255 protein-coding genes, 2 pseudogenes and 1 CRISPR repeat array are annotated in these 224602 nt (G+C 51.7%); of the genes and pseudogenes, 121 read left to right on the forward strand and 136 right to left on the reverse strand.

Annotation, left to right across the window (positions count from 1 at the left end):
* Positions 1-201 precede the first annotated feature (201 nt).
* Positions 202-366 (forward strand): hypothetical protein, encoded by a 165-nt coding sequence (locus ACAM29_RS19120; protein ID WP_369625164.1) that lies wholly within the window; start codon positions 202-204, stop codon positions 364-366.
* 58 nt (positions 367-424) lie between these two features.
* The gene (locus tag ACAM29_RS19125) at positions 425-1231 is read left to right on the forward strand and encodes a hypothetical protein (RefSeq protein WP_369625165.1); all 807 of its coding nucleotides are present in this window, start codon (positions 425-427) and stop codon (positions 1229-1231) included.
* Positions 1232-1465: 234 nt separating this feature from the next.
* Here the strand turns inward: ACAM29_RS19125 and ACAM29_RS19130 are convergent, their stop codons facing one another.
* The 5 genes and pseudogenes from ACAM29_RS19130 to ACAM29_RS19150 all read right to left on the reverse strand — a co-directional run bounded on the left by ACAM29_RS19130 (position 1466) and on the right by ACAM29_RS19150 (position 4970).
* Entirely contained in the window at positions 1466-1861 is a 396-nt protein-coding gene (locus ACAM29_RS19130) for a hypothetical protein (protein WP_369625166.1), read from the reverse strand.
* Positions 1862-1880: 19 nt separating this feature from the next.
* Positions 1881-2336, reverse strand: coding sequence for a hypothetical protein (locus ACAM29_RS19135; RefSeq protein ID WP_369625167.1), 456 nt, complete (start codon positions 2334-2336; stop codon positions 1881-1883).
* Positions 2337-2982: 646 nt separating this feature from the next.
* Positions 2983-4112 (reverse strand): annotated as a pseudogene (locus ACAM29_RS19140) (RNA-guided endonuclease InsQ/TnpB family protein).
* A 149-nt stretch (positions 4113-4261) separates the two neighbouring features.
* Complete coding sequence (locus ACAM29_RS19145; protein ID WP_369625168.1) at positions 4262-4633, reverse strand: helix-turn-helix domain-containing protein; 372 nt, start codon at positions 4631-4633, stop codon at positions 4262-4264.
* Between the two features lie 148 nt (positions 4634-4781).
* Positions 4782-4970 (reverse strand): hypothetical protein, encoded by a 189-nt coding sequence (locus ACAM29_RS19150; protein WP_369625169.1) that lies wholly within the window; start codon positions 4968-4970, stop codon positions 4782-4784.
* Positions 4971-5642: 672 nt separating this feature from the next.
* Here ACAM29_RS19150 and ACAM29_RS19155 point away from each other — a divergent pair.
* Positions 5643-5810 carry a hypothetical protein gene (locus ACAM29_RS19155; RefSeq protein ID WP_369625170.1) on the forward strand — a complete coding sequence of 56 codons (168 nt, stop codon included), beginning with the start codon at positions 5643-5645 and terminating at the stop codon, positions 5808-5810.
* Positions 5811-6008: 198 nt separating this feature from the next.
* On the opposite strand, the gene ACAM29_RS19160 is transcribed toward ACAM29_RS19155, so the two are convergent.
* From ACAM29_RS19160 to ACAM29_RS19270, 23 genes are all read right to left on the reverse strand, one after another.
* Positions 6009-6287, reverse strand: a complete 279-nt coding sequence (locus ACAM29_RS19160; protein ID WP_369625171.1) for a hypothetical protein — start codon at positions 6285-6287, stop codon at positions 6009-6011.
* Positions 6288-6318: 31 nt separating this feature from the next.
* Complete coding sequence (locus ACAM29_RS19165; RefSeq protein WP_369625172.1) at positions 6319-6474, reverse strand: hypothetical protein; 156 nt, start codon at positions 6472-6474, stop codon at positions 6319-6321.
* Positions 6475-6552: 78 nt separating this feature from the next.
* Positions 6553-6873, reverse strand: a complete 321-nt coding sequence (locus ACAM29_RS19170) for a hypothetical protein (RefSeq protein WP_369625173.1) — start codon at positions 6871-6873, stop codon at positions 6553-6555.
* Positions 6874-7160: 287 nt separating this feature from the next.
* Complete coding sequence (locus ACAM29_RS19175; RefSeq protein ID WP_369625174.1) at positions 7161-7733, reverse strand: hypothetical protein; 573 nt, start codon at positions 7731-7733, stop codon at positions 7161-7163.
* A 4-nt stretch (positions 7734-7737) separates the two neighbouring features.
* Positions 7738-8202: a hypothetical protein gene (locus ACAM29_RS19180; RefSeq protein WP_369625175.1), complete on the reverse strand. Its 465-nt coding sequence runs from the start codon at positions 8200-8202 to the stop codon at positions 7738-7740.
* 374 nt (positions 8203-8576) lie between these two features.
* Positions 8577-8825 (reverse strand): hypothetical protein, encoded by a 249-nt coding sequence (locus tag ACAM29_RS19185; RefSeq protein WP_369625176.1) that lies wholly within the window; start codon positions 8823-8825, stop codon positions 8577-8579.
* Positions 8822-9364, reverse strand: coding sequence for a hypothetical protein (locus tag ACAM29_RS19190; RefSeq protein WP_369625177.1), 543 nt, complete (start codon positions 9362-9364; stop codon positions 8822-8824). Before ACAM29_RS19190 ends, ACAM29_RS19185 begins: the two co-directional genes overlap by 4 nt.
* Positions 9357-9905, reverse strand: coding sequence for a hypothetical protein (locus ACAM29_RS19195; protein ID WP_369625178.1), 549 nt, complete (start codon positions 9903-9905; stop codon positions 9357-9359). The genes ACAM29_RS19190 and ACAM29_RS19195 overlap by 8 nt, the downstream gene beginning before the upstream one ends.
* A gap of 4 nt (positions 9906-9909) precedes the next feature.
* Complete coding sequence (locus ACAM29_RS19200; RefSeq protein ID WP_369625179.1) at positions 9910-10230, reverse strand: DUF5406 family protein; 321 nt, start codon at positions 10228-10230, stop codon at positions 9910-9912.
* A 464-nt stretch (positions 10231-10694) separates the two neighbouring features.
* Positions 10695-11057: a hypothetical protein gene (locus tag ACAM29_RS19205; RefSeq protein WP_369625180.1), complete on the reverse strand. Its 363-nt coding sequence runs from the start codon at positions 11055-11057 to the stop codon at positions 10695-10697.
* 23 nt (positions 11058-11080) lie between these two features.
* Positions 11081-11623 carry a hypothetical protein gene (locus tag ACAM29_RS19210; protein ID WP_369625181.1) on the reverse strand — a complete coding sequence of 181 codons (543 nt, stop codon included), beginning with the start codon at positions 11621-11623 and terminating at the stop codon, positions 11081-11083.
* A 31-nt stretch (positions 11624-11654) separates the two neighbouring features.
* On the reverse strand, positions 11655-11894 hold the full coding sequence (locus ACAM29_RS19215) for a hypothetical protein (protein ID WP_369625182.1): 240 nt from the start codon (positions 11892-11894) through the stop codon (positions 11655-11657).
* A gap of 7 nt (positions 11895-11901) precedes the next feature.
* Positions 11902-12591 (reverse strand): adenylosuccinate synthase, encoded by a 690-nt coding sequence (locus ACAM29_RS19220; protein WP_369625183.1) that lies wholly within the window; start codon positions 12589-12591, stop codon positions 11902-11904.
* Positions 12578-12841, reverse strand: coding sequence for a hypothetical protein (locus tag ACAM29_RS19225; RefSeq protein ID WP_369625184.1), 264 nt, complete (start codon positions 12839-12841; stop codon positions 12578-12580). Before ACAM29_RS19225 ends, ACAM29_RS19220 begins: the two co-directional genes overlap by 14 nt.
* A gap of 11 nt (positions 12842-12852) precedes the next feature.
* On the reverse strand, positions 12853-13239 hold the full coding sequence (locus tag ACAM29_RS19230; protein ID WP_369625185.1) for a hypothetical protein: 387 nt from the start codon (positions 13237-13239) through the stop codon (positions 12853-12855).
* A gap of 13 nt (positions 13240-13252) precedes the next feature.
* Positions 13253-14104: a trans-aconitate 2-methyltransferase gene (locus ACAM29_RS19235; protein ID WP_369625186.1), complete on the reverse strand. Its 852-nt coding sequence runs from the start codon at positions 14102-14104 to the stop codon at positions 13253-13255.
* 17 nt (positions 14105-14121) lie between these two features.
* On the reverse strand, positions 14122-14676 hold the full coding sequence (locus ACAM29_RS19240) for a DUF262 domain-containing protein (RefSeq protein WP_369625187.1): 555 nt from the start codon (positions 14674-14676) through the stop codon (positions 14122-14124).
* Positions 14660-15058: a hypothetical protein gene (locus tag ACAM29_RS19245; RefSeq protein ID WP_369625188.1), complete on the reverse strand. Its 399-nt coding sequence runs from the start codon at positions 15056-15058 to the stop codon at positions 14660-14662. The genes ACAM29_RS19240 and ACAM29_RS19245 overlap by 17 nt, the downstream gene beginning before the upstream one ends.
* A gap of 191 nt (positions 15059-15249) precedes the next feature.
* Positions 15250-15738, reverse strand: a complete 489-nt coding sequence (locus ACAM29_RS19250; protein ID WP_369625189.1) for a hypothetical protein — start codon at positions 15736-15738, stop codon at positions 15250-15252.
* 33 nt (positions 15739-15771) lie between these two features.
* On the reverse strand, positions 15772-15957 hold the full coding sequence (locus tag ACAM29_RS19255; RefSeq protein WP_369625190.1) for a hypothetical protein: 186 nt from the start codon (positions 15955-15957) through the stop codon (positions 15772-15774).
* Between the two features lie 76 nt (positions 15958-16033).
* Positions 16034-16498, reverse strand: a complete 465-nt coding sequence (locus ACAM29_RS19260; protein WP_369625191.1) for a helix-turn-helix domain-containing protein — start codon at positions 16496-16498, stop codon at positions 16034-16036.
* 20 nt (positions 16499-16518) lie between these two features.
* Entirely contained in the window at positions 16519-17076 is a 558-nt protein-coding gene (locus ACAM29_RS19265; protein WP_369625192.1) for a hypothetical protein, read from the reverse strand.
* Between the two features lie 87 nt (positions 17077-17163).
* A complete protein-coding gene (locus tag ACAM29_RS19270) occupies positions 17164-17766 on the reverse strand; it encodes a hypothetical protein (protein WP_369625193.1) in 603 nt (200 codons plus the stop codon).
* 245 nt (positions 17767-18011) lie between these two features.
* On the opposite strand from ACAM29_RS19270, the gene ACAM29_RS19275 reads away from it, so the two are divergent.
* From ACAM29_RS19275 to ACAM29_RS19325, 11 genes are all read left to right on the forward strand, one after another.
* Positions 18012-18875 (forward strand): hypothetical protein, encoded by an 864-nt coding sequence (locus ACAM29_RS19275; RefSeq protein WP_369625194.1) that lies wholly within the window; start codon positions 18012-18014, stop codon positions 18873-18875.
* Between the two features lie 16 nt (positions 18876-18891).
* Positions 18892-19593, forward strand: coding sequence for a metallophosphoesterase (locus ACAM29_RS19280; protein WP_369625195.1), 702 nt, complete (start codon positions 18892-18894; stop codon positions 19591-19593).
* Between the two features lies 1 nt (position 19594).
* On the forward strand, positions 19595-20296 hold the full coding sequence (locus ACAM29_RS19285; RefSeq protein WP_369625196.1) for a hypothetical protein: 702 nt from the start codon (positions 19595-19597) through the stop codon (positions 20294-20296).
* Positions 20293-21084, forward strand: coding sequence for a DNA-binding protein (locus ACAM29_RS19290; RefSeq protein ID WP_369625197.1), 792 nt, complete (start codon positions 20293-20295; stop codon positions 21082-21084). The genes ACAM29_RS19285 and ACAM29_RS19290 overlap by 4 nt, the downstream gene beginning before the upstream one ends.
* A 1309-nt stretch (positions 21085-22393) precedes the next feature.
* Positions 22394-22720 (forward strand): hypothetical protein, encoded by a 327-nt coding sequence (locus ACAM29_RS19295; protein ID WP_369625198.1) that lies wholly within the window; start codon positions 22394-22396, stop codon positions 22718-22720.
* 12 nt (positions 22721-22732) lie between these two features.
* Positions 22733-23065 carry a hypothetical protein gene (locus ACAM29_RS19300; RefSeq protein WP_369625199.1) on the forward strand — a complete coding sequence of 111 codons (333 nt, stop codon included), beginning with the start codon at positions 22733-22735 and terminating at the stop codon, positions 23063-23065.
* Between the two features lie 435 nt (positions 23066-23500).
* A complete protein-coding gene (locus tag ACAM29_RS19305; RefSeq protein WP_369625200.1) occupies positions 23501-24280 on the forward strand; it encodes a hypothetical protein in 780 nt (259 codons plus the stop codon).
* Between the two features lie 5 nt (positions 24281-24285).
* Complete coding sequence (locus ACAM29_RS19310; protein WP_369625201.1) at positions 24286-24876, forward strand: type I-E CRISPR-associated protein Cas6/Cse3/CasE; 591 nt, start codon at positions 24286-24288, stop codon at positions 24874-24876.
* A 9-nt stretch (positions 24877-24885) separates the two neighbouring features.
* Positions 24886-26772: a helicase C-terminal domain-containing protein gene (locus ACAM29_RS19315; protein WP_369625202.1), complete on the forward strand. Its 1887-nt coding sequence runs from the start codon at positions 24886-24888 to the stop codon at positions 26770-26772.
* Positions 26766-27530, forward strand: coding sequence for a hypothetical protein (locus tag ACAM29_RS19320; RefSeq protein WP_369625203.1), 765 nt, complete (start codon positions 26766-26768; stop codon positions 27528-27530). Before ACAM29_RS19315 ends, ACAM29_RS19320 begins: the two co-directional genes overlap by 7 nt.
* A 19-nt stretch (positions 27531-27549) precedes the next feature.
* The gene (locus ACAM29_RS19325; RefSeq protein WP_369625204.1) at positions 27550-28614 is read left to right on the forward strand and encodes a hypothetical protein; all 1065 of its coding nucleotides are present in this window, start codon (positions 27550-27552) and stop codon (positions 28612-28614) included.
* 171 nt (positions 28615-28785) lie between these two features.
* Positions 28786-29060: a CRISPR direct-repeat array (repeat unit 29 nt; unit sequence GTGTTTCCCCTGCGTGCAGGGGCTGACGG).
* A 251-nt stretch (positions 29061-29311) separates the two neighbouring features.
* On the opposite strand, the gene ACAM29_RS19330 is transcribed toward ACAM29_RS19325, so the two are convergent.
* From ACAM29_RS19330 to ACAM29_RS19340, 3 genes are read right to left on the reverse strand one after another with little or no spacing between them, the layout of a single operon-like run.
* Entirely contained in the window at positions 29312-29572 is a 261-nt protein-coding gene (locus ACAM29_RS19330) for a hypothetical protein (protein ID WP_369625205.1), read from the reverse strand.
* 52 nt (positions 29573-29624) lie between these two features.
* The gene (locus tag ACAM29_RS19335; protein WP_369625206.1) at positions 29625-30038 is read right to left on the reverse strand and encodes a hypothetical protein; all 414 of its coding nucleotides are present in this window, start codon (positions 30036-30038) and stop codon (positions 29625-29627) included.
* The gene (locus ACAM29_RS19340) at positions 30019-30537 is read right to left on the reverse strand and encodes a tetratricopeptide repeat protein (protein ID WP_369625207.1); all 519 of its coding nucleotides are present in this window, start codon (positions 30535-30537) and stop codon (positions 30019-30021) included. Before ACAM29_RS19340 ends, ACAM29_RS19335 begins: the two co-directional genes overlap by 20 nt.
* Positions 30538-30709: 172 nt before the next feature.
* Between ACAM29_RS19340 and ACAM29_RS19345 the strand changes: the two genes are divergently transcribed.
* On the forward strand, positions 30710-31186 hold the full coding sequence (locus ACAM29_RS19345) for a response regulator (protein ID WP_369625208.1): 477 nt from the start codon (positions 30710-30712) through the stop codon (positions 31184-31186).
* Between the two features lie 36 nt (positions 31187-31222).
* On the opposite strand, the gene ACAM29_RS19350 is transcribed toward ACAM29_RS19345, so the two are convergent.
* Positions 31223-31822: a hypothetical protein gene (locus tag ACAM29_RS19350; RefSeq protein ID WP_369625209.1), complete on the reverse strand. Its 600-nt coding sequence runs from the start codon at positions 31820-31822 to the stop codon at positions 31223-31225.
* A 188-nt stretch (positions 31823-32010) separates the two neighbouring features.
* Between ACAM29_RS19350 and ACAM29_RS19355 the strand changes: the two genes are divergently transcribed.
* Entirely contained in the window at positions 32011-32934 is a 924-nt protein-coding gene (locus tag ACAM29_RS19355) for a 3'-5' exonuclease (RefSeq protein ID WP_369625210.1), read from the forward strand.
* Between the two features lie 95 nt (positions 32935-33029).
* Here the strand turns inward: ACAM29_RS19355 and ACAM29_RS19360 are convergent, their stop codons facing one another.
* The 15 genes from ACAM29_RS19360 to ACAM29_RS19430 all read right to left on the reverse strand — a co-directional run bounded on the left by ACAM29_RS19360 (position 33030) and on the right by ACAM29_RS19430 (position 44536).
* Positions 33030-33692 (reverse strand): hypothetical protein, encoded by a 663-nt coding sequence (locus ACAM29_RS19360; RefSeq protein WP_369625211.1) that lies wholly within the window; start codon positions 33690-33692, stop codon positions 33030-33032.
* A 14-nt stretch (positions 33693-33706) separates the two neighbouring features.
* Complete coding sequence (locus tag ACAM29_RS19365) at positions 33707-33982, reverse strand: hypothetical protein (RefSeq protein WP_369625212.1); 276 nt, start codon at positions 33980-33982, stop codon at positions 33707-33709.
* Positions 33983-34001: 19 nt separating this feature from the next.
* Positions 34002-34379: a hypothetical protein gene (locus ACAM29_RS19370; RefSeq protein WP_369625213.1), complete on the reverse strand. Its 378-nt coding sequence runs from the start codon at positions 34377-34379 to the stop codon at positions 34002-34004.
* Between the two features lie 2 nt (positions 34380-34381).
* The gene (locus tag ACAM29_RS19375) at positions 34382-35290 is read right to left on the reverse strand and encodes a nucleotidyl transferase AbiEii/AbiGii toxin family protein (RefSeq protein ID WP_369625214.1); all 909 of its coding nucleotides are present in this window, start codon (positions 35288-35290) and stop codon (positions 34382-34384) included.
* On the reverse strand, positions 35277-35822 hold the full coding sequence (locus tag ACAM29_RS19380) for a hypothetical protein (protein WP_369625215.1): 546 nt from the start codon (positions 35820-35822) through the stop codon (positions 35277-35279). The genes ACAM29_RS19375 and ACAM29_RS19380 overlap by 14 nt, the downstream gene beginning before the upstream one ends.
* A gap of 86 nt (positions 35823-35908) precedes the next feature.
* Positions 35909-36115: a carbon storage regulator gene (locus tag ACAM29_RS19385; RefSeq protein ID WP_369625216.1), complete on the reverse strand. Its 207-nt coding sequence runs from the start codon at positions 36113-36115 to the stop codon at positions 35909-35911.
* Positions 36116-36177: 62 nt separating this feature from the next.
* On the reverse strand, positions 36178-37032 hold the full coding sequence (locus tag ACAM29_RS19390; protein WP_369625217.1) for a hypothetical protein: 855 nt from the start codon (positions 37030-37032) through the stop codon (positions 36178-36180).
* Between the two features lie 14 nt (positions 37033-37046).
* The gene (locus tag ACAM29_RS19395) at positions 37047-37493 is read right to left on the reverse strand and encodes a hypothetical protein (RefSeq protein WP_369625218.1); all 447 of its coding nucleotides are present in this window, start codon (positions 37491-37493) and stop codon (positions 37047-37049) included.
* Positions 37486-37701 (reverse strand): hypothetical protein, encoded by a 216-nt coding sequence (locus tag ACAM29_RS19400; protein WP_369625219.1) that lies wholly within the window; start codon positions 37699-37701, stop codon positions 37486-37488. Before ACAM29_RS19400 ends, ACAM29_RS19395 begins: the two co-directional genes overlap by 8 nt.
* Positions 37702-37748: 47 nt before the next feature.
* A complete protein-coding gene (locus ACAM29_RS19405) occupies positions 37749-38741 on the reverse strand; it encodes a hypothetical protein (protein WP_369625220.1) in 993 nt (330 codons plus the stop codon).
* A gap of 27 nt (positions 38742-38768) precedes the next feature.
* Positions 38769-39734, reverse strand: coding sequence for a hypothetical protein (locus ACAM29_RS19410; protein ID WP_369625221.1), 966 nt, complete (start codon positions 39732-39734; stop codon positions 38769-38771).
* A gap of 17 nt (positions 39735-39751) precedes the next feature.
* On the reverse strand, positions 39752-41968 hold the full coding sequence (locus ACAM29_RS19415; protein ID WP_369625222.1) for a hypothetical protein: 2217 nt from the start codon (positions 41966-41968) through the stop codon (positions 39752-39754).
* Positions 41969-41979: 11 nt separating this feature from the next.
* Positions 41980-42810, reverse strand: a complete 831-nt coding sequence (locus ACAM29_RS19420) for a hypothetical protein (protein ID WP_369625223.1) — start codon at positions 42808-42810, stop codon at positions 41980-41982.
* An 89-nt stretch (positions 42811-42899) separates the two neighbouring features.
* Positions 42900-43463 carry a hypothetical protein gene (locus ACAM29_RS19425; RefSeq protein ID WP_369625224.1) on the reverse strand — a complete coding sequence of 188 codons (564 nt, stop codon included), beginning with the start codon at positions 43461-43463 and terminating at the stop codon, positions 42900-42902.
* Positions 43464-43474: 11 nt separating this feature from the next.
* Positions 43475-44536, reverse strand: a complete 1062-nt coding sequence (locus ACAM29_RS19430) for a hypothetical protein (RefSeq protein WP_369625225.1) — start codon at positions 44534-44536, stop codon at positions 43475-43477.
* A 97-nt stretch (positions 44537-44633) separates the two neighbouring features.
* On the opposite strand from ACAM29_RS19430, the gene ACAM29_RS19435 reads away from it, so the two are divergent.
* Positions 44634-45632, forward strand: a complete 999-nt coding sequence (locus ACAM29_RS19435; protein WP_369625226.1) for a methyl-accepting chemotaxis protein — start codon at positions 44634-44636, stop codon at positions 45630-45632.
* A gap of 19 nt (positions 45633-45651) precedes the next feature.
* Here ACAM29_RS19435 and ACAM29_RS19440 read toward each other — a convergent pair whose 3' ends face one another.
* The 15 genes from ACAM29_RS19440 to ACAM29_RS19510 all read right to left on the reverse strand — a co-directional run bounded on the left by ACAM29_RS19440 (position 45652) and on the right by ACAM29_RS19510 (position 66762).
* Entirely contained in the window at positions 45652-47256 is a 1605-nt protein-coding gene (locus ACAM29_RS19440) for a methyl-accepting chemotaxis protein (RefSeq protein ID WP_369625227.1), read from the reverse strand.
* Positions 47257-47363: 107 nt separating this feature from the next.
* Positions 47364-47663, reverse strand: coding sequence for a hypothetical protein (locus ACAM29_RS19445; RefSeq protein WP_369625228.1), 300 nt, complete (start codon positions 47661-47663; stop codon positions 47364-47366).
* A gap of 306 nt (positions 47664-47969) precedes the next feature.
* Positions 47970-49208 carry a M23 family metallopeptidase gene (locus ACAM29_RS19450; RefSeq protein WP_369625229.1) on the reverse strand — a complete coding sequence of 413 codons (1239 nt, stop codon included), beginning with the start codon at positions 49206-49208 and terminating at the stop codon, positions 47970-47972.
* Between the two features lie 20 nt (positions 49209-49228).
* Positions 49229-50158: a lytic transglycosylase domain-containing protein gene (locus tag ACAM29_RS19455; protein ID WP_369625230.1), complete on the reverse strand. Its 930-nt coding sequence runs from the start codon at positions 50156-50158 to the stop codon at positions 49229-49231.
* A 933-nt stretch (positions 50159-51091) separates the two neighbouring features.
* On the reverse strand, positions 51092-52402 hold the full coding sequence (locus tag ACAM29_RS19460; RefSeq protein WP_369625231.1) for a hypothetical protein: 1311 nt from the start codon (positions 52400-52402) through the stop codon (positions 51092-51094).
* Between the two features lie 15 nt (positions 52403-52417).
* Positions 52418-52678: a hypothetical protein gene (locus ACAM29_RS19465; protein ID WP_369625232.1), complete on the reverse strand. Its 261-nt coding sequence runs from the start codon at positions 52676-52678 to the stop codon at positions 52418-52420.
* Between the two features lie 188 nt (positions 52679-52866).
* The gene (locus ACAM29_RS19470; RefSeq protein ID WP_369625233.1) at positions 52867-54069 is read right to left on the reverse strand and encodes a hypothetical protein; all 1203 of its coding nucleotides are present in this window, start codon (positions 54067-54069) and stop codon (positions 52867-52869) included.
* A 25-nt stretch (positions 54070-54094) separates the two neighbouring features.
* Positions 54095-54475, reverse strand: coding sequence for a hypothetical protein (locus tag ACAM29_RS19475; RefSeq protein WP_369625234.1), 381 nt, complete (start codon positions 54473-54475; stop codon positions 54095-54097).
* Positions 54476-54484: 9 nt separating this feature from the next.
* Positions 54485-56242, reverse strand: coding sequence for a DNA cytosine methyltransferase (locus ACAM29_RS19480; RefSeq protein WP_369625235.1), 1758 nt, complete (start codon positions 56240-56242; stop codon positions 54485-54487).
* Positions 56243-56657: 415 nt separating this feature from the next.
* Entirely contained in the window at positions 56658-57056 is a 399-nt protein-coding gene (locus ACAM29_RS19485) for a hypothetical protein (protein WP_369625236.1), read from the reverse strand.
* Positions 57053-57466 (reverse strand): hypothetical protein, encoded by a 414-nt coding sequence (locus ACAM29_RS19490; protein WP_369625237.1) that lies wholly within the window; start codon positions 57464-57466, stop codon positions 57053-57055. Before ACAM29_RS19490 ends, ACAM29_RS19485 begins: the two co-directional genes overlap by 4 nt.
* 291 nt (positions 57467-57757) lie before the next feature.
* Entirely contained in the window at positions 57758-62755 is a 4998-nt protein-coding gene (locus ACAM29_RS19495; protein WP_369625238.1) for an SNF2-related protein, read from the reverse strand.
* Between the two features lie 140 nt (positions 62756-62895).
* The gene (locus ACAM29_RS19500) at positions 62896-63333 is read right to left on the reverse strand and encodes a hypothetical protein (RefSeq protein ID WP_369625239.1); all 438 of its coding nucleotides are present in this window, start codon (positions 63331-63333) and stop codon (positions 62896-62898) included.
* Positions 63334-63790: 457 nt separating this feature from the next.
* Complete coding sequence (locus ACAM29_RS19505) at positions 63791-65116, reverse strand: hypothetical protein (RefSeq protein ID WP_369625240.1); 1326 nt, start codon at positions 65114-65116, stop codon at positions 63791-63793.
* A gap of 47 nt (positions 65117-65163) precedes the next feature.
* Positions 65164-66762 carry a hypothetical protein gene (locus ACAM29_RS19510; RefSeq protein WP_369625241.1) on the reverse strand — a complete coding sequence of 533 codons (1599 nt, stop codon included), beginning with the start codon at positions 66760-66762 and terminating at the stop codon, positions 65164-65166.
* A gap of 183 nt (positions 66763-66945) precedes the next feature.
* Here ACAM29_RS19510 and ACAM29_RS19515 point away from each other — a divergent pair, with 183 nt between their 5' ends.
* The 4 genes from ACAM29_RS19515 to ACAM29_RS19530 all read left to right on the forward strand — a co-directional run bounded on the left by ACAM29_RS19515 (position 66946) and on the right by ACAM29_RS19530 (position 71584).
* A complete protein-coding gene (locus ACAM29_RS19515; protein ID WP_369625242.1) occupies positions 66946-67956 on the forward strand; it encodes a thioredoxin fold domain-containing protein in 1011 nt (336 codons plus the stop codon).
* Positions 67957-68099: 143 nt separating this feature from the next.
* The gene (locus tag ACAM29_RS19520; protein ID WP_369625243.1) at positions 68100-69209 is read left to right on the forward strand and encodes an ATPase, T2SS/T4P/T4SS family; all 1110 of its coding nucleotides are present in this window, start codon (positions 68100-68102) and stop codon (positions 69207-69209) included.
* 85 nt (positions 69210-69294) lie between these two features.
* Positions 69295-71076 carry a DHH family phosphoesterase gene (locus tag ACAM29_RS19525; protein WP_369625244.1) on the forward strand — a complete coding sequence of 594 codons (1782 nt, stop codon included), beginning with the start codon at positions 69295-69297 and terminating at the stop codon, positions 71074-71076.
* 253 nt (positions 71077-71329) lie between these two features.
* Positions 71330-71584: a hypothetical protein gene (locus ACAM29_RS19530; protein ID WP_369625245.1), complete on the forward strand. Its 255-nt coding sequence runs from the start codon at positions 71330-71332 to the stop codon at positions 71582-71584.
* 498 nt (positions 71585-72082) lie between these two features.
* Here the strand turns inward: ACAM29_RS19530 and ACAM29_RS19535 are convergent, their stop codons facing one another.
* Both ACAM29_RS19535 and ACAM29_RS19540 read right to left on the reverse strand, forming a co-directional pair.
* A complete protein-coding gene (locus ACAM29_RS19535; RefSeq protein WP_369625246.1) occupies positions 72083-73084 on the reverse strand; it encodes a hypothetical protein in 1002 nt (333 codons plus the stop codon).
* A 359-nt stretch (positions 73085-73443) separates the two neighbouring features.
* Entirely contained in the window at positions 73444-74397 is a 954-nt protein-coding gene (locus ACAM29_RS19540; RefSeq protein ID WP_369625247.1) for an endonuclease, read from the reverse strand.
* Positions 74398-74462: 65 nt separating this feature from the next.
* Between ACAM29_RS19540 and ACAM29_RS19545 the strand changes: the two genes are divergently transcribed.
* Both ACAM29_RS19545 and ACAM29_RS19550 read left to right on the forward strand, forming a co-directional pair.
* On the forward strand, positions 74463-74816 hold the full coding sequence (locus tag ACAM29_RS19545; RefSeq protein WP_369625248.1) for a hypothetical protein: 354 nt from the start codon (positions 74463-74465) through the stop codon (positions 74814-74816).
* A 10-nt stretch (positions 74817-74826) separates the two neighbouring features.
* The gene (locus ACAM29_RS19550) at positions 74827-76539 is read left to right on the forward strand and encodes a hypothetical protein (protein ID WP_369625249.1); all 1713 of its coding nucleotides are present in this window, start codon (positions 74827-74829) and stop codon (positions 76537-76539) included.
* Between the two features lie 21 nt (positions 76540-76560).
* Here ACAM29_RS19550 and ACAM29_RS19555 read toward each other — a convergent pair whose 3' ends face one another.
* On the reverse strand, positions 76561-78780 hold the full coding sequence (locus ACAM29_RS19555; protein ID WP_369625250.1) for an ATP-dependent helicase: 2220 nt from the start codon (positions 78778-78780) through the stop codon (positions 76561-76563).
* A gap of 380 nt (positions 78781-79160) precedes the next feature.
* Here ACAM29_RS19555 and ACAM29_RS19560 point away from each other — a divergent pair, with 380 nt between their 5' ends.
* Together ACAM29_RS19560 and ACAM29_RS19565 are read left to right on the forward strand one after the other, a co-directional pair.
* Positions 79161-81422: an ATP-dependent RecD-like DNA helicase gene (locus ACAM29_RS19560; RefSeq protein ID WP_369625251.1), complete on the forward strand. Its 2262-nt coding sequence runs from the start codon at positions 79161-79163 to the stop codon at positions 81420-81422.
* Complete coding sequence (locus ACAM29_RS19565; protein WP_369625252.1) at positions 81419-82249, forward strand: hypothetical protein; 831 nt, start codon at positions 81419-81421, stop codon at positions 82247-82249. Before ACAM29_RS19560 ends, ACAM29_RS19565 begins: the two co-directional genes overlap by 4 nt.
* A 25-nt stretch (positions 82250-82274) precedes the next feature.
* Here the strand turns inward: ACAM29_RS19565 and ACAM29_RS19570 are convergent, their stop codons facing one another.
* From ACAM29_RS19570 to ACAM29_RS19580, 3 genes are all read right to left on the reverse strand, one after another.
* Positions 82275-82691, reverse strand: a complete 417-nt coding sequence (locus ACAM29_RS19570) for a hypothetical protein (protein ID WP_369625253.1) — start codon at positions 82689-82691, stop codon at positions 82275-82277.
* Positions 82692-82793: 102 nt separating this feature from the next.
* Positions 82794-84398 carry an ArdC-like ssDNA-binding domain-containing protein gene (locus ACAM29_RS19575; RefSeq protein WP_369625254.1) on the reverse strand — a complete coding sequence of 535 codons (1605 nt, stop codon included), beginning with the start codon at positions 84396-84398 and terminating at the stop codon, positions 82794-82796.
* Between the two features lie 46 nt (positions 84399-84444).
* On the reverse strand, positions 84445-84615 hold the full coding sequence (locus ACAM29_RS19580) for a hypothetical protein (RefSeq protein ID WP_369625255.1): 171 nt from the start codon (positions 84613-84615) through the stop codon (positions 84445-84447).
* 404 nt (positions 84616-85019) lie between these two features.
* Between ACAM29_RS19580 and ACAM29_RS19585 the strand changes: the two genes are divergently transcribed.
* Positions 85020-85622, forward strand: coding sequence for an RNA-guided endonuclease InsQ/TnpB family protein (locus ACAM29_RS19585; RefSeq protein WP_369625256.1), 603 nt, complete (start codon positions 85020-85022; stop codon positions 85620-85622).
* A gap of 5 nt (positions 85623-85627) precedes the next feature.
* Here the strand turns inward: ACAM29_RS19585 and ACAM29_RS19590 are convergent, their stop codons facing one another.
* The 7 genes from ACAM29_RS19590 to ACAM29_RS19620 form a co-directional block, all read right to left on the reverse strand.
* Positions 85628-86614 carry a hypothetical protein gene (locus ACAM29_RS19590; RefSeq protein ID WP_369625257.1) on the reverse strand — a complete coding sequence of 329 codons (987 nt, stop codon included), beginning with the start codon at positions 86612-86614 and terminating at the stop codon, positions 85628-85630.
* A gap of 1 nt (position 86615) precedes the next feature.
* Entirely contained in the window at positions 86616-87071 is a 456-nt protein-coding gene (locus tag ACAM29_RS19595; protein ID WP_369625258.1) for a hypothetical protein, read from the reverse strand.
* 570 nt (positions 87072-87641) lie between these two features.
* Positions 87642-89396, reverse strand: a complete 1755-nt coding sequence (locus tag ACAM29_RS19600) for an Eco57I restriction-modification methylase domain-containing protein (protein WP_369625259.1) — start codon at positions 89394-89396, stop codon at positions 87642-87644.
* 9 nt (positions 89397-89405) lie between these two features.
* Positions 89406-89675 (reverse strand): helix-turn-helix domain-containing protein, encoded by a 270-nt coding sequence (locus ACAM29_RS19605; protein ID WP_369625260.1) that lies wholly within the window; start codon positions 89673-89675, stop codon positions 89406-89408.
* 109 nt (positions 89676-89784) lie between these two features.
* Positions 89785-90648 (reverse strand): A24 family peptidase, encoded by an 864-nt coding sequence (locus ACAM29_RS19610; RefSeq protein WP_369625261.1) that lies wholly within the window; start codon positions 90646-90648, stop codon positions 89785-89787.
* 290 nt (positions 90649-90938) lie between these two features.
* Positions 90939-91679, reverse strand: coding sequence for a hypothetical protein (locus ACAM29_RS19615; RefSeq protein WP_369625262.1), 741 nt, complete (start codon positions 91677-91679; stop codon positions 90939-90941).
* Between the two features lie 248 nt (positions 91680-91927).
* Positions 91928-92146 carry a hypothetical protein gene (locus ACAM29_RS19620; RefSeq protein WP_369625263.1) on the reverse strand — a complete coding sequence of 73 codons (219 nt, stop codon included), beginning with the start codon at positions 92144-92146 and terminating at the stop codon, positions 91928-91930.
* Positions 92147-92256: 110 nt separating this feature from the next.
* On the opposite strand from ACAM29_RS19620, the gene ACAM29_RS19625 reads away from it, so the two are divergent.
* The 8 genes from ACAM29_RS19625 (at position 92257) to ACAM29_RS19660 (ending at position 100562) form a co-directional block, all read left to right on the forward strand.
* Entirely contained in the window at positions 92257-93753 is a 1497-nt protein-coding gene (locus ACAM29_RS19625; RefSeq protein ID WP_369625264.1) for a replication initiation protein, read from the forward strand.
* Positions 93750-94238 carry an endonuclease domain-containing protein gene (locus ACAM29_RS19630; RefSeq protein ID WP_369625265.1) on the forward strand — a complete coding sequence of 163 codons (489 nt, stop codon included), beginning with the start codon at positions 93750-93752 and terminating at the stop codon, positions 94236-94238. The genes ACAM29_RS19625 and ACAM29_RS19630 overlap by 4 nt, the downstream gene beginning before the upstream one ends.
* Positions 94222-95775, forward strand: a complete 1554-nt coding sequence (locus tag ACAM29_RS19635; RefSeq protein WP_369625266.1) for a UvrD-helicase domain-containing protein — start codon at positions 94222-94224, stop codon at positions 95773-95775. Before ACAM29_RS19630 ends, ACAM29_RS19635 begins: the two co-directional genes overlap by 17 nt.
* Before the next feature lie 348 nt (positions 95776-96123).
* A complete protein-coding gene (locus ACAM29_RS19640) occupies positions 96124-96507 on the forward strand; it encodes a hypothetical protein (RefSeq protein ID WP_369625267.1) in 384 nt (127 codons plus the stop codon).
* A 136-nt stretch (positions 96508-96643) separates the two neighbouring features.
* Positions 96644-97546, forward strand: a complete 903-nt coding sequence (locus tag ACAM29_RS19645; RefSeq protein WP_369625268.1) for a hypothetical protein — start codon at positions 96644-96646, stop codon at positions 97544-97546.
* 344 nt (positions 97547-97890) lie between these two features.
* The gene (locus ACAM29_RS19650) at positions 97891-98682 is read left to right on the forward strand and encodes an AAA family ATPase (RefSeq protein WP_369625269.1); all 792 of its coding nucleotides are present in this window, start codon (positions 97891-97893) and stop codon (positions 98680-98682) included.
* On the forward strand, positions 98679-99746 hold the full coding sequence (locus ACAM29_RS19655; RefSeq protein ID WP_369625270.1) for a ParB/RepB/Spo0J family partition protein: 1068 nt from the start codon (positions 98679-98681) through the stop codon (positions 99744-99746). The genes ACAM29_RS19650 and ACAM29_RS19655 overlap by 4 nt, the downstream gene beginning before the upstream one ends.
* Positions 99747-100115: 369 nt before the next feature.
* Positions 100116-100562, forward strand: a complete 447-nt coding sequence (locus tag ACAM29_RS19660) for a nucleotidyl transferase AbiEii/AbiGii toxin family protein (protein WP_369625271.1) — start codon at positions 100116-100118, stop codon at positions 100560-100562.
* Here the strand turns inward: ACAM29_RS19660 and ACAM29_RS19665 are convergent.
* Positions 100559-100969 (reverse strand): hypothetical protein, encoded by a 411-nt coding sequence (locus tag ACAM29_RS19665; protein WP_369625272.1) that lies wholly within the window; start codon positions 100967-100969, stop codon positions 100559-100561. The two genes, ACAM29_RS19660 and ACAM29_RS19665, sit on opposite strands and share 4 nt — an antisense overlap.
* 97 nt (positions 100970-101066) lie before the next feature.
* Here ACAM29_RS19665 and ACAM29_RS19670 point away from each other — a divergent pair, with 97 nt between their 5' ends.
* The 3 genes from ACAM29_RS19670 to ACAM29_RS19680 all read left to right on the forward strand — a co-directional run bounded on the left by ACAM29_RS19670 (position 101067) and on the right by ACAM29_RS19680 (position 103216).
* Entirely contained in the window at positions 101067-101378 is a 312-nt protein-coding gene (locus tag ACAM29_RS19670; RefSeq protein WP_369625273.1) for a helix-turn-helix domain-containing protein, read from the forward strand.
* Positions 101371-102585 (forward strand): type II toxin-antitoxin system HipA family toxin, encoded by a 1215-nt coding sequence (locus ACAM29_RS19675; protein ID WP_369625274.1) that lies wholly within the window; start codon positions 101371-101373, stop codon positions 102583-102585. Before ACAM29_RS19670 ends, ACAM29_RS19675 begins: the two co-directional genes overlap by 8 nt.
* Positions 102586-102799: 214 nt before the next feature.
* Positions 102800-103216 (forward strand): hypothetical protein, encoded by a 417-nt coding sequence (locus ACAM29_RS19680; RefSeq protein WP_369625275.1) that lies wholly within the window; start codon positions 102800-102802, stop codon positions 103214-103216.
* A 68-nt stretch (positions 103217-103284) separates the two neighbouring features.
* Here the strand turns inward: ACAM29_RS19680 and ACAM29_RS19685 are convergent, their stop codons facing one another.
* The 23 genes from ACAM29_RS19685 to ACAM29_RS19795 all read right to left on the reverse strand — a co-directional run bounded on the left by ACAM29_RS19685 (position 103285) and on the right by ACAM29_RS19795 (position 127625).
* Positions 103285-105792, reverse strand: coding sequence for a DotA/TraY family protein (locus ACAM29_RS19685; RefSeq protein ID WP_369625276.1), 2508 nt, complete (start codon positions 105790-105792; stop codon positions 103285-103287).
* Positions 105793-105802: 10 nt separating this feature from the next.
* Complete coding sequence (locus ACAM29_RS19690) at positions 105803-107431, reverse strand: hypothetical protein (RefSeq protein ID WP_369625277.1); 1629 nt, start codon at positions 107429-107431, stop codon at positions 105803-105805.
* Between the two features lie 11 nt (positions 107432-107442).
* Positions 107443-108501: a hypothetical protein gene (locus ACAM29_RS19695; RefSeq protein ID WP_369625278.1), complete on the reverse strand. Its 1059-nt coding sequence runs from the start codon at positions 108499-108501 to the stop codon at positions 107443-107445.
* A gap of 154 nt (positions 108502-108655) precedes the next feature.
* Positions 108656-109333 (reverse strand): hypothetical protein, encoded by a 678-nt coding sequence (locus ACAM29_RS19700; RefSeq protein ID WP_369625279.1) that lies wholly within the window; start codon positions 109331-109333, stop codon positions 108656-108658.
* Positions 109323-109778: a hypothetical protein gene (locus ACAM29_RS19705; RefSeq protein WP_369625280.1), complete on the reverse strand. Its 456-nt coding sequence runs from the start codon at positions 109776-109778 to the stop codon at positions 109323-109325. Before ACAM29_RS19705 ends, ACAM29_RS19700 begins: the two co-directional genes overlap by 11 nt.
* A gap of 132 nt (positions 109779-109910) precedes the next feature.
* Complete coding sequence (gene pilV / locus ACAM29_RS19710; protein ID WP_369625281.1) at positions 109911-111380, reverse strand: shufflon system plasmid conjugative transfer pilus tip adhesin PilV; 1470 nt, start codon at positions 111378-111380, stop codon at positions 109911-109913.
* 13 nt (positions 111381-111393) lie between these two features.
* Positions 111394-112524, reverse strand: coding sequence for a type IV pilus twitching motility protein PilT (locus tag ACAM29_RS19715; RefSeq protein WP_369625282.1), 1131 nt, complete (start codon positions 112522-112524; stop codon positions 111394-111396).
* A gap of 12 nt (positions 112525-112536) precedes the next feature.
* Complete coding sequence (gene pilM, locus ACAM29_RS19720; protein ID WP_369625283.1) at positions 112537-113049, reverse strand: type IV pilus biogenesis protein PilM; 513 nt, start codon at positions 113047-113049, stop codon at positions 112537-112539.
* 7 nt (positions 113050-113056) lie between these two features.
* A complete protein-coding gene (locus ACAM29_RS19725; protein ID WP_369625284.1) occupies positions 113057-113998 on the reverse strand; it encodes an ATPase, T2SS/T4P/T4SS family in 942 nt (313 codons plus the stop codon).
* A gap of 78 nt (positions 113999-114076) precedes the next feature.
* Entirely contained in the window at positions 114077-114637 is a 561-nt protein-coding gene (locus tag ACAM29_RS19730; RefSeq protein ID WP_369625285.1) for a type II secretion system protein, read from the reverse strand.
* A 67-nt stretch (positions 114638-114704) separates the two neighbouring features.
* A complete protein-coding gene (locus tag ACAM29_RS19735; RefSeq protein ID WP_369625286.1) occupies positions 114705-115799 on the reverse strand; it encodes a type II secretion system F family protein in 1095 nt (364 codons plus the stop codon).
* A complete protein-coding gene (locus ACAM29_RS19740; protein WP_369625287.1) occupies positions 115771-117555 on the reverse strand; it encodes a GspE/PulE family protein in 1785 nt (594 codons plus the stop codon). Before ACAM29_RS19740 ends, ACAM29_RS19735 begins: the two co-directional genes overlap by 29 nt.
* On the reverse strand, positions 117476-118069 hold the full coding sequence (pilP, locus tag ACAM29_RS19745; RefSeq protein ID WP_369625288.1) for a type IV pilus biogenesis protein PilP: 594 nt from the start codon (positions 118067-118069) through the stop codon (positions 117476-117478). The genes ACAM29_RS19740 and pilP overlap by 80 nt, the downstream gene beginning before the upstream one ends.
* The gene (gene pilO2, locus ACAM29_RS19750) at positions 118059-119369 is read right to left on the reverse strand and encodes a type 4b pilus protein PilO2 (RefSeq protein ID WP_369625289.1); all 1311 of its coding nucleotides are present in this window, start codon (positions 119367-119369) and stop codon (positions 118059-118061) included. The genes pilP and pilO2 overlap by 11 nt, the downstream gene beginning before the upstream one ends.
* 4 nt (positions 119370-119373) lie before the next feature.
* Positions 119374-121035, reverse strand: coding sequence for a PilN family type IVB pilus formation outer membrane protein (locus ACAM29_RS19755; protein WP_369625290.1), 1662 nt, complete (start codon positions 121033-121035; stop codon positions 119374-119376).
* Positions 121032-121868, reverse strand: coding sequence for a toxin co-regulated pilus biosynthesis Q family protein (locus ACAM29_RS19760; RefSeq protein WP_369625291.1), 837 nt, complete (start codon positions 121866-121868; stop codon positions 121032-121034). The genes ACAM29_RS19755 and ACAM29_RS19760 overlap by 4 nt, the downstream gene beginning before the upstream one ends.
* 30 nt (positions 121869-121898) lie before the next feature.
* Positions 121899-122900, reverse strand: a complete 1002-nt coding sequence (locus ACAM29_RS19765; RefSeq protein WP_369625292.1) for a hypothetical protein — start codon at positions 122898-122900, stop codon at positions 121899-121901.
* Between the two features lie 10 nt (positions 122901-122910).
* On the reverse strand, positions 122911-123960 hold the full coding sequence (gene parM / locus ACAM29_RS19770) for a plasmid segregation protein ParM domain-containing protein (RefSeq protein WP_369625293.1): 1050 nt from the start codon (positions 123958-123960) through the stop codon (positions 122911-122913).
* A 25-nt stretch (positions 123961-123985) separates the two neighbouring features.
* Positions 123986-124279 carry an IcmT/TraK family protein gene (gene icmT / locus ACAM29_RS19775; protein ID WP_369625294.1) on the reverse strand — a complete coding sequence of 98 codons (294 nt, stop codon included), beginning with the start codon at positions 124277-124279 and terminating at the stop codon, positions 123986-123988.
* Positions 124272-125606, reverse strand: coding sequence for a type IV pilus twitching motility protein PilT (locus tag ACAM29_RS19780; protein ID WP_369625295.1), 1335 nt, complete (start codon positions 125604-125606; stop codon positions 124272-124274). The genes icmT and ACAM29_RS19780 overlap by 8 nt, the downstream gene beginning before the upstream one ends.
* 13 nt (positions 125607-125619) lie before the next feature.
* A complete protein-coding gene (locus ACAM29_RS19785) occupies positions 125620-126465 on the reverse strand; it encodes a type IV secretory system conjugative DNA transfer family protein (protein ID WP_369625296.1) in 846 nt (281 codons plus the stop codon).
* A gap of 3 nt (positions 126466-126468) precedes the next feature.
* Complete coding sequence (locus ACAM29_RS19790) at positions 126469-126918, reverse strand: DotD/TraH family lipoprotein (RefSeq protein WP_369625297.1); 450 nt, start codon at positions 126916-126918, stop codon at positions 126469-126471.
* 197 nt (positions 126919-127115) lie between these two features.
* On the reverse strand, positions 127116-127625 hold the full coding sequence (locus ACAM29_RS19795; protein WP_369625298.1) for a hypothetical protein: 510 nt from the start codon (positions 127623-127625) through the stop codon (positions 127116-127118).
* Between the two features lie 448 nt (positions 127626-128073).
* On the opposite strand from ACAM29_RS19795, the gene ACAM29_RS19800 reads away from it, so the two are divergent.
* From ACAM29_RS19800 to ACAM29_RS19845, 10 genes are all read left to right on the forward strand, one after another.
* A complete protein-coding gene (locus tag ACAM29_RS19800; RefSeq protein ID WP_369625299.1) occupies positions 128074-129030 on the forward strand; it encodes a hypothetical protein in 957 nt (318 codons plus the stop codon).
* A gap of 184 nt (positions 129031-129214) precedes the next feature.
* Positions 129215-129916: a type IVB secretion system apparatus protein IcmL/DotI gene (locus ACAM29_RS19805; protein WP_369625300.1), complete on the forward strand. Its 702-nt coding sequence runs from the start codon at positions 129215-129217 to the stop codon at positions 129914-129916.
* 16 nt (positions 129917-129932) lie between these two features.
* Positions 129933-130925, forward strand: coding sequence for a DotH/IcmK family type IV secretion protein (locus ACAM29_RS19810; protein WP_369625301.1), 993 nt, complete (start codon positions 129933-129935; stop codon positions 130923-130925).
* On the forward strand, positions 130925-132169 hold the full coding sequence (locus ACAM29_RS19815) for a TrbI/VirB10 family protein (protein ID WP_369625302.1): 1245 nt from the start codon (positions 130925-130927) through the stop codon (positions 132167-132169). The genes ACAM29_RS19810 and ACAM29_RS19815 overlap by 1 nt, the downstream gene beginning before the upstream one ends.
* 4 nt (positions 132170-132173) lie before the next feature.
* A complete protein-coding gene (locus ACAM29_RS19820) occupies positions 132174-133412 on the forward strand; it encodes a LysM peptidoglycan-binding domain-containing protein (protein ID WP_369625303.1) in 1239 nt (412 codons plus the stop codon).
* 11 nt (positions 133413-133423) lie between these two features.
* Positions 133424-134101: a hypothetical protein gene (locus ACAM29_RS19825; RefSeq protein ID WP_369625304.1), complete on the forward strand. Its 678-nt coding sequence runs from the start codon at positions 133424-133426 to the stop codon at positions 134099-134101.
* Between the two features lie 187 nt (positions 134102-134288).
* On the forward strand, positions 134289-134666 hold the full coding sequence (locus tag ACAM29_RS19830) for a DUF6750 family protein (RefSeq protein WP_369625305.1): 378 nt from the start codon (positions 134289-134291) through the stop codon (positions 134664-134666).
* Positions 134667-134669: 3 nt separating this feature from the next.
* Complete coding sequence (locus ACAM29_RS19835; RefSeq protein ID WP_369625306.1) at positions 134670-135470, forward strand: HNH endonuclease; 801 nt, start codon at positions 134670-134672, stop codon at positions 135468-135470.
* 55 nt (positions 135471-135525) lie between these two features.
* Entirely contained in the window at positions 135526-136920 is a 1395-nt protein-coding gene (locus tag ACAM29_RS19840; RefSeq protein ID WP_369625307.1) for a hypothetical protein, read from the forward strand.
* A gap of 21 nt (positions 136921-136941) precedes the next feature.
* Positions 136942-139902, forward strand: a complete 2961-nt coding sequence (locus ACAM29_RS19845; protein WP_369625308.1) for a hypothetical protein — start codon at positions 136942-136944, stop codon at positions 139900-139902.
* A gap of 56 nt (positions 139903-139958) precedes the next feature.
* Here the strand turns inward: ACAM29_RS19845 and ACAM29_RS19850 are convergent, their stop codons facing one another.
* Positions 139959-140468, reverse strand: a complete 510-nt coding sequence (locus ACAM29_RS19850; protein WP_369625309.1) for a hypothetical protein — start codon at positions 140466-140468, stop codon at positions 139959-139961.
* 84 nt (positions 140469-140552) lie between these two features.
* On the opposite strand from ACAM29_RS19850, the gene ACAM29_RS19855 reads away from it, so the two are divergent.
* The 5 genes from ACAM29_RS19855 to ACAM29_RS19875 are packed head-to-tail and all read left to right on the forward strand — an operon-like array spanning position 140553 to position 146112.
* Positions 140553-141044 carry a hypothetical protein gene (locus ACAM29_RS19855; protein WP_369625310.1) on the forward strand — a complete coding sequence of 164 codons (492 nt, stop codon included), beginning with the start codon at positions 140553-140555 and terminating at the stop codon, positions 141042-141044.
* A gap of 12 nt (positions 141045-141056) precedes the next feature.
* Positions 141057-142121, forward strand: coding sequence for a hypothetical protein (locus tag ACAM29_RS19860; RefSeq protein ID WP_369625311.1), 1065 nt, complete (start codon positions 141057-141059; stop codon positions 142119-142121).
* 13 nt (positions 142122-142134) lie between these two features.
* Positions 142135-142602 (forward strand): hypothetical protein, encoded by a 468-nt coding sequence (locus tag ACAM29_RS19865; RefSeq protein WP_369625312.1) that lies wholly within the window; start codon positions 142135-142137, stop codon positions 142600-142602.
* 18 nt (positions 142603-142620) lie between these two features.
* A complete protein-coding gene (locus tag ACAM29_RS19870; protein WP_369625313.1) occupies positions 142621-143937 on the forward strand; it encodes a hypothetical protein in 1317 nt (438 codons plus the stop codon).
* A gap of 12 nt (positions 143938-143949) precedes the next feature.
* On the forward strand, positions 143950-146112 hold the full coding sequence (locus ACAM29_RS19875) for a DNA topoisomerase 3 (protein WP_369625314.1): 2163 nt from the start codon (positions 143950-143952) through the stop codon (positions 146110-146112).
* A gap of 25 nt (positions 146113-146137) precedes the next feature.
* Here the strand turns inward: ACAM29_RS19875 and ACAM29_RS19880 are convergent, their stop codons facing one another.
* Entirely contained in the window at positions 146138-146893 is a 756-nt protein-coding gene (locus ACAM29_RS19880) for a hypothetical protein (protein ID WP_369625315.1), read from the reverse strand.
* Positions 146878-147990, reverse strand: a complete 1113-nt coding sequence (locus ACAM29_RS19885) for a hypothetical protein (protein WP_369625316.1) — start codon at positions 147988-147990, stop codon at positions 146878-146880. The genes ACAM29_RS19880 and ACAM29_RS19885 overlap by 16 nt, the downstream gene beginning before the upstream one ends.
* A gap of 257 nt (positions 147991-148247) precedes the next feature.
* Here ACAM29_RS19885 and ACAM29_RS19890 point away from each other — a divergent pair, with 257 nt between their 5' ends.
* From ACAM29_RS19890 to ACAM29_RS19930, 9 genes are all read left to right on the forward strand, one after another.
* Entirely contained in the window at positions 148248-148541 is a 294-nt protein-coding gene (locus tag ACAM29_RS19890; protein WP_369625317.1) for an HU family DNA-binding protein, read from the forward strand.
* Between the two features lie 62 nt (positions 148542-148603).
* Positions 148604-149140 carry a hypothetical protein gene (locus tag ACAM29_RS19895; protein WP_369625318.1) on the forward strand — a complete coding sequence of 179 codons (537 nt, stop codon included), beginning with the start codon at positions 148604-148606 and terminating at the stop codon, positions 149138-149140.
* A 14-nt stretch (positions 149141-149154) separates the two neighbouring features.
* Positions 149155-149769, forward strand: coding sequence for a hypothetical protein (locus ACAM29_RS19900; RefSeq protein WP_369625319.1), 615 nt, complete (start codon positions 149155-149157; stop codon positions 149767-149769).
* Positions 149766-150209: a DUF805 domain-containing protein gene (locus ACAM29_RS19905; RefSeq protein WP_369625320.1), complete on the forward strand. Its 444-nt coding sequence runs from the start codon at positions 149766-149768 to the stop codon at positions 150207-150209. Before ACAM29_RS19900 ends, ACAM29_RS19905 begins: the two co-directional genes overlap by 4 nt.
* 86 nt (positions 150210-150295) lie before the next feature.
* Entirely contained in the window at positions 150296-150868 is a 573-nt protein-coding gene (locus ACAM29_RS19910; protein ID WP_369625321.1) for a thermonuclease family protein, read from the forward strand.
* Between the two features lie 439 nt (positions 150869-151307).
* A complete protein-coding gene (locus tag ACAM29_RS19915) occupies positions 151308-151577 on the forward strand; it encodes a hypothetical protein (protein WP_369625322.1) in 270 nt (89 codons plus the stop codon).
* Positions 151578-151586: 9 nt separating this feature from the next.
* Positions 151587-154466: a TraM recognition domain-containing protein gene (locus tag ACAM29_RS19920; protein ID WP_369625323.1), complete on the forward strand. Its 2880-nt coding sequence runs from the start codon at positions 151587-151589 to the stop codon at positions 154464-154466.
* A gap of 10 nt (positions 154467-154476) precedes the next feature.
* Positions 154477-154872 carry a lytic transglycosylase domain-containing protein gene (locus ACAM29_RS19925; RefSeq protein WP_369625324.1) on the forward strand — a complete coding sequence of 132 codons (396 nt, stop codon included), beginning with the start codon at positions 154477-154479 and terminating at the stop codon, positions 154870-154872.
* Positions 154873-154912: 40 nt separating this feature from the next.
* Positions 154913-155641, forward strand: coding sequence for an EAL domain-containing protein (locus tag ACAM29_RS19930; protein WP_369625325.1), 729 nt, complete (start codon positions 154913-154915; stop codon positions 155639-155641).
* A gap of 12 nt (positions 155642-155653) precedes the next feature.
* Here ACAM29_RS19930 and ACAM29_RS19935 read toward each other — a convergent pair whose 3' ends face one another.
* From ACAM29_RS19935 to ACAM29_RS19945, 3 genes are read right to left on the reverse strand one after another with little or no spacing between them, the layout of a single operon-like run.
* A complete protein-coding gene (locus ACAM29_RS19935; RefSeq protein ID WP_369625326.1) occupies positions 155654-156772 on the reverse strand; it encodes a tyrosine-type recombinase/integrase in 1119 nt (372 codons plus the stop codon).
* A complete protein-coding gene (locus ACAM29_RS19940) occupies positions 156745-157119 on the reverse strand; it encodes an H-NS family nucleoid-associated regulatory protein (protein WP_369625327.1) in 375 nt (124 codons plus the stop codon). Before ACAM29_RS19940 ends, ACAM29_RS19935 begins: the two co-directional genes overlap by 28 nt.
* Positions 157120-157165: 46 nt before the next feature.
* Positions 157166-158410, reverse strand: a complete 1245-nt coding sequence (locus ACAM29_RS19945) for a hypothetical protein (protein WP_369625328.1) — start codon at positions 158408-158410, stop codon at positions 157166-157168.
* Between the two features lie 401 nt (positions 158411-158811).
* On the opposite strand from ACAM29_RS19945, the gene dnaB reads away from it, so the two are divergent.
* Positions 158812-160191, forward strand: a complete 1380-nt coding sequence (gene dnaB / locus ACAM29_RS19950; protein WP_369625510.1) for a replicative DNA helicase — start codon at positions 158812-158814, stop codon at positions 160189-160191.
* Between the two features lie 54 nt (positions 160192-160245).
* Here the strand turns inward: dnaB and ACAM29_RS19955 are convergent, their stop codons facing one another.
* Positions 160246-160569 carry a hypothetical protein gene (locus ACAM29_RS19955; protein WP_369625329.1) on the reverse strand — a complete coding sequence of 108 codons (324 nt, stop codon included), beginning with the start codon at positions 160567-160569 and terminating at the stop codon, positions 160246-160248.
* Positions 160570-160969: 400 nt separating this feature from the next.
* On the opposite strand from ACAM29_RS19955, the gene ACAM29_RS19960 reads away from it, so the two are divergent.
* From ACAM29_RS19960 to ACAM29_RS19970, 3 genes are all read left to right on the forward strand, one after another.
* On the forward strand, positions 160970-161827 hold the full coding sequence (locus ACAM29_RS19960; RefSeq protein WP_369625330.1) for a hypothetical protein: 858 nt from the start codon (positions 160970-160972) through the stop codon (positions 161825-161827).
* Positions 161828-162121: 294 nt separating this feature from the next.
* Positions 162122-169693, forward strand: a complete 7572-nt coding sequence (locus ACAM29_RS19965; protein WP_369625331.1) for an LPD1 domain-containing protein — start codon at positions 162122-162124, stop codon at positions 169691-169693.
* 92 nt (positions 169694-169785) lie between these two features.
* Complete coding sequence (locus tag ACAM29_RS19970; RefSeq protein ID WP_369625332.1) at positions 169786-170121, forward strand: hypothetical protein; 336 nt, start codon at positions 169786-169788, stop codon at positions 170119-170121.
* Between the two features lie 556 nt (positions 170122-170677).
* On the opposite strand, the gene ACAM29_RS19975 is transcribed toward ACAM29_RS19970, so the two are convergent.
* The 26 genes from ACAM29_RS19975 to ACAM29_RS20100 form a co-directional block, all read right to left on the reverse strand.
* The gene (locus ACAM29_RS19975) at positions 170678-171061 is read right to left on the reverse strand and encodes a hypothetical protein (protein WP_369625333.1); all 384 of its coding nucleotides are present in this window, start codon (positions 171059-171061) and stop codon (positions 170678-170680) included.
* Positions 171062-171088: 27 nt separating this feature from the next.
* Positions 171089-171442 carry a hypothetical protein gene (locus ACAM29_RS19980; protein ID WP_369625334.1) on the reverse strand — a complete coding sequence of 118 codons (354 nt, stop codon included), beginning with the start codon at positions 171440-171442 and terminating at the stop codon, positions 171089-171091.
* A gap of 468 nt (positions 171443-171910) precedes the next feature.
* Entirely contained in the window at positions 171911-172192 is a 282-nt protein-coding gene (locus ACAM29_RS19985; protein ID WP_369625335.1) for a helix-turn-helix domain-containing protein, read from the reverse strand.
* A gap of 324 nt (positions 172193-172516) precedes the next feature.
* On the reverse strand, positions 172517-172876 hold the full coding sequence (locus ACAM29_RS19990; RefSeq protein WP_369625336.1) for a hypothetical protein: 360 nt from the start codon (positions 172874-172876) through the stop codon (positions 172517-172519).
* 20 nt (positions 172877-172896) lie between these two features.
* Positions 172897-173100: a hypothetical protein gene (locus tag ACAM29_RS19995; RefSeq protein WP_369625337.1), complete on the reverse strand. Its 204-nt coding sequence runs from the start codon at positions 173098-173100 to the stop codon at positions 172897-172899.
* 21 nt (positions 173101-173121) lie between these two features.
* Positions 173122-173271 (reverse strand): hypothetical protein, encoded by a 150-nt coding sequence (locus tag ACAM29_RS20000; protein WP_369625338.1) that lies wholly within the window; start codon positions 173269-173271, stop codon positions 173122-173124.
* 12 nt (positions 173272-173283) lie between these two features.
* Positions 173284-173733: a hypothetical protein gene (locus tag ACAM29_RS20005; RefSeq protein ID WP_369625339.1), complete on the reverse strand. Its 450-nt coding sequence runs from the start codon at positions 173731-173733 to the stop codon at positions 173284-173286.
* 26 nt (positions 173734-173759) lie between these two features.
* Positions 173760-174074: a hypothetical protein gene (locus ACAM29_RS20010; RefSeq protein WP_369625340.1), complete on the reverse strand. Its 315-nt coding sequence runs from the start codon at positions 174072-174074 to the stop codon at positions 173760-173762.
* A gap of 24 nt (positions 174075-174098) precedes the next feature.
* Complete coding sequence (locus ACAM29_RS20015; protein ID WP_369625341.1) at positions 174099-174497, reverse strand: hypothetical protein; 399 nt, start codon at positions 174495-174497, stop codon at positions 174099-174101.
* Positions 174498-174885: 388 nt separating this feature from the next.
* Positions 174886-175083, reverse strand: a complete 198-nt coding sequence (locus ACAM29_RS20020; RefSeq protein ID WP_369625342.1) for a hypothetical protein — start codon at positions 175081-175083, stop codon at positions 174886-174888.
* A gap of 112 nt (positions 175084-175195) precedes the next feature.
* A complete protein-coding gene (locus tag ACAM29_RS20025; protein ID WP_369625343.1) occupies positions 175196-175564 on the reverse strand; it encodes a hypothetical protein in 369 nt (122 codons plus the stop codon).
* A 38-nt stretch (positions 175565-175602) separates the two neighbouring features.
* Positions 175603-175857, reverse strand: coding sequence for a hypothetical protein (locus ACAM29_RS20030; RefSeq protein WP_369625344.1), 255 nt, complete (start codon positions 175855-175857; stop codon positions 175603-175605).
* Positions 175858-175879: 22 nt separating this feature from the next.
* On the reverse strand, positions 175880-176104 hold the full coding sequence (locus ACAM29_RS20035) for a hypothetical protein (RefSeq protein WP_369625345.1): 225 nt from the start codon (positions 176102-176104) through the stop codon (positions 175880-175882).
* Positions 176105-176129: 25 nt separating this feature from the next.
* Positions 176130-176414 carry a hypothetical protein gene (locus tag ACAM29_RS20040; protein ID WP_369625346.1) on the reverse strand — a complete coding sequence of 95 codons (285 nt, stop codon included), beginning with the start codon at positions 176412-176414 and terminating at the stop codon, positions 176130-176132.
* Positions 176415-176586: 172 nt separating this feature from the next.
* Positions 176587-176922 (reverse strand): hypothetical protein, encoded by a 336-nt coding sequence (locus ACAM29_RS20045; RefSeq protein ID WP_369625347.1) that lies wholly within the window; start codon positions 176920-176922, stop codon positions 176587-176589.
* A 571-nt stretch (positions 176923-177493) separates the two neighbouring features.
* A complete protein-coding gene (locus ACAM29_RS20050) occupies positions 177494-177721 on the reverse strand; it encodes a hypothetical protein (protein ID WP_369625348.1) in 228 nt (75 codons plus the stop codon).
* 41 nt (positions 177722-177762) lie between these two features.
* Positions 177763-178416 (reverse strand): hypothetical protein, encoded by a 654-nt coding sequence (locus ACAM29_RS20055; RefSeq protein ID WP_369625349.1) that lies wholly within the window; start codon positions 178414-178416, stop codon positions 177763-177765.
* Positions 178400-178831, reverse strand: a complete 432-nt coding sequence (locus tag ACAM29_RS20060) for a hypothetical protein (RefSeq protein WP_369625350.1) — start codon at positions 178829-178831, stop codon at positions 178400-178402. The genes ACAM29_RS20055 and ACAM29_RS20060 overlap by 17 nt, the downstream gene beginning before the upstream one ends.
* 253 nt (positions 178832-179084) lie before the next feature.
* Positions 179085-179315 carry a hypothetical protein gene (locus ACAM29_RS20065; protein WP_369625351.1) on the reverse strand — a complete coding sequence of 77 codons (231 nt, stop codon included), beginning with the start codon at positions 179313-179315 and terminating at the stop codon, positions 179085-179087.
* A gap of 14 nt (positions 179316-179329) precedes the next feature.
* Positions 179330-179548 carry a hypothetical protein gene (locus ACAM29_RS20070; RefSeq protein ID WP_369625352.1) on the reverse strand — a complete coding sequence of 73 codons (219 nt, stop codon included), beginning with the start codon at positions 179546-179548 and terminating at the stop codon, positions 179330-179332.
* An 18-nt stretch (positions 179549-179566) separates the two neighbouring features.
* Positions 179567-180064: a hypothetical protein gene (locus ACAM29_RS20075; protein ID WP_369625353.1), complete on the reverse strand. Its 498-nt coding sequence runs from the start codon at positions 180062-180064 to the stop codon at positions 179567-179569.
* Positions 180061-180231 (reverse strand): hypothetical protein, encoded by a 171-nt coding sequence (locus ACAM29_RS20080; RefSeq protein ID WP_369625354.1) that lies wholly within the window; start codon positions 180229-180231, stop codon positions 180061-180063. The genes ACAM29_RS20075 and ACAM29_RS20080 overlap by 4 nt, the downstream gene beginning before the upstream one ends.
* A gap of 73 nt (positions 180232-180304) precedes the next feature.
* The gene (locus ACAM29_RS20085; protein WP_369625355.1) at positions 180305-180535 is read right to left on the reverse strand and encodes a hypothetical protein; all 231 of its coding nucleotides are present in this window, start codon (positions 180533-180535) and stop codon (positions 180305-180307) included.
* Between the two features lie 28 nt (positions 180536-180563).
* On the reverse strand, positions 180564-180845 hold the full coding sequence (locus ACAM29_RS20090; RefSeq protein WP_369625356.1) for a helix-turn-helix domain-containing protein: 282 nt from the start codon (positions 180843-180845) through the stop codon (positions 180564-180566).
* Positions 180846-180985: 140 nt separating this feature from the next.
* Positions 180986-181750, reverse strand: coding sequence for a tyrosine-type recombinase/integrase (locus ACAM29_RS20095; RefSeq protein ID WP_369625357.1), 765 nt, complete (start codon positions 181748-181750; stop codon positions 180986-180988).
* Positions 181751-181889: 139 nt separating this feature from the next.
* A complete protein-coding gene (locus tag ACAM29_RS20100) occupies positions 181890-182894 on the reverse strand; it encodes a DUF4326 domain-containing protein (RefSeq protein ID WP_369625358.1) in 1005 nt (334 codons plus the stop codon).
* 255 nt (positions 182895-183149) lie between these two features.
* Here ACAM29_RS20100 and ACAM29_RS20105 point away from each other — a divergent pair, with 255 nt between their 5' ends.
* From ACAM29_RS20105 to ACAM29_RS20185, 17 genes are all read left to right on the forward strand, one after another.
* Entirely contained in the window at positions 183150-183320 is a 171-nt protein-coding gene (locus tag ACAM29_RS20105; protein WP_369625359.1) for a hypothetical protein, read from the forward strand.
* A gap of 34 nt (positions 183321-183354) precedes the next feature.
* A complete protein-coding gene (locus ACAM29_RS20110) occupies positions 183355-184308 on the forward strand; it encodes a hypothetical protein (protein WP_369625360.1) in 954 nt (317 codons plus the stop codon).
* On the forward strand, positions 184283-184678 hold the full coding sequence (locus ACAM29_RS20115) for a hypothetical protein (RefSeq protein WP_369625361.1): 396 nt from the start codon (positions 184283-184285) through the stop codon (positions 184676-184678). Before ACAM29_RS20110 ends, ACAM29_RS20115 begins: the two co-directional genes overlap by 26 nt.
* A gap of 193 nt (positions 184679-184871) precedes the next feature.
* On the forward strand, positions 184872-185108 hold the full coding sequence (locus tag ACAM29_RS20120; protein WP_369625362.1) for a transposase: 237 nt from the start codon (positions 184872-184874) through the stop codon (positions 185106-185108).
* 293 nt (positions 185109-185401) lie between these two features.
* Entirely contained in the window at positions 185402-185608 is a 207-nt protein-coding gene (locus ACAM29_RS20125; RefSeq protein WP_369625363.1) for a hypothetical protein, read from the forward strand.
* Entirely contained in the window at positions 185601-185792 is a 192-nt protein-coding gene (locus ACAM29_RS20130; RefSeq protein WP_369625364.1) for a hypothetical protein, read from the forward strand. The genes ACAM29_RS20125 and ACAM29_RS20130 overlap by 8 nt, the downstream gene beginning before the upstream one ends.
* A gap of 21 nt (positions 185793-185813) precedes the next feature.
* Positions 185814-186236 (forward strand): hypothetical protein, encoded by a 423-nt coding sequence (locus ACAM29_RS20135; RefSeq protein ID WP_369625365.1) that lies wholly within the window; start codon positions 185814-185816, stop codon positions 186234-186236.
* Between the two features lie 28 nt (positions 186237-186264).
* On the forward strand, positions 186265-186477 hold the full coding sequence (locus tag ACAM29_RS20140; protein ID WP_369625366.1) for a hypothetical protein: 213 nt from the start codon (positions 186265-186267) through the stop codon (positions 186475-186477).
* Between the two features lie 31 nt (positions 186478-186508).
* Positions 186509-187228 carry a hypothetical protein gene (locus ACAM29_RS20145; RefSeq protein WP_369625367.1) on the forward strand — a complete coding sequence of 240 codons (720 nt, stop codon included), beginning with the start codon at positions 186509-186511 and terminating at the stop codon, positions 187226-187228.
* Positions 187229-187251: 23 nt separating this feature from the next.
* Positions 187252-187461, forward strand: a complete 210-nt coding sequence (locus ACAM29_RS20150; RefSeq protein ID WP_369625368.1) for a hypothetical protein — start codon at positions 187252-187254, stop codon at positions 187459-187461.
* Positions 187462-187499: 38 nt separating this feature from the next.
* Entirely contained in the window at positions 187500-187730 is a 231-nt protein-coding gene (locus ACAM29_RS20155) for a hypothetical protein (RefSeq protein WP_369625369.1), read from the forward strand.
* A gap of 33 nt (positions 187731-187763) precedes the next feature.
* Positions 187764-187970 carry a hypothetical protein gene (locus ACAM29_RS20160; RefSeq protein WP_369625370.1) on the forward strand — a complete coding sequence of 69 codons (207 nt, stop codon included), beginning with the start codon at positions 187764-187766 and terminating at the stop codon, positions 187968-187970.
* Positions 187971-187997: 27 nt separating this feature from the next.
* The gene (locus tag ACAM29_RS20165; RefSeq protein ID WP_369625371.1) at positions 187998-188258 is read left to right on the forward strand and encodes a hypothetical protein; all 261 of its coding nucleotides are present in this window, start codon (positions 187998-188000) and stop codon (positions 188256-188258) included.
* 20 nt (positions 188259-188278) lie between these two features.
* Positions 188279-188428 carry a hypothetical protein gene (locus tag ACAM29_RS20170; RefSeq protein ID WP_369625372.1) on the forward strand — a complete coding sequence of 50 codons (150 nt, stop codon included), beginning with the start codon at positions 188279-188281 and terminating at the stop codon, positions 188426-188428.
* A gap of 225 nt (positions 188429-188653) precedes the next feature.
* Entirely contained in the window at positions 188654-189202 is a 549-nt protein-coding gene (locus tag ACAM29_RS20175; RefSeq protein WP_369625373.1) for a hypothetical protein, read from the forward strand.
* A gap of 48 nt (positions 189203-189250) precedes the next feature.
* Entirely contained in the window at positions 189251-189547 is a 297-nt protein-coding gene (locus ACAM29_RS20180; protein ID WP_369625374.1) for a hypothetical protein, read from the forward strand.
* 283 nt (positions 189548-189830) lie between these two features.
* Complete coding sequence (locus ACAM29_RS20185) at positions 189831-190109, forward strand: hypothetical protein (protein ID WP_369625375.1); 279 nt, start codon at positions 189831-189833, stop codon at positions 190107-190109.
* Positions 190110-190120: 11 nt separating this feature from the next.
* On the opposite strand, the pseudogene ACAM29_RS20190 reads toward ACAM29_RS20185, so the two are convergent.
* Positions 190121-190711, reverse strand: a pseudogene (locus tag ACAM29_RS20190) (transposase); the annotation flags it as partial.
* Positions 190712-190760: 49 nt separating this feature from the next.
* On the opposite strand from ACAM29_RS20190, the gene ACAM29_RS20195 reads away from it, so the two are divergent.
* The 13 genes from ACAM29_RS20195 to ACAM29_RS20255 all read left to right on the forward strand — a co-directional run bounded on the left by ACAM29_RS20195 (position 190761) and on the right by ACAM29_RS20255 (position 201679).
* Entirely contained in the window at positions 190761-191321 is a 561-nt protein-coding gene (locus tag ACAM29_RS20195; protein WP_369625376.1) for a hypothetical protein, read from the forward strand.
* A 194-nt stretch (positions 191322-191515) separates the two neighbouring features.
* Complete coding sequence (locus ACAM29_RS20200) at positions 191516-192175, forward strand: OmpA family protein (RefSeq protein WP_369625377.1); 660 nt, start codon at positions 191516-191518, stop codon at positions 192173-192175.
* 41 nt (positions 192176-192216) lie between these two features.
* Positions 192217-192342, forward strand: coding sequence for a hypothetical protein (locus ACAM29_RS20205; protein ID WP_369625378.1), 126 nt, complete (start codon positions 192217-192219; stop codon positions 192340-192342).
* Between the two features lie 138 nt (positions 192343-192480).
* Positions 192481-192780 carry a glutaredoxin domain-containing protein gene (locus ACAM29_RS20210; RefSeq protein ID WP_369625379.1) on the forward strand — a complete coding sequence of 100 codons (300 nt, stop codon included), beginning with the start codon at positions 192481-192483 and terminating at the stop codon, positions 192778-192780.
* A 51-nt stretch (positions 192781-192831) separates the two neighbouring features.
* A complete protein-coding gene (locus tag ACAM29_RS20215; RefSeq protein ID WP_369625380.1) occupies positions 192832-193761 on the forward strand; it encodes a hypothetical protein in 930 nt (309 codons plus the stop codon).
* A gap of 75 nt (positions 193762-193836) precedes the next feature.
* The gene (locus tag ACAM29_RS20220; protein ID WP_369625381.1) at positions 193837-194127 is read left to right on the forward strand and encodes a hypothetical protein; all 291 of its coding nucleotides are present in this window, start codon (positions 193837-193839) and stop codon (positions 194125-194127) included.
* Between the two features lie 7 nt (positions 194128-194134).
* Positions 194135-194773, forward strand: a complete 639-nt coding sequence (locus ACAM29_RS20225; RefSeq protein ID WP_369625382.1) for a hypothetical protein — start codon at positions 194135-194137, stop codon at positions 194771-194773.
* A 27-nt stretch (positions 194774-194800) separates the two neighbouring features.
* Positions 194801-196510: a hypothetical protein gene (locus tag ACAM29_RS20230; protein WP_369625383.1), complete on the forward strand. Its 1710-nt coding sequence runs from the start codon at positions 194801-194803 to the stop codon at positions 196508-196510.
* A 235-nt stretch (positions 196511-196745) separates the two neighbouring features.
* Positions 196746-197015, forward strand: coding sequence for a hypothetical protein (locus tag ACAM29_RS20235; RefSeq protein WP_369625384.1), 270 nt, complete (start codon positions 196746-196748; stop codon positions 197013-197015).
* Positions 197016-197071: 56 nt separating this feature from the next.
* A complete protein-coding gene (locus tag ACAM29_RS20240) occupies positions 197072-197659 on the forward strand; it encodes a LemA family protein (protein ID WP_369625385.1) in 588 nt (195 codons plus the stop codon).
* 82 nt (positions 197660-197741) lie between these two features.
* Complete coding sequence (locus tag ACAM29_RS20245) at positions 197742-199700, forward strand: ATP-binding protein (RefSeq protein WP_369625386.1); 1959 nt, start codon at positions 197742-197744, stop codon at positions 199698-199700.
* On the forward strand, positions 199693-200565 hold the full coding sequence (locus ACAM29_RS20250; RefSeq protein WP_369625387.1) for an ATP-binding protein: 873 nt from the start codon (positions 199693-199695) through the stop codon (positions 200563-200565). Before ACAM29_RS20245 ends, ACAM29_RS20250 begins: the two co-directional genes overlap by 8 nt.
* Positions 200525-201679, forward strand: a complete 1155-nt coding sequence (locus ACAM29_RS20255; RefSeq protein ID WP_369625388.1) for a M48 family metalloprotease — start codon at positions 200525-200527, stop codon at positions 201677-201679. The genes ACAM29_RS20250 and ACAM29_RS20255 overlap by 41 nt, the downstream gene beginning before the upstream one ends.
* A gap of 18 nt (positions 201680-201697) precedes the next feature.
* Here ACAM29_RS20255 and ACAM29_RS20260 read toward each other — a convergent pair whose 3' ends face one another.
* Complete coding sequence (locus ACAM29_RS20260) at positions 201698-202639, reverse strand: recombination-associated protein RdgC (RefSeq protein ID WP_369625389.1); 942 nt, start codon at positions 202637-202639, stop codon at positions 201698-201700.
* Between the two features lie 125 nt (positions 202640-202764).
* Between ACAM29_RS20260 and ACAM29_RS20265 the strand changes: the two genes are divergently transcribed.
* The 7 genes from ACAM29_RS20265 (at position 202765) to ACAM29_RS20295 (ending at position 208684) form a co-directional block, all read left to right on the forward strand.
* Positions 202765-203034, forward strand: coding sequence for a hypothetical protein (locus ACAM29_RS20265; protein WP_369625390.1), 270 nt, complete (start codon positions 202765-202767; stop codon positions 203032-203034).
* Between the two features lie 115 nt (positions 203035-203149).
* Positions 203150-203521, forward strand: a complete 372-nt coding sequence (locus tag ACAM29_RS20270) for a hypothetical protein (RefSeq protein ID WP_369625391.1) — start codon at positions 203150-203152, stop codon at positions 203519-203521.
* 63 nt (positions 203522-203584) lie between these two features.
* Positions 203585-203914 (forward strand): hypothetical protein, encoded by a 330-nt coding sequence (locus ACAM29_RS20275; protein WP_369625392.1) that lies wholly within the window; start codon positions 203585-203587, stop codon positions 203912-203914.
* A 38-nt stretch (positions 203915-203952) separates the two neighbouring features.
* Positions 203953-205380, forward strand: a complete 1428-nt coding sequence (locus tag ACAM29_RS20280) for a hypothetical protein (RefSeq protein ID WP_369625393.1) — start codon at positions 203953-203955, stop codon at positions 205378-205380.
* 149 nt (positions 205381-205529) lie between these two features.
* Positions 205530-207089: a M23 family metallopeptidase gene (locus tag ACAM29_RS20285; RefSeq protein ID WP_369625394.1), complete on the forward strand. Its 1560-nt coding sequence runs from the start codon at positions 205530-205532 to the stop codon at positions 207087-207089.
* 13 nt (positions 207090-207102) lie between these two features.
* Complete coding sequence (locus ACAM29_RS20290; RefSeq protein ID WP_369625395.1) at positions 207103-207696, forward strand: hypothetical protein; 594 nt, start codon at positions 207103-207105, stop codon at positions 207694-207696.
* A 19-nt stretch (positions 207697-207715) separates the two neighbouring features.
* Positions 207716-208684: a hypothetical protein gene (locus ACAM29_RS20295; RefSeq protein WP_369625396.1), complete on the forward strand. Its 969-nt coding sequence runs from the start codon at positions 207716-207718 to the stop codon at positions 208682-208684.
* Between the two features lie 66 nt (positions 208685-208750).
* Here ACAM29_RS20295 and ACAM29_RS20300 read toward each other — a convergent pair whose 3' ends face one another.
* Together ACAM29_RS20300 and ACAM29_RS20305 are read right to left on the reverse strand one after the other, a co-directional pair.
* Positions 208751-209617, reverse strand: coding sequence for a hypothetical protein (locus ACAM29_RS20300; protein ID WP_369625397.1), 867 nt, complete (start codon positions 209615-209617; stop codon positions 208751-208753).
* Between the two features lie 56 nt (positions 209618-209673).
* Positions 209674-210423, reverse strand: coding sequence for a hypothetical protein (locus ACAM29_RS20305; RefSeq protein ID WP_369625398.1), 750 nt, complete (start codon positions 210421-210423; stop codon positions 209674-209676).
* Positions 210424-210551: 128 nt separating this feature from the next.
* On the opposite strand from ACAM29_RS20305, the gene ACAM29_RS20310 reads away from it, so the two are divergent.
* The 19 genes from ACAM29_RS20310 to ACAM29_RS20400 all read left to right on the forward strand — a co-directional run bounded on the left by ACAM29_RS20310 (position 210552) and on the right by ACAM29_RS20400 (position 224596).
* A complete protein-coding gene (locus tag ACAM29_RS20310; RefSeq protein WP_369625399.1) occupies positions 210552-214811 on the forward strand; it encodes a DEAD/DEAH box helicase in 4260 nt (1419 codons plus the stop codon).
* A 39-nt stretch (positions 214812-214850) separates the two neighbouring features.
* Positions 214851-216185, forward strand: a complete 1335-nt coding sequence (locus ACAM29_RS20315) for a hypothetical protein (protein ID WP_369625400.1) — start codon at positions 214851-214853, stop codon at positions 216183-216185.
* Between the two features lie 18 nt (positions 216186-216203).
* A complete protein-coding gene (locus ACAM29_RS20320) occupies positions 216204-216938 on the forward strand; it encodes a hypothetical protein (RefSeq protein ID WP_369625401.1) in 735 nt (244 codons plus the stop codon).
* A gap of 19 nt (positions 216939-216957) precedes the next feature.
* Complete coding sequence (locus ACAM29_RS20325) at positions 216958-217287, forward strand: hypothetical protein (protein ID WP_369625402.1); 330 nt, start codon at positions 216958-216960, stop codon at positions 217285-217287.
* A 55-nt stretch (positions 217288-217342) separates the two neighbouring features.
* Positions 217343-218500 carry a hypothetical protein gene (locus tag ACAM29_RS20330; RefSeq protein ID WP_369625403.1) on the forward strand — a complete coding sequence of 386 codons (1158 nt, stop codon included), beginning with the start codon at positions 217343-217345 and terminating at the stop codon, positions 218498-218500.
* A gap of 186 nt (positions 218501-218686) precedes the next feature.
* Complete coding sequence (locus ACAM29_RS20335) at positions 218687-218998, forward strand: hypothetical protein (protein WP_369625404.1); 312 nt, start codon at positions 218687-218689, stop codon at positions 218996-218998.
* 3 nt (positions 218999-219001) lie between these two features.
* On the forward strand, positions 219002-219193 hold the full coding sequence (locus tag ACAM29_RS20340; RefSeq protein ID WP_369625405.1) for a hypothetical protein: 192 nt from the start codon (positions 219002-219004) through the stop codon (positions 219191-219193).
* A gap of 63 nt (positions 219194-219256) precedes the next feature.
* Complete coding sequence (locus ACAM29_RS20345) at positions 219257-219418, forward strand: hypothetical protein (RefSeq protein WP_369625406.1); 162 nt, start codon at positions 219257-219259, stop codon at positions 219416-219418.
* A 2-nt stretch (positions 219419-219420) separates the two neighbouring features.
* Positions 219421-219714 carry a hypothetical protein gene (locus tag ACAM29_RS20350; protein WP_369625407.1) on the forward strand — a complete coding sequence of 98 codons (294 nt, stop codon included), beginning with the start codon at positions 219421-219423 and terminating at the stop codon, positions 219712-219714.
* Positions 219715-219763: 49 nt separating this feature from the next.
* Complete coding sequence (locus tag ACAM29_RS20355) at positions 219764-220375, forward strand: hypothetical protein (protein WP_369625408.1); 612 nt, start codon at positions 219764-219766, stop codon at positions 220373-220375.
* Positions 220376-220377: 2 nt separating this feature from the next.
* Positions 220378-220713 (forward strand): hypothetical protein, encoded by a 336-nt coding sequence (locus tag ACAM29_RS20360; RefSeq protein ID WP_369625409.1) that lies wholly within the window; start codon positions 220378-220380, stop codon positions 220711-220713.
* Complete coding sequence (locus ACAM29_RS20365; protein WP_369625410.1) at positions 220706-221113, forward strand: hypothetical protein; 408 nt, start codon at positions 220706-220708, stop codon at positions 221111-221113. Before ACAM29_RS20360 ends, ACAM29_RS20365 begins: the two co-directional genes overlap by 8 nt.
* 121 nt (positions 221114-221234) lie before the next feature.
* Positions 221235-221441, forward strand: coding sequence for a hypothetical protein (locus ACAM29_RS20370; RefSeq protein ID WP_369625411.1), 207 nt, complete (start codon positions 221235-221237; stop codon positions 221439-221441).
* A 123-nt stretch (positions 221442-221564) separates the two neighbouring features.
* Entirely contained in the window at positions 221565-222323 is a 759-nt protein-coding gene (locus ACAM29_RS20375) for a hypothetical protein (protein ID WP_369625412.1), read from the forward strand.
* A 3-nt stretch (positions 222324-222326) separates the two neighbouring features.
* A complete protein-coding gene (locus tag ACAM29_RS20380; RefSeq protein ID WP_369625413.1) occupies positions 222327-222491 on the forward strand; it encodes a hypothetical protein in 165 nt (54 codons plus the stop codon).
* 12 nt (positions 222492-222503) lie between these two features.
* On the forward strand, positions 222504-223472 hold the full coding sequence (locus ACAM29_RS20385) for a TAXI family TRAP transporter solute-binding subunit (RefSeq protein ID WP_369625414.1): 969 nt from the start codon (positions 222504-222506) through the stop codon (positions 223470-223472).
* Between the two features lie 165 nt (positions 223473-223637).
* Complete coding sequence (locus ACAM29_RS20390; RefSeq protein ID WP_369625415.1) at positions 223638-223982, forward strand: hypothetical protein; 345 nt, start codon at positions 223638-223640, stop codon at positions 223980-223982.
* Positions 223960-224301, forward strand: a complete 342-nt coding sequence (locus ACAM29_RS20395; protein WP_369625416.1) for an ASCH domain-containing protein — start codon at positions 223960-223962, stop codon at positions 224299-224301. Before ACAM29_RS20390 ends, ACAM29_RS20395 begins: the two co-directional genes overlap by 23 nt.
* Before the next feature lie 37 nt (positions 224302-224338).
* Positions 224339-224596, forward strand: a complete 258-nt coding sequence (locus ACAM29_RS20400) for a hypothetical protein (RefSeq protein ID WP_369625417.1) — start codon at positions 224339-224341, stop codon at positions 224594-224596.
* Positions 224597-224602 lie beyond the last annotated feature (6 nt).

Below are 224602 nucleotides of genomic sequence, written 5' to 3' on the forward strand. Positions count from 1 at the left end.
TAGTTACCAGCGCCTGTATGGCTATGCGGATATTATCGTAATGCTCCCCAAAGAGTTTCTGGACGAGCAGCTTGATATCATCGCATCAGACGATGATATGTTCCGTGCTACCCGTTCGGATTCCTCACCAACGCTGTCTTAATACCCGACTGCCGGAGGTGGTGAGCCGGCAGACTCAATTCACAAAACAAGGATCACAACATGAGTTCCCAGAAAACGGATACACGCAACCTCGTTGCTAAACATGCCCGCACCTACAATACGGCTGCGCGCTTCGAAGATCGCAAGAAAGCCCTTAAGCGGGGCAAAGTTAAGCACAAGGGCACCATCCCTTATCAAGATGCAGTCGTTTCCGCTGCGGCTTGATAAGGGATGGTTCATTACTCACCCAGGGCGTGAATTTGATACTCGGGAGGCTTGATCGATGAAACTCCTTGACGCACTTCAGATGGTCGCAGGTTCTGAGTACGAAATGGCGGTTAACCATACCGGCGGCGGGTGGTTCGACGGCGCCTGCTGGCATCTGGCAGCCGCGGTGCATGAAGTGATGCGCTTGACCGGTCGAGAGGCTGAACTTTGCCACGTCTCGCGCAATGAGTGCTCGCCGGATCATGCTATCGTTCGATTCCGCGATCCAGGTTTCTCAAAAGCGCTTTATATTGATGCGGACGGCATACAAACGCAGCGCCAGATGCTCGAAAAGATGCGCTCTGAAGGCGGCTCACAGGGCCCTTGGACGATTTACTCAGATCATCGCTGGCTCACCCCTGAGGTAGAACAATCGCCGCTGACAGAGCGCCTGAAGCAGGCGCTGTATGAAAAGCTCAATCTCACGTTCTACCATGTGACTCCAGTGGAGAATGTTCCGTCGATTTTGGAGCACGGCCTTGTGCCCACCATTGGCCCCCGATCGGAGGAACTTGGCGAGCCGCATTCAACCACGTTTGCTTTTGTTGATCGGCAGGCTTGCGAAACAGCACTAGGGTCTTGGCTCGGGGACGAATTCGAGGATGTCCCCGAAGACGGGCTGGCAATCCTGCAAATCAAATCCGATATCAGGCCTTCATCCAGTGATGCTGGCTATGAAGTGCTGTTCACCCAGCCGGTTCCAGCGGAGTGCTTTCAGGTCTTGGGCGAGGACTTTAGGCCTCTACCTGAGTACGCGCAGGCGCTGACTGTTGATCCTTTGGCCGCTGGCGTTGCGCATAATCAGGAAGCTGCGCTAAGATAAAGGGACGACTCACCCGTGTACGCAGCGATTCAGTTCGCTGGCCGTTACGGGCGACCAGGCCTGCAGTAGTCGGCCTGGTCAAACTCCACACCCCTCCCAATTTAAAGGTATTTGCTGCATCCGATTCTGAGGACGCACGCACAATGCGACAGGCATCGCCCTTTGCGGGTGTACTAAGGAGTGCACGCCATGACGCATAAAGAGCACGAGCATTTGATCCGTACCGCTTGCAGCTCAGAAGACGCTTGGAGGATCACACGCAACCTCCTCATAATTGTAAGCATCGCATTCGTCACCCTCGGGGCGATAATCAACCACCACAATGCCAAGCTCATCCATCAGCATACTTTCAATTAAACGCGCCTGCTTTTTAAAGGTTTCCAGCGGCCCATCACTCGACCTTTCCAAATGCACCACAAGGTGATCATTCGAGGAGAAGGCGAAACCCAACCTCATAAAACCCTCCTCATGCAAATCGACTAGGCGATCATGCAGCAGGTCGGAGTTAGCTTCATCCAGGCTATATTTGAATTCAAATAGCCACGGTTGAGCGATTACTGTGAATTCGCCAATGTGCAGCTTCTTGCGCAGCCTACGTGATTTGTTATCGATTCGATCTCGCTTAATCATCGTGATCCCCACTTAATGTTTACCACCAAGGCTCAATCTTGATGATATCACCTTCATCCAAAGCGGCCTCATTCGATTCAAAAAAAGCTTCAAAACGACCGAGATTTGCCATGCACCAAGCTTCAAGCTCCTCAACTGTTAAGCGTGGCGAATAAATAGCCCCAGGGCCTGCCTCAAGCTCACCGATCATCTCGGTACCATCACCAAAGTCACGGCATGCCGCATTGGTATAATCCATCACGGCAATCGTTGCCTCGCGGTTTTTCCACGCATCACCCACTGCCACAACTATCGAATCATTGGCTGCTTGGCAAAGGCGAGCCGGCAAATGCACCCGACCATTTTTGACCTCAGGTTGGCCGGTAACTTCCAAAAGCTGGCCTTGGTAAAAAATCAGGTCCTTTTCAGTGAGGTCCTTTACGCCTACTTGGTGCCACCGGTCGTGGCAAAATCGCTTCACACTCAATGGTTTCATTTTGGTTCTCCAAAAGAATGGGGGTGCCAACCTGTTATGTTTAGCGGGCACCCCCCGATCACTATTTCACTCTGCTTCGTCCTCAACTCCTGAAGCCTGATCCAGCGCCACCATAACCTCTTTCACCTTTCCGTTCCTCATCAGGTAGCTACCGGCTGCGCTGCGGCCCACCAAGGGCACGTCTGCGCCCGCGACACGGTTAATGAATCATCGAAGGGGTTCAATTCACATGTTTAATGTGCTGCTTGACACCCCTTTCGGCTTGGCGCCTGTACCACTTTCTCGAAGCGAATCGAGCCTAAAGCGTTTCATGATCCAACCTGCCTGCACTTCCGGAAGCCCCGCTTGATCCGCATACGACTTCCATTTTGAAACGCATTGCAGAACTTCGTCTATTATCTCTCCTGCCTTTTTAATTCCTGCAACACGCGCCGCGGCTAACAAATCTTCTCGCGTGAAATTGTCACGCTTTCCGTTGCATCGCATTTGATGCTGCTCGATAAACGGGTTGCCCTTTTTATACGAGAAGCATAGGTCTTGACATCCACCCCTCCCTTCATCGCTAACGCGTTTCAGGAAGAGGATTCCCGCTTGTCACCCAGCGGGCTTTCCTCGTTCAACACGCCTTCACTAGGCACGGCAGTCGCTAGACGGCCCGTGCCCCCGCTCCAGTCGCTCCAGAGGCTAACACGGCAAGCCCTGCCGCTTTAATATTGATCGCTGCCGCAATGTCCCGGTCATGCAACGTGCCGCAAGAGGGACACGTCCATGACCGGACTGATAGAGGCAGTTTGTCGTTGATATACCCGCAGCCCTTAGTCGGACAGCGTTTGGAGCTGGGAAACCAGCGGTCGATCTGGACAACTGATCGACCGGCCCACTCACCTTTGTACAACAGCTGGCGGACAAACTCACCCCAGTTGGCGTCGGCTATCGCCTTCGCCAACTGGGGTGCTTGATCATGTTCTTCACAGCTAATGATTCAACGCACACAACTTGGTTTTCGTTAATGAGTGTGCGGGTCGCCTTGTGGGTGGCGTCCCTCCGGCAGTCTGCGATTTTGGCGTGCAGGCGGGCTACCCGTAACCGTGCTTTGGCGCGGTTACGGGAGCCTTTCACCTTTTTCGCCAGCTGGCGCTGAAGGTAGGCCAGTTTCGCAGCGTACTTTTTCGTGTACTTGGGATTGCCGGATTTGAACCCGTCACTGGTGATGAACAGGTCGTTCAGGCCCAAGTCCACGCCGGTTGTCTTGGCGACAACCGGTAGGGTTTGGGCTTCGACCTCGCACAAACAGGACACAAAATAGCGGTCGGCGCGGTCTTTGGAAATCGTGATGGAACTGGGGGCGCACGGCAGTGCCTGTGACCAGCGCACGGCCAGTGGCTCCTTACTCTTGGCAATGAATAGCTGGTCATCGCGGTAACTGAAGGCCGAGCTGGCGTAGGTGGCCGACTGTCGGCGGTTTTTCTTCTTGAAGGTCGGGTAGTTCGCCCGACCTTCAAAGAAGTTCTTGAACGCCGTTTGCTGGTGCCGAAGCGATTGTTGCAGCGGTACGCTGCTGACGTCACTCAGCCAGTCGAACTCTTTTTTCAACGCGGTCAGCCTGGCGCTGGCCGCGTTGTAGTTGATGCTTTCACAGTCTTCATAGAAGGCGTCGGTACGCCACTTGAGAATCGAATTGTACACGAACCGCACACACCCGAACGTCTGCGCCAGCAGCGCAGCCTGTTCCGGTGTGGGATAGAAGCGGTATTTGAATGCACGTTTCGATTTCATACTTACAAATATAGAATCTATTTTGTAAGACATTCAAGTGGTTTATACAAGCGTCTTTCAGACGCTGCGCTTATATCCCCTCCCTTCCCCCTCCGGGCGTCAGGAAGGGGTTTTACGCGCTATTTTGATAATGACTTGAATACGCATTATCAATTCCTATTCCTACGTCCACGGTAGAGCGGTGCAGCTGAAACCTTGGAAGCCTTCCGCTTACGCACTCGCTGCCTCGCTGAAAGTGGTTTATCAGATTCTTCGGCCTCCAGCGGAACAGCAGGTTTCACAACGGGTGCTATCAGTTGATCCACTACTCCCCATTCGTGCAATGCTGCCAGCACACTTAGCAAGGTGTCGGATTTAACAGGTTTGCCTGCCCACAGACGTGACAGCGTCGCCCTGCCAACACCTGAGGCCAGCTCGAGCTCTTCATTTGTTTTGCCTTGCAGAATTCGCAGTTGGTTGAGCCTTTCGCCCATCGCGACAAGCTGTTGTGAGACGGGAGCCCAGCGGGTTGTGTTATTCATAACGCATCGCCTATTTGTCTTTAATGGCATTATAGCACCATTCCGCATCATGCGTGATTTGATAAAATAGGCTTGATTTTGCTTTGCAGTATAGGTGGTCTTTTGGCCAGGGCTACTGACGCCTTAGGTACTTGATCGTTCCTTCAGCCTATCGGCGTCCGGATCGTGCTAACACATGCCGTATACCTTCGATCACCAGCTCACGCATGGTCGTACCCTCACAGGCGGCCTGCACCTTTAGGGCTGCGTGAATATCACGCGGGATCTCGAAGCGACACGATTTAAGTTGTTCCTCCTCATTCTGGGACGATTTGGGTTCTTTCCAGGCCTTTGGCATAAACACCTCCTGCAGTGTTTGCCCAGAGACCTTTCGCCGGAGGGACGAATGGCCCCCGGGCGTCGATAGTACACAGGCTTGACGCCTGCATACGCAGTATATCAGGTGATCGTACAGCAGGTGGGGCAAACGGAGTCTAACCCCGCAGGGTACGGTGCAGGCATTGAACAGCTCTCTGCCAAAGAGTGGGTGGCGCCGGTCTAACACTGACCCATTGCCGCGTGGTGTTCTCAATATATTCCAACGAGAAATCATCCCTTATACGTGCCAGGAAGGGCGTCAGCAGCATACATTCACGGCAGAGCCCTATAGCTTCAATAGTGATCACTGTCGGAATTGGTTGCGTGACAGTTCCGCGGAATTCGATCACGGGGATTCGGGATTCACATCTAAAGCACTCACCATGAAATTCCTGCATGAGAGCCCCATTGGGAAAGGCCAAGGGGAAGGCATCCATAACGGGCGAGTGATTTTCCCAGAATGTTAAGGCCTCATGTTTCGTTTTGGGTTTCGCCATAGCCGTCAACCTGTGTTTGACCAGATATACTGTGATCGGACCAACGAAGAAAGCGTCATCACAGCTTTTTCGGTATTGTTAAACCTCCCTCGCCGTGTCTGAACGCGCTGTTCATACAAGGCCGACACAACAGCAGCGCGTGCTGGCGTTGATATATGATCGCCCGTTTGTGCGAGTACATGATCGATATCTTCCATACAGCTCATCAACACCCCGATGTCGAGACACGGGATAACCGCTGTCGTTGGAGCCTCAACGGTGGTGTATGCTGGATGGCGCAGCTGCGATGGATCGAGCCCAATCAGGCGCGCAAGTACGGGTAGCCGCTCTGGACGGGGCAAGCTATCACCTGATAACCATTTCCGGAAGCAGGTGGTGCTCAAGCGTTCACCCGTTTCATTTCGCCAGGTAGACCGGAACCAGTTGATTTGACGCCGTCGTGGAATTCCCAATTCGTCCAATCGAGATTGGAGGCGTGTGGCGAATTCATCGCGCGCCGCCACAGAACTAGCCGTCATCGCTCAATTCATCTTTGGGACTGGTTTCCAATCATGCGCTTCGCGTTGTGAAAGAGGATCATCAGGTTCGGTTTGCGCACCTGCACGCTCGATGTGCTCATGACTCAGGGTCAAAAGACGATCCAGGTCCTGCTTCAGCTTTACCGCAGTCTGCAGGTGCATGGTAGCCAACTCGCTCAAGAAGGGTTCATCACGGACCCGGCATAGCTCGTGGATATCGTTGCACACCCTATCCATGCCCTGAGCGGCCTTGGTGAGGTTTTCCAAATCCTGTGCTTTCATCATGTATCTCCAGATCAATGTTTGATGTTAGTTAGCCTGGCCCTGGCTCGGCCTGCTGTTCATTGTTCAGTACCCGCAACGGGTCCTCATCGCCCTTCTCGCTTGCTGCAAACACTCGACCTGTATCTGACAAGCTCTCGCGAATAAAGGGATCCACGACATCATAGGTACCATGACCTACACGCATTAAAAAATTTTCATCCAGCAATGTGTTAAGCGCTTGTTGAACTTCCTCAACACTGAATACGTGGGCATCAAATCTAGCCTATTTTTTGCCGCCTTGGATCAAAGCGAAATTAGCACGTCTTGATTGAGCACGGCTATCTGTGTCATGCGTTAATTCGACAAAACGAGTGATGGTATCCCCATTCTTGTCAATTATCACGAAATGTCCAATGTACAGACGCTGCTCTATATCCAAATTTTCGAAATGCTCAAGAGTGTTACTTGGCATCAGGCATCGGTACCCATCTTTTTCCAATTTATCAATAGCATCGCGTTCAAGTCTACTCCGGCGCCGAGCATTTAACCAACTAGCTAATGATTGTGTGAACAGATAAATAAGTACCATGATGATCATACCCATGATCACCCCTGAACGAAAAAGGATATCCTCGATTATCTCTGCTATTGCCACCATGCATTCCTACTTGAAGGTTGCGTTTAATGATACAAATGCATCGCGCATTGCCGTGAAAAATTTTCGCTGCTCGTTTAACTCCTCATTCGTCTCAGGCTTAACCCAGTGCCGACCTGTTGTTACCTTGCAACGTGAACAACAGACCTCAACGACTTGGAGCTTGCCGCTATCAAGATTGTGTTCTTCTGAAAGCCGCCATGCATGGCCTTTAAATAGGCACTTCAACCGTTTCATCAGTAGGCAGCCTTATCGATAATGAGTTGGCGATCAGCATTTTCCTGAACCCCAGGCGTTGTGTAATACAATTCGTTATAGAACACACACGGATCCGGCATTATATTGAACAGGTGTTCAATTGCTTCCTCGGGAAGCCCTCTAATCTCCGTGTATAAGCGGCATGCCTCTTCCCATGCTGAGAGGTAATCACGTCGATCGGGTGATATTCGAAACAGTTTTTGACCGGACTTGCCAGACTTACGCAAACACACAACAAAACACGGAGTCACATATGCCCGGAGCGTGGCCCTCATTTTTCGCTCTACTCGCAGCTGCGCCCAAAGGCCCGGCACATCCTCAATCGAATTCCATCGTGTGAAATTGAGCTGCTTGTCCGCCGCTACTGACTCGGCTTTTTGGCGCCAATGCCGGTTGCAGCTTTCCGCCAAGCGCTTGGCTTCTTGGGGACTGTAGTCATTAAGCGAGAACCATTTTTGCGCATATTGGTCCTCACTCCCCAGTGTAGTGACCGCGCGATAGCCAACGAAGCCAGAGCCTAGCGCGCCTTTGGGGTAAAAGATGACAGCCATCGTTTTATCCCGCCAGATGCAGCGCAATCCACGCGCCTGGCGCCACGCCAAGAAGCATCTGCATTACATACATCCCCAGCCCCAGCGCGCCTCCAAATATGCCTGCAGCAAATACCCGGTCAGCTTCTGTTCCACGCATTGCTGAGAGGTAATTGAGTTGTGCCACTTTAATTTGCACGTTGATATCCGCATCGGGTGGTGTAACCATCGTGTCAATATGGGAAGGGTAGCGCAGTTTGCATATTGTATACCATAGCGCAATACCCAACAGTGTGATCAACCCAATCAACGGCATGTCGCTTAGACTCGCACTGATTGGCTGAATAGCCAATAGCACTTTCTCCAATGTGAAATCGGTGGGTTTTATATAGATCTGGTAGTGCGTCCATCCCTGGTAAGCAGCGAGAGCAGCATATCCAATCAGGGCTGGAAGCCAGAATGCGCGGCTGTTATTTTTTCGAGCTGACATGTCACATCCTCTTTTAATCATGCCACCATGAGCTATATAATATATAACCCAATATAGCTAAATCTACAAGTAGCGTCAACATTCCCCGGGGTGTTGAGAAGGGCTTTTATGCTAGGGTCTTTTAGACTTAACATCCCGTGACTCTTTTAATTTGCAAATATGCCCCACCCATTGATCCAGCTCGCGTAAGCGCTTGATTAACCGACTGAGATTGGATTGTGCGACACCGTGCTTACGTGCAAGCTCGGACTGTGGCGTTCCCAGCACCAGGTGCTCAAGCGCGGCTGTTCGAATACCCGTACCCGATCGAACAGACGGCGTTTTGAGGTGGTTTAGAAGCGCTTCAAAGTATTCAATATCCCGTTGTTTCTGACTCACGCCGTTTTATCCCAAAAGTACCACCGAGAATCAGGTAGTGCTGCCAGATGTCGGCTCTGATACCGCTCATGCCCTTTTACCGTCACATCCCCTGTATATGTGATCAGCCCCGACTCAGCACACCGTTCAAGATAGAACCGGTGGCCGCCCAGGCTTCCAAAGTGCCACCCTGACTCGCCCTCTTCAATGATACCCTTCAGGATCGCATCGAAGATCCGCTCATCGATAACCACTTGAGCGGTCATTCAAACCACTCCGGATGACGCTGCCTGTCCTGCGCCATCAGATCGAGGGAGGTCTTTTGCAGTGCCTCAACCGGAAGCACAGTACCCGTGTAATTGATGGGTGAAGGCCTCACCCAGCCATTATCACGCGTGCCATAGATGTTGATAAGGGCATGCAGTCGCTGACCCTGTTCAGCCTGCACCTTCCAGAGAGCGTACGATTGAGTCTGGGTAATGTAGAGCCACAGCGCCATGGCCAGGAGATTCTCGGCGTCCTGAGACACAGGGCCACCACTCTTGGCTGTTTCCTGGACGACCAGTGTTTGTTCAGAGATCAAAAAGGCCAGCTCCTCGATTGCAATCTCAGGACCGCGAAACTTTTCGGCCAGCTCGCTGTTCACTGTGATGATACGCACGTCATGTGTCCGATAGTCTACCAAGTAAAACACGTTGGCATCAAAGGAATTGCCTGAGTGATAGTGATCAAGATTCCAACCATTGGTATTTAGGTGCGCTTTCGAAATCTCAAAGTCAACGTCAATCTGTTCGTGATCAGCCATTTGATTCCAGTGCCTTTGCGATTGCGGGATATTGAGCGGAAAGTGAAGAGTATGCTTCCGTATTTTTTGCCCTATTTGCACGCGCGTCTTCCAATTCCAACTCTAAAGTCTGGATCCTGTCCGCGTCACACTTTATTGCGCACGCCAAATCCTCGAGAGCCCATTTGATGACCTCATCCTTGCTGGATGAAAAGGTATTGTCGTACATCATCTGACCATCATGCGTGCAGTTAGGCCAACCGTATTCTGCACAAAGGAATTCTTTTATTCGGCCGTCGTCAAACGTATAAACAGGCAGCGACGTACTGAACACATCGGGCTCGGCGATCAACGTTGCGAGTTTGGCTGGATCGGCGTTCATCTCTGTCTGGTAGCGATTCAAATCCTCATTGCTACCCGAGTATCGCTTAAGAAACTCACCTGTTTCGGATAACACGATTATATCGTGTATGTAACCCGATCCGATGCATATCCCTTTGCCAGGCACCACCTGAACGTGATGGCCGATTTTGTAGTGATCCTTGATATTTTTCCAACCCATAACATCAGTCCCGTAACGTTGGTTGAATATCCACTATCTCGGCCTTGACCAACATATCCTTAAGCCATTGATAGCCTTCGTTTTCATCGTCTGCACAATGCATTTCGACCCCTTCTGCATTCATCAACGTCAGTGATGCGCAGCCAAAATCCGTTGGAAGGCCTTCATAAGCCTCTTCAACCGCCGCTGAAAAGACATCCAGACCCGTTAGATTACCATCCACATGGTGAACTGTTTTTTTGGAGTAATCCCATATTTGGAAAGTGAGCTCCACCGTCTGGGTAGCGGTTCGTCCACATAACGTAAGGTTTGGATCATAATTCATAGCTACCTCAACTTTTAATAGGTATTTCACCATCGCCGGGGCGAAAGGATAAACACAATACGGCGCATCAATTTTGGATTACCGCCAAACTTTACCATCCCGTATAATATCTATGCATAGAGAATGCATACATGAGCCTTTGATAATAAATCCAAGTTCATTATCTGAGAGCATGGGTACAGAATTGCTCACCACATATGTCCCGTCAAATGCGCGTGTGGGGTCGCGTTCAAAGATGAAACTTCCTTCGGAGTAGTCAACCTTGAACGCGGTTGACAATGATGACAGCCCCCTTCCCCATCGAACCGGAACCGGTGTTACACGTGCTTTACCCGATTTCATTTCCCGAATGACTTTTCGACAGCGCCCTTTAAAAACTCTCGCTGGCTGAAAAACCAAGATGGTCGTAAAATAACTGATCAAAATTAGGATTGGCAGATAAATGAAAATTACCATTATTGTATTCATATGAAATTCACCGCTTCCAGTGGTTCACGCATCAGTCGGTAGACGGCGTAGCCGCAGAAGGCACTACTTACAACCACGCTAACCCCGCCGATAAAACCTGAGTCCATGCTGGCGAATACAAACGCAGCCATTGGAAAAAAGGCGAAGAACACGCCAAGCCCTGTTATGCCCTCAAAGTCCATCGTAGCAAGCCATGCCGCTGCGGATGCACTCATCACGCAAGCGCCCACTACGGAGCCTGATAGTGGCTCCCAGCCCGCCGAATCTCGGAAATAGACCATAACGACGCCGAATAGGAGACTCAGCGTGGCGAGCACTCGAATTGTGATCAGTCTGATATGTATTTTGTTGCTCTTCATTGAAAAGGTCCTTTTTCAGAGTGTTACGACTTAACAAGATTATCGACATATACTTCCCGGCAAGCGGCATCGATGGCAGCGGCCCGTTCCGCCTCTTCCTGGCGCTTGGCTCGGGATACCCAGTGTGCCCGCATGGCCTCGACCTCGCCCCGCGTGAACACGCGACCTTCTTCCTGCACCCAGCCCCGGTACTGACGGATGGTGTCGTCTTCTAGCCACTCCTTAATCTCCAGGCAAACTGCGCGATCGGTGTCTGAATGGGCTGCAAGCGCGGCTTGGGCCTGATCTATACGGTCTCGCTGCTTGCCAAACCATGCGATGAAAGCAACAGCAGCACCAACAGCAGCACCAACAGCAGCAGTGAAATCCGACCACGGGAGCCAGCCCCAATAAGCATTACCGGCGCTGCTGGCCACCAGCACAGCAGCGACCAGAGCTGCCAGTATCCATCCTTGAGCGCGAAGTCGGCGCTCACAGGCCGCGATCTCAGCTGTCAGCGCCTCGCGTTTCTGTTCCAGTTCCACTGCAGGCAGTGGCTTTTGGGTGATATCGAACGGTGTATCCATGGTCGCAGTCTCCTTGTAGTTTAGCCTGATTCTAGTTCCCCTTGGGAACAACTCCAAGCCTTTTAGCAATCAATTCACGGGCCTTGTTCGGTGTAAGCTGGTTGAAGGTCTCAATGTGGGCCTCTATGTAAGGGGGCAGCTTGCGCACCTCTGACAGGTACTCGCTTGCCTTCGACTTCTGGATGCGAAGGACCTTGGCAGCCTCTACAGGCAGTAAATTCCACCGCTTTATAAAATCTTCGAGGGGGTTCATTATGTTCTTGTCATCCATTTGAAATTCATTTACCAACTCGTTTTGGAATCGGCTGCGTTTCGCTCTGTATCTGATGCATCAGCTGGAGTCGCCTTCGCTTGGCCCGTTCTTTGCGCAGCTCTTCAGTCAGACGTGCTGATTGGTTATCAGCCTTGCTAGCGCGGCCTTCAGCTTCTCTCAAACGCTTATTGAGGGATTCCACATCACCCACACGGGTTAGCAGCCGCACCAGAACAAAGTGCTCCTTCATGATGTCCCGGTCATCGAATGCCATTTGTTTCAAGAGCGTTTTACGATCATGGTAATGCCGCGTGGTGACAGGCCCTGCAATCGGACGTATACCGCCTCGCTTGGTCACGTAAAGCAACCCCCATTGCTCGGGAAGCTCTTCAGGCTGGATAAGGCCCTCTGGGCACATGAAGTAACGCCACCGGCCTACCCCATTAACTTCGCCAGACCGGTGAGGTTTTTTGCGGTCGGCCAGAAAATCGGCTCGTGAGGTTTTGACCTCAACCACAACCGAGCCATCGTCATACTGGCCCTGCGCCCTGAATCCGATCGCATCAGGTATTTCGCCAACCCATCCGGTCGGTACTTCTGACATCGCAATCTGGCACCCATGCCCATCACGGCTCTGGGGCCGCTTCAGCCAGTCCACCGCAAGGTCACACAACGCGGAGTGCGTATATTCAGTGGCTCTTTTACGTGTTTGCATGCACCTTCATCCTATGCGGAAGCATTACCATCCGATTGGCCGACCCTGAGCCTCTGCTCCACTCGTCAAGATCCATGCGTCTGATCATCGCAGAAAGCGTCATATAGCATCCCGGCGGACCGCCGTGGCGGCAGTACCTCCACGCCTTCGGGTAGTCGTCAGGCGGATACACTTTCAATGCCAGCTCATAAAAGGACAGCGGCCCATTACTCAGCGCCTGGATGATACGATCACGGGTTTTAACGGCCATATCTACACTCCTTACTTACCATGCCAGATATAAGCCGGTCTGACGGCGCAGATGGCATAGTCATTCGTTCCAACAAAGCCCCAATCCTCGCAGTACACCTGCCAGCCTAAAGAGTTGCTGCCATCGTGATTGTGATTTTCACACATGCGCCCCGGCGGCACGGCTTTTGCCTTATCTGTCTTAAGCCATTCCATTACCATTTCAGTTACGGCTGGTGCACCCACCCGACTCAAGAAGGGGGTGCCGGCCTTGTCCAACCAACACAGGACAAGGCCACGCTCTGGGTCGACAACCCATGAGGCGAAGCCACTTTTATTCGCTTGCACGAGCGCCAAATCCAGCGTGCGTTCAAGCATCTGTCTGCCTTTACCGTTGATATTGAAAATTCGATTATCCATAGCTGAGTCCTTTTTAATTCAGAGCAAGACTGTAGCGTCCAGACGAGACCTTATGAAAATGTGTTTGCAACACCTTTCGGATTTGTGCACGCCAATGCGTATTCTCAGTCGGCTTCCGTCCTTCAACAATGCGGTATATTTCGCTTAAATCGCCTTCCCCACCCAAGTCAACCAACGCCTCTTCAACGACCCGTGGCCATAACGGGGCGCTATCCTGAGAGATAAAAATCTGACGGTATTTTTCAGGTAAACAATTGACCGCATTGACCTCTTCATAAAACATGAATCCCACCAACGTCCGGGCGTCATCTTTTATGAATCGTGCCCACACCAGCGGTTGCTTCAGTTGCGTGAAGATATTGCGCGGAATACTCGCAGACGATATGGACCACTTTTTGGCGTAACGGCACACCCTATTGGCCGTTTGCCATGTGTAGGCCGGTAGTATCAATGCTACCTGGCCCTCATGACGTAGAAGCTCCCAGCTCCGCTCAAGCAAATCATCAACAAAGTCCATACAAAAGGGTGGATTCCCAATAACGAGGTCCACTTCACCTGGCAACTCCACTGTCCGGAAATCACCTTGGATCACCCGATGGGGTGTCGCGGCTTTAGCGCGCGCAGCCAGTACAGGATCAATCTCAACGCCAATGGCTGATACATGAGAAGGGATCGCTTGAAGAAAGGAGCCGGTACCGCACGTTGGCTCTACAACACAATGTTCACGCCCCAACCAGCCGTACTCTCTTCGGATGATGAGATCGGAAAACCAACGAGGCGTGAATACCTGACCTCGCGATACATCTCCGCTGGTTTCAATGCATACTGCGCTATTTTCCAGCACACCATTGAGTGTCATTTGCATGATGGATTCCTCACGCATTATTGCGTGTCATGGATACCTGCTCGCTGCTCCGCCGTATGGGGAGTGCCGCCAAGCGCCATTCGGTTATACAGGTCGTGAATTTCAGACTCGCTCCAAAGAGCGGCGCGATAATGGGCGAATTTAATGTTCATGAATCGACACATATCACGATGATCAAGCTCGGACCAATAGAGATCGAACACGGTAAACTGGTCATCCCAATACTGCTCAAGCGCAGTGAGTCGTTGCTGACCATCGATCACACAACCCGAGAAAGGCAAAGCTTTGCCAGAATCGTCCCAGTCTTCTTCGTGAAGAGTGTAGGTTCCCAGCGGCAGCCCCAACCACGCACTTTCAATGAAGGCGACTTGCTGCGCACGGGACCAGACCAAGGGGCGCTGAAATTGTGGTACAGGCCAGCCACAGGCAAAGCGCTCAGAGGATGTCGATGTGTCAATCTGTTCCTGCTGAGTTTTATATTTCCGCAGTTGATAATTGAGGATATCCAGTGTGCTTTCGAAATACCGTCCATGATCAATTGGCTGGGGAATGCTTTTAAGTGCTCGCATCATGGGCCTCACTGTCGCACACGAATAATTTTGTGCCATCAGACAGGGTTTTCCAAGCTCCATCCCTGAATTCTGCACACATTGGATATTGACCTGATAGCATTGGATCTGAGCCTTTCCGGACAACAGCCACCCATCGGTTAGGGGAGCGCAATTCATCAATTTCTTTTTGCAGCGCTTTTATTTCAGCTATAGCACGACTTGCTGTTTGACCTGCTGCAAATTCCGATCCCCACGCCCATTCCAAAGCACGTAATTCCTTCAGGATATCAGAGCATTTATGCATTTGCGCACTCCTCCAGATTTTCTTCACGCCTTTCGAAAAAGTCACATTTAGAACACTGAAACATGCCGGGCCATTTAATACCAAAAGGCTGCATATCATGGTCACCCTCCTGGCAATGAACACTGTAGCTGTAGATTATCGAAGTGGTGAATTTGAACTCATAGCCACATTTATTGCACACTTGTTTGTGATCGCTATCCTCATCGTAGCCATAACCATCATCATGGTTTATATTCTGGTCAGCTTGACACGACGGGCATTTAACATCGCTCATTTTATTCTCCATTACTTTAATGGGCTCTTCGACTATTGCCGATATGCAATCCTTCAGTTGCGAGAATATCCGCATAACCTGTGTAAAGGTTTTTAAGGACCTCATCCTGTTTCAATGCCATGTATACCCATACAGAGAGTGATCCTGGGATTGAAAGCGCCACTGTTAAAACTGCGTAATTCAGGCCAACAGCAGAAACAATAAGAAAATCAAATAAACCAATACAGACAATAGCCACCACACCTGCTGCATAGGCACTTCTACTGCCGTCAATTGCTGCTGAAGAAACAATATAAGAAGCCCCTGTGGCTATGTAAATAGTGGTCATTACAAGAGCACCGCTAATTATAAAGTCCTTCCAACTCAACCATTCACAATAGTGGTTTCCTGCAACGGACAAGATCAATGACAGACCAAGCCCACAAATTACCAAATAAATACAACAGCGCTGATAGCGCTCGATTGATTCTATTTGTGAAATGACTGCGTCGTGATCTTGATCCATCTTCTAATAACCTCTGTTTATTAAGCATCGTTATCAGTCCAATTTATTACCAATGAGCAACGATCTGACCGACAGCATTATGGCAATAGAACCAAACCCAATCGCAAATGCCGACGAAGGACTGCCTGGCATCACGATCAAAATGAGCAGCGTCACAAGCAATCCAACCAAAATAAGCATTGACGCTATTACGCGCTCCAAAGCATCGTGCGTATCCATGTGCTCCAATTGGCCCCAAACCGGGGATTTAAGCCATCTCATTATGCACATAATGCGGAACCTCTTGGCATGATCATCAAAGGTCGGGTGTTGCGATTTCACTAATGGTAAGTTCGATACCAATAGAGGACCCGTCTAAATCACTTCTGAACGAACGCACAAAGCAGGCTGAAGGTATTTTGGTTTTTTCTGAAATAGCAGTTTCAATTTGGGCTTCGAGCACCCTCAGCGGGGATTGCTTAAGAATATCCGCCAGTGATTGAAAGCCAGGAGTGGCCATATTGCTTTCAGTTTCTACCTTGCGCCCAATGCAACCAAAACCATCGGTAATCATCATGGGTGGCATGCCATAGGCCACCCAGTTCAGGTTGACGCCCACAGGCTTACACATATTGGCGAGAACCATAAATGTTGGCTGGCTCTCATCTCGCATGTAACGCGAAAGCATATCGGGTGAAACACCAGCGGCGGCTGCGCACTCTTTCCGACTCGGAAAGAGATCTACTACTGATTTAATTCTTTCTGCTACTGCTATGCTCATGCTTAATCCCTACCGCGGCTTCACGATTGAATCAGATTATCGACGTAAACTTCCCGGCAAGCCGCATCAATGGCGGCAGCCCGTTCACCCTCTTCTTGGTGCTTGGCTCGGGACTTACAGTGTGATCGCATCGCCTCAACTTCGCCCAGCGTGAACACGCGACCTTCAGCTTGCACCCAGTCCCGGTACTGGCGAATATCGTCGTCTTCAAGCCAGTCCTTGATCCCCAGACACGCTTCGCGGTCAATGTCTGAAAGGGCTGCAAGCGCGGCTTTGGTCTGTGCTATTTTAACTATTTGGGTTCCACTGATGATTAGCGATGCACAACCAGCAGCCATAACAAGAGGCATAACGGTAAAAATCACAATGAACGCAAACTGAGACCACGCGAGCCAGCCCCAGTGCGCGTTACCGGCACCGGTGCCGACGTACAGCAATAAAACCAGAGCAGCTATCGTCCAGATCGTGAGTCGCATCTGGCGCTCCCGGGCCACGATCTCTGTCGTCAGTGCTTCACGTTTTTGCTCCAATTCCGCCAAAGACAGCGGCTTTTGGGTGATATCGAACGGTGTATCCATGGTCGTGTACTTCCTGCGGAATGTGATGTTGCTTCATAATAGTTCCCTATGGGACTTTTGCAAGTGTTTTGGCTTACCCTGCTGACCCTAATCGAAATTGCGAGCAGCGGATTCAAGCCTTGCTCGCTCATCTGCAGGTAACAACAACGATTCCAGAAAGCGCCTGAGGAGTCGCGCTTGAAACTGTCGACGAGTTGAGTCCACATCAGGTCCGTCGAATAGCTCATGCTGCTCTGAAGGGAGTAGCCGCATCATGTGCTCCGCCATGGCCAACACGCGCGCATGCGATCGCTGGCACTCGTCTTCAACCAGCTCAATTCGCGCCTGGAGCGAATCATTAAGCGCTTCCAGCTCCAGCACATGATTGGAAAGCTGTTCGTTCACTTGTCGCTCACTTTCCAACACGATGCTTCGTACTGCTCGATCCTCTAGATCCACTTCATCAAGCGTCCGTCGTAGCAGCGACATCTGGCGCTCTTTCATCCGTGCGACCTGTTGCAGCGCCTTAAATTGCTTAAGCAACGCAGGCCTGTCCGCTGCAGGCAAAGCATCGAGGTACCCGCCGTCCGCATCAGCGCGCCAGTATGGAACGGCGTCTGCAGGATCCATTCCCTCGCCCGGTGCAGGCTCAGTTGACCACGCTAAACCATCCCCGGCGTGCACCAGGTAAATCTGTTCAGGGATTTCCATTGCACAATCCTCATGCATATTCAGTTATACATTTTATTGTATGGTATATCACATATCGGATAAGTCAACGAAGAAATGATACCCCCTCATAAAAGTACTGATCAGGCAGCCTTGGTCAGGAAGAAAGCCGTAATTTAGCGTTACTGCCGAGAACCTTCATTCTCGTAAGTAATGATTTATATTTCATAACGTATGTATTACACTAAGTACATAAAGATATAAAATCCAAAAAGGGAGTGTTTAGGGTGCCGTCACAAGACATGCGTTACCTGCGCGTCAATACCCGAACCGTTGTCGTTAAAGTGCCCAAGGTGGCAGTGCTGGAAGGTGATCAGGTAGCCTTCAGTTTTTCTGCACACGGCGGCCGCGAAAACGCCATCCGTATTGCTCAGCGCCAGCGTGACACGTTCCTCGCCCGCGCCCAGGCGCCCCTGCCCTCACACGCCGTTAATCGGATAGCTGACGATCTGCCAGACGCGTTTCGCAAGGCGGTAAGCGATCTCTATGCGTTGTCCAAGGATCATCCCATGACTGTTGCCACCCTCGGGCTGCTGGCATACTGCGCACAACAACCTTGCGTGTCGGTTGTGGGATTGGTCGAGAAAACGGGCATTAAGCGATCTTTGCTGGGCAGCAACTTCTATGGCGTCCTTTTGAGTAACGGGATCGTCGAGAAAATGGAGGAAACGTCCTGTGATGACGTCCTCTATCCTCAGCTGTACCGAGTTACACCAAAAGCCAACGAAGTGCTGATGGCATACAAGACCTGTCTCGATACTGTGGGTGTCATTGCGGCGCCGGACATGTCAGGCAAACCGATCAGTCCGTCCTTTATTGGTGAGTTCAGGGAGAGTGTCGGGAGTACCAGCACGATCGCCATTCCTTACCTCATCTGTTTAAACGCGGGGATTGTGAAGCTGTGGGACATGCAGCGCATCCTGGGTGTTCATGTGTCTTCCATCTCAAAGCTCATAGGACGACTGAACAGAGGCCAATTGCTCACCCGTATCGATGACCCGCTCAGCGGCAGACCTTACAGTGTTATCAACGATTCCGGCCGATGCGTGTTGTCTCGGCTGAGCGCAATGCTGGAAAGCCCCAGGCGCTAATCAGAGGAGACTCATCATGCAAACCAATCCCTTCCTTCATCACTACGGGCTTAATACCGCTGGCACCGACTATGTGGTGGGTGACATTCACGGGTACTTCTCTCATGTCCATCGTGCGCTTGAGGCTCTGGGCTTCGATCCATCCAGAGATCGCCTGTTTTGTTGCGGCGACCTGTTAGACCGCGGCCCGGAAAGTGATGCTGTGCATGAATGGCTGGCGCACCCCTGGGTGCATTCTGTAAGAGGCAACCACGATGATTATGTCGTCCGGTTCCGCACGGTTACAACCGACAACTGGATCCAGAACGGAGGCCTTTGGTTTCAAGGTCTGAGCCGCTACGAACAGCAAGACTATGCCGATTTGCTATCAACCTTGCCCCTGGCGATCGAAGTCGAGACCGAGACGGGCCTTGTTGGTATCGTTCATGCTGACCCGATCGTGCGTGACTGGCATGCGCTGCCAACACTCTTCACTTCGCGCCGCGACCGCGAAGGCCTGATGTGGTCTCGAAAGCGGTTTGATTCCTACGATGATCGGATTGTAGAGAACATCGCCTGCGTTTGCGTGGGTCACTGCCCCGTAATAGACCCCGTCCTGCTGGGCAATGTCTGGCACCTGGATACGGCCGGCTGGAGCGAAGAGGGCTACTTCACCGTAATGCGCTTAGAAGACCTTGCACGCCGCGCAGTCATGTCCTGTACACAAGCAGGAGGTTGAGATGCCAAAACCGCACCCTGCTACAATCGCATTCCATCAAGCTCTCCTTGAGCAATACGGAGACAGCTTACGGTTGCTGCTTGAATTGCCGGCGACACGCTCTATGCGCGTTCGTACCCTTGCACTCTTTGCCACCCTCGCGACTCAGCTCCCTGCAAGCGTGTCTGATCTTGCCAAATACACTGGATTAACCCCTACCGAAATATCGAGCGCCACCCTCAGGATGCGAAATGGCCTCGGATGGCTGGCGCTCGAAAAAACAGGCGGTAAGCGTGGCAGCGGTCGAATTATATTGACAGATGTCGGCCAGGCGTTGCTGCAGTCCTACCATGGCGCATTCAAGGATCTCGGTTTCGATGAATACCGTTATCCCGGCAATGGGGGTAGGAAACCGAGCGCCCGCGCCGTGTTGGAAGATATATGCACCTTGGCAGACGAGACCACGCTACTGGGCCTCTTCGATCTGGCCTGCTTGTTGATAGGACTCCATAATATGCGTGAAATGGCGCGCTTCAGCTGTCGTTCACATGGGGCACCCTTTCTGGTTGTGCGAACCTTCTACAACATGGGGCTCGTTGAAGTCGAAAACCCCGAGTCCCAACGACAGACTTACCGCTTGACGACTAAAGGCCTACACCTGCTCGGCGGCATGTTTTACCTTGTTGACCAGGCGCTCACCGCTACTGATGGAGAAACCCAATGAGCCGCACCAGTAAGATCTTTTTCAAGAGCAACGTGTTTCCCGCCTGTGATGCCCTGATGGCTCAGGGTATCCGCCCAACCGTTGGCGCCGTGCGCCATCATACCGGCATCAGTAACGGCTCGAATTCTACACTCCAGGGTCTGATCAATGACTGGTACCAGGATGCACGCTCGCATGAGGTTGCCAAGCTCAATGAGGGCCTGTCACTTGAGTCAGACTTGCCGGTGGAGATCATTGAGCTGACGCGCACGTTTTACAACAGCATTATTGAGCGTGCCCGGCGATCCGTTGATGAATACAAGTCGGTACTCGCCAGTGATCGTGAATGGGTGCACAGCCAGCTACGTGAGATGGCCGAGGTGCGTGAACAGCATGAACGGAGCATTGATCGTTTTGAAGAAAGGATCGAGAAACTGGAGGGGCAACTTCGATATGCGCGCGACGAAGTGACGCGCCTTGAGCACCTGTCGCAGGATCGCCATGCGGAGATACGCGTGCTCACAGAGCAACTCACCGCTCTGCAGCACACGTCACAAATAGAGATTCATACCTTGCGCCAGCGCAACCAGCAGCTGGAGGAAACGGCCACAATGGCTAAAAGCAACCAACGTATGACCGAGCAACACCTGAATGCTGAAGTACGCCTGATCCGCCACACAGTGGATGATGCCGTGAAGGCGTTGAGTGAAATTAACATCCCAGAGAGTGATGAGGAAACACATGCTAAAATTGAGCGCTGTGCATCGCTACTGAAGCGCGTGAACACAAGCCCGGATCAGCCTGCATGAATCCCGGTAGATACACGCATGCTCTTTAAATCTATTGGATTCAAGATGTTAATGTTAGGTTTCCCCCTGTACGCGGGGGCTGTCGGCGAACTCAGACACCTCGCGCACGATGCGCAGGGGTTTCCCCCTGTACGCGGGGGCTGTCGGCGCCCCTTCTTTGGATGAGAGCTAGTGATTGCGGTTTCCCCCTGTACGCGGGGGCTGTCGGGGCGAGCCGATGAAATTTTGGCGACACAGTAAGGTTTCCCCCTGTACGTGGGGGCTGTCGGTGCATGGCGAACTTGTCACGAGTGGCGCCCTGGGTTTCCCCCTGTACGTGGGGGCTGTCGGTGGCCAGGAAAAGGAGAAGCTATGAATCTTGTGGGTTTCCCCCTGTACGCGGGGGCTGTCGGCGCGATATCGACAACTACAGCAAAGGGATCCTGGTTTCCCCCTGTACGCGGGGGCTGTCGGAGCTGAACAGGAGATCCAGCTTTAGCCAGGGCGGTTTCCCCCTGTACGCGGGGGCTGTCGGGGTCTGGTTGTCGGCGCGTCGTAGCTGGACGAGGTTTCCCCCTGTACGCGGGGGCTCTCGGTTTGTGAGTGGCTGGGAAGAGGCCAACTTCTTCATGGTTTCCCCCTGTACGCGGGGGCTGTCGGCACTCCGAATGGGATGACGCCCTGCACCACTAGGTTCCCCCCTTGTACGCGGGGGCTGTCGGGACAATGCATCCTGAAGATGATCAGGTGACAGGGTTTTCCCCTGTACGCAGGGGCTGTCGGTTACAGGCTAGGGCCGGGTTTATTTGGCTCAGGGTTTCCCCTTGTACGCAGGGGCTGTCGGCGGCTCCGCCAACTCGTAGTACCGGCTGAGGACGGTTTTCCCCTGTGCGCAGGGGCTGTCGGTCCAAACACCTCAATTACGCGAACGTTGAAAAGCCCCCCTGTACGCGGGGGCTGTCGGCATCCGGGAGCCATGAAGGAGTAAGCAGATGAGGTTTCCCCCTGTACACGGGGGCTGTCGGGGATGCCGCATTTGGCCCAAGAGGTTTTCCTTCCCCTGCCATCAGGGGCTGACGTCAGAGTGACGCTGCGCGCGAGGTCACCCGCTTTCTTGTGGCCAGGAACTTAAATAAACACGGCACCGGCCTTTTCTTTGGAGGTGAGAGCATTGATGCTGTTCAAGCGAACATTTTGAATGCTTTCCATGTGCGCATTGAAGAGGATACTTTATATCTGTCAGGACCTCAGAACTGGCAATTGCAATGATATGATATAATTCGAAAAATGAAGAAGCAATCGGACCTGTCCAACCAACTTGGATCATACAATGAATATACACCTTGCGATTTTTGCAGACCCCTTACTCAAAACACCCCTTGTGGCAAACAGTTGTTCGCTGAGTTCAAGAAACGTTAGAAAAGCGTGGCTTGGGTGCCCCTTCGAACTTGGAAAAGGGTCCCGCGTGAAATTTTTCAATGAAGATGAAGGAATTAAGTTATTCCTGAAGAGCAATCCAAAAGTTTGCCTCAATTTTGGTTACGAAATTTTTAGCGGGCACGATGCGGCCGTCTGCTTTGATGCAGGTTACTTTGCTCAGCGCCATAACTTGAATGATGAAATTTTAATTAACCAAACCTTCTTAACCAAATCTTAAGCAGGCAATAACATGTCAAATCCTCAGCAATTCGATGACGGCTATACTCAAGCTAAATATGACAAGGAAAACAATAGTGCAAGGGATGGTTTTTTCTTCTCCATGAAACCCGATGGCTTCACCACTGGGTACATCATCAGCGAAGCCGAGAGTGATTGTAACCGGCAAGCCGCTCCGGATATGTTCGGGCATGCCTGTGCATCACTGGCCGTAGAGTACAACTTCCATCACCCCGAGCTACTGCTGCCACACATACCCAAAGAGTTGCACCGAAGCTTTACCGAATCGTATGAAGATGCGCTCGAGTATGCGCGAGAACAAGCAGAAGAAGAACTGGAGGATTAAGGCCTCAGGCAATCACGTTTGAGGGGCGTCCTTTTCAGAAGTCGAGGACGGCCCCGCTAGAGGCCCGACGTCATCGACTATGACCAAAGACATTGTGAACTCCGCTCGCCGGTGGAGGGTGTCTCGATTTTCGAACAAGCATTGTTTCGCATTTAGCATCACTTTATCCGCACTGTGATTCTCGCCATGCTTGCCTTGCATCGGCATCACCCACATTCCTAGCGTTCGAAAAATGTGATCTTAGCTGCTTTTGGTTTCGTGCGCATCAGACTTGAAAAGCAGATCCACAACCTCGCCCGTTGTATTTATCGTTTTCCCTTCCAGGTTATACCTCGCATCACTGCAGAAAATAATCATAAATGAGTATACAAAATATTTGACGCTTTGTGTTCTGCGAAATAGTATAGTCTTACATTATTTAGAGAGGTGAACACCATGCACCCAGTCGAGCTGGTCTATCAGCGAATGACCAAAATTGTGTCACCAGCCATGCCGTTGCCTGATCATGTTGATGAGCCGTGTTCCTATTGCGGTCGTCTTGCGCGCGAATTTGGGCATATGGGATTCCCAGGTAAAGATGGCTATAAGCAGCCCATCACATGTTGTCCTGCATGCCACAGCTTCTCGGTGGGTGATGTCGACATCACGGGTATAGAGTCCATTCGTGGCAAGGGCAACAAGGTACCCAATAAATTCGGCATGTGGCCGGGCGTATCGGCGGCATTTGAGGTCCACAGTAATCGTGCGGTTCTGCTTGCACCCCAAGGCGTCTACGATAAGCTGCCAGCCTCTTTCCTGGACATGATAGAAACACATGTACTACCCAAGTCCAGCCGCATCCCTTGGGTCGTTAGGAACCTGAAGTTCCCCTTGGTGTATATCGCGGATTTTGGCAAAACCACGAGTGGTTTGATTGCCAACCTGCGCGTTAGCGAATCGCCCAAAGAAATGTTGTGTGCGACCGACAAAACGGTTGAGCGCATAGATGCATCCGCTTCGCTTGATGTATTCGAAGCGCTATCGGAACTACCCAAGTCTGAAGTGGAACTCTTTTTCACCACAGTGCGCGGCGTGGCACTGGGCACTATTACGCCACGCAAAGCGAACTCTGTCTGGGCAGAGCACCCTTCACTGGTTCACGCGGTGCGCACCCTGCCCATCGACCCACATCAGCGCCTGTCGCTGTTGTCACTTGTACGCAATATGCGAGGCTGAACACCATGCATTATTACCAGACAACACTGCTGCTGCCGATTGCACCAGGCAATCTCTATACCCTGCATCAGGGAGTCGATTCATTGGTGCGCAGCACCTATTTGGGCGAGGCGTCCGCCTCGGCTTTGCGCCACGAAGCGGACGCCGTCCCTCAGTACGCCTACCGCGCCGTAGCCCGTGATTATCAAAGCAGCATCATCATGTTGCGCTCACGCCAACCGATAGGCCTGACAGACGAGCGTACGCGAGAAATTCAGTTCAATGCAGGAGATGTTCTCCGGTTCCAGTACTTCCCATGTGTCACCTCCAAACGGGATGGCCGTTCAATTCTGCTCGATGAAGCAGAGCTGCCGGGCAAAGTCATCGTTCCCCGGCTTTTGAAAGCCGGATTTGAAGCACGATCGATCAACATCAAAGGCGTGGACCGACTCTCCTGCAATAAACCCAAGAATAGCCCATTTTTCCTGGCAGGTGCTCATACAGAGGTCGAGGCTCAGGTCGTCGACCCCGATGCTGCCATGGATGCGTTTGTCTATGGTATCGGCCGCAAGACCGTCTTCGGTTTTGGCTTGATGCTCAACGTAGAGAAGGAGTGAGGCCCGATCATGCGATTTACGAAGATGATCCATTCGCGCGGCCTCAGTGCACGTCAGGTGCAATCGGACTATGCCGATACCGTGACAGAGGCCCTGAATGACCGCGGTCGAATTGCTCTGCTGCAGGCAGACACCGGTGTAGGCAAATCACTGGGGTATTGCGTGCCTGCCGCCATGAAATTAGCCGAGCGACCGGGTGCTCGTGTGATCATCTGTTCCAACACCATAGCTCTGCTGCGCCAACTGGACCAGAAAGATCTGCCATTGGCGATCGATATCGTCGGTCGCCACACAGGCAGTTACGCCAGCCATGCCTTGCTATTGGGCCGACAAAACTTCATCTCGTCTGCTCGCCTTGAGTTTGCACTGAGCGAGCTCAGTGAAAAGCAAGTGGCCGAACATCACGCGCGTATTGAAGCACTGAGGGGCTGGGATGACGCCATTGATCTGTTCGTGCATGAGTACGGCGACCTCCCGCCAGGACTTACAGCCGATCGCATTTGCCAAACCAGCTACGCCCGTGACGAATCATACGACGCTAGCAAGCGTGAAGCACTGGAAGCCGATATTCTTGTCTGCAGTCACGCCATGTTGGTGAATGACCTGTTACTCGGCGGTGGTATGTTATTCAACGGCCAGCACGCGGCGAAGGAAACGTACCTTATCGTCGATGAGGCTGACCTGCTGCATAGCATGCTGATCGAGCGACAGCAGACGCGGCTCAATTTGCTTGAACTTCGCCATGATCTTCGCTCATTCGCCAAGCCCCCGTTGATCGCCAAAGTGGATGCCATCATTGAGGCTATTCGACCGATGGCGCAAGGCCGAACCTTCATCACTTCCGAATCCATTCAGTCATCGGTGCGCGATCATTTACGTGGTCTGATCAATGCGCTGCGGGGGTATGTCGAGGACGAGGCCCAACACCTAAAAGCCAACATTGAGCACATGCTGGGCATGACATTAAACCGCATGGGCGTCGGTGTTTCACCCATACGCCATGAACCGGCTGTCGTGTTCATCAACCCGTTTCTACCGCGTGTATTCGAACGCTATGTCACGGATCATTACGCTTCCAGCATGCTGACCTCCGGCACCTTATCAACGTTCGATGATATCGACAAGGGCACTCAGTGGATCCGTAGAGACCTCGGCATCAGCCCGGGCCATACCGGTATTCTCGCCCAGTTCTCGCCGACACATTTCGGCAAGATGATGATTACCCTCGCAGGGCCCGATTACCCCGCCCCCTTTCTGTACGGTGATGAGATCGATATCAACCCGCGATGGATCGCCGCGGCAGCTGAACATATCAAACACCTTCTGGGCCCCGTATTGGTTCTGACCGGCAGCCATCAGGAGTCCCGCTTGCTGCATGCAGCATTGGGTGAAGGGACATTGCATCTGTTCGGCGAACGTTTAACAGCTGTGGTAAACCGACACCATGCGAGTCACGAGCGCGTGCTGATCACGGCAGCGGGTAAAGTTGGCTTGGATATGCGAGGAATTGATGGGGGGCAGTACCTGCAACATGTGGTACTGACCCGCATCCCGTTCCAGCCGCGAGATGAGCTGTATGAGCGGGAACTGGCCAGCTACATCCGCGCAACACACCCAAGCATCAGCAACCCTGAGAGCTTCGTAAAGTCCACGCGTTACATGCTCAACCTTAATGCCGCAATTCGAATTACCAAGCAATCGCTCGGCCGCGGCATTCGCCACCCTGATGATGCGGTGACCTTCCATCTGCTGGATCGTCGCTTCCCGCTCTACGACCAGATCGGGGTTTCACACAGCGCATTACGGGCGGCGATCCCAAAACGCTTCATCCCGGACTACAAACATGCAACGGTACTACAGGGCGCCGCAGCGCTCGAGGAGATCACCTTATGGTAAGCGCCTCTGACAGGCTACACCGTCCGTTCCGACTGATTATGCAGTTGCGATCGCCGGTTGTACTGACCGACTTTGCACCGTCCCTGGACGGTGTTTTGTACAGCGTACTCGAAGCGCACCTGCCGAATGCTGACTACACAGAGCGGCTGGCGCATCTCGACACGCTACTGACGCTCCACAATGAAGGCGTTTACCACGCCAGCAGTATGCGCTTCGGCGTCAGTGCCGCGTACGAGAATGGTCGTGATTTGTCACGCACCGTCAGCGTGGCAAAATACGTGCGATCCGATTCCATGGCACGTCACAAACTTAAATCAGAGTTCTACGCTCCGTTCGGCAAACGGGCCGCGTCCCCCTATCCCGCCGTTCAAACCGCAGGCGGCCCCTACAAGAACCGTCTGACAGAGCGCGACGCCTTTGCGGCTCCGTTTGTGGTCTTCGAAGGACATGGGGAGGGTCCACGGATACACGACCTGTTATCACACTACCTGATGGGCATTGGCTATGACGCGGACAACGCCAATGCCGGTGCCATTGGCGATATTGAGCTGGTTCCGCTGGATTCGGATATCAGCCTGGTCTTGCCCGACGGCCAAGCCAATCGCTGCCTGCCTGTAGCCATGGCACAAGCGCTCGACGCCACCGGGCTCAACACCCACAACCGTTTGTGCCCGCCCTACTACCAGGGCGAGAAAGTTCCTGTTATCGCGCCAGAGCGCGTTCGAATCATCACCAATACTGAAGCAATGTCAGCGTGAGGCTGACGGGAGAATCGAAATGACTGCACACAAACAGACCTATAAATTTGCCGGTTCTATTACCTGTCTGGAGCCGCTGACTGTTTCCATCAAGGAAGCCGCTCAGGGCGCACGCGGCCACCGCCTGCCGCGCAACGGACCGGCACTGGATACCGAGAAGCCTTTCTTCCCGGCCAGTTCCATACGTGGCGCTCTGCGCAATGCGGCTCACCGCGTGGTACTGCGTGCTGTTAAAAAACATTCGGGGGAAGAGTTCCCTTTCGGGCTGGATGATCACTTCATGCTTGCACAGGGCGTCGACAGCGCCAAGCAGATTGATTTGGACAAAACTGCCGGCGTAACAGACCTTTACGCTTCTCTGCGAGCTGACAACCCCATGCTATCCGTATTTGGCCGCTGGGGGCTGGAATCGCACCTGGCAGTAGGCCATGGCCTTCCTGCTGGATACGAGACCTGCTGGGGCATGTTCGGTGGCGGTGCGCGCGGCGTGATGTTTGAGCGTGACACCAACCTCCTTGACGAACTGACCCAAGAAGATACCGATCGCCTGGAGCAAATTTTGCTTGAGCAAACTGCAGCTGCCGGTGATGTGTCTGAAATCAAGAAAGAGATCGCCTCCCTTAAGAAGACCCTGCGCGGTGCATCAAAAGACGAGCGAGAGGCTGGCAACGCCCGCATTGCCGTGCTTGAAGAACAGATCAAGCTGCGCAAACAGGACAAATCCGGCCCTGTAGAAAGTATCCGACGCCCCTTGGATCCATTTGAGGCCTTCAGTGCCGGTGCTGTGCTGAACCACCGCATGGCGCTTCGTAGCGCCACTGAGTCAGAGCTGGGCATGTTGCTATTGGCCTTGCGTGAATTCGCCCGTGACGCTCAGCTTGGCGGCCATAAAGCGCACAACTGTGGTGCCATCAGCGCAGAATGGGTCGTCACAACCTGGCCAGAGGATGCCTGTGCGCCGGTTGAGGTCGGAACGGTGGCTATCACCCCGGATGGCTTTATTCTTGAGGGCCCGGTGCTGAAGGACGCTGTGACTGCCTTCAACGACTCACTGCCTGAGTTTAATTTCAAGCGTGCGGTGTAAAGTACCCTGAAGCTTAAAGTGCATTATGCACGTAACTCATAATCCCCTCGCCCTATGCGAGGGGCTGCCGGGTAAGACCCTACTACACGATCCCATGTATTTTGGTGGGTTTGGTTTGGTAGATGTTGGGTCGTTGAAATTTAAAAGTCAAAACAACATGTTAGTGTTAGGGTGTTTCCCCTGCGTGCAGGGGCTGACGGTGCGACACAGCTCAATTCCACAGGCGTTTAAACGTGTTTCCCCTGCGTGCAGGGGCTGACGGAGTATGACCAGTATTTGAAATCCTTTGATCTCGTGTTTCCCCTGCGTGCAGGGGCTGACGGTGAAGACATATCAGTGAGACCCGCCAGCGCTCGGTGTTTCCCCTGCGTGCAGGGGCTGACGGGCAGCACAAGTTAAAGAGCAGTACATCAACGCGTGTTTCCCCTGCGTGCAGGGGCTACCAGCTTGCCTCGACTACAATCAATGTGCACATGGAGCACTCCCCCTACGGGGGCTGTCGAAATGTAATAGATAGCATACTCGATGAAGATGCTCACTTCCCCTGAACACGGGGGCTGTCGTTCGATAATCTCAATCGAAACCAAAAGAAGGAGGGTGTTAATACCCTCCTTCTTTTGTATGACTCATCTACGGCCCTATGTGAAAGCATCAATCGTGCTGGCCAGTCCCTTTTGTCTCGATGCTCTTCGTTGCGCTACTGCTGGCCCCCTCCAGCTTTCACATCCGACCCACCGGAGCATTTAATCGCCGGAGGCCCCGGCAACACCATCCAAATAGCCAGCAACCCCAGCCACATTTTGATAGAAGCCAACTGATTCACCAAAGTGACAAGGAGTGTCACTTCCAGTACCCGAACGCCCTCTGATGTCTGCGAATAGACGATCGCACCATCGAAAACCATATACGCGCTTAGCGCAACCAAAATCCAGCCTACCAATGCTTTCACGTGATGCATACACGTTCCTCTGTTCTCATATTGTGAGTGTGAAAATTTTCACACTCAGGTTTCATCCAAACGGACGCGCAGGTGTCTCTTGAGCATCTGCGTACAACAGATAGCCCTCATTCCACGCACTTGAGCGCACTACGATGAAGGTCTCGACCGGAGCACTTTCGGGATACGCGAGTTTGATTGCCAATCCATCGGGAAAGTCGAAAGCCTTTATCAGCGCCTCACAATCAACCCCTTGGCCCGATTCAACTGCCTCTTCAAAGAGATCGCGCCATCGTGTATCAAACCAGTCAGAACGTGTTTCAGGGCTCTCAGGGGTATCGCCCCGACAGTCAATCACGCCGACCACAATAGACCCCTCGGGTATCAACTGGTCGCCAGACTCAATCACTTCAAAGTCAATTGTCACACCTGTAAACGGGCAATGAATACCGCTGTAGATACGTGGATCAATCCGATGTATTTTCATAAGCAAAACCCCTTTCCGCTGCCTGTTCCTGACTGACTTCGCAGTTCAATTCTTGAAAGGCCAATGCGTCCGCATAGCCTGGATGTATGCTTAAGGCCGTAGCAATGTGATCACACGCCTGCTCCGCACGCCCCTGTCTCAGCGACAACTCGGCCAGTGCGAAGTAAAGAAAATCTTCATTTGGGTAACGCTCCAACACACGCTGGTACGCCGATTCAGCTTCCTGATAACGCTCAAGTCCCGTGAAAGCCCTTGCACGGTAGACCCAGAGTTCTATGTCGTTGGGTCGCATGCGATGCCACCGAGACGTGGTATCAAGCATAACGTCCCATTCACCCAGATGTTCGGCTTTAGCGGCATCGAACCAATAACGCTGCTTGAGGGTCATCAGTTGATCAAGCACCGGCGGACCAATCTGAGCCGTGTATTCAGCACCAAAAGCACGCAGATTGACCAACAATAACACCAGCAAAACCATGTGATAAACAATACTATTCATGTATGGCACGATTCACTCAAGCCAAGTTACTGTTTAATATAGCGAGTTTAAAAGCAATGTTTAAATATACAGTAACAAATCACTTCACATTCGGGTACAAATGTACACAATAGTTAGGGAATCACGCCCTAATCAGGTGCCAAGTGTTACACATACCCGAGAAAACACGCTTATGAGCATCACTCAGATATCAAAGCCCGTATTTCTACTGGTTGACGATTCCGACATCGATCTCGAACTCATCGAGGACGCTATCATTGAAGCCAGCGGAAAAGACAACATCGAAATCAAGTGTGCGCAAAACGGTATCGCAGCTCTGGCATTCCTGAACAATGAGTCAGGCTATGAGGATGAACCCCGACCCGATCTCATCTTCCTGGATCTCAACATGCCACGGATGAGCGGTCGACGATTCCTCTGCCTCATGAAGGAGATCGACTACCTCAAGGACATACCTGTTGTGGTCCTTTCCTCATCCGATGACGAAAATGACATCATCGAGAGCGTGAAGGCCGGCGCATCTGGTTATATTGTTAAAACACCTGACATGAGTAAGTTCTACGAACAAGTCAAGCTTTACTGCGACAACTGGAAACACGGTGTTCGTAACATGCTATCGATTCACCCACGCGCCCGTTTCGATTATTGACCACGACAAACAGGGCCTGCCGTGGTCAATAGCGGGTCACTTCAGCGAAGCCTGAATACCCATTTCATCACCCATCAACTCAATTGCACGTTCCAGGTTGTCTTGCGACTCCAGCAGCATCAGGTAACGATCTTCCAGATCTTTTGGAGCAGCCATAAGCAGGTCGGATATCACCGCCATCTGAGCTGGACACGTCACCCCAAAGGCACGAATAACATCGAACACATCAACGAAGACGTCCTTCTTGATCTGGCGCATGCGATCACTCACACGCTGTTCTTTCGCTGGTGAACTCTCACCTGCGGCCACCGCGGGCTGAGTCGCCTTTTGTGATGCCGGGGAACCAGGTGCGGCAACCACCTCTGGCTTCACCTCTGGAATGCCACGCGCTGTTACACTTTCGGCCTGAGCGGAAGCTCCAACAATTGAATCAAGCACACGCTCATCAGACGCCATCGATTCCTGCTTTGGGGGTGGCTGAGTATCTTTGTTACCACCAAGACCAATGGCGTTCGCATGTGCAATACTGTCGGAGATCGGCTTACGGTCCTGCGCTTGAGCACCCTCTTTATTGCCATGGAAGGGATCGTAAGTAGAGCCCGCCGTGGCGACTACACCCTGCAAGTTTTTGTCCATTGTGTTACCTCTGGTTATTGAATTTGAGCACAGCACAAGATGGGGACTCCACCACGACTGACTGAGGTAATCGGATATAGGTTCTTAGCAAGATCACTCCCCACCTCGTACCGTACTCATGATTTAATGATACCATATATAATATTCCATGAGGTTCCATACACCCCTCTTTTGCAAAAGGATATCCTATGCGCGATGTGCCCTTTCCGCTGTATCGAATGCACGAAATAGAAAGAAGACCGAAGGATTTTCGCTTGCTGGAGCGAGTACCCTTTTGTTCAATCATTGAAAACCCACGTATCGGACTCCCGGTGTGTTTGAATGAAATTGCAGGTGACGAAGTCTCATTGGTTATATTGGATACCGAAACGACCGGTTTCGATGCTGCCGCTAATGAGATGATCGAAATCGGCATCGTGCGCTGCTCGTATTCACCCTCGCATGGCGTTGTCACTTCAATCGATGACATCTACTCAGGACTGGAGTCACCCACAATCGCGCCGATCCCGGCCGATATAACCGCCATCACCGGCATCACTAATGAGGATGTGGAAGGCTGTTCGTTTGACGATGATCGGGTACACTCATTGCTCGTGGACGGCGACCCGCTGGTGATAGCTCATCATGCAGGGTTCGACCGGCCCTTTGTCGAAAATCGCTTCAAGGGTGTTGAGCACTGTCGCTGGGTTTGCAGCATCAAGGATATCGACTGGAAAGCCCGGGGATTTGAGAGTAATAAGCTCGAATACCTGCTGCTGAACACAGGCTATTTCTATCACGGCCATAGGGCTACCACTGACTGCTTAGCCGTGCTGTGGTTGCTCGCAGAAAACCCCAGCGCTCTGGATGACGCGCTGGCGGCAAGCATCCGATTAACGTGTGTCGTGCGTGCCTTTGGAGCACCGTTCGAGATCAAAGACTCGTTAAAAAATACAGACTTCACTTGGGATGATGGAAGTACCAACCACCCGAAACATTGGTGGAAATCAGTGAGTGAAACTGAATTGGATGACCTGCGCGAGTGGCTTAACAGTTTAAGCGGCTACAGCGCGGAGAAAGCCGAGTACACATCCCTGACCGCTCGCCAGCGGTATAAGCAAAACCCCGCGTAAATCCTCGCCCCGAAGGCGGGGGGTTACGTTCTATTGCTGCCTACGGCCGTTGCGCACTGGGACCGGCCGTCGCAGTGCTACGCCGCGCAATTTCCTCAACCTCCCAACTCCATAGCTTTCGTTGGGCCCGGTGCCAACGGATCGATACCCTGAGCGACCATATCAAACGCGCCGCGCACACGCTCCAGTGATGCGGATGCAACGGCCTGCCCCTCCTGGTAGCACGTCACCCATGCATTCTCGGCGGTCACGGCTTTACCTTCGATTGCACTGGTGTACACAAGCTCACGCTCATTCTCAGCATCCAATTTGAACCAAGCGCCGTCACCTCGTTGGGTAAAGCCATAAATGTCGGGTGTGCACGCAAAACGTCCGCATTCGCTCAGGAACGGATTATGAATCGCGCAATCCTCATGCGTGGAGGACAACAGCTCCAAATCCTGCTGTGTCAGCGCAGGCTCATTTGAGACCCCCTGAGCAGCTGACCAGTCGGGATACCCGTCTTTCATGAGTTTTACATGACGTCCATCCGATGTATGCGCGAGCACGTTTGTCAGGATACTCGATAATAAGGTTTTGTCCTTCAACCAACCGTGTTTCGCTTCACGTTCGCAGTAATCGCGGACCTCCTGATTGGATTCGCTGAGCCACCGATTTAAGTCGACCCTGGCATAAAAACTGTCTGCAAGGGTCCTATTTTGCCCAGATTCATCCAGAACAGAAAACGCTACATTTATGCTTACATTCATCAGCTGCATAATTTATCTTTTCCCTATCGTTTCTTTCGCGTTTTTTTGATATCGAATGCAAACGTCTTTGGATATTTACGTTCTTCGTTCTTTATAGCCTCTTCAGCCTCTTCGGCTGAACGATAACGTCCTAGCAAGTACCAATCGTCCATGTCATCGAATAATGGTTTAATCCACCGATAGTAGACGGCTACAGGCTTGTTCTTTTTGCTCTTACTACGAATAGGCAAATCCAAGGCTGGCGACTGCCGATGATCTTTAGTCTTGGCTCGTTCACGCTTCACACGAGGATTACTCATGATACTGGCCCTCTAGTTATTAAACACCTGACCAATCTAGAATATCCTTTTTGTGGCACTTCGTAGTTTCACTAAGCGGATCTTCTAAACCATTAACCTCCTCCCCCGCTTTAGCGCATGAGGGTGAATCAGGAAGGAGATTCCCGTTACAGGGTACCACCTGATCACTACTGGGGCTCGTTGCTGCTGATGCCGTCGGGAAGGGTTTTGAGCCAATTGCGGATTCGGGGAGTATCCACTCCCGAATATCATCATCAAAAACTGCCCCAAGGGACGCCGGGTGCTCCGTTGGGAGAATAACCACGCGCATGAAATCGTCTAAACCATGAGAAACAATCAGTTCATCTTTTCCGGTTTTGGGATTCTTCTCGTACATCGTGATCAGTGTGATTGGCATACTTACATACTCATCTGATGGTTTTTCTTTTTTGTAGCCTTCAACGGGTCCGATAAGGCATCGGTGACCTGATCCACCTCATCAATGACTGTGCGCTTCACATAAGGCCAAAACTTATCGTTGCCCAGCGTCCTTTCTTTCACGTTTTTTGGAAGAAAGCGCGACATTTCGCTTGTGAAATCAAGGAACGCCTCTTCCGACTCCAGAGAGTGAACCTGACGCTTCAATGCGGTGCAAAAACCACTCACTGACTTTTCTCGGAGTGAAAGCTTTTTCTTTAAGAGACTAAAACTAATATCCACGCCTTTTTGCTTCAGCCACGCAATATCCCAGATATCTCTCGGCTTTATTCTTCTTGATCTGTATGCAAAAGCTATTATCTTGTCAACCAGCGCTTCTTTTAGTGACAGGACGTTTATCAGCCTGCCTGATATCTGACTCGAAATCCCATGATGATCGGTAATCGGTTTTGGAATGTTATCTATGGAGCAGACTGAAGTGATATCGATGTGCATTTTTTTTGCAGGAATGTCCGGTCGTGACGCATTTTTGATGACAGTTATTTTCCACACGCTTGTGTCTGAAAGTTTATTCTGAGCTTGGCGCACGTTAACACTGACATGATATTTTTCTTCGATGGCGTGCTGTAGTGATTCCGCAAAACCATCTAGATCGTCAGGGCTGAACTGTGACGACGCGGCGAAATCCAAATCTTCAGATAGCCGATTGGATCCATAGCACAAGCGCAATGCTGTCCCACCAATGAACACAAGATGTTGCAGGTAGCCTTGCTCATACATCAACGCTAAAACATCGTGCTGGAGTATCTCTTTTTCTACAACATCATCCAGCCCCAACAGATTTTCATCCTGGCGAATAATGTCGGATCGAATCTGCTCAAGCAGCATCATATTCAGCCTCTTCAATCATATGCAGATTTCGTCCGACCCGTCTCAAATCCGCCAGCGCCCTTGCTGGTCGGGCCCGAAAGATACCCGCCGCCGAATCCCAATACAGTTGATCCGCAATCTGGTTCACATCGCGCTCGGTATGCGTGAACTCAATGGTACCGAACGGTGTTTCGAATACCCCACTTCGCCCGCTGGTCATCACAGTAATCCACTGCATCATCACCTGTGAGATGACGCCAGCGCGGCTCAACTCATACTCAAGCGAGGTATACACGCAATGCCACCGGTGAATACGTGCCGCAATGCGCTCTAACAGATACGTACAGGTGGGAGGATCCACAGGATCGTAGTACAGATCACGCGCAATCCGAGCAATGACGCCCTGGCGACTCAAGCGACTCACGATATTCTGGAGCGCCTTGTCTCGGGGACGACCGAGCATGTAAGCAAAATCGGCGCTGGTATATACACCGATGTTGCCGCAACGCCTGAGTGTCTTCATGCCTTTGGATACTGTAAGTGCACTGCTCATGCCAGCCTACTCCATTTATCTCTACACCTTTCATCATAGCGCAGGGAAAGGCGCGGGGATAGGGGCGACCTTAAGCAGATCGTTTTTCAAGCAACCACAATCACATTTCGAGCAGTCTGCTCATCCGCAACATTGCCCACAAACGTAACCGCACCATCAATAACTTCAACCACATCACCCGCTTCGGTCTCAAATGCCAGGCGGACTTCGTTGCCCTTTCCCGCCAGAACCGTCATCTTTAGATCAGGACCTAAACGGACGGTTTCACCCACTGCACGCGTTAGAATCAACATCTGATTTCTCCGATTAAGTGTTGAGCATTTGCATCGATAGTGCGGTTACACAAGACAAGAACCTACGACAGCTCCGGTCCAGCCGCACGAGCATCCGCAGCCATCAACGGGTCGACACTCTGTTCGGCCTTCGTCTTAACTGTTTCGTGACAAAAACGGAACACGCTCTCGCCTTCGTCTTTGAGATAAATCGTACTCACCCCAGACGACTTCGCATAGTCGAGCATCGTCCAAAGCTGTATGAGGCTAAAGGACTCGCTTCGCACGACGTCTTGGCCGTGCGTGAATTCCGACCTGAGGTGTGCCAAATCGCCGTTTGAGAATACTCTTAGCTGTGCAGGGTCTAGATCGGCGGTCTCATCATCCAAACCGCTCCCAAGGACTGTAAAGCACGCCACACCCGCGCAACCATGGACTACTTCATCGACATCCAAATCCTTGCTGATCTTGGCCAGTCGATGAAACTCATTACGAATGCTGGCCATATCCATGACTTCAACTACACCTTCATAAAAGTAGTCGTTGGTGGTTTTTAGAGGCAGGATCAGTCGCACCGGGATATCGTCTTCACACGCACGCGAAACGGTTTGCTTCACCTCAAACAAGGCTGATTTCACTTCGTCTTCAGAGTACCCCGCCCCCTCACGCAGCCAGCGCCCCAGCGCCTCGGTGACGCCCTCTGGCTGACCACCGGCATTAAAAGCCTGCAGCATGCTGTGAGACGCGTGGCTTAACGCCTCGCACAACTCATCTTCATCCATCTCACCCAGATCGCATTCGGGCAACCGGATGCGCAATTCATCGGGGTCTGAGAACTGATCTGGGGATAGGCGGCTCGCATCGAGTCGTGAATTCGACAGATCAGACAGGACAACATCGCCTACAATTTGCAGGAACGCTTGTTCACGCGCGGACATACTCACATCACACCTCACTCGGGAAACAGGGTTGTTTTGGCTGTTGAAGGCGCAGGCGACAGCGGATCATGGCCCCCGCCTGCCTCAGCCGAATCGGACTGCGGGCCCACATGCACGCGGGGCATACGGGTTTCGTACCCTGTGACATCAGAAAAAACTTCTGGGAGCTGGTCGCCGTACACGCCCTGCCGAGTTTCAACGACCCGCCAAACGGGAGTAAACCCGCCGTACTCGTTTTTCTGTCGGCCCATCTTGCCGAATTCAATGTTGTACGTATCCGAGGGATCCAGACGCACCACCACATGGGTGATGTTGTTCTTCGCACCGCGACCGATCTGAAATTGGATGCCATCATCGATCGCAACGGGGTGCTTTACGCCGCACATGGCTCTGAAGCCGCGACCACCCAGTTGCTCAAGAATGGTCTCCGCACGCGCAATACGCAGCTCTTTTTCATTCATGGGATGACTCCTCGTCGCTATTCGATAATTGCTTCACAAGTTCTGCCTGACACAGCAACGTTTGCCACCACACATCTGATGCGCGCTGAAGCGCTTCAGATGCACGCTGTGGGTCGACATGACCAAACAACAGATCAACGCCTATGTGTGCAAAGCGGGCCTGAGACTGCAGCGTACGCACCCAGGAGGCTTGTATGCAGCCTTGCATACGCTGCGCGTCCGGCCATCTGTGAAAATTCGGATCAAACATATGCGTTACCCCATGCTCATTGAAGACGAACGGCCGCCACTGGTGCCCAGCTCGGTCGGACGTCCCGAGCCAAGACCCACCTCGTCCAACACCTCGGCCATGGTCGGATCCGCATTCACCACGCTTTCAAGAAGATGATCAACCTGAGCCTCAGACAGCCACTCACACTCCATGACCAATTCATGGCAGCGGTACATATGATTGGCATGCTGTTCCTGATGCGGGTTCACCACACAGTCAATCAGTTCAGGATGCTGCTCCCCTGCAGCTTTGAAAACCTCATACGGCAGATACTGCATATGTGGGGGCAGGGATGCCTCATGATCCTTCAGGAACTGATGCACATGCCTGACCACAAAGGAATCGTTAGGATGGGCCACCAGCAACTGCATAATCGCCACATCCGGCGTAGGCCCACGATCCGCTCCCTGCACTGACGACACCAGCGCTTCCAGTGCGCCCGGAATGTCTGTACCGGTCTTAACGGCCAACTCGAAACGAATCGCTTCATGCCGCCCATCAAAAATTGGATGGCGCAATGCCTCTACCAACAGTGCCTCACGGTTACTCGGCTGCAGTTGGCAGGCATACTCAATCAACAGGTCCACACGCCCCATGCCCACCACCTCATCCGATGAGCGCTGGTTGAGTGGGATCTGGGCACGCTGGCGGGCCTCGGAGATCCATGCATCGGGTACCACCAGGTATTGAAAGCGATCATAGGCGGCTTCAGACCAAGGCGTTGACTGTCCCGTGGCCCGGTAGCACGCACTGGAGACCAACGGTGAGTGCATATCGGCGTGCGTTCCATACACCATCAGTGTACGCGGCCCATTCAAGCCAAGCGTGCGTTCCACCGGCAATGGCGGGATGCCGTTACCCGGTACAACATGCATCTGCACACGGAGAGCACCTTCCATTCGCGCAATAATGGTGTCCTGCATGGCTGCCGGTGCTGAGGCAGCATAATCGTCAAGCGTGAAGTGTTTGGTTTCCATGATGCATCTCCTGTTGATGCGTTTCTTTTAGGCCTGTGAGGGCCCTTTAGGCTCGCTGGCCGTGCCTAGCGCCATTGGGTCCAACAACGGTCCGCCCACCTGATCCAACAAGTCAGGCGTCGTACGCGCAACACTCTCCCGTATGCGATCCTTTTGCTCATCGTTCAAATGCGCACAGCGGGTGTAGATATCGCGCAGGTGTAGCGCATGATTGGGATACGTCTCTTGCTCCGGGCACAGCACCTCTTCAAGCAGGTCCGGTACCCGTTCGCCGCCCATCTCATAGATCACGTACAGCATGTACTGCTGATCCTCACTCAAACGTCCGCGCTGATCCTTCAAAAAATCACGCGCAGCCTCAAATAGCGCTGTGTTATCACGGTTCAACTGGAGGATCGACATCATGCCGAACTCAGGACGGTGTGCCGTTTTGTCAGACTCGATGAATGCCTGTAAGCCCGCATTGAAGGCGCCGATCGGATCAACACCAAACACGGTTGCCATATGGGTTCTCAACTGCACTTCTTTGTCTGCGAATGACGGTGATGCCAGGGCCACATTCAGCATCATCTCTTTATCCAAAGCGGGGTGCGCCATTACGAACTGATTGATCAGCGCCAGATCTCCCATATCGGCAACGGCCTGCACTGTGCGTTGTTCTAGTGGTACACGTTCGGCATTGTGGCGAGCGATGCGCATCCAGTCGTCCGGTACGGCAATGACCTGGAGGTCTTGAATCCATCCACTGTAATGACGCGTATCGTCCGCCAGCGCTGAGTGAATAGCCTCCACAAATGCCCGAGAGGTGATTTCCCTCTCAGAGCCAAACACTCGTATACGATGTAATCCAACGGCCATATAGGGAATGTCCATCGCGCTCAACGATGGCAAAACGCGGTTGCATCGAATAGCCCCTTCAATCGCACCGGTGAACAGCGCTTCATCCTGCTCAGCCGCCGGTGTGACATGTGATTGAATATCAATGTGCAGCATGTATAAGAGCCTCTTCGTTAAGCATTCAGTCTCAATGACGTTTGCGGCATCTGCGGCGCCAGCAGATCCACCTCACTCGGTTGATTCCGCTCGGGTTCATGCACGCGCAATTCATGCCAATAATCCGGTTCGCTCAGTTCGCGCGGCGCGCTTTCATCCAGCGCATATTCCCACAGCGTTGCTACGTCCTCGGGCGACAGCGTGCGCGGGTCATAGGTCGCAACCATCTGTTGCGCGTGAGCATGCTCGCCACGCTCGCAGGCCTCGCTGATGGCGTTATCCACCAACCATTCATGCATGCGCTTCACCGTCGCGTGCGCCCGGCGCTCGTTGCGGTAGTCCTGTGACGGTACCACACTCGATAGCGCTCCTGACGGCAGGGAAACACATTCCCCTGCGTAGTCGGTGATGCTCGTTGCAACTGCGGCCTTAAGCGGCTCATACCCGATTGTTTCGGGCGGTTTAGGATCTGCTTTGACATCCTCGGCATTCGCTTTGCGGTGATAGCGCACCAATGCACTGCGTAACGCATTGGGATTGGTTTCCAGTCCCGCAAGACCCACCCGTTCTATCTGGTTACTGATCGCCAATATCCGATTCTGCTCGGCCTCTGATCCCGATTTGAGCGTGACGACACCCATGCGGATCAGCTTGTGGTAGATAGCCGTCGCATTGGCTGTTTTGGCCATATCCAGAGTGCGGTGAAGCTCTATACCCATAAACAACTCAGCCGCTTCTTCGTCCACATCGAAGGCACCGCCCACTTCCGCCTGCGCAAACACTTTGCCGCTCTTCTTCACCACCGTGCGTTCAACGCCGGCGGTCGCCGCATCCAGATCACGAAATCCATTGAACGCACGGTCAAACTCATCATCTGCAAACGGAAGCGTTTTATCGCCGGATATACGAATGTCCGCCCGTGAGTAAGGTGACGCTTCAGGGTTCAGCTCAGGCACAACAAAATTGAGACCACGGTTCATTACCTCGTCCCAGATCGACAGCGCCTTGGCCGGCTCGTGAAATCCGTATCGACTCCACAGAAGCTCAATGGCAATCACATCCGCCTCACGCAGCAGCGTAAAACGGGGTTCAAACCCACCGTCATAGGCCGCTTCATACTCCCGGCGCTGAATAGTCAGTGCAAAACGCAGCAAATCTTCCGTATGCGCCGCGCTGTAACTGCTGGGGTTGAGATCAATCGTACCATCCGCATTCACGGAACGTGCGAGCCAGCGGCGTTTATCAGGATTCCAATGGTGGTACCCAATGTAGTTTCGAAAATCACTGAGGGGCTTCATCCAGGCAAAGCGATCTTCTTTGACCATATTCTCCAGCGAATGATCTCGAGAAATCTTGTGGCAAATATGGCAGCCACTTCTCCCACCACACCCACTTTGGGAAGGCTTACCCGCGGCGTAGACGTTCACCATGCATTCACCCGCGTTGAGGTCGCGGTAGTGCTCAATGAGATCGGTAAAATCGCTGTAGGTCTGGCCAATGCCGTTACGGACTTCTGCGATGTGCATGAACACATCATCCAGCGTGAAGTCCGCCACCGGGCTCCAGATGTACTGTCCCTGCGCGTTCAGCACCGGTGTCAGTTCACTGTCGCCCCGGTCTTCCATATTCCCACTACGGGCCGAGGACTCGTCGCGGCGCGTCGCCACCGCCGTAAACACTTCGTCCTTTCCATACGCTTTGAAGATAGCCTGCTTGTGACTGGTGATAGGGCGAACTTTCATCATCATCGAGCAGTTTGACGTCATCCCCGGAAGGGTGGCGACCAGTCGCCCGCCAATAAGGCCCACAAGGTAGTTATTCGACATCCCCGGCTGAATGATATCCACCCGTGCCGGCAGGTCATGCGCCTCGAAAAACGCCTGCATCTTGCGGCACTCGCTGCGCGCAAACTGGTTCACAACAGGGTTTTCAAGGCGGGTGTCAGAATGCGTGACCACCAGGCGAGGGCCATCACCCGATATGCCGTCCAACTCGCCGGCTTTTTTCATTTCAAGCAGCGTGTCGATCATCAGATTTGCCATGACAGAGCTGTCCTTGCCGCCGGAAAAGGCGCACAGGGCGCGCTTGCCCTGCAGCACCAGATCACGGTAGACCGACTTCACCCGCGCAATTTTCTGATCGAGCGTTAACGGAGCTGTGTCGCTCCCTTTTACCGCTTCCACATCATGCAACGGGATCTGCTGGTTCGGATCGATTGATTGGACAACCGTCATGGCGTTGAACCTCAACCCAGCGACGGCTGGCTATCAGCGCCAGCATTCGCCAGCGGATCAACGTCTGGCTCTGTCAGGGCCACTTTGCCCGGTATCGCACGATGACCGGCAATGGACTCCAGCACGTCGCCCAACGATGTGCAGTACCAATCGCCCTCATACTTCACCAGAGTCAGATTGTAAGTATCCCCTGCCTCAAGGAACGTGATATCCGGATCATCTTTCTGTGTCACACGATCGCTGCGTACGGCCTCAACACCGTGCATCGCCAGGGCCTGATTCAGCGCCTGCTCCAACATTGTGTCGTGGAGACGACGCACCCACTCGGGGTTGAAACACTGTTGGAGCCACTCCAAGACACCCGGGACGGTTTCAGGATCGGTTTGACCGGTCATTAAGCCAACGACCATTTGCCCCTGCTCTTCGCTGTAGCCAGCGGCTAACAAGCGCTGCACAAGGTCGTCAGGAGTTCGGATAGCCTTCGCTTCGGTTTCGGCGGCCGCTGCTTCGACCTGCGCCTGAAGCTTGGGAAGAATGTCGACGGCCAGGTCTTCATTCTCATCAACCACCACATCACGAATGTCGGTGATCGTGACCGAGATGCCGCAATGCACAGGTGTAAATCCCTGTGATTCCCAATAATCATCAGGAATATGGGTGCGCACTTCATACCATGTGAAATTTTCCCAGTCGAGCACCTGGTTAGCGCCATCCGCCCTCATGTAATCATCAACGGCACAGCGAATATCCTGTTCAACGGTATCACGCACATCCGAAACGAACTGCACGAGATACACTTCGTCTTGCTCGGCATCCTGGCACATCAAATTAATTAGCTGCATAACGATTCTCTCTCAGTTCAATTCAGGGGCGGATATGCTAACACTGGGCGCGTGGGGGGGCATGCGCATCAGTCCCGCTCATGGTGTCATCACCCAAGTGGTTTGTTCATTAGTCTGGCAGAAGACTGGGCAGCGTTCGCCAGAGGATCCGCCTCAACTACCAAGCGCAGTGCTTCACGGTTCAGCACCGTCACCAGCGTATCACTGTCCATTTCGATATCGGGATCACACACCGGCGATGCATAGAAAAACGTGGTCACGTTCTCGCAGTAGGGATTCACGCTGGCGCGGACGTGATCTGGACTGGCAACCAGCTGCGCGCGTATGGCAACATACCGCTGCGCATCAGCCGCGATCTCTTGAATGGCCTCGCCATGGGGTAATTGATCCCACCAATCGCAACATTGGCCTAGCAACGGTAGTGCGCTGGTATCAATCCAAAAATCGATGATTTCATCGACATGCTGACCGCCCCACTGCGCGGTCGGCACCGGATACCCTTTAGGCACAGGAATACTAACGGCCAACTGCGTAACACCGGCATCATCACTGATGCAATCAGACGCCGGCTGGCACCCGGATAGCGTTGGATCAAACAGAATCGTGTTCAGAAAATGAAAGCGAATCGCATCGACATAAATCGGACGCTGCATATTTCCGTCCTTTACAGCCCCAACCGGGCGGTTTGGTTATTAGCAGGCTCCACATGCGCGAGCGGATCATCCGCCAATGACTGGTTAATCTCATCCAGCAAACGGGCCTGAAACGCGCGATCCTCGTGAATCACCCGTAACGCGGAATGGAGCACCTCATCAATGGGTTGCTGGTCTATGCGCATATCTGCAACATTCACCGCCAGGAAATTGGAATGTGACTGCAGGTTGGCCTCAGCAATCATCATTTCAACCAACGCGGGTACCTGATGAGGCTCTGCCCGTGTCTCATCCGTCAACACCCCTTCGATCACCATGCCATCTGGCCCAGGCGTGATAGTGAAATGAGCAACCTCGACTCCCTTGTTCAGGGCAACCAGATCATCACCGTACACGCGGTCGGGCGAACCCGTCTTCACCTGACGCACCTCCCAGTCTGATGGAAGGTTAAGCTTGTAGTGAGCGTCTTTACCGCTGATCGGCGTAATACGGGCCTGGTAATGCTCATCAATGCTAATCTCGAACATCCGGTGTTCGATGGGCTTGAACGGATCGTGCGTCAGCAGGTGCTGTGACACCGGATTCGGTGGGCGGATACGCGTAAGTTCCCAATCCTGACCGTGGAAATGTATCGGGAAAGACGCACCCACATCACTTTCAAGCAGACGCCCGCGCATGATGGAATTGAAACCATTTCGCTCAACCAGAAAATCAGGGTTCACGTAGTGCAGGTTACCATTGACCGGATCCGTCATCGCAAACTCGTAGAGCCGGGCCTCCTGTGCACGGGTGCGTGAAGCGAACTCCTCGCTGCGGATAGCATCATCAATGATCGACTCGGAGGCCATATCAATCATGGCATGCACGCCAAGCGGCATCAGGTCGGTGCCGCTTTCGCGCACCGAATACAGGAAGTGTGCCCCGGGCACGGCCAGGCGGTCCAGCATGTCGGCATCATGGATCAGCAAGTCATTTTCATAATCCTGCAGATAGCCCAACGGCTGGAGCGAAGCGACCAGCGATCGAACCTGTTCAAACGCGGGGGACGTTGCGGGGTGTGTGAGATCGCTCATGGAGGGCACCTTTCACATTCAGTTAAACCACATATAAATAGATACTAGCACCACGGGCAACTGACGTCCAACAGCTCACCAGCAAGAGCGGGAACAGATGATTGACGCGCTCTCTGAGAAGGAATCTCTCATCAAAAGATTGCAGGCCCGATGTGATGCAATGTCTCAAGTGATGGCTGCACAACTATCCGGTGCTGGCATGATCAACACGATCCACAACAATCTTGCCGCCAACGCTGAACGGCTTACCCACGAGCGCACAGCGCTGGATGCGTTACAGGACCTGTTCAGTCAGAAAACCGGCGCGATCGAGTCGCTCGACGGACGTGCACACCACCTGATCACGCATGCCGATCAGAGCGCCGAGACCGCCGGCGTGCTGGACAAGAGCACAACCGCAATCAGCAAGCTAATCGGCGACATACAGGAGATATCCGACCAAACCAACCTGCTGGCGCTGAATGCGGCGATTGAGGCGGCCAGGGCCGGTGAAGCCGGTCGCGGCTTTGCCGTGGTGGCTGATGAAGTTCGGCAGCTGGCAGGCAAAGCCCACCACGCAAGCACGGCGATCGAAAGACTGATTGATGATGTAATGACGCAGACGGGCCACATCACCCGCATGGTGACTGAGAGCCAAGCGGGAGCAGGTGATATCTCAGCCTCCTCCACTCAGATACAGGGCGTCGTGAGTGAAGTGCTCGGTCAGTCACGGCGTATGCAAACCGTGATCCAGGACACAGCAACAGCCTCTTTTTTGGATACCGTGATGCTCGATCATGCGGTCTGGAAGAGCAATGTCTATTCACTCATTGAGCGAGAGGAGTACGCGACTCCGGTGAATGCACACAGCGAATGCCGATTGGGTAAGTGGTATTTCGAGGGATACGGCGCAATGCATTATCAGCACCTCCCCGCCTTCAAAGCAATCGATGAGCCCCACAAGGACGTTCATGACGCCGGTAGAGACGCATTGGCGGCAGGCGCTGCCGGAGACTTCAACGCGATGATTAAGCAACTTGATAAGATGGAGCGGGCATCAGAGCGCGTAGTTTCAGCACTAGAAGCGCTGCAGCACCATGTGTGCACGAGGGGTTAATCCCCCCCCGGTCTTGCGCTCACGATTTTTCAGATTTCTTCGCCCAGAACTGGTCTGCCAACTGACTGAAGGCTGATGCCATACCATGCAACGAATGACCTGCGCTGGCGCTATGCTCCATGGAATCCAATGATCCCTCTGACGCATCGCGGATCAGCAGGATGTTGCGGTTGATTTCATCCGCTGCCTGGCTCTGCTGATCTACCGCCGATGCAATCTGCAGGTTCATCTGGCTGATCTCGTCAAAGAGATTAACGATCGCTGACAATGCGGTCGCAGCCTCCTCGCCTTGTGCAACGCAGATTTGCGCACGCTCCTTGCCTTGTTGCATCGCCTTTACCGCCTGCTCAGAGCGCGACTGCAGATCCCCGATCAGGGTGTGCACCTGCTCGGTCGCATCTCGGGTACGGGTTGCCAACTGGCGTACTTCATCAGCCACCACGGCAAAACCGCGCCCAGCTTCACCGGCCCTGGCTGCCTCAATCGCCGCGTTGAGGGCTAGTAGATTCGTCTGCTCAGCAATCCCGGAGATGGTATCCAGTATTCCCGTCACGGCCTCACTACTGGATTTAACGCTACTCACAACGGTGGCCACATCCTGAATTTCCCCAGCGAGCGCTTCTATGGCGGCCACATTCTCACGTACTACAGCGTGACCTGCATGCACTGTGTGCTGACCCTCTTGAACGCGAGAAGAGCTACCCTGAGCACTATTCGACACTTCGGTAATGCTGGCAGACATCTCGTTAATTGCGGCTGCCACCTGATCGGTTTCGCCGAACTGATGGGTGATCTCCGTTTGGCAACGGCCAACGGAATCACTGAGTGATTGTGAGCAGTACTTGATGCGTTCGGCACTGTTTGCAATGCGACCAATCAACCCGCTGTTTTCCGCCTGAAACATCTTCAGTGCCAACTGAAGCTGTCCAGCTTCGTCCTGGCGACCGGTGTACACATGACGGGCAACAGGATCATCGGTGAGCAGGCGCGTTGCTTTAACGGCTTTCAGCAGTGGTGACAACGTGACCAGTGAGCCCAAAAGGCCCGCACCTACAGCACCCAGCCAGACGCCCACGGACGCAAGCGGATTCAGCTGAAGACTCAGATGTGCCGCCACTGCTGCCGCAGCCGGCATAGCGGCGCAAAGAACAAGCTTCGAGGAAGCTGAGAGACTTTTACGCAGCATCCGCGGCGTTTTGGTGCGCATAGCCGAGTGATCGGTCAAAAGGCAGGCATACAACTTTTCAGCGCGTGCGATCGCCTCTGGACTTGCTTGACGGCGAACGGACTGGTATTCGGCGACCTGCCCGTTCTGAAGAATCGGCGTCACGTAGGCATCGACCCAATAGTGATCGCCGTTCTTGCAACGGTTTTTGACGATGCCCATCCAGGAATGCCCTCCATGCACCGCATCCCAAAGCTGGGTAAACGCCTGTGGCGGCATATCCGGATGTCGTACCACGTTGTGGTTTTTACCCAGCACCTCTTCGGGCGTAAATCCTGAGATATCCACGAAATCCTGGTTGATGTAGGTAATGGCGCCTTTGGTGTCCGTTGTTGAGAGAATGTTAGCCGCCGGACCAACAGGCGCTTCCTTCTGAGTCACAGGGGTATTGAGTTTCATGACAGGCCTCAATTCTTATTTTGGATTTAACCATTTTACATCTTAATGACACCCGAAATGTGACATCGCATTACCGAGAACAGTAGTTTTGATGCATATCATCACCATCAGGGGATATATTTATCGACCATGGATGGCCCAAACCCCGAAAGACTGAACAATACGCTATCAATGATGGGGTAAATTCCCAGACACACCCACCCCAGACCCAGCATCAGCAGCATTTCGCGGCGCGAATCACCGCGCTCAGAGAACACCGGCTCGATTGCGTTCAGGGCAAGCAGCAACCCGTAGAACATCAGTAATACACCGAGAAGCGGTACCAGCACATTTAGCCAATCACTGTGATCGAACAACCACTGATTGATAGACCCGACCCAATAGATAAATTGCTCTCCAAAGGACACTTCATCACTCCTTGCCCAAACGCGAATAATTGGAAGCCAAAGCTAATACCACTTTGTGGTATGATTGATTTAACCCAATATTATACAACTGACAATCACCATGATAGCAGCGAACATCTCAGAGATTCGTCAACGGTTTTACACCAATCAGATCAACTTGATGATCCATACTCAAAGAACCAGCATCCAAGAAGCAGCAGACGTACTGGATGTTGAACCCGACTGGCTAAACAATGTCCTCGCCCGGCGAGCAGAATGCCCTGATAGTCGCCTTCACCGGCTACATGACCGCCTCCGGGATCATTTTCACGGCAAGCCCGCAACACTCTCTTCAGAGCCATCATCAGCTAACGCCGATGAAACCATAGCTGCCGCGAGCATGTGACCGGCCATCAACTCTGGCGTTGTCGAGTGATTCGAATTGCCCGGGGCTTCGCGGCGAAGCACGGCCAGATAATTCTCGAACTCACCTTCCAGCACTGGGGCAAGCGCATAATCAACAGGCAGCACCGCGCTCAATGGATCAACCTTGGTTCCACCCACTTTGAGCTCATAGTGCAGATGCGGCCCTGATGACAATCCTGTATTGCCCGTCTGTGCAATCACCTGCCCTTTCGCAACCGCGGCACCGGTTTCAATACGCGATGCAAAACGCTTCAGGTGCAGATACGTGGCTTCGATGCCACCAGGGTATTCGACGACCAGGTAGTAACCATTGCCACGCGTGCGGCCTGCATGCGCGATCCGGCCATTGGCCTGAGCGACCACGGGCGTCCCAACCGGCGTCATGAAATCAACACCCATGTGCGGCCGCACACGTCCTGTCACCGGATGCTTGCGCGCCATGCTAAACCCTGAGGACACCGGAAAGGCCTGTTTCAGAGGATGGTCAGTAAACAGGTCCTGACGCCAGGGGGTTCCATCTTCTTGGTAAAGCGAAAAGCCCCCTTGAATGTCAGGCATCCGCACTACATTCACCAATTGCTCATCATTACGTTGCCACGATATTGAAGCGATAGTATCCGCCGTAACCCGGTCATCCTCACCCAGCGTGCGAATCACAAAATGATCCCCGGCAATAGGGGGCCAGTGCGGGGCTACAGATAGGGATCCCCGCAGAACTGGAAGCACATCAGAAAACTGTAACCGGTGCTGCTGATCAAGCTCAGACTCACGATCATCACTTTCATCATCACCCGGCACGTAGTATTCCTGCGTGTGAATGCTATCGGAAAGCTGTTCTAGCCAGACCTTGGCATGCATTTCATGGGATGGTGGTGGAGCCGGGTTCACGCAAGCCGCAAGCCACTGGGTTGAATCTTCGGGCTGCACAATGCCACGCCTGAATTCCTGCTCCCAGGCGTTGAGCAGTGCTGGTTCAACCACAGCGTCCGCTACCCATTCCTGCAGGCTCACAGGCGGTAAATCGGAACGTTCGCTAAGTGACGATGGATCATCGCCTTTAAGGCTGTACACCAGCGCGGTACCGACCAGCAACGAAGTGGCAAACAAGGTGCCTACAATCACCTTATCTTTTAAACGCATGGAACCATGCTTAGGCGCTTTCATCGTGCCGCTACCCTCCGATCCGCCGCCACATACTGCTGATACAACGACTGTACACGGCGGACATATTTCTGTGTTTCCTTGAAGGGAGGAATGCCATTGTACCGATCAACATTCCCAGGGCCTGCGTTGTAGGCGGCCAACGCGAGCGACAGATTACCATTGTATCGAACCAGCATCTGACGAATGTATTTTGTGCCACCTGCTATGTTCTGAGCCGGATCAAACCGATTTCGTACACCCAGGTCCCTGGCGGTGGCCGGCATTAATTGCATGAGACCGCCTGCGTTTTTATGCGAACGTGCCTTCGGGTCAAAATTCGACTCTTGATGGATAATCGCCCTGATGAGGGCAGAGTCAATTCCAAACGTGCGCGAGGCAGAGGCGATTTCACGGTTGAAACGGGACGTATACAGCCGCCCCTTGCCGGCTGGTGTTGGCATCAGCCGTGCAAGCTGACCGTTGATATCAGGGAGAGTATCTGGCGTCTCATCAGCGTATGCAGCGTCTGTAAACGCGGCAAGCCAGGTTTCATCTTGTGCCACATCAGCAAATGACGCGCTGAGGTTACTGTGGATAGTACTGGCGCTTGGTACCTGTGTGGGGGGCTGTTCAGCTTGAACATACACCAGGGTGTAACACTGATCTAAATCATCAGAAGAGCGGCTTAATACACGCTCCCGCATCAGATCAGATACCCCCAATGCCGGCAGTACGAATGTCATCAACCATTCGCCCCCACCTTCACCACTACTCCCTGCGTGAGGGTCCGCAGCGTATGGGCTCTGCTGCGAAGCTTCCGGCAATACCAACACACCCTCTGACACCTTCGGTGGTAGCAGGTTACCATCCTCTGCGAGAGCAGGTTGACCGGACACACTCATAACGATGAAAACAAGCCCCAGCGGGACCGAGATGGGTAAACGCACACGCCTCCTACCTGGCTACTCAAACAGCACAGGAATACTGTATTTGGGATTATACCAGATAGGATGTTGTGCGTGGGCCGACCTTGATCAGCCCGGTGGTATTAGGGTAGCCAGAGCGCCGGTGTTGTCTCAGGAAGCGCGTTGTGAGCATTGCTCGCCTCGAATAGCTCTGTGATCATCTGTGCGCGCGATGCGACTGCGGGTGACCAGAGGGTCTGTGATTGGCCGAGCTCTCTATCGGGTGACCATAATGCCCGCGGATGTGTCTCAACCCGATCAGAAGGCGTTGACTCCGCCTCATCCTGTGGCGCCCAAAGCGCGGGAGCTGTCGTACTTCCGAGTCTTACGCGGGTGTTTGAGACCGGTGGCTCCCAGAGCGCTGGCAGCTCAGGCATAAGTCCAGGATGGATTAGGCTCTTGGTTTCCGATGAACGAGGCGGTTCTGCCGACACACGGAAGTCAGCCGGCGCCATACAGGCACCTGAAGCTGCAGAGCTCTCTAAAGCAAGAGACTCCTTAGTAACCGGTGAAGTTGACTCCGGCGGAAAGCGGACATCTATCGAGTAGTGATTCAGCTCGCCCTTTCCGATCCCGCCTCGCGAGAACGCGTGGAATTCAATACGGCCAACGCGCGATGATTGGAAAGCGCTTGAAACAGGCTTTACTGCAACATGAATATACCGGTCGTGGTAGTCAAAGTCCGGATGTGGCACAAGCTCAACCTTAAGGTTGTCGCTTGATACCCATGTGTATTTGAATCGCGCATCACGCGGATCGGGTAAGCACAGCGATACCAGATCGTATGCGTGAGAAATCGTCAAACCCTCTGTTTCAGCCACATCGAGATCAACACATGAAGCACTCACTCCACCTGAGGAAAACGCTGCGACCGTGACAGCGCCCAGTAAAACACGTAGGTTCAAGCGTACCCCCTCACATTGTCTGTGCTTGCTCAGGTTTCGATTCTGCCATATAGCGTAACAGGTCCTCTTTAGCGGAAGGCTGATTTGTTTGCACTTCAACAAACAACCGCTGAGCAGCGTTTAGCAAATTCCCAAGCTTTATCAGGTCACATTCTGCTGAAACGTTGTCATAGCCTGGGTCCACATACACATCACGATAAACAGACCCAAGCGCCTGCCCCAGCGCCTGTTTGCCCGCGTCGGAGAGCTCATTATTAAATGCCATTTGTTTAAGGCATCGGGCGACAGTATTCAAATCAGAGATTTCGTCTTGGATGGCTTCGTTGGACTCACCGTAATCCTCCGGCGACCAGAAAATATCGTGCTGCGACAGATGCTCAATCTGCTCTGCTATCAGTAACTCTGGGGCTGGGCCCTGCAAGGCACATTCGCGCATTTCTTTAACCACTGCCAGAACCGGCTCAGGTAAAGAAGAGGGAGATTCACGCGGCAAAATCACATTGCCATGCTCAATATCGAATAGCGCTCGTGAGCCAATTGATACACCATCGAGCCCTTCAATTGTAAAAGCGCCCGGCTTGGCAATGAAGCCACCTTCAGTGCTTCGTACCTCATTCACGGTAATCGATTGTGTGAAAATGTCCGCTAAATTGATTGCTACGGTATACCCAAGAAGATTTGAATCTTCTACATCCACCCATCGTTGCAGCACAACACCTGGATTTGTGGCCGTATCAAGCGCTAATGCCGCTCGATTGCGCCAATAATCACTGCCCGCAACAAACATACCGTCTGGGGCGTCATCAACGCTGCCCAAAGACCACTGATCATGCCGATCGCCGGCACTGAGCAAAAGCATCACTTCAGATGACAAGTCAGATATCCACTCATTGATAGCCGAGTGGAAGTCACTGCTATCGCGTGAAGGAATTCGATTGGTATGTACCGCTTCAAAGGCCCGTTTTTCCAAGAAAGATACACCGAGCCGCTCCACACGCTCCGCATCCAGCTTCAAAACAGCTCCATTAGTCAGCATATTACGAAAGGTCGCCTGATCAGCCTGCCAACGCTGCCATTCGTGAGCAGTGCTCAACTTCAAAAGCATCGCACGCTGAAACGCCATAGCGCTTTTCGCATCCGTCAGATCTTCAAGACGGTCCTCCATTCGATCTTCACGGCGCAACATCATACGCATATGCATACGCCAACGTGGATTTTTCATGATGTGGTGCATGGAAAAATCAAAGAATCCAACCGGAGCCAACTGATCCTTGTTGGCTTGATCGAGTTTCTGATCTGATGAATGCATTACTGCTGACATGATGTACTCCTTGTACTACGCAATTGCGCGCTGATATGAATTGCACTCTGCGCGTTCGATCGGCATTTCAACCGTTGCAGAGGACCACTCGAACGATTTGGACACGCGATTCAGCGGCAGGAACACATCCCACTCCCCGAACATGCCGCTGTCATATACGATTAGTTCATCTGTACTGCCGACTCCCGCTGAACCTGAAGGGTAATCGATTTTTACGATCGTTGGGAAGTCAGCACGAGACTGTACCGGAGTGCCGTTAATTGTGCGCTTGCGCATCCGCATCCAATACAAACCTGGGACGGTTGGGCGCTGTCGAGTCCAGAACATAGTGCATCTATATTTAAATGGTTAAACCAAGTATATCATAGGCCAACAATGTTGATGGCGCAATGAACACAACCACCTAGCGGGTTGTCTGGTTGTGCTGTTTGGTGGGGATTTCAGGTACAACAGGCGCGTGCCGACTATCGTCGGTTTGGCGAAGGCCCGGCGGGCTGAGGCCCCGATAAATTGGCATCCTGCTGCGGCTCCTGCGCCTGCATCTGCCGCACCCATTCCATATTCCTTGCAAATGCGGCGTCCTGGATCTCCTGCATTGTCCGGCCGCTTGCTGGCGCGTGGGAGCCCGCCATGGCCAAGTTATAGTGCCCACTGGATAAAATGCTGTCCATACTATTTTTGCCGTACAAGCCCGTTAATTCTGAGGGTTGGCTGATGCCCTGGCTGGCCAAAAGCCCTTCTGTTTGCGATTGTGCTGCCGACACGGCATGAGCCAGCCCCGTCGGCACAGGCCGCCCCTGCTCTTCGTAAGCATGTGCAATTTCACCAGCGACACGATACACCTCGCTCAATCCGGATTCTTGATCGGACAATCCTTGCTTAATATCTCTCGCAAGACCTTGACTGGCATCGTACTCTAACGTTTGCCAGCTTCTCGATATTTCGCTTTCGCTTGTGGTATCCATCACAGAGGTAACGGCCAGTACCGTCAGCGATCCCTTTGTGCCATCAGGAACGCCCTGATTCTGCAGTTGTCTCAGCAGCTCAGCATCGAACTCCCCGCTGGGATCATGCGCACGCGCTTCTTGAATCAACCCCTGTGCCTGCTGTGCGTCAAGCTGGCCTCCGGCGATCAGCGCGGCCGTGGCAGATAATGCCTCAGGTCGGCCTTCGCGTAATGCGATTCGGACGTCCTCGACTACGTGATCTATGGTACTGCCCAGATTATCGCTTTGGCTCAGATGATTGACCATATCGACCTTGGCGAGCACATCAGTGCCTTTGAATACCCTGCCCGAGGCCCGTCCTATATCCTCAGCATAGAGCTGATCCGTGATATCCATCACATTGCGCTCACTACCATGGGCCAAAATGTACTCTTTGCTCTGGTAGTACCGATTCTGGCTTTCAAGGCTATCAAGACTAAACGGCGTATCGGATGTGCGGTGCCCCAGATCCTTCATCATTTGTGTCAGCGTTGCCGCCGCAACATGGGGCTGGTTAACCTGGGTCAGTAACCGATCCACCAAAACACCCACTTCCTGCGGTTTTAGCGGATCGGCTGCAGCCCCGTTTACGGGCGAGCGCGATGCATAGAGGTTATGAATCTGCGCCGGGCTGCCGAAGCTTCCCACGAAGGCCGTTTGGAGTGTCGATGCAATACCCACAGTATCCTCCCTGTCTATACACGCTCTACATGGATATATCGGGCAGTGTAGAGTGATTGCCCTGACTCAGCAGGTCCGCTGCGGACAACGCTGTATCGTGGGCGAGCTCCCAATACTCGCAAAATCGCACCATTTCGCCCAAGCTCTGCTCTGCTATCCGTTTGTTCCAGCCGCGATCCTTGAAAGTCTGACCGGCATTTTCCAAGCCACTGTCCTGACACTCCTCTGGCACAGCAGCCAATCCTTCCTTGGCCGCCATCATACGCGACTCGTTTTCGGCCCAAAGCGCGGTGACCTGCTCCATCAATGAATCACCCCGTTCAAGATCATCCTGCGAAAAGGATGTGTGCGCGATGTTCTCAAGGGCATCCGCACGGACCAGCAAAAGTTCATCAAACTCGACCATAGCAACAACTCAGCTCAATGTTGGGCGTGCCGTGTTTGACCCAACCTGAGCAAGTGGATCATCTCGCAGATCATCTACCACTTCAGGTTGAACTTCGGGGCGATCAGGGAACTCGACGCGCACGTGCGTACCTGCTTTCGGATATGCCACCACCAGCGTTTCACCCAGTCTGGCTTCACTATCCCCTGATAGTACCCTGGCATCATGCAGAATGCCTACTCCCTGCCCGATATCCTGAATCACCATACCCAGATCATTAACCGTTACAGGCCCTTCATAGGTTGCACCACGCACCGGCCGGCGGATCTCACCCACCACCTCCGCGGCCGTATCCTGAAGCTCTGCACTGATGGCGCCGGCAAGGGCGTGAATGTTATCCGGCTGTGAGAGGTCGATATTCAGTTCTGCGGCAAACTGTTTGATAGATTCGCCGATCGCGGCACCCACTGCACTGAACGCACCATGACTCACACTCTGGCCCAGCAGCTCATGGGCTATTGTATTGGAGAGCCCCTCAAACAGCTCCGGCGGGATATTCTTCATACGAGCATTTTCCGCCGGCGTAAACTGTCGCAGCAGATCAGGATTTGTTGGATGGGCCTTCTTGGGGTCGGTGCTGCGAATCTTGCCATAACCTTTCGTCATCGCACCTACCGAAGTACTGTCATCAGTGTACACCTGCATTCTAAATCCTTTACCCGCCGCAATATCGCGCTCTTGCTTGGCTTTCAGGCCTTTCATTTCGGACCACATCGGCGAATCGGGCGGGATGTTGTCAAGAATATCTGACAAGCGAACATCACGCCTCTCGGGTTTTTGCAACATCGACCAGTCGAAATGGATACCACGACTGGTCGCCATCATGCACCAACGCTTGCGGTTCTCAAGCTCATTAAAATCCCGACCTTCCAGTTGGGTTTCATGCACATTATAGCCAAAGTCGCGCAACTGATTGCGGAGAATGGATGCACTGGCCGTGGATGAGTACGGAATGACATTTTCGAGGCAGAAAATAGCCGGGTTCACTTTAGCGATTATCACAAGTGCCGCAACCACCAAGTGGCCCACTTCCGGATGTTCCTCAGCGTGGCTCGTGCCACGCTTGGATCGACCAGCGACTGATGCACCCGAACACGGCAGGCCCGCTTCGAGTAGTTCAACTTTGGGCAATTGATCCACTGCAGCGTGGTCAAAGGCAAGCTCCTGAATCGGTGCTGCAAGAGGGATGGTATCTTTGTTCCAAGCCAGGTTTTTGTCGCTGGCCTGCTGGATCAGGTCGTCACGGATTTCGTTGGCAAAGGCCAGTTCAGTGGCAATCCCGGCTTTCGCAAGACCCTCATGTACTGCATGGGACAGTACGCCACCACCGTGCGATATGGAGCCCATTTTAAGAGGCTCACCAGCTGCCAACTTCGACTGCAAACGACGCTCGCGCTCTTTCACCTTCAGCTCAGTCGCCAATGGCATGAGAAAAATTTCGCCCTCTCGCTGAACCATGCGAATCGCTGCCATTCCATCGAAAAGAGCAAGTAACTCTTTGGAGTTGATATCAATGACCGGAAGTTCTTTATCCCTTTTCTTTTTGCGCGAGACGACGCGAGTTCCGTCCGGTCGGGCTTCCAGGATGATCGCACCGCCCTTGACTCGCACATCGTAACGGTCACCAGCTTGAAGTCCTGCCACCTCTATTTCCTTGCCCTGCATCCAGATGCGGGGCTTGCCCCGGTTATTCCCGATATTCTTGACAAAGTACCCGCGCATGCTCATATTGATCACCGTATTGGTTAAACTGGATATAAAATCAATTTACCAGGTGGTGACCAAAAGTAAACCTTCTCACCATCAGCTCAGCTTGCGATGATAGGCTGCCGCCAAGTTGTCATACAGTGCGCGGGATGCCGTCACTGCCATGAAGCGCTCCAACTCATGACCGCGATAGGATTCCTGCATCACAGGTCCATACTGTTATTTCAAGGCCTGCTCTTGGCTGAAACGCACGGCAGCTTTTTTATTGTTCGGAGACGCGCCAAGAAGACAGTACTTCGCAACTCTGCGCATGTTTCTTTTCGAGTATATACCAATACAAAAACTATGGGTTCTATATAGCCCGACACCCTAAAACGAAAAACCCCGTGTGTGAACTGATCACGCACGGGGTTTTTCTCTACTTAAAGCTGCGGTATTACATCGAAGGCCCTGACGGTTTACGGCCAGCGTTCGCCAATTGATCCCAAGCATCTTCAGACGATATCTGAGGCTTTTTATCTCCGCTTATCTCACTAGCGCGGACATCATCAATCGCCTTTTTCAGTGGCGAGGGCTCGATACCAAACGCTTCAAGCTCAGCGCGACAATGCGGATCCTGATCGTAGAATTCGGCCAAGTGTGCATTCATCTCGCCCGCCGACAGCACTGAAACCTGATCCTGCAACAAGGCCTCCCCGTGCAAAGACGCACTGGCATCGTATATGGCCTGCTGAATCTCAACAGGTTCGTCGACGACGCTCTTAAGCACTTCTTCGAATGCCAGTGACAACGGCAGAACTTTCGATGCCTGCTCCGGACGGATCACCTTCATCATGCGGCCTCCTCGACTGCCTTCAGAAACACCTTGCCACGACCGGCGGTACTGACACGATCTACACGCCAAAGCTTACCATCAATCTTAACACCGCGGCCTTTGACAAGGCGGAAGTTCAGCATCGCGGCGCAGTACGCCGGCATGTTACGAATCGTTGACACACCTGAGGCGTTCTGTGCAAATTCAATCTTCAGGTCAGGATCCACTTCACGCATGCGCACGATGTAATGTGCCGCTTCGGATTCGATCACCTGCGTTGCATCCAGATAGACCCACTGCGGAGACATGCGCGTGTCAGGGCTGCTGATGCTGTTTTGGAAGCCATAACGAAGTATGTCGTCGTGGCTTGCACGCAACCAACGACCACCCATCTGGTCTTCATAGACTGAAATCTTCGTTACATTGGACATAATTTAGTCCTTCTTCTCAATTAGACACCTGTGAATCCTCGGCGAGGAAGTCTTAACCTTTAAGGGTTTAGTGACACTGTTTCTAACTCCTGGTTCAGACTTCACGCCGGTATTGCTAACTTTGTTGCATTAATACATCTCTGATTCAATTATCACACACGAATTGATTTACGTCCATAAATAGTAGGCTCTAATAAAAATCGTCGCTATTCGGACTCGTATTCCTTCAAACACGGTCACCTGTAACACAGTATTCATCAACCCAGTGGGCTACGCTATACCAAATGCCTCTTAATACCGTGCAGCCGCAATACTCATTTCGGACGTGGACGAAGGGGCTAACGGGTCAAACGAACTGACCACCTCCTCCTCGTCATACGACGGCTCACATTTGCCGCCAGCGCCCATGTTCACCGCTTTCCATTGCGCTATGCTGGTAACCGCGCTGCTGTTGCGGAGCTCCTGCTGGAAGGCTTCAGCCGCTTCAGCCAGCGCATCACTCATGAACTGCTGTCGTGTTTTAAGTTCTATCAATTCTGCCTCATGCTCAAAAGGTGTGTTTGCCTTTGTCTCCAGCTCATGCAAGGCCGCTTTGGAGCGTTCAATTCGGTTTTGCAGACTGTTGATATTCACCGGCAAGTCCTCAATGAACTCTACTGCGTGATAGAGATAACGAGCCTCGTACTCTACCTGACCCTTGGGTTCCACTCGCACCTTCGCAGTCTCATGAATATCACCCGCTGTATCACGGTTAAACTCCCATTCAATCGGGAAACCAGCATAGCGAATGTCCATAGGGGCTATGTAGTGCGCGGTAAAGCGTGACATGGCGGCATTCGCCAACGAACGAATATATTTCTTCATGTCCGCTTCGTCACGATTGGCAACCGGTACGCCATTCACCGTCCACTTCGACATTTGCAGCGGCATGGTCTCTTCGATCGGCAGCGGGCTGCCCAGCTTGTCATGCGACGTCGTGCGTGGATTGACTGTCATCATGGAACTCTGGTGGCCGCTTTGCCATTCTGCACGGACATCCAACAAACCCTTGAGTTGGCCTAGCTTGGCTTCCAGTTTCGGAATTGAGTCTTTGTACTCGGCAATCTCACGACGGTTTCGTAATTCAACAGCCGAATGCTCGCGCGCCTGGGCAGATAGCATATCGACCTTCTGGTCGATTTCGATCTTCTCCTTGATCATCGTGTTGCCAGTGGTCACCGCCATAATTGCTTCATAGCTGGCACCATCCTCATCTTCCTTGTACTCACGCACTGAACGATCGTTACTCATAATGGAGCGCACCATTTTGCGCTTAAAGTTCATGAGGTTCCACACGAACAGGTCAAACGAGTCTTCGGTGGTATAGGTCAGAATCTCAGCCTCGGAATTGATATTGCCCTGGCGTTCAATACGACCCTCTCGCTGCTCAACATCACTCGGCCTCATATTGCTCGGCGCATCCAGGTGATGCAGCGCACACAGGCGCTCTTGCATATTGGTACCGGTACCCATTTTTTCGCTAGAACCGATAATGACCCGGATTTCACCACTGTTCACTTTCGCAAACAGCGCCTCACGCTGCTCATCCGTCTTCGCATCATGTGCATACGCAATGTGCTCAGGCGCGATGCCACCGTAGACCAAAGAGCCTCCGGCAATCAACTTTTGGCGAATGTCGTCATACAAATTATAACCCGAGCCGCCCGGGGTGCCCTGGTCGCAAAAAATAGCCTGTGCACCTTTGAAATCTTCCGTTCGCCAATAGCGTTCAATGACCTCATCCACCATCAGATTCAACTTCGTCCCCTGGAAGTCCGGCAACTCGGGGTCCAATAGGCGCATATCCAGCGCAGCCTTGCGACCGTCCCATGCCAGTTTCAGGAAATTGTCATCACTGCGATCCACACTGCCAGAACGAATCTTTTCCGCACGCTCGGCAATTTCGAGCTTAAACACTTCCTGCACCTCGGTTGGCTTGGCGACCACGATCGTGCGTTTGATGTCAGGGCGCTCAATGCCCAGATCATCCGCAAATCGCACATCCATGAACTGGTTCATCAACCCCATCAGTTCGGGAATATTGACGATGGTGTAGCGGTTACGCACTCGGTACTGGCCATCCACACCAATCTCAGGGGTGGTGTAACGCTGAATGAAGTTTGAGAAAAAGCGGTCAGGGTGTACCGATGAGCCCGTGCCCATCAACTCGGCCATCTGCTCATTCATCATGTAGCGCATCAGGGTATACGACTCAGCAAAGCTGTTGCTGATAGGTGTGCCTGAAGACTTGATGATGTTCATTTCACGGCCATGAATGCGCGTTAACCAACGCACTTTGGAAAGCGCGTCCATTGAACGCTTGCTGCCCTGCTTATTGAACTCATCAAAGCGAGAATTGACATCCAGGTTCTTCAGCAGATGTGATTCATCAAAACACAGCGCATCAGGCATAACGTCATCAAAATAGAAGGCGTCATCCTTTTTGGTATCATCCAGCAGGGAGGCTATACGTGAATCCAGCCGTTTTTTGGCCTTCTCCATTTGTTTACGGGAAAAGGACCTGTCGGTCATGGTGCTCAACGCATCCTCAAGCTCATCCCGCTGATCCATCAAAAACAGTCGTTCTTCATCAGGCGACAGCGGAATGGAGGCAAAGGCCTCGTAGCTCATGATCGCGATATCGAAGTCACTGGCCGCTACGCGGGACAGGAATTGGCGGCGGTTTTTGGCCGTCATGGATTTAGCATCCATCACTAAAACATCAGCGCCCGGGTAGAGGTCTCGCGCCGCCGTTTCGATCTGGCCAAGCGTGTTACGTTTTACCACCATGAAGGGCCGCTTGGCGCGTCCCAGGCGCCGCATCTCCATGAGGGAGGCGATCATGCTATAGGTCTTACCTGTACCAACTTCATGTGCAAATAACGTGTTATCAGCAATCAAGGAACGCCACACAGCGTTTTTCTGGTGGGGCCGGAGTTCGATCAACGGACTCATGCCCGGAAAGGTAAGATGGCTACCATCGGGCTCCATCGCACAGAAACAGTTGAAACGACGGTTATAATCGGCCAGCAGTCGATCCGCGCGCCCGGGGCTCTCCCATATCCACTGCTTAAAACGCTGCTCCATCGCCTGCTGCTTAGCCATGGCCGCCAGGGTGGCATCCTTATCAACCACGCGACGCTCACCACCTTCGTCTTGAATGGTGCGCATTACTTTAGGCACCTGGCTCATCAACGACTGCTCAATGAGCTTGTGCGCGGGAACGTCCTTAGTGCCCAGCTCCTTTTCTACACGATTGATGACAGAGGGGTGGTTTTTTGCTGCTCCAAGCTCAATTTTCCACGAGTTCACCAGCGGAACATACTGAATATCAATATCCGAACGTGATTGCCCGGTATCGGACAGCAACATCTCATAGATGAAGTCTTTGATATCTGATTCCGGTATCCACGGCGCCCCCATTTGAACCGTAATATCACTGGGGGTCAGGTCTCGTGGCTGAATCGCACGCAGTGCCTCTACGTTATCCGCATACAGGTGTGGGTCAGTCTGTGCAGCGGTTTCTGCCGCAACCAGCTTTTCACGGACATTGCCGGACAAGTAGATGTCACGTGGCAAATAGCGGTGTGTTTCTGGGTCCATAAACATGAACTGACGCAGCTCATCTTCAATCTCAGCCCAGTGCTCATCCGTATTCTCACGATCAAGAAGCCTCATAATGACCGTCCGGGAAATCTCACCGTAATAGGACATGGAGATCATCATGGCATCACGCGGGTTGTCCGCCGAGGTGGGCGGCGTGACAGGACTTAGAACGCGTTCTGAGAAGATACGCGCCTTTGTAAACGCACCGGTCTGCTCATCCTGATACTCAAGTGCCAGCAACAAACCTGACTGTGGATCTTGTGAAAAAAGCCGCCGGTTGCCTGGCGCGTTCAGGGCCCCGTGCTGGGCAATAAACGCATCATATCGGCGATTAAGGTTGTCACGTGCATCCAAATATCGCTGTGTATCGGATTCATTGCGGCTCTGTTCCTGCAGCACAAGTAAAGCCTGATCCCTCAGGAGAATCATGGACCGCAGCTTTACGGCCTGGGCGTCACTCAGATCAACAGGGACCATCGTGACTTCGTATTCTCCCGATTCCTCGTCACGTTCGACCGTCTCGATGATACACGGAACTTGATTGTCATCGAGCGCAAAGCCGCCCGGGCGGTATTTGCGCAGCTCCAGACTTGGAACCGTCTCTACATGACGTACCTTCTCATCCAGCGACTGATCATCATGCTGCCAGGGCTGGTACACACCGATCGGCAATGCCGAGACCCGCTCATTCAAGCGTGGCAGCAACTTTTCCATGTCAGCCAGCTTGGCGACCTCACGATATCCGCCGTACTGCGTTTTCGTGTAATCAAGCTCACCAATGACCGCCTCGACATTGGCTTCAAAATAGTTCGACAGCGTGTCCTTGGGTGAGCTTACCCAGAGCGGTAGCTTGCCATCACTTAACTCGGTTCGCGCCCTGGCCTCTTCCTCTGGAGTATAGCGCCGGAAGAAGAGGATATCAGTTTCAACCGTGGTATCCGCCATACGGCGGAACGCATTCTGGGGCAGTCGTACAGCACCCAGCAACTCGCCCCGTTTGGCCATGTGCTTACGAGCAGCCGTGCTTTTGCCATCCAGCGTGTAAGCGCTGGTAATGAGGGCACAAATGCCGTTCGGATGAACCGCATCGAGCGCGCGCAGCGTGAAATAGTTGTGGATGGAGAGGTTGTACTTGTTGTACTTCGGATCGTGAAGTTTGAAGTCACCAAACGGGACGTTGCCAATCACCAGATCAAAGGTTCCATCCGGAATATTGAAGGTCTCGAACGGGCGAACCTTGATATCCGCATCTGGATAAAGCGCACGCGCTATGCGCGCCGATACGGGATCGATATCGAGTGCCGTGAAACCCGTGTTGTCTTTAAGCGAAGCAGGTACAGTGCCAATAAAGTGACCAATACCCACCGCCGGCTCAAGTACGCGACCTCCTGTGAAGCCTAGTCGTTCAACACCCGCCCAAACAGTCTGTGCAATCTCTGGAGCCGTGTAATGGGCATTCAGCGTGGAGGCCGCAAAAGAATCCCATTCAGCCTTGGTGATCACGCCACTCTCAACCATCATATCGAGGGTGGCGCTCTCCTGCGCCCAATCCATCTTCTTGGTGAAGGCGCCGGCCAGACCACCCCACCCGACATACTTGGCCAGTACCGCCTTGTCCTCATCCGAGGCGGCCCGCTCGGTCATTTCGAGCGTATGCAGCAAATTGATGGCGGCGACATTATCTGCAAAGCGCTGACGAGGACTGAATGCAGCGCCGAAGTCAGTGCGCCCCTCGCCGGCAACCCAGGCATTCAGATCAAAATTACGCTGGTTACGCTTAGCTGCTACTGCGCGTCTTCCGCTTCGGTTACCTGAGCGATTAGTGCTGACAGATGTTGGCGCATCATCTCCATCGGATTGGGGAAGCTGTCCGAGGGATCCTCCTGCTGCTGGATCAGGTGATTCAGTATCTCCTCGCTGATCATGTCCGCCCAGGTTGCCTGCCGATACTGATCCATGAAGTCCTGACTCTTCGCCGGGTACAGATCCACCATCTGCTCGTTGATCTTGTCCTTCAGCTGGTGCAGCTCCTTCTGGCGCAATTGCAGTGTCCGCTGAAGCTGACGACTCTTGAGCAGGTAACTGTACTGGCTCGGATAATGTTCCTTCCACATCCGCATCAGGCGCCGTCCCAGCGTCATCTGAGCGCGATAGATCATGGCCTCCTCGGTCGTAAGCCCCATCGGGTTGTGAATGACCTTGAGTGTTGGCATTGATTTCATAATTGCCACCTTGCGTTATTTTATCGGGTTGTACTGTATCTGAATGTTGGACACTCCGCCCGTTTGAAGGTTCTGTGCGAGGTGCCGGCTTAGAAACCGGTACACGAATAATCACCTCACTTTCGGATCGCTCATCCAGATAAAAGCGCGGGAATGCCTCTTCAATCGCCAGTCGCGCCTCACGCGTCATCTCGTGATGCCAGACACCTGTATCGGATCGGCGGAACCCCGCCGCCTCAAGACGCTTCGAGATTGCATTGTGAACATCACCGACAATCATCAACCGGTGGCTGGTTTCCTCCTCACCCACCATCTCAACGATTTTTAACTGAATGCCGTATTTATCGAGATTGATCCACTGCATGTCGAAACACCCTGTACTCGTAAAGAAAAAGGGGCGGCCACGTCACCGCACCACCCCTCTTACTACCTGCGCAACGCAGGCACACCCTGTGGTTTAGCCGTTGGACGGCGACGCAGAGGCGCGCTGTTGTGCAGCGGCGAGCGCATCATTCAGCATCGCGTCCTCCGCATCAACTGCTGCAGCCGGGGCCGGATTCTGCGCCTGCTGCGGCGCTTGTGGGTTTCCCGACTGTTCAGCCTGAGCTCCATTGGCTGGCGACTGCTGATGTGCTTGATCATTTTTCGTCGCCTGTGAAACCCGGCTCTGGAACGGGCTCACAACTTCAAGGCCCATGCCTTCGGCAAGCGTCGGACGGATGCCTTCAGTATTGGCTATCAGTGTATGCAGATGCTCATTTTTGGCACTTGCAAAGGCTTTATTTGCCCAGAAATGCTCGGCACCTTCCAGCTGACCCTTGCCGTTGTATTTGCCAGTAGACAGCACCAACACGGCAGGCGCTGCACGCATCGCGAACTTTCCATCCGCACTGGAGCCAATCATCGGAGCAGGGGTGGGATTTTTCATATCGAAGTTCTGACTCGGCTGGTACGCCTGAGCCATCGCAACTTCCACACGTACCTCACCGAATTTCTGAGACCACTCATGGGTGTAATGTTCCATGAGTTCTTTCAGGTCTGCACCGGAAGGCGGAAGCTTGGTGACCTTATTCCAATCCACAACCATCGTGAATGCCAGAACTTCATTATTCGGATTCAGGCAGCGCAATGAGAATGCCGGCGTTGGCTCCACCGGAAACTTCGCATCTGGGTTTTGCTCACGCTCAGCACGCTGAGAGAGAATCTTTTCATTGTTGGCGTCAAGACGCTGTGCGAGCGCGTCAACCTTCGAGTTATCAAATGCCTGATCGTGCCACATGAACACACGGCCATACATCGTGCGCGCCTGACCTTCCGTGCTTGTAAAAGTCTTATTGATTACATACTCGATATTGCCCTTTTCATCATTGGTCTTGAAGCCTCGCATGGACATAATGCCAACCCGCAGCTTGGCTTCATCCACAGGCGCTTTGGTAATCCAGTCACACAACTGAGGCTTACCACTCTCGATGTCCTGGCCAAAGTCAATCATGCGCTCCAGGATTACCTTGTCGCCAACTTCAATATTGGCTGCCATACGCTTATCAATGATTGCACCGATGAATTTGGGCTTTTCTTCCATTTCAGCCTCGTTCGGCACCCACGCATCATTGCGAATTTTAACCAAGAACTCGCGCTGATCTTCTTTGACATGAGCGAAGCCTTTTTCGAGATCGAACCCCATGACCTCAACAACCGCATCACGGCGAACGCCACGCGGCCCATTGTTGCCGCCGTTTCGAGCAGCATTATTTCCAGCTTCAACAGTTTCCAGAATAGACATGATAAAAACCCTCTTTGTTTTCTCTTGTCCTGCCAAGCAGGCCTTATTTACACGTTGGACCAGTCAAGTATCGGGTCCGCCCGTGAGTTCGCGGCAGCCTGCCTAGCACCTGACGCTTCACCCATGGATTCTTCATTTTCAGGCTCAGCGGTGGGCTGAGCCTGTGTGCTTGCAGGGGCAATTTTTACCCCTTGCTCACTGTGTTCATCGTGAATAGCCTTCATACTCGGGGCCGGCGTGTACGTTTCAGCAGCGCCTACGTACCCCATCTCGGACGCATCAGGACTAAACACCATCTGGGTTTCGACCTGAACCCGCTGCATAGCCTCCAGCGCAGCATCACGGGCGATACAGTCAAGGGTCTCGTGCGCGTCCATTTGATATCCCTCATCCTGAGGGATGTCGTAAACAGGAATAATGGACTGCTCGATCAACCCGGCCTCTTTTGCTGCATGAAGGCTAACCCCAAGCTCTGATAAAAGAGTTATGGTCTTTTTGGGATCAAAACGACGCGCCTGGCCATGCTCAACCGCGACATCCAACTCCGACAAGCACACTTGTTTTGGAGCCACTAGGAACGTGTTTTCAACGGAACTAATTTCATCGATCCGATCAGCCACCTTTCGTGATTTCAGGAAAGCACTTAGTGCCTCCTCATGCACGACTGTATCCACCTCAAGTTTTAACAGCGAAAGTCCGAGCTCGTCAGGTGTATGGTCGAGCACATTGGGAACCGCCCGTATAACCGATGACAAGTCATCCGCAATCTTGTTTTTTTGAGCCGTTACGCGCGACTCCAGCAGGTGCACACCAAGATATTGCGCTTCGAGGTCCGCTACCTGAGCTTGAACCTCCTCGCCTACTGCAATCCATGCGGGACCATTGAGAACGGGCCGTGAAGGGATGCTTCCAGAGATGATTTTCGCCCATAATGCATCGCCACCAACATAAATCGCCTCAGTCAGCTCAGGCTGATGCGGAACTGCCAGGGGCAAAACACGATAGGCGGACCAATCGAAGTTTACCAGCAACATGCCATCGGTTTTCACTCCTGCATGGATGGATAATTCACGCAGATGATGTAACTGGCACACGAATTTAAAGGAAAACTCCTCACTGGCAGCTACCGGCGCATTACTCACGCACAAGTAAACGCGCTGATTTGGCATCTGTACAACCAATGGAGCGCATCCTCGCATCCACTCATGACCCGCTACTTTCCCTGATGCCACACCAATAATGGATGACAGATCTTCACGAACACAGCATTCCGTTTGCTTGATCAACAGATCAACTATGGATGTCTGCATTTGAACTGTTCGATGCTCATCTGGGTGCAGCACCCTTTTTGACCTCAGAAGCTTGGCTTCAACCAAGTCCGTAGGCGTCATTTGAGGATCAAAAAAACTCCCTCCATTGTTTTGAACATACTGCACAACGCAGGCAATGGATTCGTCATCCTGAATACCCTGCAAGCGAACATATTCCCGAAAGGTATCCTGAATCTCAACAGATGGGGAGTTTGCCGCGTCAAGCCAAGATAAAACATCATCCTCTTGAAGGTGAGACCCAAACGGCACAGCGGATGCGAAACCCTTTGTGTCACGCGCCTGGATCACAGAACTAAGTTCGGAAGACGTTAGCATTGTACTCACTCACTGTCCCCTACAGAGATCAATCTAGACAGGATATTTGGTTACACTAAATCAGTGTTACCGCAACATTGACATAGGTGGTGCATTTTGTCAAATCCTTGCTGGACAAACCCGCAAGACGTGCGGACATGGTACAATTCCACAAAAGGAAATTGTTTTTTAGAGGAACCCTATATGCGCACTCGCTCACTCCGTAAACAGATTCAACGTTTGACAGCCCTTGTTGGTTTCACAACCGCGCTTACAATCACACCCCACGCCAGTGCTCAAGGCAATCAAGCCGATATTCATACAATGGATAATCGCGCTCGAGCTATCCTTGCTGCCATGAAGGACAATCCACCCAAGATCATTCACAGTTTCGACGGTCCTGCTGGTATGCGTGGTCACGTTCTTCAGGGAAAGCCCTCGGAAGCCAAGATTCTGGTTTGGCAGACACCTGACGGTTATCACCTCATGATGGGAAACCTCTATGATCATGCTGGTCGAGATCTGACCGGCCTGGCCGCTGAACACCATGATGCCGAAAACCCTCTGGCCCTCGCTGTTAAAATGGCGCTCGATATCGACACGGCTATTCAATCAGCTGCCCAATCGTCACAGGGCAGCGAAGCCAGTGCAAATGCATCCAGCGAACAGGCTGATTACTACAGTGTAGGTGTTCCAGAAGTCGTTGATGAATTCAAACACGCCATTCTTGATTTACCATCAGGCAACCAGGTGCCCTGGCTGAGCTCCGATGAAAGCGATGCTGCCAAACATCACATGTACTTGTTTGTTGATCCCTTCTGTCCTTACTGCCACAAACTGCTCCAAGGTATCCGTGACGTCGATTTCAAAGGAGCTCAGATCCGTGTTCGGCTGATTCCTGTCAGCCTGCTGGGCGAGGCCAGTAATCATGCCGCTGCGCGTGCATTGGCAAACCGTGACACGCTCGAAGCCATTGCCATGCTTCAAGGCGAAAACGTCAACATCAAACAGGAAGCAACAGCCCTTCAATATGCCGCCATAGAAAAAAATCATGAGGTCATGGTTACAACTACGATGGAAGGCACTCCGACACTCCTTTTCGTTTTCAATGCTGGCAGTGATCAGGAAGCCGCCTCGGCGTTTATTGGTATGAACGCTGATGATATAAGCCGCACGTTCAGTGGTCTAGGCGTAGATCTGGAAACACAACCATAAGTAAACCTGAAGTGGATATCCCCAACTGGCAGAGGCACCACCACTTCATCAGGATCTGCTAATGGTGCCAATATCTGCACAAATATGGGCAGGCAAAGGCGCCGACATTAGTAATAGGCGAACCAAATCACACGGAGACCATCATGTCCATTATGCTCGACCGCTTCATTGAGTCCATGATCGATGAGGATGCAGACTCGCTATTCCTTATTGCAGGTGCACGTCCATTCTTTCGACGCAATACACAAACCATTGACCTGGCAATGGATCCTCTGACTGCAGGTGATATTGAGGGTTTAGTCGATACTTTTTCGTCACATGCCACCAAGCGCAATCAAGATGGTCGCATCAGCGAAATCGACTTTTCTCTCAGCCTGACAAGCCGCGGACGTTTCCGCATCAACGCCTACCGGCAACGCGGCAGTATGGCCGTTTCAATCCGCCGCATTCGTACCAACGTACACGACATTAATGAACTGGGCCTTCCACAAAACGTGCAGGATATGATCCTTGATGATGCCGGGCTGATTATCGTGGCTGGCCCGGGGTCCTGTGGCAAATCACACACCCTCGCATCCATGATTCAACACCGGAACAGGGAACGCGAAGGCTACATTCTGACCATTGAAAATCCTATTGAATACATTTTTAAGCACGATCGCAGTGTTATCGCACAACGTGAACTCCAAATTGACACAGAAACAGCCGAGGATGCCTTCGTCAGCGCTTACCGCCAATCGCCGGATATGGCCGTCATAGGTGAAATACGCGACGAACTAGCTATGCGACACACGCTTGGTTTTGCCGAATCTGGTAATCTCTGCCTGGCAACGATACGCGCAACAAATGCGGTTCAAGCCATTCGCCGCATGATTGCCTTTTTCCCGCCCGAGCAGCAAGACTATGCGCTGGATACGCTCGCCGTTAATCTACGTTGTATCGTGGCACAACGTATGCTGCCGGCACTAAAGGGTGGCAATGTGGCCGTACATGAAGTGCTCTATATTCACCCTGACATTCGGGAACACATTCGAACGCAGAACATACGTGCACTGGAAGATACATTTCGCAATCCTGAGGGTAAATACGCACAGATTTTCTGGGACAAAGTGCTGTGCGACCGTGTTGATAGCAGCATTATCAGCCTTGAAACCGCGATGCGCTACGCCCATGATTCTAAATGGGTTGGTGCTGAACTACAGCGTCGCAAGGACTTTAAACGCTTCTCTGAAAAGCAAATGCCTCCGGTTTAAGTCTTGTATATCGGGTTATATCCGATATAATCGAATATACAAGACTTGGGCACTACCTACAGGTCGTGCATACCGGAGAAACCAAATGATTGTAATGCGCCCTCTTTGTGACACCACGCTGGATACCGCCCAAAATGCTGGGCTTCCGGCATTCGTTAGCCGCCTGCTTGCACGGCGCATTCATGGCATAGCAACGGCTGATCAATTGCAGGCCTTATTGTCACCTAAGCTTTCAATGCTGGACTCCTATAAGGGTCTTCCGGATATCGACAGGGCCTCGCAGCGCATTACATCCGCCCTGAGCAGTAAGGAGATCATTGCTCTCGAAACGGATCATGATGTCGATGGGGTGAGCAGCCATGCCGTTCTCAAGTCAGCATTGTGCGATTACTTTGGACACCCTGAAAGCCACGTGATTAGCTTCATAGGCCACCGGTTGAAAGAAGGCTATGGTTTGTCCGACTCAGTAGCAGATCGCATCCTTGCGCATACCCCGCGTCCGTCGGTTGTGATCACGGCCGACAACGGCAGCTCGGACGAGCCCCGCATTGCACGCCTCAAAGCTGAAGGCATTCACGTTATCGTCAGTGACCACCATGACATGCCTGAGGAAGGTGCTCCTGCCTCCGTCTTTGCCTGTGTAAGCCCGAAAGCCAGTGGCTCCCAGTATCCTGACTCTGCAATTGCCGGCGTGATGGTCAGCTGGTTGCTGATGTGTGCAGTCCGCTCCCAGATGATTCAGGAAGGTCTGCTCAGTGAAAACGCGCCGAAGCTGTCCGGTCTTCTGGACTACGTCGCCGTGGGCACGGTAGCGGACTGTGTCAGTCTCGGTAGCAGTATCAACAATCGAGCAGTTGTAGCGGCAGGGCTCCAGATTATGAATACCCTGGAGCGGCCCTGTTGGAAAGCCATGCGTGAGGTACTGTGGGGCGACGGAGCATTTACTGCCACCGATATAGGCTTTGGCATAGGCCCACGCATCAATGCACGGGGTCGGCTTGATGAAGCCATGGCCGGTGTTCACTTCTTGCTTTCCTCTACATTCGAGGAGGCCATTGAACTGGCCGCCTTGCTCGAATCCGAAAACACTACACGCAAGACCATCGAAAAACGGCTTAAAGATGAAGCGATGGCGATTGCCACCAGTCAGGTCGCTCAAGGCCGCAACTCACTGGTGATCTGGCTCGAGAACGGCCATGCAGGTGTGCATGGCATTGTTGCCAGTCGTGTCGTAGAGGCGTTCGGCCGACCGGTCATCTGTCTCTCCCCCAAAGAGGGGCATCCCGACCTTATGAGTGGCAGTGCACGTGCAATCCCGGGCGTCCATGTTCGTGATGCGATGCAGTATGCCTACGACTGTGACAATTCCTATTTCGTTGCCTTTGGCGGCCATGAGGGCGCCGGTGGGTTGACCATCAAGCGCGAAGGACTTGAGCGGTTGATGGAAGATTATGAAGCAGCCGTAACAGAACAACTTGAGGATCGGCTTAAATCAGGTCCTCTCGAAGCTATGATCTGGACGGACGGGCCCGTTGATAGTACTGATCTGAACCTGGCATCACTGGAGCAGCTGCAGATACTGCAACCCTTCGGTCGTGAATTCGAAGAACCTGTGTTTGAGGGCGAATTCACACTCAGTCAGTGCAAGCCGGTGGGCAAGGAAGGCATTCATCTAAAGTTGGTACTGGTAAATGATGATCAGGTAAAGCTTCAGGGGATTTGGTTCAACGCATACAAACCGGATGTAGAACCTATGCCGGTTGAACAGGGGCAGCGCGTACGGGCCGTCTATTCCCTTGATCGTAATGAATTCAATGGTTCTGTATCTCTCCAAGCTGTCATAAAAACTGCAGAGGTGCTTCGGTAGATGGTGAGAACAACCGGGCTCAAGGGCTACAGTGATGTGCACTACACTCAACGACGTGTCGCTGAGTTAATCGTTCGGCATTTTGATCCGGCCCGGGTTATGTCTTGAACCCTTCGCCGGGAAGGGTGCATTCCTGGACGCCCTACCCAGTCCAAAACACTGGTGCGAGATACAACAAGGTCGCTGTTTCTTCGAGTACTCCCAAAAGGTAGATTGGATCATCACCAATCCACCCTTTTCCAATCTGACCGACGTGTTCGCACACGCCTTTCAACTTGCCGATCAGTGCGTGTTCTTAATCCCCGTATCAAAATACTTCAGCTCAGCCCCAAGGCTTGCACTGGCGCGTGAATACGGCGGGCTTGAGGAGATGTTGATGCTGGGCACCGGGCGTTCAATCGGGTTTGATATTGGATTCCCGTTCGCTGCAATGACGTTTACCCGCGACTATGCGGGTGATATTCGAATTTCATATCCTGAGAATCAAGATAGACTTTTGGCTGATTAAAACGCCTCACATCCACCTGGTTTGATCTCATTCATGTCTTTAAGGCCGTACTTGGCCGCTACCTTTCGATATCGAGCAACATAGTGGCATGCGTTAACCTATTGGGCAACCTGGTATGAATTCTCGGAGCTACTGAAAACTAACAGGGAGTTCAGTGGAACTATAAGACAAGCATTTGATGCTACTTTCGGCCCACTGCCGCAGTACCAAAGAATCGAGAATACAGATGGTACTGTAACAATGATGCGAATGCCGCCGCGATTGCAAGTCTTAGCAGGTGGTAAATAGAAATTTGCAACATAGCCTAACGCCTCAGCTTAAAGCCTTGTAGCAGCTGTAGCTGCACCGCTAGGCCTCGGCCAACGGGGGCTCCAGATCAGGGTAGAAGCGGCCGGCATCCAGCTTCGCCCTCTGGCAAGTCGCGCTTGCTTGAAGCCGAGATAGAGTCCAAACGAGTTACACATGAAAAACGCTTGCCAGTGCTGCATACGGATGTCCTTAAAAAGAAGGTGACTGAGATGCGGCTTGACCCGCGGCCAGCATATCGTCACACACCGGCTCAACAATTCGAGTGTTCTCAAACCGTGAACGCTTGTCGGCCAACCATGCTTCATTCTTGGCTGAAAACGGGCGTAGTGGCTCATAGTGCCACTGATTACCGTCCACGGTGATCGCAAGATCCGCGGCGATGATTAACGACACATCAACTTCATCGGTTGTGAGTACTTCGATCGTATCAGCCAAGCCTCGCTCTGCCAGGTACAGTTGGGCAAACTGTACCGCCAACTCAACGCCCCCGTCTGTATCAATGGGGTGTTCTTGCCAGTCAAAATCGGGTGCCAGTTCTATTGTGGCATCGATACGCAATGCATTAGCCACATGCTGTAAGCATTGCAACTGCTTGATAATAAAATTTGAATGAGGCGGCACCGGTGCTGACATCTCTGCATCACACCAGTCAGTAAGATCCAAATGTATACCCGCCTGCTGTACCGAAGCTTCAACTTCAGCAGGCGATACCCAGACACCTTTTTCCAGCTGGGAGAGCACTTTGTTCAGCGCTGTTGGATTGGCGTCCGGATCCCGCTTCTGGATGTGCGAAGCCATCTCCTCAAAGTAAAGCATTGTGCCAACGGCTGAGGCAACCCCCTTCTCAAATTGCTGTCTGTCCCGATACGGTGTTGTTTTAGGAAGGGTTAGCAGGGCACGGTATCCGCCTTGATGTTCAACAGCAACGTACTGATGCTCATAATCGCGAACCGTGAAAATTTGTCCGCCAATCGGTTTAACAATTGCTACAGGAATCCTCATTTCATCTTGTTTAACTGTTTGAGACTGGCCATAAAATCCGTGACCTTTGGTCAGCACCGTGACCTTGGCTCGGCCATCTGACTGGGATTCAAACCGCGCATCGTGCACTCCACCCAACCCAGATGGAATAATCACGCGATCGCCCGGCTGCAAATTCTCTTTGGCCACTTCCGGTGTAATGATCTTCATGTTGGACTCCTGCCTAGTAATTAAAGCGGTACGTAGCGCAAAAACTGCGACCTAATAAATGCATTTTGGGCGCCACAGACGTGTTGCCAAATTCGCTCACGGTCTGCATGGCGTGCGTAGACAGCGAACCACACGCATTGCATGGGTGTACCCTTTGAAAGCACGATTTTTTGTGCGGTCTGAGTGTCCTGTGGGTTACGAACGACATACTCCAACAAGGAACGTAAATCCAATTCCGCACTGATGGCCTGCCACTCCAAGGGTCGCAGGGGGACATCATCAATAAGACTGTTCACATCGCATCCATTTTATTTTAGGTTGCACTGAATACAGTTTATGTCACTTCTATAGGGAATGCACTACAGGCTGCAGTTACCGGCAATCCGATATCCTGCGGCGATTGCCTCTGATGCCGATGTGAACTCAACGCGGTTATGATCAGCAACACGGTCGTAGCTCGGGCACTTGCCCTCAATGTGAAAAATACGGGAGTTGCGGTTACCACGAACAGAACCTTCGGCCACCTTAGGTGTGTCCGCCGAATCAGCGACTTTGAGTGGCACCTGTGATTTGCGTTGCTGCTCACCCCAGCGCTTGTCTCCGCTGATGTAGGGATTGTTCCAACCCTGAACCTTCGCAATTTTGATATCACGCTCTCGCTCGGCATGGGTAACCGGGTACTGACGATCCCAGGCGGCGAGCAACTGCTGTTGTTGTCCGGATAGACGCAAGTTGTAGCGATCCGCGTAATAGAGGTGAACACGAGCAATGTGTCCCTTAAGGTGGTCGGCAGGCTCGGCTATTCGTTGCTTGAATTCCACTTTGAAGTTGCACGCTCCATACTGGGTGGCCGGGCCTGAAACCATCCCAAAACGGTAGTTGCTACGATCACCGTTAACCTGACCTATCGCGGGAACCAGACCGTGCAAATCCGCTTCTGCTGCATTATATGCCGCGCTTGAGCTTCTGCATGAAGTGCGATTACCACATTGAAACTGTTCACCAATCCACGATATGGGTACCAAGTGCTCAACTTCAACACGTGCTGCGCGGGCTTTAACCGCATCACTGACTGGAGGGCGGATTTCATATCCACATGAGGTATGATCAACACGGCCGCTGGTTCCGCTGGATTTGAGCCAGGTGATATCACAGCCGCAATAAAAGGTTGGAGCATCCTGGTCGATGAGTCTCAGTTGTCGCTTGGCCTCTTCGAAATTAGCCGGTGCCGCCGCAACAGTAGACGCCAGAAAGCTCAGAAACCAAACGGCTGAAGCCATCGTGTACCATTTCTTGTGTCTGTTAGCGATCATGCTGTTGCCATCCCTTCAAATTGTGTTATATTCGATTATACCTAATATGTTTTAAGGAGCAAGTCATGAAACCACAACTGACCACATTTACATTGCTGCTTGGTGCGCTCGCATTGACCGGCTGTATGGAACCGTATGCAAAGTCACAACAGCGTGCATACGTTCCCGCCCCGACCCACAGCATCCCTGCACCACCGGCACGACCGGTTACAACCAGCGCGCCCGCCACAACTAAAGCTGTCACTCGCTCCGCTATAGCCAATGAGAAACCCGTGCCGATAGCGTCAACAGGGTCCGCTCGTACTGTCAGCACTGCGTCCAAACCTGCGACAGGTCCTCACGATGACGGCATTGACGTCCTGAAACCGGTCGATACTCCCAACATCGAGTCCACGCCAATCACGATTCATATCGATTGAGGGATCCATTATGGCCGACAATCACACCAATGACGCCGATAAATCCAGGCCGCCCCTATGGGTGTTTGTCGGCTCTGCCGTTCTCTCCATTGGTTATCTGATTTCAGAAGTAGTCTTCAATGTTGTGCTGCTCGATGTCGCGGGGAGCGTGTCGTCAACTGATGAAATCGAGCAGGTCGAACTCTTTGGCAGGCTCTTGTCATCCATCGGCTTCGGACTCCTTATCGGCCGATGGATCTACCGAAGGACCATGAAGGAAGCGGGCCGCGATGCCATTACCATAGCTTTCTCGGCAATGGTCATATCGGCATGTGCATTCGGTACCGCCCAGCACTTCGGTATCAAGGCGTTCAGCCAGTCACGCTCGATCGATGATCAAATGGATGCCTACATGCTCATGACCCTCAAGCAAGGCATTGCCCGAAACCATGTCACCATCAATGGTCTAGAGTACCTGAATGAGCATATCGATAAACCTGAATCAAAAGCTTTGCTCACACTCTTTGGCCCCTTGGTTTACAGCAATACGGAGCTCAGGGAAACCCTTAAGGCTAAAGACCAGCACTACGTCAGCACTATTGCCGAGCAAGAACACGCAAAACATGTGGCTCGGATTTACAACGCCTATGTAGAAGCGTCAAACAAGCGTGCCGATCTCGCCCGACTGTACGCTGAAGTCGAATCCAAAATCGTAACCCGTGCCAATGAAGAAGCGAACACCGCTTACTCCCAGCTTTGGGAACAACATACTAAGACCAGACGCTCAGTTCGCCGTCACACTCTCTCGGGTACCCGTTATTACAAAACGCTGGATAACAAGTTTTGGCGAGCAACGGGCGTATCACTGCCATCGGAGCCGTGGACGCTAGATCAAAAATCAGCTTTTATTCGCCACTTCGTCAGCAAAAAACTAACCGTTGATGTTCTTGACAGCGCGTTGAATAACGCGGCGACCAATATTGACAGTCAGTTCAATTTTAATCTAGGGATCCATCCTGATTTGCGATATGCCATGAGCGGGCGCGAATTCGTTGCGACTCAATACGCCCAAGCCCCATTGCATGCTGCACTTTTACAGCAGCCAGACATCGATCTTTTCCTGGTGGCCGATCTCGACATGTCAAACGGATTGCGGGATCGATCCCGATCTACCCAGACGCGTATCAGCATTCCTTGGGGATTGCAGTACGACGAGTTCGCCAAACACACAAAGATCATTTTCCTGAATAATCTTCAGGCGGCACACACCGAAAACCTTAATGCCATCCGATCAACACTCGACGATGCGACCTCCAAAGTCGGGGCGCGGTACATAGAGGCCTTATGGGTGCCGGCAGTCGCATTATGCCTATCCATGATGATGATTGTGCTCAATCTTTATAGCCTGGTGGTCATGCTTGTGCGCTATCCCTTCTCGCACAACCTGAACAAAACGGTTCGCTGGTCTGGTTTTATTGTTGGCCATGGCGCTGCCGTTACGGTGTGCACGCTGTTGCTGCTCGCACCCTATTCACACGAACATGTACTGACAGGTAACGCTACGTATCAGGCTGTGTTGACCCGTACCGCCGAGGTTGCACCATGGCCGGCACGCATCATGGACTGGACGTTACGTGCTGAACCCCTGCTGTTTACCGTAGGTGAACCCATCATCCACTCCCGCCGGTCTTTCAGTCTTTTCGATGATTTTGGTACCGGCCAATCCGATGTGTTTGTGTTGTGAGATGTGACTGCTCAAGGTCTATTAGCCCAACCCGGGCAGTAGACCTTGACTCTCCTCACGCCCCCTCAGGCAATCCAAACTATCGCCCCCTCTGAAGACCCCTTCCGCGCTGAGCTGGGCTTCATTACGGTTCTGAAATACATCCAAATCCGCTTGTGTCCACCCCATCTCATCGAGAGTTTGGGTAAGGGGCTGTATGGCACGGGAAAGGTCAATATCCAACCGAGTTGGGAGTGCATGCACCTGCAAATCGATTCCAGCCTCTGATGCGAAGCGTGAAGGCGTAAGCTCAACCGTCTCATACCCCATAAACACACGATCGGCATGATGCAACACCAGCTTGTGCTTGGCGCGTGTCATTGCCACATACGCAAGACGGCGCTCTTCTTCAACATCCTGGGCACCCTCATCCACATCAAAATTCGCATCTCGAAGTGTTGGCATCATGCCATCACTGAAGCCAGCAATATGAACGAAACTGAACTCCAACCCCTTCATCTTGTGTACGGTTGAAAGTGTTACCGCATCAGCATGACCCTCTTCCTCATCCGGAGTGGCCAGCCCGATCTCCATGACCGCACCCCAGCGCTCCATTGCCGTCATGCGGGACATATCGACCAACGTCATACGTGACTTGATCGCCTTATCCACCTGCAGCAGCGACTCAAGACGTGACTCAAAGTTCTTCGCTGGATTGTTGGACCCTTTTGCGAGGGTCTTCAACCAGGGGCCAAAATCACCACCTTGGGGACTCAAAGCCCAGCTCCCCAAACCGTCGGTTAGAGGATCGGAGTTTTGCAATTGAAGTACGCGATCGCCCAGATCGGCTACGCTTTTTGACACTGCGCTTTTGGTACCGAGCACCTCAGCCGCCTTATCGAATATATTGCTGCAATTCGGGTCACAGCGGTATTCCTGTATGATCTGCTGAACACGCTTATCACCGAACCCTTTCACCATACCCGACAACTTGCTAAACGCCATGAAGTCGCGTGGATTGGATGCCAACCGTATGCACGACATGAGCATTTGCACTTCTTGACGTGAGAACAGATCAAAGCCCTGCTGAATCCGGTACGGCACGTCACGCGCTATCAGCGCAGGCTCAAGTACACGTGCCATTCGATTGGTGCGAAACAACACGGCCAGATCACGTGGCCGCATCCCCTGGTCAATGGATCTCTTCAGCCACTGGGCTATCCGATCAGCCATGAGATCGCCGCTTGGGTGACCATAATAAGCAACGGGCTGAGCATTCTGCTGTAACGCGGAATAGGGATTTTTATCCACGCGTTCCTTGTTGTTGCGTATCAAGGCTGTCGAAGGGGCCACGATGGCGTCTGGGGAGCGGTAATTTCGCTCCAGTTTGACTGTCACCGGGTTGAAGTCACGCATGAAGCGCAAAAGGTTGTCCGCCCTCGCCCCTCGCCAACCGTAGATGGTCTGATCATCATCCCCCACCATGGTAACTTGTGGTTGAGGGCTTGCCTGGCCGATCATGCTCACCAACTGGTACTGCGAGGTGTTGGTATCCTGAGCCTCGTCAATGACGATATCCTGAAAGTACCGGCCTAGACTGGATAACCACTGAGGATCCTGACGCAAACCAACCAGAGGCAGAACCTGCAAATCTGAGTAGTCCACAACATTGGCTTCGCGTTTGGCATACTCATAGTGCTGAAATACACTCAACACGTCCTGGTGTGCGAACGACCTGATCCCGTGCTTTTCCAGTAGCTCCTGAATGCCCTGAGCATGGCGCGAATCCGTTGCGTCATAGCCCTCATTGCGTGTGTACTCATACACGGTACGTAGCAGTTTGTCATTGCCGGCCGGTCCTGCGATTTCAAATTGCTTCACCCCTTCGCGGAACATCTTCTTTGCATCCGCTTCATCCATAAGCGAAGGAATATCGGCACGCCCGCATGCCTGTGGATGCTTCTTGAGGAGTTTGTATCCAAAACTATGATAAGTTTCGATCACCGGCATAACCGATGGCGGCACGTCATGTACAGTCAGACGTTCCGATAGGCGTGCATACATTTCACGGCACGCCTTGCGGCTGAACGTCAGCATAAGCATCCGCTGCGGATCTGCACCTGCTTCGATCAAGCGCGCTGCACGCTCGACAATCGTAGCTGTTTTACCAGAACCGGCGCCGGCCACCAACAACATTGGGCCCTGATGGTGATTCGCTGCCTGATTCTGGATGTCATCCAATACAACTCGTGTTTTAGCCACAACAGGATACCTCTTCATTTATCACCTGACTGGACGCAGCAAGAGGGTCTTGAGCTGATCGCTCAACTTCTTGAACGAGTAGTTCATTAAAGCGGGAAATTCGCTGACCCAGCGACAATGAATCCAAATCCTTCTGGAGATGTGCGTATGCCCGATCCTCAGGGTAGCGGTTGTCTGACAAACCCAGGCAGTGCCGTGTCTGAGACACCTGAAATAGTCGAATGCAATCGGCATCCTTGAACATGGGCCACCTCTATAACCTGTTTAACCATATATCCGATTATACTGTTTCTTTTTTACCCTGTCGTGTGAACTTACTGCGCACTGGTGAGCCTATATGATATAATGTATAACTAAATATGTTTTTTGTTGAGGCTCCCATGACACCACAAACCACCCACAAAACAATAGAAGGTGAAGTGCGACGCGTCTTGTTCGGGCCAGACCCTCGGACAGGATTTACCATTTTCATCCTTGATAATCCGCGCTGCACTTCAGATCCAGGTCTTTGTATCAATACGGGTATGGAGCTCACCGTAAAAGGATCATGTGTCAGCCTTAAGCGATCCGATACTATGGTGTGTGAGGGGGATTTCATTCAGGATCCCAAATACGGGCGTCAATTTAAAGCGGCAGCGGTGTATCCCGGCCAGCCTGATACGCGCTCACCTGATGGCGTGGCATCCTATCTGGTTGATGCTGTGAAAGGGGTCGGCAAGACCCTTGCCAAACGCATTGTGAAAGCCTTTGGCAGCGAACATGTGTTTGACGTGTTTGATCACGAACCTGACCGCTTGCTTGAAGTAAACGGCATCACAGAATCCAAACTCAAAACGATCAAACGCAGCTGGCACGATGCGCGCGGCTCTTATCTGGTGATGACATTCCTGCGCGGATTGGGTATTGGCCCTGAACTGAGTCACCGTGCCTATATGCACTTGGGTGGGCCTGATGGTGCCGATGTAGTGGGGCTGATTAAACAGAACCCTTATCGTCTGGTTGAAGTTCCACTCATTGGCTTCAAAAAAGCGGACGAAGCTGCACTTGCGATCGGCATTGCACCGGACTCCCCTTTTCGCATAGAAGCCTGTGCAATGCACCTGCTGCAGGAGCATGCAGCTAACGGCAACACCTACATGCCATTGAAAGAGCTCGGGCGCGGCATTGTTAACCTGTTGCAGGTGGACCGAAGCATTGTCGCCAACACGCTTCTGGAAGCCACAGCACGAGAGGACGATGATGCTTACATCACCATTCCTCACTATTCCCCAGGCAACGATTGGGAGCGCTGGGTTATGCTGCCCATGCTCTATGCCTGCGAACGAGGCATCGTCAGTCAAATGCAAACTCTGCTGCGCGGTATGCCTCATTTCGAGGGTGTCAGTCGTGAATCCCTCGATCGATTTGCGCAGGATAACTTTCGGCTCGATGCCGATCAGGAATCGGCTGCTCGGATGGCCTTGACCCAAAAGTTTTCGATCCTAACCGGCGGCCCGGGCATGGGTAAAACTGCCATTACCAAATTCATCTCTAAATCACTGCTTGACCAGGGCGCCAATATCCTTCAGGTCGCACCGACAGGACGCGCAGCCAAACAATTGCGGGATGCTACTGGCGTTGAGGCCATGACGATTCACCGTTACATCGGCAAGGTGAAGGCCGCTCGGGATGCCGAAGATGAAGAGGCAATTAAGGCACTTGAGTTTGATGTTGCCATCATGGATGAAACGTCCATGACCGATACCTGGCTGATGTACCAGTTCCTCAAATACCTACCCTCCAAGGCTATTGTCTTGTTGGTTGGTGATATCGATCAGCTCGCCTCTGTAGGTCCGGGTAACGTCCTTGGCGATTTGATTGACCCGGGCCTCATTCCGGTCAGCAGGTTAACCAAAGTGTACCGACAGGGCGATGGCTCAGGGGTGGCCGCTGCCGCCCGCGATGTCATCCAAGGGATCTACCCGACGTTCACCGAGGATTTCAGGTTCACACCTGTTAGCGAAACTGCCGATATTGCGGCGCTTACGATTGCCAAGGTGTGTGACTATCTGAACGATGGTATCGATATCAGCGAGATCCAAGTACTCTCTCCGATGTACAAGTCCGAGGTGGGTGTTACCGCCTTGAACAATGCCATACAGAAAGTCGTACTGCCGGGATACTCGGGGCCCAGAGTCAAAATTTTCGACTACGAATTTTGCATTGGCGACAAAGTACTTCAGAACAAAAACAACCCAAAGCTTGATATCGTCAATGGCGATATTGGCTTTGTACGAAAAATCGTTAAAGAGGACGATGAGACTTTCCTGCACATCCAGTTTGATGATCGTTATGTTGAAATGAAACGCGCCGAAGCGAATGATCTGACCCTTGCGTATGCGATGAGCATCCATAAATCGCAAGGTGGTCAGTTCTCAAAGGTCATCATGCCTATGCATATGAGCCAGTATTCAATGCTTCAACGCAACCTGCTCTACACCGGCATCACCCGTGCCAAGGAAGAAGTGGATATTTTTGGTGAGGCACGCGCGTTGAAGCGCGCCGTTCAAACGGAAAAAAACAGCACTCGACAGACCGGTCTGAAGCAGGCATTAATGCACCTCGCAGGCCTTGCTGATACACAAACAGGAGAAACGCCGTGAGCACATTGACCTTCAAAGAGCGCTTGCCTCGATACGTGACAATCCTTTCTCTTTTGGCACTTGTGGGTTGGGGCCTTTGGGTGCTGACCATGGATCATTTTTCCGCGCATCGCGCGGCGAAATCATTTGGTGAGGCCATCAAGGCCAAGGATTACGACCGCGTTAATGACCTGATCGATTATCAACGCCTCAGTGACACCCTTGCAAACCGCCACTACCCGCTTCTGGAACAGCGCTTACTGGCGTACTTCCCGCATTCACCACGCAATGCACTGGGCTTGGGTGGTGCTACGGAGACGTTCTCTCGGGCTATGTTGCCCTTTATGGGTAAGGTTGCCGCCTTGGGGTTAAAAGTTGAAAAACTCCCCAGTGCAGGACAGGTCGCGAAGGGCATTATCAAGAAGGCCGTTTCACCTCAAACCGTGATGGTCCTGGTGCTAAGCCAGGATCAATTGACTGATACCTTGAAGGCATTAGGCGATCTCTACATCGATCTCGATCATGAAGGTGACGATTTTGCGGACGAAAATTATTACCGTTATGTCCTCGGGGAATATCTCCGGACACGAACCAACAAGCGCCTGACCCCTACCGTCAGCCTGGATGAAATTCGCGAGCGTATGCGAGTCAAGCAACAAACCAAACAAGACGCTTATAATGCGCTGCCTGAGGTCACAGGTATGGAAGTACGCTTCACACGTGTCGACAGCACGACCGCACGCATACGTTTGGCGAAAGGACCACTTGGCAATCGCCAGGTTGATATCATTTTTACCCGTCCAGGTATGTTTGAAGACTGGAAGATCGTGGATATCAAGGAGGTTTGATCAGGGCGCCTGAGGCGCCCTTTCGTTAAGCGAGTTTCAAAGCTGCTTCCGTCATACCCTCAGCGACAGCAGATTCTCCCGCCAACCAGCGATCCAGATTCCGCTCGTGAAGGTACTGAGGGACCATATCACGGAGATGCCCAAAGACCTGATGGACCCCCTTCGAGACCGCAAAACGCCGTAACTCCTCGACTTCGACCATTTCAGGCCCATGACCCGGCTCTCGGATTGTAAGGTACAACGTATACGGGGACCCTTTCAGCGCCTTCTCTGCCGCATACAAACCGTCGATCACAGAGGATACGATCTGGTGCGTTAGATCTGCATCACTGAGATCCGGTACTGAAAACACCCATTCGGGCTGCTGACGCAGCGGTCTGAAATCATTCCCCTGTCGCCACATCACCAGGTCATAGGTTGATTGTGTAGATGCACTCGCCATAAAAAACACCACAACATAATCGTTTTTGTTATCAAGCTACACTGTAGCCGAAAAAAACCGGCGCAGAGCGCCGGCGAGGGTCGAACAACAACAAGGGATAGGTTACGACATAAAATCCGCCAGGCTCTGCGTACGTGCCTTGGTGACAAAGGGGTCGTCTTCAAGCTGGGACTCGTCAGGTGCCATCTGTGAACGCGGCTGATAGTCGATTTCAAGCTCTTCTTTCATGACTTCAACAACCTCCTCAATCAGATCCTCCCGGTGCTGACAAATAAAGTCAGCCATTTCCTTAACCGGGGAACCGATTGCACTTTTATGCTCCGGCACCTCCATTGACTGATCTAGTACACGGAACACATCAATTTTTCGGAGTTCTGCAATCGAATCGGTGGCGATCTTGATAAAGCTTTCGGGCTCAAAAGCAGATGCCTTCTGATGCGGCGTGGATGGTGTGTTTGGTACAGCATCCGGTTGAACCGCTGCGCTGTCAACACCCTGCCCTAAGTTGGAAAGCGCCTGTTCACTGGCCAATGCCAGCGCCTGCTCGATCGCATCGTCATCACTGACATCGAAGTTATTCAGCATCGCCGACGCGGTTGAGACCGCAGCGCCCAGATCAAAATCGGACAGCGGGTCATCCAGCGCAAGATCATCACGGTCGTCCACCTGATTTACGCCAAAGCGAGCATCAATGCCGGCAACCTGCTCCATAAAAGCATCCGTGAGCAGCAGACGGACCGCTTTATCGGCCTCTCGTGAGGCCTCCATGATCAGATTGGGATCACCCGCCATGGCATCACGTTGCTGCCAGGTCTCGATGTAACAGGCACTGTTGCCGGCTTCAAACGGAAGTCCAAGCTGAGCCACCGTCATCGCCGCGGCGATTTCGGCCACCAGTTCCTCGCGAACACGGTTCACATCCGTAATGCCTTCGATGGCACAGGGACGCTCAAGACCCCCCATGGTGCTATGGCCCGCTTCATGTGCCAGGGTCGACAGAAACCGCGGCAGCGACTCATATTGCTCCATGGGCGCCATACGAATCACATGACCGTTCAGCTCATAGGATGCTGTTCGGATTTGCGGGATAAAGTTGATGGTGAGGCCGGTACTCTTCAGGTGGTCGATAAACGCCTCGACGACCGCCAAATCACGCTCCGCCTTAACGTCCTGCGGCACCGGTAAGCGTTTAAGGCCTTCTGAATCAATACCCAGATGGGCCTCCAAGCCACTCGCCTGGTCAGCGTTAAACACAACATATTCACGCAAGAAGGGAATGCGGACAATGTCTTCCTTGCTCAGTTGACTGACCTGCTCACGGGACATCTGATCAAGGTTAATCACTCTGCCGCTTTGCTTATCCTTCAGCAAGGCACCAAAAAAGACGACCCGCGTCCCCTTTTCACCTTTGTTGACACTCCCACCGAGCGCCTTCATCTGTTTGAAGGTGGCCCATGCGTTGGTACTGAACTCATGCGCTTGCGACTGCGCAAGGGTCAGCACGAAATTGATGCCGCTGTAACCCTTCTGTGTACTCAGGTTATGCGGCAGCACCGGCCCCGGGTAATTGACGTTCGCAGGCGCAAATCCTTTACGCCACGGCGGCAAATCACCTTCCTGCATCAGACTCAAAAGGGTTTCGGTGACCGAGCGACGAATGTCGTCCTGAGATTTCCCTTTACGGCTGCGTTTAGATGGATTGGCCATTTACGATCTCCTGTTCATTCAATTACTACACCAGGGCCATGTCATTTCAGTCTTCGTCAAACATGTCGGCGGGTAGCGGGGGTACGATCTGACGCTTCGCTTCGTCGAAGCTTATTACAGCCTCGCCGCATTCGGCGACAATCGCCAAATACTCAGCATCAGACATCGGCTGTACCGTGTGCGTGGCCTCGGAAGCGGCCTGTGATGTATGTGTCATGGTGTGCGCTCCATGGAGTTGGCCCAGATGGGCAGAACGCTATGTATCATAGCATAACGGGTTAAACTGATTATAGTATCGTTGAAACTGGAAAATCTGTCCACTGCCGAAGATGCGGCGGGTTACCAAAACGCGCGGAAAGCCCCTTACCTTTCAGTGAGGGGACGTGGTGCCCTTTGGGTATGTAGACGTGAACGGGGTGTGTTTCTGTCCGCCTACGACATTGACCCTTACACCAAGGGTGCGGGCAAAGACTTGGGCCTGCACTCGCAGACCCTGCAGGAAGTGTCACGCGAGTACGTCACCCGCCGGCAGCAGTTCAAAAAGACACGGCTGCAGTGGCGCAAGAGCGCCGGCGTGCGCCGCTCGCTCGGCTGGATTCCGTTCAAATCCGGTGCGGTGAAGTGGAAGAGCGGCCAGGTCTACCACAACGGCCACCTCTTAAAGGTCTGGGACAGCTACGGGCTGGCCCAGTGCCGGCAGGGCAGGATGCGATCGGAATCGATCTCGGGCTCAAGGATACGGCCACGTGTTCGGATGGCACCCGGCTGGAGGCCGGACGCTTCTACCGTGATCTGGAACCGGCGCTGGCCAAGGCTCAGAGGGCTCGGAAGAAATCCCGGGTCAAGGCGATACACGCCAAAATCCGGAACCGGCGCAAGGATGCTTTGCACAAATTCAGTCGCCAACTGGTGAACCGCTGCGGCGTGATCATCATTGGCGACGTGAAATCCCGTTCATTCACCCGTACGAAAAGCGCCAAGTCGGTGTACGACGCCGGCTGGGCGCTTTTCGTACGGGTGAATGAAGCCTACACCACCCAGGCCTGTTCATGCTGCGGGAGCATTCCCGCCAGCAGTCCGAAAGGACGAGCGGGCCTTGGAATAAGAGTTTGGACCTGTGAGTGTGGTGTCACTCACGACCGCGACGTCAATGCGGCCAGGAACATACTCGCGCTCGGGCATGGGCGTCTCACAGGAGGAATCGCCGCCTCTTCAGGGCGGTGAGGATGTCAATCTTTTGCGCGGAACTCAGGCCGATATCGGTAGATCGACAACATTTCGATCAACGGAGTGTCTTCCAGTTTGCGGCCTTTAACGCGCTGCTGTTTCGATCGGGGATCAGGCGTATTCTTAGGGTGCTGGATGGATACTGTCTGCTGGGGGTCGTGCGGTATCAATGACGGAATACTGGCCGGCAGGCTGATACGGTGGCGATCCGGCCAATACCCTGTGGCATACAATACAGGTTTGGGCGTCTGCACATGTGCCAACACTTCTTGCGGGTGTATCTGCAGCATCATTGCCTGAAGCTGTTCGATGTCCGGGTGTGAGGCGTCCATATCCAGCACCCGTGCCTGCACCTCAGCCGCTGGTATGCGCTTGACGTTGCGTTTGTGCAGCCAGCTGAAACGGATGCGGTCAGGGGCTCGATCGGCCCGGGCGTAGACATTCAGGTGACGCCATGCCTGACGCAGATTCAGATTGGCGCGTCCGATGGAGGCCAGATGGAACCGTGCCAAAGGATAAATGCCCTTGGGCAGCACACCGACTTGATAGCTTAAGCCGACCGTATGCCATGTGACCCGTGCCTTGGCAGGGGGCGGTGCCGGCTGGCCGGATTGATCGACATAGATCTCATTGGCCTCTTCCACCGATGCTCGGAAGGCATCCTTTAGCGCGTTGATCCTGGTCGCCCATTCCGTCAGAGCCAGCGGCGGAACAGCCAACACACCGGGGCAGTCCCAGCTTTGACGGCCATCCGTACTGTCCTTGGGGTAATCCAGCACCGCAAAGGCCGCGATCGCGGCACGGCGCATAGCTGCTTCTTCATCTGATGACGCGCTGCCCAGCGTATCCGCATCTGTTGACGCTCCATCTCCCTGAAGAAGCCAAGCAGGCCCGGCGAACTCGGTTAACCAGCCAACCCAGTCATGAAGGGCCGCATCCAGCGCGGAGAGAGATTGCGAAACCGCCTCACGGCGCAGTGCCAGGTCCATCTCAAGCGTCCAGGTAAATGCCGCGCCGACCTACGCGCTGCATTCGCTGAGCAGGAGACGGATTGACGAGCGCCCCGTACGTCACCCCCCAGCGATCAAGGCGTTGACGCACCTGCTGACGCTCTTCGTCAGTCAATCCATCAGGGAGATCGGGAATCAGAATATCCACCAACGACGGTGTAAATCCAACCTGATCGGCGTTGTACATCACCAGCAATTCAGCACCTATCAGGTAGCGCACCAAATCAGGCTCATAGTTGGCAGTGGCCTGCACATGCGCTTCGAAGTGCTCCAAAAAATGCTGCACCCCACGGTGCTTGTTGACGCTGATAACATCGACCCATACACCCTCCATGGTATCTATCACCCGCGCCTGTCCCCACCGACTGTCATCATGCATCGACAACGGCTCTACCGCTGCGTCATGTTCACTAAGGTGCTGATTCACGCATGCCATACTGACCTCCCCTCGCCTCGGGTGCTATAAATGTAACATATAGTCCGCAACCCGTATATTGTCCAACTCATACCCTTAGTGCCATATCCAACCAAAAAGTGCCACATTGTCCTGAATGGAAGAACCCCTCTTCAAAACAAGAAGAGACGCTTTGATTTATTAGAAACTTAAATCCATTACGCATGACAGATGAATCCCATCTTTTAAAACGGAAGTACCCCTCTTATTTAGCTTGGGGCTTAATCAGGCTGTCGCCTTATATATTCGGTTAAACTACATCTAAACAAAAAGAACCCCTTTTTTCAAGAGAAATAAACCCCTTTTGATCAATGAATTAATGTTTTTCGTTCTATTGCATCGATTGTAAAACCTAGCTTTCATTCATGAGGGTTAGCCATTATAGCGACGTAAGGTGGCACTTTTTGGTTGGTGGGTTGGTCAGGGTGGGTGCTGCCTAGTTCGTTTAGACTATATGTTACACTATGGTAGGGTTGATCTTGCCGTCTTTGCTAAAAGACTTTATTCTGCTTCTCGGTCTTTTTGTTAGTAGTTGGCGAGATCCCGTGCCATTTATTCTCCATTGCCCCCGAGGGTAGAACGTTCTTCGTGGGTCAAGCCGTAAAGCTTGAATACAGCCCGGTTGCATGCTCGCACGTCCCGTTTGATGGCAGCGTCGACCAGCTCACGGCGCAGTGGTTCAGACACATCCGACCAGCGCGGAATGCGGATTCTGCGCAGATACTGCGCCTGGAAGCGCAGAAACCCTCCGCGCATTTTCGTTGAATAGGTCGCCACGAACAGACGGGTAACAGCGGAAAGCAGTACAGCCTGCAAGGCTCTAAGCTCCCAGTCATCTGACGTCACGTAGTAGAGATTATGATGTGGATACAGCTCTCCACCTTCAAAGACAATGTGTGCCTCACCCTTAATGTCTGGAATCAGCAGCTTAGGCCTTGTGGCTAGCGCCGGATTAATGCGGTCAATCGTGCGATACCCGTTAGCTGGAACCTTCTGCGCACAGTGACGTCTCGCAATCACCTCCCGCCTAGCCTCAAGGTAGCGCCGTAGGCGCGGGTATTCGTCGAGATCGACCAGTCCAGCTGATTCGGTAAAAGGGTTGATGACACCCTGTCCTCGCCACTGCACCTCGCCCGTTATGATGTCCTTGGTAGTAACCAACGGTAGCTTCCGGTCTGGCTCGACATCAAGCGCTTCGATATCCCCTATGAATGCTTTGTCAGCGCCGGTCGCGACACCGATTCCAACCTTGCAACCGGCGTCTTCTAGCTGCGGGAAAGCACTCTCCAGGCGGCGAATGAGCGCCATTTGGTCCGAGGACTCCAACAGCCAAGGCTCCGCACCATTAGGCACGCAAGAAAGTTCGCGCACCGGACCTGGTTCTTTCGGCAGCGTTTTTGCTGTAAGCAAGCTTGCCAGCTTGGACAGCGCCGCCCGGTCAATGTCTGGACGGTGAGCAATTCGTGTTGCTCCCGGCAATTCACGACTGATGACAGTGATGGCTGGGTAGGCAATCACATCAGAGTGGAAAGCTGGAGTATCCACCATATCGACATAGAGTTTCAGGTGGAACCGTTCAGCCACGAGGCTGCGCAGCGGCCCACCATAGCGGTTCTTCATCCACCGATCCGCGCAGATGAAGCCCAAGCTGCCACCGTTCGACAAGACCGACAGCGACCGCTCAATGAAGGGTATGTAGATATCAGCTCGGTCGAACATGGTCTGGTAACGATTGCGGTATTCGGCGAGCAAGGGCGCAGGGATCAACTCCTGACGCACATAGGGCGGGTTGCCGACTACAAAATCGAATTGCCCTTCAAGCGGTGCAAGCAGGAAATCACCCTGAGACAGCCAGCAGTCAGCCAAGGCGGCTGCGCTATCCGCAGTGATCCCCCACTGATTGAGCAGCGCGACAACTGCAGCATGAGTGCTGCGGAAGGTATCGCGGTGCAGCTCCACCGCCCGGATCGCATCGGCCAGGTCGTCGAGTGCGGAACCGTTTGGGCTAACTGCCCGCCATGCGCTCAAAAGTCGTCCAATGATCGGTAGTAGAACGTCTCCACCGCCGAACGACGGCTCCAAGAGCCGCATTTCATGAAGCGGTTGATCTTCCGTGTATCCAGTCAGGTCCAAGATAAAGTCAACCACCTCTGAGCGCGTGAAAATTGCTCCACGAGCTTCTATCCCCCCACCTGCCGCCATTGCTTCAGTCGCAGCCATAACGGGACAATTAGGCAAAGTTTCAGACTCCTGAATAGACTGTCGCACTCCGTTAGTATTGCCAACGTCTAGCGATTGCTGGAACATCAAAATTCCTCATTGACGCGGCACGACTACGCCGACGTGCTTGTAAAGTGTGGTGCGCGATACGCCATACCGACGGGCAACCTCAGCCACCTCAATGGCTGGATCACGTAACAGTGCTTTGATCTCGCGCATCTGCTTATCGCCCAACTTCGGTTTCCGACCACCGGCCCGGCCACGGGCGAGAGTGGCTCCAAGATCAGCCTGCGCCCGTTCCCGAATAAAGGTATCCTCGCGCTCTGAGAAGTCTGCGCTATTCGCGTGCCTACTACCAACAGACATCAACTGTCTATTATTTGATCAATCGCTGTAACCGCGATGTCACGGAGGAAAGTCAGATTATCCACGCATGTGTCCACGGAAAATGTGGATAATCTATTATTCTTCCACCTCAAGTAGGTGCAACAATGACTAGCATGGTTATACAAATGATGCAACTGGAAAAAGCAACGGCTCTTTCAAAATTTAAGGTGCTAACATAGGCACTACCATCGATAAATCGTTTATAAATTACTAATATTGTCGCTAACAGTCCTAGTATTACCATGTAATTGAAGGCCGCTTGGGCATCTATCCAAAGTACTAGAATCGCAGACAGTTGGAAAACCACCCTGAACATTCGCGACGAATCTAATTGCAGTAAATTTAAAACTACAACTACAGCGACCAGAACTAGCGCGGGTATGGCATCAGAGACTGTTGGATTTCTAAAAAAACATACAACTAAAGCTAATGACCAAAGAGTAACCCATAACCCTCCCGGCACCTCGACCTGATCATATAAGATGAGTGCTATTCCCAAGATTGTTATGGCAGTACATAACGCCAATAGCGCCACAACTCCATCACCCAAGACAATAACAAACACTGCGCCCATCATCGCACCCACCCCTTCAATTATAGGGTAACGTTTACTGATCGAGCTTCCACACTGACTGCATCTGCCCCATAATAAGAACCAGGAGAATACCGGTATATTTTCATACCAACGAATTTTATGGTGGCAATTTGGACAATTTGAGGAGGGAAAAGCGAGATTGAATTGAGGTTCATTATCCACAAACCCTTGCTGCTCTCTGATACGCTTAGCTGCCTGAATATACCTCATTTTTGGCAAGCGATAGACCACAACATTCAGGAAGCTTGCAAGCAAGCCTCCTAATATTACACCTACAAGAAAACCAAATAAAGGAAGTTCTGGTAGCATGCGCCACTGCGATAATAACGTTTGATTCCATAAACTTAGGTCTATCATACCCAATAACCCCTGTTCTTCAAATATTGAGCAGCCTTTTACAATTTAGAAATATATAATTAATAAATCCAGCTCTGAATTTAAAGTTACAGGTTGTTTACTCCGAGCACCGCTAAAATGATGCACGATAATCGGACTATTTATAAAACCAAATAACGATTAATCACCCCTAATTAAAGCGTGAGTTTTGAAAATTGAAAAATCTGGTAAAAGATCTGGTAGAAGCCGCCACTATTCAAAGTCGGCTTCTACCAGCCTATCAGTTAATATCCAAATTCAGATAACCGTGGCTATCTGCATACTTTACAACCCTTGGTGTTTGAACATTTAACCTGAGCCGTACTACCACTGCTCCATGATGCGGTATATGGCCCGCTGTTTCGATACCATCTCCACGTCCAATAATAGCTGGATCCAGAATAAACATGCTCGCATCTTTGATAATCATCAACTCTATTCTGTCTTCCGTAAACATACCCTGTATCAACACTTGTACCTACTGCCCACTCCGTATTGTAGTAATAGTAGCTTGGATCTCCATCATCATAAAATCCCAGCTGAAACAATCTGCTGCGGTATTTTTTATCGCGAGTACTGCTATTACACGTTTCAGCGTAACTTGATTTGTTTTGGCGCGCATGCTTGTAATAACGCCAGGACAAGTTGCTACTGTTAAATATCAGTTTTGAATACAACTCACCATTCACCGTAATCTGTGGATATGCCGCCAAAATCACAGTGCGTGGAGTGTTATAAGGTATAGTAAAGCAAGAACCACTGTCATCGCGGGAAATCCAGACACCACCCAAGCAAATCAGTGGGGTTCCATAGTCCGTGTATCCCAACTGGCCTTCTACTGAACAGCTATCACCTACCTCCGCGATTTCAACAACATTGGAACCGCCGCTTCCATTTTGTTGAACACCGTAAGGCTTCCACATACCCTCGGGCTGAAGACCCGCAATGGATGGACCAACGTTAAACCAGTAACAGACCTGAAAAACAAATGCTGCCTTAACGTATAAGTTCATAACCTAACCTTCTCAAGCGGCGCGCCCTACACCAGAGGTCCGCTATTAGCACTTAGACGACCATTCTCGTTGACATTACACCCAAAGGCAATGTGGAACAACCAAAACCGGTCAATATTGTATATATCTATTTATATATCTATTTATATATGTTGTGGATGTACTTCTATGCCCAAGAATACTTCCTTTAAGTGCCTTACCAAATCAAAAGCTAATATTTTCAATAGCTTAAGAACAGATCGTGAATTTCAGGTTAGTCTGAAGGTGAACAAATCCGCGCTGAAGGTGAACAAATCCGCGCTGAAGGTGAACAAATCCGCGCCGAAGGTGAACAAATCCGCGCCGAAGGTGAACAAATCCGCGCCGAAGGTGAACAAATCCGCGCCGAAGGTGAACAAATCCGCGCCGAAGGTGAACAAATCCGCGCCGAAGGTGAACAAATCCGCGCCGAAGGTGAAGGGGCCCACTCTTTGATCTGGATCAAGAGTTCATTACCGTTTGCAATGTGAGCTTCAAGAACATATTCTATTTGCAGTATAACCTTTTATATTTGAAGTCGCTGACGTGGATGTTCCCTATGCAACAGCAGGCACTCCCTACGATGAAATTAACACCCAAAAGCCGGATACGGTTGTCCCAACAGTTGATGACAAGCCAGTACCAGCTTTCGGTCAGTGCCCATCGCCTACTCGCCATATCATTGGCACGTCTCAGCGAATACATTATTGATCATGAAGCGCGCTTGCCTGACCAGAAGGTAGAGACCTTACCGGAGTTGATGTTTGAGCTCTCCAGCCTGGTAGGTCTTTTCGATTGTAAAGAGAAAACCGTTCAGCGCTGGGCCCACGATGCAACGGTCGAGTTAATGGGTACAGTCATTGGTCACTGGCGCGAGGACAGCTGGGAAAAATGTACGTGGGCGACGTATTCCAAGTGCGAGAATGGACAAGTTACTTTCCAGATTAACCCTAAGCTGTTACCCCACATCCACCGGCTTGTCAGTGACGAAGTCTACACAGAGTACGGTATAGATCAGCTAAAGTTCTTCAACTCGAACTTACTCTTCCGACTCTATGAGCTGTTCAAATGCCACGTGCGTCACGGGACACTTGAAATGCATGAGGACTACCTGAAAACATTTCTCGGCGTTGATCCGGATAAATATTCCAAAAAATCACACTTTGAAAAAAGGATCCTGGATGCCAATATCAAAAAGCTCAATACGTTGACGGACCTCGACATCCAATACAGCTTTAAAGGTTACCGGGGACCTCGAATCTATGTATTCATTTTGGCTCTCAAGCCCGTTGATTTAAAGGATGGTGTCGACGCTAAATTAGCGGATGGGACACCGAAAATAGCTACCAGTGCGGGGCTTGAGGTTGCTCAAGAACCAAAGGGCTCAGACAAGATGCCCGAGCGCAGAGTCAATCCAGCCAAACACAACGCAGAAGCTCAAAAGTCAACGTCTGAAGAAGAGCGTATCTGCAATCGACTTAAGGGCTACGGTCTGAATGCGCAGCAGATGGAGTGGGCAATTTTGATTGCTTCCGCAATGGAAAACCCCCGGAACGTGGTCAAAAACACTCTCAAAAACATGTTGGACGGTTTTATAGAAAAAGGTGTGACCACTCAGATCGTGAAACAAAATCTTGCCTACGTTAATGCGTACATTGGTCGCACTGGCGGACAGTTCAGAAGTCCTATGTTGCTTGAGCGATTTATTAATCAATCAATCGCAAAGGTCGAAGGAGTCTGGGTCTATACGGACACAAATGCCGATAACTTTCCCGAGGTTCCATCTACCGCATACACCCTACCGCCATGTGAGCATTGGAGCGCCCTCATATTGAGCCATGCGGAACATCCGGTGAAGGGTTTACACTCTGAGAGCGACTCAGTAGCCGAGACTGCACCTAACACACCACAGTATGCCGCATCAGACATGATCGAGGATGCAGTATTCACTCCGTGTGATGGGCCTGATCAAGACCTTCTTTCTGTTCAGTCCAAGCCGGATCAGCCGCTGAGTGCATCGGACTATAAGGCTCAGCTCAAGGGGCTGTCATCGTGAGGTTTTCTGAAGCAGATATTAAGCGGTTAGGTATCGTCGTTGAAGGTAATCGTGCAAAAGTTACTACCCCGTACCGTAGGGCTTCACACATGTCCAATGAACCGTCTGATAATTTTGCCAAATTCAGACAGCACACATCGTCTCAAAGCGACCCTCAGCAATTATTATTCGATGCCCTGATAGCGATTGAAGGGCTTAATGTGTGCTGGGAGCAAAAAAACCTGATTCCAAATCGAAAATATCGTGCTGATATCTATCTTCCTGAATCGCAGGTGATCGTTGAAATGGACGGATTCAAATACCACCGTTCGAAGGATGCGTTCCAGTCCGATCGGATGCGTCAAAACCTCATGGTAGAAAATGGCTTTCATGTGCTGCGATTTTTCACACGTCAGGTATTCAACGAACTTGATATGGTGATTACCCAAATCTTGAGCGTTCATCAACGATATCACCAGGAAAAACCTCATGAGTTATACGCCTGAGCAGCAGGTTGTCATTGACGCCTCAGGCCGCATTATTGCGGTCAATGCATTTGCGGGTACTGGTAAGACGTATACGCTTGTAGGACGCGCCCAGGCCCATACAGATGAACGTATGCTGGTGTGCATGCTCAACCGTGCGAACGCCATTGAGGCACGCGAGCGATTCCCTCGCAATGCCTATGCGAGCACATCACATTCGCTGGCATTTCAGGCGATCGGTAAGCATTTTTCACACAAGCTGGGTGATATCAAACCCTTCCAATTGCTTCAGATGATGGATATTCCGATTGGTGGGCGGCGACAACAAGAACAAGCGGCATTTGTCGTTTTAGCAACGCTGCGAAACTTCATGACCAGCGCCGATATGGCCATTGACGACCATCACGTGCCTGCAGGGGAGGCACAGCGTATCGGTCTTGCGGCGTACGAGGTCGTGAAGTACGCCAAATCGTTATGGAATCAGCAGATCGATCCGAACAGTACTGCTCGTCTTCCGCACGATGGCTATCTTAAAATTTACCAGATGTCGATGCCGAAGCTGACTGAGTACCAGACGATTCTGCTCGATGAGGCACAGGACCTTAATCCGGTTACGCTGGCAATCATGGAGCATCAGGATCATGCGCGCTTGATACTGGTGGGTGACGAACACCAGTCGATCTACTCATTCAGAGCCAGTATCAACGCCTTGGCCACAATTGATGCTGATGATCGATTCTACTTAACTCAGAGCTTCAGGTTCGGCAGTGCCATCGCGGATACCGCTAATACCCTCCTCTCAACGTTTAAAGGTGAAACCCAAGCACTGAAAGGACTGGGGGCCGAAAGCGCCGTGGGTGATTTCCCAAGCGGCATTGGGCATCACGCCATTTTGTGTCGCACCAATGCCGGTATTTTTGATGCCGCCGTGGATTTTATCAACGAGTATGGCAATGCACCCATTGCCTTTGCCGGTGGGCTTAAAGGGTATGCACTCGACCAGCTGATGGACACCTACAACCTGCGTAATGGTGAGTTGTCGGATGTACGAGATAGCTTTATACGTTCTTTCGGTGATTTCGATGAGCTTGAGGCCTACGCTGAAAACGTGGATGACAAAGAGTTAAAATCCCGCTGTCGCGTGCTCGATACGTACGGTAAAGGGGTTCCCAAGTTTGTGGCGATGCTTCGCCAAATGGAAGCTGAAAATCCCGACCATGCAGTCGTTACCTTCTCAACAGCGCACAAATCCAAGGGCCTTGAGTGGGATTATGTGCGCCTCTGGAATGACTACACAGCATTAGTGGATAAGCGCGGTCTCCCCCTGACCGCCGCAAATGCCGGCCGTGTGTCTGATGGTATGGAGCCTGTGGATCTGGAGGAAGTGAACCTGATGTACGTGGCAGCCACGCGCGCCCGGAAGGTTTTGGATACAGATGACTCATCACTGGGCCTGTTTCTTGAGCGGCATGCTGGGATGAATCGCGCCCGACAGAAGCGGTTGCATGCGCCACAAGGAGCTTCACATGCGGGAAAGTTGTTTGACCTGGGTCAATAATACAGCCATTCGAGCCCAGGTCGAACACCGCAGCACCCATTAAGTGTTTATGCTTTAGTCGTAACTGAAAATACATATGGGCACACTGCGAAACCTCAATAGCGGTGTTGGCAATAACAAACACAACAAGTTAGCGGTGAACGGTTGTTTCACATGATTCTTTTTTGTAGAAGTTGATGAGATTTTTGACACATCTGGTGGCATTACGCGACACAATCTAGGAATTTTTCCTATTGAATCAGGCCAAAACCCAATTAGAATGGTGTAACCGATAGGCGACAAACAACAATAACGTGATCGCCATACATAGACTAAACGACTCACGGAACCGGATCAGGACTAAAATAGATGAAAGCGATAAAAGTGGCCCCCAGCACCTCGCTGACTGCTCAAATATCAACACCCACCGCACGACTGGTATTCAATCTTGTAGCTAAACAGATTCCCGCCCGCTTCAACTTGTCAGTACACATCAGTGACATCGGTAATGGAATGCGCTGGATGCGTCTACAAGGTGAAGCCGATGCTATCCGTTCCGCTGAAAGAGAACTTTTGACTTTAGGTATTTTGTGCGCAGCTGATGGGTGCGAATTGGACATCCCATCCCTTCCTGTTGCCGATTCGTGGCTTGAACGTATTGATCACACAGTTCGCAGCTTCGGTAACGTCGAGTCACAGTCGTGTGACGACTCCCTTCACTATCGTGTTGCTAATCAGGACGATTACCGCTAGCTAAGACACGTGTGTGCAGAATGACGCGGCTCTAAGGAGCCGTTTTTTTTGGGAAACATAAACTATATTTGATATACCCCGATATGTTTGGTACGCTCATCCTCAGATCCGGAAAGAATGACACAGGGTGCGCATCATGAGCGGTAAGTTTTACCAGGCAGGCGATCCTGCCGTGCAAGCCATTTTCGACCGAGCGACTGAAGGCAGGCCAGTTTTTACAACACGCTCCGAGTGTGTTCGTGAACCTTTGCAGAGTGAATCCCCCACCTCAGTCTGGGTGTCATCCTCAGCCGTGCCGCTCAGTACAGCGTCCTCACACTCGCCATCATTCGATTCTCGTGTTGAGTATGTCTTTACAGCCTTCCGTGCAGCCTATGGTAGTCGATTTACCTCCGCACGAAGTGCTCAGGAGCTTATCGATTTCAAACAGATGTGGCAGTCGATTCTTAAGCCTTTTGAGATTGACGAGGTGAAAAGAGCCGTTCAAACAACCATAACCACTCTACACTGGCCACCGTCTATCATCGAGTTTTTGGAAAATTTACAATCTGCTCGTGCGGGCTTTACCCTCCCCTCCTCTGATCAGGCATACCACGAAGCGTGCTCACATGCGGCAAGCCCCTCTCGTGCACGATGGACTCATGTGGCGATTTACCATGCCGGACGTGATACGGGCTGGTATAGACTTCGTAGTGATTCCAGCTTTGCTGTGTCGAAAGCATTTGCACATCACTACAACCGATATGTACAACGCGTCATGGCCGGTGAAGTGCTCGAACAGCCAAAAAGTTCCCAAGAGACTCCACATGCCCTTGATATGAACGTTAAGCATCAGGATGCCACCCAATTTATTCGTGAAATGATTGACCATTACTCGTCTGAATCCGCAGGTCCGCTCGATGCAGCCATTATCTCTGAAGTGTTTTTCTACCTTACACTTCCTAGCGGGCCTGTTAGGCGCTCAATGAAAAGCCGTTCAGAAGAAAGGGTTCAACGTGAATCGCTTCCTATTCCCGTACCGCTCCCGGATACAATTTAAGAAACTCTTGAGATACCCCTGTAGTGACTGGCCGTGGAAGTGTGAAAATTTTCACACTTTCGTTTCAACCGCGAAGCTTCTTGAACGCTCCCCGCCTGAGGGTGGAAGTGTCACTCTCTCAAAATCAATTAAATTTGATACTCCCCTCACAAACAAAAAGCTTTGATAAGCCGTCCTTCCACACACTGCGCTTCCTCAAAGAGTGTGAAAATTTTCACACTCTTTGATCTTGAATCATAACTAGAACAATATTATTGGTGTTATTTCTTGCGAACAACATATAATGTTATACAATATATTCGCACATAAAGAAAAAGCGCACAGCTTTTCAAAAGGAGAAAAATATGAGTCGTCAATCTAATGACCACGCTGCTCCATCACATCAGGGCATGATTCTGACGTTTGCCTCTGGCGGTAAAGGCGGGGTGGGTAAATCCGCGACTGCCGTTAACCTGGCGGGCGCTTTGGCTAACCGTGACTACAACGTCGCGTTGGTGGATACAGATATTGGAAGCTTGGAGCAGAATACCAAGGGTACACGTTCTACGTCTGAGTGGCTGAACTACCGCGCGGATCTACTGGATCAGGGGTATGACTACCCTGTTATCAGTGGCTACATGTTGTCACCGGATGCACGCATCCACGGCGAACTGCAAAAGCTGGCCCAGTTGCATGATTATGTCATCGTGGATACTCCGGGGGAGGCTGCAGTTGCGTTGCGCAGTGCGGTCGCGGTTTCTGATGTTGTTTTTTTACCTATGAACTGTATCCCAGTTGAGCTCAATCCGTTGCGAACCTTCTTTCAGCTGCAGATTGATCTGGAGGAAAGCTTTGCATTGACCAATCCCGATTTTAAAATTGATGTCCGACTCCTGCCAACACGCATCCATGCTAAACGTCGACTTGCGAAGGAAACCTTCATGGAATGGTACGGAGCGGGCATTCAGAATCTTGCATCGATCTCGGGTGTTTCAATTCCCGATACGCCGCGCATTCCAGAGACTATCTGTTCTGGCTACTCCCTGCATGATATTCGCGAGCCAATGCGAGCGAACTTCGATTTGCTGATTGATGAAATCCATGGAAAGCGTTCATTGAAGGCAGTGCGCGTGATTTCCGAGGAGGTGGTATCATGAGCAGGCCGAAACCGCGTACCACCTTCAGTGCGCTTCCTGAAAAACAGCAAGCGCCCTCCCCTGCTGTCCGGCAACGATCCGCAATACCACTTGATCAACTGGATGCCGTTGTGGGTGATGGTCTTGAGATTGTTCGCGCCGTTCCGCTGGCTGAGCTTCCTGTGACTGAGTGGAATGCTAAAGATCATGTTGTTGTTGGCGATCATCGCTATCCGCTCAACACCCTGGTGGAAGTTGAGCTTGATCATGTCAGCGGTATTTTTAAAGGCAACAAGCGTAGAGCGCTGAACAATATTGAAGACCTTGCCTTGAACATTGCAGCAGTCGGACGCAATACGGAACCGGTTAAGCTTCGTTTGGATGCTGACGGCAAGGGTTTCGAGGTGGTCAAAGGTCAGCGTCGCTACACAGCTATGAAGCGTGCGCGTGAGCTAAAAGGTGAGCTGCTGAAGCTCACCGCGCTGATTGTCGAGATCGACGATGCATCGGCGACCCTGGAAGCCGCCACCGAAAACCTGTACCGAGAAGATCTGACTCTGTGGGAGCGCTCTGATCAGATGATCGCCCTGCAAGAAAGTGGCGTTGCACAAACCGCAGAAGATTTGGTGCCCTACCTGCCAACCAATGGTGATAAGAAGAAAGATCGCTCTTTGGTGTACTACTACCTGACACCTTCCAAGATTCCGGCGGATGTACGTCAGTATGTAGATGAGGGGCAGGGCGTTGCGATGCTGAAAATCAAGCAGCTTAAAGAAGCGGTTGAGTCGGCCGGGGGTCGGCAGCAGGCATTGTATGAGCACCTGTCTAAGCATTGTCTGCGTGATCAGCATAGCGTTGCCGATCTCCTCAAGCGCATTAAGGCTTTTTTGCAAAGTGATGATGCGCCAAAGCCACAAGTGCGCACTATAATGAGCCAGGAGGGCAAGTCACTCGCTGTTGTTAAGCATTCGCCCAAAGGCACAACGACGCTGAGATTTGAAAAGGCCGTACCGCCGGAGCGCATGAAGCATATTCTGGCCACAGTCGAGAAGATGCTTGCAGATGAGCATGACTCTGTGGTGTGAAAATTTTCACACTACAGCCAGGTGGCGTCGTTGAAGGGTCAAGCGGGTGTGAAAATTTTCACACCCGCTTAGGGGTCTAGGGTTGTCGTTGATGAGAGTGTGAAAATTTTCACATTCTAAGGTCTGATGTGATGAGGACAAGTGATCGTTTAGGTTTGTTATTCCCTTATGATTGGTCCAATCCGGAAGTACCAGACGACTGGGTTGTTGAGCGCGTATTGGAGCGTCAAATATTCCAGGATGTGGTCCAAGTGTGCTTGGTGCTAGGCATTGATCACGTACGGAGGGTGGCACAAGAGATGCCGGATGAGATCACAGGTTATGGTCGTTTCTGGACGGTTCTGGACAATATAGAGCGAGGGTTTGCGAATGCTAAAGCTACAATCTCTTCCGAGCAAGACAAAGGCGGTATTCGAACTACTAAGGAATCGTGAGGAGTTAAGCGAATTCGTCTTAATTGGCGGAACTGCGTTGTCGCTACAACTCAATCATCGTCAGAGCGAAGATCTTGACTTCTGGCTGCCGAGTAAATCGCTCAACAGGTATGGGATCAACAAGCTTATTGCGCATTTGAAATCCACAGGTCATCAAACCGTTTTGGTTACACCTGCTTCAATGATCTCAAAAGCACGGATCAACGGATTTGACCTTTTGGATTCAGCGCAGGATTGGTCTATTGATGGTGTTAAAGTAACCTTTTTTTCACGAATCGACATGGCTTTTAGCTATTTCACGCAAAAGAAAAGGATGGATCAGCATGAAGCCAAAACAGCCTTCGACATAATGAGTGCTGATGGGGTTTTTGCAATTTGTTAACGAGTGTGAAAATTTTCACACTCGTTAACATCAATTAAGGCTTGGGTCTGTTTTTGTTTTAGCGGGATCGAGATCCGGGAAGGGGAACCGCCCGGCGAACCACCGCCATCCGGAGAGCCGCCACCGCCGCCATTGCCCCCACCGTCACCACCGGACGGCGGGGTGTTGCCGCGGTTGCTGTTACCGCCGCCGTTGTAGTCGGTGTCCGCACCCGTGCGGGCGTTATGCGCCTCGTGGCCGCCGATCGGGGCGTAGTTGCCACCGCCGTCTTGCTGTCCTTTGCCCTTGGCCGCTGCAGCACCCGCTGCATCACGCGAGTAGATCGCCGCACCACCGTAGACACGGCTGGTTGCCTGTTCGCCCTGGGCTTCGCCCAGCGGATGGTTCCCAAAAACAAAGCAATGCAATTGGCGGTTTCGAAGTCTGCCCTGTAGCTATATTCAGCCCATATAGATATGCTAACCTATATCAGATTTATCATTCAATATATGATGGTATATCAAGATGAGCTACGCCACAGAGCAGATACTTGAAAACCTACGAGACGCTCGGAAAAGCAAGGGGTTTAGCCAGCGGGAGTTGAGCGCGCGCTCGGGTGTGCCACAAAGTCATATTTCAAAAATCGAATCAGGTAGCGTTGACCTTCGAGTATCCAGTTTGATTGCACTCGCTCGCGTGCTCGACCTGGAGCTCTTGGTTGTGCCTAAAAAGGCTGTTCCTGCGATACAGTCGATCATTCGAAGCAGTAACGGTACTCCCGATGAATGGGAACACGTGTCACCTGCTTACCGTTTAGAGGACGACGACGATGCCTAGCCTCGTGTCCACCCTGAATGTTTTGCTGCACGGGAAACCGATCGGCACGATCACCAACGTGGGTCATGACAGAACGCTGTTTGCTTTTACAGATGCGTACATCAATGATGAATCGCGGCCGGTGTTGGGGCTTGGATTCAAAGATTCGCTGGGCGGTTTACTGACTAATTTCAAGCCGACCCAAGCCAAGTTACTTCCGTTTTTCTCCAATCTACTGCCAGAAGAAAGGATGCGCCACTACCTGGCAGCGCGTGCAGGCGTGAATCCGGCGCGGGAATTTTTTCTATTGTGGGTACTCGGACAAGACTTGCCCGGCGCGATCACGGTTGAGCCGGCCGATGGTGAAGCACTCCCACCGAATGGTCATCACGAAACCCAGGATGATCCGAAACGCGAGGCGCCCATGCGTTTTTCATTGCCGGGTGTGCAGTTGAAATTTTCCGCCGTGCAACAGACAAAGCGTGGTTTAACGATCCCGGCGACAGGGCAGGGCGGGTCATGGATTGTGAAATTGCCGTCGTCTCGATTCGAAGCCGTGCCGGAGAATGAATATTCGATGATGGAATTGGCACGCATGCTGGGAATGGATGTGCCAGAGACTCAGCTACTGCCGATTAACCAGATTGCCAATATCCCGGACGGGATCGGGCAGTTTGGTGATCATGCCTTTGTGATCAAGCGTTTTGACCGTGCGGATGGGCGTGCCATACATATTGAGGACTTTGCCCAGGTGTTTGGCGTATACCCTCACGATAAATACCAAAAAGCCAGTATGCGCAACATTGCCCAGGTGTTAGGCATAGAGGGCCAAGACACGGACATTGCCGAATTTACCCGCCGGTTGGTCTTCAATGCGCTGATAGGCAATGCGGATATGCATCTGAAAAATTGGTCCGTGATCTACAAAGACACCCGCACAGCCTCGATTGCCCCCGCGTATGACTTTGTTTCGACCGTTCCCTATCTCCCCGATGATAGTGCGGCGCTGAAGGTCAGCCGCAGTAAAAAGTTCAGCGATTTCACGCTGGATGAATTGTCTCATTTGGCCGCAAAAGCGATGTTGCCGGAAAAGTGGGTGTTGGATACCGCCAAGGAAACTGTTGCAGGCTTTTATGAGGTGTGGGCGAAAGAAAAGGCACATTTGCCGCTGGCTCAATCCATGATCGAAGCCATCGAGCGGCACCTGCGTACAATCCCGCTTCGATAGAGAGTGTGAAAATTTTCACACTCGCATGTCGCCACTGAGATAAAAAATAAAGGCCTTTATAATCAAATATTTGTGAACTTTCCTCTAAAGCCGTGGTCTACTGTTGCAAGCGTGCTAGAATGAAACGCAACAGCTTTAAAATCGTTTAAGCAGCGTCAGCAGAGCGGGTGGAAGCCTTCTTCGGCGCAGCAGGATGACACCAAGGAGGCTCATCATGAGCTTAGGATTTTTTGCAAAACTGGCCGGTGAAAACGCAGATGCTGCTCGCTCTTGGCAGGGTGCAACCCGTAGCTGGCAACAACACTCTGCTCAGCTCGAAGACGCGCTGCTCCACGAGAAGAATGAAAACTGGCGGCTCCAGCAGCAGCTGAAGAAAGCGCAGGAGCTCAACGCTTCCTGGCAGGCGCATGCCCAAAAGGTCGAAGAGAAAGTGCGGGCATGGCAAAAATCAGCACTTGAATACGAAGCTATGAACCGTGCGAAATCTGCAGTCATTGAGGATAAATTTGGTAAAGGTATTGCTGAACTCGCGGAGATCGATACCCCAACGGCTGAAAAGTATTTTGAAGAGAAAAAGCAGGAGCTCATTAAAGAGTGGGGCATTAACCCATGGGATGAAAACAGAAGCTGAGCTCACAGCAACCTATGTAAACTCACCGATGAGAAAAAACCACTCCGTAGAGTGGTTTTTTTTGTGCCTTACATCGGCTTGGGACCAGCATTCCCAGCCCCATCGCCGCCTTGCGGCGTAGAGTTGTTGCCCGGTGCACCGTCAGGCGAACCACCGCCATTAGGAGAGCCTCCACCGTCACCACCTGACGGCGGGGTGTTGCCACGGTTGCTTGAGCCACCGCCGTTGTAGTCGGTGTCCGAATTCGTGCGGTTGTGCGCCTCGTGGCCTCCAATCGGGGCATAGTTGCCACCGCCGTCAGGTTGTCCTTGGCCCTTGGCTACTGCCGCACCCGCTGCATCACGCGAGTAGATCGCCGCAGCACCGTACACACGGCTGGTGGACTGCTCGCCCTGGGCTTCGCCCAGCGGACGGCTACCAAAGCCTACCCAGCGCATCACGTTGTCCGCAGTCTCGAAGATCATCTCATAAGACTTGTGGGACAAGCTCAAGATTAGCCCCACGAGCACCATGTTCATGAATACGATCGCGAAATACTGGCTGACGCCAAAGCTGAACGCCTGGGCGCCGGTGCCGGTAATGGAGTGGTTGACGACCTTGAAGCCTTCGATTGCCAGGAAGCAGATGAACTGCAGCACCTGCATGGACATCACCAGGCCCAGTAACAGCAGGATAGGGCGGAACAGTACGTTGGTGAGCATCTGGTAGCCCTGCACTGCATAGCGGCCCGACATACCTTCACCTTCCGGCAGGGCGTGCGCACCGGCCCAGATCGGGGCGGCGACCAGGGATTCGCAGATCATGATCATCCAGCCGATGACACCAAACATCCAGAAGATGAAGGGAATGGCGGGGAGGTAGTAGGCGAGGAACCCGCCTGCCAGCATGAGTGGGCCGATCAGGAACATCACCAACATCACCAGTGAGCTTATAACCGACTCAACAAATGTGCCACCGAACCATGAGATACCTGGGATTGCGCCCGCCTGATCGCCGCCGGCTTTCAAGAGGAATGAAGTGACAATAATGCCCGATGATGTATTGATCATCATGTGTCCATAATTGGCAAGCTGGCCTATTGGATCACCATTGCTATCCAATGCTGTGGTCATAGACCACAGACGGGGCCCCGCGATCTTGTTGAGAAGATCAACCGGTCCATCATCTTCAGTAATAGTTTGAACACGAACGCCCGAAGGATTGCCTTTGTGATCAAACTGGATAATTTCATTTTCCTCCATGAACGTTTTCAAATACTCCTGAAACGCTCGGAGCTCTTCATAGTTGAGGTTTTTATCATTAGGCACGGTCCATTGCGGGTTCATGTTCATGCCGCCGATGCTTTGATGGCTAATCTTATGCAGAACCCAGTGCCATTGTCCGGCCAAAAGCCAGTTACCTTTAACCTCGTCGGCCCATTCACCCATAAGGCGATCAATCTCAGCCTTGCCGGCATCCTCATTTTGCGCATTTGTAACGGCTCTGTAGGCTGACGCATACACCTCATCCGCGCGTGCGATAGCTTGTACGATTGGATGTGTGTCAGCGGCAAAGACAATAGGTTCACCTTCACCATCAGGGATTTGATCGGCAGGTGGGAGCGAACCTGATGGAAGATCTGCACCCTTGAAGTAATTATCGTAAAGAGCAGGGACTACTCCCTGCGCGAAGAAGGCCGATATTTTTTTCTGAGCGAGGAATGACTTATCACAATACTCCCGCTCTATGCTGTCGGCAGGAAATGTATCGCATGAGTAGGTAACAGAACCACAATTACCAAAGTTCCAGTTCAACTTTGAGTCTTTATCGATGGAGACACGACGCGGGCGCTGCCCATCAAGTCTGATTTCAGCAACGCTTTCGCCACCTAATACGCCACCACCATATCCCGAAATGCCAGCATTATTATTTCGTGCAGCTTCCGCATCGCGTGTAGCTCGAATGCCTTCATCACTTTGAGACCAGACATCATACTGGTGTTTAGTGCACGCCTCTGCTTGGAGGGCCATGAAGCTATGGCGTGGATCTGATGGAATGTAAGGGGGCTTCGCTAGAAGGGTCTTATGCTCCACAAAGTAGTCAACGGTTGTGTTCCAGAGTGCGATAGCGCCCGCATTGGATAAGATGACAAGCCCGATAATAAGGGCCTGCAATACAGAAAAGCCCCCAATAGCGGTAAGTGGTGCCACAAATGTGACACCCAATGCGGCGCGAATGGGTGTCCATAACGTGGAGTACCGTTTACCCAGGGATTCGCCCTCATGGGCTGTGTGGAGGATACCAATCGAAATGATGTAAAGGACTACCAGTGCTGTCCCGGTCAAGGCAAAAGCATTGACGACACCAAACATTTCCGGAAGCACAAACGCAGCGGGTTGAACTGACTCGTCGATGCAGTCGATATTGGTTCCGCCAGCGGTATCGGCAAACAATCCGATGACATCAGGACCGACGATGCGCTCTAGAAACGCAAGCGCATGATCAAGGCCTGTTGCGTCGGGTGCGCAAGCCGCTTGATCCGTCAGTGACTTCATTGTTTCACTGGCGCTTTGAGGTGCGGATTGTGGATCTGACATTATTCGATCCTCACTGTTTCATGCCAAAGGAATTCTTGAAGCGCTCAACAAGGGCCTGAACCACTTCGCGGATTTTTTCGCCCATTTTCTCAAGGCTTTCGAAGCTCTTGCTGTCGTTGCGAAGCCCGATTTCCTTCATCTTCTTCTTGAGGTCATCAAGCATTTTCGAGTCAACTTTATCCATATCCAGTAACTGATCTGGACGTAGGTTGTGCTTACGCGCGGACTCCAGGAACTCTTTGTGTTTGCTGGCTGCAAGATCTACATCCGCCATAGCAGCATCGAAAGACTGCTTCAACTCAGGATTAGAATTGATGGTCTTCTGAATCTTGTCGTTGATTTTCTGCTTCTCATATTCAGCAAAAAGATCACCATCACGAACATTGATAGCATCACGTGCCTGGCGAAGCTGGGCTACGTCTGGATGTTCCATGATGCCATCAAGCGTGTTGCGCGCACTTTGCAGATGTGTCTTTGCATCTTCTGCAGTATGCAGCATGCGCGATTCACGCCACTTGGAAAGGTGTTCGGGGTTAATTTGGTGACGGATCGCATCGCGTGTGGCGTTGAGACCCTCCATTGCTAACGTAACAGGTTTATTAAGGAGAGTAGAAAGAATGCCGCCGGGACGCTGTCCGTTGCGCTTCATGTCCTCTTCTGCTTCCTTGGCACGTCGTTTGACCTCCTCATCGGAGGCAAAGCGAACTTGACCATTTTCCTGTATGAGAAAGCCTTCCTTAGCGAGAATGGGCTCGCCACCACGCTCGCCGATCATGACCGGCTTTTCGGGGTCGATTTTCATCAACTTAAGTTTTTGGGGCACGCCACTAACTGAATCGCGGCATGACAACAATTCAACGCTAATGGGTGAGTTTTCTTTGCCCAGTTCAGATGCGGCAAGCCATCGCGCTGCCGGTAGGTGATCGGAGAATTCCGATAAATCCGTTTCAACAGTAAGGTTCGCATTGGCCGCGGTCTTCTCATCAGCAAGCTGGTAAAGCACATCGACAGTGTGCGACAACTCAGGTGATGCATTCTCCAAACGATCCAAGGCAGAACGCAGCGTCTGGGGATTGAAGTCCTGGCAGGTGTGAACTGCGTTATAAATCGCACCGAGATCACCACTTTCAAGGTTGGTCTGAACAAATTCAGATGACGCTTGGACCTCCTCAGTCGATCCCTTGAATCCATAGCGCTGCATCAGGGAATCGATATTGGCAACCATATAACTTTGCAGGGCCGGTGCAGCAACAGGATTTGCTTGCAGCAGCGACTCAGCCTGGCCATACAGGGAGAGCATCAGATCGGGCGAATACCCAGCACCGGTCATCCCGTTATACAGCTCGATCCAATGGGATTTTGCTTGATCACTTGTGAGGTTCTTGTATGAATCAGGCAAAGGATCATTGCGTTCATATGCAAAGACGGACTGATTAAGCAGATCCGTTTGCATCATGTTTCCGCGCGGCGATTCCTGCGGTTGAATGCCTGAGATATCGACGGGCACCGGGGGGGTATCGAAGGGTGTGTCGGGGCCTGCTGTTTGTGATTCAACTGACGCAACCGGAGAGGAGTTCATTGCCAGGTCCGCATCGGCATAACTATCCTCAGAGTTTTCGAACTTTGAAAGGATACTCATCGCTTTACTCCTTATTCCCCGGTGTCTGAAGATGGAACTTTAAAAGTTGCCGAACGCACGCGCATGTCGCTGATCGCTTTGCGTGTATCAAGGTCTACTTCCTGTGCTGTGCGTGATGCAACGATGCGGTTGACCTGCTCCTGCTCGTTCAGCATTTCGAGCATCAATCGGTTCTGCAGGTTGGTGGTCGTAATAAGTTCAACCAAAAGATCCTTCTCGCCCATGGCCTGAATGTCAGCAAGGTAATCGACGGAGTTGCTGCGGTAGTAGACCTCAACATCGAGACGTGATCGTTCACTGACGAGGTCCCCATTACGCTGCGCAGCTTCGAGAAGCGCCTCCTTGCCGGGATACTCCATCTTCGAGAGCATGTCATTCATACCCTCGTCCAATGGCTGGGTCGGAAATGTTTTTTGATGCGTAGATTGAAGATATTTTGCAATCGGCTCTTGGCGGAAATGACGCTCCTTGATCATCGAGCCCACCTCAACATCGACTGCCGACTGAATTGTGTCAGATGTCAGGACCCTCACTGGCCGCCAATCGACAAGTCGGTTGATCTGTTTGAGTGCGTGTTCCTCGTTCTCGATCAACTGTGTGTTACCTGTAGGGGCGACCAGCTCAAGATCCAGTAAAGAGTCGTGCATAGTGGCAGTGATTGCCATTGCCCGCGCCTCTGGTTCAGGCTCTCGGGTGTGCAGTGCAACGGACTCAGCAACAGAGCGGCCTGCCTCATTTACCGAAGCGGCACCTTCGCTGGCAGAGGCTGCGGACGTACCTCGGCTGCAGAAGGTAGTCGAAATAGGGGCTTTCCCGTTTTTGATACCATATGCGCTGTCTGACGGATCAGGAATCCCCGGGTAATTTCGATTGATATCCATTCTGCGTTGAAAATCTTGTGCGGATGATTCCAGATGCTGCAGGAATACAAGCAGGTTGGTGTGACGGTCCAGCTGGGCCTCATCAAGGAAACCGATGGTGATGCCGTGATGCTCACGATCCATCTGGTGTTCTTCCTGAATCGTAGGGATAAGCTCATTACGAATCACATCAACAATTGCACTTTCCATCTGCGAAATGCGATTATTGATGCTGGAACGGGTTTGCGCGTGATAGCTAGCAACGGTCGCGCAATCGCAACCGTAAGCTTGAGACTCGCGAGTAAATGAAATCGAAAAACAAAAAACCGCAAAGAGACAAAACATCTCACGGTTTAATACGCTTTTAATAGATAGCATCACTTACTCCTGTTGAGTCGCTCAAGGTAGAGACGCGACACGCACGTGTCTCGACGGGTGGATTGGAAGCACACATCGATGGAAGAGCAAACTGCATTTGGTTATCCATGCATTGATAGATCATCTGCTGAGTCCCAAAAACACCCTGCGTACTGCTACAAGGTGAGTATTTCCCGGTTGGGACCCATTGATAGTATTTAGGGGGCTCTGGTTTTGGGCTGGTAGGATTACTGCCTGGCAGTGGCAGAGAGGGCGGTGGACGTATCCCACCGAAGTCTTCAGGAATATCAAAATCGTAATCTGGATCGACACTTTCGATGAAGTCGTAAAGACCATCACACGAGCTTTTATCCATCCCAAGCAATCCCAAAATGTCATCGATGGGAGTGCCAGCGAACACCTCCATAAGTGCATCTCGCAATAAGTCATTACACTGACGCGATTTGCGAACAGAAGATTCACTGATGGAGGTGTCGCCAACTGACTTGCCGTGCTCACGGGACATGGTGACTGATTGGTCGCGAGCCCCGCCCATCCGCCCAGAAAAAATTTGAAGCGCTTGTGGGGAGGCGCAGGGATCCGATGCAGATTCGGCAGACCAGGTGGTGTGTGGCGTAAGGACGGCGCCTGCTACCACACACGCAGTGATAATTTTATTCCTCATCAAGCACCTCAAAAAGACTATCGGTGATCATATCCATTCGCGCAGGGCTGAACACAGCCCCGAGGAACATAAACTGAGACAGTAAGCGCAGCCGGCTGTAGTTGATGTTGCTGTCAGATGAACTGCGCTGGTCTTCAACATAGGCAGAAAAATCATGAAGCCAATCGGTATCGACATCATTGAATATACGCTGTAGTCGTAAGGATCGGCTGAATGACAGAAGCGAAAGCATATCTGACATCTCCGACAGGCCAAGTGAGCGTATAATTGGTGGGTCCAGATATTCAGCTGGATTACCCATCTCATTTAACTCCACATCCAATACAGCGTTTGGACGGTCTAGTGTCCAAGACTCACGAGAGTCAAGTAATGTAAGTAATGACGCGAGGGAGTGTGATTCTTGGGCCCAGAAGGCATGAACTTCATGTATCGAGAGTGTAGACATGTCAACCCTCTGCAACCTTTCGGCATAAATGGTTAAATCATATGTATTTGTCACCCCAAGTATAGTAAAAAAACCAATGCGTTGTAAGACCCAGATCGGAAGCGTCTTCTGGCCTTCGTAAACACAGCTTAATTATGGATCTTCTACACACATGATGATCTCACCCTGCTCAATCCCCAGGCCAGGGTAATCAGCATCTGCAATGGCTTTAGTACCAAAAGGAAGTCCCTCGGATTCACTGGGGCAGGGAGCAAGCACGGGATTGATTTCGGCAAGGCACTCCATTATGGACCCCGTTCTTGTCGTTGAAATAGAGCCTACAGAACAAGGAGTGGTGTAGTTGGCACCCGCAATCACCGTTCTACCGTCCGATAAGTTTGGGAGACCCGCAATAGGTGAGTACGCAATATCGCTGTGAACTATAACATCGCCGTAAACATCCAAATTACCTAACTCATCAAAACTAGAAGGGTGCCAATCTGAACCGTTGCAAATAAAAATCCTCGGCCGAGACGTACCACCTACTTCATCACCTTCTTTTACAACGTATACCTGGCCATGGTTGTCACTGGAGCATGACCGAACGCTCAATGCGGCATATGTATTTTCAATAGGAACCTCGCCGACAAACTTCCACTCATCTTCACGACAGTTGAGAAGTTTGCCCTGTTTATTGAGTGCAAGTGCACCAATGGTTTGCGCTTCGACTGGATTGCTACTGGATGGATCATTGCACACAGTGCCTTCATCGACAGCAGCTAATCCATCAATGAAATTCCCGCCTTCGAGTTCACCCGTTGTTGTATTGAGATACCCACCCATGTGGAGGTCAGTATTCATCGTATTGTAGATGGGATTTCCGACATCATCCCTGTACAAAAACGCGGTGGTATTCATTTGATGGTCAAGCCACAAGGCTCTAAAAGCGTGTCGTGAGGATATTGATACAGGGCCGGTACCACCGGAACAGTTTAGATTGTCAGTACCGGCGGTATCATAGGAGATGTTGTCATGTTGATAAGTGGATGCATGCAGATTCCAACCGCCTAATACACCGTATATATCCACATCTACAATATTGCCAAAGCTGTCTTCACGGTTGATGATATTGAGAGGCATGTCATAAAAAGCTCCTCCTGCTGCTCCTGATTGAGATGCCAGAAGTGAAAGAGATACGTCATCAAGATCGCGACCGCCCTCAGTGACTAACAAACCCTCCAATACAACACGTCCTGATGGGGACGTATCTTGCCTCACTAACGCACACAGAGATTGGCCATAACTGTTTGTGTTTGTGTAACCGTCAGGTAAATACCTGTTTGCAATTAAATCTGAATCCACGTCAAGTCGCATTAATTCAGAACCCGTATCATCAAGACGCTCAATGATAGTAGAGTAGTTGTCCTGAATAAAACTAGCATATGCATCGCCGATCGTTTTCATATGCTGCCCAGCTAATGTGAGACGAGTGTCTTCCATATACCGGCTAATAAGTGTAACCACGCCGGCAACAACAAGCGAAGCGATCGATAACGAAACAGCCACTTCTACAAGGGTAAGGCCACGTTGTTTGTGATGAACGTTTGATAAAGAGGATGACATAGAGTTCTCCAAACTATGACTTACGGACCATTTTGGCTGCCTCACGGAAGCGCTCATACATCTTAGGCGGTAAGCCTGAAACACGATGAGCTTCAGATGCTGTGATTTTTCCTTGTTCAATCAATTTAAGTAACGCATTGCCCATTGACCTCGATATGCCATCAGGTGAAGTATCCAAAGCTTCCTGAAGTCGGGCGGGGTCGTAAAGCAGCTTAGTAAGTTTTTGACTTACATTAATCAACACCTCGCTAGCGAGTACATAACCATTGCGCTCAACAGTGGGTATTAACACCTGAGCAATAATGCCCTGTAGTGTATTGGCAAGTATGCGTTTCTTGTTGTCAAGATCACCACCTTCAAAAAAAGAGAGGAGTTTTGATATCGCACTTACTGCACTGTTTGCGTGAAGAGTACCAATAACCAAGTGTCCAGAATCACTTGCAATGAGCGCGGTTTCAGCTGTTTCTCGATCCAGAACCTCACCAATGACGATGATATCAGGTCTCTGTCGAAGAGCATTTTTGACACCTATACGAAAGGATGGAACATCAACACCTACTTCGCGCTGAGAAAAAACCGCTTTAACGGGCTCGTACACATACTCAATCGGATCTTCAATTGTGATAATGTGAGATTTACGCTGCTCATTGAGCGCATTCACTATAGCGGCCATGGAAGTGGATTTGCCCGAACCTGTTGAGCCTGTGATTAAAATTAGCCCGCGTGTTGCCCGCAACAATACGTTTATAGTAGGGGGCAGTCCTGTGTCTGCGATAGAGGGCGCAGTGACCGGCATCCGGCGAATTACAATTTTAATTGTTTTGCCACAATAGGTTGAATAAATGTTTAATCGAAGTCGCCAAGGGTAGTCATTGTTATCGAGCTGCAGCATTGGACGACTCAAAGCACCGTCACTCGCTATAATTGAAGACCACTCAGGTTCGATGTTGTCAAGAAAAGATTTAATTGATTTTCGATCAGGTATGTGACTTTCAAACACCTCCCAACCATCAGGAAGTAATATACGAATGAAACTGTTTTCTTCAATCATCAAATCAGTAAAAGGCATGGGTGCAGAGATAACCTCTTGAATTAGATCATAGAGATTAACTTGATATTCACCAGTCACTAAAGGTTCATTCATTGTTGTTTCCTTCTATCGCCCTATCACGACCAGCGAGCCAGGCGGGATCAGGTCAGGAATCGGTCTGACGATTACAGGACCAAGACCACCTTGATGTGTCAGAGAACGCATATACGTAGTACCGCCGTCTATGAAGGCCGTACCAATAAGCTCAGGTGCTTTTAGGGTGTTTACAACACCATCAGACAAGTACAAAGAAGGTGATGTTATGTAAACATAAAGCTGGCCATTAGAATCTTGGTGTGCAGAATAGCGACTGAAATCGGTATACGCCCCAGCTGTTGAAAATCCATTAGGAATCTCAGTGGCTGGAAGTGTCATAAGAAGTGCAGAATCAATATCCCGAGACCCAGTAGCGGGATTCTGTCGTACATAAGAAATTACAGCATGTCGGAACGCAAGAAACCCGAGAGTCGAAACCTCATTTTCAATGGATTGGCGACGTTCACGTTCGGAGTGCAATGTGAAACCAGTATAACCAGTTAAAACAAAGAGGACCATCGACATGATAAGTAAAGGCTTCATGAGGCTCTCAATTCACGGATCGCATCGTATTTAGCATTCGGTTGACCTGAAGTGTCATAATATTTTCAAGTTGTTCCCACTTTTTATTACGAATTAAGGATTGAACGCTCTTGTTTTCATCACCCTTGACGCTGATGGGCTTGATCATGGGTCTGCGTGGTGAATTGGCAAGGTGCTGATGCAGAACCACTGATAAACCGTTTGCTAATAGACTTGAAACATCCTCTGAGCTTAAAGCTGAATTACTTGCTAGACTGTAGAGCCTTTCTATTGCCGACCAGGGTGAATCCGCATGAATAGTACATACCACAAGCCGACCATTAATGGATGCTTTTAGAGCTTCTGTCGCTGTTTCTGCGTCTCGAATCTCCCCAAGGAATATAATGGTGGGAGCCCATCGAGCGGCATATCGACATGCGTCAGCAAAACCACCTTGGCTTACTTCCGTTTGATAGCAAACGCCTTCACCATGTCTCCCTTGCAGCGGCATTTCAGGCGGGTCTTCAATTGATACGCAAATACCGCCATAACGCTTCAAACGCTCAATGACGAGACTGGAGGCCGTTGTGGTCTTGCCTTGACCATAAGCCCCTGCAATGACGATCATTCCTGTCATTCGTGGTTGAAGCACGAGACTTATGATCGATGGATGAACACCAAGGTCAATAAGTGCAGGAACATTTGCAGGAAAGGGACGAAGGATGTAAACAATTTCCTCAAGAGAGAAAAGCGTAGAAACACGGTAAACAACATTATCATAACGGAGGTTAAACTCTTGCCGCCCTGATTCCTGTCTATATTCAGAACACCGCTGACGAATTGCATGAATATCATTTTCCGTTTCGGGAGGTGTAGGAACAGGATCACCCCCATCTGGAAGACCTGATAGCCAGGATTTCTCTTCACCGATGTAAATATCAGAAAACCTAAGATCGGCAAGACGATGCATATCGCACTACTCCAGAATTAAATTAAAACAAGCAGTTAAAGTCCAATACTTTCAACTGCTTGTTCGTACTACTAATGGTCAGCTGGAATAAAAGTAAAGCGTGTTCGCAGCATTCCCGGCACCACATAGTGCAGACCGAGTTGCCGGTGCACGTGCGGTCGCATCATCAGGCGCGGTTGGTTTAGTGCCATCATTATTGACGGAGTACCAGTCAGCTGCCTGAGTGGCCAGCAAAATGCAAGCATCGTCATTTAGGCCACTCACTGCAATGCTAAAGATTTCGTCTTCGCCTTCGATGGTAAGGTTACCATTCAGCAGGTGAGTGAAACCATTGACACCATCAGGAGTTAGGGTTGTAGGAAAGCGTTTCGAATCCTGGATCATAACATTGATATCACCAGCTGTTCCCTCTGTGTACGTTGAAGACTGTACATAAAGTTGCTGAACGCCGCCACGCATGCTAATGAGGTCTTGGTTGAGCTGCTGGACTTTTTGCGATGTAGAAGTCGAGCCATAGAGTGCAAGAGAACCAGCAACGACTGCTGCCAGAATAGCAAGCGAAACGCCTATCTCAACAAGCGTGATACCCGCCTGGCGATGCAATTTCATAGCTGATTGATTGCGTTGTGATTTGTACATCGGATGATTCCTCGGTTTATGGACTAACATCATTAATTATACTATATATAAAATGGTTCGCGGTTCCCTACATCATTCGGAGTGAATTTGTCATTTGAATCTGCATCGCAAACATCCCACCGATCATGAAGGCTAGCAAGGCCCCAACCACAATAATCCCAACAACAAAAACAGACTTCATCTGCTTCTGTACAACAGAAATACCTTCATCGAGCCATTCATTGCCAATGATTTTGAGCGCCTCATCGAATCCCGAAAGGCTCGCATAGACGGCCATGTCATCGATAATTTCACGATCTGGGAATTCGTACCCACTTTTCGCCAATGAAGAGCCTATGTCTTCACCTGCACGCATGCCTCTCAAACAGGCTTTAATTCTATCTTTTAGCCAAGGTGATGCATGTTTCTCAAGCTCCATTAGCGCCATTTCTATTCGCATACCTGACTCGATCATCGCGGCGAAAGAAAGCAGCCAGGAAGAACCTTGTACTACTCGATAAATCGAGTAAGGAGCGTAGCGATCAAGGACTATTCGAACTCCACCCAGTCGTCGTGTCCACCTACTCAATGAAGCAAAGAAAATAATAAAAATTACTGCTAAAGCAATAATCATAAATATCAAATATGATTGAACAAATGAACTCAGTTCGACCAAGGATCGCGCAATCCCAGTCCATGGATCCTTACCCTGTACCGCCGAGGTGAATGCAGGAACGATTTGGTAACTGAATAAAGCCAAAGATCCAAAACCAATTAACAAAAGGAATACAGGGTAAAGTGTACCACCTAAAATTGCACCTTTGATTTTACTCTTAGCCTCCATAACACGAGCAGATGCCACGAGCGATATTTCAAGCTGTCCGGATTGTTCCCCGCCCATAAGGAGCATTCTTTCATCTGTGCTTACCCAGCCCGTTATAGCTTCAGAAAGGCTAGCACCATTAGATAGTTTCTTAGACCAGTCGCGTAATGCAATTGTCATTTGGTGCTTCGATTGACCCATAGCTACGCGACGTTCAATAAGACTATCGAGTGCTTTAATGATGGGGACCCCATTGTTGACCATTTTCGCAAGTTTAAGCCATAGTCTTCTACGTTCATTACCACTATGTAAGACCATGAAGCGCGCGAATTTAATTTCCAAGGGCGTTGATTTCGTCATAATCCACCGTCACAGATGCTGCACTAAGGCCTTCGTTTGAGCCTATGGCGCTACCAATTTCAGAATGCTGAATTGAATGGTCTTGCTCAATTAGTCCCATCGTAAGCGGACCAACAACTTCTTCAGCAACAAATGGGTCAGTTAATCCCGAATTGATTTTATCTATGGTGTGCTGAAGCATAGTGCGTCCTTCTTGATCACCAAGCCAATAGCCAATGGCACCAATGCGGTCATGATTACGGATATGCTGCATTAAGCGCTGATCAGTGATAATGGTTTCTGCAACAACAGTACGCCCGATAATGCCGGTATTATTACAATGGCTACATCCGCTGCCTGTAACATACACATTGTCAATTGGTGTAACACTCATGACGCGCTTGACATCAATTTCGCTATATCGATCCATAGCGTCTTCAAAAGGAGTCTTGCAATGAGGACACAATACCTTCAATAGACGTTGGCAAGTGAGAGAACTTATGATGCTGCTATCAGTTACGACCTCAAGAGCCGTACCAAGATCCATCAGACGATCTATGATGGCTAATGCATTATTTGCATGCAAAGTTGTCCAAACTTGATGTCCCGTCATGGCCGCCTGAAGCGCAAGGCGTACCGATGGCGTGTCACGCATCTCACCAATCATGATTATATCTGGATCAAGACGCATCGCGGATTTTATGGCCAACTGAAACTGAACTGATCTTTCTGCTTCAGTATCAGCATTCGTGACGGGCGTCTGGACTGCACCTGGAATAGGGTATTCTGGAGGGTCCTCAACAGTGATTACATGTTTGCGACCAGAATGTTCCTTGATTATACCACTCAACACCCTCTGAAGAGTTGTTGACTTACCGGACCCTGTAGGACCAGCAATTATATTGATACCTGTAGGCCTTTTCTTTGCAAGAGCTAATGTACGTGATTGAGCATTGCTAAAGCCCAAGTCCAATAGAGAAGTTGAATCATTGGTGTCGTTATACAGTAGTCTTAACACCATGAGATAACCATCCACCTGCGGGCTTGTGGCCACTCGAATGCCATCTAATTTAGCAGGTAGGTTTGTACGCTTGGAGATCCTGGCGTCCTGTCGAGCGTTAGTTTTGAATGTGGAGTCTGACACATCAGACATGGCTTGATAAATGGTTGAGCAGAATTGCTGTCCAAAACCATATGGGTGCTCTGCTTGAAACTCCAAATCATTATGTATCCGAAAGTAGATCTGGCATCCGCGTTGCTCGCTAACACGTATATGGATGTCGGATGCGCGCAGTTTAACGGCATCATCAAATAACTGCTTTGCCAAGTGCTGATTGCGAGAACTATCGCGTGCGCTATTCTTACCTGACGCGTTGGAATATAAACTCTGGATTACATGTATAGTAACTAAATGTTCTTCATACTTTACGTTAGTCCGATGTAGCAATGCCTTGAAAGAAGTTACATGTGCGTCATGAATATGCGTCTTCGATATAAAAAGTCGACCATCGTCCATTAGACAAAGTATTTTCTGAACATTCTCAGGTATGGAATACCTCCCCCCAGTCGCAGTAAGGGGTACTGAGCCACCGGAACTGGTCGTAGTAGTCATAAATGATGCACCCTTTTGTGCCAGGTTAGGGTTAAGACCTGGGGGCTCAGAATGGACATCGATTTCATCACGCTTTGAACGCATTTCAGAAAAATTCGTTAGCGTTTTGTCCGAATTTGAGCGCAATTTCTTCGCCGCCCCTTGAAATATTGACAGAACCGACATGAATAGATACCACCTTCCAACCATTTTCAATAGTATCACCTTCTTTTACAGTGATACGGCGCCCGCTCCCTTCAATTAGGGTGGCATACAAGGTCCCGCCTGATCCAAGTATCTCCAATATGACGGGTTTATGGAAGATAGGCTCAGGGGTTTGTACTTCCATAATGGGCTCAGGGTTTAGTACAGCATCTTCATCCCGCTCATTACCCCCCCATGCACCGTTCTCAACGGATTCTTCAGGTACGGAAATTGGGGATCTTTGATTTTCTAGAGCCTCGACTTCGGACTCGATCATCAGTAGTTCGCGCTTCTGCTCCAGTTTACGAATACGCGTGCCATTAATGACCATTTCTTCATTCATGCGGCGGATTTCTTCACCAATCTTACCAGCAGTCAACGAGCTGCTAGAATCTGGATTAGAAGCGGTAGAATCGCCATACACATAACCGCTAAAAGCCGCAACCGCAACCCATACCATGGGAACTTTGGCTATAAATGACTTTTTACTTTGCATACTGCGTACCCTCAATATTCCAAATTAACGACCCGTTAGATAAGGATGCTGACACTTTCTTGATTCTCAGCCCAGGATTTGACATTGGTTCAACTAAGATATTTGGTGTAACCATTGTATCACGTATTGACCAATCAATGGTGCTCCAGGTAGGCCTGGGTAGATCTGGACGGCCGGTGATGGGTGGGGCGGCACGTGGAGCGCCCACTTCAATCTGAATGCCAAGTTCTTGAGAATATCTGCGCATGTTTAGATCGAAAACAGATCGCGATGGGAAGGAGGATTGTTCGATTTGACTAGACTTAGATGCGTCGAACGGGGGGAGTTGATGAACAATTTGTCCATTTTCACCTTTATTGCTAAATGTAATATCGGGCACGGCTTCTTGTGCGTGAGACACCCATCCATCAGCTGCGCGTAGAAAATTGGCGGTTATAGACCCACCACTAATAGTGGGTAAACAATTGATTGCATCCAGGCGCCAATTTCCAATCACCCACTCAGTATTTAGAACACCGGTGACACAAGCATCGATAGCATCTTCGGCGCTAGGCTCTCGTGTCCATGGCGGTGGAGGAGGGGGTGGTAATTCCTTAGCTGGGTTGTTTTGTAAATCTTTATAATTCTGGAAAAGAACAATCCCTTTGTAAGAACCAACTGCAAGAGCAATGAGTGACAGCACGCAAATCGCGCTCAATATTAGCTTTTTTCGACTCCGTTTAATCGGTTTCAGGGATGACTGTTTCAATATTAACTTGCTGGCTTCCGCCTCCTTAAGGAGCCCGTCAAACGTAATATCAGTCGATGCATTGGTAATGCCCCAGTGATCGGGCGCAATGAGTAGGTCCCAGCTCATAGGCAATGACAGCATTTGATGAAAATGAGCTAGCACCTCATCCTCAGAACCATGCATGTCACCATCTGCCAAGATTATTCGATCATGCTGTGCCACAAGAAGCCACATTGATTCAGAGACATCTTGTATCTCAAACACAGCAATAAAGCTTCGAGCGTGAGGATGAAGTTTGGAAATACTCTCAGCTAAAATATAAGCTGATGACTTGGCGTTGCGTTCTTCTTTTGTATTGGGTGAAATCTTATCAAGAAATCCAATATGTGGCGTATCCCCATTCCGCCACGCTATATGAGTACAATTGTCCAGCCGTCTTGCAGTCTTACGCGTTTCAGGCCCAACACCTATTAGTGAAGGCTTCTCCTTGCGTGAATCACCATTGACGGGCTGCCAGAACAAGCCCGCAGCAAAGACCTCACCGTCGTAGTTAAAAAACTTGCTCGGCATGCGATTAATCCAGAATTATCGGTTGAATCAGGACCACAAGTGCATTACGTTCATGATCGCCGCTGACGCCGCCCCCGGCCCAGGTGCGATTAGCATCCCCGATACCTTGACTGTGGGTATCCATATTTGAGTTCTCGAAACCTGCAACGATCAGAGTCTCGCCTGAATTCATTCTTACGCGCTGCAGAAAATTGCGTGACTCTGTTTGCGGAATTTGTATGACTGATTCACCGGATGCAAAAGATTCCAGGCTTACGAGACTTGAAATATCCATACCGAACTGAAGAAGCAGGCTTCTGTCTGTTGTTATGTGCGGTACTAGGCTGATGTTAAACCCTGTATCGATTGTTCCCGGGCTAAGTGACGTAGTTGTTACGTTATCGGAAATGGTTGTTTCGGTACTGGCCAGGTAAGCTTGTTGGCGTCCTACACGCACAGGAACAGGCTGATTGTTAAGGGTTGTTACCGCTGCTGACGTCATCTGTGAAACTTTCCCCTGCTGCGAAAGTGCTGAAAACATGGCGCTTGAGCCTGTCCATCGATTAATGCTTGCATTTGGGTTGTTTGCATCAGAAAGAATTCTCAACCCGAGGTTCGATGCGGTTTCAGCTGGATTGAAGGCACTCGAAAAAGATATTCCGTACGTTTCTGATAGATTTTTAAACGCAAGGTCCCAGTCAATGCCGTAGTTATCATTCTTGCTTAAATTAACGGAAAGTACGCGTACATTGAGTATAACTTGCTTGGACATAGCATCATTCTGGGATGCCATGAATTGATCAACCCTCTCAAGTACGCTTGGGGTATCTGTAACTGAAAGGGTACCTGTAGCAGGGGTGACAGAAATTCGACCATTACTTGAGAGCATACTTTGGATGGAAAGCTCAAGGCTCTCCCATACTGACTCAGTAAATTCCATCGACGATTCGCTGCTGCCACCATTGGATGTGGCATTTACGTTAGTCTTCATAGATGAAGATCCCATGAGAGCAGCAACGCGATATGTCCGAGTGTCCTCTCGAAAAACCCTGATCTGGGTCGCATCACTATTCCAATCCCAGTAGACGCCAAATCGTGCTGTTAATTGGTCCATCAGACCTTTGAGTGTGCCATGATATACCACAGAGAACGTAAAACCTTCAGGGGCCGTCCGGGCTCTTTCGTCATCTGCTCCAATGGGTATATAAGGGGTTTTTCCTATGGGGCTTGAAATCAGACCCGGCGCGTGGCGTCTTGTGACTGTAGGCTTCTCAGGGTCTATTTCTTCACTATCATCCTCGTAAGTAGGCACCAGCACTTCACGTGCTGAATGATCTATGAATATAGGTACCCCGGATACAGCAGTGATATGGTCTGTCGCAGATGGAAAGCTATCAAAAAGCTTTGTTATCGAAACTTCCTGGCTTTCGGCTATGGAACCCGGGCGATTATTGTCATCAAGGGCAACCATCTGGGATGGAATCCACGAACCGGAGTTGACCTGAACGGATGCGAGTGAAGACGCGATACCAGTATTTGATCCAGCATCACGCATTAATCTTGAGATCTCTTTTTCGTGCTGGTCGATTGACGCTTCAGTCGAAGCAATCATGTCGGTTTTACAGCCGGATAGAATGAATAGGGTGAAAGCTATACTAGCCAGACGTGCGGAATGAAGTTTACTCACAGTCGTGCTCCTTTTCGCTCGGTTACATGGATTACACGATTTTGTCCCCATAGATTAACATCGAGACTTTTGTTGGCTCGCGCAGTAGCGCCTATCAATTGTTCGATTGCGTAGGGCAGGGTGCCTTGATAGCGAGCACTCGCGCCCAGCACGAAGTCGTGTTTTGGATCCCAAACCAGAGACCAGCCTTCAAATGCTGCCCACTCTGTCAAGGTCGTGCGGAGTGACTTCCCGCTGGTGACATCCCAAATTGCCTGCCCTTCAGCGGTCATGGGCTTGTCAAACACGAACAGTGTTTTTGAATCCCAATTGATACGCCCACTCCGAACCTGAGGGTGATTGTTCAGGATTCGCGTGAGGGCCATTAAACGATTCTCACCTTCACGCCAGCTTACACGATGCTCGATCGAACGTAGCGAATCGGCCAGGTGGATCGACCAGCCTTCAGGTAGCATTAGGCTAAGCGCAGATGTGAAAGGTACATTGTTTCCAAAGCTGCTCACAGGGCTCGGATCAACGACCCCAATTTCCTCGATATTAACTGTATTCGTGTTCCGCGCAGCAGACGATGAAACAACTGGAACTGTTGAAGATACTCCAGATCCTAAAACCACTTCCGGGCTTTCGCTTTGATGTAAACGCACATCAATTGTTGCCGGAACTGTAATACTTTCAACCTTAGGTTGTTGAACTGACGGCGAATCCGCAGGAGCTGCCACTTCTGGGGGAGATGCTTCGGGGACGTTAACAAGCTCAAGGCCATGGGCAATAGGGCTCAGTGCACCAAGGGAGCTGAGCAAGCACAACACCAAAAGATTCTTTTTTGCAGTCATCGGCAGCAACCTGTAATCGTCGTGAGAGTTTTAAAAATGAGCATATTTGGATAAGCGTGTGCGTTTATCTCCAAACTCCGCTTCCGTGTGTTGATCTTCAGTGATCGCGCCCGAAGTTGGCATCGTGCTTGGCGTCTCCGCATGTGCTGATCTACCATGGATGGGTTGTGCAGACGCGTCCCCGCCATCCTCAGTATTTTCTATTTTACCAGATGATCCATTTTCATTGTTTGATTCTACTGAATAATTGTCGTTATGCTCATCGCGTTCACTTACGCTGGTATGAGCTGAGTGCTCAGTGATCGAGTGCTCATCTGGCCGGGCTGTAGCAGTCTGATAGGTCTCAGAAGGGTCATATACCGGAATCACCTTTTCAGAGCTCGGTTCAACGTCAGACACATCGCACGATAATCCTGGATCATCACCTTTGTACGATCGTCCAGCGTCATCATCGAAAGACATTGTGGCTACAACGGGATGCAGTGGTGAGTCAGTCTCAACAGTACCATGTTCAACATGGAGTAATGAATTTGTACTATTGCCCAGGCCGGTGGTGGCAACATTACCAGAGCTAACAGAATTAATCGTGGGTTGTTGTGTTGATGCTAGGCGTGGGTTGATGGCATCTACGTCCTTATTGGACTCAACTTCACAGCAGCCCAATGCATCCGGAGAGTATGCGACTATGTTGTCGATCCCGATCACTTCGATGGCGTTAGCTAATAGAACGCCAAGTTCTTCAGGGGTGCTGTTTTCTATGGCGTTTGCGACCACTCGTGCTACAAAATTAGCCCCGTTCTTTTTTGAACCCATCTGATATGAGGGCGTATAGCGAGTATGTAGATTGAAATAATCCTGTGTGTTAGCGTCCTCGGAAGTTGTGGTCTCCCCAGATTGGGAGCGAGTAATGATCCCGGTATATAACAGCTCGCAAATCAGCGACGGCCACATAGATTTGATACGCTGCAGATTGAGACAGATCGTAGGCGTTTTAGGTAGGTGTATCTGCACATACTTGCGAGGGTCACTCATTGCGCCTCCCTTACCCCTTAATAAAGGTCATGTACTTGAGTGCGCCGCGGGCATTGGCGTAATGTGGGTCGTTCGGGATAACCACATTTGGGTGCTGAGATAATGTACGTCCCAAAACTTTTGCTCCGCCACCAACATACAGAATGCAATCGACATCTGTATCGTCCCCGAGTACCTGTCCGACTTGGGCACGGAGTTCGCGAACGATGATTTCCGAGGCGCTTGACAGGTAAGGGGAAAGGTCTTCTTTTTGTCCGCGAATATTCACAATGCCCTTGTTTTGAATGGCAGTATTGACGTGTTTGTTCGTGATGCGGATCTTGTGAGACTGCAGAACCAGCTCCTGTACTCGCTCGATATACTTCAAAATGCCGAGCGGAATTGAGCTGCTACGGTCGCGGCTGATGTTGCCGCCAGGCTGGACTACCGCGATATCAGTTGTGTGACCACCGACATCTACGACGGCAACGACTGCATCTTCGTCAGAGCAAATGTTACCCTTCTCATCAAGCAGATGATCGAAGTACGCCATGATCGCCTCAGGCAGTACGTGCACGTTTACAATGTCGGGCATTTTCACCGTATCTGAAAGGCCCTGTTCTCGGAAAACCGGCATAGTGAGTGAAGCTTTGCGCTTCTCAATCAGTAATTCTCGATCAGCACTAAAATAAGCGCTAATAGGTAAAGTTACCGCGAGGTTGATGCTGTCGTGTCTGTCAGGTGAAACGCCGGCAGCGTACATGGCATGATGGATCACGCAGCGGTTAGCCGGTGACACAGGATAAGAACCTGCGCGTGTGTCCGTTGGGTGAGATAGATTGGCACTCACACAGAAACGTGCTGTTAAATCAGAGTCCTCGTCGTGCTCTGCTGTACGGTAGGTATTCAGAGCGTGGCCACTCATGTCCGATTCGAAATGGCCGAGGTCAGCATTGCCATATACGGAAGGAATGAAAGATGTCTGGATGCCAGGACCTTCGTAGAAGGCGACTTTTGTGTTGGCATAGCCGTCATCAACAGCGATTGTCAGCGAGGGTTTTGCGACTTTTGTTTGTCCCATAAGATGGTTCCTTTTTGTGAATTGGTTAACGTAGATAATGGCGGCGCTTGGTAAGCTCATATGGAGAACCACTTGGGCGCCTACCTCCGCCTACCCACTGCCCTATGCGTGCGCGCACATAGAGAAAATTGGCTTCTGGGGTGAAACCACGTTTGCTCATCATAAATAAAAAAATCATGACGGCGACAGTTAGGTAAAACGTCCACTGTCTGAAATGCAGGATCAATAACAGAAGAGGGTATGCAATCGACGCATCCATGAAAAAAAAACGAGCTTCAATCGCAGTATTACGCCAATGCCAGCGTGTAACCTCAGCCATGATGAGATCCTCGATCGGTCAATAATACATTATCGGGATGGTAGAGCGGCGGAATCTCTTCACACGAAAAATTGTAATCAGGCTCAGAGTTGTCCGTATGTTCAGAACTTGACTTGATCTTCTGATACATCTCGAATTCCTGTGTGCTGATAAGGCCTTGTTCGTACTTTTCCGTCACATCAACCATTAGAGATCGGCCATAGCGGCTCACTAAGTCCTCCGTGACCGGGATCATATCTTTGATGGGGGTTTTTACCAGTATGTCTCGAATATGATCATCGAAAATCAACCATTCCCGGATAGCTACCCGACCTTTACCGTCAGCACGCACAACCAAACGCTGGTGTACGATGACACGCATTGCAGCAACCAGAGTGGCAGCCATACCGTCGCGTTCATTTTCGGGGAACTCTCGAACCATGCGCGAAATGGTCTCTGAAACAGAGTTAGTGTGAACTGTTGAGTACACGGCGACCCCTGTCTCGGCCTCAATCGACATGTTGCGAAGCGTTTCTTGGTCGCGTGCTTCACCAAACAAAATCACATCGCCGGCACGCCGCAGCGAGTTTCGCGGTGCTGCACTGAAGCTCTTCAGGTGAATAGGGACCTCTGTTTGCACGACTAGCGACTTTTTCTCTGGAAGGCCCATAAGATCAAATTCAATTGGGGCTTCATAGGTAATGATGTGCTTTCGTTCGCTTTCTGCAATGTCACGAAGAACAGAGGAGAGCAGTGTTGACTTGCCCGACCCCACTGGGCCTGTAACCAAGACCAATCCGTATTTGGGCTTAAATGCATTCACCAGGTAGTCCGGTAGCTCCATCGTCTCAACTTTGGGCGGGAACTCGGGTATTGTTCGCATGACGATGGCGATACCTTGGCTCCAGTTGTCCCGACAACCGGTTCCGTTGCATCGGAAACGTGCACGTTTGCCTCGCTCAAGCGTAATTTCATAAGGAAAATCGATATCCTGACCGGACTTGGTCTGCGAGGACGCAGAGGGCTGTTTGGAAAATTGATCCAACAGAAGCCCGATCTCATGGGTCGTGAGTCGACGACGGGTGATGCGAATCCACTCGCCATGCCGCCGAAGCCAAATAGCTTCATTAGGTGCAAAGGCGATATCAGAAGCATCCTGGAGCATGGACCATTTAAGAATGTCGTTAGCGACCTCCACGTTTATAAAAGAAGTGTCGCCCGGATACTCCAGCGTATCAGGTTCTGCATCGGGCTCGTCAACTGGAGCCAATCCTACAGATTCATAGGCGTCAGCTGCTGTATCCTTATGGTGAGTTTTCGCGGTGACACTTCCAGTATCTGCAGACATATACGTAACACCCTTATTGATTAATGCCGGGCACAGCTCGCCACTGGTTGGCGTTATTGAAGCGAACGGGATCAGTAATGCGAATGATGCGGTCGTCTACGTGGACACGATCACTCTGAACAGAAACACCAAGGCGGCCTTCATCAATACGTGGCATTGAAACCACTTGTTGCGCCGCCAGAGTTCTGAATCGCAGCATGCCGGTATAGTCCCGAACAAGGCGGGTGAGACGATCAGTGAAAATCAAGTTGGCTTGCTCAACGCCGCTTTGAAAACCCGTACAAATACCCATTCTCCAGAGCTCTTGCTCACCTCGATCGTATGGCATCAGCCCGCTGGGTGCATTTGTGGGCGCTTCCGCATGTTGATACAGGTATTCCCTCCAGGACGGAGGAGTCGTTGTGATGCGTGCGTTCACGATAATCTCCCACGTCATCTGTGATGAACGGGCGGTCTGACCATCACTGCTCATTTCGAAACTCTCTTTCGCCTCTGATATAACCGGCAAAAGAATGTTTTTTTGGGTGATTACGCGGTTGAAGTCCAGCGCGCGATCAAGCAGGGGCTCGATCTGATTTGACTCCAGAATGTACTCAATGCCTTTATATCGCCACGCAAGACCAGCCTGGGCGCCAATAGAAAAAGCCTCTTGCTCAATCGCATTCCTACGCAAATTCCGGATATCGGATGACGATGTCTTCACATCATCGCCGGACGATTCAGCAGTACTCTTGTTGCTCTTTTGTAAAGCAATCACTTCCTTCGGCGCGGCGTGAATAAGAGAAGCGTATGTGGAACGACATTCCTGTTGAATCAGGGCTTGCGTCTCTGGCGGCATGGGTGGCAAGTCAAATAGCATGGCTTAACCCTCCAGGTGGACCATTGTCAGACGCTTGCCGGCAACGTCGATACGAATGTTAAACCGACTTCCAGACTGATCATGGATTTTTGATACAACCTCGTAGAACTCCAAGTTGTTGGCATCAAACATAATGACCGGCTTGATCGGTGAGCGAACGCCAGATTCATCAAAGCTGTAACCAACCAAGCCCGCAATAATTCTCAATGCTTCATCGGCTGGTCCATTCCAGTTACGCAACGTAATCCGTTGAGAAAATTCCTTAACGTGATTCGGCTTTGCCGGCAGTGGCTGCGTGGGGCGCAACCCGCGTTCAACAGATGCCAGCACGCTGTGCTCATCCTGAATGCGCTCAACAGCCTGTTTGAGTGCAACGATCACGGGATCAGCTTTGGGTGGCTGTTGAGGTTGAGCGGCTTTCTGGCACCCGGCGAGCAGAGCGCCTGTCGCCAAGAGGACACCTCCTGTGCGGAGGGCATTCTTCAGATTTCGTGAACGCATCTCATATTCCCAATTGAGTTATTCGATCTAACTAAATGGCTTGCCAATTCGCCTTCGTGTTGCGGCAACTATTCGATCTGATTGTACCACATATGTAATAGATGATTGTGCTCAACACGAGCCTGTATCCGCCGTGGGTACCCATAATTTTATCCGCCGTGGGTAGATGGCTGTATCCGCCGTGGGTAGATGGCTGTATCCGCCGTGGGCAGATGGCTGTATCCGCCGTGGGCAGATGGCTGTATCCGCCGTGGGTAGATGGCTGTATCCGCCGTGGGTAGATGGCTGTATCCGCCGTGGGTAGATGCCTGTATCCGCCGTGGGTAGATGGCTGCATCCGCCGTGGGTAGATGGCTGTATCCGCCGTGGGTAGATGACTGTATCCGCCGTGGGTAGATGGCTGCATCCGCCGTGGGTAGATGGCTGCATCCGCCGTGGGTAGATGGCTGCATCCGCCGTGGGTAGATGGCTGCATCCGCCGTGGGTAGATGGCTGCATCCGCCGTGGGTAGATGGCTGCATCCGCCGTGGGTAGATGGCTGCATCCGCCGTGGGTAGATGGCTGCATCCGCCGTGGGTAGATGGCTGCATCCGCCGTGGGTAGATGGCTGCATCCGCCGTGGGTAGATGGCTGCATCCGCCGTGGGTAGATGGCTGCATCCGCCGTGGGTAGATGGCTGCATCCGCCGTGGGTAGATGGCTGCATCCGCCGTGGGTAGATGGCTGTATCCGCCGTGGGCAAGCGAGCTTTAGATCGACATAAAAGGGATGGATAGGCCCTGCGTAGATAGAAAACAGGGGGTGAATAGGTGTACATGAAACGCATTCTTTGGATCTGTTTGTGTAATTTATTTCAAAGTAGATGTGTAACCTCTTTACGAATACGTTAATTTCGTGTAATGGGTTTCACTATAGATGTGTAAGTAATTGCGCAAGTGGTGTGTAATATTATAGGGATGTAGTTAAGATCGTTTTAAGTGGAATATTTAATCCGTTTTTGCGTGAGGTAACGGGGGGAGAGCCTTGCGAGCACCCCGGCAAGCATAGAAAATCATCGTCTGTAGTAACGGAAACACACTTTTCGGGTAAAAAAAGAGGGCCATTCGTCATGCCAAAGGAACAGCATCAAAAACAGAAATTGGCGCGCTCAACGCAAGAGCGGTATGCAAGAACAGCAGGACGACTACTTGCTCGATTTGAGGAGGAGAACAGTTGCAAGATCGGAGATGACCCGCAGCTCCTGAGGGAGTGGCTGATCAATGAGCTATCGAAAAAGTTCAGCTCTCGAACACTAAGGGTGTATCGCTCTGCTCTTAACTACGCGCTTGGGAACGCAGGTGTCCAGATTGACATCCCGGATTTGTCGACGGGCCAAAGTGGCAGTAGGTCGGGATTGAGAGCTAAGCGATTACCGGACGACATCATCGACAGCATGATGAAAACCGCTTTCTATGGTCGCTTTGGGATCCATGCACGCATAGGTGTGACGATCATGTTCTGTTCCAGGCACTTCGGACTGCGCCCGATCGAATGGTTCGGCGCGTTGTACGATGAAGAAGAAAGACACTTGTTAGTAAGAAATGCAAAGCATTCGCGAGGCAGAAGCTTCGGTGAATATAGAACACTGCATGTTGGTGAAGGCATGCCTGAGCGTGTCATCGAGGCAGTCCGCTGGCTGCTTAACACCATCGCCGAACAGGGCTCACATGTTACTGATCTCGACGATCATGATGCGGACGTTACACGCTTGATGGCTGTTGCCGTCCGGCGCGTTCACGATAAGTGTATCGCAGGCCGTGAAAGCCAAGATAAGACGGCCCCGCGTTTCACATTGTACAGCGGCCGGCACCAGTTTGCGGCTCACGCAAAAGCGGGAGGTTTTTCCAAAGTGGAAGTGGCGGCCCTGATGGGGCACGCGTCACCTGATACGGCCGGCGAGCATTACGGGAGGCGCACCGCTGGACGCGTGGGAGGCATCCATGTTCAGCCCGATGAGGCGGACATTCAGGCGGTGGAGCGAATTGTGTTTGCCAAAAAAATCAGTCAAACACCTTCCTTCGTGTGAGAGGGAACAGCACCCGTGCATTTCTATTTATGGTAATATCGCATAAGAAAGGCACGACGCACTCGCAGGTCGCAGGTAATCTTTGTTTAAGAAACGAAGGCTTTACTTCTTTTCTGAGCTCTATGATGACCAGGTCGGAAGCCTTAAGTGCAACCATATTGGGTGCTACTCGCTCGGAGTTTTCATGGACCAAACGAAACAGCAAACGCGTCCGCCCGGTGTGCAGACGGGCGGCAGGCAACAGTCCGCTAAGCACAACGCTCCTCAGGGAGGTGCAGCGGCCAGGCAGGTAACAAGGCGCAATGATTGGTACAAGGACCTTGCAAAGCGTGCAATGTCAGTAGCAATAGTCAGTCAGTTGGTAGGCGTGGTTGGCATCGGCGTAGCGGTGACTGCCATTGCCATGAAGCCCGAAGCGCAATACTTTGCCACAGATAATGGCCGGATCATTCCTGTGATACCAGTTTCGCAACCGCTCAGCACCCCCAATGAGGTAACCAACTGGACTGTATCTGCCGTTACTCAGATATTGGGAATCGATTTCCTGAATTATCGCGATCAGTTGGCTAAATCAGAGGGGTTGTTCACAAAAGAGGGCTTTGAGTCGTACTTGATTGCTCTTCGTGATTCAGGGAACCTCGATTCGATACAATCAAATCGACATGTAGTGAAGGCAGTTGCCAATGGGGCGCCGCGTATTATTGGTCAAGGGCCTGTGCGCGGAGTTTACAGCTATCAGATGCAGATACCCCTGACCGTGACTTATCACGGTTCTACCCAGAGCAGCAGTCAGCGCCTGATGGCGAACGTGCTGGTGATGCGTGTGTCTGCCGAAAGAAGCCGTGACGGAATAGCGATACAGCAGCTGGTGTTCTCTCAGCGATGATTAAAAGGAGCGTTTTGTGAAAGCATCTAACCGGTTTCTTGCTGCGTCGATCACGCTGTGCTGTGCTCATGCAGTCGCAGAGGGGTCTGCTCAGCCTGAAGTGGATACGCCACAGGCGAATGTTGTAAATGAAGCACAGGTCAACCCACACTACGAACCCAAGGTCTTAACGCAGCAGCCTATCATTGTGCTGCCGCCGATTGCAGACGATCGCGAGTCCATGTATCGACAAGCGACACGAGAGGAGTCATTGCTGAGCCCGGATGAGGTTCGGCAGTTTCGAGAATACTTGTTGCAGAAAGAACAGGCAGTACATCAAGTCAAACCTCCTGTGATGAGAAGTCAGTCTCACTCCATATCGCTGGCTCCCGGTAGCAAGATTCCAAAGATCAGCATCGCACCCAGGTACGTAGCTAGTTTGGTTGTTGTTGACAGTCAGGGTAACCCTTGGCCGATAGTGGGTCATAATAATGGCGCACCCGGTGTTTTTCAGACGACGGTTCCAGAGGCGGACCCCTTCAATGTACTGAGTATTGCTGCGTTGATGAATGTGGGAACGTCGAATCTGGCTATTCAGCTGGAAGGGCAATCAGTGCCGCTTATCATTGAGCTTGAAGTGAATCGCGATCTCATGGACGTGCGAGCCGATCTTGTTGTGGGCGAGGTAGGGCCGCGTTCGAGTCAGGTGTACAGCTTCGGTGGCGGCATGCCCAGTGCAACGCCTGATTCAACCATGATGGCTTTTATCGATGGGGTGCCGCCGGCGTCTGCCGTTAGCCTGGCGGTGTCGGATGCACGATTTCGCGTTTGGGAATACAGCGATCAATTGTATATCCGAACTGGTTTGTATGTGAGTTCACCGCGCCCCAGTGCCATTTCCAATGGCACTGGGGGGGTCAGGGTGTACCGGATGAACAAGACGCCCATGGTGCTGTTTAGTGCAGATGGAAAAGTAGGCACGCTCAGAATTACCTTGAATGATCTTCGCAATGAGAGGGGGCGTCTGTAATGGCTGCGAAAAAAGGGAAATACGCCAGGGCGCTGTCCGGTAGCGGACGCATGCTGGCAATCGTGGGTGGTGTGTTTTTGATTGGCGTCGTGATTGCCATGTTCACCATTAAGCACTTTACATCATCTAATGCAGGATCCGCGCAGGCGAAAGTTGCACGTACGCCGGAGGTGCGGGCTGATCCTACCGGCGAGGGCGCCGATGAAGAGTATCAGCGCATGATTCGAGAGCAGAATCAGCAAGTCGTGGATGAGGCCCTTCGCACCGGAAAAAGTGCCATTCCAACGCTTGTTGATGGGGTCTCTGATGAGATGTGTGAAAACGACAGTGAATGTATGGCGGAACGAACCCGCTTGGCGGCCGAACTTGAGGAAGCGGCGCGGCGTGAGGCTCAATTGAAGGCTGATCTTGAGCGCGCTCGCACTATGCTTGAGGCCAGCAAGAACCCGCCGCAGGTCAATCGTAGCTACTATGAGCACGATGGTCGGGAGTTCATGACGCCTGAGTACCGCGAAGCCGAGCGCCAGAGAATGCGGCAGGAGATGCAGCGTATTGCCGCTGTTCACAGGCCTCAGGGTGCGGGTGGTTTTGTTGCAAGCGGCTATACGCCGTCACGTGCGGAAGCGGGGCAGCAATCTGCAGGGAGCCGTACATCTGCCCGAGGTGATGACTCAGGTTCGACGGACTCAGGTAGTGTATCTACGCAATATCTGATTAATGCGGGGACAGTGCTCTACGCCACTCTCGATATGGAGGCTAATTCAGATGTGCCGGGGCCGCTGCGTGCGACAGTGCAGGGTGGCAAGTATAACGGTGCTCATCTGTTGGGTAATTTCACGGTGTCAAACGATTATCTAGTGATGCGGTACAACCGCATGGTGATGCCATCAGGTGAGCATCTTGCGATCGATGCAGTCGCCATTGATCCTGAGCGAAGATTGATCGGCCTGGCTGATAAAGTTGATCGGCATTATCTCCAGCGTTTTGGTGCATTGCTTGGTGCAGCTTTCCTTCAAGGCTATGGTGATGCCGTGTTGGCCAGCCGCGAAGTGACTCGAAGTTCTGAGTTTTCTGAAGAGGTGGTGTCAACCATTGATACTACCAAAGACCAGGCACTGGCCGCTCTGTCCAAGGTGGGGGATGAGCTTGCCAATGTTGTCCGGCCTCTAGCCAATCGACCGCCGACCGTCATCAAGTATGCCGATACCGGCATGGGTCTCCTTTTCCTGAATCCTGTGGAGTAATAGCATGTCAGACGAACAATATTATCAGAATGGTCAGGGCGAAGACGCACACCATGATCAATATGCTGACCATGGTACCGACAACTTCGGTGTTCAGATTGATCCATCTGAGCAAGGTGATATTTACGAGCATTCGGATGAGCAACGCGCCTATGAAGGGCATGTTGCTGCAGCGCCGCCGCCCAAGAAAAAGTCCAAACTGAAACCCATACTGTTCATCGGTTCTTTTGGCTTGGTGGGTTTGGGTGCCATGGCAGCTATGAATGGCGTATTTAGTGGTGGAGCGGTACAGCCCCAGGCGTCGACCTTTCAGCAACCGCAGATGCAAGCGCCGATACAGCAACCTACACCAACGCCCGTTGATCATAGTGCTGATGCTGAGGTGGATCGCATTGCTGCGCTAATGGAAGGCCGCGCAACGCCAGCTCCCAATGGTTCACGTGCGTCCACAAACGTCCCGCAGGCACCGAGAAATGCAACGACAGCCGCTCCTGCCCCAGGTAACAGCGCTTCAGAGGGCAGTCTCTCTATCGAGGGTGATGCGGGCAGCATTGAAGGTATGATTCAACAGATGGTCGGACAGATGGACGATGTGGCTGTCCGCGTGGCTGAAATTGAGAAGCACAACCGCGAAACACAGGCGCAGGTGCGCGCTACGCAGCAGGAAGTCGGAGCGCTGAAACAGGCTCAATCAACCACCTTGCAATCTCTTGTTCAGATGCAGAAGCAACTTGATGAAATCCTGAGAGGGTCATCACAGACTGCACAACGCGCATCTGGTAATGGCACAGGCAATAGCGGCAAGCAACAATCTGTTGTAGGTGGCATGCATACTGTGGCCAGAGGTGAATCACTGTCATTGATCGCTGCGAAGTATGGCGTGTCACTTGAAGCTTTGGTCAAAACCAACGGCATCAATAACCCTTCGTTCATTCCGGTTGGTCTGAAAGTCCGGGTGGATGGCAATGATATCAGCGATGCTGAAAAGGCGCGCAATGCACGACTGACCACGGGCGCTATAGCTGCTACTACCCGCAGTGGTGGGTCCGCGGTGGCAAAGTACTCTGGTCCTGTTTGGCAGGTCGCAGGCATGAGCCCTGGGCGCGTAGTGCTGGTGTCGCGTGATGGTCAATACGTGAGTGGTGCCGTTGGGGAAAGCGTACCCGGTGTAGGCCGAATCACATCCATTAATATGGCGTCCCAGACTGTGAGTACTACCGGTGGTACGCTGAGGCTTCGTTGAGGAGTGCAGTGATGCGGATGAGTTCTCTCGTGCATTTAAGGGGCACACAGTCGCGCAGCCAAGTAGCATATTACTTGGGTATGTTGTGCTTGCTTATAGTTCGTCCTGTGTATGCAGAGGAGGAAATTGGTCTCGATGGGCTGACGCGGGCGCTTGAGGCGTTTGGTCCTGTTCTTGCAGTCCTTTGCATATTCATCGGTTTTATTTTAGTTGGCTACTCGCTCCTTAAGGCAGCTACTCTCAATAGGCCGGATGGTGGAGGATCAAAGCCAGCCATCGTGATTTCGACGCTGTTGACGGGTGTGTTTTTGATCAACATCGGACTTGTCGTTGATACGATGTCGCGATCTTTGGGCTTCAGTACCGAGGCTTCACTCGTATTATCTGAAGGCAAATTCTACACAGCGGAAAGTGAGTTTGCTGAATATGCATCAGGAATAAACTTTGCTTTTGCCGTAATACAAATCGTAGGGGCGCTGGCAATTGCCCGGGGTTTGATTTTGATTAAGAAATCATCCCAAGGCGGCGCTTCCGGGCAGGGTGTAAGTATTGGCCATGCTGCAACGCATCTTGTAGGCGGAACATTGGCCCTGAATATCAAGCCGTTTCTGGGAATCCTGGGTAACACGATGGGGGGTGATGCGAACAGCATTATCCATATGATCATTGATGGTGTGACGCGGGTGTAGTTACAACCCACATAAAGTATTTGTGGTATAATCAGTTAGGCACAGCACGGCAAAGTCTGTACGGCAAACCCTTTGTGTATATGCTGTCAGTTCTTCCAAATGGCCCCGACTACAGGGACGTTACCGCTTGGATCTGTGTTCGATAATATTGGGTTATACAATATATGTCAAGTGAGGAACTTGGATTATGAAGCATGCAAAGCAAATGCGTCAAAAAATGGCTAACCGTTACTATGCCATCATGGCTATAGCGACGGTCACTGCGATGGGCGCCGGTAACGCCAGTGCGATGGAATTGTCAGATGTCATATCAAAAACAGGGGGCCAGTTCTCGGATGCTGGTCAGTGGGTCCAGACGATTTTCGGTTTTCTGGGCTTTGTGCTGGTAGGTATGGGTATTTGGGGGTTGGCAACACGTAAAGACAATCCGCAGAAGCCGGTTTCTCATTCCATCTGGTTCATTGTTGGCGGCGCGTTCTTGCTGATTATTGTTGTGATTCTGCAGATGGTCACACAGTCTACGTTCAGCACCAGTGATACCTCCCTCGACCGGATTGGTCTGTAGTCCATGTCAAATACGCTGCAGTCTGTTACGCAGCAGCTAAAGGGGCGCGCCAAGCGCGCCCCTTTTCAGTTGGTGCCTGGAATTAAGCGAAAGCTATCGCGGCGCAACGACCCAGAGGTCAAGGCCGCGGATAGTGCATTTCAACAAATCCGCCTGAAAGTTCTGATGCGTGATCACTTTACATGTCAGGCATGTGGTTTTGCGTCTGTCAGTGACCAACATGCACCAAGCGGATTTCTCGAAGCGCACCATATCGATGACGACCATCATCACAATGAGATGGATAACCTGGTGACACTATGCCCCTATTGCCACCAAGTGTTCACACTTGGTAGGCGAGGTGATCTTTTCAGTGCATTGCCGATTTGGTTGCCTGAAGTGTCTCAGGCTGAGTTGAATTTGCTGTGTCATGGCATGTTTTTCCTGATGCGGCTTGATGATCGGTCTCGCAGAGATGAGATTCAGCTATCGGCATCCGCGAAGGCGCGATGTGCGCACGTTGCGGATTTGTATCAGCACATGCTGAGCCAAGGGGATGCGCGCCTACAGGCTCTTGGTGTGCCCCTCACCAGCTTTGATGCACTTGAGGTTTTGTCAGGCGCACTGATGGGGCTGACGGATCGTGAGTATGCATTACGGCACCTGTTCCTGGGGAGTTTGAGGTTGGTGCCTGATATGACCCACTTTTCCGAACATATAAATTTTTGGGCCGACAACGTCTGGCTCAGAGGGGTAAAGCCAGACGGCTGGGATGCCCTGATCCACCAGGTCAGCGAGTCCATCGGACTGCAAGAGCCTGTTTAGATGTAAGGCCTGCAAATAAAACCCTGATTATCTAACCGGTCTATGGAGGCTGTGCATGTTGCGCGTCGGCGTTGTTGTTTTCGACGATTCAGTGGACCCGGCACAAGGCTGGTCCTGCATAGCGGGTGAGAAATATCCGAGGCGAATTAAAGGGGTGCAAGCGCTTCGCAGTGATGTGTGCTGGATGCTCAGCTGCGATTCTTCCGTGGCCTACAATCAGGGGCTTTCGAACAACGCTTTTTTTCGAAGTAATGCGTTTTTGCCCGTTAAAATGTCCGACCTCAGGCTTGAGTTGGGTCTAACGGCTGACTTCTCATTCGAGCAGAAGGCTATCGAGGGGCATCTTGAAGCGCGTCTATTGGCGGATGTGTTTGAGCGCTTTGTCAAAATTCAGTGTGCGTTTCTGGGTATCGAGCGTGCTAACTGGCGACCGCCTATGTTTGATGCTCGCAAAATGTTGCGCGAAACGCTCGTGAAAGCCGACCAGAAAGTTGATTCTGATCTTCTCATTGCTGCATCAGAGGCGCGTCAGGATTGGGTGAGCTGTCATAACCGCTTCAAAATAAGCGAGCACGAGTACAAGAAATTTTATAAGCCACGTATGGCACATGCGCTTTCCATGCTTGAAGTTTCGGTTCCGACCGAGCCCAAATATACGGCTTTACCTGGTTCAAAACTTCCGACCAATCGGCATGATTTTGCTGAGTGGGCGCTGAGCCAGAAAGGACCTGTATTGGCCCGGGCGGTGATCCATGAAATAGATGATTCCGTGAGCTCGGTGATCAGCTACGGTGGCATTGCACGACGGGATATCAAAATCAAAGGCGACTTCGTCCGTAGCTACATGTGCACACGCCAGTGGCTGACGACGCACGATCTTGTTGCACTGATGAATAACGCCACGATAGAGATCAAAGAGGCGCTCGTATTTGATGAGTCAATTTGCAGGCCGCCGCTGGAAATTCCACAGATCGCTCAGTTCTTCGAATCGATCACACCTGCTGAGTGTGTGAGTCATTCAATGGGCATGTTTGCAGCGGGTCTTTGGAGTGGGCTCCTGATGCACAATCCTCGGCCCATGCAGAAGGATGTCTCAACCAATCTTTGGGCGCCGTTTATCCGTTCGTATGATCGACTTTTGTGCATGATGTCGGCGTCAGAGCTGACATCTCAAGGCTATTTGGTAGCCGGTTACGGCGCGGGCAAGATCCACGCGTGGCTGCCAAAGGAGGCAACCAATGACGTACTCCAGGTCTGCCGACAAGCAGATGTGTTGCCTATGATGCTGCCGCCGTCAGAAGAGAGTTTGAATAATGCGTCGATTTTCCAGTCTGACACCAGTGCATGGGGGGCGAACATGTTAATGCTCAGCGGTGGTTTAGCCGAAGATTACTTAATGGCTGATGATGAAATAGTTGACGACTGGCTTAGCCGCTACGCGGCACGGTGAGGGATTCATATGCTAGGTGCTATGGCGGATTTTACAACCGATGTTCTCTTTACACTTGGGTCTATATTTAAGACTGAAGCGGGCTCATACATCGACATTGAGACCGTTGAAGATGATATGAGTACATTCGTGCGTCAAGACGGTACCTTGGTTTCAATTGTGAACATCCGGGGGGTTCAGAAGCTTTTGGGGCCGCATGAGTTTCCTGAATATCTACGAGCGCTAAATGAACGATTGGCGCCCGTGCTGGGCGCTGAAGGGCATTCATTGCAACTTGTGTACAAGCGTGACCCATTTGGCGCTGCGCGCGAAATCGATGCATCACTTATACCAGCGCGCAAAACTGCAGAACGTCTCAATATGGATATAGACTGGGTCCTCAACGCTAAACGCGATGCACTGGTTCAGTTTTGCGCATCGGAAAGTACCTGGTTGGCAATTTCGACGAACTATGGCGTTTTCAGTCAAATTGAGATTAAAGCAGCAGCTGCCGAACGTGGTGCGGCAATGAAAAAAATGCCGACGGGACGTTATTGCCAGAACATGACGCCTAGTTCCCCAGGGCTGTACAGCAACCATGTATCAACCGTTGGGGAGTTGATAGATGGTTTGCGAAGCTTGGGTGTGGTCTGTGAGGCTATGAATGCTCATGATGCTTTAACGGCGATCCGTAAAGAAGTTGACCCGGAGTTCACGTCAGACAAATGGCGACCATTGCTCCCAGGCGATCGCTTTCCCGTTCGTTTTCCAGACGCGCCCACGGATGAAAAAGAGACGGTCCTGTATCCGCGCATACGGGATCAAGTGTTTCCACGAGGCGCCGGTGAAATAGTCAATCATCGCTGGATTGAGATAGGTGACAATCTTCACGCGCCGGTCGTTATGTCAATGCCACCGCAAAGTCCGCAGTCATTCCAGGGGCTGTTGAGTTCGTTGATTGAGGCACAAATACCGTTTCGTGTAGGGGTCGATCTAACACCCAGTGGGCTGAATGGATTTAACCTGAAATCGATTCTAGCCTCGGTGTTGCATGTCACGTCGGGTAATAATAAGCGGTTCAATGCTGCCTACGAAGGTCTTCGTCAGATGGAGTTGGATAATGAGACCATTATTGGTTTCCGGCTCTGTGCTGATACGTGGGCGCCGGCAGATGATACTTCATTGATGCGAAATCGAGCCTCGCGTTTATCGCAGTGTATTCAATCATGGGGCAATAGTGATACTCGGCAAGTGTTTGGCGATCCGCTTTGCGGTGTATCAGCAACACTTCCGGGCACCAATCGGATCAACCCGGCACCGGCGGTAGCGGCGCCGATTCATGAGATCACTCAGATGCTCCCTATGGCGAGGCCTGCATCCCCCTGGATCGAAGGTGCGCTGCCGTTCAGAACGCCGGACGGGAAGCTCATGTCATACCAGCCGGGTTCCAGTCTGCAAACAGCCGCGGTGACCTTGGCCTTTGCACCGATGGGGCAGGGTAAGTCGGTATTGCTCAATGCGCATAACATGGCACTGGCATTGCGAGGTGGTCTCGAGCGGTTGCCGTATATCTCAATTCTTGACATAGGGCCCTCATCATCAGGGCTGATCGCCTTGCTGCAGCAATCACTCCCGGACGACATGAAAGACAAGGTAATGTATCACCGTCTTAAAATGACACCGGAGTATGCGATCAACCCCTTCGATCTGCCGTTAGGGTTACGCAAGCCGATGCCGGATCATAAGGCGATGCTCGTTAACCTGTTGTGTATTCTGTGTACCGAGGTTGGTGAAGTTAAACCGGAATCCGGTGTGGCCGGTATTGCCAGTCAGATCGTTGAGATTGTTTACGATGTGTTCAATGAGCGTACGCCTAAGCGATTTGATGAACACCAAGATCCTGAGTTGACCCAGTTTATTCTCAGCCAAGGATTGCATATTGATCATGCCACAACCTGGTACGAGATCGTGGATGAACTCTTCGACAAAGGGTATCCCGAGCATGCCGCCCGCGCTCAGCGTTTCGCGGTTCCGTTGCTGGGTGATTGTGCCGCCGTGGTTAAGGACCCTGCGATTACGAACATCTATAAGGGTGTTGTTGATACCAAGGAAAGTGTTATCGATTACGTATGGCGAATGATCAATGAGGCTATCAACGAATTTCCCATCCTTGCCATGGCTACACGTTTCGATATCAGTAATGCCCGTGTTGTATCACTAGATCTTGATGAGGTTTGCCCTAAAGGCTCGGCCAAGGCCGATAAGCAAACGGGTGTTATGTACATGCTGGCACGCTATGTACTGGCGCAACGTTACTACTTTGGCAAGGACAGTCTTCCATTCTTCAGTGACAAGTACCGTGGTTACCATGCGCGGCGTGTAGCTGAAACGGCAAGCGACCCCAAGCTTCTCTGTCTTGACGAATTCCACCGAACCGGCAAGGTTGAAGGTATCCGTGAGCAGATTGTTCGTGACATTCGAGAGGGACGTAAGTGGGGCATTCAGATCATGCTGGTGTCGCAGAACATAGATGACTTCGATGACATTATGATAAACCTGTCTTCGACACGGTTCGTCCTCGGCGCGAATACACCGAGCGATGCCGATGCCATTGTGAAGCGGTTTGAGCTGTCACCCTCTGCACGCGATATCATTCTCAACAAGATCCTCAAGCCCGGGCGTAAAGGTGCAGGCGTCTATTGTTCCGCCAGTACAGAGCTGGGTAACGCAGAGATGTACTTGTATCTGACGCTCGGTCTGACTGAATTGTGGGCATTCGATTCGTCTGCTGAGAACCGAACGTTACGCGATATTCTTTACCAACGTGTAGGTGCACGCCGAGCACTGGAAATGCTTTGCAAGTATTTCCCGTCTGGAAGTGCTGTTAAAGAGATCGAGCGCAGGCGTGGTGAAATGTCGTCTGAGCGTGACGAGCAATCTCGAACAATTATCGAAGTTGTGGCGGATGAGATGTTGCTGAAAGAGTCGGATACGCTATTGTAGTCGACATCGGGCGAACACCGCTGCATTTTCTGGTGTTCGCCCGATGTGCACAGCGGTCATGCTGTCACATTGCGATCACCTGGAAGGGCACTCTTGTCAGCGCGGGATAGCAGGTAAGGGAATCGGTAAATGATCTCAGCCTCGCGTGTGCGGGGGTCAGCGCAGAAACGTACCAGTCTTAGGGCATCACATTGACGCATGTGCATAACATGCCCTTCGCTCAGGATAATGACAAGCGGCTGTACGGAAATGGGATTATCCATGCCGCAGATCCGCAGTTGCTTTGGTATCAGCGTGATTTGACCTCGCTCATATACCACGAATTCCCAAGGAATCTTATCGAACCACTGGGAGTAGGGCTCGTCGTAGAGGCCGAAAATAGGTAATCCATCATCATCGATACCAACGGTGACCAGCCAGTTTACATCTTCATTGAACGCATCGATGATGATTCGATGTTTTGACGCCTGTACGCCGTTCCTCAAGCGCTGTTTCGCCCAGCCGTGATATTGACGCATGGCAATCACGTAGGAGGAGACCGCTTCTGACTGCAGGCTATATTCCATACGGAACCTCAGTGTAGATGTTGTGTGATACAATCGATAGTATCAATTATACACAAGTTGACGTCCAAACAGGGGTGTTACGCAATGTCAGTATCGGGACTGGTTACTGAAATTTTGGCGAATATGGCCCAGCGGCACAATATTCGTTTCACGGTGGGTGAAGATCCTCTTGAGGCTGAAGAGTTCTTTGCCGATGATGCCTGTTTGCCCATTCTGGTCGGCAATGTGCGTAATGGCATTGTGGATCGCGAACTCGACACGAACCTGGTCGATGGTATGCCATTTTCCATCCGAGCAAGCAGGGCAAGCCTTGCGGGCTATGTGCTACAGGCAGATGAAGTTTCGTTTAAAACCAGCCACATGTTGATGCTTTCTGCGCTCTGCTGGAAGTCATTCGAAGACCTGCTGACGACCATTGGCCATAATGGGCTTCTAGCTCAAACACGATCAGGTGCATATCTCGTAGATATGATCGATGTGCTTGCGGTAAGCAAGACGCTAAACGGTGAACATATGGGACTTGAAGCAATGATTCAGGGCAGTGCCCCGGATGCGCGGACACCTATTTTTACCTAAGCAGGGCGTAATATGTACCCGAGTAAAGTTAAGGGACAGATCCTGACGGAAGCCGATATCACTCAAGGTTCAGGCCCTGATGATAATGAATCACTGTCGCTCATGTTGGAGCGCTTGCAGAAGGATCGGCTAGAAGCGCAGAGCAAGCAGCAGCGGCTGAAAAAGTTTCTGTACGCTTTCAAGCTGGCAGCTAAGCAGGTGCGAAGTGTATCGGCGCGTCCAGGGATTACACCAACGGAGCAGGAACTGGTCGGCCTTTCTCCGATGCAACAACGTGAAATGGAACGATCTCGGGTCCTGGCTGCTATCGATGTCATTAAGCAGCAGTTGGGTGATACCACGGGGCTGACGGCATCCTTCGTTAAACGTTGCAAGGCAATGGAGCAAGGCGACCACCCCTATGATCACGGCATCGATTGGGATGATCCGGATTTCCGGTCCAAGCTTAATGAGATGGTGTCTTCACTGGTTTCAGACATGTGGATGGAGCGTAAGGAGGCAACCTACGGTGGCAAGTTCATCGATTTCGTCGAGTTTACACTTCGTGAAATCAAAGACCGGCAAATGGACGATCCACCTGAGCGCGATCATTTAAGCAATTTCCAAGCAGATCGGTTCCTAATACTACATAAAGCCTTTTTGGATATCGATGAAGCGTTGTACACGATGCATCCATCAAATGAAAACAGTTGGTATAGCGAAGAGCTATATAAATTGGTATTCGGGCAATTGTCGCAGGGCGATTCGGTTGTGCGTACGCAAGCAGTGATGGATACGGTGGTAACGCCACTCACAGAGTCTTCATGCCAGAATGTGATCGAGACACTGGGTGAGGAGCGGCCCCTGACAGTGCGGGATCAAGCAATACTGTATAAAGCCATGCTCAGCCATGTATCGCGCGATACGGCTGTTGTAATTTGTCATGAGGGACGTCTTTTTCTTAATGCCCTCGGACACATTACGCCGGGGCAGCGGAAAAAATACCTTAGGGAAGACGGGGCTTTCATTCCTTGGCTGCTGGAGCGAGAGCGGCATAGATTAAACGAATTCTATCCAGCGCCGAGTGCTTTTATTTAACACAGAGGTTCAGATGTCAGATTCCAAAAACGGATTTATTAAAAACCGAACCCGTCCTTTCACCAACTTAATACGACCAGTCGGAGACCTTCAAGAGCACAGAACCTTTATTGGTAGAATGCTCTTCACCATTGGTCGTGCATTTCGTGTTGTCAGAGGGAAAGAGTCACTGGGGGATGAGGCTCTTACGTACGATCATATTGCAGCGCGCTGGGGTATTACAAATGAGAACAGACCCCTGGTCATTCGAGGGCATTATATAGAGTTCGTTTTATTCATGCTGATTGGCGTACTGGGGTTGTTCAGTATTTATGCCGGTATTTTCAGTGATGGTGCTGTGCTCGCCACTATTTCCCGACTGTTTGGTGGCGTATTAATGATATTTATAGCGATTGCCCGAAGCACTATTTTGATGTGGCGCCTGGATGTACTGAAGAATAAACACTGGGTCACCTACGGTGACTGGCTGCGCGGACGTTAACACAACGGGAGTTTAGGCATGGCGGCTCAACAAGCAGGTAACGGGAGCGATCCCGATAGCAATTTCATTCTTGCCATCTTTGTCATTGGTTTGGTGTTACTCATTGCGTGGTTTCTTAAGGATTACATCGTATATGGTGTGCTGACATTAGCGAAATGGAAAGCGTTTATCAGCAGCTTTATTATCCCAGATGAGCGTATGGCTAAAGCTGCGGTTGGCATTGGGCGCCTGGACTGGGCAGATTACAAGGAGATGACGTATGCGGAAGCGTTTCAAATTGCCAATTTTGCTGGTCGGTATGTGGGATGGTTGATGGCAGGTCTGATAGGTTTTGGTGCTCTGCGATTAGCTACGCGCACACCGATTTCGCGCTTTCGTCGCAATATGACTATGAAAAGACTCCTCGAGCAGAAGGCGCTCAAATTTCCCGCGGTGCGGCCTGTTATTGGTTTGGATATCGACAAAAAACCGATGGATAGTGGACCTTGGGCATCCATGCGGTCGTCAATTGATCTTTGCATGATGGAAAAATTGATGTATGGGCTTCCGGGTGGGGCTGAAGATATTCCTGCAAACCGCAGACTTTTGAAGGGGAAGAGTTGGAGGGATGTCGATCGCGATCATGTGAGTGAATACCGCTTTGATCGTGAAAAAGCGAAAGCTGTTTTGGAGCGTCAATTGGGTATACCGATTGTGCAGGAGGGGATTATCAACATCCCTGGCTGGAGAACTTGGCCCGAGCACTACAAGGCTCTGATTGCAGTGTTTCTGCTACGTGGTTTCCCTCAAGCGCCAGAAGACCGGGCTCAGTCAGACGAACTCCTCATTCAATTCAACGATAGTTTTTACTACCCAAATTATAAAAAAACGGGGAAGCCCGAGATTGTCCTGGATGATCTAGACACAGAGGGTGTCGAGGATGTTCTATCGCGCTACCTGGACAACCCGGGTCGCAATAAACGTGAATTGGTGAAAATTTTGGCCAGCCACGCGTACCTGACCACGCTGATTTTTCAGCTGCTGCATTCAGCTCGCCGGCGAGGCATTCTGAATACGGCGGACTTTATTTGGTTGCGTCCGATCGATCGAACCCTGTGGTACCTGCTTAATGGCGCCGGACGTCGAACAGCCCCTGCAGAGGCAGCCGGTCCTTGGGCGCATTATGAGGTAGAGGACATGCTGGGCACCCACTGCGTAACCCCAGAGGTGTGGGAGGGCGTCTTGGCACTGGAGCGTGATCTGATTAAAGAAGGGTGGATACTGGAAGAAAATACACCTGATGCCATCAAGGCACGTGCCAATGCTCAGCGTGGGCGTCGAGGCCGTGCGGCCTGAGGAGGTAGGTGAGTGAAAGTTTATTTTTGTGAAAAGCCCAGTCAGGGGCGCGACCTCGCAAAGGTACTGGGCGAGGAGCAGCGGCAGAAAACGCATATCACCGTAAAAGGTGGTCATGTGGTGACGTGGGCGCGTGGGCACTTGATGCAACAAGCGGAGCCGCATGACTACAATCCTGCGAACAAGCAATGGATTATGGCCAACCTTCCCATCATTCCATCCACGTGGAAGATGCTGCCGGTTGATGATGCGCGTGCCCAGCTCAAATACATTGGCTCTGTACTGAAGAAGGCTGATGAAGTGATTATCGCGACAGACGCAGATCGGGAGGGTGAAGCCATCGCTCGAGAGGTGTTGGATCACTTCAACTACCGCGGACGCATAAGTCGTCTATGGGCCTCTGCGCAGGATGAGGCCTCATACAAAAAAGCTCTGTCACAGTTGAAACAGGGGCCTGAAACTGAGCCCCTATATCTGGCACAGCAGGCGCGAAGCCGTGCGGATTGGCTCGTTGGGATGAATTTAACGCGTGCGTATACCCTCTTTGGGCGTCAGTCCATGACGCTTGCTGATGGCCAGCCTTTAAGTGTGGGACGCGTACAGACACCGGTTCTTTATCTTGTGGTGTTGCGGGATCGTGAAATTGAAAACTTTAAGCCCAAAGACTACTTCGAGGTCGTGGTTGATACCGAAGTTGCGAATGGGAACTTCAAAGCAAAGTGGGTTGTTCCTGATGCCCACCGGGATGAAAGTGGTCATTGCTTGGATCGTGATGTTGCGCATAGGCTCGCTGAAGCGGTCAGGGGTCAACAAGGTCAAATTATCAGTGCCCGTGTCGAGCGCAAGAAAACACCTCCTCCCTTACTCTTTAGTCTGAGCACTCTCCAAAAAGAGTGTTCATCTAAATGGGGCATGCGAGCACAGGAGGTTTTGGATATTGCTCAGAAGCTGTACGAGACCTATAAGCTGACGTCTTATCCGCGTTCGGATTGTAATTATCTTCCTGATGAGCAGCGGGCCGATGTGCCGACTGTGCTAGCCGCCGTCGCTGCCACGGATAGCGGGATGGCTGATCTGGTGAAGGGGGCTGACCCCGCGCGCAAATCACGTAGCTGGAACAGCAAGAAGGTTGCCGAGTCCGCGCACCACGCCATAATTCCGACCGTTGTTCACGGCGATATTGGTGCTTTGGATGATAAGTGTCGCAAGGTCTATGACCTGATCCGTAAACGATACCTTGCTCAGTTTTACCCAGACTACGAATATGATCGTTCAACCATTCTGGTAGGCTTCCTGGATCAGGGGTTTGCTGCTCAAGGCAATGTGCCGGCAGTGCCCGGCTGGAAGGTTGTGTACGGGGCAGACCTGGATGATGACGATGCCAAGGAGGATCAGCAGAAACTACCTCGTACTGAAGCGGGTGAATCTGCGTCTGCCTTGGATACCAAAGTAAACAGTAAAAAAACATCACCGCCGGCTCACTACACTGATGGTACGCTTCTGGATGCCATGAAGAGCGTTCACAAGGTCGTTGATCCAAAATTTGCACCCATCCTTAAAGGCACGGAAGGGATTGGGACGGAAGCGACACGCGCTTCCATAATTGAGACCATCGTAAGTCGTAAAGTCGTTCGACGAGAGAAAAAGTTTATCATCAGCACCGATATGGGTCGCAAGTTGATTGACCTACTACCCGACTCGGTGAAATCACCCGTTACTACGGCTATGTGGGAAATGGGCTTGGAGCAGATTGCGCGCGGGCAGTTGGATATCAACGTGTTTGAGCGTGAAGTCCATACCCTTGTGCAATCCCTGGTCGAGGAGGTTAAGAGCAATTACACTCCTCCACCGGAGCAGGTGCGAGAAACAGCAGTTTGTCCATGCTGCGGCGGCAATAATACAGCCGTCCGACTCTTCATGAAGGGCAAAAATAAGCATGTGTGGAAATGTGAGGCATGCGATCAGTGGATGGAGGATGTGGATGAGCAGCCCCAGGCCAAAAAGGTGAGCGATGCAGCGTGTCCAAATTGCGGGAAGCCGTTCGTTCAGAATCAGGGCCCCAAGGGTCCGTTTTGGAGTTGCACGGGGTACCCAGCGTGTAAAACATCAACCAATGATGTTGATGGAGAACCAGACTTAAATGCAGTTCGAAGCAAAAACAAAAAGAGCGCCTAAGGCGCTCTTTTAATCCGACAGCCTGCTACTTGCTTTTGCTGCTGCGCTGGGCCTCTTGTGACTTGGCGAGCTGACTTTGCTTATCAGCGACGGTGGGGCGGCCGCGGCGTTTGAATGTGCTGCTGGCCCACTTTTCGGCTGTAAAAAGGCCTTTGATGCCACCGGGGATAGCCCGTGTGGTCGCTTCAATATTGACGTGGTGCAAAAAGTCCACCATCGCTTGAACGCCGCGTGCTTCAATATCGGCATGTACGATCGTAGCCACGCGGCGCGCACAGGGGCCTGGCATGTCGCCGTCATTCTCCTTAATCCAACGGGTGGCAGAATTGCCGTTGAAGCCTATCAATACTCCTGAATGGGTTGGTTTGATATCACTCGCATACATGCCCTTGGGCAAGTAATCGCCCAACTGCCCCATTTCATCCAGCTCCTCGAACATCCGAATGAACGCCTCATGCAGATCATTGAAGTTGGGGGTTGCCGGGAGCAATCCGTATGTCAGAAGGTGTTTAGGTGCCACATAAGGAATGTGGCAATTGAGCCGCTGAGCATAGATGCGAGTGAGGATGGCGCGGGTCACGTCTGTGAGGGGCTCATCCTGCTTATCAATCGTATTGATATTGTGGCGTGAGTTATACCATGCAAATTCCCACGTAATATCCATCAAAGACATGTTCTTAGCTTCTTGCATGAACACAATATCGGAACCGATAATTGGCCGGTCTTCTGGCAGTGCAATAATCAGTTCTATAGGTTTTGTCGGTTTTAGTTTGGCTGCCATAAGGTGTCCTCTTCGGAATTCTGTGTGCCATTAAGTGTGTGTGGCTCGGCGATCGGTGCCATGGGTTGCGCCTGAGATTGTGGCGGCAGCAGAGCCGGGTTTGTTTTCAGTAATATCATCCAAATAAGGAGGGCGATCATAACTGCCAGCAGTGCGCCGCCTGTAAGCATCAGTGCTTTGGTTGATAGGGGCATGCGGTTGTCCGGTTGCTCGGGTGGTGGCGGGTTTGTTGAGGGTCGCTTTCCTTCATCCCGTTCGGTACGTTTCGGCTGTCTCGATTCTGAGCGGGCTGGCTGTTGTTCTCTGGAGACTCCATCAGCGGATGTTTTGTTGTGCTTTTTTTGTGGCGTGTGAGCAACCGAGTGTTCCTCGGCGTGCGAGGCGGACGTGTCGTTGGTACTCTGTTGATCATCGCTTTCTTCGGCGGTCGAACGGGGTGTGTTTTTGGGTGGCGCTTCAGCCGCAGATGATGAGGATGGAACCTCCTTTACCGGTGGCTTAAGCGCTTCAAGCGTACCCTGAGCCGCGGCATCCATTTGTGTTGCTACGTCTTTATAGAACAACCGAGCAGTGTTGAAATCCAGCTCCAAGTTGATCAGATCCACGGAACAGCCAAGAACAGAAGGATCATCCCCGGAGGTGCTAGCCTTGGTGGGGTAGGTTTGGGTGAGGATAACACGCTGATACATGCCTCCGAGGGACTGAGACTGACTGATCAACCGATACGGATAGTGAACATCGATGGTGAATGTGCCGCTGAAACTTTCATCTGTAATGGTAGTAACCGTGTAGTGGAACAGGCACCTACCGGTTACGTGCTCATTACCCTGCGGAATACAGCGCACTGAGGACGACCCTGCTTTGCCAGCCGCGACGTCCTCCAAAATTCGCATGTGCTTTTCACTGGCAGCGGCCTGCAGGCTGGATGTTTGAGCGCTCTGACTATCATCAGTTGGATACTGGACTCGCTCAGACTCATGGCAGGTTCTGTCCGGCGCAATCTCTTGTGAAGTCTGGGAGTTTGACGCGGCGATCGCCTCTCTGAGCTGTCTACGCCGTTCTTCGCGGAGATCATGTTGCGTGTGCGCTATGGTCATTTTTGTGCTCCGGTTTCCTTTTTTCTAAGTCTAACACAGATCATATTATAGGATACAAAATATAAATCAGGGCAAGCAGTCATCAGTCCATTCGCATAGTGCAAGCGTTTTGTTAGCGACGACAAGTATCATTACATTGAGCGATACGCATTGCTGACCTTGCTTGACATGATAATATCTGATTATATCATATCTGCTACCAGCAAGAGTTCTGGTGAATGCTCGTTAAGCAAAGCGCACTTAAAAAGGAACCTGTGATGAAAAACAAAAGCGAACTCGTACACGGACTTCAGCAGCGACTCCAGGCTGCTGACATCCAGCTACCAATGTCAAAGGTGGCACTGATCCATGATGCTGTTATTGATCATCTGATGGCCACATTGATTGAGGACGAAGTCGTCACCCTCGGTGGGTATGTGAAACTTGATATCCGCAATCGCCCGGCACGCCAGGGACGAAACCCGCAGACAGGCGAACCGCTTGAGATTGCCGCGCACAAGGCCATTGGTCTTAAAATGTTGAGCAAGGGTAAGTCGTTACTTAACGACTAACAGGCGTTTTATTGGCTGCCGGTGCTGTCTGTGAGTACCGGCAGCCAAATGAGGTGTACGTTATGGATATGTCCTCTTACTTTCAATCCAGTCATTCGGATGTAGACGAAACGCTCTCGGATTCGATTGGCATTGAGTCAGAGCACTCAGATTCGCAAGCACCAGAGTCCAAGATGTTGCTAAAAATCATTTTGCTCGCGCTTGATGATTTGACCTCACGAAAAAGAATTTACAAGATTTCGGCTATTTTGTTCTTTGAATCAAGTACGTTTGAATACTATTTGAGCCTGCTGGGCGTAGATGAGTTTCCTAAAGCCTCCATACGCAGCCATGTCAACGAGGTGATTGAACAGGTGAGGGAAGAAGTCGGCATGAATTCCATGCATGACAGTGCATGGGTCATGGAGCGTCTGAATCGTGAATCTCGACGCAGTGGGCGTGGGGCTGAATCAACTGAGGCTGGTGAATCGCCAGTCTCGCCATCCCGAGATCAAGTGATGATTCGTGTAGCCTCCAATGCGAATGTGCTGTTCAAACAGGTTGGTGTGAGGCAGGGGTCCCTACAGGCCGAGTACCATCAATCGGTACTGGCGTTCTAGATCTCGGAGTTGCTATGTCCCCAGGTGAAGTCGATACATCGAAAACTCATTGGGCGTTGCACACAACAGGTATCAGCGCACAACAAAAGCTTGTTTTGGTTGCGCTGGCACACATGGCTGATTCTCAAAATGCAATCGACATAGATCTTGATAGTCTACGTTCGGTGGTGCCTTTTGATACTGCAGTCATACGTCGGATGATTCAGACCATGGCAGAGCGCGGAATATTTGCGGATGTGCAAACCGCCGGCTCCCAGGCTTCGATCACCTTCCATGAAATTGCTGCAGGTGAACACTCAGCAACCGTTGGTGATGAGGGGGGTAGCCGACAGGGTGGCGTCGCGGTTCGTTCGCCGTTGCACCGTTTCGTGTTGTTCGCAGAGTGGGAGCCGGCCAGTATTGGTGCGCTATCCTTGTTTCTGCGAAATAAGCGGATACGGCCCCAGGATGTTGAAGGTCGTATCTACGGTGAAGCCCTTGATAAACTCCGGCAGCGCTACGTTGGCAATGCCGATGTAAAGCGCACAGAGAATCAGTGGATAGAGCTCTATTCACGTGAGGTGTTGGAGTTGTTGCTAACGAAGCGGGCAGAACAGTCGAAACAAGCTGGGCATGGGGTGACGGGATGAAAACGGCCAGTTCCTTCTTGAAGTGGCTTCAAAATGCAATGCGCGTGTATCTGACCGGTTGGCGGCTCACGTTCAGGTTGAGAGGTCGTACATCACGCCGCGAATTTTGGATTTTTTATTTGGTGCACTCATTACTGCTGGGGTTTCTGGTCGTTGCTGATAGCCTTCACAGTTATGCTGTTCCATACCTATCTGTTATTTTCAGTTACGCAAGTCTTGTCACGATAGTGTCGATCGGCGTGCGTCGATTACATGATATCGATGTCTCAGGTAAGTGGATGTGGTTAATGCTACTGCCTCTTGGGGGGGTGCTGCTGGTTGTGCCGCATGTACGCAAAGGCACTTCAGGACCGAACCGATTTGGTGAGCCTGTTAATGCGACATTTGAGGACGAAGATCCAGGAATCGAAGAATCCTGTGGCTTCTACAAAAAAATGTAGGTACGCCTTGATATTTCGCTGGTGTCGAACCTGCAGCGTCGTCCGATTTGGTATAATGATTAAAACGGACGACGAGTGTATGTATTTTGCCTTTCCTGCTCGATTTAAAGAAATGCACGTTCAGCTTCTCCATGGTCTTCGTATTATTTGCGCCGGTCGATGCGCAAGCCGCATCGTCGCTAAGTGATGAGGAAGTTGCGTCGTTCCCATCCTTAGAAGTGCATAGCGTCCCATCTGCAAATCGCTTCCGTATTTATGTCAACAACGCGCTACACGAAGTGACGCTGCATTCTATAGACGTTCCTTTCTTTTCTTACGATGTCTTTCAGTTCTCGCAATCCTACGGGTATGAATCCCATATGTGGGTCAAAAATTTGATTGGTTGGTCTGGACACGATTGCCGGATTGACCTGGGGGAGGCAGGCCTTTCTGGTGGTGGCTTCACTGCGAGGGTGTACTGCCCGTCCCGTGATGGTTGGTACGACATAAGCCATCGGATGCTCGAGCTTGGATTGGCCTGGCCGCAGCAGAAGTGTTGTGTGTCCGACGCGGTCATAGCGCGTGCTGAGCAAGCACGTGCACGTCGTGTGGGTGTGTGGTCGGAGGAGGAGCCTTTACCGCCCTGGGTGTTTCGATCCCGTCAAGGTATTGTGGATTAACCGCACAAATTTGCATTCCTGAACCGCTGGCATTTCGATATCTGGTAAAATCAAATACGTAGTGGAAAACACCAGATGCAACATCGCACTGTTTGCGTAGTTGTGACAATTTTGAAGCTCAGGCGGCGGGAGGATATCGGATTGGAATGATGGGAATGATCAAACTAATCCGAACTGAATTCATGGACACAACTAAATTGAACTCTTCGGTTGAATCTGTTGATTGCAGCGTCAGTGCTCCTGCCCATACAGAGTCTACAGCCCCTGCCCAGTGTGACGGCTCAGATCAAAGGCGACAGAAACTCGAGTTGATGCGACAAAGAGACCCCTGCCCGGAAATGCGCGCTCTAGCTGAGTGGTTGTGCACAAAAAATAGGAGCTATTGATGAGGCCTGGTTCATCTTCTCTGTTATGTAAAACGCAATTGGAGCAACAAAGGGTGAATAGCGAGATGATCCGCCGGATCAGCGTAGCTAAAGTGCGTCTGATGATCATCGCACATACTGCGTATGTTGATGAGATGGCAGTGGCGCTTTCACAGCCGTGTAGTAGCGCAATTCAAGCGCTAGAGCTGATGCGCCAACGCATACTGGATTTGTTTTATGAGCCCAATGTGAACACTGCGGTGCGCGACAGTGTATTGGCAGAAGCTGCTGACTTGTGTGAAAGCGTTGAGGTCGCGAGCTCAAAAATCGGTCAGCGCGAATAGGGGTTTAAGATGTCGGCTGACTATAAGGTACGCGGTGTCGAGAAGAAGCAGGAGCGTGATGCTAGCGATATTTATCGCGATTCACGCCGGATGGGTGAAAAGCTCTCCGATTGGTTCGGAAAGCCTTCAAATCTCGCGTTTGTGATGCTTGTATGTGCTCTGCTGATTGTCTACATGCCGTCGTCTGCTGAGATCTTCGGTTTCACGGCTCTGATGTTCTGGTTGGTGTTCGCGGGTCGTTCGAAAAAGCTGCACCTTCCGATGCGTATGCCTTTTGAGTATGACGGATATGACTATAACGATCCGCTGCCGGGGCGCAATTTTTTCAAAACCAATTACCGTAAAGCGCGCGGCATTTTTTATCTTGGCAACGAAAAAGAAACCAATCAGGAATTGCACTTGTCGGCAGATGATATGCTTACGCATATGTTGCTATTTGGCACTACTGGTGCCGGCAAGACTGAAGCGCTTTTGTCGCTATCTTGGAACTCAATTTCGATGGGCTCAGGTCTGATCTTCATTGACCCCAAGGGCACAAACAAACTTGGTTTGCAGGTGTACTCAATGGCCCGCGTCTGCGGACGAGAAGATGATTTCCTTGAGATTAACTTTTCGACCGGTAACCGCGATGTAAACGAGTATTCCCTCAAACGATTATCGAATACAGCAAACCCTTTTGCCTACGGCACCGCGGACTCTCTTGCTGAAATCCTCGTATCCCTGATCCCGACCTCCGAAGGCGAGAACGCAGTATTTTCTGAGCGTGCGGTATCATTGATCTATACCGTTATGCGACCGCTGGTCGATCTTCGTAATCAGAAAGCTCTACAGCTCTCCATAAGCACGATCCGTGATCATCTCACGCTTGAGAAGTGTATGGAGCTTGCCACTGACCAGCGCATTTCTGATGCGTCACGCAAGTCTATGGAGGCTTACCTTAACTCTGTGGCGGGATTCAAGGCCGGTCAGCCCTACGAGAAGCAGGGCGAGGATGCACACAAACAGTTTGGTTTCGCTCAGGCGTATTTCACACGTGCGCTGTCATCACTGGTCGATACCTATGGTCATGTGTATGGCGCCATGATGGGTGAGGTTGACTATCCCGACGTGGTGTTCAACCGGCGTATCCTGGTTATTCTCCTGCCGGCCATGGAGAAACCGCCCTCTGAGATCAAGACGCTCGGCAAAATCATCCTGTCAGCTATTCGTGGGGCAATGTCCCTCGGTTTGGGCTCGGAGTTCGAGGGCACCAAGGAGGAGATGCTGGATTCACTCCCTACGGCATCAAACGTACCTAATCTAGTAATAGCTGATGAATATGGCTATGTGGCAACAGAAGGATTTGCTGTTACAGCTGCTCAAGCCCGCGGGCTTGGGTTCTCGTGTGTCTTCGCTGGCCAGGACTATGCCGGGTTTAAACGCGGGTCAGAAACTGAAGCAGAACAGATACTTTCGAACACAAAAGTCAAGTTGATAATGGCGCTAGAAGATGCCCAGGCAACCCTGGAGGTGGTCAAGGCAATCGGCGGCGAAGCCTATGTAACCAATACCTCAGGTTACACGATGGACGGAGGCGGTTTGTCGAGCAGTTACCGCGACATTATGAATGTCTCGGTAGAGCGGCGGCAGCGGGTGGACATTCAGGATCTTCGTGATCAGATCGAGGGGGAGTTCCATGCCTTTCATAAAGCCAATATGGTTCGTGGTCAGATGTTCCATGCGGACCCGCCTCTTAAAACAGCGACGTTGCGCTTTAACCGATTCCTTGAAATCCGGCGTCCTGAGCGTAGCTACCTGATCAACAAATACGGTCCGGTAAAAGACCTGACTGCAGAGCTGAAAGAGTTGATCCGCAAAGGTAAACCTCTCACCAGTACTCGCCCGGCGCCCGAGACGCCGATTGTTCGTGCACGTGATCTTCTTAGGGGGATGCGCGCTTCAGCACCCGTACCGGCGAATGATTGTGCTTTGGTGGCCCTGCTGACGTCGATGCCGGGTTATACCTTGCCAGCGGAGCGTGATGCTGCAAGGCAGCAAGAGCAGGAGGTGGTCCATTCGGCTGACTCCAGCAACGCACGCTGCGATGCAGTCATAGATACAACGCAAGTCGCAACTGAGCAATCCCAAGGCTCCTCCAGTGCCATCACAGGATGGGGAGATCTCGTCAAGTCATCATCAGAGGCGAAGCCTGCCTCTGGGATTAATCATCCAGTTCAACCAGACCAAAATGACATGAAGGCGGCAGGTGCTGCCGGTGAGTCCACTGCTGCGAGTAAAGTCGGCGATACCCCTCTGAAAGTAACGTCCAGCGAAACCAGCAGAGAGGGTGCTCATTGGTCAGGTCAGTTAATTCAAGATGACTCGACCGCAACGCAAAGTCACCAACCAGATCAGACACGGCAAGGCGTGAACGTCTCTTTGTCAGCTCCTCCCGCAGATGAATCTGTGTCGGCATCAGTCCCGCCAGAATCAGAGCCTACAGCAACGAAAGCGCCCTCTGCGAAGGTTGATGATGATGTTGTTTCGGCATTGGGTGGGGCGGTGCCAGGTTTCTTCAATCCAAATAATATCCAGCTCAATCCGGCAGATGATTCATCAGATGATGAGGAAGAGGACGACGATCCCAATGCTGAGCTGCGCGCCCTGCTCGCGGATAACATCAAGTCAAGCCTCATCACCGATCAGGTATCAGAACGAGTTAAAGAATGTGCTGCCGCCGTATCCCCGGATAGCAACCCCGATGAAGCGGTCGATGAGATCAAAACGGCATTAAGCGATTCGGTGACGGAATACCCTGTAGACCCGATTCCAGAGCCATCGCCGAATACTCAGTTCGATATTCGCAACACATTGCGCGATTTGCGCAAAAAAGGATCTATTAAAGGCTAAGGGGGTATCGATGGAGCTGCCTCCATGTGTTGAGGAATTCACGCGGTATTACCAAGTGCCACAGGTGCTGGTCGAATCGATCTATGAAGTGGAAGCGGGGTGGCCTGGAGCTAAAGTCGGCCCCAACAAGCATGGCGATTTTACATTAGGGGTAATGCAGGTAAACTCATTGTGGTTCGATGAAAAGATTGGCTCAGACCTCAAGCGATACGGCATCACGCCGGAGCAAGTGCAGCATGATCCCTGCACAAATTTTGCTATGTCGATTTGGCTTCTGAGGGAGCAGTATCGTCGCACAGGTGATTGGTCACGTGCTGTGGCCCAGCTTCACGCAGGTCCGAGGCGATGGAAGGAGGCGATTCAGCATGCCCACGATGTATTCAGGCGACTTGAGCAACGGCAGTAAGGAATCCGGCGTCGTTGTTCCTTTGTTCAGGAAGTGCCCGATGGACGATAAAAAGCAGAGAACAAATGAATGGTCAGGTGCACGCGGGAGACGAATTGAAATCGCCCGTTTTACGCACACCTACCAGCCGATTATTTGTGCATCGTCAGATGACGTGTATGGATATGAGATATTCAGTGCTGCCATTGATCTTCAAGGCAATCGTGTGCCGCCGGATCAGTTGCTGAGCGGCATTGCGGATGATTTGTATCTCTGCGAACTTGACCAGCGGATGATGCATAGTGCATCTCAGGTGCGGGTTCCGGATGCGGTGCCTCACAAGCGCTTTGTAAATATATCCAGTGAAATAAATTTTATTGCGCTGACCCCTGATATGTTTGCCGACCCTGCTCATACCGTCATTGAGCTGACCGAACATTTCCCGATTCTCAATTGGATGGCATTAAGAGAGCGTACTGAGCAGTTAGCCGAGCACGGTATCGAAATAGCGATCGATGACTTCGGTGCCGGCCATGGCAACCTTCAAATGCTCCTCGAGCTATCGCCAACTTATGTCAAAATGGATAAGTATTTTGCCCACCATTTAGAGAGTTTTCAGTGCATGCGAAAACAGATGGCGTTTTTGCGTGACATGGTCGATAGTGTTCAATCGTTCGGTGCTAAGGTCATATGCGAGGGCGTTGAAACCGAGCGGTGTATGGATGCGGTGAGGGAGCTGGGCGCAGATTTCGCGCAAGGCTACTACATTGCTCGTCCAAAAGATGCATGATGCTCACGCGAGCTATTTGAGTCCTTTCAGAGCCTCTTTGCGCCGCTCTCCTGTACGGCGATCGTATTTACTGGTTTGATTTACATTGGAATGCCGCATCATGTCCGCGGCAGTCTTAATATCCGTCACATCCAATAATTCACTTCCAAATGTTCGCCGGGCATCATGCGGCCTGAGCCGTAACTCATCGACCAGGCCTGCCTGGTTACAGCGTTCACGCATGATCTCGCGGATTGCGGATTCGCGTATTGGTCGATCATACAAAATATTGCCGGTCTTGCTAATGCGGTAGAACAGGGCCCCGCGTCCATCGCCGCGATAGCCATCAATCCAGTCGTGCAAAGCGGAAATAACTCGGTCATCCAGGTCGATACTCTGGGTAACCCGTCCTTTCCCATGAATGACGGCTGTTGCCTGATGTAGATCGACATCTTCAATGCTCATTAACGCCACCTCGTGACGGCGAAGGCCAGCATAAAACAGCAAGTTAAGGATGGCGCGATCCCGACTTCCTTTTGGGGCATTGCCTGTGGCTTGACAGCAGGCGATCAGGCGTGCTTTTTCATCAGGTTCAGCCATGCGGCCGGCAAGACCTGAATTAACCTTCAGCGCACGGATGGAGGCCACGCGGTCGGCGAGCTGCGGTGATACCAGTTCCATCAGAGCGGCCTGGCGTAATACATTTTTAATCACCGATAGAATGCCGTTTAGGGACGCATTAGACAGATGCCTGTGCATTCCATCTGGTGTTGAGTCTGGAGTCGACACGGATGGGTCGTGCTTAGCACTCATTGCATTCAGCAGGGCTTTTACCTGAGGGAGGTCGAATGCGCGCCAGTTGAGGTAGTGATAATCCCCGTTGGTGATACCGACACTTTGTGCGAGGACCCGCAAGCGTGACGCATACGTTTTCCATGTTGTACCCTGATATTGTCCGAGGTACACATTCGCGGGGTTGTTTAGGTCGCGTACCGGATAGGGGAGCACGGGGTTCCAGTCAAACGGACTGTTGCGGGCCTGCCAGTTGATAACTGCAGGTGAAGCAGGTCCGCCAGTGTCTTTGGTGTGCAAGTTGGCTGGAACGGCAGGACGGAGCATAAATATCAGTGTTCCGTCGTAGCCGGCACGCATTTGAGTTGATCAGGTGTGTAGCCCTGATCGATCAGCGCAGAATACCATCGCGGCGGTCGGCCCCGACCTACCCATGTTTGAGAGGGGTTGTCCGGGTTTTGATACACGGTTGTCGCACGTGACCGTGATGAAGCGCTCACAGATGTATCGTGCGCAACTTTTTGGATGACCGCTTCGATGAGAGGTTGAAGCGGGATATTCAGACGTGTTGCCACGTTGCTTATATCTCGGCGCAAACGCGATATTTCACGTTTTTTACGCTGTGTTATCTCCTGGTTCAACTGATGCTGAATTCGTTCCAGATCAGTTGAGGGAATACGTGTTAAGTCAGGTGTTGTGTCCTTCATGAACAACTCCGGTCGGCTTCTATGGCTCACATGACCAGCGGCGTAATTACCACCGTTTTTTAAATGTTCGATCGCGTGAATCGTGCGCTGGGCGCTGATTGCGCTTACGCTCCTCAATTTCATCTATCAGGGAGCTGATATCAAGATCAAGAGATTGAGCGATTTGCTGCGGTTTCTCAAGTAACACGCGGCTTGCACTGGGTCGTGCTTCACGCTCAAACGTTCGCGCTTCACGGCGTGCCCGTATCTTCTGTCGAATCCGTTCGGCTTCAGCTGCATTCAGGGCCTCAATATCATCAGCTTTTGCTGTTACTTTTACTTTCACCTCGGGGTCACCGGTCGCCAGAGCGATTGCCTCATCAATTTTGAGTTCATCGAGAGTTCGGATGTTGGGATCAGCGGCGCCTTGCATGTCTCGTAGCGTGAGGTGTCCGCGAGCATCGTTCCGAGAGGCGCGTATTGTAGTGAGGGGCGCTTCCGAAGCCGGAATGCGTCTGCCCTTGGGTTTATGGGTGTGGACACCTGCGTGGTTGTCGGATAATGGGTGAGATGGGTTTGGTTTCCGTTTGCTACCTACCTTGGATATCGCCTTCGCTTTGGGCGTAGAGAGCTTGTCCGAAGTAGCCGTGTCCACCCCTGTCGCAATCTGCTCAAGATCTGCGGGTGTAATACGTTCTAAAACGCTGAGAGATACTTCCAGCAGGGCTTCGAGGCCAGTGATATCGATGACGACATCTGTAATTGGTTCTGGTGTAGTGCTTTTTAATGCGTGAGCGCTTTGTGCAGTGTCGATCGTTGGGGTAGTGGACTCAAGAAGCTGCGACCAGAAATCGGGGGCACCAGCACGATTGGGCGGAGATTCGTGCTTCCCTGCTGCGGGCGAGCTCGCAATCCGTGTAAGGATGTCTGCCAATGTTTCCGACGTATCAGCCTTGCCCGCGTTTAAGTCGTTCTGACTTGTAGATTCAACTGCGCATGCATTGCTGTGGTCGTCACTGGCTTTTGCAGGCGAGGTGATCCAATCCATTAATCGATCGAATTCACGGTCAGCACGCTGGTTTATCACCTCATCTGCCATCGCTTGAACGTGATTGACGGTGCGGGCTGCCATTTCGATGTGCGAAAGCTCTTCCAGCCATTGGAAGCTGTGTTTAATTTGCCTGTTTGGGCGATTATCCCGGGCGTGTGGCGCCTGCTCGGACTTCGCAGAGCGTGATAGGTCGGTGTCGGTAAAGGCGTTACGGAATTCGTTGAGAATTTCAGGGGTATCTGGAGATTTAAGCGTCGGCATATCGGGATTCCCAACACGGACTTGTTACTACAGTTTGGTTGATTGGACGTTTCATTCGGCTCGGGTGAATAAAATATATACCTTAATATAAGGCCGAACGTTGTTCTGTGCAAGGAGGCGAAGTGTTAGATGGCTATTTGACATTATATATTGTAGTACCGTATATTCTGTCGCATAGCGGAAATACAACGCATAGCGGCAAAGGGCCGCTGAGAGGACTGACCATGAGCGACATCCAGAATCCTGCCACAGGAACACCTGAATGGTGTGAGGTGCCGCCTGCGACCGATGAATTTGACGCAGGTTCATCTGGATCAATGTACCCACCAGATTACTGGCTACCCCCGGTTGATGATCAAGTTGAGATGCTGTCTGATGCTGAAACAGATCCTGCTGCTGGTATGGCTGAGCACTCCAATAACGATGCGATTAAACAGATGCCGCACTCAGCACTGGCAGAGGAATCGGTAATCGGCAGCGTCCTGCTCAACAATGAAGCATTCGATACGATCAGTGACACCCTGATGGCAAGCCACTTTTACAGCCGCTCGGCATCCATTATTTTCGCGGCCATGGCTGATATGATAAAACTGGATCAGCCTGTCGATGTATTTACATTGGCGGACTTCCTCACGGATCGTAATGAACTGGTTGATGCGGGGGGGCTGGAGTATCTGGTTGAAGTCGCGCGCAATACGCCCTCCATCGCCAACGTCCGTCATTACGCCAAAGTGGTGTTTGATCATTTCACCCGACGCTCGTTGATTCAGGCAAGTGGAAAGCTGATGGATCAGGCGTTCAATCTGGATGGGATGACCACGGATGAGCTATTGGCCGACGCTGAAAATACGGTCATGGCGATTGCCGAGCATCGACCGCATGTTCAGACCTACTTTAAAATGCCGGAGATGTTGAAGGGTGCTATCACAAAACTTGAGTACCTGCATGAGCACGGAGAGGAGCTGACCGGTATTACTTCAGGCTTCGAAGACCTGGATGCAAAAACGGGTGGTTTACAACGCTCAGACCTGATTATTGTTGCAGGTCGGCCCTCAATGGGCAAAACCACATTGGCCTGTAACGTGGTTGAAAACGCGATGTTGGCGACACGCAAACCTGCCCTGGTATTCAGTCTTGAAATGCCGAAGGAGCAACTGATCAATCGCATGATGGCGTCTTTGGGTCGGATCGATCAGACGCGGTTGAAGAATGGGCGATTGGAGGAGGATGACTGGAGTAAGCTGACCATTGCGGTCAACGTTATGAAAGATCTACCGATACTCATCAATGATACGGCCGGTCTTAGCCCAATGGAGATGCGGTCTATTGCGCGGCGAGCGAAAGCTGAACATGGTGAGATCGGCGTCATCATGGTGGATTACCTGCAGTTAATGCAGATGAAGGGCGACCGCCGTCATGGCAATCGAACAGAGGAGATATCTGAGATAAGCCGTTCTCTCAAAGCGCTTGCGAAAGAGATGGATTGTCCGGTCATCGCGCTGTCTCAGCTCAATCGAAGCCTTGAGCAGCGTCCGAATAAGCGTCCGGTGAATTCAGACCTACGTGAAAGCGGAGCGATCGAACAGGACGCTGACCTGATCCTGTTTGTGTACCGTGATGAGGTCTACAACGAAGACAGCCCAGATAAAGGTACCGCTGAGCTGATTATCGGCAAACAGCGGAACGGACCCCTGGGAACGGTTCGATTGGCATTTCTTGGTCAGTACAGCCGGTTCGAGAATTTGGCATTGGAGCACTACCAAGGCTATCCGCCGGATTAAGGCAAAAGAAAACCCCGGTAACTTCGGCTACCGGGGTTGATAAGGCTGAACCGATCACATCGACATTTCTTCGTCGAAGCGACGTTGGTTTTCCTTTTTGACCTCTTTGCGCAGGGTTGTACGCTGTTCCTGATCCTGAATGCCCTGTTGTTCCAGCATTTCAATCAGCAGGTTGGCGTTATCCGGCATGAGGTCCTGTTGAGCTTGTTGTTGCATCTGCAGTTGCTGCTCCTGATCCATTAGAGCCATTTGCTGCTCGTGGATGTGATCGGGTGAGGACAACTCTGATCCGGATGATGACTGTACCAGCATATGCGCGTGAAATCCTTCAGGCGCTTGATACGGCGAACCGGTAGTGCAGTTGAATAACATAGCCATGATTGCACCTCCTTATTACGTGTGCGAGTGCATGATAGCACCCCTTGCAAACGGAGGGGTGTGAATGCACCGACCTCTACTGTTAGTGTAGAGGCAGACTCAGGCAGATACAATATATTTGGTTAAACCGTAGATAGTTTGTGCTCACTGGGGAGTTCCCAACCGGCAAAGTTAGGCTGAGCTTTCGCCAAAGGTTCATTAAATCAGGTATTTCGCATAAAAGACCTTGCCTAGGAAATATGTTTGTTGCTACTATTTATTTACGGTTCATGTGGTCTCTGGCTCTTGCACATTAAGACACGCACTCCTGATCCAGTGTCTGTCTTATGAGGGTTTCAGAATCATGTCTATGCTAGGGGGTGCTTCGCACCCCTTTTTTTTTCGGATTCTCGGAGGCTCTATGTCGGATTGCGAATCGCTGCCACCTCTGGCCGAAATGTTCACTCGTCCCATGATTGCATCATGGGACAGTATTGACAGCACCTTCGGAGACACCTTCTACAACCTGAATGGCCAAAAGATCAAACGGGGAGAGCCATTCGATCCTGGTGCGCCACTGCCGGTCGTGCTAGATCACAACAAAATGCTGTATGGCGATCTGATTCCGGCAACCTCCTGGGGAGGCAGTCTCTCAAATCTGCTCACTAAGAGCAGCAGGGACAAGTTGCGACACCCCCTCATCGAAGAGCATCACAATATCTGTGAGATATGCGGTAAACGCTTTGAAACTCTGGATGTGCACGAAATTTGGGATTACAAAGACCCAACGCCCGAAGAAATCGAAGCGTCCAACGAAAAAACTCGGCAGGAGAAAGAGGCGTATTACCCCATAGGCATTCAACGGCTGGTAGGCCTAGTGGCTATCTGCAAAAGCTGCCATCTATGCTTCCACCTCGGACTTGCTCGAGTACAAGATCGCTATGATGATACGATCGATCGTTTGCGCGATGTGAATGGCTGGACACAGGCCGAGGTGGAGCAATATACCCACGAGCTGGAATACCGTTTTAAGTGCAGAAGCGAGTACCTGTGGGCTCTAGACCTCTCATATTGTCAGGATCACCCAGATGGTGGTATCACGATCAAGGGGGAGTGGGTACGTAAAGATGACAACATGCCGTACTTGGTTAGTGTGGACAAGGCCTCTGGGGATGAGCGTGCCACATGGATTCTGAACACAGCCTGGAAGTTCGCAAGAGCCCCCGCGTTTGTTGCGCCGATGAGTGTTGGTGAGTTTGAAAACGCATTGAGCGATTAAGCTTTTAGCCCAAATAAACGTGATAAGTGGTATCATTCCAAAAGTACCACACGACATAGGCGATGGCGTCCGCGGTTCGGACTTTATTCCTTTTTGGCCGAGCTGCACAACCTGGGACTCGTGCGCTCCAGGGTGGCGTCATCCCCTATGTCGTGTGTCTTCGCCCCCCCCCCAATTTCCTGTGATTGCTCTGCTTGGTACTCACTGGTGCCGTTCTGTACTTTTTGTTGCATGTATTGTATAAGTGGTTAAACCAAATCTTATTGCGTGTGGCGATTTCAGTGAGGTGCTTCAATGGCCAAGTGGTTTGATCTGAGCCGATATGGATTGTCTGCCTGGTTGGATAAGGCAGACCAGCCCTCTTTTATGCGTATTCAAACGATCAAGCCTGATCTGTCCGTTTCAGACTGCATTGATGTTGAACGCCTTCAGTCAGCATTCACTCGTACGGGTGTTCGTAGTGAGATATCAGAGCTGGGGGCGGTGACAGCGCTTGATATATCACTGGTCAATGGTGTACCCAACAGTCGCTGGTGGGCTGAGACATTTCCCGACATGGTGCTGCGCAAGATGTCGGACATGGCCGTCTCCCCCATTCTTGAAGCGCCTCAGGTCAACTCGCGCCGCGCGCAGTTTTTTTGGGAAGTCGTCTGCGACTTGGATAAAGAGGTTCATCCATCCCTTTCGCGGGTTTTCTTTGATCGTCGTGGAGCTGAGCAGTTTTCACTGGAAAATAAGGGTCAGGTCTTTGCGCTCAAGGATGAGGCTTTTGTGCTGGAATGGATAGCTGACCTGCGTGAGAACGGTGCAGGAAGCTATGTTATGCCAGCGGACGTCTACGCCACGCTGTCTGTTGATGAGCGCGATCGCATTCTGACGGCAACCGCGCCTGTTCCATCGCCACAAGCGACCGATCCGTTGGCTGTAGTGGCAGCAGCCCCGGCCATTTCTGATGACGATGACTCACGCCTGCGTAAAGCATTGGTTGAGCGTTCATCGGTTCTGCAAGGTGCAGTGCAGGATCTGCGTGCACTGGGGGCAGTCAGTGATGATGTGATCTGGTTGCAAGTTAATGCAACCAATCGTCAGGCGCACGATTTGGCAGGCATGTCAGGTATTGATGTGCAGGTTGTGTCTCAGTGGTTGGCTAGGCACTCGGATCAATTGCCATTGGATCCAAGTTCACACACGGGCATAGAAGATTGGCCGAAGGAATTGGGTCGCTTTAGTTTTGCGGACGACACCAAGCGAATGCTTATGGATCAAGGTGTGCCCTTTGATTGGATGATTCCTATCAAGCACTACCATGTTCATGGCAACGATGGCCATTCCCCTTGGGAAAGTATTTTGAACTTGCGTGCAGCAGCCCGTCGAGCTGGCGTGGTCCTGGTGATGGATGACGATAGCGAAGGCATCATCCACGCCGTCTCGCCGGAAGCAGGGGTAGATACAGGTCTGTCCATCGAGTGGGGTGGAGATGGTAAGGTTAAACTCTTCGTGAATGGAATTGCGGTTCCGAACTCTTTTCAAACTGAAGATCTCGACACTCAGAGCACGTTGTTTGCTCAAGCGATGGAGCAGGTTCAGTCACTCGCGGCAGGTACGGATTTATGGGCGGCTGATGCGGCACATACAGAGGATTACGATCCCGTGAAAGCCATTGATGGGGTCCTGATGGCCCGAGCCGTGGTAGAGGACCGTCTGGAGGGTGTGTTCGATGATCGCTTAGGTGATTCACGATGGATGGTGATGAATGCCGCGCGGCCTTTGACCGGAAACGAAACCCAAGAGGGGCCTTTCCTTGCAGGACGCTATTACGCGCTGATCGACCTTGAGGAGGACAGCGTTGCGGTTGCGCTTCAGATGAACCACGATCTTGATGCCCGTGTTGTGATGCCGGTGACAGAGGCCGAGATGCGCCAGATGGCGCTCAATACCTTTGGTGCCAAATACAAAGACCGACTGCACGAGTTTGAGCCGGATATTATCGAGGCACAGATTACGCAGTGGGTCGACCAGATGCATGATCGATCTTATCAGGATTACCAGAGCCTTCTGCTACAAGCGCGCGCAGATCTTGCTGAAGCTGAAAAGAATTCCATCCAGATGCCGGCTGATCCCTTTGAGGGTGATATGCGGGGCATGGCGTATGCGATTACAGATAGCCAAGGTCGCGTGGCAGCTACTGGAACTGTGCCACCCCTCATGGGCGCCGATGAGGAATTTGCCCATATCAACTATTACCAACAACTGACCAAAACCTACGCAGGTCAGCTATGGGTCGTGCCGATGTCAAATCTGGAGACGTCCGAAGCCAGAGAAACGCCACTGATTTTCGGTATGACCTGGGAGCAACTGTCTGCGCGCCAGCAAGGCGCTGACGCGCCCGTTGTCCGCCCTGAGGATGCAAAAATTCCTGAAGGTGCCGCCATGGTGTTTGATAGTAATGCTGCCGCACAGCCTGAGGCGCAAGAGGAACAGTTTGATGAGACTGTGGATGCGGGCAAAGCAAATATTGATCTCTGGCCGGTACCTGCTGCACCAACACTTCAGGATTATGCAATGTTGGTCGAAGGCGCGCGCGAGGTTGGCAATAAGGGGTACCGTGGCAGTCAGGATATCAAGCTGAGCAAACAGCCGAATGGCACTCAGTTGGTAACCTACAAGGGTACTCAGCTTGGTGTCTTTGAGGGGCGTGCCAGTAAGCGCACAATTCAAAGCGCCATTGCTGATCGTAACTATGAACTGCAAACGGCCATGTACACACACTTGTTTGCGCGTCTCCAGAATGACGTGGCACGCCCGATGGGTCTTCAGATCAACGTGCGCGGCGTTGAAGATCCTGCTCAGTTAGCGAAAAAGTCAGCCCAGCGCTGGGATTTGTTGCCCGACATCAGTTTGAACAATGCGCTTGTCCTGAGTGAGCGCGTGACGATCAACTTCGATATACGCATCCGCCTTGACGACATCAGCATCCGTGTCGGCGTTCGCGAGCAAACTGAGGAGAATATCTGGCGTTCTCGGGATGCCAGTTGGCTACCTGCATCCCAGAGCTATAGTGGAGCCCTTCGCACCGTTCCTGAGCAGATCGAGAGCCTGGCGGATCGACCTGATACAGGCCCCGAGGTTGCTCGACTGTTACGACGGGCCGCAAGTGCCATACAGGTTGATCAGATAGCGGACGATGAAGAAGCTGTGACAGTTAAGCTTGAGTCAGATCACTCCGATATAGAGACTCTCCCGCTGGTTCGCCGATTTGCTCTGAGCAACAGTGAAGGTGAATTGGCGGTGGCCGTCGCGGCCGCCTCACTACTGAGGGATACATCGCTCAAAAAAGCCCAGGTGGACGTCTTGCGGTCGGCCCTATATTCGGCCGAATCAGAAGCGGTCCTGCGGTCAATTGCCGGTGACGAGGGGCTTTCTCACAGGGAGGTTAAATCGAAGCTGGCTGAGATAGCAGGACTGGATCTGGAGTCTACGGGCCAAGCTACATTGCCCGATCAGAACGCCGACGAGGCGGAGGCTAAATCCACGTCCCGTGCTGATAACCGTAATTCTGATGATGTAAGGCAAGACTACGGTGAGTTCGTCCCAGGTGCACGCAAGCATGAGTACGGTCACGACTGGGGTATGTGGAACGATCGACAAACCCCGAATGTGGAACGCTACATGATGGGTGGCCGCCAGTTGACTGACTCAGATCGTGCGACTGCGCGCAAAATGGCACGCAAAATCAAGCTGGATCAATTTTGGCCTGAGCCCACGTTCAACCTGAGCGGGCAAGGCGAAGCTTCGCCAGCCGCTTCACTGTATCGTTTGATGGTGCGTGCCGGGCTGCCATATGACACCAATGCGGTCGTGGCCGGTAATTCTCGAGATGGGCGGCATATGTCAGCCCGGCAGTGGCTGGTGATGGGGGCTGCTTTTGCCGAGCGTGTAGAGGCACTTAAGGAGCGCTCAGAACGCATAATCACCAATGAAGATGTCGTCAACGAGTTCATCGATTATACCGGTGCAGGCGGGGCCTATGGCGAGGTGCGTAAGAACCTTCTGGATGACGATATTCATGTGTTCACCAACCACTATGAACTGTTGACCAGTACGGAAGCATTGCAGACACGCATGGCTGAACATCGTGAAGCTGTGCGCCTGGCGCCCTCGTTGTCTGCGGTGGCCGAAAAGTCGCGATACGTGAAGGTTCCGACCGTCACAGACTTTGTGGAATCGATCCATGGTCGGATGCAGGTAGTTGTGACGGCATACCCTGAGCTGAGCCAATCTCATCGCGCCATTGGGAAAGACCTGGAGGCGAAGCTGTACTCAAGGCTGTTACAGCATAAAGATGACCGATCGCGTGCGTATGCGGAATACAGCACGACACGAGAGATTACGTTTGATGACTATAAGGAACGCAAGGCCGAGCTGGATCAGTCGTTGATTGCCGATGCGCTTGCTGATCTGGATCAGGCGCTGGGAAATGCGCCTATGCTTGGGCGCTTGCTACTGTCACCGGATATGTATGTTGAAGATGTGGTGCGAGTGCTGGAGTCCTCCGATCCTGAAGTGGTCGCCAACAGTAATCTCAGTGTAGATACCGCAGATTCTCCAGAGAATGCTGGGGCGCTGGCGAATCCGGAACGGCTGCCGGGCACGCCGGATTTCGATACGTGGTTTGCGAACAGTCAAATTCGGGATGACGATGGCAACCCGCTGCGTGTATTCCACGGAACCGACGCTGTATTTGCGCAGTTTGACGAGCAGCACAAAGGCAAGAACACCGGTTGGAGCAATACCAATCTTGGGTTCTTCTTTATTGCCGACCGTACGCAGGCTGAGCAATTTGCAAAGGATGCCGGCGGGGAGGTTGTGGTCGAAGCTTACCTGTCGATCAAGAAACCGCTCATGCTGACTACGCAGGCGATTTTCAACAATGAGGAACAGGCGCCGATCGTTTATGAGATTATCAGCGGTCAGCGGTTGTCGCCCGCCGATGCACTTGCTGCGCTCAATGATGAAATTGGCCTTGGTGAGCTACCGGATGTAATGGAGGCAATGGCAACTGATAACGCCAAGGCCATCATGCTGCGTGATGGTTACGATGGCGTAATCTCCGAGTTCGGCGGTGACCATCTGGAATACGTTGCATTCAACGCCTCACAGATTCAGATGGTGCCAGCAGAGCCCAAAGCGGGGATCAGCAAGGAAGAGAGTGCCATTCTGCAAGTGCCGTCTCGCAAGAAGCCGGCACCGCGGTTTAAGAACCTGCGACGCACTGGTGTGTTGGTACGAGAGGGTGACGTGACCGAGGAGATGGTCGCTAAAACCTTTGGTTTGCGCGCTATTCAGTATGGTGAGTGGGTAACGGGGCCGGAACGTCAGGCGATGCTCAATATGTCGTATGATAGCTTCGCAGATCTCGCCAACGCGTTGGCAGTTCCGAGTGAATTTATCGGCTTCAATGGTCAGCTGGCACTGGCCCTGGGTGCTCGTGGCCGCGGGGGTACCGCGGCGGCGCACTTTGAGCCTGGGGAAAACATCATCAACCTGACTAAAACCATGGGCGCTGGCACGCTGTTCCATGAATACAGTCATGCGTTAGACCATTTCCTGAAAGGTTACGTTTCTCATCGGACCAACCCGCAGCATATGTTCCAAATTGGAACAGGTGTATATTTATCCAATGGGCTTGATAGATCGGTTATGGACAATCGGAAACGACCTGAATCTCTCGGGAAGACCGATACCCCGGTCATTCATCCGGTGATGTACAACTTGATTAGTGACCTGGTGGGCGGCAAGAGCGGCCAGGCCAATCATGAGCTGATGAAACAGCGTGTGGCAGCTGATGCCATTGAGCGCACCCTAATCGGTCCATTGATGAGCAAAAAGGTTCTGGAATCACTTGTAGATCGCTTTGCACGTGCTCAAGCACGTGAGCAGGCAGATAAGGAGTTCCCAGAGGACTCGGATGCGCGTAATACACGTGCGGAAGCACTGAAGCCTGAGTACCAGCGTGAAGGCTACCGAATTGCCAACAACTGGCGCAAGACACTCAAGCCTTATACGGATGACCTGGCTCGGCGTGCGGCGCTCTCAGGCCATCGCGATGCCAGTGATGATTTTATGCGTGCGCTTTTCAAGGCCCCCAGTAGCAGTAACAAACGATGGATGTGGAACGGCGGCGAGTATGCATTGGAACAGATGAACACTCTCCTGAGTGAGAAGGAGATTTCATTGTCCGAGGGCGAACAGGCCTTTGCTGAACTCTGGTTCAATGAAATGGATTACACCCGCCATGCGCGCAAGGTGTACAAAGCCGTGTTGAATGACGTTGGTGGGTATGATGGTAAACATTCGAATTTCATGCGGGATGCTATGTCGCTCGATGGCAGTGCCAAGAAGCTGTACTGGTCGAATACGCAGGAGCTTTGGGCGCGTGGCTTCTCGGCGATCTTGCATGATCGGTTGGAGAAACAAGGCGTCATCAACGATTTCGCGAGCCGGTTCTCGGCGCCGAAGGTGTTTGAGGGTGACGGTTTCATAGCCTCTTCAAACCCCGAAGGCGAAGAACGTGAATGGTTCTACCAACGTGCGATCCCGTTCTTCAGCGCGCTGCAGAAAGTGGCCCATGAGGTCTGCCCGGGCTCAGAGATGAGTGAGCATGTAGTTTCGGATGACGAGGTTAAGGCCTTTGTCACAGATACGCTCAATCAGTTTGAGGTTTCAATACACCAGTTCATTGACTGCAAGATGTCGTATCGTGATGCGCAAATGCTTCATAGTCAGGGGGCCATACAGAATTTTATTGAGCTGTATGGGGAGGTGTTACCAGAGCTGAAACAGGTGGTTGCGGATTGGGTGGTTGGATTGCAGTATCCGGAAATGGGTGAGGGTGATGCAAGTGACGATGCTGAACGTGAGAAACTGAGACAGCAGCACGAGCAGCGCCGCGATACCTTCAACCACTGGATTCAGCGCGAGGTGTATCCAGCGCTCACAGAATCGGGTGTGATCGGGCTGGACGAGATGGCGCAAATGCTCCGCGCGAACGGCAACGAGCAGCAGCTGTTGGAGTATTGGCGGGAGAATGGTTGCAAGGAGCTTGAGCCGGATGTCCTGAAGATCTTTGAGCGCCGTCTTGATGACATGCGCCAGCGGCTGGAAACCCCGATTCAGGATGGTGATCGAGCGGCAGAAATGGCCCTAAGCTACGCAGCGCACAAAGTGCAGAGCCTCGGCTGCACACTGCTGGATCAGCGTCGCGGTACCGATATGGATGAGCAGCAAATTCAGCGTGTCATCGACGGTGTTCTCGAATCAACCATAGACGGGGGCGCATCGCCTTGGCAGGTATTCAAAACCTTTGATCAGGTCACCGCCTGGCGGATCAAGCCTGAACAGATCGAGCGACTGGCAGAGTCGATCCTCACAGAGGACTACGACGAGTGTCAGTTCGATGTGGCGCACAGCTTCGTGAACTGGCTTGCCGAGAAGCGAGGCTGGGAAGATCACGGAGTCACGCCGGACATTGCTTGCTGGTACCTTGTGAGCCATCCCCATGGTCAGCATCCGTCACAAGCAATGAAACTGGCCCTTTTGCCTGGCACCGACACCGATGCACTGATCATGCACTCGATTGACTCACTGGATACCGCTCTGGATGTTGATACTGTCGAGCATCTATATGACCGTCTGGAGCAGCATGGCTTTCAGATCAAGGAAAGCACGCTCGACTTTGTACTGTCGAAGCACCCTGAACCGATTGTTCGCGATCGGCTGAAAAAGCAGGGTGAGTGCTACCTGATTGATGAGTCAGGGGATGCGCTGAGTGTGAAGCGCAGTAGTGGGCCTGAGATGCGCGTGTAATTGTTCTGGGATTTAGATTTTGCGGCGGGGCAGGGAAGCCTGGTCCGCATAACCAGTTGCAGTGTGAAAATTTTCACACATGGGAGTGATCAATGTCGACTTTTGGTTATTTTGTCAATTTGGATGAGCGCGGTGAATTTTATGCTGATGTTCGTTCTGAGGATTCCAAGACCCTCTACGAAGTGCGGTCGGATGAGGACGGTGAGATCTGGCAGATCGAAATGGGCTTCATGGCTGACCCGCACGACGTCAGCGGGTTGTACGACATGCTGGTAGAAAACGGCGTGCTTTGTGCGGATGATGAGCTATTGCCTGCGACTGAGGCTGAGGCGATGTGGGAGACCAGCGCTGATACGGATGAAAACGAGCATGATGATTTTGCACACGAAAACCCGTTACAAAACGCTCAACATTCGCCGGGTATGTAGGTAGGACCCGTGAAGCACCCTCTATTCCTTCACGGGTCCTACCTACCCCTCACGGCAGATGCTCACAGGCTGCCGAGGGGTGCGTCTTACCGTAAAGACTGGGCGCATACCGATTTCTATCAAGCCCTAGAGTGTCACAGACCAGATGAGTGCCAGCCGCACGATCAGGCGGTGTTTATCAGCGCCAGCGTGGAGGATGTCGATCTGGCAGGCGGTGCGTTAGACTATGTCCTGCTGGTCAGACCGCTTACGCCGGATTATGTTCATTACCTTCTCCCGTTTTCACATTATTCTTCGTTAACGTCTGGCGGCCCCGTCATTTCTTCCAACCATCCCTCCTGCATCGCCCTGGATATAACGACTTTTAGGTACGCAGGAGACACAGTGATCATATGTTCTGATTGCAGGTTGCTTAGTTCTTTGATACTTGGTATCGATCCTTTAGCTGGATGTTCGAAGCCACACTTGGGGCATCGAGCGGTTTTTTGGGCAAGTTCTTTTGCGCACCGAGGGCAAAAAATGTCCTCAAGCGGTTCATGATCTTCTGTTATGCGGTTCATATCGGATTCCCATAAGGCTCTAAGAGCCCAAGTTGGCGTGAATTGCCAGTGGCATTGGCAACCAGTTGTTGAGCATCGTTGTGGAGCTGAGAGCCCGAGATGACCTCAAAATCATCCGGGATGTCAGTTGCTGGCCAGGACTGGGCGACACTGAGCAGTAACCGAGCGGCCCATGCCAGCTGTTCACTTTCATCCTTGGCCGGATTTGCAGCGACGATAGGGAAACCGTACTTTCTGCTTTCGCGACAGGATTGTTTAAAACCTGTCAGTTCTGGCTTGTCAGCGTCCCGAGCATAGGCTTTTGCGATCATTTCACTCTGCTCACCTGAACGCTCGTTGTTCCACTTGTGTTCAGTGGTGCTGTCCAATGGTCGTGTCATTGTTAAATCTCCCGAATTCCCATCTACTTAAAATCGATCGTGAAAGGCGGACGTAGCTCGTTGAAACCAATCTTCGTCAACTACACCCTTGTCCCCGAATGACCCGATCATGGCCACATAATCGTCGTCGGCTGGACCCCAGGGAATGAAAGCTTTTTCGAGAACAATATCCGTCCCTTTCTTCAGTAAGGCCTGGTTGTCCTGAATCTCAATAGTAAACTCTTCTTCACTCAACCTTACCGTCACGACCTCTCCTGCTGCCAGTCGCTTACGACAATTGGCTTTGTTCTTTGGTATCCATTCAAATTCCTCGGTTTCTAAAGCTGTCTGCTCGCTGTCGTAAAAACAGCTATGTTGAGCGCGGCCGTGGCGAAGCCACATAGTGACCCAGCCAGCGCCAGCGCAATCGACGTTTCGTGCCCTCGACCTGAAAAATAGAGGGCTACTGTGGCCATTAGTAGCAGCACGCCAATGAGCATCGTCCCCATGCGAACTGCGTTTAAATACTTCATGTTTTGGGCCCTACGAACGGCGGTCTCATAGGCCTCTTTGTCTAATGTTTGGGTGACAATCATTTCAGTGCTCCGATTTGCGGGGTGCTGTACGGGAGGGTAGCAGGTAAATGAGGTCATCGGCGCTCACCTTTGGGTTGTCCCCAAGCCCTTGCAAGCAGTAGTAATCATCAGTAATTAGAGGCCCTGGGATCTCTATCTCCCAAACGGCACGATCAGGGCTGAGGGTCGCCACAAATGCGGAATCATCGGCCTGAATTACAAGTACCCGCTGTTTGGGCGAAAGCCCTTTCAAGACGGTCGACTGCATAATACACCTCTGTATATTGGTGACCTTTTAAACATACTCTAGCACATCACAGACGTGCCGCAAGTTAATTTTTACCCATTCCCTTTTAATTGGCCCCCAGTCAATGATTTGATACCTGCCGGTTTTAGTGGGGCCCGAAAACGCACAGATAATACCAATCTCAGAAAGGGCTGCGACGGTGTCTTGCGCTGTGCGCCTGGGCATTCCTGTCTCCCCAACAATTGCAGGCACAGAATTAATACCTGAGTCGATTAGATAGGCCACGTAAAGGCGCCGATAGAAGCTTGTTTTGGTCTTCGATGCCGTCATGCTTAAGCATTGCCCTCAGATATTGATGCGATAGCTTTCGTAGAGCCCAGGTAGAGACCTGAGCGTGGGGTAAGGATTCTCTTGCACTGGAGTGTTTGCATTTTCAAATCCGCCTCGCTTGAATGAATACCGATTACGATTCATGACAGTGGTTACTTGGGAGAACGCACACCTTTCCAAATTGATTCTAACGCACTCTTAATCTTGGGTAAGTGGGGATCGATATATTCAAGACTCATATCCGGATTCTCGTGCCCAAGAATCATTTGAATAAATTCTAGGTCGTAGCCTTTGCGGGCAAGCCACGAAGCTAACGAATTCCCATTACGTAAATTCGATGTAGCACTGGCCTTTGGCCATATTGTTCGCCACATTCACCAAGCTGATATAAACGCCCTCAACCGATTCTGGCGGTGCCAGCCACTGGGCTTGTGAATCCTCCGAAACCAGCTCCCAGAGATCCCTACCAATGCAATTGTCTGCTTCGTAGCCCAGGGCGCGAATCGCGTCAGCTACAATCCGAGCAGTCTGAGCTTCCTCTGGGTGAATATCACGCGCATCGCGGTTGGAGACTGCATAATCGATTAGTCGCGACAGTTCAGCGGAAAGGGAGTCGGCGTCTGCGTACGCGGATTCGCGACCATTAATGACTCTCAATGCGACTTCCCGTAATTTTGGACTCATAGATCGGTTTCCCATATTATTCATTGCGGCAACATCAGGTGCGTCATAGTTGCCATCATGCCAATTGCGCCAACAACAAATGGCACTGTGACGTAAGCAACCTCTTTTCCGCCTCTCGGTTGCCAGCCACCCAGAATCTTTAAAACCGGAACTACCCCTAGCCCGGCCAGCAAAAATCCTACACCGGCAGGTATCATCAGAAGAGCTGCAAAAATACTATCCATAACGGTTCTCCCGATTTCCAATTAAGCCATCAATACGAGATAGAGAATCACACCAAACGGTATAGCAATGAGAAGACCGGCATAAAAGCGCTTCTCCTTTGCCTTCATCTGACCAACACGCTCCATGAGATCTTCTCTTGTTGCCTTCACATCTTCGTTCATATCACTCACCGATTTCCCGCCTTACTGAGTCTCCGTCCGCACCTTTGGACGCTTCTCGATGTCTTCTTTGCTGATAAGCCCATAACTGATTAGCAAGCTGTCGGTGATCTCGATTTGTGAGGCCACCTGTTTTTTAGCCGACTGGTATCTTTCGACCCGGCGCTCTGCCTCCATTCGAAACACGTTTTTCAACCGAAATGGCAGAGGCAGACCAAAAATGAGGACCGCGAAAGCAGCAACACCACCTGAAACAGTCGCTACGAAATTGGCTGCCTCCTTGAACTCAGCCTCATTTGCCGGCACCCAGTCGGAGAAAAGGATCGCTCCGATAAACTGGGCGCCTACGAGCAGCACTGAGAGAGCCAACCATGTGCCGGTTGCCCAAAGGAGGGAGCGAACAACATTCCCTAGTTGAGCAGCCCACGCGTCGACACTCCGGTACTGCTTGTGAACTTCGGTCGTTACTTCCATACCTCTACCCCTGTCGGTTTCCAATTTTAGCGATCGTAGTTCTCGGTCAGAATAAAGCCCGCTTTTTGCTGTTTTTCGCTACCGGTCCCCGAGACCATTGTCACCTGGATCACTCCTTTAGGGAGCCAGGCGAGCGGTGCCGAATGCGCGGTTAGCTCCTGCCAGCGTTCGCTGTCACAAAGCTCATTATCAGAATCGAGCCCCTCAATTTTGTCTTCGAGTCCAATCGGTAGCGCCGTGGCTATAGTCCCGAGTCGCCAATCACTATCGAGAACAAGCTGCTCGCGAGCCAGTCGCTCGTATTCATCCTGGATTTCTTTACCTGACTTGTTGGTTGCCACTATGCGACCTCCCGGTTTCCAATATCAGTTTTCTTTAATCGGGTGCAGTAGCGTATGGCCATTTATCCGTGTGACCAAAAGGTATTGGCTTACTACGCCCGTTTCAGGGTCTCTTGCAGTGACCAGTTGTGTGACTTGGGGCAGGCCACGGAGGGCATAGTAGAACTTCGGGTTGCCCATGGAACATTCGGCCAGAGGGATTTCAATCTTGCCAAGATTGATTGTCTCACCCTGAGTGTTTTCTTCATGTTTGAGGAGCAGGCTTGGCTTAAGATTGTTTGGGAGCCACCACAGCATACAAATCACAAATACCGCAAGCAGGATAAAGCTCTCGAAAACTCCGCCGAGCCAGCAAGCCGTCAAGCCAGCAAGCAGTACGGGGTGAGGCGTCTTGGGTTTATAAATTACTGGTCCTGTATTCATTTCTCCGGATTCCCACGCTCTATTTGGTGTTGTCGACGACTAAGCGGAGCCGCGCTCCGGTCGACCCCTTCACCAATTTAGGCATTACCCTGCCAACAACGTGTCCATCGTCATCAAGGACAATCCGACCGGTGTAAGCCATTTTTTCGAGGGCCTGACGCAGGTGTTGATCGTCCACACCGAACCCAGGCATGTAGATGTGTGCGCTCATTCCATGACAAGAAAGTATCTTCTCAGCTTCTGCTTTCTCCAAACTCTCCTTGGACCGCACCCAAAACCTAACCATCCAATCAGCGAGCCACATCATGACTGCCCCTAGTGCCAAAAAGATCGAAGGCTCCATAAAGTCACCCCGCTTGATTTCCAATAAGTTATCGCACAACATTAATTACAGATGTTTCAGCCACCTGAAAAAGCCGTAGGCTGTAAAAACAGTTAATAGGGTAATCCACCATGCCATATCGCCAAGCTGTGCTAAAACGCCATCAAAACCATCAAAGACAGCAATTGCGGCGACAATGCTGAGCGTAAGCACCCATAACATAGTCGGCCCGAAGATAAAGTACATTATATTGTGTTTCTTCATCACCCTCTCCATTTCAACTTTTCGATTTCAAATTAGCAGGTTGTGGGTTTGTCGCTGCAGTCCCTGCTCATCATTTAAAGTGCGCATCTGGATGGTCTGATGCATTTCACGGCTACTCTGCTATTTTCCATTGAAGTGTTGCTTCAGCTATAGGCGTGATATCTTTTATCATCGCTGTAAAACATCCGCTTTGATAGAACGAAACTGTATATTTTCCATCTTCTCGTTTGCATGTGACTTTATGACCATCAGGAAAGGCGTCATTCGCACCGTGACCCGTACCTCCGCCTGTCATTTCTGTTTTAGTCACAATGTACTTCCCTTGTAGATAATCAAAATCACCAGACAACTGAACATCGTGTTGGGTTAAAGAAAAGTCGCCTTTTTTGTTGGCATAAACAAAGTGACATGGAACCTCTGCGTAAACTCTATGATTAGCAGTAAGCTCTATAACATCACCTTCCTGAAGGAACTCTTTCATATCAATTACTCACTCTTGTATGGTTTTCAATGAAGTGGCTAGATCTGAATAAAGCCAAGATTAATCTTCCAACGTCGCTTAACAGCCTGAGGGTCTTCACCCTGCTGGATAAGCCCCTTCGTGATGAGGCTTCGTGTGAAAAGGGGATAGGTGACCAAAAAGGTTCCACCGCAAGCCAGCAACAAAAGGAACCATAATGGTGTAGCCTCATCTAGCCGGTCCCAGACAAGCGCTGCGATAAAGAGCAATGTTCCACAAATGATTGACACTCCGCCTCCGTCAGGTTTACTCATCGCGTAATCCTTGTTTTCCCACTTAAACATGACATATTTTGGATGATGGAATTGAATCAACAATGTCCAGTTTCACGTCGTACAGATTTGAGGTCGTCCCAAAGGGCAGACTGCCCGAATCTGGCTTGGTAAAGCTGACGCGATAACCATCCTCCAACGGCACCAGCCATGCAGGCTTTTTGTGGTGTTTTATCGACCACTCCAGATCTTTCCAGGTGGCTGCAAACGATTCTTCTGTGCGTGACATTACGAACTCCCGTTTTACAATGCGATTAATAACCTGAAACAGACTTCTTCCAGAAGAAGATGCCAGTTCCGCAAATAGTGCAGCCCGCCAGCCAGATCATTCCGATCCAAGGCTCAGGTGCGACTGGTGATCCAGTTTGCAACTCGAAAAGAGAGGGCAACATCACAAGGCCGCCACCAAGAGCCAGCAATTTGCCATAGTGGTCGAGTGCAATTTCGTTCAACTTGTCCATAAAATGCCGGTTTCCCATCTCAATGTGTGCTGCCGATAATGATGTGAGCCATGCCAGCCGCCATACAAATAGCCCCAACAATGCCGCTCCCCGCCATAAACCATGTTTGCCCCCATCCAGATGGCGGCTTATTTGTTAGCACAGGCATCATTGCTGGGATGATCCCTAGAAGGCCGAGGACTAACCCGATATCCCTCGGAATAAGCATCAGTGTTGTCACAAACGCATCCATAGACGTATTCCAATTAACCTATTGCAACCGAACGGCCACCATGTAACAGCCCTCTGGAAACATCGGCTCCGCAGAAGCTCTCAGATCATCAGAATCGATCTGAACAGTGAACTCGATACCTTTGCCTTCCTTGGTTAGCGCCTTGAACTTTTCCTCGCCAGCCTCACCGAAAACAAAAGCGTCGACTTCGTTCCTGGACACCAACACGGATTCGTCGCTATTCAGTCCATCATGTGACCGAAGATTGGGTGGAGATGATTTTTTCGATGCTGAGAAAAGAGCATCTTTGACACCATGGTTACGAGCATTTTCCAGATACTTTGCGAAGGCGAAGGGGCCGGTATCAATCGACATATCTGCTGTTCCTCATATCGTTTTCCAATCATTCTTGCTTGTAGGGGAGCCCGTTGATCGCGTCGAGGTCTTTGCGGGTTGGCCGGTTCGCAATCCGGCTCATTTGCCGCTCACCCACACCCCAGCGCTTCCCAATGTCTACCAGTCTCCAACCCTTTTCTTGGGCAACCTTGTGAAATTCAGTTTGTCGTTTACTGGTCATATATGTCCACTCTAGCATACCGGTCGTTTATGTCTAGTAGAATAACACAGATTGCTGGTGAAACAGGGCAGGGAGGCTATGCGCGGGGATAGGTGAGTGCGTAGTGATTCGACTTTGGCCTCTCAGGGGCCTGAGAGAGCATCTGAACGCCCGGGCGGGCTTCGCCCTTCTTGGACCATTGCCGGTTCGCGGTCACGCTCACCGGCCGCGTGAATGGTCGCTCTTCCATGTTACGGTCGTCCAAAATCACGGAGGGTTTGGAGTGTTTCTGGGTTATTTATGAGAAAGACGGTCAAGGCTATCCCAGCTACAGCCATGCCAAAATAAATCACCAATGCCGGTTTCATAGCCATACCACGGTTTCCCATGTCACTCTGACTTGATAAGTGGCTGGAGTCGCCGTTCGTTTACATCGGCCTGATGCCGTTCGGCGGTACCAGTTTCTGGCGAGGTGTAACCTGGAAGCTCCCAAAGCCATTTATGCATTAGCGGAGAGCTATCCTCGTTGTGCATGTCCGGAGTGAGCTTGCCGAAAGCCTGCATCAACGCTGCGCCAATAAAACCGGCTCTTTGATAGCCTTTTATAGCTTTCTTCATAACTCAGATCCCACATTCCAATATCTTTGTTATTTGCCGGTTTATAACGCCTTAGCGGCCCGTCTGACCAGGGTGGCTAAATAACTGTAATGACGGTGTACCTCTTCAGTTTGCGAAGGCACGGGGCCGGGCGAAAGAAATCGGAACTTCTCTACAGACTCAAAACCTGGAATATTGGTAAGCTGTTGGTTCAAGGCAGAGCTGTAGTAACGTGGTACATGCACATTAACAATCAACGCAAGGGTCGCATCGAGAGTCAGCTCACTCAGCTGCTGCTTCACCCAATCAACATTCCTGCCGTGGCCTTGTGCAGCATATAAGAGCGCCATTTGCAAACAATGCGCATGTTCTTTAAAGGCATTTAATTCGCAGTTGATCTCGGATACGTTGTTATCGCCAGAACATGCTATGGCATCCATCGCTTCTCGAATATCAATCTGGTTACAGTCTGCGCGATCTGCTTGATCAGCTAATTCCAAAAGCTCCTTAGAGACAGCGCGCAAGGTGTCCGATGACACAATCAAGTCAAAATTATTGTTGCACAATTCCTCAATGTGAATGCACCCCTTAAGCCCAAGTGACTGGAAGGATGCTATAGACGCAGCACTCAGCAGACCAAGCGCTGTGTTGGTCGTTACATGCTTGCCCTCGGCTAGCTCAAAACCGGTAGCGGATGTATCAGATTTGGTAGGCATAAATGCTCCTGCGATTTTGACCGGTTCCCCATGACTGACCAAGATAATGAAGTTCAAAGACTTCGGGCTCATCGTCCGACTTCTGAATAGCCAGCATCTCTTGACCGGCAAAACGTGCCACCTGCATTATTTCAGGGTTTTCACCAACCCATTTTTGTTGAGGCGTTTCCAGAAACACTTTGCCGCCCGGCCCAATCTCGATTTCTATATCCACTTTCCGTTTCCCTGCACTCGGCTTAGCATCCTTCTTTGCCAGATCCGCTAAGCGCTGTTTTTCAGATTGCGACAAGAAACGAGAAGCGAATCCAGCAAGCCCTCTGGCCTCAACAGTAACCGTCTCTCCGTGGCCCCGAGCAGGGAGACCGACGCGCACCTTTCCTTTCTGCCACTTGCTTTCAATAAAGGGGTAGAACATTCAGACCTCCCGTCTTCCAATCTTGCAGTTAATCGCTCCGGCCTTGAAGCCGCCGCTTGTCCAGGTCATGGACAGTTTTCCCGTCGTCAACGCCATAGGTGTTAATCACAGCAATCCAAGGCGACCGACGAAGCAGCGATAAAAGCCAATGGGAGGGGCGGTAAATCCACCCTCTGTACCTGGTCCTAAAGTGGCAATACCAGCCTTGTTCGTCGATGGTTATGAATTGCCTCATGCCCGGCTTCCCATGTTCTCAACTTGTCACGTACTGCCGAATCAAGCGGCGATACGTCCATCTGCTGGCACCATTTTCTTTGAGTTCTTTTAGCCTCGGCTCAGGCAGACGGTTTTCCATCTGAAGCTGAAGTCCATAGCGCTCTGAAAGCTGCTCATAGGTGTACTTCCTGAGCATGTCCATGCCAACGCTGACCAGCAAATAACTAACACCAGCGAGCAGGGCTATTTGTATGAGGGTAGTCATCATCCCGGTTTCCAATGTTACGTGTCTTTGTGGTGCTTACAGTCCGAGCGTTTCGTTTGTAGGGTTTTACTGCCTACAGTCACCGCGATAGAGGTTAATGCAGTGCTTCCCAAAACTAACTGAATCCATGCGGTCAATACTGATTCCGAGCTTTGATTAAGGCCGATGACACCCCCAATAATCAGCCCGATCGACGCCAGAACCCCTAAAATCAAAACCCTGTTCAGAGTATTCATACCGAATTCCCATGGCGTTCAGGCGTCATGCGCCAGGTGCTTTAAGGCCTTGATCAGATCATCGGTTTTCGCCTGACTTGGTTCCCGAATATATCCACGGGAGCCAAGCACTGAAACGATGGGCTTTACATCAATAGAAAATACGTGCTTAAACATTGCTTCGTTCTCCATTACACGCAACGGCTCTCCATTCGCGGTTACCAGGGCCTTCGGCGGAATGCTCAAGACCTGCGCCCCAGTCGCGATCGTGTCAGAGATGGTTGACCGATAATCCATTGAGGTTACGGCCCCACATGCAGACGCCATCAATGTGAAAGCAACTGGCACCATATAACGCTTATGCGAAACAAACGTCAGTGCGAAGCGCTCAACAGGAGTCTTGTCTGATGCCGCCGAAAGGCCGCTAAAGGCGACCAGTCCGAAAGCCAGTGTGCTGAGAGCGGCAAGGCCGCCAGCACCAAGGGATATCCAGGTAATCCACTGCACAGCTTCAAGGCTTAAAGAATCATAATTCATCGCTTTCTCCTGTAGTGGTTTCCAGTTAAACCATCAACACGAGATAGAGAATCACGCCAAACGGTATGGCAATGAGAAGACCGGAAAAAAAAACGCTTCTCCTTTGCCTTCATCTGATCAACACGCTCCATGAGTTCTTCTCTTGTTGCCTTCACGTCTTCGTTCATATCACCCACCGGTTTCCAATTAACTGTTATTTAGTAATTCCACGGGCAAAAAGGCCTGCAGGCCTAGAGGCATCTACACCCCAAGGCCCTCTAATTCACTGCGGCATGATTCTCGGAAGCGGCGGGCATCCTCCACAGCCTGCTTCCGAGTCGTATGCTTGCATTCTGAGTTCAATGTCACGCTCCTCCCGTTGAGGCGGCCTATCCAGTAGGGGACGAAGTTGCCGTCCTCAAACTTATGGATCTTGATTGCCGTGGCGCGCTTTGCTTCGGCATAAAACTTCAGCTTCTCTACATTAGCCATAACCGCAGGCACCTTTTCCTAATTCACTCTAATCATATTCTAGCACGCCACAGACGTGCCGCAAGTTATTTTTTACCCACTCCCTTTTAATCGGCCCCCAGTCAAGGATTTGATACCTGCCGGTTTTAGTGGGGCCAGAAAACGCGCAGATAATACCAATCTCAGACAGGGCCACGATGCTGTCTTGCGCGGTGCGCCGGGGCATCCCCGTTGCCTCAATAATGGCAGGCACAGAATTAACACCAGAGTCGATTAGATAGGCCACGTAAAGGCGCCGATAGAAACTTGTTTTGGTCTTTGATGCTGTCATGCCCAAGCGTTAACCTCATAGAATGATGCGATAGCTTTCATAGATCTCAGGTAGAGACTTGAACGTGGGGTAAGGATTCTCTTGCACTGGAGTGATTGCATTTTGAAAACAGCCTTGCTGAAATGAATAACGATTACGATTCATGACAGTGGTTCCTTGGGCGGCCGCACACCTTTCCAAATTGATTCGAACGCACTCTTAATCCTGGGCAAGTAGGGATCGATATATTCAAGGCTCATATCTGGATTCTCGTGCCCAAGAATCATTTGAATAAATTCTAGGTCGTAGCCTTTGCGGTCAAGCCACGAAGCTAACGTTCTCCTGCCACTGTGTGAGCTACCTGCATTGAGTCCGGCTCCTTTGAATAGAGCCCTGACCAAGTTCTCAAGTGATCCGCAGACCTTGGTGGACACAGTTCTGCCGTCAGCTGTCCTATATTTTTTGTCGTTAAAAGCCAGGCGACGCCATGTTTTACCGCGCTTGCCTAGAATGAAATAACTATCACCCTGCAGCCCGCCATAGGTTCCGTCTTTTGACAGGAAGGCATTTTCGGACACGCGCTGAGCAATCCACTCCTGAATGGCCTTCCGCTGCTGCTTTGCAATTATAAAGCAGGCCCGGCTTTTTCCGGTTTTGGTGTAAGGCGCAGGTAACGTGAAGACTTCCTTGATCGTACCGTCTCGGTAAATCACGTCCGAGACTTTTAAGTGCGCCACCTCGTTGATGCGTAATCCTGAACCAAATAGCATCCAGCAAACAACGACGTTACGCTTGCCCAGATCACCACGGGACGCAGCCCAAAGAATATGAGCCAGCTGACCCGGTTTTTCGACGATCTGGGCCTGCCCGCTGCCTCGCTCGGTTTCTTTGATTAGCCGTTTTACCGGTCTCTGTCTTGATGGCATCTACCATCCTCTCTGCTGAAGGTGCCAAATTCCAATATATCACGAAATTCCATGACAGCTTGAGCCAAAGCGCCTGTTTTCGAGCTTCATGGGAATATTCAGGGGTGAGCAAGGCACGCACATCGGAATCACCCACGGCTCAAGCCTTCACAATTTTAATGGCGAGCTTGTCTCTCTGAGCAATATCAATCATGGACTGGGTGTCGGGCGAGTACCCGTTCCAAAAGGCCACCAAATGCGTCGCGTAGTGGCTCATCTGCTGGTTGCGAAGGTAGTCTGCGGCTTTCCCGTAAGACTCCCAAAACGCGGGCATGCGCCTCAGGCGGAGACCTCGCTGGACCGCGTAACGCTCACCCAGTGTGTCGGCCCCGTCGCTGATGATTCCGATGTGCGCCTTGGGCAGGCGCTGTAGCAGGTGGTCAAGCTTCGCCAGCAGCAGAGCGTAATCCTTAAATGTGCGACTGCCGGCGACAATCACGCGCACGGGAGCGGGTATGCCGTTGGCGCGTGAGCGCATGGCCTCCCAGATACCAGGCAGCTGCATGTTCGGCGGCGCGTCATAGAACAGTGGGGCAATGTCGTCATCGGTAAAGCCTGCCAGTCCGCATCCGATTCGGGTCACCATGAAGGTACGTTCAGGCATGGCCTGGGCGCATTCTATGAGGTCTGCGATGTGGTGCTTTATCGTAGCCAGCGGCAATGCACGCAGCATGCGGTTCATGGTAGGGACCGCATAGCTGTCACCGGCCAACCCTATGCCCTGACCGGCCACCGCGCCATGGTGCTGAATAGCGGTTTTTGCGTCTCCGGCTCCATGCCGGCCAGCCTCATTTGAACCAAAGCAGAACACAGGTGAGTCAGGGATGAGGTTATCCCAGTGTCCGTTAGCAATCTCGGCCAGTACATCTCCATGGCAATCACGAGGCGCGCAGTAGCATCCAAGGGACTTGCCTGGAAGGAGCTCTCGACTGAGGCGAAGCAGCTCGGGTTGACCACGGACCCACTGACGGAATTGCTCAATGACCATCGCACGTTCGCTTTCGTCGGTCATTGGGAAGGGGTTGCCAAAGCGTGAGCCGCGGCCAATATAGATGTCTGCCTTATCACGCTTACAATGTGAGACAGTGGTTGTGGTTGCGTTCATGAGTGCCCCGTGCTTAACTACGCATATTAGGTTACACCATATATCATTTTAATAGTGGCTTAAACACATCGGGTCGATTAAAGGTGGTCATCAACCATGCTCAGTCAACAGGATTCAAACAGAGAGTACATATCAGGCGAGTATAAGGTGCCTGAAGGGGCCGTTTCCCTGCGGCCAATACGGTTTATGCCGGATAACGAAATCCAGTACTACACGGGTGTTACGTGGGATCGTAACCCACGAGGTGTATGTCAGATGTACTACAACCGCTGCCGGATCTTTGGAGGAGTTGCAGCCGAAAGGGCAGACGAAGTTGGCCTTTGCGATGTGTTGAATGAGGAGGGTGATGTGATTGATACGATCCCTCTGAACGCAAAAGGTCTGCGATATCTCATCAAACAGTTCAAATGTCGCATTGAAAATTAAGTCGGTTAGCCATCGTTACTAAGCGAGGACTCTCATGGAATGCTCATGCGGTTCAACATCATTCGCACCCAGTTCTGCCACGTTGAAGAGCGATGCCGGCGCCTTGCTGTTTGAATACAGTGCATGCCGCGCCTGTGGCCGCCAGGGAGCTGGGCGACTGTCCGATAAGGGTACTGGCGCTATCATTGCCACAGGCTTTAACGCGGTCATGCGGGTTCAGCAGATCGAGGCCGCAGAGGCGCTATTTGATGTGCCTGCAGAGCAGCCAGGGCTTGAGAGTCCATCCGTTGAAGATAGCGTACATGCAGCGGCCGAAAACAAAACGGCCATGAGCCCTTTGTCAGCGAGCACTCAGGATCAGACCTTCAGCGTCGCGAATACGCCACAAGAGCCGCGTATCGAAGCTGTCAGTGATCCGCATGCCACCCTGGAACATACGGGTCCTGCTGAGGATGCGCCCGTGCACGGGTTTGCGAAGGGGCAAAGCACAGAGCAACGCGTTAACGATCGCGGCCGGCATTATTTGATGTGGCAAGGCGAGACGCGTCAGGCGCAGGTGTTGTATTTCCAGCACCTCTACGAAGACCATTCTGAAGTGATTATCCCGTGGATAGGGCTTCAACGCTCCACGGATGAAACGGGGCAGGGGTGCGCAGATTTGTTGCTGACAAGCCTGAGTGCACTCAAAATGGCGCTGGAACAACACTTTGATGAGCAGACTGTCAGTACTGCGGTCACGTGTGCGCCGCCTCAAGCTGTGCCTTTGGCTGAAATCGATCCACAAGGAAGGGTTGTCGGCCGGTCTCAAGACGATGATGCACCGGCAGAAGAATACCTGACATTTGCGTTCCTTGACGACATACCGATCGTTGAGATCGAAAGCGATTCTACCGACAACATGGAAGGCCACCAGGACCAGACATTAGATGACAATGACCCACTTGCGCACGAGGCCTCCCAATATGAAGAACAGCTCGCACTTTTCTGAATCAGAAAGCAATCAAGCACTAATTAACGAGTGGAAGCCAATCTGGGTCCATCAGGCGGTAAGCGGGGATCTATTTTTCGTGGTTCCCTTGCTGTATCACGTTGCCCTGTATGTGAACCCAACGGTAGAGCGTGGGTTTGATGATCGGTATTGCATATCGAACCTTCATTTGGCCCAGAAGGCGGCGTTGGAATTCGATGAGAACGGGGAAATTCGGTACTGGCAGAAGTGGCATAACCGGAATCTTTCGGTGATCGGCCATCATGCATATTTGCCCAACAACCCTCCTGACCCGGAATTCGCAGAGTTTGAGGTGCTTTGGGATGCAGATGTGCTGAGATCGGAGTATCCCTATCCAAGGTATCGTTAGGAGGCAACGGCCAAAACAGCAAGGGCCTAGGCATGATCGATGCAGTGATGAGACTGCTGCAGGGGAGCCTCACTTTCGCCGGAATCAGTCTCGCTGAGCTGGGTATTGGCTTTGGCCTGCATTGGATTGGTGATAATCACCGCTATCCGTGATATTCTGATGCCGTTTACAAACTGTTTGAAGGCAACACTGGATGATTCAAAAGGGCCATACACCCGCCGAGTATGTTGATCTGTTATTAGAGGCTATTCGCAAGACAAAGGGCTCAGAAGCCGTCCGTGAGGCCGCTCGGGAGTACCTTGTTAACGGCGGCAATCAAAGTGAGGTTGCCCGCAAGCACGGCGTTGAGCAGCACTCACTCTCCAGGCTGATCAGCAATCTGCGAGAGAAAGATGAGTGGGCAAAGCGTGCGGCAAAATATCACAAGTAGAGGTGATATACATCTTGACAATATCACCCTTATGGGTGATATTGTTGCGCATGGACTAACAGCAACAGGTGATCTGATGGCATTATGTGCAACCATAAATCACAGCCGCGCCCCTTGGAGATAGAGCTTCTATTTGCTGCATGCGATTACCTTGACACAGCTAGAGATCATAAGTCTTCATGGGGCTCAACTCGAATCGGCATAAGCCCGGCACCGGAGCTGGTTGGGCGGCAGATCGAGGACGGTACCGTAACGTCAATCGAGAAAGTCGAATAACACAGATAGGAACTGGCATGACAAAATCAAAAGCAATTTATGCTGGAGTTTTTACGGGCGTCTTCGCTGGATTGATAGTCCATTTGCTCTTCAGTCTTATAGGCATCGAGGTGTTGCAGACTGCACCCTTCATAATCGGATTTGCGCTTGGTGGTCAAGTCATGTCGCGGCTTCTAGAGCGCTGCAGAGAAACAGAAGCCTCAAAGGAGGGTGTGCATGACTGATTGTGAATGGGTTATGTTTCGAAGAGGTGTCGTTTTCGCTCTTAGAAGGGTGCCGGCTACCTACGCCGAGTTCGAGGATATTGTGACCCAGGCTGGTGGGTTTGAGGAGTTAATTGAAGCGGCTGAATCCGACGAAGATATCCAGCTACTCAAAGAAGCAAAGTCATGTATCGATGGAATATGAAACCACGGAAAGGGGTGGCCAATGGATAACGTAATAGATTTGGGGGCATGGTTTCTTTTTCTGTCTTTGCTATGGGTCACGACAGGAGCTGCCGCATGGTTGATTTTACGACAAGTCAAATTTGGTCAGCCTTTTATTGATTGCATTAAGGGCGGGCTTTTCTTGTTGATTGAAGTCATGGTCAGCCTGCCATTATTGAGCGGGCGTCTTCAGTCAGAGCAAACAGGAATGAACGATCTAATGGAACACCAAACCATGATGACCTCAACACGTACAGGTATGAGCCGGGGCCTAAACTTTCTCGCTACCATTGAAGGCGGTATTGGCCCGAATGTTTGGGATAAAGAGGTTGAAGTCACAGCCCCTTCGCTTCGGGAAGCTCGGGCCCTCATTGAACAGCAGATCGAGGACGGTACCGTTACCTCCATCGAGCAAGTCGATTGACACGGGAAGGACTCAAAGGGATTGGACGATGCTTGATTGGGTAAAAATGACCGTCTCAGCTGTTGGTGTTATTGCAATCTGCGTATCGGTCTTCTTAGGGCTGAACGCTCCCGGCGGCCTGTTTGAGGAGCTGATGTGGCTATTCTCCATTGCATGTTTTGCGATGGGTGCTCTGCTCCTGATCTGGCAACTGAAAGGTAAATATTGGCTTAAAGCACTGATTACATGGACCAACAATTAACGAAACCACGGAAAGAGTGAGGACATAAACCATGGCTGAACAACTCGATATCACCCAAAAGCCGCTGTCTGCACTGGAACTGTTACAGAAGCGTGAAGCGCTGACGGCACAGATTGTGTCGGGTGAGCGTCGGCTCCACGTTCACACATGGATGTTGGTAGCTCTAGCAGCCATTGTGTTCTTGACCGCCATCGCCGGGAACGCCCATTGGGGCTGGCTCTCGTGGGGTCAATTTGTTGCTGCTGTTGCGGGTGTTGCTGTTGGTGCAGTTGGCGCTGTAGTTGCTGCTGTTGCGGCTGCTGTTGCGGCTGCTGGTGGTGGGGTTACTGTTGGTGTTGGTGTTGCTGTTGCTTTTAGTGTTGCGGCTGCTTTTGATGTTGGTGGTGGAGCTGTTGCTGTTGGTGTTGCGGCTGCTTTTGGTGTTGCTGGCGGCGTTGCGGGGATTATTGCTGTCGTCGCATGGCTTAGCAAGCAGGAAGACCGCATCAAGCAAGCGCGGATAGCGCTTGCAGCTCTTTCAGACGCTGATCGCGAAGCGTGTCTGGAGATCAAGGACTGGCTTGAAGACGACGATATTCGCCAGTACCGGGACTGGGTGCAGGAAGAAGGTCGCGTGTTCACGCTGGGCGAGGTTGAAGCGATGCGAGCACACTGGAATTCCCGAGCCCAGCGCCAGGCCGAAGCCAAGCGCGCAGCTGACATTGATGCCGCCTGCCGGGAAGTGTACGTCGATAATCTGATTCAATCGTGAAACAACGGAAAGGGATACGAAAAATGCACAAACCTCAGTTAACGGAAAGGGATCATTCTAACTTAGATGCTTTCCTGGGACATGCCCTCGATGACTTCAAAGCAGGCGTAATCAGCAGAGAGGATGCTGTCTCGGGTATAGCGCACGTTTTCGCAGCTCTTGATCAGGGCAACTATTCGGAAGTGCAGGAATGGCTTGAACAGGGCCGCAAGTTCCTTCGGAACCTGCCCTGAGATCTAAATAGCACCCAGAATAAACGGAGAGGAAGTCTATGAACGCAGCACAGCGAATGGCAGAAACTCAGCGTCTTGCAAGTAAAGCCCACCACGAGAACCGGTTGAAGTGGTTGAAAGGAAAACGTCCGACTTGGGCTGGTGGTGTGCCGGTAGCCCAGTCTGATATCCACCAGATGCTGGTTGCAAGCACTGAAGCGCTGAGTCTGATCAATGACCATGGCATGCCGTTAAATCATTGCATGTGCGAACCACGCTGCAAGGCATAAAAGCTTAAGGCAACGGAAAGGGAAGGGAAGGAAATGATGGTCTGCCTGAATGATGATGGCAGAACCTACCAGCTAACCTATCTGGACTTTGCAGATCCTACTGATTACACCTCCATTGAGGATGCCAAAGCTAATGCACCTGATTTTGCGCGAGCTGTTCTCTTGAGAATGATCGAACATGTGGGTGTGCGGGAGGATGACCACTCGTTACGGGCCTGCTTGGATCGAGGTGGACAGTAACGAAACCACGGAAAGAGGGATGCCGCCATGCCTGTCTATTTTACTTGCGAAGATGAGTTGAGAGTTCCGCCACTGACAACGGCCGAGAAAAAATGGATCGAACGCCTGCAACGAACGCTTGCGGCCTGTCCGGATCGCTTGGAACTGGTCACTATTGGTGATCCGGCTCTTCAGGTAGTTGACGCAGAAGGGGCGCGTCAGAGCGAACTGGGGTTCGGTGGCGCCGAAAAAGATGGTGTGGTACTTGCCAGGGTATCAGGGAAGCCAAACGTACACGGCGTGGCTTAAATAAACGGAAAGGAGTGTCCATGAAGTATTCAACTGCAAAGCGGTTTGTCCAAGGGTATCGCCGGTCTGTTTCCCAGCGTGGCCAGGATCTGGACCGCTCAAAGCTGCGAAGGGCTCTGCTGCAGTTTGAGGCGGGCCTGAAGCATAACGGTCTCCAGGGCCAACTTTAAACGGAAAGGGGGGGGCAGGTTATGAAATTGTCGACTCTTCTACTGGTTATGGCATTCGCGTGTGGTATGCCGATCATGTTTGACCTGGCTACGACTGAAAAAATGCCAGTTTTGTTTTGGTGTAATGGATCAGCAATGGTTGGCTTGGCCGCGTTAGGGCTCTATTTTTGGGCAACTGGCGACGAAAAAGAAATCTAAACAAGAAACCACGGAAAGGAGTGGCACATGATGGCGTTATCAACCGCGGAGCAAGGTAACAATAAATTGTCGGCATACCTGCGAACTGCTGCTTTTCTGGTGCATATAATCGGCATTATAGGGATGATGGTGGTCTGGTTTGGCAAAGTGCCTATTACACCAGCGGATCTGTTTGCCCAGGCCCTTTTTGGTGAAGCTACCTACAGTCTCAAGCTCTTATCTCTGGACTTATCTGAAGCGGCCCGTGGAATGAGCATACCACTGTGTACTGCCTTGGTGAGCATGGTTCTGCTCCGGCTTTCTCAACGAGCCATTTATGGCAGCTGGGCCGAACTCAGAACAGCTGAAGAAGCTGATCGGGCAAAAAGCATTAAATCCTGCGGCCTCGCTGAAAGTGTGGAAATCATCGATGGCGGATTACTGGGGAGCGATAAGGTGGTTATTCAGACAAATGAACAAGTTTTGGTATGCTACGGCTCCGTCAGCTGCGTCGAGAAAGGGTCACCGGTCAAGCGGCAGTTTAATGAAGTAATTGTGATTGATAACGGCCGAAAAAAACGGCTTCGGTTAGCATAGTCACATTTAGCAATGAAGCCACGGGGATGAAGGATTAGGAGTTTCACCATGATTCGATTTATTGATATCCGGGATCAAGGAACAGGTTGTCGCTTTTGCTTTTGGTCTACCTCAAGCGACCGTTTTATCACAATTGGTGGTGAGTCTGCTTGGAATAGCTGGCGTGAATTTCAAGAAAACGCCAAAGAATGTGGCCTGGTAGAAATTGATCGTTATCGCAAGCTTTGTCCTGATTGGGTTGACGATGGCCAGGAGGACAATATCGAGTCCTTCTACGATCCAAAAGAAGCGCCAACTGCGCTGGAGCCACTGGATGGCAAAGCTGGACACAGCCCAAGCATGTGATGATTTGATTGGGCCAGATACCGGCCTACTTCCCCGGGCCTGCCGGTCGGGCTCTGCGGAAGTGTAACGAAACCACGGGAAGGAGGTGAGAGGGTGTTTACTGGGATTATTTGTGCTTTGGCAGCAATTTTTTGCCTGATTTGCGGGGTTTCGGACTGGCGAAAGGGTGAGCCTCAACGTGCCGTTCTCAACGCGGCAATGACCGTTTTCGCAGGCTTTGTATCGGCAGCAAGTTTCACGGGCATCACCATACTTTGAAACAACGGAAAGGGGAACACAAGCCATGACAACCAAGCAACACCCGCTGAAGATCGAAAACTGGGGTACTAATACCTACATCGTTGGTTCTAAGGGACATCACAACATTGATGAATTTATGGCCAAAGTGCGTGAGTTTGGTTACGACTGGCCATTGGGAAAGCCTACACATGAATGGCTGAAAGCCGTGCCCAACAATACCGAAGGCGGTGTGATCTACGCAGTATGTATGCAGAGTACGCGGGGTGCTTTCCCCGCAACAGTAGCTCGTGAAGCCTACGGCAAAGAGCAGTACAGACGCTAGGACGCTAGATAGTCAGCCTGCAGGTAGGCCGCGCTGTTCTGCACTTCCCGCATCAGGTGGATCAGCGGTTTGAACACTTCATACAGACGGATGATCCAGTGGGCCATGCTGGTGCGGCTCAGCTCATGGCCCAGACGCTTGAGCATCTGCTCTTGCCGGTACAGCGGTAGACCATCGGCGTATTTCGAAGTGATCAGGTAAGCCAGCAGGGTCGGGGTGGCGATACATTTGCCTAGCGGGTGTGTCGGGCGAGCCGCGGCTACGATACGCTCGTCGCCGTTCTCCTCGAAAACCGCTTTTTCCTGCCAGTATTCCAGCACTTTGAGCTGAGCCGGGATGTATTCCAGCTCTTCCTTGACCTTGGTGAAGAAGGTTTTCACTGCCCCAGCTTTTTCCTCATCGCTGAGGCACAGCTCGATGCGCTCACGCAGCAGATTATCAGAGAAGCCACGCTGGCGGCGCTTGGGTGCAGACGTGGCAGCAGGCGCCTCATCTTCAGCGACTTCAACATCGTCCGGGAGCTGATCCCGCAGCTGATCGATCTAGGCTTCCAGTTCGGACTCATCGAAGAGGTGGATCTGGTGGACCGTTTTCTCACTGCTGACCTTTGACCGCAGTGGCATTGACGCGAAGGGCCTTGGCGGTCGCTTTATGGAGCGCAAGAACGTGGTTGTCACCCGTGACACGATTGAGGCGATAAATGCGATACCTCAGTCTCAACAGCGCTGCCAGGACATCTTCGATCGGATTAAATTATTCCGCAAATACAACGGCGCCTCGGATAAGGACATGCAGGACTCCGATGCCAATGTGATTGATCTGGACGTGAACGACAAGAAGGTGAAGGACTTGGAGACGAAGGACGCGCCGACACCCAAAGAGCAGAAGAAAAAAGACAAGGACCTCGATAAGGCCGAAAAGGAACTGAAGAGCGAGCGGGAGAAAGTGCGAGAACTGCTGCGAACGCTACTATCACGCATACCGATCTTCATGTACCTGACCGATGCAACGGAAGAAAACATGGAGCAGGTGCTGATCGAAACCAAGCATGACCTCTTTCGCAAGACAACAGGAATCACGATTGATGACTTCCGGTATTTGGTCGATCTGTGCTTGCTGAAAATTGAGAGCATTGATGGCTATATACTGAAGTTCATACAGCTTGAAATTGAGAACTACAAGCTTACAAATACGATGGATCAGGCCCTGTGATGGTGCAGAGTTGCCCTTCGGTTAGGAGTTGCAAACGAGGCCAGGGAGGGCTTCCGGCGGAATCTATCCGAGTATCCAGCGGCTACCGCAAAATATATATGAGTGCATCAAATATATTGACACCCATCTCAAATTCGCTATCCTTGGGGTATATCGCAACGGCGAAACCTGTCACGACAACAAGGAAGCTCCCTATGAAAAAGCTGATGATTCCCGTACTGGCCGCAACGCTCATGATAGGTGGCTGTACCACGCTTGATCCGTACACTCAGCAGGAAAAGACCTCACAGGCAGCAAAAGGTGTAGGCCTTGGGGCTCTGGGCGGTGCCATCTTGGGCGCCGCGGCCGCCGGCAAAGGTGATCGAAATGAAGGCGCCCTGGCGGGTGCATTGCTCGGCGGCGCAGTAGGTGGTGGTATCGGCTACTACATGGACCAGCAGGAGATGCAGCTGCGCCATGCGCTGGAAGGCACTGGTGTGCGTGTGGAGCGCATGGGCGATGACATCCGTCTGATTATGCCGGGCAATATTACATTCCCGACCGGCAGCGATCGTGTCGATCCCGCATTCTATCCTGTACTGGATTCGGTCGGCGTTGTATTGAAAAAGTTTGATCGCACACAGGTGGCGGTTGAGGGTTTTACTGACTCCACAGGTTCGTTTGAGCTGAACCAGCGTCTTTCAGAAAACCGCGCACTGAGCGTTTCACGTTACCTTAACTCTGTCGGAGTGAGCCACTTGCGGCTGGACTCTCGGGGCTACGGTACGCGTCATCCTATTGCCAGTAACGATACGGCTCAAGGTCGGGCGGCCAATCGCCGTGTTGAAATCAAAATTCGTGGTAATCGGGCCTGATACGTCAGCTCAACAAGCTTAAAGTCAATTTTGGAGGCGCCATGACCAAGGAAGGCGTTGTGGTGGCGGTTGCCCCTGAAGGTCAATCGCGGATGAAAGCGTCTCCTTGTCGCTATGCGGATGAGCACCTTCCAGCGCATGCCCGCATGTTCGATGGATGGTCCTAGGAGCGGGATGGTGTCTTGGTTGAGGTTCGCGATGGCAAAACAGATCGCGCCAAACCGAAACTGTATATGCCGCGCGTGAAACAGCTATCAATAGTCGAGTAGCGGGTTCTGATCTGGAAAATCGCTTGAGGAAAGGGAATGAAAACGGTTGTCTATAGTCGCGTAGAGCGTTGTCCATACTGTGTAAAAGCCAAGGCACTGCTTGAGGCACACGGGGTGTCCTACGATGAAATCGTCGTGGGCCAGGATATCGACAAGGCCGCGTTTCAGGCGCGCTTTCTTAAGCGCTTCAATCGTCTGGTTGAGGCGGTACCCCAGGTCATTATCGGAGCTACGCTGATCGGTGGCTACGATGAGCTGAAGGCTCATTTTGATGCACATCCGAGCGATCACACAGAGACAATTACAATCGCGGATCTTGAGGGACTGAGTCTTTAAGATAGCCGCGCACGGTGTTGCAACTCACGCAGCCTAAGAAGGCGTGTACGTATGTGTGACCATTCTGATTCGCGGGGTCGATACCGAGACGAGATACTTGCTGCAATAGATAATCCTGATGACGTACATGACGTTGTCGCGCAAGTGCTGAGGGATGGCAATATTTTCGATATTGTCATGTGCTTTGCCCTCCCTGGTGTCGATGTTGAACCCTTAGTGAAGGCCGCTTTTGATGACAGTCCGCTTTCCGACCGCAATACGGCGCGCATGATCATTGTGTTTTCACGCGTGCCGACATTCCCTGCCAAAGCGGCTGAACGAATGACTAAGGCGATGCTTGATGTAGAAGGCGCATGGAAAGAGGATCTGTTGACCGAGGCAACCCTGCCGTACATGCTGAATACCTTCAAAATTGAACCGGATTTTTTTGGCATTGGTTTTGATGCTGAAGCGTTTACGCAGGCCCTTGCGCATGACGACTCACTGACCATGAGTGATCTGTTGGTGCTAGACAGTGCCTGCAAGGGCGAGCTGTGCGGTTTTACCCGGGCGCTGGCCAAGCACATAGAGCACCACCCCGTGGATGAGATAAGGGGATTCCTGCTGAACCGAGGACATCATTTCATTGGTACCGAAGTGCGCCCGCTGCTGGAAAAGCTTATTGCAGAGGGTGGCTGGCGCGATGTGATACTGGCAGCCAATCTGTACGGGTTGGTGACGAATAGATCCCCGGCGCTAGAACTGATTCGCCGCGGCGACGTGCCGGCCGAGGCATGGGTTGAGTATTACCACGTCCTGGCCCGATCGAATAACATCCCGGTGCTGAGCGATGTGGTGACGCGTGAGCGTTTCGCAATCGCTCATGGTCTCCTGAATTGTGCAGAATCGAATAGTGAGATATTCGCTGAGATTGATCGCAACACAGAACTTTCCGATAACGAGCGAGTATGGTTGGTGGACGTTGTGCGCCAGCGCACATGAAATCTCGAATGCATTGAAGTTGACCTCCACACATGGCACTCTTCTTTAAATGATTAAACTGCATATGGTTGTATAATGGACGAAAGAACGCTGGAAATTGTTCAAAAAAACGAAGAGCAACTGCTTGCTGCCAAAATTGAAGCTGTACGTTCAGCATCGGGTACGCATGCCCTTAAACCGATTTGCCGGTGCCACAATTGCGGGGAGTGGTTCGAGCGCAACGACCCCCTACGGGAAGAGCGCAAATTCTGTGATGAGGAGTGCGAAGGTGATTGGGAGGAGTGGTTCTTGGCTCAGAAGCGTCGCATTGGAAGTCATTTCACACCGCGCAGTGCGTTCAACTATTCTCCCCAGACTCTGAATTGAGGTGGTCATGTTAAAGCATCAAGAACACATCCTGGCGATGCCGGCGTCCACCTTTCATCCTGAGGGCGAATGGGCCCCGCTGCTGGGGGCAGACGTCATTATTGCCCAACGGGCTAAGTTGGAAGCTGACCCTTCAAACCGGCAGTTGATCACCTATGCCACGGTTCGCTGTGGCGATCGCTATGCGCTCTATGAGCGTTTGCCAGCCGGTAATGAGGCGGGCTTGCACGGTCAGCTCAGTATCGGCTGGGGCTGGCACACGGATCTGGTGGATTTGGTTTTTGATTCGGATACCGGTGTGTTGGATCTGGATGCCACGCTTGCACGCGCTGCACGGCGCAAGCTTGAGAAAGAGCTTGAACTGCTTGGCAAGCTTGAGGAAGAGCTTGAACTGCTTGGTGATAACCGGATCGACAGAATCCGAGAGGTGGAATGGCACATTATCTTTAATGCCAATGCGGTTGATGCGGTGCACGCCGGCATCCCGATGGATGTCGTTGTTGCAACCGAAGCTATTTCAACCCGTGACCCGGCCATTCGCTTCCTGGGCTTTAAGTCTTTGCAAGAGCTGGCTGGCCTTGAGCGTTTGGAGAGCTGGTCGCAGTTGTTGGTAGACCTGCTCTTGGCCCGGACTGCAAAGGTATAACGATTATTCACTTGGGAGTGCGTCAACATGACTGAAAAGATCAACATTCGCTTTGTAGTGCCATCTTTTCGTGATGATGCCTTCCAGTCTCAAATCCGCTCGATGGCCAAGCGCTGCGAGAAACTGGGGCTCGACCCTCTGGCGATCAGCAGTCAGCGTTCAGCCAAGTTAATGCGACCTTCTGCATCTTCCAATGCGCAGGAAGTCGACGATGATCGTAAGGCCAATGTGCTGCAACCGGTGCTGCTTGATGAGCATGGACTTGTCTTTGGCTCTAGGGGTTCGGAAACGCCGTCGTTGGTCTATGAGGGCACCGAGTACGAACTGACAGGTAGCTTGCCTGTGTTGGCGGGCTGGCGCTTCATGGGCGTTAAATCGCTGGAGCACTCTGAGCCCACGTTCAGAATGTCACCCTTTGCTCAATCCGATAACAATGCACTGCCTCCGGAATTCACGACGTGCGGTTCGGGTTGTGATCACTGCGAAACGAATCGAGCACGTAAAGAGCTTGTGTTGCTGCAGAACGTTGATACCGGTGAGTGGTTGCAGGTGGGCAATAGCTGCGTGAATGACTTTCTCGGTGACGATCTGATGCTGCGGCGACTGACTGCGCTTGAGTCTATTTACTCTTTTATCAACGCGTCTGAGTCGTGGCTTGAAGACGACCCAAGTGCCGACTCGGCCTGTACCCGCATGGCGCTGATGGACTACCTGCCGGCTGTTGCTTTTATGGCCGACAAATACGGCTATATCAGCAGAAGCCAGGCGGACGATATCGACAAAATTGCGACAGTCGAGGAAGCGGATTATCTACTGTTTGCTCGCAACAGTGTTCCCGGCATACGCAAATTGCGGGATGCCTATCATGACGCGATGCCGCAATTGAGGGAGAAGGTCCGGGCAGCACTGGATTACATGGCTGAGCGAGCGGAGCAGGATCCGAATAACCAATATCTGGGCAATGTGGCGGTCATCATCAAAGATGGCTGGTGCGATCTGAAGAAGGAAGCAGGACTGGCCGCCTCTATCATTGGCAGTTACCTTCAGCACCTGACTGCTATGCGCGAGCGCATGGCAACCAAGAATGAATACCTAGACGGGGTTGAGGAGGGTGGTCGCGTTAAGCGTATGCGACTGTATACCGTTAAAACGATGAATGTTTTCCACGCGTACGGTCAATCTACTCTGCACATTTTTCGTGATGACGAAGGGCGGCGCTACAAATGGTTTGGCAGCGGTTGTATTGATCGTCCAGACGGGTTCGATGCGTCGTTCACCGTCAAGGGCCATGAGGTTTATGAGGGGCTGAAACAGACAGTCATTACCCGTGTGGTCGATCTCGATGCAAAAGCCGACCAGGTTCTGGATAAAGTTCTTTCGGCGATTCGCAAAACGGAAGCCTATTACTCGGCGGACAACGGGAACATTTCAATGCTCGCTGAAGCGGCTATCCCGGGTGACCGAAAACGTTGTCTGGGGCACCACGATGGACTTACGTATTTTGTCGATTCCGACCTCAGTAAGATCGAATACCGGTATGATAAGTATGGTGATGTGGGTATTTCCGAAGTCACGCCGGACGTTAAAAAAGAGCTTCAGGCTTGGGCAAAGGCGAAGGGGACAACGTTGAGCAAGTGGAAGAAAGAACAAGCCAACCCGCGACAAGCGGATGGCGCAGATGAATTTGACCCGCTGGCGCCTGGCGCCAACACACACCTGACGCCCGCAGTGGGATAAGGACAGTTCGATGGCAATCAAAACCCGCAACGAAAACGGCATCCCCAAATGACGGAAGCGGACTACGTAATCGACAACAACGGCACAAAGATGGAACTGGAGTCTGCGATTAACCAGTTTGCTCGCACGTTGCTGCCTGTGCTGTGTTAACCCCCCCCTCCTCTATTAAAGAGGGGTATTCGGATTATTAGGTTGACGCCAACAGTAAAATCCGGTTTAAACCGTTGGAGGTATTATGATCACAGTAATAGCACATTTTAATAGAGGAGACGCAGGGCCGTTTCCTGATCTTCTGAAAGGAATCTCTGGGGAAGGCTCCGTCTTCACAAACTCGCAAATCGGTGAAGGTGGAGTAATCGTCGTATCGTTTGACACGGATAATCCAGAGCTTGTGCGGCAGGCGTTTGAGAACCATCTGGCTGACAATGATTTATCTGCATTAGCTATGCAACGGGTCGGTGATAACCAATTTTGCTACTCCAAGACACAGAGTCACATTTTCTAATTTCAATGTATATATCAACCTAATAATCCGAATACCATTAAAGAGAGGCTCTTCAGATGGAATGGATAATTGTGGGTGTCGTAGCCCTATTGGCGATCTTTCTGATCATCACGTACAACCAGTTGGTTAAATTGGCAAACCGTTATAAAAACTTGTTCAGCCAAATCGACATACAACTTCAACGCCGTTACGACCTGATTCCAAATCTTGTGGAGTCGGCCAAAGGCTACCTCCAGCATGAACGGGAAACGCTTGAAGCGGTTACCTCAGCGCGCAATCAGGCGATGGGGGCGTTGACGATGGCCAAGCAGAATCCAGGCAGTCCTGCCGTCATGGCTCAATTGGGTGAAGCGGAGGGCATGTTGGGTGCGGCACTAGGTCGATTAAACATGGTGATGGAGGCCTATCCGGATTTAAAAGCCAGTCAGAATATGATGCAGCTTTCGGAAGAGCTGGTGAATACTGAGAACCTGGTGGCGTTTGCACGACAGGCCTATAACGACAGTGTTCAGATGTTCAACACCAAGCGCCAGAGTTTCCCCGCGGTCATGGTGGCAGGCATGTTTGGTTTTGCGGATGATGCCGCCCTTCTTGAAATGGCCGATCGGAAAGTCATTCAGGACGCGCCCCGCGTCTCCTTTTGATGGATATCAGGCGTACCTCAAAAGGCAACAAAATGTGGTACGCCTCCTGCGTGTTGTAGACCACCCCTTTGGGTACAATCGTATGAATACTCTCAAAGCGTGGTGCAACCGTATGCCGTTTCTTTCAAGACTCTCCCGTCGTGTGACAATGGGCTACTTAATAGCGATGGTTGTCACCCTGATCCTTGCCTGGGTTGCTGTAGCGCTCATCATTCGCCCGATGATCGTGGAGCAGAAACAACGCACCCTGAATGATAACCAGCAGGTGATCTTTGCCTATCTGGATGCCCGGCTTGCTGAAGTTGGGCTGCTATCGCAAACGATGGCCGGCGTCGTGGCGGCGGATGCAGGGTCCGATCTTGCGGAAACGCTTTTGCCTATTTTGTTGCGCAGCCGACAAGGTGATTTTGTTGTAGGAGGTGGCTTCTGGCCGGCACGATCCGGTTCATCTGGCGCTGATCCTCAGGAGCCCCTATTTTGGGGCTATGTTGATGGTGAATTTCAGCGTGTGCACGGATATAAGGACGACCCATTGGGTTACTGGAGTCACTACTGGTACACGGTGGTGTCGCCACCGAAGATGAACAAATCCGCGCAATGTGAATGGTCTGCCGGGTATACCGACCCGTTCACGCAGATGCGTATGATTACATGTTCGGTGGCTATGTATGATGCCGCTGATGCCTTCCTCGGTGTAGTCACAGTGGATGTTGGCCTGGAAGATATTCGCCGCTCCCTCAATGAGTTTGCCCAGCGTCGAGATGGATATGCTCTGGTCTTTGATCAAGCGCACCGAATTATTTCGTATCCGGACGAGAAATTTAAGCGATTCACCAAGCCTGATTGTGACTGCCCGGAAGCGGATGATGTTCTACGCGCTGAAAACACTTGGCTGAACCCTGTTTTTGAGCATCTTGATTCGGGGGGGGGCATTAAAGGGCTGACGCGTATTGGCCCCTTGGATGATCAGATCATGAACGCCGCATCCGTCATGTATGTGTACCATTACGAAGCACTGGGGTGGGATATGGCCTTTGCAATACCTGAGCAGGCTGAGGTAGGCCTTGCAAATCTCCTGCTCAAGCAGATGATGGTGATTCTGGGTGTTTCGCTGACGGTCATGTGGTTCATTGCCATGGTGTACAGCCGCGAGTTCACTTTGCAAGTACGTAATACTATTCAAGCGATGCGTGAGCAGATTAAAGGCGATCGGCAACCGATACCGGTCGAGCGATACGGTGAAATAGGAAAGCTTCAGTCAGTCATCAACGAGTATGCAGAGACGCTTTATACGGCTCATAGCGAGGTTGACCGTTACAAGCAAACGAATGAAGAGCTGGAACGTTTTTCGTCCGCTGCGGCTCACGACATACGCCAGCAGCTTATTTCAATCAACACGTACCTCCATTTTTTGCGGAAGAAAGCAGGTGGCCGACTAAACGATGATGAACATAGTTTGCTGCAGCATGTATTCAAAAGCGTCATCCGCTTGGACGCAATCCTGCGAGACCTATTGACCTACGCGCGTGTCGGCGGGGTTCGGCCGCCCGTGACAGAGTCATTCTGCAGCCGTGATGCGCTGGAAGAGGTGATGAGCTTGCTGACATTTGAACTGTCCGAGATTGGAGCGGATGTTAGGATTCAGAGCGGCCCATGGCCACTGGTTATGAGCCAGCCTTCTGATCTCCTGCGTCTGTTCCAAAACCTGGTTCAAAATGCCATCAAATACCGTGCGGGCCATACGCTCGTACTGAATATCCAATGGAAGCCTTCGCGTGCACCTGGCTTTGTCACGTTCATCGTGATGGATAATGGGATGGGTATAGAGCCGGAAAATCTGGAGTGGGTGTTCGAACCCTTCACTCGGCAAAGTGAAGAGAAAGAGGGGACGGGGATTGGTCTCGCAATCTGCCACAAAATTGTTACGCACTTAGGTGGTTCTATTCGTTGCTACTCAAACGGGTTTAAAACGGGTACGCGTTTTGAGTTCGATTGGCCTTCGGCCGGGGCGCATTGTAAGGTGAAAAATACCGATGTTTGAGTCATTGTCAGCCATTCTACTGTGCATGCTGGTGATGTTGGGTGGCCGCTATTGGGTACTCATGCGTCGTCTTGGTCAGGCTGAGCAGCGTTACCGAATGTTGAGCGACCGGTTCTTGAAACATGCGCAGGACACAGACCGTATTACACAGGTGTTAGCACATCAGTTTCAGGAGCCTCTGCGAAGACTCATTGTGTATGCAACTAAATTATCGAATGCGTGTGACGGATGCCAGCACCATGATCTACAGCGATCGGTATCGGTGATAAAGTCTCAATCAGAGCGTATCAGCCGTCTATGCCGCGATCTTCAACGGTACATGCGTCTGAATCAACATGAATCCGCATCTGAGGTCATTTATCCGGATCGCATCTTTCAGGATGTGCGTATGTCGGCACGTGTTCTGGAAATGCTCGGGATAGAGGCAGAGATCGAATGGCGTGCCGGTTCGGAGTCCGTTTTTTTTCCTGAGAACTATTTTGCTCAAATAATCAATATTTTGGTGGATAACGCAGTCGAGCACGCGGAGCCGGAGGATGTGCTGAGACTGACGATTACATCTGAGCCCATAGAAGACGGGTGGGTTCGCTTTGTGTTCGAGGATAATGGAACGGCGGTACCAGAAGCGCATGAGGATGTTTTTAAACTGTTCGAACGGCTGGGCGTGAATGATGAGATGGGGACCGGCGTTGGCCTGGCTTTGGTGCGTCGCATGGTTGAGCAAAAAGGCGGCCGTGTCCATATGGAGATGACCGAGTCATCTACACGCGTGATCTTTACAGTGCCAAAAGAGCCGCCAATACGCCAAAAAAAACGGGTGATATATGCAGAATTTCTTTCAACACCAGGACGTGGCCCGCTTTAAAACAGCCAAGCTATTAACGCTGTATGTGGGATTGATATTGTTGCTTTCTCTGGGCGTAGTGGTGCTTTTCAGTGCGCTGCTGATCTTTATCGGTGCCATTGGCGATTCAGGTCAAGGTGTTTCATACGCGAGGCTGGTAACGGTGGCGTTTTGGCGCGATGCGTTCTGGTTGGCTCTGACGATGCACCCGGTTATCTGGGGCATCATGGTTATCATGATTTTGACGTCAGTCATCTCCTACTTACGTTTGGGCAGCAGTGCGGCCGGCGCGAAGGTGGCTGAGTCTATGGGTGCCCGCTTGATAACGACGCCGGATCATCCCAGTGAACAACGTCTCATGAACATTGTTCAGGAGGTGGCACTTGCAGCAGGCGTCCCAGTGCCAGGTGTGTATGTGTTGGATGATCCCATGATCAATGCCTTTGCGGCTGGTAAGCGGATGGATTCGGCTGTTGTCGCTGTCACCCAAGGGGCATTGGATCAGCTCAGTCGCGCAGAGCTTCAGGGCGTGATTGCGCACGAATTCAGTCACATCACCAACGGTGATATGACACTCAATATACGCGTTCTTGCCCTGTTAAAAGGGCTGATGGCAATAGCCCTAATCGGGGAGTTGCTGATGCGCGGTAGTCGGCGGGACGCAAGGATCGTCCTAGCCGGTATCCTGTTGATCATATTGGGGTGGATGGGGGTGTGGGCAGGACGCATGGTACAGGCGGCTGTCAGTCGGCAGCGAGAGCATTTAGCGGATGCTACAGCCATTCAGTACACGCGTTCTCAACTCGGCATCGCCGGCGCTTTGAGGAAGATCAGTCTTCAAAATGGTGAGTACAGTGCCGGGCGTCAAAAGAAAGGACATTCCTCGGTGCTGATGACCGCCAATAGCCACTTTATGTTCTCGAAACCGTTCAGTGTGAAAAGTGGTTTTCTGTCACGTGCCACAGGTCTTGGGAAATGGATGTCGACCCATCCCGATATTTTTGAGCGTCTGGACCGTGTGTTACCGGATTGGCGGCAGCGTGAAGCCTCGCAGGTGACGCCGGCGGTGGTTAAGGGTGGATCTGAGGAAGGTGTTTCGGCTGGCTTAAGGGAAGAGAAGAAGGCCGCCGGGTAGGCGGCCTGCAGGCGGATGTTAACTGCCCGTACAGAAAAGGGTGTTGATTTGCTTGTAGAGGCCAGCGATGGCAGCGCTCCCCAGTACGATGTCGGCATCCAATGCTGCAAGGCGAAGCTCATCACCTTCCGCATCCGAATCCTCGGTTTGCGCATTCATGGCATCTTTGAGTACGTCTGTAGGCTTAATGCCGGAGACGACCAGCGAATCCTTAATTGTAAACAGCATATCTTCATTGGCCAGCGCAATTTCTGTCACGCCGTAGCCGCTGGCCAGATAGTCCTTGACCTGATCGGCAAAGATCTCGGCATTTTTGAGGGTGATCGTGCTGGTGCCCTCCGCATCAATCTGGGTCAGCTTGACGCTGCCCAGTACATCGGCATGCACCTCCTCAGGAAACTGTTCATTTACCAGCCACTGACTCATCACCGATGCGGGTGATACATCAGGCTGCAGCAGGGCAACGGGCAGGGTGCCAAAGGTTTCACGAAGCAGGTTCAGCAACATCTCAGCTTTATTCGCACTGGTGTGCTCTACAACGATCACGTTGTGTTTGGGCATCAATAACGCATTTACGGTGGTATACGTACTGTGTGTGCGCGGCAGCATATCAATCTGTATTTCTTCCTTCAGCTCACGCTTTTCTTTGGCATAGACCTTGCGGCTGTCCCGAGCCTCAATTTCAGAAATGCGATCGCTGAGACGTTTTTTGAGTGCAGAGCCGGGAATTTTTTTCTCTTCGATCTGTAGCGTGATCAGGGCGTTGCCCTCGACCATTCGGGCGAACTGATTATCCTGCATGGCCGGTGACGGTGGAATCCACCCGTATGAGATAGCGCTTCCGGCAGAACAGTCCTTGAAGGCTTTTTCGGACAAGTTTTCGCTGAGCGTGGCTTCATCGTCAAGTGCGGGCCACTGCTCCATATCAGTTGCAGCGTAGAAATAGGCTTTTTTGAACATAAGTGGTTTCCTTTTTGAGTGCGCAATACAGTTTTATTGTCTCGCAATACTAGCGTAGGTATGGATGCTTAGTCTATATTGGGTATAACCGATTAGCAAACCACCAATTAAAAAGGAGACATGCGATGGATCAAGAGCATGCACAGGTAGCGGTCATCAGTCTGCATAATGAGGGGTTGCGGTGTGTTCTGAGCGTCAACGGCCAGACTGTTGCTGATTGTCCGATGGAATGCGCCGATCTGGTTCAGCAGATCGGCGAGACGGCAGCGGGGCTTTCTATTGTGTTGGGTGTGCCGCTAGAGGTGTCCCAACAAGCCAATGTTGATCAAGAGGTTGACCTGTTTGATGGTGATCCTATTGCTGCCTGTGCACATCAGGAGCGTTTGGCAATGTAGATAAACAGATTTGGTTTAACCGTAAAATATTTTCGGCTATAATCACTCTGTGAGTGTCGCGTGAGTTACTGGCGTGAGCGATTAGGTTGATGCCGAAAGGCGTGGGAGGTGAGTCATGGCTGTATTGATGGGAGCCGTATCAGCGACTCGCTGGTCGGGTTTCGATATGGCGCAGAATCATATGCTGTCTGACATTGAAAATGTTCAGACAGGGATGGAGTCCGAGGGTTTTGCTGACCTCGTACCAGACTCCATGTTGGGTGTAGTTCACCAGGGTCTTGAAATCATGGATCTGATGGATCCGATCGAGCAGGCATCGATCGTCATGAAGGCTACAGGAATGGATGCCAGTCTGTTCGATATGGGTGAAGCGTCCGGTCCCTTGGATCTGGGTGCCCTTGAGACTCAGACACTGGATGGTAAGACTGCCATTCGGGCTGAAGACTTGGTGCAGACTAAGTCCAACAATGGTCCTGGCATGGGATAAAGTTCAAACCCCGGTACGGTGCGCACCCGTGCCGGTTCATTGCAATCAAAAAGGGTAAGCAAAATGTATTCAATTAACGAAGAAGGCATTCGTGTTTTTTTGGAATTTCACCTCGCTCCGTTAGAGGTGGAAGGCGAGGAAGGTGAATCGCTGACATTAATGTCGCATGGCGATGATCCTATGCCGGTTGAGGTGCCGGGTGAATACGAACAAAAGCTTCGGGCTGTTCAAGTGGATAGTTCGTGCTTTATCGAAGTTGAATCCCAAAGGGGTGAGCGTATGCGACTAATGGAGTTCCGAGGCGTCCAGAAGGACTTTTTCCCTGACGGAACTGACCATCTCTACCTGGTTGCTGAGAACGGTTTGCTGCGCTGCCCGCTGGAGTTTCGATAATACGCGCGAGCGGTCGCTGATTAAAAGAGGGTAAAAAAATGTCAACGTCACGTTACAATGTGGGACAGGTTATAACCATTCGAGATGGTGAGGCATGCCTGGCGTCCGCTCGCGAACGATTTAATGTTCATCGCATGATTAAACAGGCGGTTGAGAAAATTCCGCCAGTGGTACGCCGGAATGCAGTAGGCGTTGTGCTTGCGACCGCTGCAGTGGCAGGGGGAATAGCTGCTTCCACGGCGGTTGTTCATCAACTGCCGATGGCTACTGATTCAACGTCCGTTGAAACTGAAGAAATGAGCAGTGATCATTACGATGCGGTTTTTGGGCAGCCTGGTATGCACAGGATGGCAACCAAGCTGGGCTTGATCGGAGGGGGGGAGGTGACGGACCCGGTAGTGCCTTTGATATCCTTCAATGAACGCTTTGCAATTGAAGCCGCCGCCGCCCTGCATCGTGGTCAGTATGATGATGTATTACCCTTGGCCTCGTTAGCCATCACTCAAGGTGACGTTGCTGATCCAGCGCTTCGAACTCTGCTGGTCAGTATGACCTCTGAGGCCGCTGATCATTACCACAAGAACGGAAATCCCGACGAGCAGCTCCAAGCGGCGAAGTTGATAAGTGACCTCCAGCAAGCTGGACTTGAAAATTCTGCACTTCAGTCCATCAAGAATAACTTGGTCGAAGAGTTTATCGCGTCTGCCACACCGGATCAGTTGGTTGAGTTTGTGGATGATGCTAACCGTGGCAACCTACAGGTTCTCGGTAATACGGCTGATACGGTGCTTATGGCGCTGTTGGCGGATGGCCATGAACGTGCCGCTCTCAGAGCACTCAGTTCTGATTGGGTGCTTAAGAACGCACCCTATGCAGTTAACCAAGCCATCGAAACCATCATCGAAACCGGCAGTCCTGAAGGTATCGAACGCATTCTTCACCTTGAGGGGCGGGTAAAGCTGTCTCCTGAGCTGGTAGAGCTGGGTATTGAACGCCTAATTGAACGCGGTGAGAGTCAGCACCTGGTCTATGCCGTAGCGGCCGTGATTCATAACGACTTGCTGAATAAGACCATCGACTTCGATCGTGTATTTGATGTCGTTGCTCAGTCTGAGCATTACGTAGATCAGATGGACTTTGCCCACGTGGCCTTCCGCTATCTTAATGCAGACCAGCTACAGGCAATTGAAGAGCGTGTGCTGGATGAAGGTCGACCCAAAGAGATTGTAGCCTGGGTCAATCGCATAGAGGGGGCGGACCATACGGCGGCATTTCATGCGTTGGCGAAGAAGACGCAGGTTATGCCGTCAGCGGATGCGGCAGATACGTTCAAATCGTTCAGCGAGGCCGTTCAATACATGCGTAATCGGACACAGGTTACAACCCAGGAAGCCGGTATTGAACATGGTGACGACCCTCTAGCCCACAAAGGGCCAGGTGTTACGCATAAACCTATTCGAATGTGAGTCTTTAGATGTTGAACAAACGAGATCTGAATGCTTTTTTGGTTCAGGGCGTCATAACCAAAGTACCTTCCAGTTGTGGCGGCAAGCCGGTAAGGTTGCCGTGGATTGCACGGTGCTTTTCCCTTTTGAATACTGATTAAGAGGGCTCCATGGATCTCCAGCAAGTAGTCGTATACTCAGTGAACAACGGACACCTGCAGGCAGAGCCTGATCCCCGTCTGCGCAGTCATGCGACTGATCGCCTTCGTGTTGCAGCAGCGACATCTATGTTGTCTATTGCCCTCGCTGGAGGCCTGGCGGTGAATCCGGCAGAAGCCAATCCTCGCTTTTCTCCGGAAGCCTACGCTGCCTTTGAGCAGCGTCAGGCAGAGGGTAAAACGTCCAGCCGGTTTTCCAAAGAATCAATCGAGGCGCGCATGCGTGGCGATCATGCGGCTGTCACAGAAAGTCGCTTGCCAACCCCTGATGAAGTGCGAAGAGCTGTTCAACAGGCCCATCGTGGGCATGCGCCTTCGGATACTGCAACCGATATGGACCGCAGTCTGCATGCTGCCATACAGTCGGTAGAAACGCTGACGGGTGCGACGATTGAAGGATTCATGAAGCAGTACGGCGGTGATGGGGCGGGAAATGCGATTTCTCTTGAGCTTGCGCCCTACAAGCCGGTGCCGGCGGATGAATTGACGATGGTGTCCTTAACCATTGATCAGGGATTTTATACTGACGCAACTGCAGCTGGCTGGGATCGCAATGCCATTGCGGCGGTGTCCAGTGTGGCGGGATGGCATACGGATCTCAGTTCACTACAGTCTGGTGATACGGTGACGTACAGCGCCGATCTGTCGGTGCAGCAAACAAACCCACTGCAGATGATCCATTCGCTTTCAATTGAGCAGCAGGGTGAAGACACGCTGTCCGTTGTGCAATATGCGAGTGAGGATGGTTCGGCTGGGTTCTATCATGCCGATACAGGTGTCCCTTTGCGTCAGGATGTGTTTCATACGTTACCGGTGACGGGCGAGCTCGGCGAGGACTTTCGGCTGAGTAGTGAGTTTGGTTACCGTATTCATCCTGTAACAGGTCAGCGTTCACACCATAACGGCATTGACCTTGCGGCTCCAGCCGGAACGCCCATCTTGGCAGCGGGTGATGCCCGGGTAAAAACCACCGCGGTAGGTCCTAATGCAGGCCGCTATGTGGTCCTGGAACATGATAATGGGGCCCTGAGCTTCTATATGCACATGAACAGCATCGCTCCTGATCTCAGAGTAGGTGACCGCATACAGCAAGGTGACTACATCGGCGATATCGGCTCCACCGGGAGATCAACGGGTTCTCATCTTCATTTTGAGTATCGTTTGCCCACCGGAGCGCTTGCAGACGGATCATTGGAGTATGCACCTATCGATCCGTTGCGTGCACTGATCAACGACAGGCCGATGCAATCAGGCACCGAAGTTGTGCAGGGGTTCGATATTCGACGCAGCGAGCTCCTTGCGTTGCATGAGGGTCGACAACCCCAGAGGGTCACTGTTGCTAATTCACCCGCTGGGCCTGATTTTCAGCAACGCCATGGTAAAGGCTCCTCGCTCTCACGTGTCTTTGAGTCACCCGCTGCCTGGCAGTCACTGGCTCAATCAGAAGCCGATGACGACGCTAACAAGTGCGTCGACCATGTATCTCGAACATCATCACCGTCTTTGGGTTAAAGAGGATTCCAACATGTCTCAAGAACAGAATGCACAGCGCGCCAATGTATTGGGTTATACCGTTAAAGAGGCCGTTATGAGCGTTGAAGCTTTGCCTACGGGCGCGGTATCACGACTCAAAGATGCCGCTCGCAAGTCGGCGGTAGGGCTGGCTGTCATTGTTGCGCTTAGCGCTGGCGGCATGGATACGGCCGAAGCCTCATGTCTGAACGATGGAGTGCGGAGCGGAGCGCAGCAGGTCAACCCCATGAATCGTGATGGCTCGGTTTCTCTTCATAAGCTGGATCGACTGCGTCAAACCAATGATGCGCAGGGCTGGCGCATCGTAGATCGTGCAGTTGACAGGGTCATTGATAACTGTGCGCGCGATTCTGGTATAAAGGATTCTCGTGACCGTCGTATGATCAAGGACGTGATTAAGGCAGGGATTAATCTTTTCGGTGATGCAAGCGATCGCGTGCCGGCAGATATTAAACGTCCGCAAGCTCAAAATGTGTTCCAGGAAATAGCCAGTTCATCTTCAGGCGTGGACGCCACATTGCGCTCTTTTGCAACCCTTTCGGATACAACAGGTTCATCGCCTTCCAGCCCAGAGCCGGTGGCCTAAATACCGAAAGGGATGTCCCATGTCTGAACAAACACTGGAAAACCTTCATTCCGCGAAAGCCTTTGGTTATACCGTGAGCAACGGCGATATCACCGCGGGTGCGCTGCCGGATGGCACGCTGGATCGGTTGAGTGATGCGGCCAAGAAATCGGCCATCGCCATCACGGTGGCGGGGGCAATGGCGGGAGGCGCAGCCCAGGCGGCCGAGACGGTCGAACCAGTACCTACAGCGAATGCAGGTCATGTCTTTCAAACCGATGACTATCAGGCGTTTGCCCCATCGTCCGCATCAAGTTCAGAGGATGGGGGTCCTAACTGCGTAGGTGGGGGCATCAAGAATACCCTCAATTCCATCAACCCATTTAATGAAGGGTTGTCGCTGCGTAAGCTGGCCAATATTGGTGTAGCAGTGTACACCAGCGGCGCCTCACTCGCAGCAGGCGCCGTAGCGAATGTGGGTGACGGATGTATGTTCGATGAGCCGGCTACAACCCGGGCCGGTCAATTCGGGCAGACGGTTGCACGGGGCGCACTGCACAGCGTAGCGGGCCTGGCAGGGGGTGATGCCTCCATGGCCGTGTCACTGCCGCTCTCGGTAGCAAGTTTGACGACGGATGTGGTTGATAAACCCTTTATCGGTGGTAAGAACGCAGATGCTGCTGTTGCTCCAACGGAGCCACCCAGTTGGCAGTCGCTGGCCAAGCCAATCGATGAACACGTGTCAGCGCCTCAGGCCGCCACCGCAGACTGGCAAAGTTTGGCGAAGCCCGCAGCCGAAATTCAGGAACGCGATGTCTATCTGGATGATCGGGGCTATGAGATCGTGGATCACCAAAGCCGTAACGATGGGTCCAAGTTTGGTAATGCCTTCGTTGAGCTCCAGCAAGGCGGTCAGACGACTTGGCAATCGATGGCTGTGAAAGATGGTGAGCACGCTGCAGACGATGTTGCAGAAGTGACTCATAGTTCCCCTTCCTTGGGAGGGTGATCATGAAGAGCATCCGCTAGGTGAGACAGTACTGTTCTATCCACCTAGCGGTGCGCCCCTCCTCAGTCACATTGAGGGTGAAGGGCTTTGGCTTGTCTGCATCAGCGGGTCTTCATTGTCTACCATTGATTCTGATGCGCTGAGGCTTTCCAGCCGTTCATCCCCGTCATAGTACGGTGCCTGGACAGGATTCTCTTCGTCCATCTGCATGAGGAAACCATTGCCGTACTGATTGTGCACAAGCACCTCCCCTGGCATAGAGGCAATCGTAACGGCAAATTCATCATGGCTGTATTCAGTCGGTGATTCCGCATCAGGCGGGTATACGTGAATGCGTGATACACCGGCATCGAATTCAAGTGAGAACATAGTCTTTTCACCCAGCGGGCTGGTGATTTCGATGTCGCCGTTAGCGATCTTCGATATATCGATGGAGCCGGTTTTTCCTTTAAGGGAGGGTGGAAGCTCATCATCTGGGCGCCAGTCTGGCATCGATACGCGAGGGTTCATCAGCGCCAGATCCCCGCAGTTCAGCGCTTCACACAGTTCATCGATACCTTCATCATCCAGCGAGGTATCGTTGTTATCGTCGGTTGCAAGAGCGTGAATATGATCCGAGCGGTTACAAGGGTCGCCCATGCCGGCTTCCTGGTAGAATCGCAGCGCCGCCAGCAGGGTGTTGACCATGGCGGGCTCAACGCGAAGCTGGGCTTCGTTTGGCGTAGACATAGGTTTTTTTTCGTCGACCGCTTCTGCCTCCAGGGCATGCATAACCCAATCCCAGTATCCGAGTTGAGTGTTGCCTTCAGCGGCTTCATGCTGCCAATCCTCACGTTCGTAGCGAGGATGTTGCGCCCATCCTTCGCTGGTATCCAGCGCTTCGTATTTGGCTTGCAGCTCTTCAGCATTGAGTTGATGGTCTGGTTTCGACATGTGTACACCTGTTCAAGAGGTTGAGTGCCGCGTCCATCGGATCGCGGCATGTGGATTTAAGATATTGACGGCACAGAATGCGCTGGCGCCGTTGCCAATAGATCATCCTCATCGTCCTCAGGAGTAAAACCCTCAGGGACTAGGATTTCATCCTGACGTACGGTGTCCGACATGAAACCACTTACAGTGACAGCCTCAGTCATGTTGTCAGCGGGAAAAAGTAGGGTATCGGTCGCAATAATTTCCCCGTCCCGCACACGTGAGAGGCTAAGCGCACGGTAATGGGTTGTCGAATCAGAAGAAGGCACATCCACCGCATCCGCTCCGGCCATTTGAGGCTCAGCAAGCTCGATATCGACCCGGTCGGGTACCGAGTCTGCAATCGCGCTTTGAATGTCCGCATGCAGATCTGCCTTGTAGACTTCGATAATGCCTGAGCCCTGGATGGGTATATTGAGCTGATGGCAGTTGTTGATCAGCGTTTTCGCTGCGGCAATGGCATTCTGGTATTCGGACGTGATGGTGCCCAGGGTTTCGGGGGTGTTCAGATTACCCTCGTCCCCGAGGTTGAACGAGATGTACATGGTACGCTCATTCACATCGTAGGTGAGCTCAAATCGACTGAGCTGGCCATCAGTATTCTCAGGAGTGAGCGCGCGCCATACGCGCAGATCTAGGTAATCATGATTGTCCGCGAACTCCGCATCTTTCCAAGGATGATCGGACTGAATGGCTATGGAGTTCTGAAACGATTTCATTTGTGCAAACACGTCTGCATCGATGGACGATTGAGTAAAGGTATCCATGCACTGTTCTCTCACTGCTGTGAAAAAGGTTTTTTGTGGCGGCGCCCTCGTGCACGATGTTCTGGAACGCCTCGCTCCGCTTTGCTATTATCATAGCCAGTTAAACCAAATATTTAAAGGTGGTGTTCATGGCCTCTGCAGCAGAAATACCCCAATCTGAAAATACAATCGGACGCCTCTCGGCTTTTGGTGTTGATGAGCCGTGGAAGGTTGCACTTCTGCTGCCTCGCCGTTGGGACGATTTTTCTGTTCTGACCGACAGCCTGCATGACATGAGCCCTGAGTCCAGTGGGGCACTGGTCTGCCGCGTGGTGTCACAGCCCTCCTTTGAATTTCAAAAAGGCCCGCCCCGAGCTAATTTACTCATTGAAGATGGCCGGGGTGTTCAGGCCAGCGTGACGCTCTTCGGTGATACCGGGCAGGCCCGTGATTTGGTGGTGGGCAAACGGTACCTGATGAAGGGCAAGACGGATACCTATAACGGCCAGTTACAGTTCCGGCTTGATGAGGTTGTCCAGACGGCTTGGGCCGGTCGAGCCCGGCCGGTGTACCCGGGCAAAAGCGGTGTAATTGGTCCTGACCTGGTGCGCCAGCGCCAGCTTGCACTGCTTCCTCAGCATATGACGGAGGCGGCCGAGCAAGTGATTGAACGGCTGGCGCCCTTAGGGGATGAGGCCCATCTGCTGCAGCTGGCGAAGGCCGCCGGCCAGTTCAACTCGATTGAGTCCATTTTGTGGATGGCTCACTTACCTGAGACCATCACACAGGGTGAGCAGGCGCATGAGGCGCTGGAGCGACTTGCAGCGGCCGATATGCTGCTTCGCGCACGCGAGGAGGCCGGTGCACAGGTGGTGCGTGAGCCACTGCTGCTGAACACGCAAGCGCTTGAAGCACGCACCGCCGCTTTGCCGTACCCCTTGACGGATGAGCAATCGAAGGCGGTTACCGAAATTACCGAAGACCTTCGCAGGCCTGTGGCTATGCGCCGTCTGTTGTCCGGCGATGTTGGTACCGGAAAGACGGCTGTCTATGGCACTGCTGTGGCTGTGGCTGCAGACGCTGGCGCTCGCTGTGTGGTGATGCTGCCAAACATCAATCTGGCCACGCAGGTATTCCGTGAAATGGCGGAGTATTGGCCTGACCTTGATATCAAATTGGTCAGCGGTGACACCAAGAAGCGTGAAAACCTCCGTGATACTCAGGTGCTGGTGGGCACCACGGCGTTATTAAACCGCGCCATCGGCGATCGTGATCTTGTGGTTGCCGACGAGCAGCACAAGTTCAGTAAAGCTCAGCGAGAAAAGATGGCGGCCGGCGGTGGTCACCTGCTTGAGGTTTCAGCGACGTCCATTCCGCGTTCTCAAGCCTTGCTCCAGTTTGGCGTTATGGATCTGTCCATGCTCACTAAGGGGCATGTGGAGAAAACGCTGCACACCCGCCTGCGATACCAGGAAGATCGTGCCGAGCTGTTTCAGGATGCTATTGCCTCCATTGAAGCCGGCCACCAGTTGGCGGTGGTCTATCCGCTGAAAGAAAACCAGCCCTCCGGTGATGATGCGGAACCGGTGTCCGAGGCCGATGAGCGTAAATCCGCAATCACCATGTACGAGTCATGGGAAAAACGTTTCCCTGGGCGTGTGCGTCTGCTGCATGGTCAGATGAGTGACCAGGAAAAGCAGGATGTGATCGCGGACATGAAAGCCGACAAAGCTGACATTTTGATCTCCACCACGGTGATCGAAGTCGGGCTGACACTGCCGCGCCTGCGCCGCTTGATGGTCATTAGTGCTGATCGTCACGGTTTGACCGGCTTGCACCAGCTGCGCGGACGGTTGGCACGTCATGGCGGCGAAGGCTACTTTGACCTGTACATTCCGCAGCCGAAGGACCAGATCAACCCAGCCACCATTGAGCGCCTTTCGATTCTTGAGCAGACAACGGATGGTTTCACCGTGGCTGAGCATGATATGACCCAGCGCGGGTATGGCGAGCTTACCGGTGAGAAACAGTCCGGTAAAAGCGATGGTTTGCTACTGGGCAGGTCACTTGAGGTTTCACGGCTAACTGAGATGACGGCCGCCTTGCCAGACCTGCAAAATACAAAGCCGGAGCCGGTGCCGATGCAGACGGGCCCACTTGATCATCTTGCCACCCAATCGACTGACGCTGAACCTGCGCCAGCCCGCGCCACGATTGAGAGTGTTTCGGCTGAGTCTGAGGTTGGTGAGAATCAGACAACAGACTCCAGAGAAACCCCTTCGGCTGCTGATACCCAGGCACAAGGAGTCGATATGAGTGATCCTAAACCGGCGTGGGAACTCACCCGTGAGGCATGGGTTCAGCAGGCAATAGCGCGTGACATCTATGCGGACGCCTACATGAATGATGACAGTCTGCGAGGTGGTTACATTGAAGGCCTTGAGCGTCGTTGGTTCGAGTTGCTGATGGAACATAGCTCTGAGGGCCGCATTTCGAATGTTGCACTCGATGACCTTGTGTCACGCGAGGGGTATGACGGGCTGCGTTCATTCATTGGCGTGCACGAGAAGGGGGTAGAAGGCTACCTGATGCCCGACTTCCGTTTGTGGGAGAAGACGTACAGCCAGATGCTCAGCATGCACCAGAAAGGCGAATTGGGCCCTACCGTCCGAAACGTGCGGGAATTCCACCGCATGGCGATCGAGAATGCGCTTCGCCGCGGCGAAACACTGCCGGAGGCTGTGTTAAAGGATTATCCGCAATATGCCCAAGCTCAACAATCAACCGGTGATGATCAGGACCATATGGGCATGCCGATGGAAAAGCAGCCTTGGGAAATGACACGCAAGGAGTGGGAATCCGAGCGTGAAAAAGTCAGACCAAACACCGGGCAAACGCGCTTTACCAAGCATTCAGCAAATGAGGCCGTGCGTAATCACGAGAGACTGATGTTTTTAACATTCTCGGTCACTGAGTTTGCGTCAGATCAGATCCGCAAGGCCGCCAACGGGGATATCACGCTGTCCCCCGAGGAGCTTGAAACTCTGGATGAGCGCATCAAAACGCCGGTGCATCATCGTGATGTGATTGAGAAGGCTCTAGCAGAGGGGCTTCCTGTGCCGCAGCACATACAGGATGAGTACCCCGACTTGAGGCCAGGCAGTGGCATTTCGAATCAGTTGGCGGCTGTTGAGAGCGGCACACGTGACGGAGCGACTAGCTCTCTGAACGAGACAGGATTTGCTCGCATGCTGGATCAGGTTGAAGAGCGATTGGCTCTGAAGCCTGGTGCTCTCTACCAAGAGTACCAGTCGCTTGTGGACGATGGTTATGCTGATCCACAGTGGGTGTTGAAAAACTCACTGTACGATCAATACAACAGCGGCCTTGAGGCGGTAGGCGGGTTCCCTGAGTGGGGACTGACACCTCTGCAGAACACCTTAATCGATGCACGCATCCAGCGCATAGTCGATCGTGCTTTGAATCAAGCTGATGCTGGTGCTACCCATAGCACTGAGCAGGTCGAGACTGCACCGAACGCCCGGGGCGATCTGACACTGACAACAGGGGAGCGGGTAAAACTGCCGTCTGGGGCGGTATCTTCAGCTGTGCCGAAGCTCGACTTCACCAACGAGCGCCGCTCACACGCCTCTATGATGCGGATGCATGCCTGGCTTCTCGAAAACGCAATCACGGAAGCCGCTGCGCGCGGTGATACCACCAACCTCGCCGTGTTCGAGCAGTCTTTGGATGCGCGTAACTTGTCTGCGGCCGATATCGACAGCCTCAACATGTACCTGTTTGATCGCCTGGCGGCTACCCAGATTCAGGTCGCCGTTGAAGACCAAGCGCACGCAAGCGTGGTGAAACCCTCACCTGAACCGGTACCGGCAGCGGAACTGCGAGATGTCGCGGTCATGGAGCCGGTGAAGTGGTTTGGCTCCAATGAGAAAGCGACTGGCTGGGTGGCGCGTCAGAGCGATCCAGCACAGTTTGACATTGTGGCCAGCGGCAATAGCCGATTCGAAATCTTCAAGCGTGATGCTCAGCAAGAGGTGAGTGCATCGACTGCCGCGCCAGCTCCCGCTGCGGCAGAGCCGGCCGTTAAAGTGGCGCCCGCACCTGTTGCCGCTCAACCCGAGGCGTCAGCGCCTCTGTCTGTAACGAGCTCGGATAGCGCTGCAAAGGAGGCGGTACATCAACCGGATAAAGGCGATGCGGATGCGTTTGTGGATCAGATGATGGCCGTTGATGCGCCCAAAAAACCACTCACGGCCGAGGAATACAAAGCCAACCTGATGCGCGAGCAGGGTGCGACTGATGCTTCAGATGCCAGCCTTCGTGATGAAGACGAGGTTGATCCGCTGGCGCCTACTGGTCATGAGCCGGTACAGCCGGGGTTGTGGTAATGGCCTTCGGACATCAAGTAAGCGCTTAAAGGAGTACCAATGACTCTCCACTCTACAGCTTCCAAAATGTACCAAAGTTTGAGCGGTGATAATCCTAACCGCACCATGCGAAAAGACATAGCGGGCCTGCTCGCTGCCCGCCTGGACGCCGAGTCTGGCAAGCACAGGGCTGCGCATGAGCCATCGGATGACCTCAAGCAGCAGTTGGTCGATGCGATCGAAAAAGGGCGGTACATGTTTTGGGCCGGTGCCGTTGATCAGCGTGTACTGTCGAGCGAGCGTTATCCAACGGGCGCCTGGGCGTATGCCACGCTGAATGCAGCCTATTTCGATGAGCATGCCAAGCGCGTTGCGTTGGAAGAGGCTGGAGGCCCTCTGTGTGTAGGGCTTCTGGAGGATCATCACCGGAGGCAGAGGCATACGCTCTATGCCATGGCGGCGATCGGCCAGGAGCTGGAAAAATGGGCGTCAACCAGTCCTATGGATGGATCTCGTTCGGCGAGCGAATTGCTTGACGGGGAATCGACGTTACAGCGCGGATTAACGCCCCACGGGTACACGCTTGCGCGGACGATCCAGCATCTGGGTGAGGTCTGCCGCGTACTGAAAGCGGATGTACCTCATGCACCGGATACTGAAACCTTGCGTCACAGCTTTGACCCGGGTCGACTGTCCATAACGGTGCAGCAACAGTCCTTGACGCAGGCCTCCTTCAGTGCTGAGTATGAAGGTCGCCCGCTATTTGATCGGGCAACGGACGCCTTATTGACGTTATTGCAGATGAGTCCAACGAAGTGCACTGAGCGTTGTGTTGTATCGGTCCTACCGGATCTGCTGACGCATGTCGGTTTTATACGTGAGCAGTATGTATCAGCCCTCTCGCAGCGTGACGATGCACTGGATATACTGCAGCAGCTGGCCAATGAAACGCTGGCGCTGATAGCTGCGCGGGATCATGAGCTCAACCGTCCCACTACGGCAGCTGACGTGCTGCGTGAAACAGCTATATCACTACTGACTCGGATTGATGCCCAATATGACGCGGTTCAGGTTCCTTGGACGCAGTGCACAGTTGACGGACGCCACGGGGTGATAGGTGCAGTGTCACACGTGTACCGCGGGCGGGATGCCGTAAACCAGGCAATTACGCACAGGGAAGAGCTTGAATCACGTGGGTACGTTGATCTAAAGATTGCCTGTGATGTTGAGCGCCAACCTCTGGAACACTTGTCACACCTGTTTTTCAATGCCCGGCCCGATGCGTATTTGAGCGGGTATGCAGCACAAGATCGCAGGGGTTTCGCCGCCGAGGAGGTCGATCCGCTGGCGCCGGAGGGTAAGGTGAAGAACCTGCTCGACTGGTCCGATATTTAAATCGATAAGGAGCGTTTCATGCACAGCCTCAATGACAACGATTGTCAAAGTGCCGCATTGGTCTTTGCCTGCAGGCAGTTTCTCAGGACAGCCGAAGGCAATCCTGTAGAGCGTGACGAGTGCAAAAGGCTGCTGGCCAGTTGTAACTCAGACGATGAGATCCGCCAATGCATCAGCCGTTGGCAGTATGCCGGCTATACACTGGCACCAGAATACGAAGGTATTAGCTGGGCGAGCATGCCAGGTTTGATCCTGGATCATGCGCAGTTCACGTATGCCGGTGCGCTGGCGCAGGCGAAGCAGATGGCGCAACAGTTAAGTGAGCCAAACCGGCCCTATCTTGATCGAAAGACCTGGTGGCCACAGTTGCGGATCAAAGGTGAATTGCCAGCGGAAGAGGTCATGGCTCTGACCGAGGTGTCCATGGCGATTCAGAAGCTTATGAATCAAACGGTAGTGTTGGCACATGTGGTCTTCGACCACCAGGGTATATCCTCTCAGGAGGCTGTTGATCGTTGGGTTACAGCCGTCGAGTCAGCGGGTGCTGATGATGCTGTGGATGATCAGGACCTGCTGAAGGAAGCCGGGCTGGCCCTGAGGGAGCCAGTTGAGCATCTGAGTATTGCTGAACTTGACGATCACATGAATAAGCTATCACGCGATCTGTACTACAGCGCAGTCGAGCTGGCGCAAACCGAATCGGATGAGTTGGCTGGTCGTGTGCGCCCTTCGGCACCCGGATTTTCAATGTAAGGTAGGAAAGGAGGCTGCAATGGCCGTTGTATTTGAAATTGAAACCTGTGCGGGTGATACGATCATCTGCAATATTCACGGTCAGGGCGGGCGTTTGGGTGGCGGTGCTGCGCATCTGTCCGATGAGTTGCAGATCGAGCAGGCGCGGGACAGTGTTGACTCAACCCTGTTTTGCTTCCGAAGTGGTCTGGATTCTCAAGCGGTGTTCGATCTTCATACGGAGGAAGGTCGGTACGATCTCCCGCTGGATAGCGTCAAGACAGTGAAGGCCCTACGGGTTGGCATGATCGAGCCACAGCCAGACGATGCACTGGCGCAGAAGGACCAGTTGCCCTCGCTGGGTATGTGAGGGTTTCACCGGTTGCTACAGGTTGTTTAGAAATACATTATTGAGGATGCAGACTATGGGTATCGGTGCATGGCGCCCGGACGACGGGCACGAAGGCTTTACAATCAAGACAACTGACTTTGATGAAGATCAGCATGACGAGTTGCGATGGGAGTTGATACACGTGCTGACGTCTGCCGGTTTCAATAAACCCGATCCGGACCGACCGGAAATGTCCATGTGGCGAGGTGATGCAGAGCACATTGCATACCATGACCTGGTTAACGTTTTTCTAGGTGGGTGGGAGACCGATGTGTTTGTCGACATCGCACCGGTTGAAGGGTTTGATCCGAAATCACTCGCGTTGGGCGACTACGACTTCTATGATCAGTACCAGGATGCGATTATGCCGGTGATGGCCGAGCGTATTGCCCGGGCCCAGGAAGCCGCCAAAGATCTGATGATTAACCACCTGATCGATGCAGGGTATACCCCTCGGTATGCAACATCAGGCTATACGTCTGAGGCGTTTCGGAAGGACACGGATTTCGATAAGGAGGACGTGGTCAAAACCAGTCATGCGCTCGCCGAAAAACCCAGCCTGGCGAAACAGATGCAACAGTTCATTGACGAGGGAGTGGGCCGTAATGCGCTGATTGAGACCCTCGCTACACAGCCTCACTATGCGGCCTATTTCGGCGGCCTTGTTGTGTATTTATACGGAGATGAACTGATGGGCCTTCCGTTGGGCCTTGGCACCTCTGGGCCAAAGGAGGACGAGTTCGTTCACATGATTTCGCTGCAGCATGTGGCGGATGAAATCCCCGAGGTCATTGTCGCGATCAAAGCGGATGCTACGCCTGAGCAGGATAGCGGGGGTTGTCCGTTACCCATTCGGGTGAAGGACGAGTTTCTACCCGCTATTGAATCGGAATTAGCGAGAGAGCAAGTTGTCGCGGAACGCGAATGCTCACGTGACATCCCGTTGTTCATCGCGCTGCATGAGCGTGAGGCTGCTGAAGTTCATGATGAGTGCTTGTATGCAACCGGTTGGGAGCAAGCGACGGATATTCGCAACATTGATCATTTGACCTTCGATGATTATTCGCAGCTGATAGAAGGCAATATTGTGGATGAGTCGGTTGAGGGGGGCTTGGAGGAAATGGAAGTTGATCTCTCTTGCGACCCTGATCCCTTCGCAGAAAGCGTAAGGACACCTTCGCCTTCACCGTAGTCGAGACTGTTTTGCTCGAACCCTCCCGAACCAGAAACCTGCTCACAAAGCAGGTTTTTTTAATTCTGGTATGGACAGATGCGCTCTATAAAACTATATTGGATGCACTCGAATATAAATATATTGATTGTCCTGCATGTGAAGTGCGCTGCAGTAGCCGGGGCGTCACGGCGATGAGGGAAGCTCATGAAAATCGAAACATACGATCATCATAAACCGAAGGATGGTTTTGTGGTGCGAACCGTCATGCCTGTGCTGATGGCGATCTTTTGTGGAACAGTTTTGCTTACCCAATTAAAAGCTGCAGGGATGTTTCCTGTGTCATCGAAGGACAAGCAATGGATTGCCAATCAGATAGAGCAGAATCCCAATCTGGGGCTGAATGATTCGTTTGTAAACAAGCTGCGAAATAATGGTGTTTATTTCAGCGAAGGGGATCGAGATCTGATACTGATATATTGGGCTGCCAGATTGCGCAACAAATCCGATGCGGATTAACCCATGAGCGATGACGAATATCGAGAATTCCGTCGCGGCATACTGTTCGCCTTATGCCGACTGCCTATCTACGGCGGAGCATTTGAGGACATTGTGACTCAGGCCGGTGGCTTTGACGAACTATTGGAAGTTGCAAATCCGGAAGAGCGTGCGTTATTAGTCGAGGCTCGCAGTCTCATGCTGGATGAAGACTAATACGGATGCAATAAAATGCCTGTCACAGGCAGGGTGCCGACACAGATTAAAAGGAAAAATCCCATGAAAACATGTGACTCCGGATATAGTCGCAAGGGTTATTACGATCTGCAGGTTGAGGTTGCCCGGCTACGTGGCGCCACGCCTGAACTGCCACCCTACCCGCTGAAGGCGAAGGCCTCCAGCGCTACGGTATTCGCTGGAGTGGCCCTGAGCAGCCACTGACCGTGCCCATGGCGGAAGGTTACTGGACCCCATGGCATCTGGCCGATGAGCTGGTAAAGGAATGCCGTCGGCTGCGTGAAAATCTCAAGACCTCCGAAGAGCGCAGGCGGCGCCAGGGCGCCGAGATCACGGCGGGTGCACAAGAACAGATCGGCATGATCAATGCCGAATGTATGCGGCTAGAGCAGCGCCTTGGCCAGCAGGAAGCGCTGGCGCTACAACTCTGCGATGCCGTCGAGAACGAGGATGATCTACCCCCCCTACTCAGTTCGCAATGCCGAGCAAAAAACTGGTGAACCAAGTACGTGAGCAGGCGGGCGCCGCTTCAATGAAAAAGGATGCAATATGAACGATCTGATAACAGAACTGGATGCTACGGCTCGCCGCCTGGCGGCAGAGGGGCATACCGATGAGCCCGCCATGCTGGCGCTGGCGGCTAAAGAAATTGAGCGACTGAAATCCGAAGCGGAGCGATTCCGCAACTACAGCGTTATTCTGGGACACGTTTCCGCATTGCTGGAAAACGAACAGATGGTTGATGGTATGACACCGGCCAAGGCGGTTGAGCAGGTTATTTGTGAGCGCGATCAGTTGACGGCGCATTGTGAAAACCTGTCTATGGCGGCATCAATGGCTGTCGGTGCGCTACCAAACAAATCATGCATTGCAGACGTTTGCGTCGCTGCTGTTCGTCACTTCAACGGCACTGGTGGTCAGAGTGTTGAACAATCCATGGCCAGGCACGATGCCGAGGTGATTGATAGGGAGATCGAGTGGTTGCATACCAACTACCCACATCTTGATGGCCCACACCTTGGACTGCTGCACTCTCGCGCCAATCAACTACGCCAGCCAGTCAAGGAGGTGCAGCCATCCAAAGAAAGCTGCGAACTGGAATGTGGCGCCTACGGAGCCTACTGCCGTTGTAATGATGAAAGCAAAAGTCAGGAGGCGTGATAATGGCAAATTATGCAGTGGATGGCCTGGAAGAGGAGATCGTGAGGCTCAAGGCAGAGAATGATCGGCTTATGGCTGCCGTCGCATTGGCTGTTGAAGCGTTCAACAATTATGGCATGGACGTTGAAACCTACCCAACGACTGAGCATGTGCGGTTGATGAACAACCTGTACGGCGTGCTTGCCCAGCATGATGCTGCAGTAATTGGTAACCTGAAATTTCCGGTAATGCTGAGGAAATTGTGGTCTGGTGCGGAGGTGCAAGCGTGGTTGGCGAATGAGGCCAACAGAGTACATAGCATCAACTCAAGTGGGGGCAGTGATGAACATAGTGGATGAACTACGAGACATAGTGGCAGATTTTCCACACAGCTCGGTCGCTTGTGTCGCACGTAAAGCGGCAAGCGAACTGGAGCGGCTGCAGCAGCTCGTATTAAAGCTGGAAGAGGATGTGTGCAAACAGAAACAGCTGGGGTATGTACATGCTGGTGTTTTGTGTGGCCATCCTCAGGCTGAGGGTCGTGTGACCGTAAATGAAACGGCCGATTGCTATTTTCACGATTGTCTTAGATCAACGCGTGAAACAGTTTCGCATCAGAATGATTTGGCTGATGCGGCCAAGGCTATCGACACCACCATGGTCATGTCCGATGCGAAACTGTTTCAATTGATGAATGTCCACCCGAACCCCGTAACAAGAGCGGTCTACCGAGACATGTGGATTAATCGGCAGGCGTAACCCGGAGCAGAGCAAGGATATTGTGAAAAAGACTTGCGTGAAATCCCAATGGGAACTATAGTGAGTATTAGAGCACTGCTTGCTCTACTCAAGGAGAGCACTTAAGGAAGGAGGATGGTTGATGATAAACGTACCCCAGAACCCAGTAAGCGCAGCTGAAATACGAGCGTATCGTGAACAGCATGGCTGTGGCCTTTATGAAGCCAAATCGATATTGGAAGCTGAGTATCGCGCTAGAGTGAAAGCAGCTATACGACAGGCTGTTCAAGAAGCGGAAACGATGGGCGAACTGAAAGAAGCAATTACGGCCTGGCTGGATCATTGCTGAGGGCGAATGATCAAATGCGCAAGCGCTTCGTAATGGACCCTTGATCCGAACCAACCAGGCCAAAACTGATTTTGAACCTGTCTTTTAACTATAAACGGTTTAACTATATAGTGAGGTAGACACATGACTGATTCCAAGTTTCATCAGGTGTTGCAATCAAATTCTTCGTCGCTCAGTCGAATTGAAACCATGCGGAAGGCACCCATTACCAATACCGGACGTAATTTGGTGTTTGGCGGTCTTGCTTTGGGCTCGATTGTGGGCGTAGGCATCATCGCTTTCCAGATTATTGCGGGCGTAGCGGCACTGGCTTTTGCCGCTGTTACGTGCACCGGGCTGTATTTTGGATTGAAATATCTGAAAGCGATGGATCCGGTCATTAAGCAAAAGCTCAAGAATCATCAGATCAAGTCGATGGTGGAAGAAGCTCGAAAAAATGCAGTGGCGCAGCTTGACAGTATTGTTTTGGATAACGAGCAAAAACTTGCGTCTGCACGGGCCGCACGAGATCGTATGGGGGCATCGATTGAACAACTGCGTTCAATGTTAGACCCAACTAATGCGGGCAAGCCGGCCTACGAGCAAAAACTTAAAATGCTGGAACGCATTGAAAAAGCTTATGTAGTAGTACTGGAAAACATGGATAAGGCCGCTGTTAGTCACAAAGCATTTAAAGAAAAAGTACGCGAGTTTAAGGACCTTGAGCGATTTAGTGTTATGGCTGCAGAAACACTGTCATTGATCAAAGGTACCGAACAGAGCGATCTGGAAGAGATGCTATCGCTAGCATCTTTCCAGCAGATCGAAACTGACTTCAGCGAGTCCATAATATCCATTGAAAACTATGCTCGTGATTTGGTTGTAGATGCAAAAGGAATATAAGCGATGAAGAAAAAATCATCAGAACCTACCAATTCCACAAAGTGGATGACGCGTGTCGTGCTGGGTCTTGGCATTGTCCTGATCATTATGGCTGGGCTCTCATACATCACCAGCACGCCTACTAACAACTCACCCAAGCAAGTTAAAGAAGCAAACCCATTTGAATAAAGGATCTGTATCATGTTTAAGGCTAAAATTGTTGCACTAACCCTGATGGCTATTGTGAGCACTGCTCACGCTACTGAAAGCATCGACTCAAAGCCCTTTAATGTCGGGACCGGCGGTCCTACTGGTAATTATAAGGGTATGGGCGATGACATCCAAACCTACTGTGGTGGGGCTGACGTCATGGGGGATAAAGAGTTTATAACCGCCATTACTTCCGGTTCAGTTGAAAACCTGATGGGCATTGGTTCCAAGCTATTTTCGGCTGCTGTAACCCAAGAAGATGTATTGCAGTACTTCGGCAAAACTCAGCCACGTAAATACAACCCGAATAACTTGAAGATCATCACTCCTCTTCACCTTGAAAGTGGGCATTTGCTGGTTCCAAAAAACTATAAACCCGGCTCTAATGATGATGGTATGTGGTCGAAAATTGCCTCGTGGACGGGCGGCGGAAGCGAAGCCCCTGAGACAGTTTCAATTGATATGCTGAAAGGGCAGACGATTGGCTCCTGGGGTGGATCGATTGTCAGTGGCAAAGCCATAAGCTACTTTTTGTCATTGGGGCTTGATGTAGTCGAAGTGCCTGAAGCCAAGCGCAATGACCCTCAAGTGCCTGTGTTGCTGGTGGGTGGCCACCCCTATGCGCCGGTTCAGCAGCTGTTGGATACTGGAAAATACGATCTCATACCTATTAATTTCAACGAATTACAAGATAAGGCTCCGTTTTACGTTGAATCTAAGGTCAACTATATCGTTGATGGCAAAGTCAAGACTGTGCCTACATTTGGAGTACGCGCCGTATTTGTTGGTAAGTCATTCCGTAAAGAAGAGCGCAATACCATCATGACCAATTTGGCGAAGTGTATTGATGAAAACCTTCCCGACCTGGCTGATGATCCCGACACAAACCCCAACTGGGAAAGTGTCTATCTCCTGAATGAGTCAGGTGAGCAGACCAACTGGAGTTATTTCAACCTCTAAGCCAATAAAAAGGTGGCATGCGCCACCTTTTTATTAAATAGTCTCTCCTTTCTACATGAAAAGATTTTTGTTGAGGCGCTTAAAGATATGATTTAACTACCGGAACGATGTTGAAATTCTAGATATGGTTCTTGATTTATATTTGATTTATTGAAGGAGTTATCCATGGCAGACCCAGGGAATGTAAGTACAACTTTATGTCGAAAAGCGCTGGATAAACATTTCAGTAATGTGAAACCGATAGAAAATGATGGTTGTCATACATATAGTGACAAAATTAAAGCTTTTATGGTGTATGGTGATTATGGTCAGGAGATTGGAATGATCTCCTATCTCGGTGAAGGGGAGTGGCGAATATATGTTGATAATTTCCCGGGCCAAAAACAGTATTTTTCAACGAACCTGCCTATCAGGTCTGTACAAGAGCTTGTTGCTGAAGTTGCTAGGACAGGCATGGTTCTCATTGAGTCTAAAAAGGAGACTATTCTTGGAACGAGCATTAATAGTTGATCATCCTTGGATTGAGCTACTGCTCTCTGGTGTCAAACCTTGGGAAATGCGTAGCCGCCATACCCATATCCGGGGACGGATCGGATTGATAGCAAAAGGCAGTGGAATGATTTTAGGCTCGATCGAACTAACTGACTCGTTGCCACTCCAGACGTACAGAGAGATGGTAGCGGCAACAGCAAAGCACCATATTCCTAATGAGCGCTTGAAAGAGCTCGAAAACTGGCGCTATCCATGGGTAATGGAAAGGCCGATACGCTTCGTTGAGCCACGTCCATACAAGCATCCGCGTGGTGCCGTTACCTGGGTCAAACTATAAGCACGGTTCAAGAATATTTGTAGAAGGTGTCAGACACATGAATAACTGGTTTACTACACAACAACCCCCGAACATGCCAGTGAATTGCTGGCGGCCAGATGTGCCTGTTTTGGTCGAATCAGAGGCGCATGGTGAGCTGATCGCCTGGCCGGTCCAGGGAGCGATCACAGAAGACGGAGTTAGCTTTGAGGCGGGCAAGCTTTCGTGGATCTGTTGTCAGGCTCTTCATGATCTCGATGGCCAAAAAATTGTGGATGTGAAACGTTGGCGACATATTTTCAGCCAACTGAACTGAAGACGA

The sequence above is a fragment of the Marinobacterium sp. BA1 genome, assembly GCF_041155135.1.
In the GTDB taxonomy this organism is placed as follows: Bacteria; Pseudomonadota; Gammaproteobacteria; order Pseudomonadales; family Balneatricaceae; genus Marinobacterium; species Marinobacterium iners.

What these genes read in the sequence shown, in the direction of transcription:
- ACAM29_RS19120 (WP_369625164.1), top strand. Translation starts at nt 202, where the DNA reads ATGAGTTCCCAGAAAACGGATACACGCAACCTCGTTGCTAAACATGCC.
- ACAM29_RS19125 (WP_369625165.1), top strand. Translation starts at nt 425, where the DNA reads ATGAAACTCCTTGACGCACTTCAGATGGTCGCAGGTTCTGAGTACGAA.
- ACAM29_RS19130 (WP_369625166.1), bottom strand. Translation starts at nt 1,861, where the DNA reads ATGATTAAGCGAGATCGAATCGATAACAAATCACGTAGGCTGCGCAAG.
- ACAM29_RS19135 (WP_369625167.1), bottom strand. Translation starts at nt 2,336, where the DNA reads ATGAAACCATTGAGTGTGAAGCGATTTTGCCACGACCGGTGGCACCAA.
- ACAM29_RS19145 (WP_369625168.1), bottom strand. Translation starts at nt 4,633, where the DNA reads ATGAATAACACAACCCGCTGGGCTCCCGTCTCACAACAGCTTGTCGCG.
- ACAM29_RS19150 (WP_369625169.1), bottom strand. Translation starts at nt 4,970, where the DNA reads ATGCCAAAGGCCTGGAAAGAACCCAAATCGTCCCAGAATGAGGAGGAA.
- ACAM29_RS19155 (WP_369625170.1), top strand. Translation starts at nt 5,643, where the DNA reads ATGATCGCCCGTTTGTGCGAGTACATGATCGATATCTTCCATACAGCT.
- ACAM29_RS19160 (WP_369625171.1), bottom strand. Translation starts at nt 6,287, where the DNA reads ATGAAAGCACAGGATTTGGAAAACCTCACCAAGGCCGCTCAGGGCATG.
- ACAM29_RS19165 (WP_369625172.1), bottom strand. Translation starts at nt 6,474, where the DNA reads ATGCGTGTAGGTCATGGTACCTATGATGTCGTGGATCCCTTTATTCGC.
- ACAM29_RS19170 (WP_369625173.1), bottom strand. Translation starts at nt 6,873, where the DNA reads ATGGGTATGATCATCATGGTACTTATTTATCTGTTCACACAATCATTA.
- ACAM29_RS19175 (WP_369625174.1), bottom strand. Translation starts at nt 7,733, where the DNA reads ATGGCTGTCATCTTTTACCCCAAAGGCGCGCTAGGCTCTGGCTTCGTT.
- ACAM29_RS19180 (WP_369625175.1), bottom strand. Translation starts at nt 8,202, where the DNA reads ATGTCAGCTCGAAAAAATAACAGCCGCGCATTCTGGCTTCCAGCCCTG.
- ACAM29_RS19185 (WP_369625176.1), bottom strand. Translation starts at nt 8,825, where the DNA reads ATGACCGCTCAAGTGGTTATCGATGAGCGGATCTTCGATGCGATCCTG.
- ACAM29_RS19190 (WP_369625177.1), bottom strand. Translation starts at nt 9,364, where the DNA reads ATGGCTGATCACGAACAGATTGACGTTGACTTTGAGATTTCGAAAGCG.
- ACAM29_RS19195 (WP_369625178.1), bottom strand. Translation starts at nt 9,905, where the DNA reads ATGGGTTGGAAAAATATCAAGGATCACTACAAAATCGGCCATCACGTT.
- ACAM29_RS19200 (WP_369625179.1), bottom strand. Translation starts at nt 10,230, where the DNA reads ATGAATTATGATCCAAACCTTACGTTATGTGGACGAACCGCTACCCAG.
- ACAM29_RS19205 (WP_369625180.1), bottom strand. Translation starts at nt 11,057, where the DNA reads ATGAAGAGCAACAAAATACATATCAGACTGATCACAATTCGAGTGCTC.
- ACAM29_RS19210 (WP_369625181.1), bottom strand. Translation starts at nt 11,623, where the DNA reads ATGGATACACCGTTCGATATCACCCAAAAGCCACTGCCTGCAGTGGAA.
- ACAM29_RS19215 (WP_369625182.1), bottom strand. Translation starts at nt 11,894, where the DNA reads ATGGATGACAAGAACATAATGAACCCCCTCGAAGATTTTATAAAGCGG.
- ACAM29_RS19220 (WP_369625183.1), bottom strand. Translation starts at nt 12,591, where the DNA reads ATGCAAACACGTAAAAGAGCCACTGAATATACGCACTCCGCGTTGTGT.
- ACAM29_RS19225 (WP_369625184.1), bottom strand. Translation starts at nt 12,841, where the DNA reads ATGGCCGTTAAAACCCGTGATCGTATCATCCAGGCGCTGAGTAATGGG.
- ACAM29_RS19230 (WP_369625185.1), bottom strand. Translation starts at nt 13,239, where the DNA reads ATGGATAATCGAATTTTCAATATCAACGGTAAAGGCAGACAGATGCTT.
- ACAM29_RS19235 (WP_369625186.1), bottom strand. Translation starts at nt 14,104, where the DNA reads ATGCAAATGACACTCAATGGTGTGCTGGAAAATAGCGCAGTATGCATT.
- ACAM29_RS19240 (WP_369625187.1), bottom strand. Translation starts at nt 14,676, where the DNA reads ATGATGCGAGCACTTAAAAGCATTCCCCAGCCAATTGATCATGGACGG.
- ACAM29_RS19245 (WP_369625188.1), bottom strand. Translation starts at nt 15,058, where the DNA reads ATGATATGCAGCCTTTTGGTATTAAATGGCCCGGCATGTTTCAGTGTT.
- ACAM29_RS19250 (WP_369625189.1), bottom strand. Translation starts at nt 15,738, where the DNA reads ATGGATCAAGATCACGACGCAGTCATTTCACAAATAGAATCAATCGAG.
- ACAM29_RS19255 (WP_369625190.1), bottom strand. Translation starts at nt 15,957, where the DNA reads ATGGATACGCACGATGCTTTGGAGCGCGTAATAGCGTCAATGCTTATT.
- ACAM29_RS19260 (WP_369625191.1), bottom strand. Translation starts at nt 16,498, where the DNA reads ATGAGCATAGCAGTAGCAGAAAGAATTAAATCAGTAGTAGATCTCTTT.
- ACAM29_RS19265 (WP_369625192.1), bottom strand. Translation starts at nt 17,076, where the DNA reads ATGGATACACCGTTCGATATCACCCAAAAGCCGCTGTCTTTGGCGGAA.
- ACAM29_RS19270 (WP_369625193.1), bottom strand. Translation starts at nt 17,766, where the DNA reads ATGGAAATCCCTGAACAGATTTACCTGGTGCACGCCGGGGATGGTTTA.
- ACAM29_RS19280 (WP_369625195.1), top strand. Translation starts at nt 18,892, where the DNA reads ATGCAAACCAATCCCTTCCTTCATCACTACGGGCTTAATACCGCTGGC.
- ACAM29_RS19285 (WP_369625196.1), top strand. Translation starts at nt 19,595, where the DNA reads ATGCCAAAACCGCACCCTGCTACAATCGCATTCCATCAAGCTCTCCTT.
- ACAM29_RS19290 (WP_369625197.1), top strand. Translation starts at nt 20,293, where the DNA reads ATGAGCCGCACCAGTAAGATCTTTTTCAAGAGCAACGTGTTTCCCGCC.
- ACAM29_RS19295 (WP_369625198.1), top strand. Translation starts at nt 22,394, where the DNA reads ATGAATATACACCTTGCGATTTTTGCAGACCCCTTACTCAAAACACCC.
- ACAM29_RS19300 (WP_369625199.1), top strand. Translation starts at nt 22,733, where the DNA reads ATGTCAAATCCTCAGCAATTCGATGACGGCTATACTCAAGCTAAATAT.
- ACAM29_RS19305 (WP_369625200.1), top strand. Translation starts at nt 23,501, where the DNA reads ATGCACCCAGTCGAGCTGGTCTATCAGCGAATGACCAAAATTGTGTCA.
- ACAM29_RS19310 (WP_369625201.1), top strand. Translation starts at nt 24,286, where the DNA reads ATGCATTATTACCAGACAACACTGCTGCTGCCGATTGCACCAGGCAAT.
- ACAM29_RS19315 (WP_369625202.1), top strand. Translation starts at nt 24,886, where the DNA reads ATGCGATTTACGAAGATGATCCATTCGCGCGGCCTCAGTGCACGTCAG.
- ACAM29_RS19320 (WP_369625203.1), top strand. Translation starts at nt 26,766, where the DNA reads ATGGTAAGCGCCTCTGACAGGCTACACCGTCCGTTCCGACTGATTATG.
- ACAM29_RS19325 (WP_369625204.1), top strand. Translation starts at nt 27,550, where the DNA reads ATGACTGCACACAAACAGACCTATAAATTTGCCGGTTCTATTACCTGT.
- ACAM29_RS19330 (WP_369625205.1), bottom strand. Translation starts at nt 29,572, where the DNA reads ATGCATCACGTGAAAGCATTGGTAGGCTGGATTTTGGTTGCGCTAAGC.
- ACAM29_RS19335 (WP_369625206.1), bottom strand. Translation starts at nt 30,038, where the DNA reads ATGAAAATACATCGGATTGATCCACGTATCTACAGCGGTATTCATTGC.
- ACAM29_RS19340 (WP_369625207.1), bottom strand. Translation starts at nt 30,537, where the DNA reads ATGAATAGTATTGTTTATCACATGGTTTTGCTGGTGTTATTGTTGGTC.
- ACAM29_RS19345 (WP_369625208.1), top strand. Translation starts at nt 30,710, where the DNA reads ATGAGCATCACTCAGATATCAAAGCCCGTATTTCTACTGGTTGACGAT.
- ACAM29_RS19350 (WP_369625209.1), bottom strand. Translation starts at nt 31,822, where the DNA reads ATGGACAAAAACTTGCAGGGTGTAGTCGCCACGGCGGGCTCTACTTAC.
- ACAM29_RS19355 (WP_369625210.1), top strand. Translation starts at nt 32,011, where the DNA reads ATGCGCGATGTGCCCTTTCCGCTGTATCGAATGCACGAAATAGAAAGA.
- ACAM29_RS19360 (WP_369625211.1), bottom strand. Translation starts at nt 33,692, where the DNA reads ATGCAGCTGATGAATGTAAGCATAAATGTAGCGTTTTCTGTTCTGGAT.
- ACAM29_RS19365 (WP_369625212.1), bottom strand. Translation starts at nt 33,982, where the DNA reads ATGAGTAATCCTCGTGTGAAGCGTGAACGAGCCAAGACTAAAGATCAT.
- ACAM29_RS19370 (WP_369625213.1), bottom strand. Translation starts at nt 34,379, where the DNA reads ATGCCAATCACACTGATCACGATGTACGAGAAGAATCCCAAAACCGGA.
- ACAM29_RS19375 (WP_369625214.1), bottom strand. Translation starts at nt 35,290, where the DNA reads ATGATGCTGCTTGAGCAGATTCGATCCGACATTATTCGCCAGGATGAA.
- ACAM29_RS19380 (WP_369625215.1), bottom strand. Translation starts at nt 35,822, where the DNA reads ATGAGCAGTGCACTTACAGTATCCAAAGGCATGAAGACACTCAGGCGT.
- ACAM29_RS19385 (WP_369625216.1), bottom strand. Translation starts at nt 36,115, where the DNA reads ATGTTGATTCTAACGCGTGCAGTGGGTGAAACCGTCCGTTTAGGTCCT.
- ACAM29_RS19390 (WP_369625217.1), bottom strand. Translation starts at nt 37,032, where the DNA reads ATGTCCGCGCGTGAACAAGCGTTCCTGCAAATTGTAGGCGATGTTGTC.
- ACAM29_RS19395 (WP_369625218.1), bottom strand. Translation starts at nt 37,493, where the DNA reads ATGAATGAAAAAGAGCTGCGTATTGCGCGTGCGGAGACCATTCTTGAG.
- ACAM29_RS19400 (WP_369625219.1), bottom strand. Translation starts at nt 37,701, where the DNA reads ATGCAAGGCTGCATACAAGCCTCCTGGGTGCGTACGCTGCAGTCTCAG.
- ACAM29_RS19405 (WP_369625220.1), bottom strand. Translation starts at nt 38,741, where the DNA reads ATGGAAACCAAACACTTCACGCTTGACGATTATGCTGCCTCAGCACCG.
- ACAM29_RS19410 (WP_369625221.1), bottom strand. Translation starts at nt 39,734, where the DNA reads ATGCTGCACATTGATATTCAATCACATGTCACACCGGCGGCTGAGCAG.
- ACAM29_RS19415 (WP_369625222.1), bottom strand. Translation starts at nt 41,968, where the DNA reads ATGACGGTTGTCCAATCAATCGATCCGAACCAGCAGATCCCGTTGCAT.
- ACAM29_RS19420 (WP_369625223.1), bottom strand. Translation starts at nt 42,810, where the DNA reads ATGCAGCTAATTAATTTGATGTGCCAGGATGCCGAGCAAGACGAAGTG.
- ACAM29_RS19425 (WP_369625224.1), bottom strand. Translation starts at nt 43,463, where the DNA reads ATGCAGCGTCCGATTTATGTCGATGCGATTCGCTTTCATTTTCTGAAC.
- ACAM29_RS19430 (WP_369625225.1), bottom strand. Translation starts at nt 44,536, where the DNA reads ATGAGCGATCTCACACACCCCGCAACGTCCCCCGCGTTTGAACAGGTT.
- ACAM29_RS19435 (WP_369625226.1), top strand. Translation starts at nt 44,634, where the DNA reads ATGATTGACGCGCTCTCTGAGAAGGAATCTCTCATCAAAAGATTGCAG.
- ACAM29_RS19440 (WP_369625227.1), bottom strand. Translation starts at nt 47,256, where the DNA reads ATGAAACTCAATACCCCTGTGACTCAGAAGGAAGCGCCTGTTGGTCCG.
- ACAM29_RS19450 (WP_369625229.1), bottom strand. Translation starts at nt 49,208, where the DNA reads ATGCGTTTAAAAGATAAGGTGATTGTAGGCACCTTGTTTGCCACTTCG.
- ACAM29_RS19460 (WP_369625231.1), bottom strand. Translation starts at nt 52,402, where the DNA reads ATGTCAGCAGTAATGCATTCATCAGATCAGAAACTCGATCAAGCCAAC.
- ACAM29_RS19465 (WP_369625232.1), bottom strand. Translation starts at nt 52,678, where the DNA reads ATGCGCAAGCGCACAATTAACGGCACTCCGGTACAGTCTCGTGCTGAC.
- ACAM29_RS19475 (WP_369625234.1), bottom strand. Translation starts at nt 54,475, where the DNA reads ATGGTCGAGTTTGATGAACTTTTGCTGGTCCGTGCGGATGCCCTTGAG.
- ACAM29_RS19480 (WP_369625235.1), bottom strand. Translation starts at nt 56,242, where the DNA reads ATGAGCATGCGCGGGTACTTTGTCAAGAATATCGGGAATAACCGGGGC.
- ACAM29_RS19485 (WP_369625236.1), bottom strand. Translation starts at nt 57,056, where the DNA reads ATGATGAAGGTGATCCGTCCGGAGCAGGCATCGAAAGTTCTGCCGTTG.
- ACAM29_RS19490 (WP_369625237.1), bottom strand. Translation starts at nt 57,466, where the DNA reads ATGTCCAATGTAACGAAGATTTCAGTCTATGAAGACCAGATGGGTGGT.
- ACAM29_RS19495 (WP_369625238.1), bottom strand. Translation starts at nt 62,755, where the DNA reads ATGACCGAGCGGGCCGCCTCGGATGAGGACAAGGCGGTACTGGCCAAG.
- ACAM29_RS19500 (WP_369625239.1), bottom strand. Translation starts at nt 63,333, where the DNA reads ATGAAATCAATGCCAACACTCAAGGTCATTCACAACCCGATGGGGCTT.
- ACAM29_RS19505 (WP_369625240.1), bottom strand. Translation starts at nt 65,116, where the DNA reads ATGTCTATTCTGGAAACTGTTGAAGCTGGAAATAATGCTGCTCGAAAC.
- ACAM29_RS19510 (WP_369625241.1), bottom strand. Translation starts at nt 66,762, where the DNA reads ATGCTAACGTCTTCCGAACTTAGTTCTGTGATCCAGGCGCGTGACACA.
- ACAM29_RS19515 (WP_369625242.1), top strand. Translation starts at nt 66,946, where the DNA reads ATGCGCACTCGCTCACTCCGTAAACAGATTCAACGTTTGACAGCCCTT.
- ACAM29_RS19520 (WP_369625243.1), top strand. Translation starts at nt 68,100, where the DNA reads ATGTCCATTATGCTCGACCGCTTCATTGAGTCCATGATCGATGAGGAT.
- ACAM29_RS19525 (WP_369625244.1), top strand. Translation starts at nt 69,295, where the DNA reads ATGATTGTAATGCGCCCTCTTTGTGACACCACGCTGGATACCGCCCAA.
- ACAM29_RS19535 (WP_369625246.1), bottom strand. Translation starts at nt 73,084, where the DNA reads ATGAAGATCATTACACCGGAAGTGGCCAAAGAGAATTTGCAGCCGGGC.
- ACAM29_RS19540 (WP_369625247.1), bottom strand. Translation starts at nt 74,397, where the DNA reads ATGATCGCTAACAGACACAAGAAATGGTACACGATGGCTTCAGCCGTT.
- ACAM29_RS19545 (WP_369625248.1), top strand. Translation starts at nt 74,463, where the DNA reads ATGAAACCACAACTGACCACATTTACATTGCTGCTTGGTGCGCTCGCA.
- ACAM29_RS19550 (WP_369625249.1), top strand. Translation starts at nt 74,827, where the DNA reads ATGGCCGACAATCACACCAATGACGCCGATAAATCCAGGCCGCCCCTA.
- ACAM29_RS19560 (WP_369625251.1), top strand. Translation starts at nt 79,161, where the DNA reads ATGACACCACAAACCACCCACAAAACAATAGAAGGTGAAGTGCGACGC.
- ACAM29_RS19570 (WP_369625253.1), bottom strand. Translation starts at nt 82,691, where the DNA reads ATGGCGAGTGCATCTACACAATCAACCTATGACCTGGTGATGTGGCGA.
- ACAM29_RS19575 (WP_369625254.1), bottom strand. Translation starts at nt 84,398, where the DNA reads ATGGCCAATCCATCTAAACGCAGCCGTAAAGGGAAATCTCAGGACGAC.
- ACAM29_RS19580 (WP_369625255.1), bottom strand. Translation starts at nt 84,615, where the DNA reads ATGACACATACATCACAGGCCGCTTCCGAGGCCACGCACACGGTACAG.
- ACAM29_RS19590 (WP_369625257.1), bottom strand. Translation starts at nt 86,614, where the DNA reads ATGGACCTGGCACTGCGCCGTGAGGCGGTTTCGCAATCTCTCTCCGCG.
- ACAM29_RS19595 (WP_369625258.1), bottom strand. Translation starts at nt 87,071, where the DNA reads ATGGCATGCGTGAATCAGCACCTTAGTGAACATGACGCAGCGGTAGAG.
- ACAM29_RS19600 (WP_369625259.1), bottom strand. Translation starts at nt 89,396, where the DNA reads ATGTTCCAGCAATCGCTAGACGTTGGCAATACTAACGGAGTGCGACAG.
- ACAM29_RS19605 (WP_369625260.1), bottom strand. Translation starts at nt 89,675, where the DNA reads ATGTCTGTTGGTAGTAGGCACGCGAATAGCGCAGACTTCTCAGAGCGC.
- ACAM29_RS19610 (WP_369625261.1), bottom strand. Translation starts at nt 90,648, where the DNA reads ATGATAGACCTAAGTTTATGGAATCAAACGTTATTATCGCAGTGGCGC.
- ACAM29_RS19615 (WP_369625262.1), bottom strand. Translation starts at nt 91,679, where the DNA reads ATGAACTTATACGTTAAGGCAGCATTTGTTTTTCAGGTCTGTTACTGG.
- ACAM29_RS19625 (WP_369625264.1), top strand. Translation starts at nt 92,257, where the DNA reads ATGCAACAGCAGGCACTCCCTACGATGAAATTAACACCCAAAAGCCGG.
- ACAM29_RS19635 (WP_369625266.1), top strand. Translation starts at nt 94,222, where the DNA reads ATGAGTTATACGCCTGAGCAGCAGGTTGTCATTGACGCCTCAGGCCGC.
- ACAM29_RS19640 (WP_369625267.1), top strand. Translation starts at nt 96,124, where the DNA reads ATGAAAGCGATAAAAGTGGCCCCCAGCACCTCGCTGACTGCTCAAATA.
- ACAM29_RS19645 (WP_369625268.1), top strand. Translation starts at nt 96,644, where the DNA reads ATGAGCGGTAAGTTTTACCAGGCAGGCGATCCTGCCGTGCAAGCCATT.
- ACAM29_RS19650 (WP_369625269.1), top strand. Translation starts at nt 97,891, where the DNA reads ATGAGTCGTCAATCTAATGACCACGCTGCTCCATCACATCAGGGCATG.
- ACAM29_RS19655 (WP_369625270.1), top strand. Translation starts at nt 98,679, where the DNA reads ATGAGCAGGCCGAAACCGCGTACCACCTTCAGTGCGCTTCCTGAAAAA.
- ACAM29_RS19660 (WP_369625271.1), top strand. Translation starts at nt 100,116, where the DNA reads ATGCTAAAGCTACAATCTCTTCCGAGCAAGACAAAGGCGGTATTCGAA.
- ACAM29_RS19670 (WP_369625273.1), top strand. Translation starts at nt 101,067, where the DNA reads ATGAGCTACGCCACAGAGCAGATACTTGAAAACCTACGAGACGCTCGG.
- ACAM29_RS19675 (WP_369625274.1), top strand. Translation starts at nt 101,371, where the DNA reads ATGCCTAGCCTCGTGTCCACCCTGAATGTTTTGCTGCACGGGAAACCG.
- ACAM29_RS19680 (WP_369625275.1), top strand. Translation starts at nt 102,800, where the DNA reads ATGAGCTTAGGATTTTTTGCAAAACTGGCCGGTGAAAACGCAGATGCT.
- ACAM29_RS19685 (WP_369625276.1), bottom strand. Translation starts at nt 105,792, where the DNA reads ATGTCAGATCCACAATCCGCACCTCAAAGCGCCAGTGAAACAATGAAG.
- ACAM29_RS19690 (WP_369625277.1), bottom strand. Translation starts at nt 107,431, where the DNA reads ATGAGTATCCTTTCAAAGTTCGAAAACTCTGAGGATAGTTATGCCGAT.
- ACAM29_RS19695 (WP_369625278.1), bottom strand. Translation starts at nt 108,501, where the DNA reads ATGGAAAGTGCAATTGTTGATGTGATTCGTAATGAGCTTATCCCTACG.
- ACAM29_RS19700 (WP_369625279.1), bottom strand. Translation starts at nt 109,333, where the DNA reads ATGAGGAATAAAATTATCACTGCGTGTGTGGTAGCAGGCGCCGTCCTT.
- ACAM29_RS19705 (WP_369625280.1), bottom strand. Translation starts at nt 109,778, where the DNA reads ATGTCTACACTCTCGATACATGAAGTTCATGCCTTCTGGGCCCAAGAA.
- pilV (WP_369625281.1), bottom strand. Translation starts at nt 111,380, where the DNA reads ATGTCATCCTCTTTATCAAACGTTCATCACAAACAACGTGGCCTTACC.
- ACAM29_RS19715 (WP_369625282.1), bottom strand. Translation starts at nt 112,524, where the DNA reads ATGAATGAACCTTTAGTGACTGGTGAATATCAAGTTAATCTCTATGAT.
- pilM (WP_369625283.1), bottom strand. Translation starts at nt 113,049, where the DNA reads ATGAAGCCTTTACTTATCATGTCGATGGTCCTCTTTGTTTTAACTGGT.
- ACAM29_RS19725 (WP_369625284.1), bottom strand. Translation starts at nt 113,998, where the DNA reads ATGCATCGTCTTGCCGATCTTAGGTTTTCTGATATTTACATCGGTGAA.
- ACAM29_RS19730 (WP_369625285.1), bottom strand. Translation starts at nt 114,637, where the DNA reads ATGTACAAATCACAACGCAATCAATCAGCTATGAAATTGCATCGCCAG.
- ACAM29_RS19735 (WP_369625286.1), bottom strand. Translation starts at nt 115,799, where the DNA reads ATGACGAAATCAACGCCCTTGGAAATTAAATTCGCGCGCTTCATGGTC.
- ACAM29_RS19740 (WP_369625287.1), bottom strand. Translation starts at nt 117,555, where the DNA reads ATGTCGGTTCTGTCAATATTTCAAGGGGCGGCGAAGAAATTGCGCTCA.
- pilP (WP_369625288.1), bottom strand. Translation starts at nt 118,069, where the DNA reads ATGCAAAGTAAAAAGTCATTTATAGCCAAAGTTCCCATGGTATGGGTT.
- pilO2 (WP_369625289.1), bottom strand. Translation starts at nt 119,369, where the DNA reads ATGCCGAGCAAGTTTTTTAACTACGACGGTGAGGTCTTTGCTGCGGGC.
- ACAM29_RS19760 (WP_369625291.1), bottom strand. Translation starts at nt 121,868, where the DNA reads ATGACTGCAAAAAAGAATCTTTTGGTGTTGTGCTTGCTCAGCTCCCTT.
- ACAM29_RS19765 (WP_369625292.1), bottom strand. Translation starts at nt 122,900, where the DNA reads ATGAGTGACCCTCGCAAGTATGTGCAGATACACCTACCTAAAACGCCT.
- parM (WP_369625293.1), bottom strand. Translation starts at nt 123,960, where the DNA reads ATGGGACAAACAAAAGTCGCAAAACCCTCGCTGACAATCGCTGTTGAT.
- icmT (WP_369625294.1), bottom strand. Translation starts at nt 124,279, where the DNA reads ATGGCTGAGGTTACACGCTGGCATTGGCGTAATACTGCGATTGAAGCT.
- ACAM29_RS19780 (WP_369625295.1), bottom strand. Translation starts at nt 125,606, where the DNA reads ATGTCTGCAGATACTGGAAGTGTCACCGCGAAAACTCACCATAAGGAT.
- ACAM29_RS19785 (WP_369625296.1), bottom strand. Translation starts at nt 126,465, where the DNA reads ATGCTATTTGACTTGCCACCCATGCCGCCAGAGACGCAAGCCCTGATT.
- ACAM29_RS19795 (WP_369625298.1), bottom strand. Translation starts at nt 127,625, where the DNA reads ATGCAGCCATCTACCCACGGCGGATGCAGCCATCTACCCACGGCGGAT.
- ACAM29_RS19800 (WP_369625299.1), top strand. Translation starts at nt 128,074, where the DNA reads ATGCCAAAGGAACAGCATCAAAAACAGAAATTGGCGCGCTCAACGCAA.
- ACAM29_RS19805 (WP_369625300.1), top strand. Translation starts at nt 129,215, where the DNA reads ATGGACCAAACGAAACAGCAAACGCGTCCGCCCGGTGTGCAGACGGGC.
- ACAM29_RS19815 (WP_369625302.1), top strand. Translation starts at nt 130,925, where the DNA reads ATGGCTGCGAAAAAAGGGAAATACGCCAGGGCGCTGTCCGGTAGCGGA.
- ACAM29_RS19820 (WP_369625303.1), top strand. Translation starts at nt 132,174, where the DNA reads ATGTCAGACGAACAATATTATCAGAATGGTCAGGGCGAAGACGCACAC.
- ACAM29_RS19825 (WP_369625304.1), top strand. Translation starts at nt 133,424, where the DNA reads ATGCGGATGAGTTCTCTCGTGCATTTAAGGGGCACACAGTCGCGCAGC.
- ACAM29_RS19830 (WP_369625305.1), top strand. Translation starts at nt 134,289, where the DNA reads ATGAAGCATGCAAAGCAAATGCGTCAAAAAATGGCTAACCGTTACTAT.
- ACAM29_RS19835 (WP_369625306.1), top strand. Translation starts at nt 134,670, where the DNA reads ATGTCAAATACGCTGCAGTCTGTTACGCAGCAGCTAAAGGGGCGCGCC.
- ACAM29_RS19840 (WP_369625307.1), top strand. Translation starts at nt 135,526, where the DNA reads ATGTTGCGCGTCGGCGTTGTTGTTTTCGACGATTCAGTGGACCCGGCA.
- ACAM29_RS19845 (WP_369625308.1), top strand. Translation starts at nt 136,942, where the DNA reads ATGGCGGATTTTACAACCGATGTTCTCTTTACACTTGGGTCTATATTT.
- ACAM29_RS19850 (WP_369625309.1), bottom strand. Translation starts at nt 140,468, where the DNA reads ATGGAATATAGCCTGCAGTCAGAAGCGGTCTCCTCCTACGTGATTGCC.
- ACAM29_RS19855 (WP_369625310.1), top strand. Translation starts at nt 140,553, where the DNA reads ATGTCAGTATCGGGACTGGTTACTGAAATTTTGGCGAATATGGCCCAG.
- ACAM29_RS19860 (WP_369625311.1), top strand. Translation starts at nt 141,057, where the DNA reads ATGTACCCGAGTAAAGTTAAGGGACAGATCCTGACGGAAGCCGATATC.
- ACAM29_RS19865 (WP_369625312.1), top strand. Translation starts at nt 142,135, where the DNA reads ATGTCAGATTCCAAAAACGGATTTATTAAAAACCGAACCCGTCCTTTC.
- ACAM29_RS19870 (WP_369625313.1), top strand. Translation starts at nt 142,621, where the DNA reads ATGGCGGCTCAACAAGCAGGTAACGGGAGCGATCCCGATAGCAATTTC.
- ACAM29_RS19880 (WP_369625315.1), bottom strand. Translation starts at nt 146,893, where the DNA reads ATGGCAGCCAAACTAAAACCGACAAAACCTATAGAACTGATTATTGCA.
- ACAM29_RS19885 (WP_369625316.1), bottom strand. Translation starts at nt 147,990, where the DNA reads ATGACCATAGCGCACACGCAACATGATCTCCGCGAAGAACGGCGTAGA.
- ACAM29_RS19890 (WP_369625317.1), top strand. Translation starts at nt 148,248, where the DNA reads ATGAAAAACAAAAGCGAACTCGTACACGGACTTCAGCAGCGACTCCAG.
- ACAM29_RS19895 (WP_369625318.1), top strand. Translation starts at nt 148,604, where the DNA reads ATGGATATGTCCTCTTACTTTCAATCCAGTCATTCGGATGTAGACGAA.
- ACAM29_RS19900 (WP_369625319.1), top strand. Translation starts at nt 149,155, where the DNA reads ATGTCCCCAGGTGAAGTCGATACATCGAAAACTCATTGGGCGTTGCAC.
- ACAM29_RS19905 (WP_369625320.1), top strand. Translation starts at nt 149,766, where the DNA reads ATGAAAACGGCCAGTTCCTTCTTGAAGTGGCTTCAAAATGCAATGCGC.
- ACAM29_RS19920 (WP_369625323.1), top strand. Translation starts at nt 151,587, where the DNA reads ATGTCGGCTGACTATAAGGTACGCGGTGTCGAGAAGAAGCAGGAGCGT.
- ACAM29_RS19925 (WP_369625324.1), top strand. Translation starts at nt 154,477, where the DNA reads ATGGAGCTGCCTCCATGTGTTGAGGAATTCACGCGGTATTACCAAGTG.
- ACAM29_RS19930 (WP_369625325.1), top strand. Translation starts at nt 154,913, where the DNA reads ATGGACGATAAAAAGCAGAGAACAAATGAATGGTCAGGTGCACGCGGG.
- ACAM29_RS19935 (WP_369625326.1), bottom strand. Translation starts at nt 156,772, where the DNA reads ATGCGTGCCGGCTACGACGGAACACTGATATTTATGCTCCGTCCTGCC.
- ACAM29_RS19940 (WP_369625327.1), bottom strand. Translation starts at nt 157,119, where the DNA reads ATGAAGGACACAACACCTGACTTAACACGTATTCCCTCAACTGATCTG.
- ACAM29_RS19945 (WP_369625328.1), bottom strand. Translation starts at nt 158,410, where the DNA reads ATGCCGACGCTTAAATCTCCAGATACCCCTGAAATTCTCAACGAATTC.
- dnaB (WP_369625510.1), top strand. Translation starts at nt 158,812, where the DNA reads ATGGCTGAGCACTCCAATAACGATGCGATTAAACAGATGCCGCACTCA.
- ACAM29_RS19955 (WP_369625329.1), bottom strand. Translation starts at nt 160,569, where the DNA reads ATGGCTATGTTATTCAACTGCACTACCGGTTCGCCGTATCAAGCGCCT.
- ACAM29_RS19960 (WP_369625330.1), top strand. Translation starts at nt 160,970, where the DNA reads ATGTCGGATTGCGAATCGCTGCCACCTCTGGCCGAAATGTTCACTCGT.
- ACAM29_RS19965 (WP_369625331.1), top strand. Translation starts at nt 162,122, where the DNA reads ATGGCCAAGTGGTTTGATCTGAGCCGATATGGATTGTCTGCCTGGTTG.
- ACAM29_RS19970 (WP_369625332.1), top strand. Translation starts at nt 169,786, where the DNA reads ATGTCGACTTTTGGTTATTTTGTCAATTTGGATGAGCGCGGTGAATTT.
- ACAM29_RS19975 (WP_369625333.1), bottom strand. Translation starts at nt 171,061, where the DNA reads ATGACACGACCATTGGACAGCACCACTGAACACAAGTGGAACAACGAG.
- ACAM29_RS19980 (WP_369625334.1), bottom strand. Translation starts at nt 171,442, where the DNA reads ATGTGGCTTCGCCACGGCCGCGCTCAACATAGCTGTTTTTACGACAGC.
- ACAM29_RS19985 (WP_369625335.1), bottom strand. Translation starts at nt 172,192, where the DNA reads ATGACGGCATCGAAGACCAAAACAAGCTTCTATCGGCGCCTTTACGTG.
- ACAM29_RS19990 (WP_369625336.1), bottom strand. Translation starts at nt 172,876, where the DNA reads ATGAGTCCAAAATTACGGGAAGTCGCATTGAGAGTCATTAATGGTCGC.
- ACAM29_RS19995 (WP_369625337.1), bottom strand. Translation starts at nt 173,100, where the DNA reads ATGGATAGTATTTTTGCAGCTCTTCTGATGATACCTGCCGGTGTAGGA.
- ACAM29_RS20005 (WP_369625339.1), bottom strand. Translation starts at nt 173,733, where the DNA reads ATGGAAGTAACGACCGAAGTTCACAAGCAGTACCGGAGTGTCGACGCG.
- ACAM29_RS20015 (WP_369625341.1), bottom strand. Translation starts at nt 174,497, where the DNA reads ATGAATACAGGACCAGTAATTTATAAACCCAAGACGCCTCACCCCGTA.
- ACAM29_RS20020 (WP_369625342.1), bottom strand. Translation starts at nt 175,083, where the DNA reads ATGAAGAAACACAATATAATGTACTTTATCTTCGGGCCGACTATGTTA.
- ACAM29_RS20025 (WP_369625343.1), bottom strand. Translation starts at nt 175,564, where the DNA reads ATGAAAGAGTTCCTTCAGGAAGGTGATGTTATAGAGCTTACTGCTAAT.
- ACAM29_RS20030 (WP_369625344.1), bottom strand. Translation starts at nt 175,857, where the DNA reads ATGAGTAAACCTGACGGAGGCGGAGTGTCAATCATTTGTGGAACATTG.
- ACAM29_RS20035 (WP_369625345.1), bottom strand. Translation starts at nt 176,104, where the DNA reads ATGTCACGCACAGAAGAATCGTTTGCAGCCACCTGGAAAGATCTGGAG.
- ACAM29_RS20045 (WP_369625347.1), bottom strand. Translation starts at nt 176,922, where the DNA reads ATGTCGATTGATACCGGCCCCTTCGCCTTCGCAAAGTATCTGGAAAAT.
- ACAM29_RS20050 (WP_369625348.1), bottom strand. Translation starts at nt 177,721, where the DNA reads ATGAAGAAAGCTATAAAAGGCTATCAAAGAGCCGGTTTTATTGGCGCA.
- ACAM29_RS20055 (WP_369625349.1), bottom strand. Translation starts at nt 178,416, where the DNA reads ATGCCTACCAAATCTGATACATCCGCTACCGGTTTTGAGCTAGCCGAG.
- ACAM29_RS20060 (WP_369625350.1), bottom strand. Translation starts at nt 178,831, where the DNA reads ATGTTCTACCCCTTTATTGAAAGCAAGTGGCAGAAAGGAAAGGTGCGC.
- ACAM29_RS20065 (WP_369625351.1), bottom strand. Translation starts at nt 179,315, where the DNA reads ATGATGACTACCCTCATACAAATAGCCCTGCTCGCTGGTGTTAGTTAT.
- ACAM29_RS20070 (WP_369625352.1), bottom strand. Translation starts at nt 179,548, where the DNA reads ATGAATACTCTGAACAGGGTTTTGATTTTAGGGGTTCTGGCGTCGATC.
- ACAM29_RS20075 (WP_369625353.1), bottom strand. Translation starts at nt 180,064, where the DNA reads ATGAATTATGATTCTTTAAGCCTTGAAGCTGTGCAGTGGATTACCTGG.
- ACAM29_RS20080 (WP_369625354.1), bottom strand. Translation starts at nt 180,231, where the DNA reads ATGAACGAAGACGTGAAGGCAACAAGAGAAGAACTCATGGAGCGTGTT.
- ACAM29_RS20085 (WP_369625355.1), bottom strand. Translation starts at nt 180,535, where the DNA reads ATGGCTAATGTAGAGAAGCTGAAGTTTTATGCCGAAGCAAAGCGCGCC.
- ACAM29_RS20090 (WP_369625356.1), bottom strand. Translation starts at nt 180,845, where the DNA reads ATGACAGCATCAAAGACCAAAACAAGTTTCTATCGGCGCCTTTACGTG.
- ACAM29_RS20095 (WP_369625357.1), bottom strand. Translation starts at nt 181,750, where the DNA reads ATGCCATCAAGACAGAGACCGGTAAAACGGCTAATCAAAGAAACCGAG.
- ACAM29_RS20100 (WP_369625358.1), bottom strand. Translation starts at nt 182,894, where the DNA reads ATGAACGCAACCACAACCACTGTCTCACATTGTAAGCGTGATAAGGCA.
- ACAM29_RS20105 (WP_369625359.1), top strand. Translation starts at nt 183,150, where the DNA reads ATGTACTACAACCGCTGCCGGATCTTTGGAGGAGTTGCAGCCGAAAGG.
- ACAM29_RS20110 (WP_369625360.1), top strand. Translation starts at nt 183,355, where the DNA reads ATGGAATGCTCATGCGGTTCAACATCATTCGCACCCAGTTCTGCCACG.
- ACAM29_RS20115 (WP_369625361.1), top strand. Translation starts at nt 184,283, where the DNA reads ATGAAGAACAGCTCGCACTTTTCTGAATCAGAAAGCAATCAAGCACTA.
- ACAM29_RS20120 (WP_369625362.1), top strand. Translation starts at nt 184,872, where the DNA reads ATGATTCAAAAGGGCCATACACCCGCCGAGTATGTTGATCTGTTATTA.
- ACAM29_RS20125 (WP_369625363.1), top strand. Translation starts at nt 185,402, where the DNA reads ATGACAAAATCAAAAGCAATTTATGCTGGAGTTTTTACGGGCGTCTTC.
- ACAM29_RS20130 (WP_369625364.1), top strand. Translation starts at nt 185,601, where the DNA reads ATGACTGATTGTGAATGGGTTATGTTTCGAAGAGGTGTCGTTTTCGCT.
- ACAM29_RS20135 (WP_369625365.1), top strand. Translation starts at nt 185,814, where the DNA reads ATGGATAACGTAATAGATTTGGGGGCATGGTTTCTTTTTCTGTCTTTG.
- ACAM29_RS20140 (WP_369625366.1), top strand. Translation starts at nt 186,265, where the DNA reads ATGCTTGATTGGGTAAAAATGACCGTCTCAGCTGTTGGTGTTATTGCA.
- ACAM29_RS20145 (WP_369625367.1), top strand. Translation starts at nt 186,509, where the DNA reads ATGGCTGAACAACTCGATATCACCCAAAAGCCGCTGTCTGCACTGGAA.
- ACAM29_RS20150 (WP_369625368.1), top strand. Translation starts at nt 187,252, where the DNA reads ATGCACAAACCTCAGTTAACGGAAAGGGATCATTCTAACTTAGATGCT.
- ACAM29_RS20155 (WP_369625369.1), top strand. Translation starts at nt 187,500, where the DNA reads ATGAACGCAGCACAGCGAATGGCAGAAACTCAGCGTCTTGCAAGTAAA.
- ACAM29_RS20160 (WP_369625370.1), top strand. Translation starts at nt 187,764, where the DNA reads ATGATGGTCTGCCTGAATGATGATGGCAGAACCTACCAGCTAACCTAT.
- ACAM29_RS20165 (WP_369625371.1), top strand. Translation starts at nt 187,998, where the DNA reads ATGCCTGTCTATTTTACTTGCGAAGATGAGTTGAGAGTTCCGCCACTG.
- ACAM29_RS20170 (WP_369625372.1), top strand. Translation starts at nt 188,279, where the DNA reads ATGAAGTATTCAACTGCAAAGCGGTTTGTCCAAGGGTATCGCCGGTCT.
- ACAM29_RS20175 (WP_369625373.1), top strand. Translation starts at nt 188,654, where the DNA reads ATGATGGCGTTATCAACCGCGGAGCAAGGTAACAATAAATTGTCGGCA.
- ACAM29_RS20180 (WP_369625374.1), top strand. Translation starts at nt 189,251, where the DNA reads ATGATTCGATTTATTGATATCCGGGATCAAGGAACAGGTTGTCGCTTT.
- ACAM29_RS20185 (WP_369625375.1), top strand. Translation starts at nt 189,831, where the DNA reads ATGACAACCAAGCAACACCCGCTGAAGATCGAAAACTGGGGTACTAAT.
- ACAM29_RS20195 (WP_369625376.1), top strand. Translation starts at nt 190,761, where the DNA reads ATGGAGCGCAAGAACGTGGTTGTCACCCGTGACACGATTGAGGCGATA.
- ACAM29_RS20200 (WP_369625377.1), top strand. Translation starts at nt 191,516, where the DNA reads ATGAAAAAGCTGATGATTCCCGTACTGGCCGCAACGCTCATGATAGGT.
- ACAM29_RS20205 (WP_369625378.1), top strand. Translation starts at nt 192,217, where the DNA reads ATGACCAAGGAAGGCGTTGTGGTGGCGGTTGCCCCTGAAGGTCAATCG.
- ACAM29_RS20210 (WP_369625379.1), top strand. Translation starts at nt 192,481, where the DNA reads ATGAAAACGGTTGTCTATAGTCGCGTAGAGCGTTGTCCATACTGTGTA.
- ACAM29_RS20215 (WP_369625380.1), top strand. Translation starts at nt 192,832, where the DNA reads ATGTGTGACCATTCTGATTCGCGGGGTCGATACCGAGACGAGATACTT.
- ACAM29_RS20220 (WP_369625381.1), top strand. Translation starts at nt 193,837, where the DNA reads ATGGACGAAAGAACGCTGGAAATTGTTCAAAAAAACGAAGAGCAACTG.
- ACAM29_RS20225 (WP_369625382.1), top strand. Translation starts at nt 194,135, where the DNA reads ATGTTAAAGCATCAAGAACACATCCTGGCGATGCCGGCGTCCACCTTT.
- ACAM29_RS20230 (WP_369625383.1), top strand. Translation starts at nt 194,801, where the DNA reads ATGACTGAAAAGATCAACATTCGCTTTGTAGTGCCATCTTTTCGTGAT.
- ACAM29_RS20235 (WP_369625384.1), top strand. Translation starts at nt 196,746, where the DNA reads ATGATCACAGTAATAGCACATTTTAATAGAGGAGACGCAGGGCCGTTT.
- ACAM29_RS20240 (WP_369625385.1), top strand. Translation starts at nt 197,072, where the DNA reads ATGGAATGGATAATTGTGGGTGTCGTAGCCCTATTGGCGATCTTTCTG.
- ACAM29_RS20245 (WP_369625386.1), top strand. Translation starts at nt 197,742, where the DNA reads ATGAATACTCTCAAAGCGTGGTGCAACCGTATGCCGTTTCTTTCAAGA.
- ACAM29_RS20250 (WP_369625387.1), top strand. Translation starts at nt 199,693, where the DNA reads ATGTTTGAGTCATTGTCAGCCATTCTACTGTGCATGCTGGTGATGTTG.
- ACAM29_RS20255 (WP_369625388.1), top strand. Translation starts at nt 200,525, where the DNA reads ATGCAGAATTTCTTTCAACACCAGGACGTGGCCCGCTTTAAAACAGCC.
- ACAM29_RS20260 (WP_369625389.1), bottom strand. Translation starts at nt 202,639, where the DNA reads ATGTTCAAAAAAGCCTATTTCTACGCTGCAACTGATATGGAGCAGTGG.
- ACAM29_RS20265 (WP_369625390.1), top strand. Translation starts at nt 202,765, where the DNA reads ATGGATCAAGAGCATGCACAGGTAGCGGTCATCAGTCTGCATAATGAG.
- ACAM29_RS20270 (WP_369625391.1), top strand. Translation starts at nt 203,150, where the DNA reads ATGGCTGTATTGATGGGAGCCGTATCAGCGACTCGCTGGTCGGGTTTC.
- ACAM29_RS20275 (WP_369625392.1), top strand. Translation starts at nt 203,585, where the DNA reads ATGTATTCAATTAACGAAGAAGGCATTCGTGTTTTTTTGGAATTTCAC.
- ACAM29_RS20280 (WP_369625393.1), top strand. Translation starts at nt 203,953, where the DNA reads ATGTCAACGTCACGTTACAATGTGGGACAGGTTATAACCATTCGAGAT.
- ACAM29_RS20285 (WP_369625394.1), top strand. Translation starts at nt 205,530, where the DNA reads ATGGATCTCCAGCAAGTAGTCGTATACTCAGTGAACAACGGACACCTG.
- ACAM29_RS20290 (WP_369625395.1), top strand. Translation starts at nt 207,103, where the DNA reads ATGTCTCAAGAACAGAATGCACAGCGCGCCAATGTATTGGGTTATACC.
- ACAM29_RS20295 (WP_369625396.1), top strand. Translation starts at nt 207,716, where the DNA reads ATGTCTGAACAAACACTGGAAAACCTTCATTCCGCGAAAGCCTTTGGT.
- ACAM29_RS20300 (WP_369625397.1), bottom strand. Translation starts at nt 209,617, where the DNA reads ATGTCGAAACCAGACCATCAACTCAATGCTGAAGAGCTGCAAGCCAAA.
- ACAM29_RS20305 (WP_369625398.1), bottom strand. Translation starts at nt 210,423, where the DNA reads ATGGATACCTTTACTCAATCGTCCATCGATGCAGACGTGTTTGCACAA.
- ACAM29_RS20310 (WP_369625399.1), top strand. Translation starts at nt 210,552, where the DNA reads ATGGCCTCTGCAGCAGAAATACCCCAATCTGAAAATACAATCGGACGC.
- ACAM29_RS20315 (WP_369625400.1), top strand. Translation starts at nt 214,851, where the DNA reads ATGACTCTCCACTCTACAGCTTCCAAAATGTACCAAAGTTTGAGCGGT.
- ACAM29_RS20320 (WP_369625401.1), top strand. Translation starts at nt 216,204, where the DNA reads ATGCACAGCCTCAATGACAACGATTGTCAAAGTGCCGCATTGGTCTTT.
- ACAM29_RS20325 (WP_369625402.1), top strand. Translation starts at nt 216,958, where the DNA reads ATGGCCGTTGTATTTGAAATTGAAACCTGTGCGGGTGATACGATCATC.
- ACAM29_RS20330 (WP_369625403.1), top strand. Translation starts at nt 217,343, where the DNA reads ATGGGTATCGGTGCATGGCGCCCGGACGACGGGCACGAAGGCTTTACA.
- ACAM29_RS20335 (WP_369625404.1), top strand. Translation starts at nt 218,687, where the DNA reads ATGAAAATCGAAACATACGATCATCATAAACCGAAGGATGGTTTTGTG.
- ACAM29_RS20340 (WP_369625405.1), top strand. Translation starts at nt 219,002, where the DNA reads ATGAGCGATGACGAATATCGAGAATTCCGTCGCGGCATACTGTTCGCC.
- ACAM29_RS20345 (WP_369625406.1), top strand. Translation starts at nt 219,257, where the DNA reads ATGAAAACATGTGACTCCGGATATAGTCGCAAGGGTTATTACGATCTG.
- ACAM29_RS20355 (WP_369625408.1), top strand. Translation starts at nt 219,764, where the DNA reads ATGAACGATCTGATAACAGAACTGGATGCTACGGCTCGCCGCCTGGCG.
- ACAM29_RS20360 (WP_369625409.1), top strand. Translation starts at nt 220,378, where the DNA reads ATGGCAAATTATGCAGTGGATGGCCTGGAAGAGGAGATCGTGAGGCTC.
- ACAM29_RS20370 (WP_369625411.1), top strand. Translation starts at nt 221,235, where the DNA reads ATGATAAACGTACCCCAGAACCCAGTAAGCGCAGCTGAAATACGAGCG.
- ACAM29_RS20375 (WP_369625412.1), top strand. Translation starts at nt 221,565, where the DNA reads ATGACTGATTCCAAGTTTCATCAGGTGTTGCAATCAAATTCTTCGTCG.
- ACAM29_RS20380 (WP_369625413.1), top strand. Translation starts at nt 222,327, where the DNA reads ATGAAGAAAAAATCATCAGAACCTACCAATTCCACAAAGTGGATGACG.
- ACAM29_RS20385 (WP_369625414.1), top strand. Translation starts at nt 222,504, where the DNA reads ATGTTTAAGGCTAAAATTGTTGCACTAACCCTGATGGCTATTGTGAGC.
- ACAM29_RS20390 (WP_369625415.1), top strand. Translation starts at nt 223,638, where the DNA reads ATGGCAGACCCAGGGAATGTAAGTACAACTTTATGTCGAAAAGCGCTG.
- ACAM29_RS20400 (WP_369625417.1), top strand. Translation starts at nt 224,339, where the DNA reads ATGAATAACTGGTTTACTACACAACAACCCCCGAACATGCCAGTGAAT.